Origin of the sequence: uncultured Maribacter sp. (assembly GCF_947495965.1) — a bacterium.
Taxonomy (GTDB): domain Bacteria; phylum Bacteroidota; class Bacteroidia; order Flavobacteriales; family Flavobacteriaceae; genus Maribacter_B.
The window spans coordinates 346030-576715 of the sequence record NZ_CANMBB010000001.1 but is presented as its reverse complement, the minus strand read 5'-3'; the positions used below and the strand labels follow the sequence as shown (position 1 = coordinate 576715).

Genomic DNA, 230686 nt, shown 5'->3' with positions numbered 1-230686 from the left:
AGTTAGTATACAATAAGTTAACTATACCATACGGTAAAAAATTCGAAATTTCTTTGTCAGATGGGACTACCGTGCATCTTAATTCAGGCTCTTCTATACGTTATCCTGTTAAATTTTTAAAGGGAAAAAAACGACAAGTTTATCTAGAAGGAGAAGCTTTTTTTGATGTGAGTAAAGATAAAGAACATCCTTTTATTGTTACAACTTCTGATATGGATGTAACGGTTTTAGGAACTGAGTTCAATGTTTCTGCTTATCCTGAGGACAAATTTATTAATACGGTTTTGGTAGAAGGTTCTGTAAGTCTTTCCGATGTTAATGATATTGAAAAAGAAAATAATATAATACTTCAACCTGGTTACAAGGCAGAATGGAATGTAGCAAATAAAAATACGATTTTCAATAAGGTAGATACAGATATATATACGGGTTGGATACAAGGTAAGTTAGTTATTAAAAATCTTCCTTTTAGTAGTATAATTAGTAGGTTAGAAAGACATTATAATATAAAAATAATTAATAACTACTCAGAATTAAATAAAGAGATGTTTACAGCTTCATTCGACGTCGAAACTATAGAAGAGGTTCTTGATTCATTTGCTGAAAATATAGAATTTACTTTTGAAGCTAAGAATAATGTAATAACAATTAATAAGAACTAAAAAAGAAACGCCTATGTAAGTTACTTGAAAACAAAAATCGGAAAATGCTGCCACATTTCCCGATTATAAAAAATGATTAAAATTAAATAACCATTTAACGAACAACTAAAATATGAAAAATAAAGCTAGAATGGCGCAAACCATGCGTTATTCGTTAAAATTCAATTTAGCAATGAAACTAACTGCGATTCTTTTATTAGTCTCCGTTTTTTCAATCAACGCTAATACATACTCGCAGAAAGCAAAAGTAACCTGTAACCTGAAAAATGTAAAAATTACTCGCGTTTTTGAGAAAATTGAAAAAGACACAAATTTTAAATTTCTCTATAAGAATAATGAGATTGACGAAAATAGGCTAGTCTCATTGAATGTTACAAATGAGCCTTTGGTAAATATTCTAAATGATTTGTTTTTACATACGAACATAGTATATGTTGTAAAGAGAAGGCAAATAATTCTTAAAGAGGATATTACAGAAAAGTTTGTTAAACATCAGAATCATAAAAATGAAAAACAACTAGTTAAGAGTTTACAGCAACAAATTTCAGGAACAATCACTTCCTCAGAGGATGGTTTTGTAATACCAGGGGTAAACATTATAGTAAAAGGAACTGCCAACGGAACAGCATCTGATTTTGATGGCAATTATCAAATAAATGCATCTTCTGGAGATATTTTAGTTTTTAGCTATATAGGATATAAAACTATAGAGAAAACAGTAACTTCTATTACCAATTTAAATGTTGTAATGGAACCAGATGCAGAACAACTAGATGATGTAGTTGTTATTGGTTATGGTTCTGTAAAAAAGAGTGATGTTACAGGGGCTTTAACATCTGTTTCATCAAAAGATTTTGACAAGCAACCATTAAATGATGTAAGTCAGGCATTACAAGGTAGAGCATCTGGAGTGCAAGTAACACAAACTAGTGGAGCTCCTGGAGGAAGCTTTAAAATTAGAATACGTGGAGCTAATTCTATAACAGGTAGCAATGAACCACTTTACGTAGTAGATGGGCAATTTGTAGATATTTCTACAGTAAATGTAAATGACATACAGTCTATGGAAGTATTAAAAGATGCTTCTTCTACTGCAATATATGGTACACGTGGAGCCAATGGTGTAGTTTTAATTACAACTAAAAAAGGACGTATAGGAAAAGCAAAAATAAATGTAGATTTATTTACAGGAACATCTACTGTAACACAAAAATTAGATTTGTTAAGTCCAGTAGAATTTGCTGAGGGTGTAAATTTTTCTGAGGGAAGAGATCCTAATGATCCAAACAACCCTTTTTACACGACAGCAGAAATTGACGCTTTAAGATTATCTGGAGGAGAAGATTGGCAAAAAAGGTTGTTTAAAACAGCATTCTTTAATAACGCTCAAATTTCTGCCAGCGGAGGAACTAAAGATGTAGATTATTATATTTCTGGGAACCTATATGAAACAGAAGGAACAGTTGTAGATCAAAAATATAAGCGTTTAAATTTAAGAACCAATTTTAACGCCAATTTAAATGAAAAATTAAAAGTAGGAGTTAATTTTAATATTGGCCGTGTAGAATCAAAAGGTAATAGAGCAGATTTGGGTGTTGGCTTAGCTTTTGATCCAACAACAACAGCATTTAATGAAGATGGTGAATATAACTTTAATTCTACAAAACAGGTATCTACATCACAAACTAATCCTTTAGTTGCTGTTGAGAATAATATAAGAGAAAATACAAGAGACAGATATAGTATTAATGGATATGTGAATTATGATTTAGCTAAGAATTTAGTTTTTAATAGTTCTGCAGGTATTGTTAAAACAGAGGTTCATAATAATACATATGCTCCATTGATTTCTAGTAGTATTGGAAGAGCAAATGTGGATAATACATCTTTCACTAATTTATTCAATACTAATCGTCTTACTTATAGTGTAGATATTGGAGAAAAAAGCTCCTTGAAAATTGATGCTATTCATGAATTTGTTAAAGAAAATCGTAGCGAAGTAGAGGTTGATGCTTCAGACTTTTTTACAGATTTAGTTTCTTTTAAGAATTTATCTGCAGCTGCAGTTCAAATAGTTTCTAATGAAGAACAGAATAGAGAATTAGAGTCTTTTTTAGGAAGAGTAAACTATTCACTATTAGATAAATATTTATTTACAGCATCTTTAAGAGCAGACGGAACAAGTGTATTTCAAAAAAATAAATGGGGGTACTTTCCATCGGCATCTTTTGCGTGGAAAATATCAGAAGAACAATTCATCCAAAATGTAGAAAGCATAAATAACTTAAAACTAAGACTTAGTTATGGTCAAGTAGGAAATCAAGGTATTTCTGTTTTTGGGACTCGATCAAGAGCTATTTTAGATGAAGATATTAATTACCCATTTAGCGGAAACTATACTGTCGGGGTAGCTCCTTCTAATCGATTAGCTAATCCAGATTTAACATGGGAAACAACAGAACAAATTAATGCTGGTTTAGATATCGGGTTATGGAATTCTGGTTTAACTATGTCTATAGATTACTATAAAAAGAATACAACGGATCTTTTACTAGATACGCAATTACCATCTTTTGTAGGGCCTACAAATAAATTTGTAAATGCGGGTGAGGTAGAAAATAAAGGTTTTGAAGTTACTCTTGGTGCTAGAATTTTACAAAATGATAATTGGAGTATAAACTCAACCTTAAGTTTCTCTAGTAATAGAAATAAAGTGTTATCATTAAATGATGATGTGCAGTTTATTGAAGTTGGAGATGATATTAGAGCAAATACCTTTCCAGTAAAACCTACAAGGGTAGAAGTTGGGTTACCAATAAGCTCATTTAGAGGATATATATTTGATGGAGTATACCAATTGGGTGAAGAAGCTGAGGGAACACCTGGGAATGCTAAATATAGAGACATTAGCGGACCAGATGGTGTGCCAGACGGAATTATTTCTACAGATGATATAACAACAATTGGAGATGGTAATGCAGATTATACTTGGGGTTGGAACTGGGATGTAAATTATAAAAACTGGAACTTAAATTTTGTATTAACTGGTTCTCAGGGGAATGACATATATAATTTACAAAGAGCACGTTTAATGGCACTCGGAGCGCAACAGTTCCATGCCGTATATGGAGATTATAGAGATAGATGGACGCCGACAAATCCTAGTAATATACCTTCTGGTAGAGACGGTACAGAGATTTTATCTTCTCAATTTATTGAAGATGGGTCTTATATAACTATGAAAAACATTGCATTAAGTTATAATGTAAATAGTAATTTTTTAGATAAACTAGGGCTAAGTAAACTAAGATTATATACTAGCGTAGAGAACTTATTTATTATTACTGATTATACAGGGTTTGATCCAGAAGCAACTGCTTCGGGAGCAGATGCAGACGCTGATGTTGGTATCGATTATAATTCATATCCAATTAATCGTTCCGTAACCCTTGGTCTAAATGTATCCTTTTAATAATAAAAAATAAGAACTATGAAACATATAAATAAAATTATACTGCTCGCATTAATGGTTTTTATAAGCCACTCATGCTCTGATTTAGAAGAAGACACCAGTAGTTTACTTACTTTAGATAGACTAGGTAGTGAAGGAGATATTACAGCTAGTTTAGCTCCTATATATAGAGAAATGTTAAACTTACATAAAACTCCGCATACGAGAATGGCTGCTACCTATGGAGCCGATGATCTTACAACATGGATTGCAGGGAATAAAGCACCTTTTCGTGTTTTTGATAGGTTCGATTATGGAAGTGGAGAAAATTCAGATATAAATTGGCTTCCAATAGCATGGGACTCTTATTGGAAAAACATTTACTATAGTAATACTTTAATAAAAGGACTAAAGACTTCAACGGCCTCTGAAGAGGCAATTAAGGTTGGAGACGGGGAAGCACGTCTTTTTAGAGCTTTATGTTATTTAAACTTGGTTAGAACACATGGTAATGTGCCAGTTATTTTAGAAGAAGATATTCCAACAGGAAAGGAAAAAAGAGCTACAGTGTTACTTAACTATGAACATATAGAGGAAGATTTACTTATAGCAGAAGCTTCTTTACCCTTACCAGGCGAAGTAGCGCCAGGAAGAGCCTCTTCAACTTTCGCTAAAGCAGTATTGGCAGACCTGTACTTAACTTGGGCAGGATGGCCAGTAAAAGATGCTACTAAATATCAATTAGCAGCTAATAAAGCTAAAGAAATAATAGATTTAGGGTATCATACATTATTACCAATAGATGAATTGTGGTTGTTATCCGGCCAGAATAGTACAGAGTCTATTTTTTCACTAAAATTCCCAGATGATAAAAGTATAGTAAATGGAGGGCCAACAGCTTTCAGTTTTCATGAAGCTAGAGGTTTTTCTGATGCTTTCCCGGAACTGCAGTTTTTTGAAAATTTTCCTGAAGGTCCAAGAAAAGAAGCTACATTTCTTTTAGATATACCTCAAAGAAGAGCCCCAGGAGGAGTCCTTACACCAAGAGATCCGGCAACTAAACCTTGGCAAGAATCTCAGCGGCAACACCCAATGTATGGTAAATTTACAGCGGGAGAAGATTTAACTTTTGGAGGTAGACCAGTATCTTTTAGGTCTATTGAATTGTATAGGTATGCAGAAATATTACTAATATATGCAGAAGCGCAAGCAAGAATAGGGTCAAATGCAAGTTCAATAGAAGCGTTTAATCAAGTTAAAAGAAGAGCTGCAGGTTTACCATATAATGTAGCAGATCTTTCTGTTGATGTAGTCTCTCCAACTGTAGATGAAATTATTGCAGAAAAAGGTTGGGAACTAGCAGGAGAGTATAAAAGATGGTTTGATCTAATTAGAACTGAAAAATTAGAAGAAATTACAGCTTTAAGGTCTCCAGATGAAGATGTAGTATTGGTAAGGCAACCCTCTAAGGCACAGTATATTGCACCAATACCATTTAATGCAATTAATTTAAGTGAGTTAGAACAAAATCCAGAAGGATTTAAAATTCAATAAGGTAAATTAATGTTAGTTAGGTTTAAGGTTGTAAAAGAAATTTTGCAACCTTTCTTATACATTTAAATATATTATATGAAATTTTTTTGCGGTGTATTTTTTTTATTTTCAATTGCTTCTTTTCTCTTTTTTAGTTGTGAAAAGGCTAAGAAAAAAGAGATTGTATCTAAGAAACCTAATATTCTTTTTGTTATGGTGGATGATTTAGGGTACGGACAATGGGGAGTAAATAATACAACACTAAATACCGATAGTTTTGACCCTTATTTTGTGCAATTAGTAAAAGAAAGACAGGATTATACTCCAGAAGAAGCATTGCAATTATCTAAAATGGCTATACCAACAATGACAAGTTTAGCAAAAGATGGTGTTGTTTTTTCTAACGCTTATACTAGTAGTAATTTATGCGCCCCGTCTAGAATGGGCATTGCAACAGGAGTTTTTCAAGGGAAGTATGGTATTTATACCAATTTAGATTGTGAAGCTAAGGGACTAGAAAAAGGAACACATTTAGCAGAAAAATTAAAAGACTTGGGTTATGCTACTGCACATATAGGTAAATGGCATATAGGAAGGCGAGATGATAATGTTCTAAAAAATGTTTTAAGAGAAGCTGGAATTGATGAAAACATGCCATATAGAAAAGTAAAAGAAATAAATCTTGAAGCTTATAAGGCAATGGAGGCTTCTGGTTATAGAGGTTCCGTTATTAAGAAGGATAATCCCCTTAATCATGGTTTCGATTATTATTATGGATATAATTATTGGTCAAGTCAGTTTTATAATTCAACTTTAGTTTGGGAAAATTATGAACACGCAGGAAAACAAAAAGGGTATAATACAGATGTCTTTACAGATAAGGCCTTAGATTTTATGAAAGAACAGGCAAAAAGTGATAAACCATTTTATGTACAATTAGATTATCATGCGGTTCATGACTCATTGCAGCCTAAAGCTCCTAGTAAGTATTATGACAGATTTAAAACAAAATCTTATGACTTAAATAACTTTTATGCACATGTATATGGTGTAGATTATAATTTAAAACGAATAACGGAGTATTTAAAATCAATAAATCAATTAGAAAATACAATTATAGCATTTACTTCGGATAATGGAGGGATGACAGGAGGGCCATCTACATTACCAGGAAATGCACCTTTTGCAGGCCATAAAGGAACCTATTATCAAGGAGGTATGCATGTGCCTATGTTTTTCTATTGGAAAGGTAAAATACATGAAGGATTTAAGTCAGATGAATTAGTATCTGCTATGGATATTATACCAACTTTAATAGATGCTGCAGAAGGTAAAGTTCCAGAGAATATTGACGGGAAAAGTTTATTGCCATTGGTAACAAAACAAACAAAAGAGCCTGTACATGATTATTTATATTGGGCAGGAATACATTCTAGAAAATGGGGTTTTTTACTAAATAAATCTGTTTTGTCTAGGGGAGAGGAACCAGGACATGCACCACCCGCATGGACTGTTATAAAAGAGAATTATTTATTAAGGTATGTAGGGGAAATAGAAAAAGGTATTTATACTGATTTTCTTGAAGGGGATAAGCCAAAGTTTGAATTATATAATATACTAAAAGACCCTTCAGAAAAATATAATTTAGCACAGGAACTTCCTGATAAAGTAAAAGAATTAGTTGCTTTGTATAACAATAATAAGAAGGAGCTAAAGCCCCCTGTAGATTGGAAAAAAGCTAAATGGGAAGAGCTTGTAAGTATACAGTCTGCTTCAAAATAATTTAAAAATATCAATTCTGTGTAAAATATTTTATTACATTTGATAAAAATACAATCGATTGTATTTTTTAATTTACGCAAAGATAACTAACAAAAAACAAAATGAAATTGATAAAAAAAATAGTACTACCCCTTTTAATTTGTCTGTTTTATTCTTGTCAAGAAAAAAAAGCAGAAACTAAAAAAGAAGAAAGTGTAATGGAAAAGGCAGAAAAGCAATTTTCATTATTAGTGGTAGAAGCAGAGAAGGCAAATAGAATACCAAGAACCATAAATAAAGATGGTGAAATGCATTGGGCAAAAGAAAGGTTTGATTGGACGGAAGGCTTTTTCCCCGGTTCTTGTTGGTATCTTTTTGAAGCAACAGGGAATAAAAAGTGGCAAATGGCTGCAGAAAAGTTTCAAGCACAATTTGAGAGTCATAAACATTTAACTACAAATCATGATTTAGGTTTTGTATTTAATTGTTCTTATGGTAATGGTTTTAGATTAACAAAGAATGAAGCTTTTAAAGAGGTTATGATTACAGCATCAAATTCCTTACTTACTCGTTTTAATCCAAATGTTGGTTGTATTAAAAGTTGGGATGTAACTGGAGGGTGGCAAAAAGAAAGAGGATGGATGTTTCCTGTTATTGTAGATAATATGATGAATTTAGAATTGTTATTTGAAGCAAGTAAACTAACAGGAGATTCAAAATATAAAGAAGCAGCAATAACACATGCAAACACAACAATAAAAAATCATTTCAGAGAAAATAATAGTTCTTTTCATGTTGTAGATTATAACCCAGAAACGGGAGAGGTAAGACACAAACAAACAGCACAAGGTTTTTCTCATGATAGCTCATGGGCTAGAGGTCAGGCATGGGGACTGTATGGTTATACTGTATGTTATAGGTATACTAAAGACAAAAAGTATTTAGAACAAGCGCAAAAAATTGCTAACTATATTTTAAACTTTAAAGGAACACCAGAAGATGGTATTCCGTATTGGGATTATAATGCAGAGCATATTCCAAATGAGCCTAGAGATGTTTCCGCAGCAACTATTACTGCATCTGCATTAATAGAATTAGACAAATATTCTAAGGAGAATTATAAAGGAGCAATTGATAAAATTTTGAACACACTAGCAACTAAAGAATATACGGCTGCTTTAGGTGAAAATCATAATTTCTTATTAAAGCATAGTGTAGGCAGTATACCTCATAATAATGAAATTGATGTGCCTTTAAATTATGCAGATTATTATTATTTTGAAGCTTTGTTGCGTTATAAAAATGAATATAAAACAGAGTCTAATGAAGAGTAATAATCTTGTTTTTTTAATGACTTTGTTTTTTGCAATAGGTTGCAAAGCACAAAAAGAGTCTGTTTGGGATAATTATGTAACCGCATCAAAAAATGGAACAGAAGCTATTCTTCCTAATTTTTCTTATGCAGGTTATAAATATTCCGAAGAGGCAATTCCAAATGTAGACTATCCCGTATTTAATGTTGCTAATTTTGGGGCAGTTTCAAATGATAATAAATCGGATAAGGATGCTTTAAATAAGGCAATAAAAGCGGCATCAAAAAAAGGAAAAGGTATTATATACTTTCCAGATGGCAAATACATGATAAATACTGGGAATGATACAGAAAGTATTATAAAAATAAAATCTTCTCATATTGTTTTTAGAGGGGAAAGTGAGGAAAACACTATTTTGTTTTTTGATAAAGATTTGTCTCCTGCTAATCCAGAACAATTATGGACGGTTCCTGCTGCTGTTAAGGTATCTGTGGATAAAAAGCCAGAAGTATTGGCAAATGTTGTTAAAAACTCTAGAAGAGAAACACATTCTGTTGTGGTAGATAATGTAGATAAAATTAAGGAGGGAGATTGGGTTATATTAGAAGTTGTAAATAATGATAAAAGCCTAATAAAATATGATGTACAACCTTTAAAAGTGGAGCCAAAGTGGACAACAATTATTAATGATGGTGTACAGGTAAATGAGCGTCATAAAGTTTCTAAAATTACAGGTAATATAATAACATTTGTTTCTCCAATACATTATGATGTAAATGCAGAACATGGTTGGAAAATAAAGAGTTATCCACACTTAAATCATGTAGGTTTCGAGAATATTACATTTGAGGGAAACTGGACTAAAGAATTTGTGCATCATAGATCAGCCCAAGATGATGGGGGTTGGAAAATTCTAAGTATGAGTAATGTGGTAGATTCTTGGATAAAAGATTGCACCTTTAAAAATGTAAATGTACCAATGAGTTTTTCTGGCGCAGCTGCCAGTACAGCTTTAAATATTACAATTACAGGGAAAATAGGGCATAGTTCTTTGCATGCAGGAGGTGGTTGTACAGGGGTGTTGTTGGCTAAGATTAATGATTTAGCAGGAATGCATCATGCAGTTGGTGTTGCAGGAGGTAGTACTACCGCAACTGTTATTTGGCGTTCAAAATATCCTGCACACACAAGTTTTGAAAGCCATGCCTCGCAACCAAGAAGTACACTTTTTGATAATGTAGAAGGAGGTTTTTTTGCTGGCAGAGGAGGAGGAGCAATAAAGAACTTACCTAACCATGGTCGTTACTTAGTATTGTGGAATTTTAAAGAGATAGATGCGGCCGAAACTAATTTTAGGTTTATTGCTAAGGATAGTTGGTATTGGCGAATAGTACCACCAATAATAGTTGGTTTTCATGGTTCGGGAACAACTTTTAAAGAGGATGAGGTACAAATATTAGAAAGTTTAGGAACGCCAATAAAGCCAGAGTCTTTATTTGAAGAACAGCTAAAATTAAGACTAGGGTATTTACCAAAATGGATATTAAAAGAAAAAAAGTAAGCATGAAGTATTTTATAACACTCTCATTATTTATTGCCTTTGTTAGTTGTGGGGATAAAGCTAAAAAGGAGATATCAAAAAAAGAAGAAGTTAAAAAACCCAATGTTTTAATTATTTTTCCCGATCAATTAAGACGTTATAGTGCTGGTTTTTGGAATGAATCTCCATATAAAGAATTAGCACAAGGAAAAGCAGATCCAGTGGTAACCCCAACTATAGATAAGCTTGCAAAAAATGGGGTGGTTTTTACAAACGCTATTAGCAATTTTCCATTATGTAGCCCTTATAGAGGTATGATGCTTTCTGGACTTTATCCAGAACAAAATGGTATTTGGAATAATTGTAAAAAAGGAAGAGAGCATAGTTTAAGGGATGATATTGAGACCATTCCAGATTTGTTTTATAAAGCAGGTTACAATACCTCGTATTTTGGAAAATGCCATTGGTTAAAAACAGAGCCTTTGTTTGATGAAAATGGTAATTATGTAGGAACAACGGATGCTCCTGGTGGACATTATGTTAATACCTATGACACTTATATTCCCCCAGGTAAAAAACGACATAGTATAGAATATTTTTACCAATCTTTGAAAGACTCTCATTATAATCCTCATATATATTCTAATGATTCTACTACAATAGAAGGTAAAAAGGATGGAGAATTACATTTGCCTAAGACTTTTTCGGCTAAAAATGAAGCAGAGAAAATTATTTCTTATTTAAAAAATGAAAGGCAGCAACGTGATGCAGATAAACCATTTTGTATGATATGGTCTATGAATCCGCCACATAACCCATGGGATGATGAAAATACAGATATGGAACAATTGCATAAGCATTATGATGTTGATGAGTTTTCAGATATTGATGAAAATTTAGTAGTAAGAGAAAATGTGGATTATAAAGTAGCAGATTATGCACGTCATTATTACGCAAATGTTACTAGTGCAGATAAATATATAGGTTTTGTTATTGATGAGCTGGAGCGTATGGGTGCCTTAGATAATACCATAGTTTTATTTAGTTCTGATCATGGAGAAATGTTGGGAAGTCATTCCAAAACTGGAAAAAATGCTTTTGAACTAGAGTCGTTAGCAATACCGTTTATAGTACATTGGCCAAAAGGGTTAAAACCTGGTATTTCTGATATATTATTTAGTGTGCCAGATGTATTACCAACAACTATGGGATTAACGGGTTTGGGTAATAAAATTCCAAAATCAGTAGAAGGAATTAATTTTTCATCAGTGTTAGTAGCACCAGAAAATTCAGAAATTGAAAAACCTGAAGCAGTTTTAATAATGTTAGGAAATTCAAGAGGAGTGCACACAGATAGGTATACACTATGTGTTAAAGAAAATAAGAAACAATGGGATGAGTTTGATGCTAAAGCAGTAGATCAAGCTTATTTTTATGATAATATGAATGATCCTTATCAAAAGAAAAAAATTGCACTTAATGAGAATCCTAAGGTTGCTAATTTACTATTAGGACATTTAGCAGAGTTACTAGAAAAAACGAACGACCCTTGGTATCAAGAAAAACGCCATTCAAACATAATTAAATATTAAAAGAGTTTTTGCAGGTATAAAAAAGAAGCGAGGAAATATTTCCTCGCTTCTTTAATTAACACACACTAGAAGGTAGGTTTTTATGCCTGCCTTTAGTTTTTTTATTCTTTTGTAACAAGAATAACCCAATCTAATTGTTTTTTGTCAGGAGATTTTCCTAATTCTACTACGGCTCCTCCTTTAACTTTTTTTACTTTAGATTTTTTTAAAGTACCACCTTGTTTTGGGTTATACCAAAGAACTTTATATTCGCCAGTAGCGTTTGTTAAATCTAAAGAAGAGGTTGGCTTAGAGTTTAAGTATACAACATAAGTTTCATTTTCTTTAGCAAGGCAGTATACCGTATTTTTATTCTCCGGATTACCTACTAAGCTATTGTTATTTTGCATTTCCCAGAAAGGAACGGTATTATTCTTAAAGAAATTAATAGCGTGTACAGCCTGATCCCAAAATAAATCTCGAGAACGGTAGTCTTGGCATGTAATATCAGAGTTTGGATGTTTGTAACCAAAGTACCATTCGTTACCCCAGCCACCGGCCATAAAAGTACCCCATAACGCATTTCTTCTAGCATTGTCATGATCTGGGTTTTCATCATCTGGTAATAAAGAATGTTGCGCATCACCAGGTTCGTCTACTGCAGCTGCCCATTGAAAACCTGCTTCTTTCGATATTTTTAATAAGTGTAATACCTCTTTATGAATGGTGCTAAAATCTGCTTTGTGGGTTTGTATAGAAGGGCCAGTTAATCCACTATCAGGACCTAATAAATCATCATACTTTATGCCATTATGAATTACTAAATGGTGATGGTAAGGATCGTGGTTTTTAAAATAATGTGTCATAGCTAATCTTTCTTCTGTACTTTGCGGTGGTGTTGGGTGGTCTTTTATCCATTCTCCATTTTCTTCACATAAATTCCAGTTCAAAGCTAAGTGGTGGCCAAACCTAGCCATTAATTCTCTATAATATAGTTTACTGTTAGCGCCTACGCCACCATTATCTAGTAAGCCTTGGTTTTCTACTTCTAAAGTTTTAAAATGAAGAAATAAGCCTAATTTTTGAGCATATGCAAAAAGAGACTCCCATTGGTCCATTTTAGAAACATCAATACGGTCATAGGTATCGTAATCTATATATGGGAATACATTTTGATCATCACCAGCAATATTATTAGTTAAAAAGGAAACAGAATTTAAATCTTTAGAGGCTAAATAATTTAGAGCTCCTACAATTGCTTTTCCTTTTCCATTTTTCCATGTTAAATCTCCTTCTTTCCAATCTTTTTCATGTGCTTCCCAAGTCTTTACTAAATTGTCTTTATGGCCATCATTATGAAAAGTACCATCAAAATCTATATAAGATAAAAAGTTTTCTGGAGCATCTGGCCCTTGTTTTAAAAAGTATTCTCCTGTTTCTGCAAATTTTAAATAGCGTTCGCCAACATATTGGAGTCTACCTTTTGCTCTAAAATCTTTTCCTTTTTTATCGGTGTTTTCAATAGTGAATTTACCCGTAGCTCCATCCATATAACCAGCACTTAAACCAGAGTTTATTTTATCGCTAACGGCAACCCAATTACCTTTTCTAAAATCAACAGAATATGTCCATTCTCCTATTTCATCGGGAGCAAAATGCACACGCCATTTGTTCCCATCTGTAGCAGAAGATTCTCCTGCATAGCCATCTGCAGCAAAATAACCTGGAATTAAATATTTTTTACCAGTTTTTGTATGTGTAAACGTAGTATTAAAACGAAAATTCATAAAAGGGTTATTCTTTTTTGTTTCGGAGGTAAGTGGCCCATCAAAAGTAAGTGTAACCTTATGCCACTTTTTTAATTCTCCATCTATTTTAACAGTGGTATTTTCATTTCCATCATTTAAACTTTTGAGCAATTTATCTCCTTTTCCAATAGGGGTGATGTTTATTCCGCTCCAACGGCCTCTACTAAATTCTTTTTGATCTCTGCTTCCAATTTTTCCATCAATGGTAATAATGTCGTTTGTGTTTAATTGTACATCTAAAAATGTTTTGCCATAGTCTGGCCCTTCTTCAAAAGCATCTGTGCTTAATTCTGGTCTAAATGTTCCTTGCGGAAATTTATTTACAGTTAGTGTAAATGAAGATCTTCCGTCGTTTTCTCCAACGCCATGCACGACTATATCAAACAAACCAGAAGCACCTGTATATTTATAAGTTGCTTTAGCGGTTTCATTTTTATCTGGATTAATTGCTAGCCAATTTTTATCTACATAAAAAGTATTGTTTTGAATTTCAAAATCGGTAGCTTTTATAGTAACATAATCAGGGTATTTTTGCTTAACAGCATCCATTAAAGAGATGGTTTTTTTGTCTTTTGTAAGTTTGTCAAAAGAAAAATGTTTGTCTGTAGTCATTAACCACTGGTCCATTGTAAAACCATCTTCTCGCATACTAAATTGAATGTCATATTCTCCTGCTTTGTCAATATCTAAATAAATTAAACCAGGAACACCACAGTGTACTTCTAAAGTTCTTTGTTTACTTGACCAAAACCATGAGTTTTTGCCATCGCACCATTGCATTCTTTGTCCGCTTTCTGGCCATTCTCCATTTAAGCCAACATGTATACCGTTATCTTCAGAATTAGAGCTATAAGCACTTGCCCATACGTAATAACGCCCTGGAGTATTAATTTTTACTTTGTAATGTAGAATTGCCATTTTTCCAGGCTCATTACTAAAATTAACATTAGGAATAAGTTTGTCTTGGTGGTTGGTTCTAGTATCTGGTAATAATTTAATATAACTGTTATTGCTTGCTGTTTTGGTTTCTAGATTATTTTGGTCTGTAATAATATGCCATTTACGAACCTCTGTTTTAGTTTGATTTTTAAAGTTTTCGGCTTCAATTAGTAAAATACCATTTTTTTCTTCCGAAATTTTTTGATTTTGTGCGTTTGCATTAATTCCAAATAAAAATATAGCTAGAGTAAATGCTATTTTTAGTTTATAATTTAAATGTTTCATTAGTGAAGTTTAATTGTAAGTGTTAATTATATTTTTGGTTTAAGGGTTAGAGGTTACGATTTTCTATTTTTATTTGTAGAATTACGTACTACTAAAAATGATTTTAGGATTCTTTTTTCGTATATATTATTAAAGTTAGTAAGCTGTTTTAAAAGAAGTTGAGCAGATTCTTCTCCCATTCTATAACCAGGTTGATCTATACTGGTTAAAGAGGGTTCTAAAAGCTCATCTATTGGCTCGTTGTTAAAACCAATTAGAGATAATTTTTCAGGTATAGCAATTCCTCTTTCTTTTGCAGCTAACATTACACTAATTGCTATTTGATCGCTAAAGGTTAAAATTCCGTCTGGGTAATCAGGAGAGTACAATAAAGACCTTGCAGCAGTTAATGTACTTTCTCTATCAAACCTGCTATAAATTATATGATTGTCATCTAATAATATATTATTATCTGCTAAAGCATCTTTAAAACCCTGAGCCCGTTCTTTATTTATTTGTAGCACCTCTGGCCCTCCTATATATGCTATTTTTTTGCATCCAACAGAAATTAAATGCATAACAGCTTCATAAGCAGCTCTTTTATTGTCTATGGTTACCTTATGCGTAATTACATCATTACACTCTCTATTAAAAAAAACTAATGGAATGCCTATTTTTTTTAACTCTAGAAAATGTGAAAAATCTTTAGTTTCACTAGCCAAAGAAGCTATTATGCCATTTACCCCAGCTTGTATAAGCTCTTTTACTAAGCTTTTTTCTCTTTCATAAGATTCATTAGATTGGCATACTATAATGTGCATGCCGTTTTTTTCTGCAATATGCTCTATACCACTTATTGCCATGGCGTATAAGTGATAACTAATTTTAGGAACTATTACTCCAATAAGGTTAGTTGCTTTCTTTTTTTCTTCACTAAGCATATCTATAGACAAATACCCCATTCTTTTCGCGGTATTTTTTACCATTTCTTGTGTTTTTCTACTAATCCTAGGGTTGTTTTTTAAAGCTCTAGAAGCAGTAGATATAGAAATATTTAGCGTTTCTGCAATATCCTTTAAAGTAGGAGTTTCTTTATCTCTTATATTTTTTGTCATAATTACATTTTGTGCAATTTTTTGCACAAATAATAGTATATATTCAATCAAATGTAGTTAAAATTATATAATTTTGAATTTAATTAGCATTTAAATTATTAAATAAACATTTTGTAGTTGCGCAAAATTGCGCAAAAATAATTCACTTAAAATGGGAAAAGCGTATAAAATAGCCGTTGTAAACGGAGACGGAATTGGAGCAGAAATTGTACCAGCAGGTGTTTCTGTATTAAAAGCTGTTGCAAAAAAGCATGGTTTTAGTTTAGATTTAAATGAATTGTCTTGGGGAGCAGGACATTATTTAAAATATGGAGAATTTATGCCAGAAGATGGTATAGAACAAATGAAAAAATTTGATGCAATTTATTTTGGAGCTGTTGGTTTACCCGAAGTAGATGATACTTTGCCTGCTAGAGATTATACTTTTAAAGTAAGGGGAAAGCTTAAGCAGTATGTAAACTATAGACCTGTAAAATTATTTCCAGGAATAGATAGTCCGTTAAGAGATAAAACACAAGAGGATATAGATTTTGTTGTGGTTCGTGAAAACAATGAAGGAGAATTTGTTCAAAATGGACAAATAATGCATGCAGAAGAAGCTGGTGGAGTTGCTACAGATACTAGTGTGTTTACTAGATTTGGAATAGAACGTATTGCGCACTACTCTTTTAAATTAGCAAGAAAAAGAAGAAGTAAAGTAACTAATGTAACAAAATCTAATACCTTAATACATAGTCTTGCGTATTGGGATAGGGTTATTGCAGAGGTTGCAGAACAGTACACAGATGTAGAATACAATACAATGTATATAGATAATGCATCTGCAAGTTTTGTGCTTAGACCAGAAGTTTTTGATGTAATCTTAACTACAAATCTTTTTGGAGACATATTATCCGATTTAGGAGGAGCTATTATGGGTAGTCTTGGTCTTGGAGGAAGTGGAAATATTAATCCTGAAAAGGATTTTCCATCTATGTTTGAGCCTATACATGGTTCTGCTCCAGATATTGCTGGGCAAAATATAGCAAATCCAATAGGTCAAATTTGGTCTGCAGCTATAATGTTGGAGCATTTAGGAGAAATAGAAGCTGCTAAAGATATTATGAAAGGGATTGCGTACACTACTTCTAAAGGAAATTTAACCAAAGACCTTAAAGGAAGTGCATCTACCTCTGATGTAGCAAATAGTGTTGTAAATTATATAGAGACTACAGAATTAGTAGTTGCGTAAGAGAATGAACGACAAGAAAATTATAGATATAACCCTACCCATAAAAAATTCTATGAGTGGGGTTTCTATAGAACCTGCTCGTACAATTTCTAAAGATGGTTGGAACGCAACAACTCTAAATTTATACTCTCATAGTGGTACACATATGGATGCCCCCATTCATTTTGGTGTAAATACCCAGACTATAGATACTATACCTGTTAACAGGCTTATTTCTAGTGCTTGGAAGGTAAACGTAACAGCAATAAAACCCAAAGAATTAATTACTATAAAACATCTGGAGACTATTGCAGATAAAATTAGCCCTGGAGATAGTATTTTATTACAAACAGGGTGGAGTAAAAAAATAGAATCACAAGAGTATCGTAATGCATTGCCTAGAATAAGTAAAGAATTGGCTTTATGGCTTGGAGAAAAAAAAGTAAATATTATAGGTGTAGAGCCACCATCTGTTGCAGATGTTAATAACATTGAGGAAGTAACCGAAATACATAATATTTTAATGAAGAATGATATTATAATTATTGAAGGGCTTACTAATTTAGAAGCTCTTTCTTCGTCAAAATTTACATTGGTTGCACTTCCTATAAAGGTAGAAGGTGGAGATGGTGCTCCTGCAAGAGTAATAGCAATAGAGGAATAAATAATGCTAAAAGAAGAAATTTTAAAATCTATTGAAGAGGGAGAACTGTTACAAGGCTCTGTAGAGGCGATACGTAAAGAACTAAAAAAAAGCCCTAAAACTATTGTTGTTTTAGATGATGATCCTACTGGAACCCAAACAGTATATAATGTACCAGTAATTACAGAATGGACAGATAAGGTTCTTGAAAAAGAAATACTTAATAGCCCTGTTTTTTTTATTTTAACTAATTCTAGAAGTTTGCAAATACAAGATGCAAATCTATTAGCTGCATTAATTGGTTCTAGACTTAATAAGTTATCTAAAAAACATAAAAAAGAATTAGTTTTAATTAGTAGGGGAGATTCTACTTTAAGGGGGCATTATCCTAATGAAGTTAATGCTCTTGCAGAAGGGTTACAAATACCAAAAGCTAAGCATGTATTAGCGCCTGCTTTTTTTGAGGGAGGTAGGTATACCTATAAAAATATTCATTACGTAAAAGAAGGTAAGGAGTTTATTCCAGCTGCAAAAACACCATTTGCAAAGGATAATACTTTTGGCTATTTATCTTCTAATCTTATAGATTGGATAATAGAAAAAACAAATGCTAAAGTAGATCCTAAAAATATTGGGAGTTTATCTATTAAAGAATTAAGAGAAAATTCAGAGGAAAATTTACAAAGTGTTCTTATAAGTCCAGCAATATCACATATAGTTGCCAATGCAACATCTTATGCAGATTTAGAGAAACTAGCCTTGGCATGTTTACAAAGTAAAGAAACTATACTATATAGAACAGCTGCATCTTTTGTGAATGCTATTACTGGGATACTTCCAAAAGATTGTTTAACTAAAAAAGAAATATTTGGAGAAAATTCTACCTCAGGTTCTTTGTTAGTAATAGGGTCTTATGTTCCAAAAACGACATTGCAATTAAATTATTTAAAAGAAAATACAAATGCAATTTTTTTAGAGTTAGATGTTACCAATGTATTAAATACTGCTGTTTTTAGTAAGGAAATAGAAGAATTAATTTCTAGAGTAAATCGTAATTTAGAAAAAGGAGAAGACGTTGTTCTTTTTACTAGCAGAACTATTATTAAAGGGGAGTCAGAGTCTAAAAGTCTAGAGATTGTAAACTTAGTATCTAATGGGCTTATTCGTATAGTTAAAAATTTGTCATGTACTCCTAAATATATAATTGCAAAAGGAGGAATTACCTCTAGTGATGTTGCTACAAAAGCATTGAAAGTTAAAAGAGCTCTTGTAATGGGGCAAGCAATAAAAGGCGTTCCTATTTGGCAATTAGGGGAGGAGAGTAAATTTCCTAAAATGCCATATATTATTTTTCCAGGAAATGTAGGAGATGAAACAGCATTATATGAATTATTAAAACTTTTAAAATGAAAAAAAACAGCTTTTTCCCCAAGCGGTATTTTATGGTAGTAGGCACTTTTCTTTTAGCCTTATTATTATATGTAGACCGTATTTGTATTTCTGTAGCTAAAGAACCTATTGCAGAGGCTCTTAGTTTAAGCGATAAACAAATGGGATGGGTTTTAGCTTCTTTTTCACTTGGGTATGCTTTTTTTCAAACGCCTTCTGGGATAATGGTAGATCGTTTTGGTCCAAGAAAAATATTGACTATTATAGTTGTTTTATGGTCTTCTTTTACGGCAATTACAGGAGCTGCTTGGAGTTTTATTTCATTATTAATAATTAGATTTTTATTTGGTGCAGGAGAAGCTGGTGCTTTCCCTGGTATGTCTAGAGCAATTTATAGTTGGATTCCTTTAAAAGAAAGAGGAATAGTTACAGGAATTAATTTTTCTGGCTCTCGTTTGGGGGCAGCTTTTGCTGTACCCGTTGTTGCTTGGGCAATAACAGATTTTGGTTGGCGTAACACTTTTATAATATTAGGAGTGTTAGGTGGCGTTTGGGCAGCTTGTTGGTATATTTTTTTTAGAGATACACCAGAAGAGTTAAAAAATATTAGTGAGGAAGAAAAAGACTTTATAATATCGCAAAGACAAGAAAAAAACACGAATGCTACTACCAAAAAAATACATTTTGGAACATTAATGAAATCTAAAAATATGTGGCTTGCAATGGGGCAATATTTTTGTAGTAATTTCACTTTTTTCTTTGCACTTACTTGGTTGTTTCCTCATATTAAAAGCGAATATAACCTAGATACTGTGGAGGCAGGTATGTACACTGCAATTCCTTTAATTTTTGGCGCTTTTGGCAATTGGTTTTCTGGTTGGCTAATAGATAAAATATTTAAAAAAGGAAAATGGGATACCTCTAGAATATTTCCAGCTTCTTTAGGTTTTACATTAGCTGCAATAGGTTTACTTGGTAGTGTTTACATGAGCTCTGCTGTTGGAGCTATAGTGTTTTTAAGCATTGCTATTTTTGGAGCAGATATGACTTTACCACCATCTTGGGCATTTTGTGTAGATATTGGCAAAAAACATGCGGGAACAGTTTCTGGTACAATGAATATGGCTGGTAATATTGGAGCCTTTATAACTGCTTTATTGTTCCCATATTTATTATCTTGGACAGGTAGTACAACGTTGTTTTTTATTGTAGGAGCAATTTTAAATATTATAGCAGTTTTGTTATGGTTTAATATGAAACCACATAAACACTTTTCACAATATTAAGAATGAAAATTTATAAAGGAGTTTGTATTGGTGCAGGGTATTTTAGCCAATTTCATTATGAGGCATGGGCGCGCTTAGAAAACGTAGAAATAATTGCGGTTTGCGATATTTCTAAAGAAAAAGCTCAAACAATATGTAATACCTATGGTTTTGCAAAAGCGTATGATAATTTTGAAGAAATGCTTAAGCAAGAAAGCCCAGATTTTGTAGATGTTATTACACCGCCAAATACACACTTAGATATATGTAAAATTGCAGTAGCCAATAATATTCATATCATCTGCCAAAAACCACTTGCTCCAACCTATAAGGAGTCTTTACAACTCGCTAAAATAATAGAAGAATCTAATGTAAGAATGATGGTGCATGAGAATTTTCGTTTTCAACCATGGCACAGAGAGATTAAAAAATTATTAGTACAAAATACTATTGGGAAGAAGTTGCACACTATTAATTTATGTATGCGTATGGGAGATGGTTGGCAACATGATGCCTATAGGAATAGACAACCCTATTTTAGAGAAATGAAAAAGCTATTAATCTATGAAACAGGTATCCATTTTATAGATGTTTTTCGTTATTTAGGAGGAGAAATTACAAAAGTTTATGCAAAATTAAAAACCTTAAATATTAATATAAAAGGAGAAGATTTTGCTTGGGTAAATTTTGATTTTGATAATGGGGCGGTTGGCTTTTTAGATGCGAATAGGTATAATGAAAGTACATCAGACAATCCTAGATTTACTTTTGGTAAAGTAGTAATAGAAGGTACTAAAGGTAGTATTAGATTATATGAAGATGGTAAAATAACTATTCAATTACTAGGAAAAAAGGAGAAAGAACACCTATATAAATTTGAGCATAAAAATTTTGCTGGAGATTGTGTTTTTAATACCCAAAAACATTTTATAGACCAGCTTAGTTCTACGAAACCTTTTGAGACGGATGTTTCTTTGTATTTACAAAACATAATAGTACAAGATAAAATATATGAGTCTAGTAAATTAGGAAAAGAAGTTTCTATTTAAGTCCATAAATTACAATTTATAAGAAGTTTATTAATTGTAATTTTTACGCTTTATAAAGGTATAAATTCTTATATTTCGCTAACTTAATTCAATAACTCAATAAATAATATTATGACAAACAAAATTAAAAAGAGTAGCTTTTTACTTTTTCTAACAGTTTGTTTTGCATTTTTTTCTAGTTGTAAAGAAAAGAAAGCAGAAACTGCAATAGAAGAAGAGACTCAGAAAAAGCCTAATATCGTTTTTATTTATATGGATGATTTAGGATATGGAGATGTAGGATTCAATGGTTCTACAGTTTTGAAAACTCCAAATATGGATAAATTAGCGAATAACGGCTTACGTTTTACAAACGGTTATGCGTCATCAGCTACTTGTACTCCTAGTAGATATGCTTTATTAACAGGTTCTTACCCATGGAGAAATAAAAATGCTAAGATATTGCCAGGAACGGCTCCGCTGCTTATTAGTGAAGAGCAAATGACAGTCCCAAAAATGCTTAATCAAGAGGGATATTACACCGGTGTTGTAGGTAAATGGCATTTAGGATTAGGAAGCGGACATGTAAACTGGAATGAGAAAGTTAAACCAAGTCCTAATGAAGTTGGTTTTGACTATTCTTATATTATGGCAGCAACGCAAGATAGAGTGCCAACTGTATATATAGAAAACGGTGATGTTGTTAATTTAGATCCTAATGATCCTATTGAAATTAATTATAAAGAAAATTTTGAAGGACAGCCAACAGGTGTAGATAACCCAGAGTTATTAAAATTAAAATGGCATCATGGTCATAATAATAGTATTGTAAACGGAATTCCAAGAATTGGGTATATGAAAGGTGGAGAGTCTGCTAAATGGGTAGATGAAGATATGGCAGATCACTTTTTAAAAGGTGCGCAAGACTATGTTAAAAAACATAAAAACGAACCTTTCTTTTTATACTATGCCATGCAACAACCACATGTGCCACGTACACCGCATCCAAGATTTGTAGGTAAGTCTGGTTTAGGAGCTCGTGGAGATGTTATTATGGAGGCAGATTGGTGTGTAGGAGAGTTTGTAAAGACTTTAGAAGAAGAAGGTGTATTAGAGAATACAATAATAGTTTTTTCTAGTGATAATGGCCCTGTATTAAACGATGGGTATTATGATGAAGCGGTAGAGAAATTAGGAGACCATACTCCAGCAGGCGGTCTTAGAGGAGGAAAGTATAGCTTGTTTGAAGCGGGTACACGTGTTCCTTTCTTTACCTATTGGAAAGGGACTATATCTCCAGGTGTTTCAGATGCTTTAGTTTGTCAACTAGATTTACTTTCATCTTTGGCTACTTTAGTTGGTAGCGATGTTAAAGTAAAAGACAGTGAAAACCTTTTAGATGCATTTCTTGGAAAAAGTAAAAAGGGAAGGGATAACCTAGTTCTTGAAGCTGGTTCTAGAACAGCATTAAGACAAGGAGATTGGGCTATGATACCTGCATATAGTGGTGTGGCTGTTATGGATCAAGTAAATATTGAGCCAGGAAACTCTGATGTACCAATGCTTTATAATTTAAAGGACGATTTAGGCCAACAAAAAAATGTTGCTGAAGAAAATCCTGAGAAGTTAAAAGAAATGATGGATGTTTTTATAGGTATTAGAGGAAATGATTATAAAAAAACGCAAAAGATAATCCTTAAGTAATAAAGGAAGGTTAATAAAAAAAGAGCCTGTGATATATACAATCACAGGCTCTTTTTTGTTTGATAGTTTTTTAAAAAATCGTACTATTTTTCATTAAGAATAGATAAGTATTTTTTTGATAAAGTTACAATATCATTAAAATCAGATTCGGAATTAACAACTTTTGTTAATCCGCCACCAATGCCAAGTCCTTCAGCACCGGCAGCAATCCAATCTGCCGCACTATTTTCATCAATACCACCTACAGCAAATAATGGAATATCACTTAAAGGGGCTTTTACTGCTTTAAAATAGTTAATTCCCATGGCCCCAGCAGGGAAAATTTTAACAATATCCGCACCAGCTTCAGCAGCCATGCTAATTTCTGATGGGGTAATAGCTCCCATTAAAACTGGGATGTTGTTTTCATGAGCAACCTTAATAGTTTCAATGTTTGTATTTGGTGTAACTAAAAATTGCGCACCGGCATTTACAGAGTCTTTAGCTTTACTTGCATTAGTAACTGTACCAGCGCCAATAAGAGTATTAGGGTATTTGGCTCTAGCTTTAGAAATTTCTTCTAAGTAACCAGGGGTATTAGAAGTTACCTCTAGTGCTTTAATTCCTCCCGCAACCAAAGCATCAATAACTTTTGCAACTTGCTGTTGTTCTTTCATTCTTATAACAACAACTATCTTGCTATCTTTAATTATTTCTAAAATCTCTTCTCTTTTCATCGTAATACGTGTCCAGTTATATTTCCATTTCTTATGGAGTTAATTTCTTCTTCGTTACTTGTATGTTGGTCTCCTTTTATAGTATGTTTTAAAGCAAAAGCGGCGGTTGCAAAACCAATTACCTTTTCTTTGTTCCAATCTTTATTTAATCCGTGTAAACATCCTGCAGCAAAAGCATCTCCTGTGCCAAAACGATCTAGGATCTGTACTTTATAGGTGTCAGAGACAATTGGGTCATTAGCACCTAGATAAATACCAGATAATGCATTTTCATTAGCAGAATAATGATCACGGACCGTAAAAGCTAGTTCTTTTAGACTGAATTCTTTCTTCGCTTTAGCAATAATATCAACTGTTTTGTCTATGCTATTAGCGCCATCACCTGTCATACCATAAACATCATTTAATACGCCCATATTTCCAAACAGAATGTCTGTGTTTTCTAAAATAGCATCAAATATTTTTCGAGCATTTGATACATCACTCCAAAGAGTTCTTCTGTAATTCATATCAAAGCTAACCTTAACATTTAATTTTCTTGCAATTTTAGCTAAAGAAATTACTTCATCAGCACAATATTTAGATAATGCAGGTGTAATTCCAGAAATAAAAAGATATTTTTGCCCTTCTAAAACTTTTTCCCAGTCAAACTCATTGTTTTTTATACTAGCAATAGCAGAATTTTCTCTGTCATATATTACACTAGATGGTCTTATAGAGGAACCAATTTCTATAAAATAAGTTCCAATTCTATTGCCACCTCTTAATATGTTATTTGTACTTATACCATAGAATCTTAAAGAGTTAACAGCTGCATCTCCTAGCTGATTGTTTGGAAGTTTAGTAACAAACTGTGTTTTATTGCCTAAATACGCTAAGGAGCTAGCTACATTAGATTCTGAGCCAGCAAAATGTACTCCAAAAGTTTTTGCGCTATTTATTTTAGCAGCGTAATCGTTAGGGGTTAGCCTAAGCATTATTTCTCCAAAAGTTGTAAAACTCATAGTGTTTACCAATTAGTGAGAGATCCATCTTTTCTATAAAGACGTGGAATTTCTACAGGTTTAAATTTTAATGTTTTTGCATACTCTTCGTTAAATTCTACTCCTAAGCCTGGAGTGTCCGTAACTGGATATCTTGGACCTGCTAATTTATGTTGCATAGGGTAAAATTTTGGGTCATTTGTTATAACATGAGCACCAGTATTTACTTCTTCTAACCAACTAAAATTAGGACATGATGCTGCTAAGTGTATCGTAGCGGCGGTACATATTGGTCCTAAAGGGTTGTGTGGCATTAAATCTATATAGTGCGTTTCTGCCATAGCAGCAACCTTTTTAGCTTCGGTAATACCCCCAACATTACAAACATCTATTCTTGCATATTGCGTAATGTTTTTTTCTATGAAAGGCATAAATTGCCATTTGCTTGAAAACTCTTCTCCTATTGCAAAAGGAATATCTATCATTTTACGAAGATTTTCATATGCTTCAGGATTTTCATCACGTATAGGTTCTTCTATAAAATCTATAGTCCCTTTAGGCATTCTTTGTATAAAAGAGTATGTTTCTGCTTGAGTTAGTCTTGTATGGTAATCTATACCAATAGTTATTCTTGTTCCTACTTCTTTTCTTAATGCAATTAACCATTCAGAAATTATTGCTATAGATTCTCTAGGTTCAAATTCACTTTGGTTTTCTTGTGCTTCAAATTCGGCAGGAGCTAGGCGTAGCATATTCCATCCATCCGCAACAAGCCCTTTAGAAAGTCTAATAAGTTCTTCTAGGGTAGAAAAACGTACCGATGCAAAACATTCTACAAAATTACGTTGTTTACCACCTAAGAGTTCATAAACAGGAACACCTAAAGCTTTTCCTTTTATATCATATAATGCTATATCTATTGCAGATATGGCTGCGGTTAAAACTCTTCCGCCTTCAAAATACTGCCCTCTATATAAATCTTGCCATATAGCTCCAATTTGCATTGGATTTTTTCCAATAAGTAAAGGTTTGTAGTGTTCTATTGCTCCAATTACTGGAAATTCTCTTCCGGATAGGCCAGATGCTCCCCAACCATAGATGCCACTATTTGTTTCTACCTTAATTACTAATTGGCTACCACTCCCAACATTTATTGGATATGTTTTTATATCAGTGATTTTCATGTGTTATATTCTAAATTATTATTAGTAGACTAATATTTTATTTGTTTTTTGGTACAATACGTTCTACTTTACCAACAATGAAAGTGTAGGAAACAAACCCTAATAATGCTATTCCGCCAATAAAGAATAAAGCAGGACTAAAGTCTCCGTCTTTTACAAGGTAACCTATTGTAATAGGTATAACAATACCAGCTAAACCGCCAATAAAATTAAATGCGCCACCAGTTAAACCAATAAGCCTTGTTGGTGCTATTAAGGATATAAATACCCAGGCTATACTAGCTAATCCGTTTCCAAAAAAGGAAATAGATAAGAATAGTATAATGAAGAAAGTATCATCGGTATAATTTGCTCCAATTACACCTATGGAAAGTAGCATTCCAATAATTATTGGAAGTTTTCTAGAGATTTCTACAGAGTATCCTTTTTTGGTAAGGTAATCCGATACAAATCCGGAGAGTAAAACTCCAACAAAAGCTGCCAGGTAAGGTATTGAGGCTAAAAAACCAGATTTTAAAAAATCTAATCCTCTATACTTTACTAAATAGGTAGGGAACCATGTAAGAAAAAATATTAAAGTTGCTCCTAAGCAAAATTGACCTATGTATAATCCCCATAGTTTACGGTAACTAAATACTTCTTTAATATCTTCCCAGTTAAATTTTTCTTTAACTTCTGTCTGTTTTTTTGTTTCTATAAGGCCACCACCTTCTTGAATATAATCTAATTCTGATTGGCTAATAGATTTATGGTCTTTTGGGTCTCTATAAAAGAAATACCAAATTGCAGCCCATACAAGACCTATAATTCCTGAGATTATAAAAAGCCCTCTCCAGCCAAATGCATCTTGTATTAAAGTTAAAACTGGTAATAAAAAAGCCATTCCTAAAAATTGCCCAGAAGTGTAAATTCCTATTGCTGTAGCTCTCTCGTTTTCTGGGAACCAACGTGTAACTACTAAATTATTTATAGGGTATGAAGGAGCTTCAAAAAAACCAATACTAGCTCTTAATCCAATTAATGCGGTAAAAGAATTTACCATACCTTGAATTAAAGTAGCAATAGACCAGAAAACCATTATAAAGGTGTATAGTACTCTAGATTTTACTCTATCAGCAATTGCACCTCCAGGTATTTGTAATAATGCATAGGTCCATGCAAATGCAGAAAAGACATAGCCCATTTTAATGGAGTCTATACCTAAATCATCTTGAAGAGCTGATGCTGCTATAGAGATATTACTGCGATCTAAATAGTTTATTACTACAGTTATAAAAATCATAGCAAGGATATTAAATCTTTTTCTTGTGGTTGGTTTTTTGGTCATTTTCTTTCTTTTTAAAGTCCTTACGAAATTATGTGGATATTAATAGTATTAACAGCACGGATGATTAATATGAAGTAACTAATGTGTTTATTATAAAATATTAGTACGTTTTTTAGGTAAAAAAAGAACGGCAGTTTACTTAAAAAAGTTACTTGCCGTTCTTAGCTCAAAACTCAACTCAAACAAAATTTTTAATATGCAGGGTCTTGTGTTAATACACCAGATTGTAAATCTAACTGCGTTTGTGGTACAGGAAAATGATCATCTTGACCAGCGGTGTAATTTGCTCCTTGAATCCAAGGTAATTTGTTAGCAGATAATTCTGATGCTAAATATGAATTCATAGTTTCAGCATCTATACCCCAACGAACTAAATCTTGAAAGCGCATACCTTCTAATGCAAACTCTAATCTTGTTTCATGACGAACTGCTTTTCTTGCATAATCTTGATCAGGAAAAGAAGGATACAATCCTAATAAGTAATTTGCAGCGGGTTGTGATTCATCAATAACTATTGGGTCATCAGATCCAAAAGTAGTATTGCTGATTCGTCCCATAACAATATCATCCTGAGCTCTAAGACGTATCTCATTAACTAGGTCTTTTGCAGTTTCTAGATCATTTTCTTCTACAGCAACTTCTGCTCTCCAAAGAATAATATGTCCTAATCTAAATAGTCTCCAGTTATTACCATTTAAACCAGCTGACCATGTAGGTGTGTTAATAGATATAGTCTGAAAATTTCTTTTGTAGAACATTATTTTCTTGTTTAAGAAAGGCCCCATTCCTGCTTGGTCTAACATCCAGTCGCCACCAGACATTGGTCCCCAATCAAAAAATGGAATTCCACGTCTTGCAATTGTCCAGTCTACTCTAGGGTCAAGAAGTTCAGCCGTTGGTGTAAAAGGATCTGTATCTAATAAACCATAATCTTCTAATAATAAATCATCTTGGAATGTATCTAATAAAGGTAATCCTTGAGCATCAACTTTAAAGGCGTTAAAAAGATCAAAAGAAGGAGCACTATATGCGCAACATAATCCTATATCCGCACCTCTAGGAAATAAAGTTCTATGGTCTGAACCTGCATTATGCCCTCCAGCATCACCATCATTTACAGTGTATTGTATTTCAAAAATACTTTCCGCATTGTTTTGCTTTTCTTCGTCATGATTATCATAAAAGTGATCCATTAATACAAATGGGCCATTATCTATAATGTCGTCTAATAAAGGTTTTGCTAAATCAAACTCATTTTGAAACATATGAACTCTAGCTTTTAATGCTTTAGCTGCCCAACGAGAAGCACGACCAATTTCTGGAGTTTCATCCATATTGTTATCTATACCCCATTGAATATCTGCTTCAATATTATCCCAAACTTCTGCTTCGTTTGAAACTTCTGCAGGGTTAACGTCTTCTGTTATATATGGTATTTTTTCAATTTTTGTTCTTAATTGAAAATGAAACCATGCTCTTAACCATCTAGCTTCTGCTTCAATTTGTGTTGCGCCTGCTGCAGGAATGTTTTCTCCTGCATTTCTAAGAACTCTAATAACATCATTAGCTCTTGCAATACCATCATAATTTGCTTTCCATAAACCTTCTACCCATGGGTTAGTTGGGTCTACTTCGTATCTTTCAATTAAGTTTATTGCACTCCAGCCACCAGTTTGGTCTCCACGGTGCATATCATCAGAAGGTACATCTCCCCATACCCAGTTCGTAGCAGAGGCTTCACCAGCTCCACCTGGGCCTCCTTGTGAGTAACCATCAATAACAGAATATGCTCCTACTAATAATAGATTAGCACCAGGTTCGTCAGAAAGTGTATCTATTGTTACAACACCTCTAGGGAATTCTTCTAAAAATTCATCTTTACAAGCACTAACAGCAATTCCTAGAATTACCAAAAGGCTTATTTTTTTATATATTTTCTTCATTTTCATTTTTTTTATAAACTAATATTTAAACCAAGGACAAATTGTTTCGGTTGTGGCCATGTTCCAAAGTCGAAACCTTTATTTATTTCACTATTTTGATTGTTTGCATCAAAAGCAGGAAATACTTCAACATCTAAACCAGAATAATCATCAAAAAGAGTAATTAAGTTTGTTCCCATTAAATAAATACGCATATTAGAAACACCTATTTTATCTAATACATTACTTGGTAAGTTGTATCCTATTTGTAATGATTTTAGACGCAAGAATGTACCATCTTCCACCATATCTGAATGTGTGTTTTGCTCAAAACTTGTTGTACTAGATGCTTTAGGTAATACAGCATCTTCATTATTTTCTAGATATGGACTTCCCCAAGATTTATATAAACGATCGGATGCTTTTGGACCTTGAAATAAACCATATCTTGTAAATCTGTTGTAATAATTAATTAAGTCATTACCAACACTTGCATACCAGATAGCGGTAAGGTCAAAGTTTTTATATTGCATTCCTAAATTTAAACCTGCAGTAAAATCTGGATGTGGGTTTCCAATAGATGTTCTATCATCTGGAGTAATTTCTCCATCTGGTACGCCATTTGGACCACTAATATCTTTTATTTTAAGATTACCAGGTTGGTTATAAGTGCCATTCGTAGCATGCGCATCTGCTTCTGGTTGTGTTTGGAAAATGCCTTCTACAACATAACCATAAAATTCTGGAAAAGAACGGCCATTTTCTGCTCTAGTATAGGTTTGTCCTCTTTCACTTCTACCTGTTACAAAATCATTTTCTCCACCAGATAATTGTGTAACTTCATTTTTATAAGTAGAAATATTTGCCCCTATATTATAAGTAAAGTCAGCTCCTACACTACCGTTATAACTAAGTTCTATATCAACACCGTTATTATCCATAGTCCCAATGTTTACAGCTGGGAATTGTGCTTGCCCTACAACAGCAGGTAATTCTATAGGAAATAACATATCGCTTGTTTTCTTTCTCCAAACATCTACACTTAAATTTAATCCACCAACAATAGTCGCATCAATACCAAAGTTTGTAGATTCTGTAGTTTCCCAAACAGCATTAGGGTTCCCATAAGCAATAGATTGGTATCCTAAAGCAATAGTGTTATCATTACCACCTAAACCATAGTATGAGTTTCCTAAACCAGAACCATATGTACTAAAGATATTACTACTACTGCCTATTTGGTCATTACCAGATTGACCCCAACCAACTCTAAACTTTAATTGGTTTAACCAACCACTAGTGCCTTCCATGAAGTTTTCTCTAGATACTACCCAACCTGCAGATACTGCTGGAAAGTAACCAACTCTTTTGTCTGATGTAAATATGGAAGAAGCATCTCGTCTAACAGTACCTTCTATCATATATTTATTATCATAGGAGTAGTATAATCTAGAAAACAAAGAAAATAAAGATCCTGCACTAGCATTGGAATCATTTGTTATACCATCTGCTCCAGCAGTTAAGTAGTAAAAATCTGGATTAGTAGATATGTAACCTGCTCTACCAGCTTGTATTTCGTCAAAACTACTTTTGTAGGATTCCATACCTAAAAGAACATCTACATTGTGAACTTCTGAAAATGTTTTTGCATAGGTAAGTGTGTTAGAAAAGTTCCATGTTAATCTATTGTTTCTTGTTTCACTTAAGGTGTTTGCAAAAGAACCGTTAGTGTTTTCTGGATCAGCAAATCTTGGGTCATGGTTACTAAACCAGTTCATGTTATATCCAAATAAAGATTTAAACTTTAAATCTTTTAAAGGCTCTATTTGCATATAAAAGTTACCCGTTAAATTCATTGTTTTTCTTAGGTCTCTTCTATTTCTAAAATTACTTCCTACTGGGTTAGGACCATCGTTTAGGTTACCACCTACAATACCTCCTGCATAATTTCCGCCTTCATCTAAAAGAGGAATTAAAGGACTTGTTTCGGCTATAGCATTAAAACCTATTGTGTTCCCTTTACTTTCTGTGAAAGTGGCACCTAGTCTTTGACCAATAGTTAACCAATCCGTTATTTCAGAATCTATATTAGATCTAAAAGCATATCTGTTAAAAGAATTGTATTTAAATATACCTTCCTCATCAAAGAAACTAGCATTTAATGCATAAGTTGTCTTTTCTGAACCACCAGTAACAGAAAGTCCGTATTCTTGCAACAAAGCTGTACTGTCATACATTTCTTCTAACCAATCGGTACCATTTTGGTTAGTACGTGTAATTGGATAGTTTCTTTCCTCATATAAAGAAGGATCTGTAGAAGGGTCTCCGTTAGATGCTCCATTTGGAAATAGATAATCATTAACCCTAGTAGCTGTTATGTCATTAGGGTCAAACTGAAAATGTGGGTGATTTGGTGCAATACCATCATTTGTTTGTTCTAACCATATCATTTGGCCAATTAAATTAGGGTCGGTAACTAAATCCATTTTAGCGTTACTTTTTCCAACACCAGTTTTAACATTTAATTGCAGTTTTGCCTTCTGATTTTTTCTTCCAGATTTTGTAGTAACTAATATTACACCATTTGCACCTCTAGAACCATAAATGGCAGTAGATGAAGCATCTTTTAATACTTGAATGGTTTTTATTTGGTCTGGTGGTGGTATAGAACCTCCAATAGAACCATCAATAATATACAATGGGTTATTACCATTGATACTACCTAAACCACGAATCCTTACTTGTGCTTGTTGTCCTGGTCTTGCGGATGCTACTACAGTTACACCAGAGGCACTACCTTGTAATGCTCTTGTAGCATCTGCAGATGGTTGTTGGTCAAGAAAATCATTGTCCACAGTACTCACAGCTGTTACAACATCGGTCTTTTTTCTAGAACCGTACCCAATAAGAACCACTTCTTCGAGTGCTTCTGCACTTTCGGATAGTTGTATGTTAATGGTTGTATTATCGCCTATTGTTACTTCTTTAGTAGTAAAGCCAGTATAGCTTACAACTAATACATCTCCTTTGTTAGCTTTGAGTGTATAATTACCATCAAAGTCTGAAACCACACCGTTTGTAGTTCCTTTTACAACTATGTTTGCTCCAATAAGAACTTCGTTTAGCTGGTCTGTTACATTACCTGTTATTTGGGTAGACTGCGCTTCTGCAGAAGTAACGCAGAATAGCATAATTGCTAAACCAAACAAAAGGTTGCGTGGTTTAAATCGAGTAGTTAATCGTTTTTTCATAAAATTGATTTAATGAGTTAATTTGTTTAGTAGTTAGGTAATGAAGAAGTAAATTTTTTAAGAGCTGTGAGTAATAGTAAATTCTTAATAAATATCAAATCCTCATTTTTCCTATGCAAAAATTGCTTTTTTGCTAATTTATGCTCGGTAAAATGTGGTCATTGTTAAGGATTTTTTAACATATGATCAAAACCCGTAAAGTGTGTGAGTTTCTAGTATTTTGGTCTTTTAATACCTATATATGACCGTTATTTACCTTTTTTTACTATATGTTCAGGTATTATCTAGTATACTCTAGAAAGCACAAAGGTTATTTTGGGTAATATGTTGTAAAATTTTTAAGGAAGATTTAGAAAACCTGTATTTTTTTGAATAAAACTCTTAAATATTAATTCTTTTAATTTTTCCAACTAAGAAGATAAAGGATAAAAGACCAACAAAAGTAAGGCAGGTTATAAAGAAAATAGCTGGTCTAAAATCTCCATTTTTGGCAAGATAACCTATAGCAATTGGAGTAATTACAGCAGAGGAAGAACCAATAAAGTTAAATGTGCCTCCTACAAGACCAATGAGTTTTTTTGGAGCCATTAAGGAAACAAAAACCCATGTTGTACTAGCAAATCCGTTTCCAAAAAAAGCAATAGTTAAAAAAAGAATTATAAAATTTGTATTGTCAGTATAATTAACTCCAATAATACAAGTAGAAAGTAGCATACCACATATAATTGGTAATTTTCTTGCTACTTCTTTCTTGTAACCTTTACGGATTAAAAAGTCGGATGTAAATCCAGATAGTATTACACCTACAAATGCAGCTAAAAAAGGTATAGAAGCCAAAAAACCAGATTCCAGAAAATCAATACCTCTATATTGTACTAAATATGTAGGGAACCAGGTTAAGAAGAATATTATAAGAGAACCAATACAAAATTGACCAATATAAAGTCCCCAAAGTTTTTTGTGTACAAAGGCATGTTTAATGTCTTTCCAAGAGAACTTTATAGCATCTTCACTCTCGTTGGTACTAATTGTATTTGGCTCGTCTTGACAAATATATTCTAATTCAGTTTTACTAATACTTTCGTGGTCTTTTGGATCTCTATAAAATTTGTACCATATATAGCTAAGTATAAGCCCTATAATTCCTGAGAAAATAAATAACCCTCTCCATCCTAAATAATATTGAACAGAAACTAAAAGAGGAGTTAAAAAAGCTAGTCCAACATATTGTCCAGAAGTATATATAGCTATTGCAGATGCTCTTTCTTTTTCTGGAAACCATTTGCTTGCTATGGCATTATTTGTTGGAAAGGATGGAGCCTGAAAAATACCACTACTAGCTCTTAAACCTGCTAATGCGGTAAAAGAATTTATAAACCCTTGTAATAAGCTAGAAATAGACCATAATATTAACATTATTGGATATAGAATTCTTGCTTTTATATTATCTACTAGGATGCCTCCTGGAATTTGAAAAATGGCATATGTCCATGCAAATGCAGAAAAAATATATCCCATTTGTATAGAGCTTAAACTCAAATCTTGGCTTAAAGCAAATGCTGCTACAGAAATGTTACTCCTGTCTATATAATTAATGACAACAGAAATAAATACTAAGGTTAATACATTAAAACGTTTTCTAATACTACCTGTTGAGTTTTTAGTATTCATTGCGTTAGATAACTTTTGGGTAAAGTTAAGATATGATAGTAAATTTTGAGTTATATTTTAGTTGAATTTGTTTTGAAATCCGTGTTGTCATCCCCATTTTTTTTGTATTTAGAAATATAAGATGAAGGGGATTGTCCAAACATTTTTCTAAAACATTTGCCAAAATAATTAGGATCGTTGAACCCAACTAAATAACTAATTTCAGAAATTGTATATTGGTTTTTTGCTAGCAACTGCGAAGCACGTTTAAGTTTAATCATTCTAATAAATTCATTTGGAGCATGGCCAGTTAAATTTTTTAGTTTTCTAAATAATGTAGACCTACTTAGGCTCATGTCTTCTGCTAATTGATCTACACCATAGGATTCATTCTGCATGTGCTCTTCTAAGAAAGACATAATTTTATTTAAAAATGTTTGTTCATTAGAATTTATACTAACATCTTCTAAAGTTAAAAGCTCTTGTGTTTTTAAATACCTGCCAATAGATGCTCTAGATTCTACTAATTTGTCTACTCTTAAACTTAAAAGTTCCATTTTAATAGGTTTAGAAATATAAGCATCTGCACCAGATTCAAACCCTTCCATCCTATTTTCTACAGTATTTAATGGTGATAAAAGTATAATGGGAATATGACTAGTTTTTGCATTATTCTTAAGTTGATAACATAAAGCTATACCGCTAGATTGTTCTGTAGATACGTCTCCAATTATAAGTTTAGGAATTTTTTCTAAGGCAAGGTTTAAGGCTTCTTTGCTATTTTTGGCCTCTAGAATGGAATATTTATTATGAAGACCTTTTTTTATTAGGCTTCTTGTTTTTTTAGAGTTATCATAAATTAATATCGTTGGCTTTGATTTTTCTATAACTAAACTAGAATTAATCTCGCCATTATATTTTATGTTATTGCTATTAGTTTCCGAGGTATTAGGGGTTTCTCCAGACACTAAATGCACATTTCCTAGTGGTATTTTTAATACGTAACTATTTTTAGTTTTAGAAGAAATAGTTCCATAATGTAGCTGTATTATTTTTTCTATAACTTTATACTTTGTATTTAAAAAATCTTCTGAACGGTTTAAAGTGTCTAAACCTGGTGTATCGTTTTCTGCCTCAAGTTTTATTAGAATATACTTACACTCTATTTCTCTATTTTTTCGGTTTATTTTAAGTAAGTCCGAAGGTATTTCTGTAGAAATTGTAATAGTACTTTCTTCTTGTGCATTTTGTATTAATTCATAAGTAATATCAGTAATTACTTTTTCAAACCTATCTCCATCAAACCAAACATCAGAGACTAATAATTTACTTTTGAATAATAAGAGTACATTTTTATTTTGAGCTATTATTTTGTGAGACTCAATACTATTTCTTATAAAATCTATAATATTTTCTTTTTCTAAAACAAGTTCAGATTCCCCAATTTCTATTTTTCTGTAGTCTGTTAATTCGTTAACAACACCAATGAGTTGTTTTACATTAGATTCAATAGATTTTAGTTTAGTTTCAATAAAAGCATCATTGGTTTTTAGTGCTAAAAGTTCCTCTAAAGGATTTAGAATATTTGTGAGTGGCGACTTAAAATCATGATTAATAGTTGTGAAAAAATGTAATTTTAATCGGTTAATTTCATTGGCAGCCTCTTGAACTTTAAATATGTTTTTTTCATTAATTCGTAACTGTTTATAATACCATGATATTAATAAGATACTTATAAAAAATGTACCAATAAATAGAAGAGGCCATGCTTTTTTACCATAAGGGGAATAAGTGCTAAAAGAAATAGGTTTTGGCACTGCATACCAAATATTCTTGGAGCTTTCTAAAGGATCTTTATTTATTTTTTTAGTGGTTAAAGAAGTAAAGTTTACATTGCTTTTTTTGTAAGTAAAAAAAGAGGATTTGTTCGTATTAAAAGAGTAATCTAATTTACTTTTAAGAGGACTATTAGTAACTAGTAAGTTTGTGTTGTTAAATTCTTTATTATTTAAAATTTGTTTTTGTTGAGCATGTAAAATAGAAGTGCAGCACAACATAACAAAAGCTAAAAAAGCTATTGTTTGTCTATAAAAACAACTGTATTTCTTATTTAAATTCCTCATTTATCTACATAATTTTTTTACAAAAACAAAAATAAGCGCTACCCACACTAATATAGTAATAATTAAGGGGATGTAGAGATTAAATCTATTGTTTTTTTAGTTTTTTTCAGTATTGTTTGATTAGTATGTATTTGGTTTTGGTCAATTTTTACCATTTACAATGAATTATATGTGCGTTCTTTATTTAAAGTCTAAAAAAATTAAGATTTGTTTAAAATAGAACTACTAAAATTAAGCCTTATACTAGGGCTAATAATACCATTACATTCCTGTAAAGAAAATGAACTTCCAAGTATAAAAGCTGATGACAAACTATTTGTTTTGTTAGATAAAGAGTACACGAATATTTCTTTTGAAAATACTCTTGTAGAAACTAGTGATGAAAATCACCTCACAAACGAGGATTTTGTTACAGGTGCAGGTGTTGCAATTGGTGATATTAATAATGACGGGTTGCCAGATATTTACTTTAGCGGTAATCAAGTAAATGATGAGCTGTATCTGAATAAAGGAAATTTTGTGTTTGAAAATATTTCCAAAAAAGCAGGACTTATAGAGGATAAAACATGGTCTACTGGAGTAACCTTTGGAGATGTTAATTCTGATGGTTATTTAGATATTTATGTTTGTAAAAATACACAAGGAAATAAAAAGCTTAGCGCAAACTATCTTTATATTAATAATGGTGATGCAACTTTTACAGAAAGTGCAAAGGTCTACAAAGTAGCTAATACAGGGTATTCTAAACAAGCTAATTTTTTTGACTACAACAAAGATGGTTACATAGATATTTATTTGGTAAATCAGCCTCCAGGTATAGGAAATAGAATAGGAGGAAAAGATAAATATAAAGACTCTAGATATAGCGATAAACTTTATAAAAATTTAGGTAAAACAAAAGGGTATATTGAGGTTTCTGCAGAAGCAGGAACAGAAAACATGGCTCATGGTTTATCTGCTGCAATTGGTGATATTAATAATGATGGTTGGCCAGATATTTATGTGGCAAATGACTATGATGCACCAGATTATATGTATTTAAATAATCAAAATGGAACTTTTCAAGAGATATTAAAAACATCTTTTAAACACATTTCTAATTTTAGTATGGGGAGTGATATTGCAGATTATGATAATGATGGTAATCTAGATATTATGGTTCTAGATATGGTAGCAGAAGACCACAAAAGAATTAAAACTAATATGGGCGGTATGCGTCCAGAAAATTTTTGGAAAATTGTAAAGGAGGGTGGTCATTACCAATACATGTTTAACACACTACAAAGAAATAATGGTAATGGAACTTTTAGTGATTTAGCACAAATGGCAGGAGTTTCTAATACAGATTGGAGTTGGGGGCCATTAATTGCAGATTATGATAATGATGGGTATAAAGACATATTTGTAACTAACGGAATTAAAAGAAATATGCGTAATAGCGATGTAAATTTAAAGTACAAAGTTATATTAGATAGCATAGAGGTAGAAGCTAAAAAACAGGGCAAAAAATTCCAAGAACTTGTTAATGTTTTAGAATTAGCACAAATGGCTCCTGAAGATAAAATAGATAATTTTATTTATAAAAATAATGGCGATTTTACATTTTCAAAAAAGACAAAAGATTGGGGTATTAATATACCAAGTTTATCTAATGGAGCTGCTTATGCAGATTTAGATAATGATGGCGATTTAGATTTAGTAGTAAGTAATATAAATCAAAAAGCATTTGTTTATAGAAATACTACAACGGAAAAGAATTTAAATAATTTTTTGCAACTAAAATTAATACCAAAAAAGAATACTAATTTATACTGTACACGAGTAAAACTATATAAAGATTCTAAAGTTTGGCAAATAATTGAAATGAGTAATACAAGAGGGTATATGTCTAAAAGCCAAGATATAGCTCATTTTGGTGTTGGAAAAAATAAAGAAATAGAAAAAATAATAGTTGAATGGCCAAACTGGGAAAAAACTATTTTAGAAAATGTAGATGTTAATCAACAATTAGAAATTGTACAAAGCAAAAGTGCTAAAATCATTGCAGAGACAAAAGAAGAACCAATAAAAGGACTCACTTTTAATACCATAGCAAAAGAACATGGAATTGAACATAAACATCAAGAAAATGAATACAATGATTATGATAAGCAAGTTTTACTGCCACATAAAATGTCTCAATTTGGACCTTCTATAGCGGTTGCAGATGTAAATAATGATTACCTAGAAGATTTTTATATTGGTGGCGCAGCAGAGAATGAAGGTACTTTATATATTCAGAATACAAATGGAACGTTTAAAAAAAGCACTTCTAAACCTTGGAGTATAGATAAAGCATCGGAAGATATGGGTTGTGTTTTTTTTGATGTTGATAATGATTCAGATATGGATTTATTTGTAGTCAGTGGTGGGAATGAATTTGCAGTAAACAGCAAAAAATTACAAGACCGTATTTATATTAATGATGGTAAAGGAAATTTTAAAAAAGATGTTAAAAGAGTTCCTCAAAATTTAATAAGTGGCTCTGTTGTATCTAAAGCAGATTATGATAATGATGGGGATATAGATTTGTTTATAGGAGGTAGGTTAGTGCCTGCAAAATATCCTTATCCAGCAAGCAGTATTCTTTTAGAAAATGTAAATGGTTATTTAAAAGATGTTACTATTACCAAAGCAAAAGATTTAAATAAAATAGGCATGGTAACTTCTAGTACTTGGGTAGATATAAATAAGGATAAAAAATTAGATTTAGTTGTAGTAGGAGAGTGGATGCCAATAGTAACTTTAATACAAAATGATACGGGAGAATTTGTTCAAAAAAAATATGAAGCTTTTAAAGATTTAGAAGGTTGGTATTATAAAGTTACTGCTGCAGATATGGATAATGATGGAGATAAGGATTTAGTTTTTGGAAACTTAGGTCTTAATTATAAATATAAAGCTTCTAAAAAAACTCCTTTTCAAGTGCATAGTTATGATTTTGATAAAAATAGCACAACAGATATTGTTTTAAGTTATTATGAAGAGGGGAATATTTACCCTATAAGGGGTAGGTCTTGCTCTATTGAACAAATTCCTTCTTTAGGAGAAAAATTCCCAACTTTTGAGTCTTTTGGAGAATCTACTTTAGAAGGTATTTATGGAGAAAACTTGAATAAAGCACTTCATTTAAAAGCAAAGAACTTTGCATCTATATATGCAGAAAACCTAAATGGAGAAAACTTTAGCATAACCCAATTGCCTATGCTAGCACAAATAGCAAGTGTTAATGCAATAGTGTTAGAAGATTTTAATAAAGATGGTAATAAAGATATTCTGTTGGCAGGAAATTTATTTACTTCTGAAATAGAAACTCCACGTAATGATTCTGGTATAGGACTTTATCTTCAAGGAAATGGTAAGGGAGAATTTATACCAATAAACGTTATTGAAAGCGGATTTTATACACCAAACGATGTCAAGGATATGAAAAAAATAAAAATAGGGTCAAAGAATGTAGTGTTGGTAGCAAATAATAATTACTATTTACAAGCATATACATATCCGTCTTTAGAATAATATTTTTGGATGGCTATGTATTTCCTGACCTATAACAACCCTTAATTGAACAATAGCTCTTTAGGTTTAAAGAATTACTTAAGTAGTTTTATAAACTACAGAATTTATAAAATTAGATTGGTAATTATGAATATAAAAAAGTTTAAACTTTGCAGAGTACCCGCAGTAGTGCTTTTTTTTCTTATATCTTTTTTTGCATACACACAGCAGTTTACAGAAGTAGAGTCTAGGGCATTATCCGAAATGAAAATAAATTATGGTAATGCTGTTGCCGATTATGATTTAGATGGAGATTTAGATGTTTTTATAGTTGCTTATAATTCTTTTGATGCAAATGATGAAACTACTTGGAGCCGTCTTTTAGAAAATATAAACGGAAGGTTAGAAGATGTTACTAAAGATGCGGGTTTTGGAATACAACATTCTAATGCAGAAAAGCAGGATTTGAAGTTAGGTGCTTCATGGGCAGATTATGATAATGATGGGTATCCAGATATTTTATTATCCCATCAAAATGGAACACAATTATACAAGAATATGGGAGATAAAACTTTTAAAGATGTAACCCAAGCAGCAAAAATAGAGCCTTGTTTAAGTTGTAATAATTCGGGTAGTTTATGGTGGGATTATGATAATGATGGGGATTTAGATTTATACCTCTTTTATTTAGAAGACGAAAATAGATTATTTAATAACCAGGCAGATGGTACTTTTGAAGAAATTATAGGTGCTTTAAATATAAATGATGGTAATAGAACATGGTCTTCTTTACCTATTGATGCGAACCATGATGGATGGTTAGATTTATATGTGGTGAATGACTTTGGATTGAGTAATTTTTATTTAAACCAAGAAGGCCAATCTTTTGTGAATGTTACAGATGCTTATAATTTAAGAAATACAGGTTGCGGAATGGGCTCTACAATTGGAGATTTTAATAACGATGGTTATTATGATATTTATGTTACCAACATAGCAGAATCTAAAAGTAATCCTTTGTTTATGGGAACAGCAGAAGGGCCTTTTGTAAATGTAACCAACCAAGAAGGTGTGGGTAATGGCCATTATGGTTGGGGAACTAGATTTTTAGATGCAGATAATGATGGAGACCAAGATTTATATGTTGTAAATGGAGAAGCAGATTTGCATTATGAGAATGTTTTTTTTAAAAACTTAAGAAAAGAAGGAGAACAAAAATTTACAGATTGGACAAATGAATCTGCCGCAAATGGAATACATAATGGAATGGGAGCAGAGGTTTTTGATTATGATGAGGATGGCGATTTAGATATTCTTGTTAGTAATACAAATAAAGCACCATACTTATATAAAAATACAACTGCAATTTCAGATGCATGGTTACAGGTTAACTTAGAAGGAATAACCTCTAATAAAAATGCTTTTGGAAGTAAACTCATTGCATATGTAGAAGGAGATTCTATACATAGATTATTACATGGGGCTACTATTATGGGGCAAAGTGTTAAACCAGCACATTTTGGATTAGGAAATGTAAATAAAATAGATAGTTTGTTTATTCAATGGCCCAATTCTATTCAAGAAAAAATATATGATATAGCAATAAATCAAAAGATAAAAATTGTTGAAAAACAAGGGATGCAAGAAGGAGACTTTTATAATTTAGAAGAGGAGGAGGCAACGCCAGAAATAGATTCTGTACTATTTGATGAAATACCTAATGATAAAGTTTTAGAGAAAGATTTAATAGTGCACCCAAATCCTTTTAAAGAACATATAACATTTAATTTTTTGAATAAAGAAACTGGAGTTCTGCGTCTTAGTATATATACAATAGTGGGAGCAAAAGTATTTAGCTTAGAACAAGAAATAGGGACTTCTAATGACTGGGTTTTACAATGGAATGGAGAAAGTAATAACGGTGTTAAATTAACTTCTGGGTTATATGTTTATAAAGTAAGTTTGGCAAATAAAAAATGGTCAGGAAAGCTTCTTTTAAATTAAAAAAACTTACTAACCATTTATCATTTGTGTGTAGCAAAGAAATACGTTCTCTACTAAGCTTTATTTTTTATAAAGTTCTTCTAGAGTCCAATAATCTTCTCGGTCTTTAATTTTATTTCTAACATTTGTTACTTGCCAAGCGCCAATAGGGGTAGCATTGTTAAGATGTTTTCTAATGTAAGTTAACACACCTGCAATCCATTCATCATCTTGGTGTTTCATGCCAACCATAACACCAGCATATTCTTTACCATCTAGAGGGCCTGTTAAACCATTTAGTAGAATCTTTGTAGTAATATCTCTAGAGCCAGTTACCCTTGGCGAACCTATTAAAGAAGGTGCTAAACCTTCTTTTCCTTCTCCATTTGTACCGTGGCATGCTACGCAAGTATTCTTAAAAGCAATATATCCTTTAATGATGTTATTTCTAACATTAGAATTTTCTAAAACATGTTTTTTCTTTATTAACTCAATTTCTTGAGGTACTTCTTTAATTCCCTCTGTGCCTACAATAGTTATTACCTCATTGTTTTTATGCATGTTCATAATTTCCTTAATACTAGCTTTTGCATCTTTGGATTTACTAGACCTTAAGGATAGTAGCAATTGAATAATAACATTTTTATCCTTATCACTTTTCATAGCATATACAGCATTCTTAATTTCAGTATTTCCATTTTTTAAAAACGATTCACTAATACGTAAAGCCGCGCGCCTTACTCTTGGGTCTTTATCTTTTAGTTTTTTTAGGACTAGATCCTGGGTAACAGCATCTAATCCATCTAGAGTCCATAAGCCATGTAACCTTTCTAATGCAGAAGAATTAGAATCTTTAGAGTTAAAAAAGGATTCATTATCTGTTGTTATTTCTTTAAGCTTAGAAATTATAGATTTATCATTTTTAAGAATAATTAATTTTTGCGCATTAATTCTATACCAACCATTAGGGTGTCCTAAATATGAAATTAATTCTTCAGGAGATTTTTGTAATAATTTTTCAGTTTTTACAGGTTCTATTTCATCATGCACTATTCTGTATATTCTCCCTTTTCCAATGTTTTTATCTAATTTTTTTCTTTCAACAACAGGTCTTAAAAAGCTTCCTTTTCTAACCCAATTACCCTCTTGAATTATACCACGGTACATATCTACTACATATAAACAACCATCTGGACCAGTATTTGTATGTACTGGTCTAAAATTAGCATCGGTAGAAGCCATGAACTCCGTTTCTTTATAGGTGTTTTTTAATACGTTTTTTCCGTTTATATTTTGGACAGTTGCTCTACGTATTAGCCTTCCAACTGGTTCTGGAATAAATAAATCTCCATATGCAGGTAGTTTATCTCCTAGAAATATGGATTGTCCACAACTGGCGGTAAAATGATTAAGTGTCCCATCTTCACGTAGTCTTTTTAAACCACCTTGAACATCTGGAGTTCCTATAACGGGCCAAACTTTTTCAAAACCTTCTTCCCAATTATTCTCAACTTCTAAATTTCCATAAAAAGGGTGTTGTTGGTATCCTAAAGCAGGTGTTTCTCCACCTGCACTAGAGTAGAATAGTTGTCCGTTTTCATCTTGGGTTAAACCCCATTGTCCGTTAGGAGCATCAGCAAGAGTATCTATTTCTATTTTACCACGAGTAAACCTGTACCGCAAAGAATTTTTTGAGAGATATAACCAGTTGTCTATACTCCAAATCATGCTTGCAGACTGGTGTTCTAAATTAGAATTGTCTCTTTTTTTATTTTCTAGTAGTAATATTTTTTCATCGGCTATTAAGTCTCCATCAGTATCTCTATAACTCCATATATTACGATTGTAGGTTTCGCCTACAATTACTCTATCATCAAGAGGTAATATAATTCTTGGTAGTATTAAGCTATCTATAAACACAGTGCTTTTATCCATTTTTCCATCACCATCTATATCTTCTAATACAGAAATTCTACTCCAAGGTTCTTGTTGGTTTGTACCGTCTATATCTTGCATGTATGTTAGCATTTCTGCAACATATAACCTGCCGTTCGCATCCCAAGCTGTGGCAACGGGCTCATTAATCATAGGTTCGCTAGCTACTAATTCTACATGGTATCCTTCGGGTAAAAACATGGTTTTCATACTTTCTTCAGGAGATAGGAATTGTACAGCAGGATCTTTTACTATTTCAGGCTTTTTGTAAATAACATCGGTATATGTTTTCTTTTCCTCTTTGCAGCTATTAAAAAAAATAAGAAAACTTAGTAAAATTGTAAAAAATGTTGCTTTGTATAACATATTGTAAAAAAAATAGCACTTTAGAATTATTTCTAAAGTGCTGGCAATTTATAGTAATCTATTTATTTTGTTTGTTATTAATGTTCTTTTGAATAGAACAAATGTTTTTCTAATGAAAATTTTATCCTATACCATTACTGTAAGCAATAATTATAATACCTACAACCATACAAGTTAACCCAATGTATAGGAAATTTTTAGCTTTAGACGAAGCTTTAACCCACTCTTTTGTAACTAAACCACTAACAATAGCGGTTACTACACATGCAGTGTTAAAGATTGCATAACCAACCGTTCCTCCTAATTCTTTACCTAGCTTAAAACCTGCGTAAGCAAATACTACGGATGCTGCAAAGTTAAACACTCCCATTACAGTAGTAAGCATTATATTTTTTCCTAAATGAGGTGTTTTAAATTTTCCCCATAATTTTTTAGCTGTTAATTGTTGTGCAAAATAAATAGCTATAGCTACGCCACCTGCCATATAAATAACATACATAACTGCTATGGCACTTTTCCATGGCGCATTACCTTGTGCTTGAGATGCTGTATCAATTATTTCTCCACCAGCTGCATATGCATAACTAAAACCTGTAGCTAGTAATCCACCAACAATTGCAATTAAAATTCCAGTGATTACTGATCCACTTTTCGTTGTTTCGGATTCATTATTAGCTTCTTCATCTTTTTGTCTTATAATACCAGCTTTACCATTAGCCATTACACCTACAAGAACAACTGCTAAACCTGCCAAAATTGTTAAAAATACATTTGTTTTGGGTAATCCTACCTGAATAAATGGTAATAGAGAACCTACCAAGATAATAGTACCTATAAAAATGGAAAATCCAAGGGAAAGACCAATATGGTTAATAGCTTTTCCCCACATCATAGCACCAATTCCCCAAAGTATACTACAAATAATCATGGTTATTAAAGCGCTACTAGGAATTGCAGCTAAGACATCCGAAAAACCGTCGATTAATAAAAATGCAGCAACATTAGGAACTACAAACGTATTAATCGCAAAGAACATGCTCCACGTATTTTCAAATTCAAAATCTTTAGTAAATTTTTCTGGTAAGGCATAAAGCCCTAATAGTAAGCCTGCAAGTATTGCTAATAAAACACCTATTATCATAATTATTTAGTTTTAGTTATTAATTGGTTTATTACCATCCAAATTTGAAAATGGTAGTACTTTTAAATTCTTCTCCAGCTTTGGTAATAGTTCCAGGTGAGTTTTCTATATTCGGACCATTTTGGTAACGATGCGTTTCGCAACAAAAACCTCTGTATTTACCATATTGTTCTCCGTTTTCTCTCTTTATTTCATCGGATGTATATTTTCCAGTATAAAGTAACATACATGGTTCGGAACTTAATACAGTTAATGACCTTCCTGAAGTTTTAGATTTAATAGTAGCAACTTCTTGTAAATCAAAATTTGGATTATCAAAAACATAAAAATGCTCAAAACCATCATTCATGGCTTCGTGAACATCTCCAATTTTTTTGCCTTTTGTTAAGTCATCGGCTTTATTAGTAACATCTTCAATTTCACCAGTACCTGCGCCAGTATTATCCATTACTTGTTTTTTGTGGGTGTTTACTTGCGCTATATGATTTTCAATAGTATTAGAAAAAGCATCTAAATTAAAATAGGTATGGTTTGTTAGGGATAAAGGAGTGTCTTGGTCTGGTGTTGCAGAATAATCTATTCTTAAAGCGTTTTCTTCTGTTAATGTAAATGTTACAGAAACCGCTACATTTCCAGGGAAACCTTCCTCTAGATCTTTACTGTAAAGTGTCATTTTTAGGACACTATCATTAGTTTGTTCTGCTTTCCATATTTTTTTGTCAAAACCAGTTACGCCGCCGTGAAGATTGTTTTCTCCACAGTTTTTATTTAAAGTATATTCTTTATCGTTAATACTAAACTTGGAGTCTTTTATTTGAGAACAATATCTGCCAATAGTTCCTCCAAAATAAGGAGAGTTTTCTACATAAGTTTTTTCAAAATAACCATCTAGAGTATCAAAACCACAAGCAATATTTTCTATAATACCTTTAGAATTTGGTACTTTTATAGTGGTTATTGTAGCGCCATAATTTGTAATTTGCACTTCAACTCCGTTACTATTTGTTATAGTAAATAAATCTATTTTGTTAGAATTGAGAACACCAAATTCTGTTTTTTTAATACTCATAGGATTGTTGTTTAATTATAGATTTTATTTTTCTTCAAAAGGACTTAATTTATCCCAATTAAAAATTACACCTGTACCAGGATAATCTGGAGCAACTGCTCTATGATTTTCTACTACTAATGGTCTGGTTGTATATTGATCAATAGGGAAACTATGCACTTCTAACCAACCAGAGTTTGGTTGTGAAGACACTAAACTTACGTGTAGTTCTTGCATACCATGAGAACAAGCTGGTATGTTATGTTTATCAGCTAATCTTGCAGCAGCTAACCATCCTGTAACTCCACCACAATTTGAGGCGTCTGGTTGTATAAAAGATAACTTGGATTGCTCCATTGCATATTCAAATTCATGAATAGTGTGTAGATTTTCTCCCATAGCTAGTGGAAAACCTGTTTTCTCTACTATTTCTCCAAAACCTTTGTAGTTATCAGGAATTATAGGCTCTTCAAACCATGTAATGTTATATTCTTTAAAACCTTCTATGGCTTTAATGGCTTTTTCTACAGTCATTGAATAATTAGCATCTACCATAAAAGTAACATCTGGGCCAATGTACTCTCTAACTGCCTTTATACGCTCTAAATCTTCCTCTAGGTTTTCTCTTCCTATTTTTATTTTTACGGCATTAAATCCACTTTCTAGATAACCTTTCATGTTATTTAAAAGCTTTTCTATTGGAAACATTAAATCTATCCCCCCACAGTAAGCTTTACAAGTGTTATCTGTGCCTCCTGCAACTTTCCATAATGGTTGCCCTAATTTTTTACAGCGAATATCCCAAAGGGCAATGTCTACTGCAGAGATTGCAAAAGAAGCAATACCACCACGGCCTACATAGTGTACGTGCCATTCTAGGAAGTCATAAATACCCTCAATATCTGTTCCATCTTTACTTATTAAAGCATCCCTAAAATCATGCTCTACCATTGCTTTTATAGAGAAGCCTCCTTTACCACCAGTATAGGTGTATCCAGTACCTTCACTACCGTCTTCTAAAGTAATTGTAACGGTAACTAACTCAAAATGGTAGTGGTCACCGTGTTTAGCATCAGACATTACCTCAGGTAATGGAACTGTAAATAAGCGTGTTTTTATGTTCGAAATTTTTGTGCTCATCTTCTCTAAATATATTAATTAAAGGCAGTTTGTATTACAATTACAAACTGCCTTTAAATTGTATTATGCTTTATGTCTTACGTAAAAAGTTTTCTTCTCCATGTATTGTTCAAAACCATATTTACCATCTTCCCCACCAGAACCAGAAAGTTTATAGCCATTATGGAAACCTTGGTGTTGCTCTCCATGACCTCTATTTACATAGATTTCTCCGTATTCTAGTTCGTCATTACATTTCATGATAGTATTCATGTCATTTGTAAATACCATTGCAGCTAAACCATACTCACAATCATTAGCATACCCAATAACCTCTTCAAAAGTTTTGAATTTTAGCACTGGTAATATTGGGCCAAAAGATTCTTCATGAACAATAGTCATTTCTTGTGTTACATTGGTAAGCACTGTAGGCTCAAACCAGAATCCTTTTTCGAAACCAGCTCCTTCAGGGCGTTTACCACCTGCAGCAATTGTAGCTCCTTCTTTTACAGAAACTTCTACTAAGTGCTCCATGTGTTTTAGTTCTGAACCGTTTACTTTAGGTCCCATATCTGTTTCTTCTAACATTGGGTCTCCAACTTTTATTTCGGCTACTTTAGCAAGGAATTTTTTCATGAAAGTATCATAAATACCTTCGTGAATATACATACGTTCGTTGCATGTACAAACTTGTCCACAGTTATCAAAACGAGAGTGCAGGGCTGCATCTACTGCAGCATCAATATCAGCGTCTTCAAAAACAATAAATGGAGCTTTACCGCCTAATTCTAATTGTACGTGTGTTAGATTTTGAGCAGCATTACGAGCAATTTGTTGTCCTACAGGAGTAGAACCTGTCATAGTAACCATTTTACAAATAGGGCTTTCAACTAACGCGTTCCCCATAGCTCTACCAGGGCCTGTTAAAATGTTTATTACCCCAGCAGGAATACCAACTTTGTTAGCCAAATTACCTAACTCTAAAGTTGCTAAAGGAGTTTCAGATGTTGGTTTAATTACAATAGAGTTACCAGCAACTAAAGCAGGTCCTAATTTACGACCAGCTAGAGCAAATGGGAAGTTCCAAGCTGTAATTGCAACAACAACCCCTCTTGGTACTTTCTGAATCCATATTTGTTCATTAGGATTATCTGAAGGAATAATATCTCCCTCAATTCTTCTTGCTCCTTCACATGCATATCTTATAAAAGATGCACCTACAGCTACTTCAAAACGAGCTACTTTTAAAAGTTTTCCTTGTTCTTTTACTAATAATTGAGCAAGCTCCTCGTTGTTAGCATCTATTTCATCTGCTAACTTATACAACAACTCTGCACGGGTTCTTGCAGGTAACTTTTTCCATTCTTTCTGAGCTTTATCAGCAGCTTCTAATGTTTGTAATGCTTCTTCTGCAGTACCGTTTTGAACTCTCGCCACTACTTCTTCTGTAGAAGGGCTAATAATATCAATAGTTTCTCCAGAGGTAGATTTTACCCACTCTCCATTGATGAATAATTTGTACTCTTTAATTTCTGACATTTTGATAGTTTTTATTTTATTTTTTCTTTTCTGAAATTGTCCATTCTCGTAGCAGCCTTACCTTCAAATTTTCTTTCGAGTTGCCAAAGAGGTCTTTCTAATGTTAGTTCCCATTGAAATAACATCTTATACATCTCTTTTACTTTTTCTGGATTTTGAGAAGCTAAATCGTTTACTTCTGAGATGTCTTGCTCAATATTGTATAATTCTGCAGGTCTGTCAGGAAATCTAATTAACTTATAATCTCCATGACGTATAGCGCCTCTATTTTCTTTTTTCCAATATAAAGTTTCATGGGGCTTTTCTTCATTACCTTTTTCTAAGTACGGTAATAAATTAACGCCATCTAAATCTTTAATAGCACTAACATCACCGCCTGCTACAGAAACAAAAGTTGGCAATAAGTCTAGAGTAGAGATTGGGTTATTATAGGTTGTTCCTTTTTTTAATTTTCCTTTCCACGACATTAAAAAGGGAATTCTAATTCCACCTTCTAGGTGGTTAGCTTTTGTTCCACTTAATGGATGGTTATTAGATTCATTTGAATCTGACGGGCCGCCATTGTCATTTCCAAAAACAATTAGCGTGTTTTTTTCTATGCCTAAATCTTTTATTTTTTGAAGTACTTGTCCGCATGCTCGATCTAAACCTATTGTCATAGCTGCAAGTGTTCTTCGTTTTCCTGTTAAGTGAGGGGGTATTTTTTTTAAATCGTCTTCTCTGGCCTCCATAGGAGTGTGCACAGCATTAAAAGATAAATACACGAAAAACGGATTATCTTTATTACGTTCCATGAAGTTCATTGTTTCTTTTGCCAAAGCATCTGTTAAATACAATTCACTTTCTTTGAACTCTTCAAAACCTCTTTCTAATCGGTCTTCTTTTCTTTGTTTTTTGCTGTCTTTTGTAATTTCGTAATAACTACGAGCACCACCTCTAAAGCCATAAAACTCATCGAAACCTCTTTTTGTTGGGTGAAAACGGTCTGTATTTCCCATGTGCCATTTTCCAAAAACAGCTGTTTTGTATCCTAATTTATGAAGATAATCTGCTATCGTTTTTTGATTTAATGGTAATCCCATTTCATCGCCTTGTAGACCTGAAGGACTCATTATACCTGGCACGTTATTTTCTTCGTAACCAAATTTTTGTTGGTACTTTCCAGTTAAAAGCCCAGCTCTTGATGGTCCGCATACTGCAGCAGAAACATATGCTTGTGTAAATTTAACACCACTTTTAGCTAAGGTATCTAAATTAGGAGTTTTAAAGTCTTTACTCCCTTGAAATCCAAAATCTGCATAACCAGCATCATCAGACAAGATGAAAACAATATTAGGCTGTTCTTGACCATAAATAGTGGAAGAAAAGCTAATAAAAAATAAGCCTATGAAAACAATTATTTGTTTCCAAATAGACTTTATTTCTTGTTTTTTTGTTTTCATCTTAGTTTGATAATGTGAATAATAGTTGAGAGTTTACTTATCTACCCATCCAACCGCCATCTACTAGCGTAATAGAACCGTGCATGTAGTCTGAAGCTTTAGAGCTTAGGAATACAACTGGACCAGCAAAATCTGCTGGTTCTCCCCAACGACCTGCAGGGATACGAGCTAGAATAGAATCTGCTCTTTCTGGGTTATTACGTAATGCTTCTGTATTGTCTGTTGCTATATAGCCTGGAGCTATACCATTTACATTTACTCCTTTACCAGCCCATTCGTTAGCAAAAGCCATAATCATTTGCCCAATGGCTCCTTTACTAGCTGCATAACCTGGCACAGTGATACCACCTTGATAGGTTAGTAGAGACGCTGTAAATACTATTTTTCCTGAACCGCGAGCAATCATGTCTTTACCTATTTCTCTAGTTAAAATAAATTGTGCATTTTGGTTTACTTCAATAACCTTGTCCCACATATCATCTGGGTGTTCTGCAGCCGGAGTTCTAAGAATAGTTCCTGCGTTATTTATTAAAATATCTATTTGAGAATGATTTGCCTTTACTTCTTTTATAAAAGCGTAAAGTGATTTTCTATCTGAAAAATCGCATTGGTATGCTGTAAATTTTTTGCCCCTAGCAACAACTTCTTTTTCAATAGAACTACCTTGTAATTCTAAGGTTGCGGAAACACCAATAATATCTGCTCCAGCTTCTGCTAGAGCTATTGCCATTCCTTTTCCTATTCCTCTTTTGCAACCAGTTACAATGGCTACTTTACCTTCTAGACTAAAACTATTTAAAATACTCATTTCTTATGATGCTATTTGCCTTTTACTTTAAGCAATTGGCTTGTTTGTTATTTTATAATTGACAATCCATTAAGACTTTTAATCCATCAGGATTTTTATCTATATTTTCAAAAACTTGTTGAATGTTAGATAATGGTTGTACATCTGTAATCATTTCTTCAAACGGCAACTCATTTGCTGTAATTAATGCAATAGATTTTTCATAATCTTCTTTCTCATATACACGAGCACCTATTAATTTTAATTCTTTCCAAAAGAATTTAAAAAGATCTATTGGCTTCTTTTCTCCGTGAATAGCTACCATTAAAATGCGCCCTCTTATACCTGCAACTTCTGTCATTACGTCAAGTGCTGGTTGTACACCTGCAACTTCAAAAACAACATCAGCTTTTCTACCTTCTGTTTTTCCGTGAACATATTCCACTAAATCAACCTCTATAGGGCTAACTGCATCAAAGCCTAATTCTTTAGCTTTTGCAATACGTATTGGGTTTACTTCAGATATAATTACTTGTGCGCCAACTTCTTTAGCAACCATTGCTACTAATAAGCCAATTGGGCCACCACCTAAAACAACAGCAGTTTCACCTGACACTAAACCGCTTAAGCGAACATCATGTGTTGCTACAGATAAAGGTTCTATTAATGCTGCCAATTTTAAATCTGTATTTTCCTTTAATTTGTGTAAAGTAAAAGCAGGAACATTCCAATATTGTTGCATAGAACCAGGGCTGTCTATTCCTATAAAATTTAATTCTTCACAGATGTGATTAAATCCTTTGTCTGATGGTTTTACTTTAGTGTCATCTAACGGGCGCACTACCACTTTGTCTCCTTCAGAAAATCCAGATACACCAGCGCCTACTGCATCTATGGTTCCAGACATTTCATGACCAATAGTTTGCGGCATTGCTACTCTTTTATCCATCATACCATGATAAATATGTACATCGGTACCACATACTCCTGAATAGGCTACTTTTATACGTACTTCTCCTTCTTTTGGAGCTTCTTTTTCCGTTTCTACTACACTAAAGGTTTTGTTTCCTTCGTATCTTGTCGCTTTCATTTATTTAGGTTTCAAATAATAAACTAGTTTCTCATTTGAAACAAATATACAATTTTTATCGTATACTATTTGTTAAAATATAGCCGTAAATAATTAAAGTTGTAGTAGTTGTAACTAAAAGACAATCAGTCTAAAGTAGCTTTTATGACGAAAAAGTTTTCTAGGATTGTAGAAAGCCTAGTTTCGCAGAAATTTCTAAGGCGTATTTTGCAATTATTTCTCCTTTTTCATGAAATTGTTCATGGGGTAATCTACCATGTGGCGCAGTAATCCATAAAGCTGCAACCGGACGGCCGTATTCATTAAAAATGGGCGCGCCTACACAGTGAATTCCTCGTATATCTTCTCCATTATCTATGGCGTAGCCTAACTTTTTTATTTCTTTAAGTTGTTCTCTAAATTCTTTTTTAGAGGTAATAGTGTTTTTTGTATACTCTGTTAGCGTAATTTTTTTTAATATTTCGTTTGTTTCTTCATTTGGTAAAAACGCTAAAATACTTTTTCCGCCAACAGAACTATGAATATTAAATTGTGTGCCTTGTTCTACAAAAAGTTTTACTGGGTAAGAAGATGCAACTTGTTCTAAAATAGAGCCTTTGGTGCCCAATAAAACACCCAGCATAACAGATTCTTTTAATTCATCTCTCAATGCTCGCATTACATCTATAGACATTTCTACAATGCTTTGTTCATTCATAGAAGATATTCCAAGACTAAGCATTTTTCTAGAGAGTGTAATTTTTTTTGTTGTCTCGTTTTTTTGAAGGTAATTTTTAAAGATTAGCGTACTTATAACTCTAAAAGCTGTTGTTTTTGTTAAGGATAGTGTTTCGGTTATTTCTGATAGGGTTAGGCCGCTTTTTTTTGTTGCCAGTAGTTCTATTACTAATAAGCCTCTTTCTAAATTAGGAACGTTATAGGCTGTTTTTAAATCGGCTTTTGGCTTATTCATGTGCTATTGAGTGATAATCTATTATATGGCAATTTATAAAAAAAGGCGACAATCCTATAATTGTCGCCTTTTTTAAGATTCGTTTTTTAATTTTATTTACTCTTTTTAACCCCTTTGGCTACGTGTTTTGTTTTCCTTGCAGATGTGTAACTCATAATGCTTTGGTAGTCACTATTGTTGTATATATGAGATAAGCCCCAACGTAATATCTCTGTTGGTTCTTTTTCATTGTCTGCATCTCTATTAAGTCCAATCGCATGAGCGTTAACTCCTGGTATAACAGACATAATTTCAAAATTTATACCATCCTTAGCCCATTGTATTGTATTTTTTTCTGGACCATCTGTTGTAATTAATGCTGCAATCCCATCATTGTATGGCCAAACACAAATTTCATGACCACTATTACTTATTGGATTGTAAGGGGATTTAATGTAAGGCCCTTCTGGTTTATCTGCAATAGCTACACCATGACGAATTTGTCTACCACCAAATGTAATTTGTTCTCCCATTTGTTCCCCTTTGTAGTAAAGATAGAATTTTCCTTTGTATGGAATAATACATGGATCATGAACTTTATGACTATCAAAATCTCCTTTCTTTTCAACAGCAAATCTATCCTGCTCTTCTCCTTTCCAAATTCCGTTGTCAGCAGGACTTAAAATAGGTTCTTTGCTTTTTGTCCAAGGACCGTTTGGAGAATCTGACCAAGCTAAGCCTATTTGGTTTTTTACCCTTACATTATACGGAGATTTTACCGTTTGGTAGCATAGGTAATACTTATTTTCGTGTTTCATGATTTCTACTGTAAATACAGATCGGTCATCATATTCTCCTTTTTTACCTCTAGCGACAGCTAAACCTTCTTCTTTCCATGTTTCGCCATCTTCTGAGGTTGCATACCAAATATCGCAACGATCCCATGGGAAAACTTTTTCCTTTTCAATATCGCCACCGAAACCTTGGGAAGGGCCTGTGCTTTTAGAATACCATACGTAGTATTTGCCATTTTCTTTAATCATAGCACTTGGGTCTCTACGCACCACACCTTCTTCATATGCTAAATCTCCTTTTAAAGGCTTTAAAGGGCCAAATTGAATAAACCATTCATTGCCTAGATCCATAGGCCATTTTAAAGCTCTTTTAGAAGCTGCACTAAGATGGTTTACATCTGTAATGCCTAAATGGTCTATCTGGGCTTCAGATATTTCTACTGAATCTTCCTTTTGATTTTTTTCGTTGGTGTTCATATTAGTGTTAGAATTACATGAAGCTAATAATGCAATCGAAGATAGGTAAATAAATATTTTGGTTTTTAAAATCATTTTTAATTATTATTTAATTGATATGGATATTGATTCGCTTTTTAGGTTAGTAGAATTTGCTGTTATTGTTACTTCTCCTGGGATATTTTTTATAGATTGAACAATTAATAAGCATCTACCATTATCTGTTTTAATTGTATTGGAATTAAAGTCTTGAACATTTGTAATGGCCCCATTGTCCACGCCTAATATCTTTATTTCCCCTTTACTTTCAAAATTAATTGTACGATTTTCAGTTTTTACAGGGTTTCCATTGTCGTCTATTAATTGAGCAACAATATGAGAAACATCGTATCCATCTGCAGATAGAATTTTTTTGTCTACTGTAAGTTTTATAGAATTAGGTTTGTTTGTAGTAACTACCTTTGTTTCTATAATTTTTCCATCTTTTTTTCCTTTAGCAGTTAGTTTTCCTTCTTTAAAAGGAACTACCCATTTGTAAATATGGTCTTCAAAATCTTTTAGTTTTTTTGTTCCTAAAGATTTTTCATTTAAAAACAACTCTACTTCATCGCAATTAGAATATACTTCTATAGCAATTTTTTCTTCATCGTTATAGTTCCAGTGTTCGTTTACATTTTGCCATACCCATAGGGCGTGTTTCCAGTTGCCTTTTTTCTTTTCTACGACCTCTCCTGTAGCTTTGTCTATTTTGTAAATAGATTTTTCAATATTTTGTGTGGTAATATGTACGTGCGGATCATTATTCCATAGTGTTTTATACATATGGTATGAACCTCTTTCAAAACCTGCTAAATCTAGTAAACCTGAGTTAGTCCCCTTTTTTGGCCAATGGCCATTAGATTCTCCTAAATAGTCTATACCAGTCCATAGAAAAGTGCCAGAAATATGCGGTCTCTCCATTATAGCTTTCCACTCATGCCATTGTGGTAAGTTTTCAGTGCCCATTATTGGTTTATCTGGGTAATTTTCATGACCATAATCATACAATACTCTTCTGTAACTATACCCAACAATATCTAAAGCATCTGCATAACCAGATAAATGGCTGGCAGAAGGTAAAATGCAGTTTGCTACAATGTATCTTGTTGTGTCTAACTCTCTAGTCCAATTGGCTAATTTTTGTGCAGTTTTGCCAATGTCATATTTTCCTCTAGGAAGTGTTTCTAGCTGATTTTTAATTTTCTCAGGAGAAAAAGGCGGTGGTGACCAAAAGTAATTTCCTTGCCAGTCCATATTGTCAAAGAAACCTGTTGCATCTGCATTTCTAGAGTAGGTCCATTCAATTTCATTTCCAATACTCCACTGAATAATACTTGGGTGGTTTCTATGCGCCAACATTGAATTTTTTAAATCTCTTTCTGCCCAGTTTTGGAAATATCTAACATAGCCTTGTGTTATAGAATCTACTTTAGTTTCCCATTTGTTTAGTCTTTTATCCTTAGGATTATCCCACTCATCAAAAAACTCATCCTGTACTAAGAAGCCCATTTCATCACACAAATCTAAAAATTCTTGAGAAGCAGGATTGTGAGATATTCTTATAGCATTACAGCCAGCTTCTCTAAGCTTAGTTAGTCTTCTTTTCCAAACTCCTTTTGGAACAGCTGCGCCAACTAATCCGCCATCATGATGTAAACAAACTCCTTTAATTTTCATGTTTGTGTCATTTAAGAAAAACCCAGTGTCTTTATCAAATTTTATTTTGCGAACGCCAAATGTAGTTTCATCAGAATCTATTTTAGTTGTGCCAACTACAATTGAAGTTATTGCTTTATACAAATTTGGATTTTTAATATCCCATAGGTCTGGGTTTTTTATTAAAATCTCATTTTTTATTACTTTTTCTTCTCCTTTTGCTACAGTAATATCAGTGATGGATGAAGCTATTAATGCGTTACTGTTATTAAATATCTCTGTTCTTAATTTTATTGTTTTATCTTTTTTGTATTCATTTTTTAATTTCGTTTCTACTAAAACGGTAGCATTTTCTTTGGAAACATTTGGGGTAGTTATAAAAGTTCCCCATATAGGAATATGTAATTTGTCTTTAATAACAAGTTTTACATTTCTGTATATTCCAGAACCTGTATACCAGCGGCTATCTGCATACCTTGTTCTATCTACTTTTACATTTATAGTATTTTTCTCTTTGTTAAGATGTGGAGTTATGTCATAAAAGAAAGGAGAATAGCCGTATGGATGAAATCCTAGTTCTTTATTATTTATACTAAAGGTTGCGTTGTTGTATACACCGTCAAATAAGATATATGCTTTTTTGTTTTCAAGGAGATTAAGACTAAAATCTTTTTTGTAGTAGCCTATGCCTCCTGGTAAATATCCTGTAGCACCTTCTCCATTAATAGAGTCAAAAGAAAATTCTCTGCTCCAATCATGAGGTAAAGTAATTTTTTTCCAATCATTATTTTTAGGACTAGTATTATCTAATTTAAATTCCCAGTCAAAATTAAAATCAGTTGTATTACTAAGAGTATCAATTTTTTTTGATGAGCAACTAGCAATTGTAATGGCAATTATTATTATTGTAAAAATTCGTGTAACTATTTTAATCATTTTATATACCTAATGGTTTATGTTAAGAAATTTTATATGGCGCTAATGTTTTTATACTAATTGGTATTTAACTATATAGTAATCATTTGTAAAATTTAAATACTAATCAGTATAAAAATAAAGAAATAGGAGTGATTAATGCTTGAGTATGATATTTGTAATGTGTGCGCTTTAGTTTTCGCAAATATGAATATATATGGTGAAAAATATATGAATTTGCTACTAGATAAAAACTCAACATTTTATAAAAATCCTCAATTTTAATGAGATATAACTGAACAAATATTATATTGGATTATAATATGTTGCATTTTGGATGTTTAGTAGCAACTATTTGTGAGTTTAGTTTTTTTTGGAATAAATAATATAACAAATTGTTGAGCTATGTGTGTAGGGTTAAAATATGTGAAAGTAATTAGTCATAATTTTTTTACTGTAAATTCTTTATGTTGCATTTTTTTTGCGGTATTTTTTAGTTCATATACTAAGGCTCAAAAGCCTTTTAGTATTAACAAGTATGTTGATAAAGCGAGGTTGTTTAGTGCAGAAAAATCGGAAGACGCTTTTTTTCACTTAAATGAAGGAATTACATATTATTCCGCAGAAAAAGATACTGTAAACCTTGTGTATACAATTTGTGAATTGTCTTATTATTATGGCCATAATTTAGATTACGGTAATGCTTATGAAGGGTATTGGAAGGCATTAATTTTAGCAGATAAGTCTAACAACGAAAAGTTGAAACCAAAAATTTATCAAGGATTAGGTTGGCTATATTTATTCTTTAGAAGAGATGAAGAGGCTTTAAAATATTTTGAACTTGCATTGTCCTTAAATAAACAATTACTTAAAGAAAAAAAGATACATGAGAGTTTATTGCTTAGTGAGTATTTTGCTTTAATAAATTATTATAGAACTAGGAATGATTTAAAGAAAGCTTCTGAATATTTAGATAGAGCTAAGGCTTTGCAAAATAGGCTGGGAACTGGTAGTTTTTATTTAGTTTCAGAATTGGGTTACGTTAAAGGTTTTTCTGGGGAATATGAAAAAGGAATAGCGCTTTTAGATGAGGCTTCCGATTATTTTAAAGAAAATAATCCATCTTACATGATTATAATAAATTATTTATATGGTCAGGTACATGAGAAAAATGGCAATTTAGATAAAAGCATTGAAGCGTATAAAAATACCTTGGCTTTGACAAATGATTATAAACGACATTCAAATTATATTTTAAAAGGGAATGAATCTTTAGCAAATATATATTCTAAACAACAAGAATATGAAAAAGCGTATTATCATAGAAACATTGCTGCCAAAGTAAATGAAAAAATATTTGGAAGAACAAGTGAACATAATAACCACCTTTTTGAGATAAATGATAAATATAGGCTTCAAAAGGAAAATGAAAAAGCTCTACAAAAAGAGAGGCAAATTGAAAAGTTAGAAGACGAAAAAAGAATTGGATTTTTGCAGAACATTTTAATGGGAGTTGTAGTACTTTTTATATTACTATACAGTATTCTATTCTTTAGAAATTTGCGAAGAAAACATAAGCTAGAAAAAGAAACTTTATTGGAGAAAAGACGTTTAGAAAAACAAAAGACCAAGGAGGTAATGGAGCTCAAGAATAGAGAACTTACAGCTTCTGCGTTGCAATTAATAGAGAAAGAGGAGTTTATTATAAAGTTAAAGCAAAGTATTTCTAAAAGTGATACTATTGATGTTAGAACAATAAATAGGATGCTTAAAGGTATTCAGAGCTCTCCAGGAAGCAATTGGAAAGAGTTTGAAGCAAGATTTACTTCTATAAATCAAAGTTTTTATAAAAAAATTAGAGATAAATTCCCAGATTTGGGCCAAACAGACCTTAAACTTTGCGCTTTAGTTAAATTAGATTTCTCTAGTAAAGAAATGTCTTCTTTATTAGGTATTACTATTGAAAGTGTCCATACTTCTAGACATAGATTAAGAAAAAAACTACAATTGAAAAGAGGGGAGAACCTAGTAGATTTTATTGCAACCTTCTAGAATTCTTGTCAATAATCATTTATTACTAAAACCTGAACAGGTTTATATCAATTATTCTACATTTTTAAGTAAAATTTAGGTGTAAGTTTTACTGCTTCCACAACAAAATATACACTTTAATGGTGTATGACTATTTTTTTGTCGAATGTTCTAAATTTTGTCAAGTTCAGTTATTTTGTTTTGATTTTACTTGACAAATGGTCGAAAATATCTAAAATGTTAAGTTTTGGTTAAGTGTTAAATGCTTCATAAAAATAATGTAATTCCTAATTTAGCATCATTATAATGCGAATATCATAATGTATTAGTGTTTATATTGTGTGTTTCGTAAAATTTAAATTAACTAACTCTCAATTTTATGAAAAGAATTAATGATTTGTGGAGGAACGCATTTTTTATAATGTTGTTTTTTCTATTCTTGTGTATTCCTAAAGTGTATGCGCAAGAAAATGTTAGCGGTCAAGTTGTAGATGACCTAGGATTACCTTTGCCAGGAGTAAGTGTCGTTGTAGAAGGTACAACAACAGGTGCGGTAGCAGATATTGATGGTAATTACACTGTATCTGCAAAAAATGGAGCTGTTTTGGTTTTTTCCTATATAGGATTTAAAACACTAAAGAAGACGGTAAATAGTTCTACTATTAATGTAAAGTTATTTACAGACACCGAAGCTTTGGAAGAGGTGGTAGTAGTAGGTTACGGTACACAAAAGAAAAAAGAGGTTACTGGAGCTGTTGCTAACCTTAAGGCAGATGAAATTATTAAAACTGCGGTTTCTGATTTAGGTGCAGCAATACAAGGTAAGGTTGCTGGTATAAATGTGCAAGCCGCAAGTGGTAGACCAGGAGAGTCTGCGAATATTCAAATTCGTGGATTAGGTTCTCTTAGTGCAGGTTTGGAGCCTCTTTATGTTGTTGATGGAATTCCTTATGAAGGGAATCCAAATATTGCACCAGAACAAATTGAAAGTATTGATGTTTTAAAGGATGGGGCGTCAACTTCAATTTATGGTAATAGAGCATCTAATGGTGTTATTTTAATTTCTACTAAAAAAGGAAAAGCAGGTAAAGTACAGGTTGATGTTAACTCATATACTGGAGTTCAGAATATTACTTCAGGTACTCCATTAATGAATACGGTAGAGCAGTTGTATGCCTTAGAGGTAGTAACAGAGCAATTAGGAAATCAACCGCAAACATTTTTCTTTAATCCAAATGCTTTAGATTTTGATACGGAATTTGTTCCTGATGTTCAAAATAATAATGCAATAATTCAAAACCATGGGATTAATATTTCTGGAGGGGTTGAGAATTTAACTTTAAACTTTAATACTAATTACTTTAAACAAGAAGGGGTATTAATAAATTCCGGTTTTAATAGATTGTCTAATAGACTTACAGGGCAGTTTACAAAAGGTAAGTTTAAGGCATTTGCTTCGGTAGGTTATACTGTTGAGAATAGAGACCAAGAGCCATTTGCATTATATGAATATAGTATTGGGCAAGCTCCTTGGGCAAGACCATTTAATGAAATTCCTAGTGCGGGAGAAAATAGTTTTTTGCTAGACGAGAGCGTAGATAATGATATTTTTTACAGCTTTATATCTCGTACTTTAAATAATATAGATGAAAGAGAAACTAAAAGAACAAATTTAGCTCTTAAGTTAGATTATGAAATTGCAGATGGTTTAACATACAGTATAAATCTTGGTAGAAATGATTCAAAATATTTCAGAAAATTCTTTAGACCTCAATATTTGGCTATCCGAGGTGATGGAACTTTAAATGAAACTGCATCAGTACCTCAAGCATTATTAGATGAAACTCATAATACTACAGAAAGAAGTACAATAGAAAATGTTCTTAATTATTCTATTGCGTTAAATAAGCATAAGCTAAATTTTACAGGAGTACTATCATACGAAGAGTTTAATCGTGAAGATGTAAGAGTAGGGGTTGTTTTTAGTGATAACTCAAGTAATAGTTTGCAAACTTTAGGTTCTGGAGCAGAAGGAATTAAACCTGCTACATATAATGAAACAAGTACTCTTTCTGGTAAATTGGCAAGAATCCAATATAACTATGATGATAAATATTTATTATCGGCCAGTTATAGAAGAGATGGTTCATCAAAATTCTCTAAAGCAAATAGGTATGGAGACTTTTTTGGTTTTTCTGCAGGATGGAACATTCATCAAGAAAATTGGTTTAATATTCCAGCGGTTAGTAATTTAAAGTTAAGAGCAAGTTGGGCTGAAGTTGGAAACAATAGAATTCCTTCTTATTTATTTACACCTCTTATTGAGGCAGGTGCTAATTATCCATTTGGAACAGATGAAGATTTATTATTTGGACAAACGCAAAGACGTTATGTAGACCCAAATATTAAATGGGAAACTACAATTTCTAAGAATATAGGTTTAGATCTATCCTTATTTAAAGATAAATTAAGCTTGACAGCAGAAGTATATCAAAATGATAAAAAAGATATGTTATTGGGGCAAAGTATTCCTGCTTCAACAGGAACTTCGCAACCAAGAGCTTCAGGTACATATGATCAAATATTTGTGAATGCAGGTAATATGGTTAATGAGGGTATAGAAATATCTATAAATTATAAAGGCCAAATAGGTAATGATTTTAAGTATAGTTTAAACGGAACTTTTACAAAAAACAGAAACGAAGTTTTAGATTTAAATGGAGTAGAAAGAGGGTATGCTAATGGTAGACCACTTATTTCTCGTGGTCCTAATACAGAATTCACCACTTTCTTAGCAGAAGGTTATGAGGCGGGAGCATTTTTCTTATATCAAGAAGATGGTGTTATTAAAACCCAAGAAGAACTAGATGAATACACGCAATTAGATTTAAGGAGTGTTAGTACTCCTCAGTTGGGAGATATAAGGTATAAAGATGTAAACAATGATGATATTATTGATGAGAATGATAGAGCATACTCGGGTTCTGGTCAGCCAGAATTTGAAGCTGGACTAGGATTAGATATGAATTATAAAGGTTTTGATTTTGGTATTCAAAGTTACCTATCATATGGAGCAGAAGTATTTAATGGAGCAAAATTATATGCTTATAGCGGAGGAAGACACAAAGATTTAGTAAACATGTGGAGTCCACAAAACCCAACTTCTGATATTCCTACTTTCAGACAAAATTCATTTCATTCTAATGTAAGAGCCGGTTCTAACTTGTTTTTAGAAGATGGTACTTACTTAAGAATACGATCACTTACTGTTGGGTATACTATTCCTGATTTAGAAAAAAGTGGTATTAAAAAGGCGAGAATTTATGTAACATCTGTGAACCCTTTTACATTTACTAATTACGATGGTTATGATCCAGAAGTTGGTGGAGATGGGCTATTTTTCCGTGGCGTGGATCGCGGTAATTATCCTGTTAGCCGTCAATTTATGTTAGGTGCTCAATTAAGTTTTTAAAAAATAAAAAAATTATCAACTATGAAATTATTACAAAATAAAATTTCAATAGCAATCTGCGTATGTTCTCTATTTTTTATAGGATGTAACGAAGATAGTTTTTTGGAAGAAATTAACCCCAATGCCATAACAACAGAGACCTTTTGGGAGTCTGAGAAGCAATTTAATAGTGCTTTAACTACGGTGTATTCTGCATTACAATTTCAAAGCGTTAGTGGCGGATTGCTACAACACGAGTTTGTAATGGGAGATATTGCAGGAACAGAATCTTGGTATAGACCTAATGCTTTTAGAAATTTAACTTATAATGCAAGTTTATATCATGTAACAGATAAGTGGAATGAACTTTACATAGGTATTTTTAGAGCCAATCAAGTAATTCAATTTATTCAAGAAGCAGAAAATGATATATTTCTTGGAAATTCTAAAGTAGAAATTGAAGCGCAAGCACGTTTTTTAAGAGCTTTCTTTTATTTTCAATTAGCACATACTTACGGCGGAGGTATGATACATGATAAAGTAGCAGAAACTGCTGAAGATCGTTCAAAGCCATTTTCTACAATAGCAGAGATTAATGAAGCAATTATAATTCCAGATTTAGTATTTGCTAAGAATAATTTGCCACAGACCTGGGATGGATCAGATGTAGGTAGGGCTACATGGGGAGCTGCTACTTCTCTTCTTGGAAAAGTTTACTTATATGATAAAGACTTCCCAGCAGCAAGAGATTTATTTAAAGAAGTTATAGATTCTAATGTATACAGTTTAACAGCTAATATTGAAGATAATTTTCAACATGAAAACGAATTTAATTCAGAATCTATTTTTGAAGTAAATTATTCTTTTGATATAGCTCCTGGAGTACCTGGTGCTGCGGTTGATGATAATGTAAATGAATCTGGTGCAGAGTCTAGTACTTTGGCAACTGCAGTTGGTCAATTAAACTATGGAGCCTTTAATACTGTTTTGGCATCCTATAATTTACATGAAATGTTAGTGTACGATGAAGTAGATACTACAAACCCTATTAATGATGGTAATGTTGAATCTAGAAGAATGAACTCTACAATTGCTGTTAGAGGTATGGAAGGACAGTATTATGGCTTTGAATCTGATGAAGTAAAAGGCTTTGGATTTGGACAAAGTGCCTATGTGAAAAAGCATTCAAATTGGTACCATTTATCTGCAGAACCAGCGCAAAGCAGATCTGGTATAAACTTTAGACATATTAGATATGCTGATGTTTTACTAATGTATGCAGAAACACTTATTGAAGCAAATGGAGATTTTGCTACCGCCATAGAATATATAGATATGATAAGAAGTAGAGCGGGAGTAATAACATTGCAACAATATATGGATGATAATGGAGGAACATTTCCTCAATTACATGTAAGTACGCAAGTACATGGGGCGCAACCCATGGTTACTGCTAGTGCAGAAACAGTATTAACACACTTACAACGTGTAGAAAGAGCTGTGGAGTTGTGTTTTGAAGGACATAGATGGAAAGATTTAGTACGTTGGGGTATTGTAAAAGAAGTGTTTGATGAATTAAATGCAGATGAAGTTTGGCGTTTGGCAAATACGGATGAGGTATATAATGCTCCTCCATTAAATATTCCAGGTAGAATTAGACCAGACTTTGTACTGTCTTCAGCTAATTATGATCCAGCTAAGCATAATTATTTCCCTGTTCCTTCTCAGGAATTGCAAACAAATGATAATTTATAATTAAATATTATGAAAAACATAAAAAAAATAATGTTAGTTTTCATAGCAACCATATCATTTATGGCCTGTGATGAAGAAAACGATATAGAAATAGTAGAGGCTAACCATAGAGTTATTGTTACTTCTGAAGCCAGTGTTGAAAATACTATTAATGTTGGTGGTCATATAGATTTTGGTGATATTTCTAGAGGAATAGAATCTAGAACATGGACTTTTCCTGAAGGGGCAACTATAGTTGGTGAAAAAGGAAATACTAGTAGTAAAGATGTGATAAAAGGATTTTTTAGCATTCCTGGGGAGCATAATGTAACACTTAATCAAGTGTTTAAAGGAAATGTTTATCCAAATGAAGATAGTACCACTCCTATTGAAGGAAAAGTGCTAGATACTACTATAGTTGTTACAGTTTTGGGACCTATTTCATCTGTTCTTAAAGCACATTATTTAAATGATGATGGAAGTGTTGGGGCTGAGTTAAATATGTCTGATAATGCTGAAAATGTACTTACGGCAAGTAAATACATCCAACTAACATATGAATCTCAAGGAGAGCCAAGTAATTTTGTTTGGAATTTAGATGGAGGGAAACCTAACCAGATAACTAATCCAGGTGGAGCAGCAGATGTAAGATATAATAAAGTTGGATCTTGGGATTTGCAATTTATTGCTTCAAGAGCAAGACCAGGAGGTGCAGATACTGTTAACATTAAAAAGTTTATTAAAGTAATTCCTTCTACAGAACCAGTAGTGGTAGATAAAGTAACAAACAAAGAGGTTAACATAGCTATAGAATACAGCAGAGAAATGGATGAAAGTTCTTTAAATAAAAATGATTTTGCAGTAACAATAGAAACTACTGCAGGGGCTGTTCTTAATCCTGCAATCTCTAAAGTTTCTGTAGATGCTGTAGATGGTAATATTGTTATTTTAGAATTGGATGGAGAAACAATTTATAATGATGATATTATAAAAGTCTCTTATACACCAGGGGCGTTAACTACTTTAGATGGTGTTGCTGCAGATGCTTTAACAGATGCGGAATTAGTATTTGCGCAAGGAGAAAATATTTTAAAGAATACTTCTGTAGATTATAGTTTTGAAACTTCAACAGCTGCCAATTGGCCGTATTTATGGTGGGGAGGCCAATGGGGAGAATATGATTTTGCAATTTCTGGAGATCAAGCTCAAGATGGTAGTAGTAGTGCTTATTTAGAGTTTAGACCAAATGGAGGAATGATTATTGGTCATAGAGATGCCGCAGGAAATGACCTTACTTTCCCTGTAGAATCTGGAGAGAGATATGAAATGGGTGTATGGGTATATGTTACAGATTTAGGAGAAATTAATGGAGGAGAAACTCCTGATCTTAGATTTTACTGGGCACCAGGAACGGACTGGGGAATAGCACCTAATCCAGCTCTTACTGATGATTTTGTAATAGGGGAATGGGTATATAGTTCTACCATAGTACAGTTTGCAGAATCTGGTGAAGTAAACTATATGATTCGTGGAATAAATAATGGTAATTCTTTACCTGTAAAATTATATATGGATAATATCTCGGTTGTAAAGCTTACAACTAGACCATAAAAAAAGTAGTTGAGTTAGTAGTTTTAAATTAAGTAAGTTGAGCCCTTAAATGAGTTGAGTCATTTAAGGGCTTTTTTTATTCTATACTTATTTAGGTAACTTTTTGTTTAAAGAAAGGTATTAAATAGATGCAATAAAGTTTTCTAAATTGGTACTTCTTGGTAATCCCATTTTTTTGCGTAACCTATATCTTGTAGTATGTACAGATTCCACAGAAATACCTAACAAGCGAGCCATATCCTTACTGGAGAAATTTAGTTTAATAAGAGCACATATTTTTTGGTCTCCTTGACTTAGTTTAGGAAATTGGGAAGTTAGTGTTTTGTAAAATTTTTCATTTACTGCCGTAAACCTTAGTTTAAATTCTTCCCAACTTTGGTCATTACTAATAGAAATAGACTTAATAACTTTATTTATTTCGGTAGTATTGGTATTATTTTTACTCTCTTTTAGATTGTTTTTTAATTGCCTTAAAAATTCATCTTTTTCAACAAGTTGAAGAGCAGAAGCTGCTAATTCTTTGTTTTTTAACTCTAGTAATTCTTTAGCTTTTTGTATTTCTAACCTTTTGTTTTTTCTAATTAATGATTTTTCTGCTTTGTGTTCAATTCTGAGTTGTTTTACATAAATTAAACCTATAAGAATACCAAAAATTAAGGATCCTAATAAGATAATTCTTTGTAATAAAGATATTTTGTCCTCTTGTTCTAGTTGTGCTAGGCGTTGTTTTTGAATTACTTTCTCTTGTCTTTCCTTTTCTATCCTGTATTCATCTCTTATGCCTAAAAAGGATTTGTTTTTTTCACTTCTACTATCAAAAAATAAGGCGTCTAAATTCTTTGCATTTTTTAAATGAACATAAGATTTTTTATAATTTCCATGTTCTAAATAAAAATCCGACAACCTTTCATGAATAAGGACAGTAAAGTCTTTATGACTATTATAGCTTTTAGATATATCTAAAGCTTTGTGATACATTTTTTCGCAATTTTTAACCAGATTCATTGCTTTAAAAGTATCTCCCCAATAGGTGTATACTAAAACCAAATAAGAAGGCCTATTTTTTATAAACCAAGGTTCAATTTCATTAAACAAAGCCAATGCTTCATTAAGCTTGTTTTCTTTTAACAAAATAAAAGCTTCTTCAAACTTTAAATACGTAATATCAATAGGAGAATTTAATGGGTTTGCGTAAAGTAGGCAACTGTCTAAGTATTTTCTTCCTAGAACATGTTGGTTAGTTTCTCTATGTGTAGCAACAATAGTGTAGTAGTTATAAGTTAATTCACTTTTGTCTATTGCCTTTTTTTGTACTAAATCTTTTTTTAGGTTTAATGACGTGTTTAAATACTGAAAAGCCTTTTCTTTTCTCTTAAAATAACTATGTACACGACCTAAATAACCGTAAATGGTAGCTGTTAATTTAGGATTGTTTAAATTTTCAGAAAGGAATAAAGCCTGCCATAGGTCATCATACGTTTTAGAATAATCTAATAATTGACCATCAATATTTGGCATTTCTAAAAGAGCGTTTACCGCTCTTAAAGTGTCTCCTTTAATTAAGGATTCTTTATATACTTTTTCTAATAAGTATAGTGTGCTATCTGGATTATGGTATCTAATTTCAATGGCTCTATTAAATGCTTTTAATGTACTGTCTTCCTCTTGGGAATAGCTTTGCGAAAATGTAGCTATACATAGAAGTACGAGTAGTAAATTGGCAGCAATTTTTTTTGAAAACATATCTTATTTTTTTATTCGATACATTTCATGATAATCGTTATTATTAATTATCATCAAGGTTTCATTGTTTAACATAATAACAGACCTTACATCTTTATTGGCATAAAAACCAGATTCTGTATTATTAATATATTTAAAACTCCCGTTTGTAGCTCCTTTTAAATAAGTGCCTACACCAGCATCTGATCTAGTTGTTTCTACTTCGGACATATAATTGTTTCCTGCTAGTAATAAATCTTTTAGACCATCTTTATCAAAATCATGATAAATAATACTGTTTATAGGAGATTGTTGTGCTACATTAGCAAAAGGCTCAAAAGAAAAACCATTACTGCCATTATTAATAAAAATACCAGATTTAAATTCTGTTGCTTGGTAGTGTAAGGCAGATTCTATGCGTTTGCCAACAATGTCCTTTACATCTTTGTTTGCAAAATCCGTATAGGATGGAATTTTCCTAGCGAGGTGAGGCAATTGTTGCGTCATACAGCCTTTACCACGTATAGGAACCTCTCTTCCATTATAGTTTTTTGCCAATACAATGTCTTCTGTACCATTAAAATCAAAATCTGTTGTATATATATGAAAAGGTTTTTCTGCAGATGCATGGAATTTATAATTAAGCCCTAAGTTTCCTGCAATAATATCTTTGTCTCCATCATTATCAATGTCTTCTACAAATATCTTGTTCCACCATCCTACGCTATTATGGAGTGTAGCATAGTCTTTGGTTTTTGTAAGTTTGTTGTTTTTGTTAATGAAGATTTCTATTCCCATCCATTCTCCTGTAACTACTAAATCTATTTTATTGTCGTTATTTATATCTACCCATTGTGCGCTGGTTACCATGCCAATTTTTTCTAATTCTGGGCTAATTTCTTTAATGTAGTTTTTAAATACCCCATTTTCATTAATAAGTAAATAGCTATTTGGGGCATATGGGTATTCTCCAGGGACAACTCTACCGCCAATAAATAAATCTATATCCCCATCTTTATCATAATCCGACGCAGTTACAATAGATCCCGAACTTTGTATTTTAGGTAGTGAACCTAAATCTCGTTTAAAATTACCACCTCCAGTATTTATATATAAACGATCTTGGAGTAGGGTAGGCGATCTAAAAAATTCATAACTGCCGCTTACCACATATAAATCTTCATCACCATCATTATCTGCATCAAAAAATATGGCGCTTTGGTCTTCGTAACCTTTATCTTTATCAAAATCAGGAATATTTTTTTTGGTAAATTTAGAATTAGGTCTTCCAAATAAAAGTTGTGCTGGTTGTCCTTTTCCACCGCCTATAAAAATATCGTCATATCCATCTTTATTTAAATCTGTTTTAGCAACAGAAGGACCAGTTTGCGAAAGTTTGTGTGGTAAAAGTACTTGTAAATCATAATCATTAAAATAAGGATCCTTATGCTCTATATTTGTTTCTACAGCATTAAAAATGGTTTTTTTAGGTATCTCTTTTTCTTCTTTTTCTATAGCAAAAGCATAATTTAGTAATAAGGATTGATTTGCTTTTACATCATTTAAAATTTGAGTTTTACCATCGGGCCAAATAACTTCAAGTTTCTGAACAGACATATTTTTATTTATTCCAAAATGAAGTGTTGTAGGGGTAGAAGAAAGAAACCCTCTAGAATTAGTAACCTGTCTTGTTTGTATAGAACCGTCTTTAAAATATAAATTAACTTTTGTGTCTACCCCAAAAAAGTTTTTTTCAGGACCAGCCAAGTCAATCTTTAAAAAATAGATTCTTTTTTGTTCTATAGTAGTATTTCTTAAAAAAGTAACTTCTTCATTAATGTTATTTACAACAATATCTAAATCGCCATCATTATCAAAGTCGGCATAGGTAGCTCCGTTAGAAAATGTAGGTTTGGTATTAGACCAATCTTCCGTAGCATCTGTAAAAGTTCTATCTCCGTTGTTTTTAAATATATAATTTGATAGCTTTTGTTGTGGCAACATTTTGGCAAATTTTAAAAAATCTTCTTTTGTTGGCTTTCTTTTATTTGCTCTTAAAATTTCTAGAATTTCATTGTTTTTATCACGATCTATAACGTCTCTATAAACACCATTTGTAATATAAATATCATTAAAACCATCTAAATCAAAATCTGCAGAAAGTAAAGACCAACTCCAATCTGTATTAGCAATACCTGCCATTTTACTAATTTCACTAAAAGTTCCATTACCATTATTTAATTGTAACATATTGTGCATGTACTGGTAATGGTACCCTTTTTTAACCATATCTTCAAAACTAGAAATAGAAGTCATTCCCATAGTTGTTTTGGATCTTATATAGTCTTCGGGGTTCATGTCTAAAGTCATTAAATCTAAAAAACCATCATTATTAATATCTACTAAATCACTACCCATACTATTAAAAGACATGTGTTTTAATAATTTATCTCTAGACTCTGTAAAAGTTCCATTTCCATTATTAATATATGCTAAGTCAGGGTAATTAAAATCATTACAAACGTATATGTCTTGAAAGCCATCATTATTTAAATCTCCAATAATTGGGTTTAGTCCAAAGCCAATATCATTTAATAAACCAGCTTTTTTGGAGATGTCTTTAAAATTACCACTGCCATCATTTTCATATAGCCTATCGCTTCCTTTTAGATTTAATGTTTTTGGGTCTGCATGAATTTTGTCTAAATTGGTTATTTGTGCTTTACCAGATATATCAGGACTATTAGAAACATAAGCATCTAAGTCATTATCATTATCAAAATCAAAAAAGGTGGTTTGTATGGTTCGGTTTGCATCGTCAAGTCCATGCTTTTTTGCGCTTTCTGTAAAAGTTAAATCGCCATTATTTATATAAAGTAGATTGGCAAATTTATTCTCATCATCTTTCCAACCTCCTCTAGATACATATATATCTAAAAAACCATCTTGGTTAACATCGGCCATAGTAACACCAGTGTTAAATCCGTTATTAAATGTAATGCCAGCTTCTTCTGTAATATCTTTGAAAAATAAACCTCCTTGATTAAGATATAATTTATCTTCTGAAGAATTGGAAGTAAAATATAAATCTACATAACCATCATCATTAATATCGCCTGCAGCTACACCTCCTCCAATGTAGGTGTATAAATATTGGTAATAGTTAGATTCTAAGGTTTCTTCTAAGGTATTTGTAAATGTGATGCCAGATTTATTACTTGGCACAGTTTCAAATACTTTAATTTTTTTAGCAGTTTCTTTTTTAACCACTTTTTTATCTTTTTTGCAGGAACTACTAGTAATAGTTAATAGAGCAATAAAGAAGTAAGTTATTCTAAGTTTAGAAAGAAGATTGTAAAAATTCATTGAGGTGGAGTTTATAAACTAAAAATACAAAGAAAAATATTGTAGTTGAATGTAGTGGTAAAATTGTTTTTTAAAGTATATAAAAATAACACAGCGATAAGGTTATAGTGTTTCCTTACCGCTGTGAATTTTAAAAAATATAAAACTAACTTAATACAACATTTAGTTTGCTAGATTTGGTAACCTATCTATTTCAGATTGTGGGATAGGTGCAAAATAATTACTCTGATCTAATGTCCCTAAAATAGGGTTAGAAGGTTCTGTTAATGGAGTAGGGGTTGGGTTTCCATCATTATCAAACATAGTTCCTATAGTAGTTTGTGGGTCTCTTGATGTGCCACCTAATGCAGCTTCCACTTGTTCTTTACGTACTAAATCGTTATATCTTAAATATTCTCCAGCAAGTTCCCATTTACGTTCCTGGTATGCTAGGTCTTGTATGGTTCCGTCCGCTGCGCTAACGTCTGTAAGACCAGCTCTTCTTCTTACCATATTTAGGGCTTCCCACGCATCTGCTCCGGCTGTGCCAGCTTCCCCTGAAGCCTCCGCATAAATTAATAATAATTCTGCATAACGCATATAATAATCATTACGGTCACTCTGGAACCCATTCCATGTACCTTCTTCAAAAGGTCCTACAATTTTTCTAAAAACTGGGTTTTGTTGATCTTTAAATTCTGTCCATGGTAAAAAAGAATCTGCGTTTGCTACATCTGATGTCATATTTCCATCTGCATCTAAAGGCATTTCATCATGATAGGTTGCATCTTTTCTAGGGCCTTCTGGGAAATCTTCATAAAAACGAATTTCAGCAAATGTTTCTTGCCATCCGTTTGTAGGTGCTCCACCAGGTAATCCTAATTTTCCATGTTTACGGTTAGGTAGTCCGCATGAAGCACAATATGCAATTGTAAATAAAGATTCTATGTTTTCTCTTCCAGCAACAGTATATAAACTAGCCATATCATCTACCAAACCAAAACCATGAGATCCTGCATTGTCCATAACTTGTTTCGCACTAGAAGCTGCTTGCGCGTATTTACTGTTGTCTTTTACAGGGTATCCTGCCCAATCTAAATATAATCTAGCGAGAATAGCTCTAGCAGAACCTTTGTTTGGTCTTGTTGCGCCAACATTAGAAGAGGTTGGTAGTAATGATTCTGCCATTAACATATCGCTTTCAATTTGTGCATAAACTTCTTCCTGTGTAGCTAAGCCAATTTCGGTGTCTACTTCTATAGAAAGTGGTAAAGGAATTCTACCATGTACTCTTGCTAAATGATAAAACATTAACCCTCTTAAAAAATGAGTTTCACCAGTAAGTTGGTCTTGCATAGTATTTTCTGCTAATGCTACTCCTTCCAAGTTTGTTAAAACGGTATTTGCAGCTAACACCATAGAATATACACCTCTCCAATTAGTAATAGTTCTACCATTTGATGGCACTACATTTCTTTGGTCATATTCTCTAAAATCTGCTTTGTTACTAGCTCTATGTGTAGTCATGTCATCTCCAGACCAACCATTTACATAAAAAGTTGTCATCCAAGCGGCTTTATTTAACTGCCCGTAAATACCTGTAACCGCTAAGTCTAATTCATCAATATTAGTATAAGGAACCACTGCTAGTAATGATTCTGTTGGATTTTCTTCTAGGTCAAATTGTTCGCAACTATTGAACGTTAATCCGAATACCATAATGGCAATCAGAAAAAGTCTAGCTTTTAATGATTTATAAAATTTTATTGTTTTCATATTTTATATATAATTTTTTGTTTCTGAAATTAGATTAGAATCCCACTTTTACACCTAAAGAAAGTGTTCTTGGGTTAGGATAAGCACCAATGTTAATACCAGATGCAGCATCCTGGTTTCCTTGATTGTTAGTTCTTCTAGAAGTTGCTTCTGGGTCAAAACCACTATAATCTGTAATTAGGAATAAATTTTGTCCGCTAGCATAGATTTTAAGGCTTGTATTTTCTAGACCTGCTACATCTGTAAGCGTGTACCCTATAGATAAATTACTTAATCTTATAAAATCTCCTTTTTCTACATAACGAGAAGAACCATATAATTGAGCAGTTGCAGGAATGTCTGTTTCATTAGTTGGAGTCCAAGCATTTACATGATCAGATGCTAAGAAACTTCTAGAATCACCTGCGCCACCAGTAATACCACCTTGCATAACATTATAAACATCAAAGCCATGAACACCTTGTAAAAAAACATTTAAATCCCAAGCTTTATAGTTTAAAGAGTTATTAAAACCCCATGTTAAATCTGGAGTACCATTCCCTATTGCTCCAAATACTATCTCGTTATTTTCATCTAATAAGTATTTTGCATCTCCAGGTTGCGCAACAGCATTTCCTGCAGAGTTTGTTGGGATATTATCGGTAGATTTCCAAGTACCTAAGAATGTAGCACCAAAAAACTGCCCTAATGGTTGGCCAACTTGAATGCCATTTAAAATATTTCCTTGACCACCTGGAGCAGTAAACCTTCCTGGTATTTCAGTTAAGCCATCATATAAAGATGTAACTTCATTTTTTACATAAGATAAAGAAAAGTTAGAATTCCAATTTAAATTATCAGTTGCTATAATATCATATCCTAATGTTAGGTCAAAACCAACATTTTCTACCTCACCTACATTTCTACTTACTGTAATTTGGGAATTATTACCACCAAATGTATCTGGTAAAGCCACAGGTAGTAAAATGTCTTCTGTTACTTTTTTATATCCTTCTAATGTTATATTTCCGCGGCCTCCTTGAAAACCTAAGTCTATACCAACATTTACTTGCGATGTTGTCTCCCAAGTTAACTCAGGGTTACCAACTCTATTTAGACGAGTTCCAGACTGTGCAGAGCTACCATCAAAAGCGTAACTGTTAAATGCAGGAGTTGTGTACGTATCAAAAGGGCTTACATTTTGGTTACCTACTTGTCCCCATCCTGCTCTAAGTTTTAAACTACTAATACTTTCAGAATCTTCTATTAAATCATTAAGGCTATATGCTAAAGCTACAGAAGGGAAGAACCCCCATCTATTAGTTTCTCTAAAAACCGAAGATGCATCATAACGTCCAGTAGCTGTTAAAAATAAATCATCAGCTAAAATATATTCTGCACGTAACATAAAGGATGACAATTCTCTCGGAGCAAAACTGTTATTAACAGTTTGCCCAGAATTTGGAGCTAGTTCTGCAAAATAAAAAGTTTTATTATCTAGACTTAAATCATTAGCATTATATCCATTTCCAATGAATTTAGAATTGGAGTATTCCTGAACCCCAGTTAACTTAATATCATGAATATCATTAAATTCCTTATTCCAAGTAAATATATTTGTTATCTGATATGATGTTGTTTTATTGTTAAAAAAACTAGTGTGTGGTAATTGATCATCTCCTACTTCCACAGCATATCTTTGACGATTTAAATTTCTTAACTGAGTACCAGCGACTAGGGTATAAGAAAAATTATCTGTAATTTGATAGTTTACATTAAGAGCTGTAGTAAGCCTTTCATTTACATCTCTAATGTCCGTTTCGTTTAATGTTCTTACGGGATTGTCATTTAAAGAAGCAATACCTTTTATAGAACGAAGATTATAATTTCCATCTGCATCAAATACAGGTGTCGCAGGATCCCATGTTAAGGCTTTGTACATGAAGCTTCCCTGTCCATTTCCTAATGCTTGGGCATCATTTTTGAGTTCTCCTCTACTTGCAAAAATATTAAGTCCCACTTTTAATTTATCAGATACTTGAGCGCTAATATTAGATCTTGCAGAAAGTTGTTGAAAACCAGTATTTATTACAATACCTTCTTCATCTCTATAATTCCCTGATAAGAAATAGCTAATATTTCCTTCGGAACCACTTGCAGATATTTGAAGATTCTTACTTACACCTGTTTTTAAAATTTCTCGTTGGTAATTAGTACCTCCATTTGCCGCTAAATTATCAATTTCAGTATCTGAAAAAACTGGACTACCTCCGGTAGCTACTCTTCTTTCATTTTCGATAATTGCAAATTGATCAGGATTGTCTGCTAATGTGGATATAAACTTTGGAGTTTTAGAAAATGTAGTAAAGAAATCTACATTTACCTTTCCTTTTCCAGACCCTCTTTTAGTAGTAATAATAATAACACCATTAGAACCACGTACACCATAAATTGCAGTAGCCGATGCATCTTTTAGAATATCCATTGATGCAATATCATTAGGGTTTAGTGTAGTTAAGTCTCCTCCTTGAATACCATCAATTACAACTAAAGGGCTGTTGTCACCATCAATAGAGTTTACACCACGTATACGTACTTTAATATTTGCGCCAGGTTGGCCATTTGCTTTTGCAACCGTAACCCCAGAAGCTCTACCTTGTAATGCTTCTTCTACCCTAGTAATAGGTTGTGCTTCAAAAGACTCTGTGGTTACCCTTGATACAGCTCCTGTTAAATCACTTTTCTTTGCTGTACCATAACCAATTACTATGACCTCTTCTAATTGACTAGCATCCTCTTCTAATTTAATATTCAAAGTAGTTTTGTTGCCTACAGTAACATTTTGAGTAGCATATCCTAAATAAGAGATAACTAATACATCGGAAGATGAAGCAGAAATTGTAAAGTTACCATCAAAATCTGTTTGGGTTCCATTAGTTGTTCCTTTAATTACAATATTGGCACCTGCAACTGGACCAAGTTCATCAGTCACTGTACCAGTAACGGTTTGTTGTGCATACGATAACTGTATGCCCATGAACATAAGAAATAGCCCAGAAAGGAAACTGTTTCTTAATAGATCATTAAATCTTTTTTTCATAATCATTTGTTTTGAGTTAATAAATTGTTTGAGTATTTAGAATATTACTGTTGGGTAACAGCAATATTCTTTAGTTAATTTGAATTTCTATTTCTACACTTTGTGGATAGTATATAGAGTTAAAAATTCTATTTGTAAATGTAGGATAGAGGCAAATGTTATAGAAATTTATTCCTAGACAATAAATAGACAACTCTTAAAAAAACAAGAAAAATCGCATTATTAAGCTGTTTTTTGTGCAGTATTGATTTTAAATTATTGGTTTTTTTGCCTAAAATTAATTTTGTGGTAGGGAAGAGTTAGTCTTGTAATTTTGAATGTAGTTTATTTGTCTAATTGTATTTTATAAAATAAAAAAGGTTGAGACAATATTGTCTCAACCTTTTTCAATAAAAAACTAACTCTAATTTTAGTTTGCTAGATTAGGATTTCTATCAACTGCATCTGCAGGAATAGGAGCTAAATAATTACTGGTTTCCAAACTCCCAATAATTGGGTTGTGTTCTGGAATTGGACCAGCTACGTCATCTCTAACACCAAGTACTTCCGCAACTTTTTCCCTTCGCACAAGATCAAACCACCGCACATATTCTCCAGCAAATTCCCATTTACGTTCCGTAAATGCTAAATCCGCAATGTCTCCAGTAATAACATCTACACTTGAGTCTGGAGTGTCAAAAGGTAACCCGGCAGCTCTTCTTCTAATTTTATTTAATGCTTCCCAGGAATCTGCTGTAACGTTTCCAGAAAGCCCAGAAGCTTCCGCATAGATTAATAAAATTTCTGCGTAACGCATTAAAAAGTCATTTCTCTCAGTTAAGAAATCACGTGGATTTAAATCACCTATTGGACCAGTAATTTTCTTAAAAACAGGACTTTTTTGAGCATTGAATTGTGTATAGTCTAAATCGGTTCTATAAGTTGCTTCTTTTCTTGCGCCTTCTGGGAAATCTTCAAAAAATTTGATTTCAGCGAAAGTTTCATTCCATCCCCCTAAATCGGCAGGTAAACCTAATCGAGAAAATTTTCTATTGGCCAGACTATTGTCAGGACAACCTTTACAATACGCTATTGTAAAAAGTGATTCTTGGTTAAAACGACCTGCAACTGTCCATAAATCCTCTAAATCATCAACCAAACCAAAACCATAGGTTCCTGCGTTGTCAATTACGTCTTTGGCTGTACTTGCTGCTAGTGCATATTTACTATTGTCTTTAATAGGAAATCCGCCCCAGTCCATATATAAACGTGCTAAAAATGCTTTAGCGGAACCTTTGTTAGGTCTTGGAGCTCCAGGTAAAGTACCTGGATACACTTCAGGTAATCTTTGTTCGGCAGCCAAAAAATCGGATTCAATTTGAGTGTAAACCTCTTCTAAAGAAGACCTTGAAATATCTGGTGGTGGAACTTGTGTTAGTGGCAATGCTATTCTACCGTGAACGCGAGCCAATTGATTAAAAAGGAGGCCTCTTAGAAAATAAGCTTCACCTAATTGAATTTGCAATACATCTTGATTTATACCTTCAGCATCAATTAAGCCTTCAGAGCGTGCTAAAACTCCATTAATTGCATTAACGGCATCGTAAATGGCGTTCCAGTTTCTTAAAAGTCTATTATTTGAAGATTGTACCGCTCTTTGATCAAATTCTCTAAAATCTGCCTTATTAAGTGCTCTATGGGTGGTCATATCATCACCAGCCCAAGCTGGGGCATAAAATGTAGTCATACGAGCAGCTAATGTTACTTGACCATATACTCCTATGATACCTGAATTCATATCATCCAAGCTCAAGTATGATCCTGGTGGTGAGGCGAACTCGGTTAAATCTGGATCTAAATCCGCACAACTTTGAACCATAAAGGTTGTTGCAAATAAAAAGAACAGCGCCAATAGCGGAGTACTTTTTACTATTTTTGTTTTATTTATTGTTTTCATACTTTCTTTTTAAGATAATTATTTTTTTACTTTTAGAATGTTACTTTAAGTCCTAAGGTTCCAGTTGTTGGATTTGGGTACGCTCCTGTATCAATACCAGCACCTGCATCTGGGTTTGCTCTATTACCACTAGATCTTACTGTAGAAGAAACTTCTGGATCATAGCCACTATAATTTGTGATTAATACTAAGTTTGCTGCACTTGCATATAATTGTAGGCTACTAACACCTTTGATAAGACCTTCATTGAAGGTGTAACCTAACCTTAGGTTACTTAACCTTACAAAATCTCCTTTTTCTACCCATCTTGAACTGTTTAAAACATTTGCTGTAAATCTTCTAGGAATATCAGTTTCGTTATCTGGAGTCCAACTATCATATACCGTTGGGGAAAGGTTACTTCTATTTCCTCCATTTCCAGTTATGGTACCTGTAACTTGATTGTAAACTTCGAAGCCTAAAGATCCGTTCCAAAACATATTTAAATCCCAATTCTTATATGTAAAGGTATTATTAAATCCAAAGGTAATTTCTGGTAGACCACTCCCAAGCGTTCTAAATTCCAAATTGTTATTTTCATCTAACCCGAATTTAGCATCACCTGGTTGGTATAACGGACTACCATCACTATCTACAGGTATGTTATCAGTAGTTTTCCAAGTGCCTAGATATTCATATCCACGAAAGCTACCAATAGGCTCACCTATTTTAATGGAATTCAGAAAGATTCCAGCACCTCCAATACCCTGTACGGTACCCTGTATCTCATCTATTTCAGGATCATTAAGTTTTGTTACCTTATTTTTTATTTTTGAAAGATTAAAGGTAGCGTTCCAGCTGAAATTGTCATTTTGTACGATACCTGCTGATAATGAAAAATCGATACCTCTATTATTTACGGAACCAGCATTTATGTATTTATCAAATCTAGTGTTTGGAACGAGTATTCTCAATAGTAGGTCATCAGTGTCTTTATTAAAATAATCTATTGAACCGGAGATACGATTATTTAAGAATCCAAAATCAAGTCCTACATTAGCTTGTGTAGTTGTTTCCCATACTAAGTCAGGATTACCTACCTGAGTGTCTCTATCACCGTTTAATCGCTCTCCTCCGAAATATGCTCCCAAATTACGTACTCTTTGGGGGTCACCAGCACCCACAGCAATATTTTCATTACCCACTTGTCCCCAACCTGTTCGAATCTTTAAAGCGGAAAAGACTTCGCTATCTTGAATGAATGGTTTGTTTGCAAAATTAAAAGCTAGAGCGCCAGATGGAAAATAACCGGTTCTATTACCTTTTGTAAATTTGGAGGATTCATCAATTCTTAATGAACCTGTGAGGTATACAAAATTATCATAATTGTATTGAACACGACCTAAGTACGACTGAATGGATTTAACGTTACCATTATTAAAGAAATTTTCTGCAGTAGTTTCATCGGCTAAATAAAGACTGGTTTGCAGTATATCTGATGCATTATACCCATTTGTAACGCCACGATCTCCTTGTACTTCATATACACCAGTAACATCAAAATTGTTTTTTCCAAATTCTTTGTTCCAATTTAGTATATTACTTACTTGGTAAAAGGTATTATTGAAATTACGGTAGCCGAAGTTGTTAAATCCAGTGGCATCGAAATCACCCTCAACCCGATATGACTCGTCCGACTGATTTTGTGTAGCAATTGATCCGATTAAAGTATAACTAAAATTATCCGAAAAGTTATACTTTGCATTTAAGGTTAAATTTAAACGATCTGTAGTTTCCTCATCATTACTAAGTTCTAATCTTCTTATAGGATTATAGTTATTATTGGCAACCTCTCTAGGTGATCTTAAAATATAATTACCTTCTGAATCACGAACTGGCGCCGTAGGATCCCAAGTTATCGCACGAAGAATACCTGATCCATCTCCTCCACCAAAAGCATCTTGGTTGTTTGTAACTATTTCCCTGCTTAACGTTACATTGGCCGCAAGACTAAATTTGTCGTTAAATTTTTTACTTAAATTTGATCTAAATGAGTATCTGTTATACTTAGAAGTAATCTGCGTTCCTGTTTGGTCTATATAATTTCCAGAAACAAAATAGCGAACTCCATCGTCACTTCCACCACTAACAGAAACCTGCGTGTTGTTTGTTATTCCTGTTTGAAATATCAAATCTTGATACCTTATCGGATTTGCTTCAAAATCAGCTATTTCTGCTGTAGTATAAGGTGCATCTGCGGGATCATTTACCGGGTCGGCAATAAAATCATCATTTTCAAGCTGGGCAAATTGTGCAGAACTTAATGTTTCTAACCTTTTGTTAACTGTAGAGAATGATACAAACTGATCAATACTTATTTTAGCTTTACCAGAACCTTTTTTTGTAGTTACTAAAATTACCCCATTTGATCCTCTTGAACCATAAATTGCGAGAGCAGAGGCATCTTTTAAGACTTCCATTGATTGAATATTATTAGGGTTGATTGTTCTTAAATCTCCACCAAAGACACCATCAACTACAACTAAAGGCTCATTACTACCTGTAATAGAGTTTACCCCTCTAATTCTTACTTTCATACCAGCTCCTGGTTGCCCAGAACCAGCAACAGTAACACCAGCAGCTCTACCTTGTAGTGCATCTTCAACACGAGTTAGAGGTTGGTTTTCAAATGATTTTGCTGTTACTTGCGCAACAGCTCCGGTTACATCACTCTTTTTGGAAGTACCGTAACCAATAACAACAACTTCTTCTAGCTGACTAGCATCTTCTACCAATTGAACATTAATTGTGGTTTGATTGCCAATAGTTATACTTTTTGTGGCATACCCTAAATAGGAAATAACAAGTACATCTGAAGCAGCAGCAGTAATATTGAAATTACCATCAAAATCTGTTTGAGTACCATTGGTTGTTCCTTTAATAACAATGTTTGCTCCAGGAACTGGCTGGTTATTTTCATCAGTGACAACCCCTGATATGGTTTGTTGAGCATACGAATATTGTATTCCCATAAACAAAAGAAAAAGCCCAGAAAGGAAGCATTTTCTTATGAGTTCTTTAATTCGTTTTTTCATAATTCTTTAATTTTAAGTTAAAAATAGGTTGAGTTAATAACATCAAGTCATTTAAAACTAATTGAGAGGTGGAGTAGTACTATTTATCTAGCATATTTTTTAGATAAAAAAAGACATAGGAATCCAGCCTATAGATATAGCTTGTTAATTTTTTAGCTATCTATACCAATTAAGTAATGTACTTGATACTTAAATAAAATGAATTTTTAAAGCTAATTTTTAGGATTCAAAAAATTGTATAGTATAATAGACTCTTATTGGAATCTACTATCTAAATTTATAAAATTAGGAGTAAAATGGTATGGGCTAATTTTAACCTAAGTTGACACTATTCTACCTAAAGTCAATTTTTTTCAACAAATTATAGCTTTTGTGAGAGTTTTTCTCAAGTTTTTGTTGGGTAGTTTTTCATAAGAATTTTTGTTTTGAGTTAATAATAGTTTTGAGTTTTAAATACCATACAATCGATTGTATGTTTGAGTGTCGCAAATTGCGTTTTCGAGTTAAAAGACGCAATTATTTTATAAAAATAATTTAAATATAGGTTATTTTTTTTAAATACGTAAAATTTACGCTTATTATTTATTGATATGATATTTGTGAAGTGTTTGTATTTTATACTTTAAAAACTAGGGTGTATAGGGGAATATAGTAGTTTAAGATCATTTATGATAGTAAATAAATCAAATAACGCTAGGATTTTTTTTTATTTTTTAAACCTTTGAGTATTAGGTAAAATTCATTTTTAAGATGAATTAGATTACTTTTTTAAAGAAAAAATTATGCTAAAAAAAATTACGCTTGCAATTATTATTTCAATACAAATATATTCTTGTAAAGAGTCTAAAGGAGTTAAAATAGAAAAAAATGATGCACTAGAGAAGGAATATGTTGCTAATTGGGAATCTTTATCAAAACATGAAGAAGCCCCGCAATGGTTTCAGGATGCAAAATTGGGTATTTATTTTCATTGGGGAGTATATTCTGTTCCAGCTTTTGGAAGTGAATGGTACCCAAGTAAAATGTATATAAAAGGAACTAAAGAGTATGAATTTCATAAAAAAAAATATGGTTCTCAAGAAGAATTTGGGTATCATGATTTTGTTCCAAAATTTACTGCAGAAAACTTTGATGCAGAAGAATGGGTTGCACTTTTTAAACGTGCAGGCGCAAAATTTGCTGGGCCTGTAGCACAACATCATGATGGTTTTGCTATGTGGGATAGTAAAGTTAACCCATGGAACTCTGTTAAAAAAGGTCCTAAAAGAGATATAACGGGAGAGTTAGCTAGTGCTGTAAGAAATAATGACATGAAATTAATTACAACTTTTCATCATGCTCGCAACTTACAGAGAAATGCAGATACTCCTAAAAATTGGGGAAAGTTTGATAGTCATTTTACATATAATCCAAAATACCATACTTCTTCAACAGACCCTGAGTTGCGTAAATTATATGGTAATATTCCAGCGGATGAGTTTCATAAATATTGGTCGGATCAAATAACAGAGGTAGTAGAGCAATATAAGCCAGATGCTATTTGGTTTGATTCTTGGTTTAATTTTATTCCAGAGGAAAGAGTGCAACAAATGTGTGCAGACTATTTTAATGCTGCTCAGAGAAATAAGCAAGAAGTTTTAATTGGCTATAAGCAATGGGACTTACCTAATGAGGTTGGTGTACAAGATATAGAACAAGGGGGAAGAAGAGATATTACAGAAAGACCTTGGATGACGGATATTACATTGAGTACTAAATCTTGGAGCTATATTCAGGGACAAACATACAAGTCTGCTGGTTTGGTTATGAGGAACCTTATAGATGTTGTTAGTAAAAATGGAGTAGTTTTATTAAATGTATCCCCTAAAGCAGATGGCAGTATTCCTAAGGAGCAAAGAGTTGTTTTACATGAAATGGGAGATTGGTTTTCTAAATACGGAGAAGCAATATATAATACAAAACCATGGGATTTATTTGGTTTTGGGGATGCAGATGCTGGAGAAGGACATTTTGGAGGGCAATCTGCTACTGTAAAGTATACCGCTAGTGATATTAGGTTTACGCAATCTAAAGACGAAAAGAGTTTGTATTTAATTTGTCTAGGAAAACCAGAAGTTGGTAAGAAAATAAATTTAAGATTACTTGCAAAGCATAGATACAGCCCTCATTCTAAAATAAAGAGGATAGTTCTTTTAGGTTCAGAACAAGAAGTTGCATATGATTTAAATGATGAATATTTTGAGTTAACGGTACCTAATGCTAAAATGGATACTATAGCTACAGTGTTTAAGTTTGAACTAGAATAATAGATGAAAAAAAGGAGGCAATTAAGGCCTCCTTTTTTTCTTGGTTTTGGTTATTTGGTTTCATGCATATTTAAAATAATCTTGGCCATTTCTTTTTTAGAGGGTCTTGGCCTTTTTCTAAAAGAGTTAGGTTTTCCTGTAATTCTATCAAACTCATCTGGTGTTCTAAATGCAGGAAGGCTATCATTAGTATTAGTTCTAATTTTTTTCATTTTAACTCTTAAGTTTTCTAGAACCGTTTTGTACTCTGGATTTAAAGCCAAATTGTTTAATTCATAAGGGTCTATGACAGTATTGTAAAGCTCTTCTGTTGCTCTTGGTGTTTTAAAGCAAGCTAATTGGGCTTCATTTAATTCTCCTTTTTCTTTTAAGTTCATCATGCTCTTAAATGTGCCGCTGGTAAAAGCGTCTGCAGAAGGTGTATTGGGTAAATCTGGATAAAAATTCTTTATGTATTTATATTCTTTGGTTCTAATAGCTCTAGTGTAATCTTCATAATCATGCCAATGGTCTTCTGCATAAATATTATCTCTAATATTTTCCTCAGGATTAGTAAGGAGTATGGAAAAGTCTTTGCCTTTAAAATTTTGCCTTGCTTCTAAGTCAGCTAGTTTTAAAAAGGTTGGAGCAATATCAATGGAACTAACCAGATTTTTACAAACAGAGTTTGGTTTTATTTTTTTAGGCCATTTTACAATCCATGGGGTTTTTATACCGCCATCATATAACGTAGTTTTATCTCTAGGGAATGGTCTTCCATTATCACTAATAAATAAAATTAAAGTATTCTCAGTAAGGTTTTGCTTTTCTAATTGTGTAACTACTTTGCCAACATAATTGTCTAGTCTTGTAATTTCATTATAGTAATACACAAAATCTTTACGAGCTTCTTTAGTATCCGGAAAATATGGAGGTAAAATAACATCATGTAATTCATGAGGATTACTAATTATACTATCTGTGTATGGTCTATGTGGATCTACGGCTGCTAACCATAAGAAGAAAGGTTGGTTTTTTGGTGTTTCTTTTATTAGGGGGACCCAATTTTCGCAACCGCTACCATCTCCTTTTTGAACTGCTTTTTTACCATCAGGAGCAAGCTGAAATCCAGAAGTACCAACATCATACACTTTATTAAACCTATCTTTTATGGCATCTCCTAAGTGCCATTTTCCTGCTTGAGCTGTCCAATATCCAGATGCTTTTAAATGTTCTACAAAAGTTTCCTTATCGGGTGTTAATGGCCAATGTAGTTGTTCTGCATTTGTGTTATGGGGGTATAAACCAGTAATAATACTTGTTCTACTTGGGCTACAAGAGCTAGCTGTTAAAAAAGCTTGGTCAAACCGCATGCCTTCTTCTGCAAGTTTGTCTATGTTTGGCGTTTTTATTTTAGGATGCCCATAAGCGCCACTATCATCCCAAGCCATATCATCTGCAAGGATTAAAATGATATTAGGAGGGGTGTTTTTCTCAATTGCCTTTTTGCTTTTAGAATTACAACTTGTAACTAAAATACTTAATAGAAAAGTATATAGTATTATGTTTTTATTTTGCATAAGGTCTTAGGTTAACTCTTAAAAGGTAATCATCGCAGGTAATGAACAAAAACCTACCATCATCTGTAAATTCACAATTTCCGGTATTTTTATCAGTACGTATAGTTCCTAAATGTTTTCCAGAAGGAGAGATAATAAGTACACCTCCAGGGCCAGCTAAAAATAGATTTCCGTTTTTGTCTATTTTTATACCATCAGGCGATTGTTTGTCAATACTTTTTTCTCTAAGTTTAGTTGCATCAAAAAATATTCTTTTGTTTTTTACTTTCCCATCTTTTATTATATCATAAGCCCATATAGAAGGTTTAGTTTTGTGAGAATCCGCAACGTAAAGTGTTTTATTGTCATGTGATACTGCAATACCGTTTGGAGCCTGTATTGTTTTATCTAATAGCGTTAATTTTCCGCCTTTACTTAAGAAATATACGCCATTAAACCCAATAGCACTTTTCTTTTTTCCTAAACCAAAAGATGGATCTGTAAAATATAGGTTTCCATTATAGTCATAAACTAAATCGTTTGGAGAATTAAAAGCATTTCCTTTATAATTTGTTGTAATGGATTCAAAAACAGGATTTAAAGAATCTTTTAAGCTTACCAATTTACTAATTCTTCTATCCCCAACTTGGCATATTATTAAATTACCATCTGAATCTAATGTTAAGCCGTTAGAGCCTTTAGTTATTTTTTTATTATCTCCAGTATATCCTGAAGGTGACATGTATAGACTTAATCCATCTATATCATTCCATTGATACATTTTATTTTCTGGCACATCAGAGAATAGTAGTTTTTGCCCTTTAGGCTGCCATACAGGACCTTCAGACCAATTAAAGCCTTCTGCAACTAAATCTATTCTTGCATGTTTAGATATTATAGTATCTAAAGAAGGGTCTAGTCTTTCTATAAACCCAAAAGATGGATATTTTTTTAAGGAATCTATTATCTTTTTAAAACGTTTTTTTATTTTAAAAACTTCTTTATCATTTTTAGATAGTATAAGTGTGTCTTTTTCTGAGGAATCATTTTCTATATCATAAAATCTTCCATCTCCATATAGTTTGTATTTTTTATTTAGTACAAATTCTGCTGGATGAAAATGGTCTTTGCCTACACCTGGTTTTGGGTTGTAGCTTATGTATACCCAATCTCTACGTTTTATTGGCTGTCCTTTCATTATAGGTAGTAAACTTTCTCCATCAGTTTTAAAATTATTTGGTATAGGGGTACCGCTAACTTCTAGTAATGTTGGTAAAAAATCTATAGCATCTACAAATTCGTTGGAGACCATTCCTTCTTTAATTACACTTGGCCAGTTGGCAATGCAAGGTACTTTTATGCCATTTTCTGTGGTTAAACCTTTGCCGCCTTGTATAATTTTATCCCCAATTTTAGAGGTTATTTTTTGGTGTGTTCCGTTATCAGAATAAATTAGAATTAATGTTTCATCACGAATTCCTTTTTCTTCAAGATTTTTTATAATTTTCCCTATAATTTTATCAGAATAAGCAACCATATCTTTAAAATAAATAGGGTCATCATCTAATCTTCTTTCTTCGTTTTTCCATATGTCACTATCTGGGGTAGGGGAAAAAGGGTCATGTGTAAGTGCCATAGGGTAATACACAAAAAATGGTTTGTCTTTCTGTTTGTTTACAAATTCATTTAAATAGTCAGAAAAAATATCTGGACCATATTTTCCTTTTGTATTTTCTAAATAAGCTCCATTTTGATATATAGTAGGGTTTGCAAAACGAGAACCTTTATCTTCTGTATGAAATGCATGGAACATGCTATACTCATCAAATCCTGCATCTTCTACCTTCATTCCCGTGCCTCTTCGGTACTCTGCTCCAGGGTAATCTTCAGGATCATAACTTTGTAATTGCCATTTACCAACCATGCAGGTAGCATAACCAGCTTCTTGCATTAGGTGGCCAAAAGTTTTTTGCTTCTTATTTAAAATTCCAAAAGCTTCCCAGTTTCTAAAGTTGTATTTGCCAGTCATTATTTTTATACGCGATGGTGTACAAAGGGGTTGCGCATATGCCTGGTTAAATTGTATACCTGTAGCAGCAAGTTTATCAAAATTTGGTGTGTTGTACGATGTGCCTCCGTATGTTCCTATGGCTTCGGAGCCTAAATCATCTAACATAATTAAGATAATGTTAGGCTTTGTATTTTCTTTTTGTGCAGTTAATTTTGTGGTGCAACTTATTAAAAATAAACCAAAAAGTATTGCAAAAGTTGAGGTGTAGAATATAATATTTCTTTTCATTTTAATTTTTTATTTTACTGGTAAGATTACCATTCTGAGAAATTACCATCTTTGTTACGCCAAATAGGATTAGACCAATTATGGCCTATTTTATTACCTTCTCTGAGCTTTTCTTCATTAATACTTACTCCTAATCCAGGTTTTTCTAATAGTTTAATATATCCATCTTCTAAATTAAAAATCTCAGGATTTTCCATATAATCTAGAAGGTCACAACCTTGGTTGTAATGAATGCCTAAACTACTTTCTTGAATAATAGCGTTGGCAGATACAAAGTCTACTTGTAATGCAGATGCTAAAGAAATAGGTCCTAATGGGCAGTGTGGAGCAAGAGTAATATCATAAGCTTCTGCCATTGCAGCAATACGTCTTACCTCAGAAATACCACCAGCATGGCTTAAGTCTGGCTGAATTATATCTACAACACCTTGGTGTAAAATATCTTTAAAATCCCATCGAGAAAACATGCGCTCTCCAGTTGCAATAGGGATGTTGGTATAAGAATATATATGTTTTAAGGCGTCATTGTTTTCGCTTAAAACAGGCTCTTCTATAAACATAGGTTCGTATGGTTCTAACTCAGAAATTAGTTTTTTTACCATAGGCTTATGCACTCTACCATGAAAATCTAAACCTATATCTAAATCATACCCAAATTCTTCTCTTAATAATTTAATGTTATTGGCAACTGTTTTTATGTCTTTTAATGAGGATACCCATTCCATGCCGCCAGTGGCATTCATTTTAACAGCTTTATACCCAGCATTTACTTTTTCTTGTGCTTGTTCTAAGATAACATCAGGATTGTCCCCCCCAATCCAACAATACATTTTCATTTTATTACGAACAGCACCTCCTAATAACTGATGAACAGGAACATTTAAGTGTTTTCCTTTAATGTCCCATAAAGCTTGATCTATACCAGATATGGCACTCATTAAAATAGGACCACCTCTATAAAAACCACCTCTATAAAGTATTTGCCATATATCTTCTATTGCACTTGCATCTTTGCCAATTATATATTGTTCTAGTTCTTTAATGCAAGCAGCTACAGTGTCTGCTTTGCCTTCTACAACCGGTTCTCCCCAGCCTATAATACCACATTTGGTGGTTATTTTTAGGAATAACCATCTAGGAGGAACTTTAAAGAGTTCTATTTTTTCAATATTTAGGTCTTTCATTTTTTCAGTTCTTGTGATTTAATATAATTAGCATGGGTAGTTGCTAAATGGTTTTTCATAGATTTTGATGCTAAATCTCCATCTTGATCTATAATGGCATTTAAGATGTTAGTATGATGAATTATCATTTTTTCTTTTTCTTTAAGTAAATCTCCATCTGTAGGTTTTGCAAAAACACTTTCTTTAAATTTTGGCATAAGATTAAAGATGGGACTAAGTAAAAGCTCTAAAATATTATTCTGTGGTATGGATACAAGTATTTTGTGGAATGCATTATCTAACTCTGCCTCTGTTTTAGAATCTAATAAATCACATTTTTTTATGTCTTCAAGATTCTTTTGAAGTAATGTAATATGTTTTTTAGTTCTATATTTTGCAGCTTCAGAAGCTATAATAGGCTCTATTAATTGTCTAGTTTTAATAGTTTGTAAGATTAAATCTTTGTTAGAAGAAAGTTCAAAAAACATATTTAAACTTTCAGAAACATTTTGAATACTAACTTCAGAAACATATGCGCCACTTCCTTTTTTTACAACAATAATACCGCGAGCAGCCATGGTTTTTATAGCTTCTCTTACTGCAGTTCTACTAACTTTAAATATTTCGCAAAGTTCTTTTTCTGTTGGTATTTTTTGGCCCGGTAGGTATTGTCCCTTACGTATAGCAACAGTAATCTCCTCTTCAATTTGTTGTGATAATGACTTTGAATTTCCTATTGGTGAAAACATTTTTTTTGTTATTAAAATATAAATTTATAAGACATCATACAAATTTATGTAATAATGTATCTTTTTTTTAATATTTGGTTAAAAAATTAATTATGTTTTAATAAGAGTAACTTTTCATTGTTTTTGGCAACTAAAAAAGCTTTCTCCTGATTATGTAATTTAATTTTAGATAAGTCTCTAATATCACCATCTAAAAACAAATTACTTTCTGTAGGATTTACAATGGTATAGCCATTTGCATTTCCTATAAGAATTAATCCTATACTAGCATCATTACGGGGGGTTTCCACTTCGGATTGATATAAATTACCAGCCAATAGAACATCGGGGTATTTATCTCCGTTATAGTCAAAAATATGAAATTTATTTATAGAAGAAGTTTGTGCTCTATTTGGAAGTTTATGAGTTTTATAAGTGCCGTCTCCTAAATTTTCTATCCATTGGTGCGCAAAGGTCTGGGCTTGATAGTGTAAAGAGGAGTTTAGCATTTTTTCTCCATAAATATCATTTAAATCTGCATTCGCAAAAGATTCAAAAGTTTCGAATCTTTTTTTAATAGCAGGAACCTGTTGTGAAGAGCATTCTCTACCGCGTAAAGGAAGTTGTGTGCCGTATTTTTTATAACTTAAAACAATATCCATACTACCATTTTCATCAAAATCATTGGCAAATACTTCAAAAGGAGCTTTTTTGCTAGCCTTATACTTGTAATTTAATCCTAAGTTGCCAGCTAAATAATCCATATCGCCATCGGCATCAATATCTACCTTTTGTAAGCTATACCACCAACCTTTTTGGTTAGAAAATCCTAATTGATTGCTTACTTCGCTAAAAGTTTCTCCATTGTTTTTAAAGAACCTAATTGGCATCCACTCTCCAGTTACTATTAAATCAATTTTAGTATCGTTATTAAAATCGTCCCAAATGGCAGAAGTAATCATTCCTGCTTCAGAAAGCTCGGGAGCTACTTTGTTAGTTACATTAGTGTACTTTATGTCTAAATCTTTTCCTCCATCATTTCTTAAAATATAACTTTCTGCAGGGAATGGATATTTTCCAGGCGTAATTCTTCCTCCAATAAATAAATCTAAATCTCCATCATTATCATAATCTGCACTAATAACTTCTTGTCCGCTAGCTGTAATTTCGGGTAGTGTTTTAGTACTTTTTATAAAACCAGAAGGAGTGTTTATATAAAGCCTATCTTGATAGTAACTTTGTTTGGTATTGTTATGGTTACCGCCATTTACAACATATAAATCTAAATCTTTATCATTATCGGCATCAAAAAGTAAAACACCAGTATCTTCATATTGTGAGTCTTGTTCCCAAGGACCAGTTTCTAATGTAAATTCTCCATTTTTATTTTGAATATACATAGCACCAGAACTCCCCTTGGCATTCCCAATAAAAAAATCTTCTAATCCGTCTAAATTTACATCTCCTACTGCAATTTTTGCACCAAGTTGTGAATATCTATGTGGTAATAAAGGTTCCGTTTTAAAATCATTATACACGTCTTCCGTATGGTTAAATAACGGGGTTATTTTGGAAGATATATTTACAAAATCATGATTCTCTTTTATGGATGTTTCTTCCCGAACATGTAGAGAGTCATATTTTATTTTAAGAAGCTGATTGGGGTTTACATTTTTAACAACTTGTATTTTTCCATTGGGCCAAATAACTTTGATTTTGTTTTTTTCTTTGGACTCCCCTAATCCAAAATGTAGTATAGGTTCTACACTAGATTGATATCCTCTTGTTAGAGTTAATTCTTGACTTTGTTTTGTTCTACTTTCATTAATAATGACTTTTGCACCTAAAGCAAATGGATTATTTTTTGTTCCCTGTAGTTGTATTCTTAAATAATTACTAGTACTACTATTTTTATTTTCATAGATAGATGCTGGGGTATCTAAATTATTTATAATTAAATCTAAATCACCATCTAAATCTAAATCTGCATATGCAAAACCATTAGAAAATCCTGGTGTATCTAATCCCCATTCTTTACTTACGTTAGAGAAAGAAAGATTTTTATTATTAGCAAAAGCAAAGTTGCCAATAGGAGTACTAGGCATTAATCTAAAGTCTTTGTTCTTGTTTTCTCCAAAGAAGTTTTCAGACTTGTATTTTACGTTTACATCGTTATTATTTACATCTCTTTTTACACCGTTAGATATAAAAACATCTTTCCATCCATCATTATCAAAATCTGCGAATAAGGCTCCCCAGCTCCAGTCTGTGTTAGACATGTTAGAAAATCTAGAAAGCTCACTGAAAATAGGAGTGTTATTGCTAGAAATGCCGTTGTTTAATTGCAAAGAATTTTGCATGTATTGGTGATTAAAACCCAAAGCAACTGACTCATAAAATGTTTCAGGACTCATACTAGCCATATTGGTTTTAGAGCGCTTATAATCTGAAGGCGTCATATCTACTTGAAGTATGTCTGCTAGAGCGTCATTGTTAAAATCATTTACATCTAAGCCCATCCCAAACATGGAGGTATGCTTTGCTGCTTTTTTTGAAATTTCGGTAAAAGTACCATCGCCATTGTTTTGGTATAAATAGTCTGGCACATTAAAATCATTACTTAAATATAAATCCTTATGACCATCATTATTAAAGTCTGATGCAACTATACCTAGTGTTAATCCGAAATTTTGTAATCCAGATTTTTCAGTAACATCGGAGAAGGTTCCGTCTCCGTTATTTTTATATAAATGCCCAGAATCCTTATGAGCATTAAGATCCATTTTGTTTTTGTAATATTGATTACCCATGCTAACTAAAACGTTAGGGTAATTAGCAACAAACAGATCTAAAAGACCGTCATTATCATAATCAAAGAAAGTAGATTGTATAGAAATACTTTCATCGGCAATACCGTATTCGGCTGCTTTTTCTGTAAAAGTATTGTCCCCGTTATTAATAAACAGTTGGTTTGCTGTGGTGTTAAACTTACCAGAAACGCTTAAATAAATATCTAAAAAACCATCATTATTTACATCGGCCATTGTGGTTCCAGAATACCATCTATTATCTCCCGTAATACCAGCTTTTTCTGTAATGTCTTCAAACTGTAAATTTCCTTTATTAAGATATAATTTATTTGGGGTAAGGTTACCTGTAAAGTAAATATCGGATAATCCGTCATTATTAATATCTCCAACAGATACTCCAGCTCCGAGGTATAAATATGGAAAAGAGAAGTAGTTTAAAGTATCATTCTCTATTATATTATTAGAAAAATTTACACCAGATTTAGTATTGTCTAGCGCTATAAATTTCTTATCTATAGTGCTTTCTTTAGTGCAAGAAAAAACTATAAATAAAATAATAAAAGGTGTAATTATCTTTTTCATAGTTAAATATAAATATAATTAAAAAGGAACCGCTATAAAACGGTTCCCTTTAAAATTACTAACTCTCGATTATTAGTAACCTGGATTTTGCTTAAACCCTTCGTCATTATTGTTACCATCTAATTCTGAAAGAGGAATAGCTAAATATTCTCTTCCTGGTTTGTAAGAACTAGTTCCGCCGCTTTCAGATTTTAAATCTGGGTTATCAACAATTCTAGATTTTACTCTATCCCATCTTAAAAGATCAAAGTAACGTGTTCTTTCAAAAGTTAATTCTTTTACACGTTCATCTTCAATGTCTTGCATTGTAACTGTTGTAAATTCTGGCATGTCTACTCTTCTTCTTACTTCGTTTACAGCGTCTACTGCTTCTTGCGTAGAGTTGCCACCATTAGCCATTACGTCAGCTTCAGCAAACATTAAAAGAATATCTGCATATCTTAATATTCTTAAGTTGTTTCCAGAGCTATGCCATCCGCCATCTCTAGACTCTTCTTTACCATTAAATTCCCAATCGGCATATTTATTACCAAATATGTTTGTACCAGCAGCATCAAAGGCATCTGCATACGATGTGTTAAGGTAAGTTCTAGAAGCTAATGTTTTTCCTTCGTACTCTGTAGTTTCATTTGTATTCCAGAAAAAGGTTGTGTAGGTTCTAGGATCAATTTCTCCGTTAATAGTTTGCTCATCTAAAAATAAATCTAATGCCCACTGATTAACTCTCATAGTGTTTTGGTTTGTATAACCTACAGGAGCTAAATCTGCTTGGAAAGCAGAACCAGAACCACTATTTGCATTATCTGCTCCCCAACCTTGTTGACCATCAGAAATAAGTTGAATTTCAAAAAGAGATTCTTTGTTATTTTCAAATTCTTCAGAAAAGTTAGCAGCATAATCATCCATTAACTCAAAGCTACCGTCCATAATTTTTGCGAACTCCGTTTTAGCAGGGCCGTATTTACCTTGGTATAAGTAAACTTTACCTAATAAACCAGTAGCAGCCTTAGCTCTTGCTCTACCTGTTTGGCTTGCTGACCACGAGTCTGGAAGCATTGTTTGTGCTTTCTTTAAATCTTCTTCAATTAATGTCCAAACATCTGCCGGAGGTGCTTGTGGTATTAAATCTGGAGCCTCCATTTGATCAAAAGGAACTGTAATTAGAGGTACATTTAAAAAATTATTTAAAAGATTAAAATAGTTAAATGCTCTAATAAAATATGCTTCTCCAAGAATATTTTCTTTTTCAGTTGCATCCATTTCTATATTTGGAACGTTAAAAAGAACATCATTAGCTCTAGAAACACCTCTAAATTGTGCTTCCCACATCCATTTTGGTGCATTACGATCTGCGGTAGCATTAAATGCTCCTGCAGCAGTTCTGTCAGAAGAATTAAAACCATTCACAACATCATCTCTATAATCCGATAAGAAAATTTCAAATCTAGAATAATAAGTTATGGCTATAAAAGGGCTGTATGCTCCTAGAATACCTTTATTTGCATCTTCTGCTGTACCCCAAAATGATGTAGGTACAAGAATGTTTGGATTGTCCTGATTTAATGCATCATCGGAACAATTTAGGTTAAGGGCTAATAATGCAAACATTGCAAGTATTCCCTTTATTGTGATTTTATTTTTTTTCATTTTTCTCATTTTTTTATTAAAAAGAAACTTGTAAACCTAATTGATACGTTCTTGGAGTAGGATAGTTTCCTTCATCAACTCCATTGTTAAATTGGCTAGTACCACCTCTACTGTTTCTACCAACTTCTGGATAGTAACCAGAATAATCGCTAATAGTAAATAAGTTTGTTGCAGAAACGTATAATCTTACTTTAGGGATTCTTATTTTTTCTAATACATTATCAGGAAGTGTATATCCTATTTGTGCATTTCTTAAACGAAAATATGCTCCACTTTCTAAATAAAAGTCAGACATTCTACGGTTAAACCCAGGGTCAACTTGTGTATTTCTAGGAACACTAGTGTTCGTATTAGTTGGTGTCCATGCATTTGCAGCATCTGCTAAATAGTTACCATTAAAATCAAAATATCCTCTATATATAGTAGAATTAAGAATTTTATTACCCGCGACACCATTAAAAAATAAACTTAAATCTAAACCTTTATAGTCTGCCGTTAGGTTAAATCCGTACTCAAAATTAGGAATCGATGAGCCAAGGTATCTTCTATCATCAGGATCTACGCCGTCTCCGTTAAAATCTTTAAACTTCAGGTCACCAGCTCTAGGGTTACCTTCTTGGTCATTAGCAGCGGTAGCTTCTGCATCTGTTTGGTAAATACCGTCTGTTACATAACCATAAAAAGAACCAATGGGCTGTCCAATATCAGTTCTTGTACCTCGTAAACCATTAGAAGTAAAACCACCACCAACTATAGGGGCTTGCCCTCCTAAAGAAGTTACTACATTGTCTAAGGTAGAAAAGTTAGCTGTTACGTTAAAGTTTAAATCTCCTATTTGATCCGCATAGGTTGCTAAGAATTCAAAACCTTTATTTTCTATATTTCCTCTATTAAAAGGGATTGTATTTGCAAATCCAGAATAAAGTGGTAATTGAATGTCTACTAAAATGTCTTCGGATTTTTTTATAAAATAATCCATAGTTACATTTAACTTATTATTTAGAGTAGTAAATTCTAAACCAATATTAGTAGTTTTAGTAGTCTCCCAAAAAATATTCCTATTTACACCTCTTGTTACCGCATAACCAGATTGTCTGGTTTGTGTGTCCCCTAAAATATATGTGCTAAAAAGGTTTATAGAAGGATCTATAGCATAAGGATTTACATTATTAGATCCTATTTCTCCATAACCTGCTCTTAGTTTAATGTTAGATACAGCATCAAAATCTTCTAAAAATGGTTCGTTACTAATATTCCAACCTATTGCCATAGAAGGGAAAGTACCCCATCTTAAATCTTCTTTAAACAAAGAAGAACCATCACGACGTAAACTTGCCGTTAATAAATACCTATCATCAAATGTATAATTTAATCTACCAAAATAAGATTGAATAGTAGAAGTAATATCTTGTGAAGGAGCACTTTGTAAATTTTCAGAACTAAATGCACCGGCTACACTAATATTATTAATTGCATTAAGAGCAACAATACCTAAAGATCTAGAATTATTTTTTTGATCTGTAAAACCAGCTAATACATCTACATTATGTTTATTAAAAGATTTCTTGTAGTTAAGAGTGTGTTCTACTAAAGTATTTAAACGGTTTGTATTTGTTTCTCTTAATTCTGATGTTGCTTTATTAGAGCCATTGTAAATTACTTGTTCATCTGGACTAAAAGTATAGTTATTTCTTGAAGAGGATTCCATACCTAAGTTTAACTTATATGTTAATCCATCAAATAATTCATAAGAACCAGATACATTACCAATAACAGTATTTAACGTATTAGTTCTATCCTCTAAAGCTGCTATAGCTAATTCATTTGCTATTGTACCAGGGCCATAAAAAGCACCATAGGCAGTTGTAATACCTCTGTCTGCTCTATCATCTGCACTCCATTCTCCAGCATCATTTCTTAGTCTAATAGTTGGTAATAAGTTTCTTTCTTTATTAAAGTATGGGTTTGGGTTATCTACTGTTCTTGTTAACCCAATTGTACTTTGTAAATTAAACTTTCCTTTATCTAATCCAAAATTAGCTCTTACGGTAGTTCTTTTAAAATCTGAATACTTAATAACACCATCTTGGTCAAATTGATTTAAAGAAAGACTATAAACACTATTTTCACCACCTCCAGAAACTCTAAGGTTTGTATTACTTATAGATGCAGTTCTAAATGAATCATCGTATAAATTACTGCTATAGTTTGGGTCAAATTCTGTATCATTTGCTGGGTATCTTGGAACACCATCTGCATCATTTGCTCTATTAACTATTGCAGCGTATTGTGTAGCATCTGCCCAGTCTATTTGGTTAATAGCTTTTTGGTATCCGTAACTAGTATCTAAATCAATACTAACTTTTCCTTTTTTTCCTTTTTTGGTAGTTATTATTACTACACCATTAGCTGCTCTAGAACCATATATTGCAGTTGCCGAAGCATCTTTTAATACAGAAACACTAGCAATGTCACCAGGGTTAACAGTATTCATGCTACCAGTAATCATCCCATCAATTACATATAACGGGCCATTGTTACTAAATGTTCCAGTACCCCTAATAGTAATTACAGAACCAGCTCCTGGAGCACCACCTTGTGCTTGTACATTTACACCGGCCATTCTACCTTGTAATGCTTGCGAAGCATCATTATAAGTATATTTTTCAATATCCTTAGAACCTACTGTAGCCACTGCACCGGTTAAATCTGATTTCTTTTGAGAACCATAACCAATAACAACAACCTCATCTAATTGGCTAGCATCTTCTGCAAGAGTTACTGTAATACTAGATTGGTTGTTAATTGCAATTTCTTGGGTTACAAAACCTATGTAACTTACTGATATTGTTCCATTACTAGGAGCGTTAAGGGTAAAATTACCATCAAAATCTGTTTGTGTTCCGTTGGTAGTACCTTTTACAAGAACATTAGCACCTGGTAATGGTTGCCCTGTGTTGTCTTTTACTACACCACTTAAAGTGGCATCTTGTGCAAGACCCAGTGAAGAGCCTGCAATCCAAAACAACGCAAGTAGAAAAGTGCGCGGTTGGCATTTCTTTTTAATAAACTTTACTAATTTCATAAGCATTTCGAGTTTAAGTTAGTTAAACAATTTGTATGTTGTATGACAAATATATTTTTGATATTATTGGTTTTGGGAAACAGATATTTAAAAATGGATAACATATGGTTTCTGAGGGAATTTTTTTGAAAAACAAATATTTATGAAGAATTCTTAATTTTACATCGTATTTATTGTGATAATAAGGGTTTTTAGGGTGTATATTATGTATTTATAATTTAAAAAATGATGAAAACAAATGGTTTTTGGTTAAAAAAGTGAAGGTTTTATTTCTAAGGAATAGGTTTTTAATAAAAAATTAATTTCAATTTGAAAGGTGTTTTTTATTCCTTTTTAGCCCATTCTAACGTACATATACTCAGACCATAGGCCATACTATACTTGAAATATATCATGGTCCTTCTTCGTTCTGAAAAAATTCAATGGCATGAGCATTTAAAATGGTTGTTTCTTTACTAGATTGTATAAAAAAAAAATCAGAGCATTGAGTATTTTAATACTCAATGCTCTGATTTTTTAAATCAAGGATTAAGAATGTTACTTATTCTATTAATTTTTTATTTTCTTCATCAATACGTTTTTTTTGCTCTTTACTTAAGCCGTGTTTATAATGAAATTCTGGGTTGTAATTAATATACGATTTTTTCATTTGCTCATCATGAACATCTAGACTTAAATCGCAATCAAAACGAGCTAAAATCCCGTGGTTTTTTTTATAATTTCCAGCCGCATTTGTAAAATGAGATATTCCCCAAGTAATTCCTCTACCATTAGTAGTATTTGTAAATGCATCTGGAATAAAAGGTCCTCCGGCATTTGGCATTAATGTAACTACAGATGCAATCTCAAAATTTACCCAATCTTTAGCATATTGTATAGTGTTATGTTCTACCCCATCTCTTATTGCTAAAGCAGCAACCCCTTCTTTAAATGGAAACAAAGTAGTTTCATGACCAGAGTTCATGATAGGGTTTAAAGGGTGTTTTTTAAAGGGGCCTAATGGGTTATCTGCAATAGCAAGCCCATGCATACGACTTAAATTTGGGTTACGGTCAAAGTCAGATTTATAGTAGAGGTATATTTTACCGTTATGAACAAGAGGGTAAGGGTCATGAATAGAGTATTGGTCCCATTCTCCTTCGTTACCATTTGGAATAACAATTTTATTTGCTGCAGTCCATGGGCCATCTGGAGAATCTGCGTAGGAAACTGCTACAGGGCAATTATCTCCACCACTTTTTCCACTTGCTTCACTAAAACCTTGATAGTATAAATAATATTTTCCTTTCCATTTAAGAATATCTGTTGTAGTTACGGAACGCCAACCTACCTCAGGTTTAGGCGGTCTTGGTACAGCAACGCCTTCTTCTTTCCAAGTAAAACCATCTTTTGATGTAGCATAAAAAATATCGGCTAAATCCCAATCTGCAGAAGGAATTTCATCTGTAGATAAATGAGCATTCTTTCCGCCAACGGGAGCTGTTTTTGTATCTCTATGTGTATACCAAACGTAATATTTTCCGTTTTCAAAAATTACTTTTGAAGGATCTCTTCGAGAAATAGTTCCGTCATTACCATTATAATCAAACCCTTTTAGTTCTGTATATTTAAATTGCGTATACAGCTCATTACTATCTGGTCTGGCTGTTTTATAATTATTATATGTTCTTTCTATAGCAGCACTTAATTTAAAATTTGGCTTTTCCTTTGGAATTATATAAGGAAATTTACCTGTATTTTCTTGATTTGCTATAGGTTTTTGTTTTGATTCCTGTTTTGGTTGTTCTGAACAGGATACTATTGTACATCCAATTAGTGTAAAATATAATGTTCTTAAAAGAGTGTTTTTTAGTTGCATTTTTTATATTATTTAATAGTGGGGTAGTTTTTAGAGTTTTAATTTATAATCATGAGCACCAGGTGCAAAATTACTTTTAATTATTTTTATTCCAGTTACTTTTGTTCCTTTACCCCAAAGAACCTCGGCTCTATTATCTCCTAGAACAATGTTTATCAATTTTGCCTTCATTTTTTCTACAACTTTTTTGTAGTTTTTATCAAAAGCTAAGTTCTCTTTTTCATTAGGGTCCTTATTCATATCATACAATGCTGGATCTAACTCTTTGTATGAAGCGTTTTGAGCCCATAACATATTTACACCTCTTTTTTTATTTGGACGTGTTTGCATTGAGAAGGCATAGTCTTTAGTTCTAATAAATGCACGGGGGCCAGTTACTGCATGGCTTTCTCCTATTACGTAGTCTCTTTTAGGTGCTTTCCCAGATACTACATTTGCTAAATCTAACCCATCTAAGTAACTAAATTTCTTGGTATTAATATTTGCTCCTGCAGCATTTAAAATAGTAGGCGCAATGTCTACAAATTCTGTATAATCTGTAATAACTTTTCCTTCTGGAAATGCTTTTTTGTCTGATGATACTACAACAATTGGATTGTGTGCATCAATATCCCAAGGAGTAAATTTTGAATATGCACCGTGTTCATTTAATTTCCAACCGTGATCTCCGTTAACATAAACAACTAACCAAGGTTGTTTTTTACTTTTACTATAGTTAATAAAAGCATTAATAGATTCTCCTACCAGAGCATCTCCGTAAGCACAAAAGGCATAATAATCCTGAATCATTTTTAATTTTTGCGCATCAGTAAAATCATTAGAATAAGAATTATTTACCTGTTTTTTAAGTTGAGCTGGCATTTTAGCCCATTCCTCTTTTGTCATTTCAGGTATTTTATATTTATGTTTTTTAAAACGTTCCCTATATTCTTTTGGAGGTAAAACTGGTGTATGTGGAAAATCATAGCCAATATGACAAAATAAAGGTTTAGAAGTGTCAATTCCATCAAATGTTTTTGTTCCTAATGTAAAGGTGTTGTTTTCATTTTCTAAGAATTTTATAAAAGAAGAAGTATAGTATCCGTCACGTGTTTTTCCAGCAGGTCTTGGGCTTATGCCTCCTAAAATACCATCACTAAATTCCGTTTCTGGTTTTTTTGGGGTATGCTTACGCAGTAAATCTAACTTTTCATATATATTTTTTGCCATGCCTGCGAATTGCGGATTTTGCTCTTCCAATTCTTTTGTGAAGTAATGAAATTTTCCATCTTCAGTTTTTAAGTATTTAATGTTTCTAAAAGGTTTCGCTAATTTTTGCCCATCAATTTCTTTGAGTAAAGAAATTTTACCCCATTCTGCAAGGCCTTCATTTGCAAGAATTTTTGCACTAATATCTGTTTGATACATTTTGGGGTCAACAGCTTTACCATTTTTAATAGTTCTTAACCTAACTCCTAATTTTCCAATATGAACTGTTTGGTAACCTAGTTTTTCCATTTGTTGAGGTAAATGGGGATATGAGTTTTCTGTGTTATTATTATGATACTCAAATTCATAAACACCAGATCGGAAAGGGTAACGCCCGTAATGTATAGAAGCGCGAGATGGAGCACAACCTTGAGCCTGAGAGTAGGTGTTTAAAAAAGTTGTTCCCATTTTGGTTAAACGGTCAATATTTGGAGATTCAACATAACCTAAACCACTCATTTCATTATTAGTAAGCATTTTGTTAAAGGAACGAATAGCATCATAACGATGGTCATCTGTTAACACCCATAGAACATTTGGTTGTTGTTGTGCTATTAATGTAGCTTTTCCATAAAGGAATGATAGAAGTATTAAAATATATATTTTATGTGAACGCATAGTCTTTATTTTAGTTTAGATTTTCTATTATTTTGAAAGTTCTTTTAATTTACTTGTAACTTTTCTACTTTACCATAACCTCCTTTAGGAGCATCATGCTCTGTTGCATGTAAATCAAAATTTGGAATAACTTTTTTTAGTACATCACGCTCTTTTCTATGAGCAGCAGATACCATGTTCCAATCTTTGATTTTTGGAAAACTAATTAAATCTTTTGGGTACTCACTTACATCATACCAAACATCATTACCATCTTTCATAACCAAATCTCCCCGAATAATAGTAGTTTCTTTATGATATCCATATACCCATTCTCTGTGATTAGGTTTATTTGTAGTTAAAAAAGGCACTAAGCTTTCTCCATTAATTTCATATGAATCTGGAATTGTAACACCACCAAATTCAGCAATTGTAGGTACTAAATCGGCAATATTAACTAGTGCATTTTGCATCCCTTTTTTGGTTAAGTTCATTCCTGGAGCATAAATAATTAGTGGTACATGTGTTCCTTTTTGAGAAACGGGACTAGACTTACCGTAACCACTAGTGCCATTATCTGCACAAAAAATGAAGATAGTATTGTTTTCAATACCCAATTCTTTGAATTTGTTAAGGTATTGCCATACTTGATAATCTAAATAATTAACATGGGTGTGAATTCCATTTATAGTTATAGTACCATAATCATTGTAAACACCATTATCTCCAGTTACTTTAGGTGTTGTACGTGTATATTTTTTGCCATCCCAATTAATCTTTGGTGTCCCTGGCCATTTACCCTTAGTACTCGGGTTTAAAAAATCCCAAGCATCATGACCTAAATGACTTGTGTGGTATATGAAAAAAGGCTTGCCTTCTTTGGCTTTTCTTTCCATAAAATCAAAGGTAAATTCCAATTCTATGTCTGGACCAAAAGTTTTTAATCCAAACCTTTTTTTAGATTTTTCATCATTTGGCCACCACACAAACTTTTCTTCCGTTTTAGGGTAATTCATTAACTGTACATGAGGTTTCCAATACCAACCAGATTGTACATAACTTTTTTTATGAATTGGTTTATTGGTGTCCGCATTAAAAATCTTTTTCTTGCCATTTATTTTTCTTGTTTCTAATCTAAAATCTGTGGTAGGTATTGGTGTGTTATAAGAGCCTTCGCCAGGAGTAAAGCAACCTTCATCAAAAGGGAACCCATCAATATTCATTTGCGTTTTTCCTGCCCAAAAAGTGGCATACCCTCCAGCTTTTGCAACATGAGCAATAGAATGTGGAGAACTATCATACAAATTCCAACTTCCTTTTCCGTTAGGTGCTTTTCCTTTGTCTTTGTTATGCCACCATTTATGCAAATGGGCATAACGGCCAGTCATCATCATAGCTCTACTTGGACCGCAAACGGTAGATGCCCATGCAGTTTTAATATAACAACCGTCATTAGCTATTTTATCTAAAACTGGTGTTTCCGCTTTATATTTTAAGTTAGATGTTGTTCCTCCTTCTGGCGGACTCCAAACTGTTGAACCATAAATTGGTAATTCTCTGGCACTAATATCATCTGCAAAAAGCAGTACTATATTTGGCTTTTTTTGCGCATGCCCTGTTAAAAAAGACAGTACAAAAACCATTAAAACTAGATTTATTCTCATTAATTTAAATTTTAGTGTTTTTTAATTATTTATTTAAAGTTGCTTTAAACCAACCGCTTCCCCATCCGGCGCACCAAATAATATTTTTATTATAAGGGTCAAATTTTATATCCACCATTTTATCTGGTTGTCCTATTCCTTTATTAATCTTGGCCCAACTTTTTCCTCCGTCTTTTGTTAAATAAATTCCAGGGTTTTTAAATTGATTAAACATAGTACTAACTTGAGCAGGAACATTTACCATAATTAATTTTGGATTTATTGGAGAGACTTCTGTTTGCCATACGTAAGGCGCGTTAAAGAATTTTTTCCAAGATTTACCATTGTTTGTGCTTTTCCAAACTCCACCTGTTTCAATAGAGCCTACTCTATAACCCGCAGATAAATACATGTCTTTAGTGTTTCTATCAATGAAAATATTATTAACACCTTCAATTTCTGAAGGAATTCTCATCTTTTTCCATGATTTTGTTTTATCTGTTGAAATGTATAACCCCGAAGGGTCTTTTTTTTCTCTTTTATTTAAACAAGCGTATAATGTATTTGGGTTATCTGGGTGCATTGCAATTCTTCGTACACTTGCATTCTTTGGCAGGCCATTATTTTTTAAGTTCCAAGTATAACCTCCATCAGATGAATGATACACCCCATAATCACCTTTGGTTAGTTTCCCTTTACTTCCTCCTCCAACTTCTTGAATTGGTCTTCTAATAGCACAGAAATAAATATTTTCAGGGTTTACAGGATCAATAGTTAAAGAATATTGGTATCCTAAATCTTCCCAAGGTCCATTATCTGCTTCAAAAATTGTGGCTATATTTTCCCAAGTTTTTCCGCCATCAGTACTTCTTCTAAACTTGCCTCTATGTTCTTGACGCCACATTAAAATGTAAATAGTATTTGGATCTTTTGGATGAACGGCAACGGTAGAAATTGAATGTGCTCCATGATTTCCGCTGTGGTCGTGTACCTGACCTTCTATTTGTTTTACTGCTACCGCATTTTTATCTGGATACTTTCCTAATGGGGCAGTCTCCCATAAACCATGTTCTCCACTACAAAGTAAGTAACGATCTTTAATACCTGTTTCTAACAACATAAAACGTCCAGGTAAATTACTATCTCCACGACCTACCCAAGTATTACTACCTGGTTCCGTTTCATAATCATCTACTTGTTTCCAAGTTTTACCACCATCGTTTGATCGTTGTGTTTGTTGTTGTACACCAATAAAAACTTCTCCTTTAGAATTTATTGCTAAACTTCTACTTCCAAATCTTGTTTCATTTTGTTCTGCATTAGCTATGCCTACATGAGAAAATTCTACGTTAGCACCAGTTTCAAAACCTTTACTTACCCAATAGGCTTTATCTTTATTTTGGTTCCAATAGTTTCCTGCGCGAGCACATATTTTCCAACTTTTTCCACCATCTTCTGTTTTCCAGGCATCTCCTGGCCCAAAACTTTTATCATGACGCTGATTAGCAACTAAATAAATCTCATCTTTATTTAATGGGTTTACTACAATTCTATTAAATATGGAATAAGTGTTTTCTGGAAATTTTGGGTAAGTACTTTTTGAGTTTTTTCCAAACCAATAACTGAGCATTTTGTGGTAATTACTTCTATGAGATTTGTCAGTAATTTTATTGTAATTTACACCAAGATTTCCTGTTATATTTTCCCAACTTTCTCCACCATTTATGCTTTTATAAACCCCACCTTTTGTTGTTATACTTTTTCCGTTTGGTTCATATACAGTTTGTTCTACCAAGTATAAAATAAACTCTTTAGTTTTAGGGTTGTAGTAAGATGTTAAATCTCTAGGTAAATTATTAGGCAATCCTTTTTTGCTAGGATTCCACGTGTCTCCAGTATCCTTACTCACAAAAAAACCATGACTTGTAGCAATGTATATGTTATTTGGTTTTGCAGGGTTAACAATAATTCTGGCAACATCTAAATCTTTGGAAATATTATGAGCTACTTTTTTCCATGTTTTACCATGATTAACAGTTTTTAAAACATAACCGTAACTTGCTCTATCGTTTTTTTTACCATGAATAAATTCTTTAGAACGATGGTTGTTTTTTACATTCCAAAAATCTCCAGCTCCTACAAACCATATATCATCATTAGTTGGATGAATAGCCATTTTGGTGTGTGCATTATAACTAGATTTATTTGCTCCAGGAATAGTATAAATTAAGTTCCAACTTCGACCTCTGTCCGTAGTTTTAAAAATTTTTCCTCTACGTTCTAATGCTAAACCAAAATCTGGGTTTTGAGTAGAAAAAACAATGTCTAGAACACGCTCCAAATCTTTGCCGTCGCCATCATAGTCTTTAATAGAATGCCATGATTTTCCGTTATCCCATGTTCCGTAAGAAACGTGCATATCTGGCCCCATGAACATCACATTTTCATCTGTTGGGTGGCACCAGAACTCTTCATTATAGCCCGACATTCCTGGACCAAAATTTTTCCATTCCACCGAAGGGTCGGAAAGTGTTTTTTCTGTTTTTATTTTTTTAAAAAAAGAACTTGTTGAGGTTTCTTTATTTTGACACTGTAACTGAAAAATAACTAACAAAATTAAGAGACTAGTATATGTTAATTTTAACATGATTATATTTTACTATTAGTATAATCGTAAAGTTATTTCATGAAAATAAGTACTACGTAAACAAATGGTTTTGTTTTTATAGTATATGTCTAGTCCTAACAAATAGTTATGCCATTATTTATTTTGTGGTATGGCATAGTTTTATTCTACTTTGTATTCTCTACGAAGTTTAGTGAGTTCTTTTTTTAGTTTAGATACCGTTTTGGAGGTATTACTATATATATTATTCATTTCAGAAGGGTCTTTTTCTAAATCATAAAATTCCCATTCCTCATTGTTTAGTACATCAGGCCCGTAAAATCTTATAAGTTTGTATTTTTTTGTTGCAACTCCTTCATGTCTTCTTACTGCATGCGCACCAGGATATTCATAATAGTGATAGTACAATGATTTACGCCAATCTTTTGGTTTTTTTCCTTCTAATAATGGAACAATACTTTTTCCTTGCATGTCCTTAGGAATAGGAGCTCCAGCTATATCTAAAAATGTTTCTGCAAAGTCAATATTTTGTACTAAATCTGTATTAACGCTACCGGGTTTAATTTTTCCAGGCCATTTTACTATTAGTGGAGTTCTAAAAGATTCTTCATACATCATACGTTTGTCAAACCAACCATGTTCTCCCATGTAAAAGCCTTGGTCCGAGGAGTATATTACAATTGTATTTTTATCTAAGCCTTGCTCTTTAAGAGATTTTACTACTTGCCCTACACTCTCGTCTACAGATTTAATGCAGCGTAGGTAATCTTTCATATAGGTTTGATACTTCCAACGTACTAAATCTTTACCCTTTAATTCTCCACTTGCAATTTTTTGGTAACGTGCAGTAAATCGATTATCATTTTTGTAACGATCTCCCGAGGCCTTTAAATCCGAAGTTAAATTCATGCTTGTAGCAATATCTAATTCTTGATTATGCACTGGCGTAGCTTTTGTGCTATAATCATCAAACAAATTATTGGGTTCAGGTATTTTTATATCTTCATACAAATCCATATGTTGTTTAGCAGGATCCCAATTACGATGTGGTGCTTTGTGATGTATCATTACCATAAATGGTTTGCTTTTATCACGTTCTTTTTCTAACCAATTTAAGGCACGTTCTGTTATAACTTCGGTAACATAACGGTCTTTATAATTGGTTTCTCCTTCTTCTGTAATAAATTGGGGATTGTAGTACTTTCCTTGCCCAGGTAAAACTTCCCAATAATCAAAACCTTGCATTTTTCCATCCAAATGAATTTTACCAATCATAGCTGTCTGGTATCCATTTTGTTGTAATATTTTTTGGAATTGTTGTTGGTCATGATTAAAAACTGCTTCTTTCCTATTTATAGTTTTACCATGCAAATGGCTCATTTTACCAGTTAGCAATGCTGCTCTACTTGGAGCGCAAATAGAATTTTCTACATAACTCCTTTCAAACCGCATTCCTTGTTCTGCTAGTTTGTCTATATTGGGAGTAGGGTTTAGGAATTGCAGGTTGCCACCATATGCTCCTATAGTTTGGTAGGAATGGTCATCAGAAAATATCCATACAATATTTTGCTTAGTTTCCTGCGCTAAGATGGTTAATGGAAGTATTAGAAATAATATCCATATAACTTGTGAGTTTTTCATAGTATTTTTTTGAAGGTTTTTGAGTAATTAAAAACTATTATTTCCACAAGTTTTCTCCATATGCCCAACCATCTCTAACCTCTTCTTTAATATAGGCTTGTAATCCTGGTTGGTTAGTAACCTTCATGGTAGCTGCGTCGTATTCTATTTTGGTGTTAAATCTTTGTGCAAAAACACCAAGTAAAGACATTTCAGTTAAGTCTGCTCCATATGCAAAATTAGAACCTGGTTTTGGGCCTTTGCCTCTTATAGCAGCAATAAACTCATCATGCGGACTTTCTCTTGGGATTCTTGGAATAGTTTTATCCCATCCTTTCTTATTAAAAGCTTGCCAATCTTCTTTTGGCATAAGAATTCTGGCATCGTTAGGTCTTCCGCCAGTCATTACAGTAGCTTTTTCCCCAATCATTAACATTCCATTACCTCCAAGTTTTTCCATTCCCCATTCTGGGCGTATTTCTGGTTTTTTACCTCCTTCGTACCAGGTTAGAGTAACTGGTGGTTTATTCTCTCTTTCAGGGAATTGATAGCGTAAAATAGATTCATCGGACAAAAAAGAATTTGGAGCCTGACTAAGTTTAGCGTGTAAAGGTTCTACAGTTGTAGGCATACCTAAATCTAGCGACCAAAATGGGGCATCTAAGGTATGGCATCCCCAGTCTCCTAACATTCCATTTCCTAATTCGTAGTAAGAGCGCCAAAATCTTCTTGTATATTGTGTGTTATGAGGTCTATCTTTAGCAGGGCCTAACCATAAATCCCAATCCATATTCTCAGGAATAGGTTGCGCTGCAGGTGGGAAAGAATCTGGTTTACAGAACCATCCTTTAGTACCACATTCAAATCTAGGGCCATTAAACCAAGCTAATACTTCTTTTACTTCACCTAAATATCCTTGGTCATACCATTCTTTTACATTTCGTATACCATCTGATGCATGCCCTTGGTTTCCCATTTGCGCAATAACGCCATAGTGTTTTTCTGCTTTTTTTAAGGTTCTTAATTGCCAAATATTATGCGCTAGCGGTTTTTCCACATAGACATGTTTTCCCATTTCCATAGCTGCCATGGTAGCCGCAAAATGTGTGTGGTCTGGAGTAGAAACTATTACCGCATCTATTTGCGTATGCATCTTATCTAGCATAACTCTAAAATCTTTAAACTTTTTTGCTTTTGGGATTAGAGAGGAAGCTTTGTCTAACGCAAAATCATCTACATCACATAAAGCAACAATATTTACATGCTTATGAGGTTTTCTAAGTTTTGTTTTATCTTCCTTAGAAATTGGGTATAAACCTTGAATTTGTGTCCAATTATTTGTTCCTCTTCCACCAACACCAATAACAGCTACATTAACAGTGCTATTTGGCGAAGCACTTAATAGATTAGGAAGAATTGCTATTCCAGCAGTAGCTTTCCCTGTAGTTTTTATAAAATTTCTACGACTTAAGTTTTTCATTTTTAGTTAGTTTTTATGAGTAGTTAAATAAAATTTTTAAAGGTTAATAAAATTCCCAAAAGCCATATTTTTCACCTTCTATATTAGCTTTTTTGTCCCCTAGCTCTTGTGCTTTTTCTTTCATTTCTTTGCGCATAACTTTAACGGTTTCTGCATATTCAGGAAAGAAAGAAAGGTCATATACTTCCCAAGGATCTTTTGTAATATTAAAGAGTTGTGTTACCCTAGAGCCTCTTATAGATTCCCCGTTTTTCTTATGAAAATCTTTAGCTCTTACATACTCAATAAGTTTATAGTCTCCTTTTCTATATGCTCTTTGGAATTGTTTATAAGCATGGAAGGTATAGTCCCTAACAGAATTGGTTTCTTTGTTAATTACTGGTAATAAACTTTTTCCGGTAACCGATGCTGGTTTTAGAGTATTGGTAAACTCACATAAGGTAGGTAAAATATCAAAATTATAAACTAGAGCATCTCTTTTAGAACCTTTATCTTTTATTAAATTTCCGGAGAAAACAAATGGGATATGAACACCATCCTCATCATAAATGTTTTGTTTCCCTAGTAAACCATGGTTCCCAACTGCTAAACCACTATCTCCGGCAAATACAATTAAGGTATTGTCATAAGCACCACTTTCTTTTAGAGCGGTAATTACTTTTCCTATTTGCACATCTAGATGTGTGATAATTGCATAATAATCTGCTAATTGCTGTTTTGCAATTTTTGGTGTTCTTGGCCATGCTGCAAGTTCCTCATCACGTAAAACCATATGTCCGTTATCAAAAGGATGTTGTGCTAAATAGGAGGGGGGTAGCTCTATTTTTTCTGGTGGATACATATCTCTATACTCCTGTGGGGCTTGTCTTGGGTCATGCGGTGCATGGAAAGCCAAGTACATAAAAAATGGTTTTTTCTTTTTATATTTTTTGATGAATTTAGATGCGTCTTCTGCAAAAATTTCAGAAGTGTGCGGACCATCTTCTTCTGTTCCCGTTGGTCCTCTTTTATCATTTTTATTTAAAGGTCTTCTAACCGTTTTTCCTTCTTCATTATAGGTTAAGAGATAGGCATCTTCCTTTGAAAACTTACCTTTTTTGTCCCAGTCCCATAATGGCATTCTAAAGTGATCTGTTAAATAGACTCCTCTGCCCATTATTTTTTCTCCATCGTTAAAAGAACGATGTAAAGAGGCATTATCTTGATGCCATTTTCCAACAATTTGGGAGTGATATCCATTTTCTTTAAAAATTTCGCCCATGGTTTTGTGTTCCGAAGGAATGGTATTTCCTTGTCCTTGTAATTCAAAAACATTTCTTCCGGTCATTAGCATAGCTCTGCTAGGCACACATGTAGCTCCAGAAAAGGAACCCATTAAATAGCCATTAGAAAAAGATACACCATTTGCAATTAAAGAGTCTATATTAGGTGTTTGTACCGTCATACCTCCAAGTGCATGTACTCCAGAAAAACGATGATCATCTGTATAAATAACTACAATATTTGGTTTGTTTTTTTGCGCAGTGGTGCTAATACTGTAAGCTATAAATATCAGGAGGATTATTCTTTTTGTAAATACCTTCATTATTGTTTTCTATTAATTTGAGTTTGTAATATTGGTTTTTTGTTAAGAAAAATGTTTTTTAAATAATCATTCTTAACATCATGTAGTTCTATAGGGTTTCTATGGTCTTTGTTTGTAATAATTAAATTAAAATTGTCAACAAACAAACCGTCTACATGTCTTGCAAAAAGGCCAGATGCCGGTAAAGTACCCACTAAACTAAATTCTGGCCACCAGCCTTTTAGTACTTCTAAAGTGTATTCCTTAAATTCTGTTTTTTGGGCATCTTCTTTAGAACCACCTCCAGATACTAAAAACTGAATATCTTTTAGATTAATATTTTCTATATAGTGTTTAGGCATTCCTGTAATAAAGAAGGCCGAGTTTTTATCTAATGCGGTGTTGTCGGCTATAATATTCTGGAAAATAAAATTCTTCATAGATTGCATTGGGTACATTTCTTCTGGAGCATCTACACAGGCCTTTTGTTGTGTAAAAGTCATAAAGACTGGTCTTGGTACATTTTTCATAACAAGATTAGAAAACACCATGTTTTGCATAATTCCTCCCTCATTTAACTGAATTTTTAGTCCAGAATCTTGAATATCATTAAAAGTACAATTGGTAACGGTTACAGATTCAATATTTCCTCTAGAAAGTAAACCAATACGCATTCCTGCCCACTTACTTGTAAATGTGCAATTAGTAACCACAACATTTTTACATGGTTTATTAGGCATAGACGCTTGTAAGCAAATAGAATCATCACTAGTGTCAAAAGAGCTGTTAGAGACCCTAACATCGGTACAACCATCAAAATCTAAACCGTCACCATTGTTATTAACACGGCTAAGAATTTTAATTCCCTCCACAGTAATTTCATTACAATATAACCAAGCTGAGGTCCATGCCGCAGGATTTTTAAGTGTAATGTTCTTTAGTTGAATTTTATCACAGTTTAAAAATCTAAGGAGCATGGGTCTGCCACCTTTCTTTTTGGTGAAGTTTTTTATATAACCATTACCGTTTATACTTCCAAACCCTTCAATGGCAAATTTTTTAGCATCTTTAGCAAAAATGAGACAGCGGTTCATATGTGGCTCATTCTTGTACATGTTTTTATGCGTGTCTGTGTTATAATCACTATAGTTAGGACTGCCTAATAATGTGCCACCATTTTCTATATGCAAGGTAACAAAATCTTTAAGGTAAATAGTGCCAATAACTACAGTTTTACCAGATGGAATAATTACTTTTCCGCCTCCATTTTTGGTGCAAGCATCAATAGCATCTTGCACTGCTTTGGTGTCTATAGTTACACCATCTGCCTTAGCTCCATAATCTATAACATTAAAATCTGTTGCAAAGACCGTAAAATGGATAAATAATATAAGAATAATAGTATATGAGTTTTGTTTTTTAAAATGTGTTTTCATTTTTAATATATAGTGTTAAAAAAGAGAGCCTTGTAAAAATACAAGGGTTAGTTCTTTAATTTGTTTACAAATAGGTAAATCCCTAACACATATGTTTTATAGGGGTAGTAGGTTACTTCTTTATGGCTGCGTTAGGTTTGTTATAGAATATAGTTCTTTTTAATAATTTGCTCTTCATCTTATTTACCATTTACATTATCTGTAATAATTTCTTCTCTTGCGTCCTTAGATGTTACTTTAAAAGAAATATTTTTAGTTGCTAAGTTAGAAATATGACGTGCATACATACCATATGCAGGAGTTATACCTAATTTGGTGAATTCTGGGTATTCCGTTATGTTTTCTGGGACAACAACTTTAGTATGTTCTTCTGTTCCTCCACCAGGAAGTGTTATATCTATATTTTCTAAATTTATAGTGCCTAATTTGTGGTTAGGTGTTCCTGAAAAGTAAAAACCTACTGTTGGGAACATGCGTAAGTCTTCTTTTTTTCTAGAAACAGCTTTAATGTTAGAGATGGTTACGTTAGTAATACTTCCTGTTGGTAATTGCTCTGCACCTCTATAGGTTAGTCTTCTTTCGCATAGACGAATAAATATTGGCATTTCAACATCTACCATATCAATATTATCAATAAGGATGTTTTTAGCATTCGCTCCATCTGCACTTAGAATTTTAATTCCACCACCGCGAGTATCAAAAATATGGCAGTCCTTTACCGTAATATCTTCAAAATTACCCATAGATTCTGTGCCAAACTTAATGGCACCCCAACCACTACTTAACTTACAATTTTGTACAATAACATTTTTTGTAGCTAGGGGACTTGTTGATTTAAAACAAATAGCATCATCATCAGAATTTACTAAAGAGTTTTTAATAATACCGTTAGTACTAGAATCTATATCAATTCCGTCATTGTTCCTATTTGCTTTGCTGTAAATTTTTATGCCATCTACTTCAAAAGTATTACACTGAAAAAAGTGAAGTGTCCAAGCGGCTGGTTGTCTTAAAGTAATATCTTTTAGTTTGCTATTCGTTACTCTTACTAAGCGTACTAAAAAAGGTCTGTTAGAATAGCGAATATTTTTATTTACATATTTATTGTCTTTGGCAATTAAACTAGAGAAATCTTCTTTTTTTTCTGTAAGGCCCAATTCTTTTAATGTCTTTTTTGCGTTTGCAGGAGTAAACATTTTCCCTTGCCCATCTATGATTCCTTTACCAGTGATAGAAATATTCTCTACATCTGCCGCGCCAACCAGGCATTGCCCACGATATTGCCCTGTCGCATCTATGAATGGGTCTATACTATAAAAATCGTTTGGATTAATACTTGCCATTAACGTCGAGTTTTCTGCAACATGAAGGTTTACATTATCTTTTAGTAGAATAGTTCCAGAAATATAAGTACCACCTTCTATAGTTACTGTTCCTCCACCAGCTTCACTACAAGCATCGATGGCTTGTTGTATTGCTAGCGTATTTACAGTTTTCCCATCTGCTTTGGCGCCAAATTCATTTATGTTCCAGGTGGTTTTTTTGCTGCAACTAATAAATGCTAGTACGATGAATAAGAGAATTGTTATTTTTTTCATTAGTTCAAAATTTAGTTTCTTTTTTGTTTAATATGTTATCTACTTGAGTACCTACAGGAACTTCTTTTACTCCAAGAATAGTTCTTGCATCTAAAATTATATCGCCAGATGTTTTTTGCCATTGAAATAGTTCTGTTTGTAATTGAGCTACCACATTTTGGTAGTTTGCATTGTTAGCCAAATTCTCTATTTCTTGAGGGTCTTTTTCTAAATCGTATAATTCCACGGAAGGTTTAGTTGGCTTATAATACATTTCTTGTAAGGCATTTAGTTTTCCTTTTTTATATAAGGGCAACATACTTTTAAAAGTCAAAGCGTTTTTAGCATAGTTGTTTTCTCTATATCCCAGTTCAGGAAAAAAATGATGAATGTAATGGTATTTCTTAGTGATTATAGTTCTTGAGGCATCAAAAAAATTATTCATTCCATCTCTAGTTGCAAAAATATGTTTCCTTTCAGAAGGCATATTTCCTAATAGATTTATACCCTCCATAGTTTTTGGAATAGGAAGTTTGGCTGCAGCAAGAATTGTAGGAGCAATATCTATAATACTAGCAAGTTCTACATTTTTTACACCTGCGATTACTTTTCCAGGCCAGCGAATTAGCATTGGAATATGCAAACCTGTTTTCCAAAGGCATTGTTTATGTCTAGGTAGCGTTGCCCCATGGTCTGATAATAGAATTACCATAGTATTGTCCGCATAGCCAGAAGTTTTTAAGGCAGATAAGAATTTACCAACTTCAACATCGGTATGTGAGACTGCATCTAAACTGGCTGCCAAAGTACTACGTACTTCATCTGTATCTTTATAATATGGCGGAATATTTAATTTAGAAGAGTCTACGGCTATGCCTTGCTCTTTTGCCCATTTTCTTCCAGGTATAAAACCATGTTTTTTTCCTGTTTCAATATTAGCATATGCAAAAAATGGTTGTCCTTCTTTTTTCTTATCCCATTCTCCTTTTTTAAAATATGTTGTTGTATTAAAGGGGTCTATTATTTGTAAGTGTTCAAAGACTTCTTTACCACTTTCCAAATTGTTTTCTGGTTTTCCCCGATTAAAGTTTAAATCTGTTTTTGCTGTTGCGCCGTAAATTTTATTAAACATACGGTCACCATTACTTTTAAAATTAACCGTGAAATAACCAGCATTAGATAATAACTCTGTTAAAATAGTATATCCTTTAGGTAAATCTTTGGCATAACTACTTCGGTGATGCTGTGCTCCAATAGTACTTGGGTAACAACCTGTAAGGATAGAACTATGGCTAGGGCTGCATACTGGTGCAGATGCGTAAGCTCTTGTAAATAATGTTCCCTCTGTAGCTAATTTATCTATATTTGGTGTTACTGTATATGGATTTCCGTAACAACCAAAATCAGGGTCTAAATCATCCAAAAACAGTAATAAGATATTTGGTTTTTGTTGCGTTTTAGTAGGAACTTTTGAGTTGCAACTACTTAGTGATGGAAATGAACAAAAAAGTATAATTATAGATATAAAAACTAAAGAATATGCTTTTTGGGGCATTCTTATTTGTGTTTTGTATATATATATTAACCTGTTCATTTTTAATAAATTATCTATTTTTTAAATTTACGTTATCGTTAACGTTTTTTGATAAAAATGCTCTCATTTTTTATTTTTTTAATACAAAAAAAATTAATCTTTGGTTTGTAGACTCCCCCACCAATTATTTTGAGGGTCAAAATCTGCAGATAAAAAAAGGCTTCTTTGCTTCTCTAAACTTTCTAATTTTGTTGTTGCCATCTTTTGTATATGTTTGGCTTCTAAATCTGCATTATATAAAGGATCCTTTACAGGGAACCTTGCATCTACTTTATTTAAATAATTAAAAAGTTCTGCTTTTAAAGTTTTAGCTATTTCTTCATTTTCTTTAGCTATTTCATTCTTTTCTGCAATATCGTTTTTTAAATTAAACAATTCTACCCTGTTGTCCTCGTAGTAATGAATTAATTTCCAATCTCCTTTTCGGATAATAGAAGAAGGTTCTCCTCCTTGGTTTCCATAATGTGGATAATGCCATATAAGGGCGCGTTCTTCAATGTCTTGCCCTTTTAGCAAAGGAACTAAGCTTACGCCATCTTTATGCTCGTTAGGTTTTAAATCCGCTCCAACTAAATCTAGTAGAGTAGGGTAAAAGTCGGCTCCAGTTACAGGGGAATTGCTCTCTTTTATTTCATTTTTTAACCAAGGAACTTTAATAAAATAGGGTTCTCTAATTCCACCTTCGTATTGGTACCCTTTTCCACCTCTTAATGGTAAGTTAGAGGTAGAGAAAGCATCGCCTGCAGATACTCCGCCATTATCTGATGTAAAAACAACAATAGTATTTTTATCTAATCCTAAATCTTTTAATCCTTTTAAAACAGTTCCAACGGCATCATCCATAGTTTCTACTAAACCTGCATAAATAGGATTGTCTTGGGTTTCTCGCATGGGTAAAAATTTCTTCATTTTAAAAGAACTTTCTGTAATCCCATTTTGCTCCGCTTTTTTACGATACTTTGCCCATTTTTCTTTGGTAGATTGAATAGGGCCGTGTACTGCATAGAAAGATAAATAGGCAAAGAATTTTTCATCTTTGTTCTCTTTCATAAATTCTACAGTTTCTTTGGCTAGACGTATACTAAGATTTTCGCCATTTTCACCATCCTTTAAATTAGGATTATCATATGGGGCATAATAACCTCCTCGAGGACTTCCTGCGTCCCAACCACCAATATTGATATCAAATCCATGGTCTTGAGGCCAAGAGCCTTTTTCTCCAAGATGCCATTTGCCAGCAAAATATGTTTTGTAGCCTTCTTCTTTTAGAGCCTCTGGTAATGTAATGTCTTCATGTGCTAAATTGTGCCTATATGTTGGTGGTAAAAGTTTGTTGTACCTCTTTTTTTCTCGCCATTTTTCTCCTTCGCGAGCACCAATCCAATCTGTAATTCCATGTCTTGCAGGAAACTTACCGTTCATGATACTTGCTCTAGATGGGCTGCATACTTGGCAAGTAGCATAACCATTATTAAAAACAATTCCTTCTTTTGCTATTACATCAATATTTGGGGTTTCATAAAAGGAATCGTTTCTATAACTCATGTCATTATAACCATAATCATCGGCTAGAATAAATAGAATGTTTTTCTTTTCTGGTTCTGTTGTAACAGTTTTAGTTGTTTCTACCTTTTTGTTTTTGCAAGAAGTGAATACAAGAAATATTAGGGCGAAAAAGGAGATTATTCTTATCATATAATTTTATTTAGCATCCGATTTAAATTCAATTGGAATGGCGATATTACCATTTACATTTTTATCATAAACCGCCACATACAGCATAATTGGTTGTCCTTTTTCGTTAGTTAATACAAAAGGACGTTCTACTCGTTTAGGTTTCCATAAAGTGCCATCCGAAAGTACGAATTCTTTTTTCATAAAAAGCTTTCTTTCATCGGGTTGCCAGTCGAAACCATTAACGGAATTAAAAAGAGCTAACTCACTCTTTCCCATTACATGACAAACCATATAATATTTGCCCATGACTTGATCAAACCAAATGCACGCATCTTCCGTTTGGGCTTCTGCATACACTGGTTTTTCTTTAAAATTATAAGGGCCTTCAGGTTTGTTAGAATTCCCTATTAATTGTATTCTAAATGGTTTTTCATGTTGTAAATCATCACCTTTCATAACCATGTAATATTCATTATTACGATATATGACTGCTGGGTTTACCGCAATTTTTCTGAACTTGATGTTATCTGGTTCTACAACCACTTTTTTAGAACGTATAAAAGGACCATTAGGATTATTAGCGATAGCAACACCTATACGTTGGCTTTCTCTAATGGGTTGTCTATTATCATTAAACCATTTTTCTGATGGTAACTCAATGTTTTCTTTTTCTAGTAATTGTTTAATGTCGTTTGCTATATAATACAGGCAAATTTTTCCCTCGGCAATAGTAGCATATGGATTGTGAGAATTGTTTATATCCCAGCCACCAACTTTCTTGTCTTTTAAAACAACATTCACAAATTTAAAAGGACCTTCAGGTTTGTCAGATACTGCATGTGCAATTTCACAATTAGTCATCCAACCTTTATGTTGGTATTTTTTCTTCCATCTAGAATAATAGGCGTGGTATTTTCCTTTCCAAGGCACAACGCTTAATCCCCAAACATAATAACCTGGTTCTACTAAAACTTGCGCTACTTTAGAAGTGTTTTGAAAATTTTTGACAATTGCAGGAGATAAGGATGTAAAACTTAAACTTTTATAGTCTTTGTACTCTATTTGATTTATGCTAGTTTTACAAGAAACTATTGTTATTAAGCAGAGATTTATAATTATTTGTTTTAACATACATGTACTATTTTGTAAATGCTTTAATCTGCACTTAATTTTGAAAAGGCAATTAGCAATTTACCCTCTTTTGTTCTTCCTAAAAGTTTACCAGCAAAATTTCTTTCAGTAATTCCGTTTCCTTCGCCATTAAAAATTAGGATTAGATTTTTTCCTTTCTTGTTAGTCTTTAAAAGTTTTGCGCCACGACCATAATCTACTTCTTCGCAGGCTCCATAACGCAAGGAACTTAGATCTATATCTTCTTGAGCATTAAAACCAACTTCGGATTGGATTAGGATTTTTATTTTTTTGGTTGTTTTAGAAATTTTATTCTTATTTAAAAGTTTAATTCTTTTAGGCACTATTAATGGAAGAATAAGGTTTTTAGAGCTGTGTTTGTCCTTTGCTAAATCATCTGCTTTAGGTACATCTATAACAGCTAAAGAAAGATGTGTGGCGCGCCCATATTCGTCTGTTAAAACATGTGGTCTTTCTAATTTGTACCAGTGTGTTTGGGTGCCATCTTCATAAAATGTATTATTAGGGGTATAAGCGGTTCCGGGATTAAACTTCCAATGTATGCCATCTGGAGAACGCAAATAGATGGCGCGATAATCAATAAAAGCATTAATCATCATATGGTATTGTACTTCATCTTTCCAGAGAACTGGGTCTTCAAAATTAGAATTTCTATATTTTTCTGGGATTATTGTATTTCCTTGTAATGGGCCTGTTTTAATAGTATAAGGTCCTAATGGGTTGGTTCCTTCACTAAGCATCATAGCACCACCTTTAGTAACAAATAAAAAACGACCGTCTTCTAAATGCACTCCAGATAGGTTTCTTTCAAAACGATATTGGAGTTGCGGTTTTTCTAAAGGAGTATTTTTATTAACTTTCATAATTCCCAATCGCTTCCAAGGACCATTCATGGACGTGGCAGAAAACAAAGTAGCTTCCCAATTTATTAAAGAATACATTAAGTAAGTCCCGTCATTTAATAGGATGATATCTGGGTTATGCCCTAAGCCATTATTGTAGTTGTAAGCTATATCTTTTTTTACCCTATAAGGACCTTCTGGTTTATCTGAAACAGTATAGGCAACTGTAGAACGTGGCCACTCCCAATGGCCTTTTGTTGCATTAGCAGGCCAACGGCTAACATTCATATGATATTTGCCGTCTTTATCTTTTACAGGACGTCCTCCCCAATAACTCCATTCGGAATCTTCTATACCATTACTAATATCTCGTGGTAAAACTCCATTGGCTCCCCAAGCTTTTGAAGTTAGTTTGTGGTGTATAGGCATAGGCAAAATTACATCGCTAAACGACGCTCCAGAAACCATTTTTACTTTAGCTTTTAATGGTTTTGATGCTATGCTTTTGTTACCACTGAAATCTTCTGCTAAAACTATATACGTATTTTTAATGTCTTTAGCTGGAGTAAAATCTAAAAAGAAATTTTTAGTGATATTATGTGCAATTTTTTGAAGATTATTTCCATTTTCATCTCCTCTATAAACAGTGTAGTTTTTTACATCTTTAGAAACACTTTTTTTCCAAGAAATTTGTATTTCAGAATCGTAAATTTCGGCTGTTAAATCGGTAGGTGGTTTAGGGGCAATAGTATCTTTTTTGCTAATTACTATTTTGTTTGATGCTCCAGATTCTTTTTGATTAAAACGTGTAACTACGTAAGTGTAGGCTACACCATTGATCAAGGTAGTGTCAAGAAAAGAACTGCTATAGGATTCTCCAATCTTTTTGTAAGCTCCTTTTTTAGCATACTGTCGGTAAACATTAAAGAGACTTTTTTTATCCGCGAGTTTATCTTTCCAACTTAGTTTAATCCCATTTTCTTTTACTAAGGCATTTAATTTTGGGCCACTATTTTTTTCATCAATAATACTAATATTTACATAATGCAGAAATACTTTAATTTCATCTTCAGAATAAAAAGTAACTCTAACAAATGGCAAACCTGCATTAGCATCTTCTTCATTAATTACATACTGTCCATTAAAATGTTCAACTACTTTATCAGAGCCAATTAGTTTTACTTTATCTGCAACTTTACGTTCATGTTTCCCAAAAACAAGACTTAATGAAATACTTCCTTGGCTAATGTATTCTAAATCTGCACCAAAACTCCATTGTAAAATATCCCCTTTTTTGGGATTCTGATATTTAGGATTTGTATTTAATAACTTAGACTCAGCAATGCCTAAATCATTATTACTAAACAAGGTACCATAATGTATTCCCATTCCATATTCTCCTAATCCTTTTACATTTTTGGTTGTCCAAAATGGGGATTGTTTAGATTGACGCCAATATCCGTGTACGGCTTCAAAATTACCATCGTTAACATTTGCATATGGAGTATTATCTCCAAGTAGAACAATTTGAGCTTGGAGGGGTAATACAAATCCCATCATGATTGATAATATCCAAATTTGATATTTTACCTCTCTATTCATGATGGGATTGGTTTATAACTACCCTAGTTTAATTTATATTATTATTTTGAAACCGTAAAGGTTTGTGCACTTTTTAATCCCTTCGATTTTGCAGTTAGTGTTATTTTTCCTGGTTTTTTGGAAGACTTAATTATAGCTAAGCACATACCACTAAACGTTTTTCTATGGTTTGCTTGAAAAGATTCTAAACTTATTTGGTTTCCGTTATCTACAGCTAATAATTGTCCAGCTCCTTTTACAGTAAAGTTTACTAAATTATCTGCGTTAGGGCATAGGTTACCGTTTTTATCTTCAATACGAACGGTTACGTAGGCTAAATCTTCCCCATTAGCATTAATTTCTTTTCTATCTACTTTTAAACTAATTTTAGCTGGTTTTCCGGCAGTATTAATCTGTTTTTCTAGTACTTGCTTTCCATTTTTGTAACCAATTACTTTTATGTTTCCAGCTTTATATGGGACATTCCAAGATAACCTGTATTTAGAAGCAAAAGTTTTAGGTTCATACCTTGAGAAATCTATGATAAGGTCTGTTAAATCTTTTCCTTTTACTTTTCTTCCCATGGATTTTCCATTTACAAAAAGCTCAGCTTCATCACAATTTGTATAGCAGTAAACCGGAATTTTTTTACCTTCCATCCCTTTCCAATTCCAATGTGGTAATAAGTGAATCATTGGTTTTGTGGTCCAATGACTTTGGTATAAAAAGAACCTATCTTTAGGGAAACCTGCCAAATCAACTGCGCCAAAATAGGAGCTATGAGATGGCCAGTCTGCATTCCAATATCCATTGGTAGAATTGTCTTTTCCTCCGTAAGGTGTGGGCTCTCCTAAATAATCAAAACCTGTCCAAATAAACTCACCCATAATGTTAGGGTTCTGTTCTTGAAAATGAAATTCAATATCTGGAGGATATGCCCATGGTGGGCCAATTAAATCATAACTAGTAACATGAAGAGACTCATGTGTTTTATATTTTTTAATAGGCAAGTGGTATACTCCACGACTACTTGTACAGCTAGAAGTTTCAGAGCCATAAAGTGGTAAATTTGGGTAAGTATCTATTAAAGTTTTATAACTAGAAGGTTTATAATTTACTCCCGCAATATCTACCTGTTGTGCCATATTGTTTTTGTAGGGTCCAGGGTAATGATTAAATCCTGCTGAGGTTGGTCTAGTAGGGTCTATTTCTTTGCAATAGCTGTTTAGTTGTTTTGCAACTTTCCAACCGTTTTTGGCATCTTTTTGTTCTATAATTTCATTGCCAATACTCCACATAACAATAGAAGGGTGGTTTCTATCTCTACGAATCATGTCTTTTAAATCTGTTTCTGCCCATTCCTCAAAAAACACATTATATCCATTTGGAACTTTTTCCATTTTCCAAACATCAAAAGCTTCATCTTGTACAAGAAGCCCTAGTTCATCACAAGCTTCTAAAAACTCTCTAGATGGTGGGTTATGACTTGTACGTATGGCATTTACCCCCATGCTTTTCATGATTTGTAATTTTCTCTCATCTGCTCTTTTGTATACTGCAGAGCCTAAAGAACCATTATCGTGGTGTAAGCAAACTCCATTAAAACGTACTTTTTTACCATTTAAAAAGAAACCTTCAGTGGTATAGGAAATTGTTCGTAAACCTATTTTACTATAAAAGACATCTACAACTTCACCATTTTCTGTAATAGTAGTTATTGTTTTGTATAAATGAGGATTTTCGGTATCCCAACGTTTTGGGTTTTCAATTTTTGCATATAATTGAGAAACCGCTGTTGCATTTGGTTTTATAGTTATATTTTCATCTACAGTAGCAACAATTTTACCTTCTGGAGATTCATATTCTTGCTTTACATTTACAACTACCTCTTTGTTGTTTTTGTTTACAACAGTAGTTTCGTTTTGTACCACGGCTATTTCTTTAGTAACTGTAGGCGTAGTTATATAAGTTCCCCATTGACCAACATGAATAGGGTTGTCAATTTTTAACCAAACAGATCGGTATAAGCCTGCACCAGGATACCATCTAGAAGATAAATCCTGCGGTCTTAAACGAACGGCTATTGTATTGTCTGAACCATCATATTTTAAATGTTCGCTAATATCAAATTCAAAACCAATATAGCCATAAGGTCTATTCCCTACCAATGTACCATTTACCCATACATAGGCATCATACATTGCTCCTTCAAATTCTAGGGTAACTACTTTTCCTTTGTTTTTAGAATCCATAGTAAAGTGTTTACGATACCATCCTGTTCCATGAAAAGGTAATCCGCCAGCTCTTGCATTATATTTTACATCAAAAGGACCTTCTATTGCCCAGTCATGAGGCAAGCTTAGTTTTCTCCATGAAGAGTCATTATAGTTTGGTTTCTCTGCATCTTCTACTTCTTGGTGATAAAATTTCCAATTGGCATTAAAGTTTATATCTTGAGCATTGATTAGGCCACAAGTGCTAAGTAGTAAATAGCAAAATAATAGTGTTTTTTTCATTTTTTTCTTATTCTGTATGTGCATTTTCGTCTCCTCCAATATTATTCTCTGTGTAGCCTTCAAGTACTATTTTATAGGCGTGTGCATAACTAGATGGAACATTTTTAGGCGCTTTAATTACTAGCCCTTTACTATTTCTTTCCCATTCTATTTTTTCAGAGCTACCAAGAAGTGTAATTTCTGTAATCTTAGAATTAAGCACACCAATATCTGTGCTTAAGGTTTTTATCACGGTTTCGTTACTTGGTTTATCCATTACAATCGCATAAAATTCCTTATCCGATTTTTTGGTAAAACGTATATCTTTATTGGTATATTCAATTTTTATTTTCTCTACTTTATGGCCGCCTTCTGGTAAACGAGTAGGGCCTTCTCCAAATACAGTCCACGAACGAGTACCATATATAGCATCCCCATTTATTTTAAGCCATTCTCCCATTTCGGTTAATAAGTTAACCATTACAGGCGGTATAGATCCATCTGGGTTTGGTGGTACATTTAGTAGCATATTCCCGTTTTTAGAAACAATATCTACAAGAATGTCTACTAATTCATTTGGAGTTTTAAATTTAGCATTTGGTCTGTAAAACCATGCTCCTGGTGAAGTATCAGTTAACCAAGCTTGTTCTTTTGGTTGGTTAGGGCGTCCACGCTCATAATCTTTTATGGCAGTATCTTCAGGAAAAGTACTTTCTTTATAGCATACGGCAACTTCTTTATTCCATTCTATTCCTTTATTGTAGTAGTATGCTAAGAATTTTTGTCTAGACTCATCGGTCATATTTTCTAACCACCAATCAAACCAAATTAAATCTGGTTGGTAAACGTCTATAAACTCCTTTAATTTAGCCCACCAATCGTTATAGAATTGTTCATCAGGTGTATCAGAATCTAAGCTATGTGGGTTAGTATATAAATCGTAATCTTCTGCTTTAACTCCTCCATAGGCATGTGCTGTAGAAAAATATTTCCATGTAAATGCATGATGAAAAGAACCCATATATTTTAAGCCAGTAGCTTCAATTTCTTTTTTAAGTTCTGCAGATGGGTCTATACCTCCATAGTTCATAGAATTCCATCGGGTTGCTTTAGAATCCCACATAGCAAAATTGTCATGGTGCATGGCAACAGGGCCAGCAAATTTAGCTCCAGATAATGCAAATAATCTAGCCCATTCTTTTGCATTAAATCCAGAAGGATCAAATTGTTCTATGATATGCTTGTATCCGTATTTAGACGGATTGCCATATTTTTTTCTGTGGTGTATGTAATTATTTGTTGGTTTTCCTTTTTTTGTTTTATCTAACTTACCATTATCATACATTTTCATGCCATGCCATCCTGCGTAATGTTTGTCTGGGTCCGCACCAACAAAAGCAGAAGATACTGGTCCCCAATGTGCATAAATTCCAAATTTGGCATCTAAAAACCAATCAGGAGTTTCATTTACTTTACTTAAAGATTCCCAATTTTGTTCAAATTTTTTAGAAGGCTTTTTTTGCGAATTACCTATATTAGATAGGAATAAAAGAGTGCAAAAAAATAATAATTTTAAAGGGATTACTTTCATTTTACTATTTGTGTTATTGAATTATAAATGCTTTTTTAGATATTATTGAAGAGTAATAAATATCTAAAGCCAAATCTATAGTTTAACAACTATTAATAGCTAAACAAATGGTCTTGTCTGTAGAATAAATGGTTATATACTACGATAAAAGAGTGTGATTTTTACAGTTTTATATCTAATTCTTTAGAATTACATGTGTTTATTAAATTTTTTAAGTAATGAGTTGGTTAACTCTGGATTACTTTCTGCAATATTTATAGTTTCTTTAGGATCCGTTAAATGATCATAAAGTTCAATTGCAAGAGGTTTTGAGTGTTTATCTCTTATATCTTTCCAAAGAATAAGTCTATATTGTTGTGTTCGCATTGCGTATCCCATTAGGTAATTTTCAAACAAATCTCTATCCCATTTATCTCCTTGTTGTTCTTTAATTTTATCTTCAACTTCTTTGAGTAACGGTCCAAAATAGGTTTCGCGCATGGCTGGGCGTATTGGAAAAGCTCCCCATTCTCTTAGTGCTGGAGATGGGAATTGACTAAATGCAGCTGTTTTCCATTCTTGATTTGGGTTTTCTAATAAAGGAGCAAAACTTTTTCCATCCATATTTTTAGGCATATCTATTCCTGCTAGATCACACAAGCTCGGGTAAATATCTACTAATTCAACTAAAGCATTGGTTTTTAATCCTCTGCTATTTTTAGGCATGTCTGGAGTCCATATTAACATAGGCACCCTAGTTGCAATTTCATAATTGGTGGCTTTTCCCCAAATACCCATTTCTCCTAAGTGCCATCCATGATCACTCCATATTATAATGATTGTATTTTCTCTTACACCTGCATCATCTAGTGCATTAATTATTTTTCCAATTTGTGCATCTACATAACTTATACATGCTAAATAGGCATGTTTTAATGTTTTAGATAGTTTTGGGGGTAAATCTCCATTTTTAGGAATGCCAGATCGTACTCTAAGCTCAAAAGAAGGATGGAGCCCCATTGTGGCTCCGTCTTTTGGTCCCAAGGTAACTGTAGACATTGGAATTTCTTCTTCATTATATAAATCCCAATATTTTTTTGGGGATACCCAGTTTAAATGCGGTTTATGAAAACCTAACCCTAAGAAAAAAGGTTTGTTTCCTTCTGTGGCCATAGTTTTCATAGTTTCAATTGCCAAATCAGTATTATAACCATCGGAATAGGTGTTGTCGGGAACATCAGCAAATTCATAAGCAGGGCCCATTGCTAAGCCATATTTAGCAACATCTCCATATTTAGCAAACATTTCTTTTCGGGTTTCGCTTTTTATTTTTTGATTTTCTGGTACTGCAAAAGAAACTGGTTTAGGTGTGTTTTTTATTTCTTTTAGTTGGGGTCTAGACCATGATATTTCATCTTCATCTCCATGATGAAATATTTTACCATAATAAACAGACTCGTAGCCATTAGAAACAAAATGTTGTGCTATAGTTTTTACTTCTGGGTTTTTTTCTCTAAAACGTATATAATTATGAGTTACTCCACTATTTTCAGGACGAATACCAGTCATAACACTAGCTCTAGAAGGACCACAAATAGCTTGTTGGCAATATGCATTATTAAAGAGCAACCCTTGGCTTGCTAATTTATCTATATTAGGGCTTATTGCAATTTCAGAACCATAACAACCTAGTTCCGGCCTAAGGTCATCTATAGCAATGAATAAGACATTTGGCTTTTGTTTTTCTGGTGTTATCTTTTTTTTATTGCAACTAAAAATCAGAAGTATTAGTAAAGAAGTATATAATATTTTCATTATTTAAGTTGTTTGCATTACAAAAGAAAAGTATTAAGTTTTATAAGTGCTTTTTTACTTTAATATTTAAGAGGTAACCAAACACTCATATCCGTTTTTTTACGATTACTCCATGTAAAATAAGGGATGAGTTTAAGGTCTACCTTTTTTGGAATTTGTACAGTAAGAGGTTTGTACAAATTATTAGACCAATCTTCATGATGTAACATTTCCCCAGTACCTTCTAAGATAGTCATACCAGAGAGTACATTAGCGCCAGAGATAGGGGTTAATTTAATATTTTGAGGAATTACAATATCTGATATAGAAACATCTTTTGGTAAATCAATAGACTCTAAACAGTATACTAAAGGCCCTCTTTTTACCGCAACTTGGTTTCTAGTTTCTTCTACTTTTGGATCTGCAGTTATTAATTGAGCAGGCATTGGTAAATCTAGCGTAACTACATCTCCTTTTTTCCATTTGCGTTTTACTTCTACATACTTTCCTGATTCTATGGAAGAACTATAAGGCTCTCCATTAATAGAGATGTTTGCAGTTGTAGCCCAAGATGGAATTCTAAGCATTATTCCAAATTCTTTTTTGCGTTTATTGTTGGTCGTGATTTCTATATGACCATCCCAAGGGTAATTGGTTTTTTGAGTAAGGTTTATAGGAGTGCCATCTTCTAATTTGGTGTTTAAGACATTACTACCATATAGATTTACCCAAACACTATTTTCTGATTTAGAATATGCATAGGTATGCATTTTAGCAATAGTACGAATGATGTTTGGAGGACAGCAAAAAACGGACATAAAATCATTGCGTTCCCCTTGATCTTTTGTGTTTAAATCATGACCATCTATGAAGCGTAATGGGTTGGTGTAGAAAAATTGATCACCATCTAATGAAATTCCTGATAGCGCACTATTGTAGAAAATAAGTTCCATAATATCTGCAAAACGCCCCTCACCATTTAGTAAGAACATACGCCAGTTCCACATAGCGTTACCAATGTTTGCACAAGTTTCATTGTAAGCTTTAATATTAGGAAGTTCATAGTTTTTACCATAGGCTTCTGTTTCCATTCCTTTTCTTGTTGCCATAAAATGATGCGGACCTGTTGCGCCTGTTAGATACATTTTTTGAGTAGTAACATTTTTCCATATTCGCTCTAAAGCAGCTAGTAATTCTTTATCACCAGTTTCTGCATATAAATCTGCAACACCTGCATATAGGTAATTTCCATGACCAGCGTGACCTACGGCTTCATTTTCTTCTCTAATTGGGGTTGCTCTTTGGCTGTGAGCCATAGCTCTATGATCTCCTTTTTCAGCTTTACCTGTACCAAGCATGTTTATGAATGACTCAGCTACTTCTAAATATTTTTTATTGCCTGTAGTTCTATACATTTCTACAAGACCCATATAGTGAGGAGGATTCCAATCTATGCGTGCTAATTCTGGAGAGGGCTCTTTAAATTTGTCATAGATTAAATCACTTGCTTTAATTGCAATGTTTAAGAAGTTCGTTTTACCTGTAATTCTGTAATGTACGCAAGCAGCAGTCATTAAATGACCAAAGTTGTAGAATTCATGTTCTGGTCCATGAGTAAAAGCTTCTGTTTTACCACCTTTAAAAGGACGTTCAGATTCATGTTTAAAACCAGAAATACCGTGTCCTATTTGTTTTTTTGTATGTAAGTAACCATCTGGCCTTTGTGCTTTTGCAATTACAGTAATAATTTCATCCATTTGAGTGTTAATTTTTTCATCTTTTGTCATGGCATACTCATATGCTAAAGCTTCTACATATTTGTAAAAATCACCATCATGAAAAGACCAACCTCTAAATTCTCCTTCTTTTAAACCTGCAGCAACTTTAAAGTTGTCGTACGCATGAATTATCTCTGGGTCGTCCATTAATCTACCCAAATTTGGTATCATTATTTTGTGGTTTTGTTTTAGTTTTTCCGCCCAAAAACCATCTGTCCATCTACATTCATCAATATCTATAGTTTTTAATTGCATATAGGGTGTTTTAGAATTGTTTAACACCGCTTTTTCTTGTGCATAAGAGACCTGTAGCATTGCAATTGCGAATGCTACTAAAAGTAGTTTTTTCATCTTTATAATGTTTTATATATGAGTTGTAACTGGCTTTTGTAAGGAAATACACTTCTTGAAAAAGGGTGTATAATGCCAATTTTTAAGCCTTGGTACAAGGCTTAAAGTTACCTAGTTAGGAGCTTGAATTATGGGCGAATATTAACAGAGGCTTACTCTATTTTACCCATCTAGAAATAGGTGCTTATTCTTAAGAAATGTATTTAGAAAAGAACACCATAACCAAATTTAAATTGGTTATGGTGTATGTAGTATTAGTCATTAAACTTTTTAATAGTAATAGGAATTTGAATGTTAAACGAATGGCGGACATTATTAGCATCAATACTGTCAGCAGCACAGAGTAATGCAACAGGTTCATTATTTTCTATAAAAACCTGTGGACGTTCTAAGTGGTCAAATCTATAGGAGGATCCATCTTCCCATGTAACTGTTCTATCCGATATTTCAAAATGTTTAGCTTTATTCCAGTTTATACCATTTTCAGAGTCATAATGTACTAAAGAAAATACGCGTTTTTTTCCTTCATGTTTAATACGTTTTACAATTGCTCTATACTTTCCATCTTGGTACCAAATGTATGGGTCTTCTGCAGGAAAAGTTTCTCCTTTAAAAGTGAATACAGGGGCTGGGTATTTTTTAAAAGGCCCTGTAGGAGAGTCTGCAATGGCAACCATATGTACTACGGGACCTCCATTGGGTAATTTATGTTTTTTGCCTACAGCTTTATAAACCATTAAAATTTTCCCATCTGCCATTTGACAGACTGAAGGGTTAGATGTCATTAATGCATCATGCGCTAAAGAATCGTTTTCTGTTATATCTAAAACAGGTTTGTCAAAACGTTTCCATGGGCCATTAGGATTATCTGCAACAGCAACACCAATACGTTGGTTGTTACGGTGTACCCAATTAATTTTAGCTTTGCCAGGAACACTCACAATTTTTTTATCACCCATGTTCCCCATATAGTAGAGGTAATATTTACCATTGAATTTATGTACTGTAGGGTTGTGAGTTGTAGAGCCATCCCAATGTTCTATACCACGGTCTGGTAATGCATCACCTTTAGGCGTAAAAGGCCCAAAAGGAGACGTAGCTGTGGCATGAGAAATTACAGAATAGTTAACCCATTCCCAACCAATTTTTTTTGGCCATTGTGAATAAAACATATGGTAAAGATTATCTTCTCCCTTTACTAGAGACCCGCCCCAAATACTTAGGCTATCGTTTTTAAAAATGGAATTTTTAGATACTTTACCAAATTCAATTTTATAATCGGGCACTTGTTGCGTGATTTCTTTTTTTGTTTTTTCTTCTTTGCATGAAAAAATAAATAATGTGGTTACTAAAAGAGTAGTTAGTTTTGGTATTAACATGGTTGTATTATTTAGTAAGATTATTTTCTTTAATTCTTTTAAGTTGGTTTTTACTTAGTCCTTGTTTGTAGTATACCTCTATGTCGTGACGTATTCCTGTAGTTTTCATTTCAGGGTCATCTACATCAAGGCTTAGGTCGCAATCAAAGCGTACTAAAATGGAGTGTGGATTAACACCATATTTGCCTGCATTAACAAAATGAGACATTCCCCATGTAATACCACGCCCATACTTTGTATCGGTAAATGCATCTGGAACATAAGGTCCAGTAGCAACAGGGACTAACTCGCAAATAGAAGCTACTTCAAAGTTTACCCAATCTTTGGCATATTGTATGGTAAAGTGTTCTGTTCCATCTTTTGCAACAATAGCTCCTAAACCTTCTTTAAAGGGGAACATTGTAACTTCATGACCAGAATTTGTAAGGGGGTTTAAAGGGTGTTTTTTAAAAGGTCCAAGAGGGTTGTCTCCAGTGACTAAACCACCACCTACCCATACAGGATTTGGCCTGTTAAAGGCAGATTTATAATAAATATAAATTTGACCATTATGCACAAGAGGGTAGGGGTCATGAATGGCATATTGATCCCAAGAACCTTCTGGACCGTTTTCAATAACAACTTTTCCTGCGGGTGTCCATGGTCCATCTGGAGAATCTGCATAAGATGCAGTTACAGGGCAATAATCTCCTCGTTTACCACTAGCTTCCATAAAGCCTTGATAATACAAATAGTATTTACCTTTCCACTTTAAAATATCGGTAGTTGTTACCGCACGCCAACCAACTTCTGGTTTTGGGGGTCTTGGAACAGCAACACCTTGCTCTTCCCAAGTAAAGCCATCTTTACTAGTAGCGTACCAAATTTCTGATAAATCCCAATCTGTAGACGGAATGGTATCATTACTTTTTTCTGCATTTTTGGCTCCTACGGGTATAACAGGAGTATTTCTTTTAGTATACCATACGTAGTATTTGCCATTTTCAAAAATAACTTTAGATGGGTCTCTTCTAGATATAGTACCATCATGGTTATTATAATCGAATCCCTTTAATTCAGTGTATTTAAAGTTAGTATACAATTCATTATTCTTAGGATGAATGCTTGTATAATGATTAAAACTTCTATCCATTGCAGCACTTAATTTTCTGTTTTTAGTGCTATCAGTAATTGTATATGGGAATGGTCCTGAATTCTCTAATATTACTGTGTTTTCTTTTTGCTCTTTACAAGCAAATGCCCCTACTAATAAAAATATTAAATACAATTTGTTCATGATTTATACTTTTGAAATTAAATTAAAAAGGGGTTATTTTTGTTTGGCACCACGACCTTCAGGGTTTTTATTTATAGTTTCTGTTCCTTGTGCAAAATAGACTTCGGGCTTATGCCAAACACCTGTGCTTTTATAAGCAGGCTCATCATAATCTAAGCTTAAGTCGCAGTCAAAACGAGCAATAATAGAGTAGCTTTTTTTAGCAGTTCCTGCATTTATAAAATGCGATAACCCCCAAGTAAAACCTCTTCCATTTTTAGTGTCTGTAAAAGCATCTTTAGTAAATGGTGCTCCTGCAGATGGTACTAATGAAACGCATGATGCTATTTCAAAATTAACACCATCTTTAGCATATTGTATGGTTTCGCGCTCGTTACCATCTTTAATGGCTAAAGTTGCCACACCTTCTTTGTATGGCCAATAGGTAGTTTCATGACCAGATTGCATTACAGGGTTTAATGGGTGTTTTGTATATGGCCCTAATGGATTATCGGCAATAGCTAAACCATGACCTACAGCATAATTGGATCTGTTATTAGGCCATTTATTATAGGCTGCTTTATAGTATACATGAATTTTCCCATTACGAACAATAGGTTGTGGGTCATGAGTTGCTTTATGGTCCCATTCATTTTCTTTTCCAAAGGGAATTACTTTATCTCCCCCATGAGTCCATGGACCATTTGGAGAATCTGCATACGAAATAGAAACAGGACATAAATCACCACGTAATCCACTAGGTTCATCAAAAGCTTGATAATACAAATAGTATTTTCCTTTCCAAACTAAAATATCGGGAGTTGCAACAGAACGCCATCCAGATTTTGGTTTTTCTGGTCTTGAAATTGCAACACCTTGTTCTTCCCATGTAATGCCATCTTTACTTGTAGCATACCATATTTCTGCTAAATCCCAATCTGTTGAAGGAATTTCATCTGTAGCTTTTGCAGCGTTACTCCACCCAATAGGAGGTACTTTAGTGTGCCGTTTCGTATACCAAACATAATAAGTATCATTTACTAAAATTGGTCTAGAAGGGTCTCTACGAGATATTGTGCCATCACCGCCATTGTAATTAAACCCTTGTAAACGGGTATATTTAAATTGAGAAAAAAGTTCGTTGTCCTGGACTCTTGGTGTAGGATAATTAAACATGCGCTCAGACGAAGAACTTAAAGGTATGTTTGGCTTGTTAGTAGGCATTTTATAAGGAAAAACACCTTCAGCTTCTTTTTCGTTATTTTCTACTATTTTTCTTTCTGTATTAGAACAAGAAACAGTTATTATAACTAACAATAATGTAATACTAATTCTTAGACTTGTTTTAATTTGTTTCATTTTAAAATTATTTATGTTCATAATACTTTACATAATCTATTTTCATACTTGTACCATTAATAGCATCGGTTACCTCTCCAGCATGTTCCAATATGGCCAAGCTTAAAAATATATTAAGTTCTTTATCACATAAAGTATTGGGAATTGTTTTTATAAGTTTATTATCAAAATAAAACTTAATACTATCGGCATTCCAATTCATTCCATATAAGTGATACTGTTCGGCATAGTTGTAGTCTACTTTTGCATCATAACTTGCTATTTCAATCCATTCTCCATTTACCCTTGCTTCAATTTTATAATCTGAGATTAAGGCATTCCAATTATTACCACTTTTCCAACCATTGATAAATTGAATATGCCCTATATCTTTTTCAGAAGGCCATTCAAATTCCAACCATTTTTCTCCTGTTTTTTGTGAAACCCAACTAGTGGTAATACTACCATCTGCAATATCATAAACATCATAAGTGTCATTTAAAGTACCGCTAGATGTAATTGTAATTCCACTATTTTTGGATAGGTTATTTAAGCCATCAACGGAAATATCAGCATTGTTATCTTGTATATCACTAGGAAATTTACAACTAGAATTCTCTTCGAAGATTCGAAACTCTCTAATATGAAAATGGTTTGCATTATTAGATGAAAAACGAATGCGTTTAGTAGTTATAGCATTTTCAAAGCTATGCGCATACCCTGGAGATAACCCTTCTGTATAAGGTTGTTGACTATTCTCTGAGCTTCCGTTTTGCCAATGGTGACGATTTGTATTCACTTCATTAGGAAAATGACCTTCATTAATATCTAATTCGCAAATTAATTCACTGTCATTAATGCTTTTATCTCTTGGAAATAACCAAAACGAATTATTTGTTCCACTTGCACCTGCATATTTGTATTTAGCTTCATAATATCCAAATCCGAAAGTTTCTTTAGTCCAAATATTACCACAAGTCCAATCTTGACCAGCTCTCGTTTCTTTTCTTGCTTGTAATTCTAAAACACCATCTTTTACAACTGCATTTTCTCTCCAACGACTACAAAGAGTTCCACTTGCACCATTTTGAGATGTCCAATTAGTCTCTAATTCAGAATCATCATAATCAAATTCATCTTTCCAAGTTAATTCCCATTTGGTTATATCAAATTGTTCTGTTGGACTAGGCAATACAGTGTTATAAGTTTCTTCAGTACAAGTGATTAGTTCTTCTTTTGGTTCTTCTTTTGGTTCTTCTTTTTTAGGTTCTTGTATATCTTCTGACGATGATCCACAACTTTCTAAGCTAAAGCCAAAAGTTATCATAGTTATTATTACAGTTATTAAATTTAACTTTTTCATTTTTTTAAATTATATATTCTTATTAGAAAAATAAACTAGCTGCTATTTATATTTATTAGTGTTTTGAATGAGGTAAAGGTTTCGTGAGCCAATAATCATATACTTCTTTTAGCTGCTTATAGGCTTCTTTTTTATTACGTTTCTCATCTACAATACCCCACTCTCTAAAACCAGACTCTGGGGTTCCACGATAATTACTTCTGTAATCATTATAACTCCAAAGAGATACACCAGTAATCCATGGATATTGTTTTAATTCTTTAAGATATGCAACTAATTCATCTGTTAGTTTTCCTTCAGGAGCTGGACCAATTTGTCCTTTTCCTATTTCGGAAATAAAAATTGGCTTTCCAGGAAATTTTTCATGCGTTTTTTTAGCAAGTTCTACTGCTTTACCATAGGTGTTCATAGAAATAAAGTCTACTTTTTCATATGGCTCACTTCCTACTTCTCCTTTTCGGTATGATGTTATTGTAACATATGTTTTTAATCTTGAAGGGTCTAATTCCTTAACATAATCTAACATGGAATTTGCATATTCATACTGGTTTTTGGTCATCTTTTTTTCTGGCCATGTTGCTGCAATGGAATCATTTTCTCGTAACTCATTACCAACGCTCCATGCTACTACAGATGGATGGTTGTAATCTCTTTCTATCATGTCTTTCATCCATTTTTTGGTTAGTGGATTGTTTGGGTAGGATTGTGGGTCATCATCTCCCCAAACAGGAATTTCTTCTACTAATAAAAAGCCTATACTATCACACACTTTAAGTAAATTTTTGGAAAGAGGCGCATGCATTAATCTAGAGAAATTGCATCCTAAAGACTTTATGTCTAGCATGTCTTGTAGAACTAAATGGTCTGGTTCTGTATTTCCATAATTTGGATGGTCATGTACTCGGTTTATTCCGTTCATACGAACAGCTTCATTATTTAAATAGAATTGTTCGCCTTTAACTTCAAATTTTCTTATGCCAAATTTATCTGTTGCAGTGGCAACAATATCCTTATTAATTAAAACAGAGCTTTTTAAGTTATAAAGATTGGGGTTATTAAAATCCCAAAGTTTTACTTCTTTAAGTGGTTTTTTAAACTTTATATATGAAACTGCAGTTGTTTCTTTTGCAACATTTATTTTTATAGAATCTTTATGAATATCTCCTATTTCTGAAAGAATACTTGCAGTTGCTACTGTATTTCCATTGTTTTCAATCTTATATTTAATAGTAAAATTTACTATTTGGTTATTAAAATCAGGTTCGGAAGTAATGTGTTGGTAAACAATTCTTACATCATTATTTGCTATTAATGATACATCTCTACTAATACCTCCCCATGCCCACCAGGCACCACGTTTATAGGTGTTATTAGCCATCACAACTATTGAGTTTGGGGCATCTAAATTTATTTTCTTAGAAATATTAAATTCAAATGGGGTGTAACCGCCAATATGTTCTCCTAATAATTCGCCATTTAGCCAAACTTTAGAGGTTTCATAAACTGCATTAAACTTTAACCTTATTTGTTTTTCTTTCCAATTTTTAGGAATAGTAAATGTTTTCTGGTAATATCCTTTCCCCACATATTCGGAATATTTTTTTTGAGTATCCCAATTCCCTGGAACTTGTAAGGTATCCCAATTAGAATAGTTTTCTTTTAAAATTTCTTCTTCAGATATTTCATTTGAGGCAAGAAAAGCCCAATCTCCTGATAAGGATTGCGTTTCCTGAATAGAGTTAAAATTATTTTTTTTGTTAGATGAGGTGCAATTGGCAAATGCGCATGCGATTAAAACAAAAGCTAGTTTTCTTAATAGTATCATTTTTGCAAGTGTAATGTTAGACTAATTGTTATTTTTTTAAATAGTATAGGTTATAACTTTTCGGCTTTTAGTACTAAGGACCAGTTACTTTTTTCATTATTATTTTCTCTTTGTATTTTGAAATACATAGTGTTTTCATGTTCAATATCAATCGTCATCATTCCTCTTACGTTAGTTTTAAAGACTTTATCTAAGTTTTCTTTTGACGTTCCGTATTTTATGTTGTAAAAAGTATCTCCAAACTCACTTGTGTAACCAATTATAACTTTGTTGTCTTTTATAAAGGTGTCCCAAATTTTTGGAGGTAGTAATTTGCCATTTGGTGTAATTTTTATGCTATTAGCTGGGGTACTTTCTCCCTTTTTGTTCATAGCAACTACACTAAAAGTGTATTCTTTGTTGTTGGTTAAACTCTCAACTTCAATAGCATTTGTAATAGTTTTAAATGACTCAATAATTTCTCCTTTGTCATTTTTGTAACGAACCAAATATTCTGTTGCACCTGGTACTTTTTCAAAGAAGACTCTTGCAGATTTATCTCCTAAATTAGCACCCGAAATTTTAGGAGATTTTGGAGTGGTAAATGGAACTACTTTTTCATACCTAACATAACCAGTTGCACTAATTAATCTAATTCTTAAATCCAGTAGTTTTTTTGGTAAAGTATTCCAAGTAATTTCACCTTTCCAAGTTTTATCTTCTGGTTTTATAGAAGGTAATTCTAGAGACTTTTCTTCAACTACTTTTCCTTCTATATCTCTAAAGTCCCATTCTAATTTGTAGTTGTTTAAACCATAACTTGGATAATCATCTAGTCCTCTTATAGGAATAATTACTTTGGCTTTGTTTTTAGAAAGATTTAGGTCTTTAACTTCAATATCTTTAATAGGACTAAATTCTTTAGCTACTCTACTAAACATTCTTCTTTTCTGTCGCCATACATTTATTAATCCCCAAACCCTATTTTCTTCTTGGGAAGTTGCTGCATAGCCACTTCTATAATCATTAAAAGTCCATAATGAGCCACCTATAACAAATTCATTTTTTCCACGCCAGTGTTCATTCCAATCTGTAAAAATTTGTTGGTCACCATCTAAAGATGTTGTTGGGTAAGGGTCAAATCCATATTCAGAAATAAAGATTGGTTTCTCAGGCCATTCACTTCTTAATTTGTCAATGATTTCTTGGGGTTCTCCTTGCCATCTGTACATATTATGCATTATAATGTCTACTTCAGTATTAGGGTCTGTTTCTCGGTTTGAGAAACTTTTTTGGCCACTATTACTTACACAAGTTACTAATCTATTAGGGTCTAATTCGCGAACAAAATTCATAGTTGTTTTTGCATATTCATAATGATTAGAAAGCTCGTTCCCAACACTCCAACCAATTATACTTGGATGATTCCAATCGCGTTCTACCATACCTTTTAGCCAATGTTTTGCTAATGGATATTCTGGAGCTGTAAATTCAGGGTTGGTTAAGTCTCTAATATTTGCTTCCTCAAAGAGCAGTATTCCTTTTTTATCGCATAATTCAATGAGTTTTTCATTTTGAGTACCGTGCATAATTCTCATAAAATTAGCACCTGCTTCTTTCATTAAATCAACATCTTTTTCTAATACCTCTAAAGGTTCTGAAGACCCGTAATAACGATGTTCACTTACTCTATTAAAACCTCCTAAGCGAACAGGTTCTCCATTTAATAACAGTTTTGAAGCTGTTACTTCAACTTTTCTAATTCCAAAATCATTATTCTTAGTATCTATTACTGTTTTGTTTTCAGAAATGGTAGTTTCTAAATGGTATAATTCAGGTGTATCAAAATGCCATAATGTAACATCTTTAGCCTCTAATTTTTCTTGTAAAACGACCTCTGAAATTTTATTAGCTGGTACTTCAACAGTTTTAACTAATTCAGTAATTTTTTTATCTTTTGAAATGATAGATTTTATGGAAATACTTTTGGCCTTATCTGAGTTATTTTCAACTTTCACTTTCAACTTTAAAGTTGCAGTTCCTTTTTCTAAATTTGGTGTTGCATGTATGTATTGGTTGTTAATTCTTGCCAGAGAGTTCTTAACTAAATACACATCTCTAATAATTCCTCCCCAGTTCCATGTTGCACCAACGGCATTACTATTATCTACTTCTAAAGCTAGTACGTTCAATTCTTTAGAATTTAAATATTGTTCAACTTCAAATTCAAAAGGCGTAAAACCACCTCTATGTTTACCAATAAAAATGCCATTTAAATAAACTTTGGCCACGTGATAAACACCATCAAATTTTAATCTAATTTTTTCATTAGCATTTACAGTCCAATTTTCTGGTAACTTAAATTCTTTTCTATACCATCCTAATCCATTGTAGTTAGAATAAGAGTTTAGCATTCCCCAGTGCCCTGGTACTTTTAAATTATTCCAGTCTGAATCGTCATATTCTGGTAAGAACACCTGTTCTGGTTGTTTTTTAGCTTCTAAAAACTCATCTTCAGGAATTGGTCTAAATAGTACAGCATCTGCAGCTACTTCTCCATCTGTAATTGCTGTAACTTCAACATAATTATCATCTTCTGCATTAAACTTATATATGCCTAAACTTATCCATTGCCCGCAGTTTGTTCTTTGGCTTACGTATTTTGGCATTCTTCCTTCAGCATTATTTATGTTTATTTGAGTGGTTAAATGCGATGCAAAAGGATACATGATTAAAGCCTCATAATATCCTGTTTTACTAATGTTTGGTTTAAAACGAACATAATTAGTAGTAGATTCATTTTCCTTAAAATTATGTGTTAAATAATCAGTTCCATGAAAAACAGAACCTCTTCCTCCAATTTTTTTTATTTTCCATTTTCCTTTTATTTCAAGACTTTCTTTATTGCTATTATCAATAATAATGTCAGATTGCTGTATTTGGATATTTAAAGGGTTAGAACCCATACCATAAATGGTATTATATTTCCAAGTTCCACTTAAAGAAATAATACTTTTATTTTGGTTTTCTTTAGATTTCTGAGAAGTACAACTAACTACAATTAGAAGTACAAAAATTAAGTTTAAAAAACATGTTTTTTTGATGTAAAACTGCTTCATGTAATTTTCTATATTCATAATTAGTGTACTAAAAATTTAGCTTCTTTTTTAAAATATCCCAAACCGTAACTAGCCGTTAAAAAGTCTCCTTTTTTGATTTTTATAATTTGATTTTGGTATATAATTTTATTTTTCTTTACTACAATTGTTGCAGATACATATTTAGAGAAAGGCCCTTCTGGTGTACAGTTTACTATAACCTCTTGTCCGGTAGAGGTTTTTAATTTTAAAGGAATATTTATTCTTGTATCTTCTTTAAAATTGATTGGTGCTTGTAATCGTAATTTAACTGTATTATTTTCTTCTTTAATAAATTGTATTTCCGTATTGTCATTAGCTAAATAGGCAAGACTAGTATTAAAAGCGGTGTTAAATTGTACCCATCCTTCTGTCCAGCCTATATTTCCCAATTCTGGATGATTGGGGTAGTGCTCGGCTTTTGGAGAACCATCGAAAACAAATGGTACAGGAGCTAGTAAACCTATGCCTCCTTCATGAGCATTATACCAACCTAAATCTACACCTTCTATTTCTTTAGGACCATCAAAAGAAAAATGCCTTCCAGTAGGATTTCTTCCAAAAGCGTTATCTATATGTGACCAAGCAAGTATATTTAATTTCTCTTTTAGTATGGAATCTTTAATAACACTTTTTGCAGCTAAAGCAGCAGCAGGGAATCCTAAAATATTACCTGTCTCGTTCCAACCAATAGGAGCCCATTCTTTATCGTTTGTATATTTTCTAAAGTCCCACATGTTGTTAGAGCGACTAAGCATTACTTCTGCCCATTGTGTTATTTTATTTTCAAGTCCTTTTGGAGCTTTGTCTGGGTATTGGTGGTAGAAATATGCAAAAGCACGCATAGTAATATGTTCCGACATGCGTTGCCCTTTTGTGGTTATAGGGTCTTTCCAATCTAAGTTGGCAATCATCCATTTCATCTGAGAAAAGGCTGCATCGAAGTACTTTTGCGCTTTTTTAGGTTCTTTAGTTTTAACAACTTCATACATCATTAGGTTAGGAATAATAGAGTGGGCAGGAGGTAGCTCACCTTTGTTGGTTCCCATTTTGGTTTTTAAAGCCAAAAGATTATGATTTTCACTTTTGTCATACTTGGTTGTTGAGGTTTCTCTTACCTTTTCTTTTTCCCAACCATTAATAAGATAATTGTAAACTACATCAAAATTCTGTTGAGGTAGCCATTCTTTTAAATACGGATAAGCATACAAGAAATGTGCTAATTCTGCTTTTTGATGTTCGTGCTCTAATGCTTGAGATATCTTAACATCTACATCCCAGTGGATTAGTTTTACAATGTCTGGAGCATCTTTTTTATATGGTTTTAAAGCTCCCCAAAATCCTTTGTATTCCTTTGGGTAAGAAGAATTGTCTACATATTTAATTCTCTTTTCTAAACTTTTATATGCCTCTGGGTTTGATAAATATTGTGCAATTAAACCTTGCAATGCCCAATTAAAAAAATCGCCATCTCTCCAAGCCCAAGATAGTTTGCTGATTTTTTTAGTAGTACCAACATAATGTCTTGCACCAGTCATAAAATCAATGGCATTTTGGTAAGATACACGCTCTAACCAATATGGACCAATTCTAAAAGGGTACGATTCAAAGTCATTAATGGTAATTATAAATTCATCTTTAGTTTCAGGATTAAAGTTTGTAAAATCACCAATGTTATTATTAACTGTCCCCTTAAAAACTACTTTTTGCGTAGTAAGGTTTTTAATAAAGAAAGCCACATTATTAGCAACTTTTGGAACTGTAAATCTTTTTGGCTGCCCTAAATTATATCCGCTTTGGTTTATTAAAATTTCCTTTAATTGCGTTAAATCGGCTTTATAGGCGATACCATATATTTCAAATTCTGTAACAACTACTTGGTCTGTAGAATGTATGGAAAAACGTATTTGGTCTGTAAGCATTGGCTTTTTTAGCGTAACACTTATTGACTCATTATTTTTGAAATCTTTTTTTTCAAATTCACGCCAACGCCCATTCATATAGGTTTGTAAGGCATAAGATTTTGGAGGAACGTTTGGGTTGTAATCTATCTGAATATCAATTTTAGTGACTTCGGTATTTCCGGGAAGTTCAACACTTACCCATTTTTCAATACTTTGAGAATCACTTACCCAGCCAGTTTCTAAATCACCATCGTTTACAAATTTTTCATTTGTTTTATCTATAGTGTTGTTAGATGTTGCAGTACCTGTAGTAGCAAGATTGTTCTGCCCATTTGTTGTAAAAATAGACCCGAATAAAAGAAGGCCTAAAATTACATTTAGGAAATTAAAACGTATTGTTTTTCTACAAGGCATAAACATGATTTTAATAGTGTTTTTTTACAAAAGGATGCTCTATTTTTTCATTGGGTTTTCTATTAACCCAAGGTTTCCATTTTTCATAACGGACTTTCCACTCTTCTAAAGTTCGCGTGGGGTATTTGGAAGAAGTTCCTCCCATTCTAAATTCTTTAGAAACACCTTTGTCTTTTATTTCTTTTCTCCAACTATATAGTTCTGCTAGCATAGTATCTTTTATACCTGCATAATTAATATCCATAGCAAGGTTGTTAACTTCATATGGGTCATTAATAATATCATACAATTCAAATTCTGGTTTTGTTGGAGCAAAGAATTTGGCTTGTATATCATTTAGTTTTCCTTCCATGTTAAGTATATTCATTTCAGCAAGCATAGGATACATATCTTCTTTATAACCACTATATTGTAGCCATGCCCTTTCTGGCATTAGGTTATGAATTAGCTTATACTTTTTAGATCTAATTGTTCGCATGGCATCATGTGTAGAACCCATACGACTACGAGCAGCAAAAATGTATGCTCTGTTATTAGCTTCTTCTTTAAATAAGTTTTTGCCTTGTAATTCTTGTGGTGGTGTAACCCCAGCAACTTCTAATATAGTTGCCGTAATATCTATAGTCTGTACTAAGTTTTCGTTTACCTGATTTGGTTTTACTTTGCCAGGCCATTTTATAATTAATGGGACTTGTAATCCTGGGTCATACAAAAATTGTTTTCCTCTTATATGACACCTTCCGTTATCACCTATTAAAAACACAAGGGTATTATCAGTTAGTTTTTCTTTATCTAAGCGGTCTAAAAGAACACCAATTTCTCTATCGCAAATTTGCATTTGCTCTAAACCATTGGCCCAATCTCTTCTCGCAAAAGGAGTATCTACGTAATATGGAGGAAGTTCTACATTCTTTGGGTCTATGGGGTTAATAGGGTCTCTTTCCCATTGCCTATGTGTTCCCTGAAGTGTAATTTGCGCAAAGAAAGGTTGGTCTTTTTCTTTATTTTTCCAATCCTTCCCCATAAACCCCATGTCTGCATCAAAGTTGCAATCAGTTTTGTTGGAAGCCATTAATGCGGTATAATAACCAGCTTCTTTAAGTAAAAGTGGCATAGGTTTAATACCGTATGGAAGTGGTTTTTTTTCTTCTTTTTTTAATCGGTGTTCTTCTCCTCCTATATAATCTTGATGAAAGCCTGTCATCATTGCAGATCTAGAAGCAGAACAAACTGGAGCAGTACAAAAGGCATTGGTATATTTTACACCTTGAGAAGTAAGTTTATCTGTAACTGGTGTTTCTATTCCCTTTGTGCCGTAACAACTTAAATCTGGACTCCAATCTTCTAACATTATCCAAATAATATTTGGGCGTTCAGAAGTTTCCTTTACTGCACTTTTCTGTGCTGTAGTACAATTTAATGTAAGGAGGATGGCAAGGCCTAGCAAGGCTTTTTTAAATATTTTCATTTTTAATTATTAAGGTTTGTTTCTTCTGAAATTCCATTAGCATTAATTACTGCTATACTTTTTGTGTTTCTTGGTAATAGCAATATGCCTGGATTTACATAAGACAGCTTTATTTTATTTCCGTTTTCAAGTGTTATTTGGTATCCGGTTGTTTTTTCATTACTTTCTAATCTAACTGCTAAATTGGTAGGACTTTTTATAATTCCTAATACTTTAGGTGGTTTAGGTACTAAACCACCATCTGGTATAACAGTAAATTCGCTAGACCAAGGACTTTTACCAGAAGCAAGAAGTCTTCTTACTTTTCCGTAATAAAGCTTGCCGTTTTTTACATTTCTAATGCGAATAGCTCCCATAACTGGAGCAGAAATTATTTTGTTATAGTTTCCGCTTTTTAATCCGTATTGTACCTCAATACCAGTATCTCCTTCTAAACTTGTAACACCAACCATAAAACTAGAATCTAAAGGCAGTACTTTACGTACTTCTGGGTTTTTAGCTTCAGGGTAGGTTGGGAGAGGAGTGCGTTTTCCGTCTGCAATTAAAAATTTGGTTTGGGCTACAGTATATCCATTATTAGAAATTAAGGAGATAGCTAAGGTTTTAGCATCTACACTCCATGTAATATTTTTACTAATAGCGGCATCTCCTGGGATTGTTTTTTTAAGAGAATAAATATTTCCTTCTAAAGTACTATTGTTTGCATCTCTAAGTTCATACACCCAAGTATAGTTGTTTAGTGTAAAAGAAGGAATTTCCGTAGCTTTTCTTGGTTGTATAGTTATAATAGCACTTTTAGCTTTTATATTGGCTGTTATATTATGTACAGGCCAATGCATTCTAGACATTTGGAAATAGAATTTCTTTGGGTTCCTCCAAACATCCACAATACCCCAATCTCTATTTTGACTAGCAGGATTACTTTTATGCCAATAACTTCGATAATCATTAAATGTCCAATGCGAACCACCAATTACATAGGACTCTTTTCCTAAGCGTTCCCAGAGTTTGGTGTAATCTTGTGTGTGATTTAATGATTCACTTCTTGTTTCTCCATATTCGCTATAAAAAATGGGTAAATTAGGAATGGATTTATGTTGTGCTAGTACTGCTTTTATTTTGGTGCTATCATCTCTATATTTATTCATAAAAATAATATCTACACTATTGGATTCTAATCCTTTAAAACCTCCTTGCGATGTTTTTTGGAAGCCTTGGTCGTGAATGTTTGCATAGAACCTAGAAGGGTCTAACTTTTTTACGAAAGGACGCATAGCCGTTACATACTTGCTAGCTTCTCCTCTTAGTTCATTTCCTGGAGACCAACCAACTATAGATGGATGGTTCCAGTCTCTTTCTATCATTTCTCTTATAGTAATTCCAGGAAAATTCTTTGGAGCATTTTTAGCATCATTTTCAGAATCCATAGGTGTTCTGTAGACCGTTTGCCACATAGGAATTTCAGCCCATAATAATAAACCACGTTCATCTGCATAGTCTAGTAACTCAGGAGCACTTGGAGCATGCATTAATCTAGAGAAATTAGCTCCAGAACGTTTCATCATATCAATATCTGAACGAATTAAATGTGTTGGTTCTGTATTACCATAGGCTCTATGGTCGTGCACGCGATTATAACCCATTAGCCTTACTTTTTCTCCATTTAAGAAAAAACCTTCTGGTTTTATATCTATTTTTCTAATTCCAAATCTATCTTTTACAACATCAAAAGTTTTTTTACCAATACTTAAAGTTGTTTTTAGATTGTATAATTGCGGGTCGTCAAAATGCCAGGGTTTTGTTTGTGTGGAGTTTAAAGTTATGGTTTGACTAAATTTAGTCGTTTCATTTGCTTTTATTATTCCATCAAAAATGAAACCTACTTCATTTAATTCTCGAATAACTCCATTTAGATTAATATGCTTATTGGTGTCCGATTTATTCTCAACAGTTACTATCAGTTTTATTTGAGATGTTCCTGTAACCAAATCTAAAACAGGTTCTATTTTTTGTCTTAGTATGCGAACCTCTTCTTTAGCAAAAAGTGATACATCTCTATTAATTCCGCCCCATTGAAACCATGCACCAACTACATGTTCATTATTTACTTTAACTTTTAATTCTCCTTTCTCTCCTGGTTTAGCGAAGGTTGTTATATCAAATTCAAATGGAGTATACCCACCAGTATGTTGCCCTAAATAAATCCCATTATACCAAACATCGGCAATATCATAAACGGCATCAAATTTTAGATAAATCTTTTTGTTGTTCCAATCTTTAGGAATAGATACTGTTTTTTTATACCAAGCATCTCCAACATAATCTGCATAGGCTGTAAAGGTGTTCCAGCTAGCAGGAACAGGAAGAACATCCCAAGTATTAGTTTTGTATGCGGTAGAATCTGCAAAAGACCAATTACCATTTAGTAATACGCGGTTTTTATCTGGTGCTTTTTGCCCAAAAACAGAAAGAGAGATAAAAACGAATATGTAAAAATATTTTCTTTTCATTTTTTCTATTTCTTTTTTCCTCCATAAGGGTAATACTTATTCTGTGTGCGATCCTCCCTGAAAATTGAATCAATTCTTGGAATTAGTTCTGGATAGTCTGAAACTAAATCTATGGTTTCAGAAATATCAGTATTCATGTCATATAGCTCTATTGGAGAATTAACACCATAACGCACACCTTTTAAATTACCTATACGAACGGCTTGTCTAAATCCTTTTTCACTAGTCTCCCAGTTTAGGTATTCTCTATTAATTTTTGTGCTGTTATTTAATAATACAGGAAGAATGGAGATTCCGTTAGATTGTGTTGGAGTCTTAATACCTGCAACTTCTGCAAGTGTGGGCATAAAATCTTGAAAGCCAGCAACTAAATTGCTAGAAACACCACTTTTAATCTTTCCTTTCCAATATGCAAGCATAGGTACTCTAATACCACCTTCGTAAAAATCTCTTTTGAACCCTTTTAGAGCGCCATTACTATTAAAATATTCATGGTCATGACCTTCGCCTTCATGATGAGGGCCATTGTCGCTTGTAAAGACTACTAGAGTATTTTCTAGCTCGCCCATAGCATCTAATTTTTTAAGTAAACGCCCCACTTGTTTGTCTAATAAATTAATCTTGGCGGCATGCAGGCGCTCAGCAGCAGGCCAATCTTTATTCATGTATAAGGTTTTGTTGCCTATAACTTTCTCGTGTCCATGCGGAGCGCGGTAGGACATGAATAAAAACAGTGGTTTTTCTTTGGTGTACTGATTGTCTAGATAGTCTAATGCTAAATGAGTTCTATAATCGTCATGACTATCCCATTTTGTATAATCAAAATTTATGGAGTCTTGTATTCCATTAATGTATTCCATAGGACCATCATAATTACTTTTATCATATTTAGAACTCCATTGCTCTTGTACTGCATATTGAAACCCTCTTCCATGTGCCCAAGAACTAATATCGTCTGGAAGCCCTAAATGCCATTTTCCTATAAATGCGGTTTGGTAGCCGTTATCTGCTAACATTTCTGCAAGCGTAGTATCTTGTTTTTTTAGAGGTACTCGCCTAGAAGTACCATCTGGGTAATATCCTTTATTGGCTCTAATAGTGTTTGTGGAAGATTTTTTACCAGTCATTAATACTGCTCTTGATGCAGCACATACGGCACTACCTGCATAGAAATTTGTAAACCGCATTCCTTCTCCTGCAAGACTGTCTAAAACAGGTGTTTCTAATATTTTTTGACCATAGGAACCTAGTTCTCCATAACCTAAATCGTCTGCAAGTAAGAAAAGTATGTTTGGTTTTTTTATGGTTTCATTGATTTTTGTTTCTTTTGAATTAAGTGTTTTTTTAGACTTTTCTTCACAGGATTGCAGGGAAATTAAGATTAAAGATAATATGTAGATGTATGATTTTTTCATAATCTAGTTTCTTTTAAATTGAATTGCAGCTCCACCTTTAGAAGCTAATGTAATAGTGATTTTGGAGTTCTTGTTTACAGACTTTACTTCCTTTTTAAAAGGAATAGCAGTATTCCATTGTCTTAAATTTGCTTCTTTATTAAAGCCTTCTAGATTTATTCTTTCGGTTTCCATATCATCCGTAAAAATGGATGCTGTGTATTCCCCATCCCCTAAAAAAGTACAGTCAATTATTAATTTCTCTTGGTTTCGGGCGTGTAATACACCAACATACCAATCTTCCTTGTTTCTTCTTGCAATAGCAGCTAGTTCTCCAATTTCACTTTCTGGTAAAACAAAAGTTTCATCCCAAACGGAAGGCACTTCTTTAATAAAATCTAGCGCTGGTTGAACTGATTTGTTTGTTAATAAAAACTGCGTGTTTTCGGCAATACAATTAAACGGGGAATAAAAAGTAACTAAAGTTCCTAATTGGTGAGCCCATGTAGTTTCTCCAGGCTCTGTAAAACCTATTGGGGTATAATCCGCATGGCCAGTTACGTATCTAGTAAATGGTAAAGCTGCGTTGTGTGTTGCAGGTAATGGGCCTTCTTTCATATGATTTACTTCTAAACCACGAATCCCTTCACGAGTTACTTCGTTAGGGTACGTTCTATATTCCCCCGAACTTTGTTGACAGCCATGAAAATTAACCATTAGTTGACGTTTTGCAGCGTTCTTTAAAAGAGCTTCGTCAAAAGCAATTAAAGATTTATTCTGGCCATTCATAAAATCTACTTTTACACCAACGGCTCCAGTTTGTTTTACACTATCTAAAAAATGACGCATAACAGCATATTCATCTTCTGGAAAGTTTATCTCTTTGGAGTGTTTCCATAGAAAAATACTAACGTCTTTGGTTGCTGCATAATCGCATAATTCTTTTACTTGTTTCCATTTGTTATCCCATCTTTCCCATCCTTCGTCTACCATAGAATAATCAAAATTAAGAGCTTCGGCATCATCCACCATTTCTATTTCTTCTTTGTAATTCACATATTTTCCAGACCACCAGTGCCAAACCGATTTTCCTGGTTTTATCCAACCCGTGTTCGTAAATATGTTTGGGTCTGGAGCAGGGTTTAAAGCTGCAACCATAGTATTGTTTGCCAATGTGTTTAAATCATCAGCTATTAGAATACACCGCCAAGCAGATGTTATATTATTTTCTACCGCAAAACCAGTTTCTTCTTCGGTAAAGTTTGCCTTAAAACTGTTATTTCCAGTGGCTTTTAATCGCAGACCACTATAATTAAAAAGGGCAGATTCCGCTATAAGTGCATATCCACTATTAGGTAATTCGCAAGTTAAAGTAAGTCCTTGTATGGGTCCCATTTTAGAAACCGTTGGCATAGCAGAGATATCCGCAGATAACCATTCGCCGGCGTGTGATTTTAGTTTCCAATCGCTATCTCTTTCAAAGTACCATATTTTGGTTTTGCTAGGTAGTTTAAAGGAAGTTAATTCTGCGTTTACAGTTTGTTTGCCTTCTCCAGGAACTAGGTATCTGTATGCAACGCCTTCGGAAGACACGTTAAACTCTAAATGCCATGTGAAACCATCTTTTTCTTGAAGTGTAAATTTTGTTTGATCAGCATTATATGTTCCTTTACTTTTTATTCCTAATAAAGGGAAAGAAGTAGAAACTGTTGTTTTTTCTTCCCTTACGATTTTGGAGTTAGCTCCTAGAGGTTTATTGTTTACTACAATACCCAGTAATGAGGTGTCTAGAACAATATTATTCTCTTTTGAAATGGTATACGCAAGTTGATTGTTATCTAATGTAAAAACTTTTACTTTAATAGCATTGTTAGTTATTGTTTTAGCTGTTTCTTGTTTAGCGCAAGAACTAATTACAATACAAAGCAAGAAAAGATTTATTATACGGGTTACCATACGTTTTGTATTTGATTTATTGAGTCTTTATCCATAATAATTAGCTAATTAATATTTCAAAAATAGATGCAGGTACTTCTTTAGAAGGATGCGCCGCTTCAATAGTAAAACCTTTAGAAGAACACCCTGCTGGTAAAGTAATAGTATTTATAGTTTGGTGATTATCCTTTACCTCTGCAATAACAACACCATCTAAATCTTTAATTATATAGTTCTGAATACAAAATGGGATAATAGATTCTGGGTGGCCGTACAGTGTAGATTCCATAGGATGGTCATAATCTGTATCCAAGAATAATTTTATTTCTGAGAATGTTTTTTCTTCATCCCATTCTACTCTTAAAGTTGGATTAACATCTTTTAAATCTGCAGTCCACGAATTGGCTCCTCCCCAAGGTCTTACAAAACCGTTACCAATATTTTCTGTTTTAAAAGAAGAGATAGCTGGTGAAATGTCCATAGCTATATTTTTTCCTTCTGGTCTACGATGAGGTATCCAAAATTCAAAAGTATCTACCCCAATTCCATCAGGAGGAGTTTGCTTACCATTGTTAGATACCGCCTTGTTAACCCCATTAAAAACCGATAAAATTCCAGAATACCTTTCATCACTAATTGGCAAACTTACTTTTTCATTAACCAAAAAGGTTACAAAACCATATTGGTCATTTGGCATTGTAGCATCAAAAGAAATGGTTATTAATTGTTCTCCTTTGGAAAGGTTAATTTCTTGGGTTTCTAAAATTATTTCAGGAGTATAATTGTTTATCTTATCTGAAGTTCTTAATTGGGCAATTAAAGAGGTTTTTTCTTCCGCTTTAATGTTTATTTTAAAAGTATATTTTTCTTTTTTTATTAAAGGTAATAACTGCGCAGAAGCTGTAGTTAAGGGCATCCATTTTCCATTAAACGGTATTTCTGATATTTCTAATTCTGAAGATGCAGTTACTGTTGCTTCGGTAACTAAATTACTTGTTTTATGAATAGGAATATTAGGTATACTTTGCCCTATTTTGTTTAATTCATTTTGTAAGTATGTAATTTTGTCTCCTTCTAAAATTTGAGCAGGCACTAAATTTTTTTCATTACAAATTGCGGCTGCCATACCAACTGCTTGTCCGCAAAGTCCTGTAGTTGCCATTACTCTAGTAGAACCAAAAGCTACATGGGTAGCACTTATTATTCTGCCAGCTAAAAGTAAGTTGTCTATGTCTTTGCTTACAAAAGAACGATATGGTATTTGGTAAATTCCTTTAGAATGCCATTGTGTACAGCCAGAAAGTTCACTATAAATACCGTCCGCAGGATGTAAATCTACTGCCCAACCACCATGCGCAATAGCATCATAAAATTCTTGTTGGTGCATTACGTCTTGTTGTTTCATCATATATAGACCTTCAAAACGTCTACTCTCTCTTTTGCCAGGGATTGTACCAACCCATTCTAAAGTGTGGTTATCTACATCTTCAAACTCGCCAGAGTTTTTAATATAATCCCAAACGCCATAGATTACTTTCCATAATTCGTGTTTTATTTCTTCGGTATCATGTATAGTATCTCCTCTTCCTCCATACTCAAACCACCAAAATCTACAGCCTTTATCATCTTTTCCAATAGCTTTATATCTAGGAATTTCTTTTATATCTTTTAATGCAAATGCAGGAGGTGTATATTTTACAGGAGTATTTTCTCTTTTACTATAGAAATACATAGAATGTCCTAAAAGCTCACCGTAAGCTTTGTCAGGAGCAAAAAGTTCTCCAAATTCTTCTTTAGTTTCTGCACCCATTCTAAAAGATGCGCCTGCTTTAAAAGCAACAATACCATCTCCAGAAGCATCACAAAATAAGGGAGCGCTAACTTTATAAGTTGTTGAGTTTTGAGAACAGAAAGCTACAACAGACTCAATTTTTTTGTCATTACTTTTAGTAATGTCATAAACACTAGTGTTTAAAAGAAGCGTAATGTTTTTTTCTAACATTACCTTTTCAAGAAGAATGGTATCAAAAATAACTGCATTTCCTTCTTTATTTCGGTACATGTTTTCTACTAGTATCTCATCCATCACACCGCCTTCACGAGCCCATCTATTGTTATTTCCCATATGAGATGTAGCACCTAAAATCCATAGGCGCACTTCCGAAGAAGCATTACCACCTAATACTGGACGGTCTTGAATGAGTACTGTTTTGGTTCCTTTTCTTGCAGCGGTTATTGCTGCACATACGCCTGCAGTACCGCCTCCAATGATAACAAAATCACTATTTAGGGTTAATTCCTTATTATCACGTACTTTTTCTTGAAAATTCTGTATTAACATTTAATAATGTGTTATGTGTATTTTATTTGTTTATAATGATTTATATTCTTGATTTCCGTATGATAAATGCTCCAAGTAAAAGAACAGTAAACCCCATACCCCCAACTAAGAATACTCCATTTTCTGCAATAAAAGAGAGTAGTAATATTAGCAAGCCAGTTGCTGCAACTCCAATACCAATTACTTTAGTTCCTCTTTTATTGTCTTTATCATCATCATTTACTTCCTCTTCTTTACTATTGGTGATTTTTAATTGTCTTAATTTTTCATAATTGTAGTAGGCAGATGTATCACTTTTTGAAGTAATAAGTATAACCTCAATTAAGCCCATTAATAAAATAGGTAAACCCATACCAACTGCCATTTCCGTAGAACGACTCAGTGTTACATTAATAATTTCTGGAGCAAAAAATTTAAAGAAAAAGTTTACTATTAGGGATAGTATAGTTACAAATAATATAGTTTTCCCTGTTTGATGTTTTGAAAATAATGACCAAAGGGGAGGTAAAAACATAGCACCACCTGTTAGAGCACCTAAGCTTAATACTACCTCTACAATCCCGCCCATATAAGGAACTAATAAAGCCACAATTATAGTTAGTATTCCAAGAACTACAGTTGCAATTTTAGCAACTCTCATTAACTTACTATTACTTGTTTTAGGAAACAAACTTTTATAAATATCATTCGTTAGTACTCCTGCCGATATGTTTAAAGTAGTATTTACAGAACTAGATGTTGCAAATATCATTCCTCCTAACATTAACCCAAGCATACCAATTGGTAATACTTCTTTGCACATTAATAAGTATGCTCCTTCATCTGCTAGCTCTGCCAATTCAGGATTCAATACACGATAAATCATAGGAGGTAACATCCATATTAATGGGCTAATTAGGTATAGTCCACCAAATAACCAACCAACTTTTTTTGCGTCTTTAGGTGTTGCAACACTCGTATAGCGTTGTACATATGCCCAATTACCCGCGATAAAAAATAGATTGTAGAAACAAAAAGCTACTAAAAATAAACCCGAATATTCTGAATTGGTAAATTCAAAAAACTGCTCAGGGGCATTTGTAATAAAGTTGTCTATACCACCAACTTTATCAAGGGAAAGAGGTAGTACTATTAAAACAGCAGCTGTTAATACAATAAATTGTAACACATCGGTTACTATTACAGCCCATAAGCCACCTACGGCGGTGTAAATTAAAATTAGAATTCCCAATATTATAATACTGGTTGAAATTGGAACACCTGTAGAAACTTCTACAATTTTAGCAACAGGGTATAAAAAAGCTCCTGTGGTAAATAATGAGATAATTAAAAATAGATAGGTATATGTTTTTTGGGTAGATTTTCCAAAACGGTCTGTGATATATTCAGCAGCAGTTAATGCTTTTGTTTTTTGCCATTTAGGCGCTAAAAAAAAGCCTATAATGACTCCGGCTATACACATTGTCCATTGCACCGATACTGCAACCCATCCGCTAGAATAAGCAATGGATCCCCAAACAACAAAAGTTCCTGCGGAAAAGAAACTCATGAATAAAGATAGACCACTCATCCACCAAGGAAGAGCACCACCAGCAGCAAAAAATGATTTCATGTTTTTGCCAGATTTAGAGAAACTCATTCCGCAAACAAAAACTAGTAAAGTAAAAATTACTATTACTCCAATGTCTATATTATTCATAATTTTATAAGTGTAATTAATACAATTAAAAGCTATTTTTCTTTTTTTTATACTAAAACGAAAAATATATTACCGAAAACCTTTCCGAATAGCCTTGTTATTTTCGGAAGCGTTTCCGAATTTTCGATAAAAGAACCAAAAATCACCGTTTAAAGGTTTGTTATAAATTATGCATTCAATCATTTATTTTAATTAATTGTAGGGAATCATTATTCTTTACAATCAATATTCCCTTTTTGTTATTAGCTAAAGAAATAATTTGCGCATTAACAACTTCTCCAGAAATATATAAGCCGCTTTCATATGCCTCTTTTGCTTTAAATAGATTATTTTCTTCTTGTTTTAAATAAATACCATAACCAGCATCTTGTCTTGGGGTTTCTACTTCAAAACCATAAGTGTTTCCAAAGAAAAGAAGGTCTGTAGTGCTGTGCGCATCATTGCCTAAAAGACATATTTTTTTTGTAGACGTACGCTGCGTTGCAAAAGGCGTTTTCTCAACTTTAAAGGTGCCATCCCCATTATTTTTTATATAACTAGTAGCAAAAGTATTTGCCTTATATGTTAGTGCTTCTTTCATTTTTTTAGTTGAATATACTTCTTCTAGTTTAGCGGAGGCAAAAGTGTGGTAATTAGGGAATTTCTTTTTTATAAAAGGCATTTGTTGAGAACTACACTCTCTTCCTCTCAATGGAAATTTCTCTCCATTTTGATGATAACTTAGGACTATGTCTAAGGAACCAGAATCATCAAAATCATTGGTATATATTTCAAATGGTGCTGCTTCGGATGCTTTGTATTTAGAATTTAACCCCAAGTTACCAGCAACAAAATCTATGTGTCCATCCTTGTCAATATCAAGAGGTTTTATGGTATTCCACCAACCAGAACTTTTATCTAAGCCTGCTTTTTTAGTGTAATTAATAAATTCTCCGTTTACTTGTTTAAATATGGTTATTGGCATCCATTCTCCTACAATTACCAATTCTTTTGCTTCATCAGTATCTATATTAACCCAATTAGCATCGGTTACCATTCCAATTTTATGAAGTTCTTTATTGGTAATTACTTTAAATTTTATAGTATCTTTTTTGGATACATTTTTTAAAAGGAAACTACTGCCGGGAAAAGGGTATTTGTTTGGAGTTTGTCTTCCGCCAATGAAAAGGTCTATTTTTCCATCTTTATCAAAATCATAGGGCTTTACTACAGAACCGCTAGAAGGGGAGATGTTATCAAATGGTTTTTGTGTTTTATAAAACATACCATTGCGGTTAACATAAATGCGATCATTGTAATATTTGGATCCTGATTTATGTTCATTACCTCCACTAACCACGTACAAATCTAAATCACCATCATTATCGGCATCGAAAAAAGAAGCATCAACATCTTCGAATTCTTTGTCATTATGAAAAATATTGGTCTTAACTTTTTTAAATTGACCTTCTTTATTCTGTATATATAATACTCCTGAAAAGCCTAGAGCTCCTCCAACAAAAAAATCATCTAAACCGTCATTATTAATATCGCCTATAGAAAGCGCAATACTTTCTTCGGACATTTTATGGGGTAACAGGCTTTCGCGTTTAAAATCGTTGAAAATGTTTTGGGGTGTATAATGTTTAGGACTTATTTGGTTAGTTATGTCTTTAAATATGGAAGCTATATTAGGAGTGGTTTCTGCAATATCTGTCGCATTCGTATAATTTAATTCTATTGTTTGGTTATTTTTAATATTTAGTAATAGCTGCGATTTGCCGTTAGGCCAATCCACTTTAAGAGTATCAATAGTAGTTTCTTTTCCTACCCCAAAGTGTAATGAATAATCTTTAGAAGACTGGAAACCTCTAGAAGCATATTGCTCTAAAACTTGAGTTCCTTTTTTTGTAACAACGCTTACTCTTGCGCCAATACCATTTTTGTTTTTAAAATGTCCTTTTAATTTAATTTTTAGATAATTTCCAAGTCCAAGTTCTCTGCTGTTATTTTTGTAAATAAAAGCCTTGTCATTCATGTTATTAGTAACCAAATCTAAATCTCCGTCATTGTCTAAATCGGCATAAGATGCCCCATTGGTTGCAGTTAATTTTTCTACAGTCCAGTCGTTATTCTTTTTTATAAATTGGGCGTCTCCTAGATTTTCGTAAAAATAATTGTCTTTTTTACGTGGAGGCATGTTTTTAATTATGTCTGCATTATGTTGTTCTGTAAAAAAAGGAAGTAAATTTTTAGCTATATTTTTTGTCTTTTCTTGAAATTCTACTTCTTTACGCTCTCTGTAATGAATGTAATCTACATTTCTAAAGTCCCTTTTTATACCATTAGATACAAATAAGTCTTTGTCTCCATCATTATCCATATCAAAAAAGAGAGGGCCCCAACTCCAATCTGTACTTGCAACACCAGCCATTGCAGCAACATCTGAAAAAACTGGAATTTTGTGGTTTGCAGAAATACCATTGTTTATTTGAAGTGTATTGTACATGTATTGATGGTGATACCCTTGTTCTACAAAAGAGTTAAATCTTTCTGGGTTCATACCACTCATGCTTGCTTTTATTCCGTAATTATCTTCGGAAACCATATCCAGAGATATAAAATCTAACCAACCATCATTATTAAAATCGGCGATATCATTACCCATGGAGAAGTTAGAAATGTGTCCTGTTGCAGTATTGATAATTTCTTTAAATGTGCCATTTTTTTGATTGAGGTACATTCGGTCTTTAGAAGCAAAATCCTGACTCACGATTACATCTGGCCAAGTGTCATTATTTAAATCTCCAATACCAATACCTAAGCCATACCCTATACCATCATTTAATAAGCCAGCTTCTTTGGAGACATCTGTAAAAATGTTATTATTGTTCTGATATAATCTATCGCTAGTAAGGTTGGATTTTATTTTTTTATAATATTCAAAATCATAATGTACATTAGAATCTACATTATGATTAATTAAAAGCATATCTAAGTCTCCATCTTTATCATAATCAAAAAAAGATGCTTGTGTAGAATAGTGTTCTAAATCTAATTTGTATTTATGAGCTTCTTCTATAAAAGTGGGAATACCATTTTGGTTATTACCTTGATTTATATAAAGTTCATTTTTTCTTTTTTCAGGGTCTTGATATAATCCAGATTTACAGATGTATATATCTAGAAGACCATCGTTATTAATATCAATAACAGTACTTCCAGTTTTAAAACCTTCTTTACTAGTTGTTTTAGAAATATGACTAACATCTTCAAATTGTAAATCTCCTTTGTTTAGATATAATTTATTATCCTCTTGGTTAGATACAAAATAGATGTCAGGTAAAGAATCTCCATTAAAATCTCCAACAGAAACGCCTGCGCCGTTATACATATAATCATAGTTTAAGGCGCTCATAAAAGCGTTCTCTTTTGGGTTATTAGAGAAGTTTATTTTAGAAATGGAGTCTGGAATTATTTCAAATAATAATTGATTTTCATTTTTGTTTGTAGCTGTGCGCGTTTCTTTATCAGATATAGAACAGGAGAATAATTGAAGCCCAAGAAGAAGGCTTAAGTAATACTTTATGTTATTTTGTATTCTCATTCTATTAACTTTAAAAGCAGGGAACAAACTTTTGTCCCCTGCTGTACTAAAAAACTAACTCAACTATGTATAATTAAAACTTATTATCTAGTATCCAGGGTTTTGTTCTAAGGTAACACCGCTACTTGCAGCAGCTTGTATCTCAGCATCTGGTATAGGCCATAAATAATCTTTCGCTGGGTCAAAAATTCGAGCCTCTAATTCTCTGTAATCTAGGTTACCTTTTTCAATTCTAGGTTGCGAAGGAGCTCCTGGGTATGTTACAAAACCATCCTCATCAATATTTGGTATAAATCCTAAATCGCCACCAATTTTACTAAATCCGTTAGCAGGGCTTCCAAATAAAACAGTATTCATTAGTTTTTCTGCTATTCCCCATCGTCTAATATCAAATAAACGTAATCCTTCATCTGCCAATTCAACTTTACGCTCTCTACGAATAATTCTTCTTAGTTCTGTTTGATCCGTCGTTGTTATAGCTGGATAAGGAATTCCGGAGCCATTATAAGCTCTTTCTCTTACTGCGTTTATAGCATCAAGAACAGAGCTGTCTATGTCACCAGCTTCAATTTTTGCTTCTGCGTAAGTTAGTAAAACTTCTGCATAACGCATTAATATAACCGGGTGTTCTGCCGCTCCGGCCCAAAGACCAGTTTCTTGTTTTAATGTAGGCTCATCAGAGAATTTTTTCCAGAAATAACCCGTAAAAGAAACAAAACGGTTGGCTCCACCAGAAGAGAAGGTATTTCCGCTAATTGGATCTACAATACTCACTCCTGCAGGGTTTGTAGAATTAGGGTTATAAACTCTTTCGGATTTAGCACCATTTTCTATTTTCCAAGTAGCTAAACTATCACTATGTGTTTCAATAATATGACCGGACCACTCTTCTCCAGGAACAGCAATGGAAGCTTTTAATCTTGGATCTCTATTTTCAAAAGGGTTAGCAGGATCAAAATCTGGGTCTTCATCTATTGGAAGACCGTTAATAGTTTCATAGCTGTCTACTGTTTGTTGCGATGGTACCAATTGACACCAACCTCCAAATCTACTACCTTGTCTTACAGATAAACCGTGTGTTTTAACTCCCGTTACATATTGTAAGCTTAAAAGAGTTTCTGGAGAGTTTATTCCGTTTGCGGAAAATAAAGATTCATAATCGCTATCTAGTTGTATGCCACTATCCATTACAAGCTGTGCTTTTTCAGCAGCTAAGGTGTAATCTCCATTATACAAAGCTATTCTAGCTATTAAAGCGTTTGCAGTATTTGCCGAGGTTCTTCCTGTTTCTGATGGATTTAATGGCAATATACTAGCAGCCTCTTCTAGATCAGCAATAATATTTGAGACAATTTCAGACTTTGATGTTCTTGGTAGAGCATCTTGAGAGTCTACTGTACTTTCATCGTGAAAAGGAATATCTCCATAAAGTTCTATTAAATAGCTGTAAAATAATGATCTTAGAAAAAGCGTTTCTGCTTTTATTTCTTCAAATCTAGCAGGGGTTGCAATATCTTTTGCTCTTTCCATATTTGCTAGTAACGAATTTGCTCGTTGTATACCACGATAAAATTCATTCCAAAACCCGTTAACTAATCCATCAGTAGAGGTTAAACCTCCTGTAGTAACTGTTGCTGTTCCAGCAACATTACCTCTACTAAAACCAAAATCTGTGGTATGGTCTAATATCTGAGGAAAGGGTGTTGCGTTAACATAGTTTAATTGTTCATATATACCCACTAAAGCAACTTCTAATTCTGCTTCTGTGGAGAAAAAAGAAGCACTATTAGGGGTTCCGGGATCTGTTAAATTTAATACCTCATCTTCACAGCTACTTAAGGCTGTAATTAGAAGACAAAATGTTACTAAATATTTTATATTTTTCATCTTTTTCATTTTTTAAATTATTAAAACCCTACACTTAATCCTAGTGTATAAACTTTTAATACAGGGTAGAAATTACCTGTTGTAAAATTAGGAACTGTAGCATCTATACCATCTGGCATATTATCAAAGGTTAACAAGTTTTGACCAGATACATAAAGTCTTAAATTGTTTAAGTTTAATTTATCTAATAGTTCCGAAGGAAACTTATATCCTAAGGATAAGTTTCTTAACCTAGCATAAGAAGCGTCAAACATCCAAGTTTCATTAACTCTCCAGTTTGGAGAACTACTTGCTACAAAAGCACGTGGATAGGCTGCATTTGTATTTTGTGGAGTCCAATAATCTGTTTGCCACTTTTGTATTTTTCCTGCATTGTAGAAGGACCATCCAGCATCTTCTTGTAAAACTACATCTCTACCACTTTCACCTATAAAAGAAATAGATAAATCAAAATTCTTATAAGAAGTAAAAAGATCAATACCCCAATTGGTGTTTGCTATGGTACTACCAATTATAGTTCTGTCATCATTATTTATGACACCATCTTCTTTAAAATCTACATACTTAATATCACCAGGTGCAACTGCGCCAAAGGTTGGGGTTGGTAAATTAGAGTTTAAGACACCATTTGTAAAATCACTTTCTTGATATAAACCGTCTGTTTTTAAGCCATATATAGAGCCTATTTGTTCTCCTAGTCTATTTATGGTTTGCCCAGGAGGTAACTCTTGAAGTCCGTCTGCTAAATCTGTAATTTCATTATTAAATTTAGAAATATTTGCAGTTATACCATAATTAAAATCTCCAATGTTATCTCTCCAATCTAAGGAAATATCAATCCCTTTGTTTTCAACAGATCCTGCATTTCTAAAAGGAACATCAAAACCTTGACTAGGTTGTAGTGTACCTATTTGTAGTATTATATCTTTTGTACTTCTAACATAATATTCCCCGGTTAACTTTAACTTGTCGTTAAAAAAGTTAATGTCTGCTGCTACGTTAAAGTTTTCTCCTGTTTCCCATATTAAACGTGGGTTGGCTAATTGGGTTTGAGCCCCACCTACTTGAGAAGAACCTCCTAAGACTGTATTCGCATTACCAAGTCCAAATTGCGATGCATATATAAAATTCTGTGCTACAGGATTTCCATTATTATCTGTGGTATAAATTTCTTGATTCCCTAGTTGTCCCCATGAAGATCTAAGTTTTAAAAATGTTATGAAATTACTTTCTGGGAAAAAATCTTCGTTGGAAACCACCCAACCAGCAGAAAATGAAGGAAACGTTTGTGATCTAGTGTCCGGCCCAAATCTTGAAGAGGCATCTCTTCTTACATTGGCTTCCAGTAAATATTTACTGTCATAGGAATAGTTTAATCTTCCAAAAACGGATTCTAATCCAAAGAGAGTAGCACTACCACCATTAGTAGATGTTTCTGCATCTCCGTTATTTAAAGTTCTAAATTCTGGAACAACAAAGGTTCTTCTAAATGCATTCCAATTTTCAGATTTAGTTTTTATGAATTCATAACCAGCTAATGCAGAAAGGCTATGTTTTCCATAGTCTTTATTATAATTAACTAAAAAGTTAAAGTTATCTACAAAAACTTCGGATGTAGATTTATTTAAACTATTATTAGAAACACGTTCGTTATTAGGTTCTGCATTTGAATTTTCTTTGTAGACCCAACCAGCAATAAAAGCATCTCTATCCGTGTCTGTATATTGCGGTGCATAGGAAGCAGTAAACGCTAATTCATCTATAGGCCTATATGTAGCCTTTATAACACTTCTAAAGTAGTTTTTTATTCTTTCATCTAACGAAGAGGTGTTTACCAAAGCTATAGCATTACTCCCATTAAAACCAGATCCCCAACTACCATCGTCATTAATGGCATTAAATAAAGGTTGAAGCCTATATGCTTGTCTAGTTGTTTGTAATAATTCTCTTGGTTGGTTCCTAACTTCTCTTCTAAAGTTTAAATCAAAAGATAAATCTAATTTATTACTAATTTTAAGATCCGTATTAAATCTTCCTGAATACCTCTCAAACTTATAATTAGGTATGTTACCTTCTTGACTTAGGTATGAGATAGAACCTCCAATTTTTGCTTTTTCAGAGCCTCCTCTTACTCCTATATTATGATAATGTTGTAATCCATTCTGCGAAAAAAGTAAATCTACCCAATCGGTATCTGGTAAAGCTTCTGTTCCAACACCAACACCACTCCTATACTGTTCTAAAGTTTCTTCAGAAAAAGAATTTGGTATAGCGTCATTAAATGCTTCCATGTACCCAAGGGCATCCACAAAGTCAAGATTTTGAGCAGGAGTTTGTACGCCAACATAAGTATTGTAAGTTGTTTTTACACCTCCTTCATTTCCTCTTTTTGTTGTTATTAATATTACACCATTGGCACCTCTTGATCCGTAAATAGCTGCTGCTGCTGCATCTTTTAGTACAGATACGGATTGAATATCATTAGGATCTACACCATTAATATCATCTGGAATACCATCTACTAAAACTAAAGGGTTGTTTTTTCTCCCATTTCCTAAAGTTCCTACACCTCTTATTCTTAGCGTAGCATCATCCGAACCAGGTTGTCCACTAGATTGTGTGGCAGTTAATCCAGGTACTAAACCGGCAAGAGCTTGTGAAGCTTGTGCAACCGGTTGTCTGGTTATCTCTTCTGCTTTTACAACCTCTACGGATCCAGTTAGATTTATTTTCTTTTGAGCACCATAACCAACTACTACCACTTCATCTAATTGTGCGGCATCTTCTTGTAAAATTATGTTGATTTTGTTTTGGTCAGAAATAGTGATTGTTTGTGTTACCATTCCTACGTAAGAAAAAGATACTGCAGCACCTTCGTTTACTGTGATTTGGTAATTTCCATCAAAATCGGATTGTGTGCCATTTGTTGTTCCTACTTCTACAACACTGGCTCCAGGTAAAGGAACTCCATCTGAATCTGTAATAGACCCATTTACTATTTTCTCTTGAGACCATAGCATAGCGCTACAGCAAAAGAAGAAAATTAAATAGACATGTTTTCTTTTCATAATTTGTCTGTTAATTAATAAGTTAATTTTAAGTTAATTCGAGGGTTAATTTAGTGTTAGAAAAGTGTAGGGGTGGTGTTTATTTTTACGGAACCGTTTTCGGAAACGGTTTAATTATTCGGAAACGTTTTCGGAAACAAAGTATTTTCAATAATTGGTGTATTCTTATTAATGAATGTTATATTGTGTATTATTATAATTTTATATGCTATTTTATTAATTATCATATAATCTTAAGCGCTTTTTTATTATTAAAGAAGATTGTTTGCAAAAGGGCGTATATTTATTTCCGAAAATTTATTTTAAAACTTAATACTTTAATTATGAAGCACGTTACTATAAAAGATGTAGCAAAAAGATTAAATGTTTCTATCTCATCTGTATCAAGAGCTTTTAATGATAAGTATGATATTAAAAAGGAAACAAAAGAACTTATACTAAAAACGGCAGAGGAAATGGGCTATTTTCCTAATCCTATTGCAAAGAAGCTAAGCCAGAATAAAACTTTTAATATTGGAGTTGTTGTTCCCGAGTTTATAAATGAATATTACTCCGAAATTATTATAGGCATTCAAGAAGTTTTTATGGGGCATGGGTATCAAGTATTAATTACTCAATCTGATGAAAACCCAGAAATAGAATTAAAAAATGTAAAAACCTTAATACATAGTATGGTAGATGGGTTAATTATAGCCCCTACCATGGAAAGTACTAATATGGAGTATTATTTAAAAGAATTAAATAATGGTTGTCCTATAATATTTATGAGTAGAGTAAAAGAGAATTTACAAGCATCTAAAGTTCTTTTTAATAATAAAAAATGGGCTTTTTTTGCAACAGAACATTTAATAAGGCAAGGGTATTCTAAAATATATTATTTGGCGGGATCTAAAAATTTAAACGTTTCTGTAGATAGAATAGATGGCTTTAAAAGGGCAATGAGCAAACACAAAATTCCGAAAGAGAGGTATAAGATACTAGAAACTGGTTTGCTTGCAGAGGATGGTATGCAAATAATGGAAGATTTAATATATAATCACGATTTGCCAGATGCTATTTTTTGTTTTAACGATAGGGTTGCTATGGGAGTTATTTCTATATTAAAAAGTAATGCTATTAAAGTGCCACAAGATATTGCTTTAATGGGATTCACAGAAACTAGAATGGTAAATTTAATGACACCAAGACTAAGTAGTGTAAAACAACCAACTTTTGAAATGGGTAAAAGTGCTGCAGAGTTGTTACATAAACAAATACATAATTCTCTAATGGAGCCCCAAACCATTGTTTTAAATGGAGAGCTTACCATTAGAGAATCTTCTGTTAGAAACTAATTAAGGCACTAAATATTCAATTCGTCTAGATACTTGCGAATCATTTAATACATTTTCATCAAGCTTTGTATTGTCTATATGTATAGGGTATCCTATGTCTAAAGAACTTAAAAGGGTTATAGAATTAAGTATTAATAGTGCTTCCACGGGATCTGTAGTAGTGTATAAGGCTTCTAAACATACTTGTTCTGGGTTTTCTGCTTTAGTAAAAGCCAAAAATTCTGCTGCTCTAACTTTATTTAACCCTTCGGAGTCTTCTTTTGCTATAGTTTTTATTATTGTTTTAAGAGAGTTAGCTTTAGTGCCATAAGTACTGCAAACAATTAGTGCCCAATAACGTTCCCAAGGGTCATTAGAGCGTAATTTAGCTTTTAATTGTTCCTCCGAAGATTTAAAGTCTTGTAACATTAAATTCGCAGTAGTAATATATTTACGAATGTCTTCTTTGTGTTCTAGACCCCATTTAACAGGATTGTTTAGACCGTTTTCAAGATAGTAATGCTCAGGGTAAAAAGAAAGGTCTGGCATTCCTGTTATCCAGTTGTTTAATAATGACCTTACATCATTTAAAGTTTCTTTATATTCAGGATTGTTAGCTAAATTATTAGTTTCATAAGGGTCATTTTCAACATCAAAAAGCATTTCTGGAGCTTTTGTTTTAAAGAAAGTGGATTGAATGTCATTAAGTTTCCCCTCTTTATATAAATCTTGCCATTCTTGATACGCTAATTGTTTATACCTGTAATTATTCATTAGGCCATCAAAATTAAAAGGCTGAAAATTACGGATGTATTTATACTTTCCTTTACGTACAGATCGTACTAAATCATATTTTTCATCAAACCTGTCTGCATAACCGTAGGTTACGTTGTTATTAGTTTCTTCTTTGGTAAGAAAAGGCTTCCCATCTATTTGTTTTGGAATAGTAACATTTGCAAGTTTTAACACTGTTGGTGCTAGATCTATAAAGCTTACAAATTGTTCTGTACTGGTGCCAGCTTTTAAATGTGTTAAATGCTTAAAATTTTCTGGAATACGAACTACCATAGGAACATGAAGGCCTGTTTCATATAAATAGCCTTTACTTCCTGGTAAAACTCCTCCGTGGTCTCCATAATAGAAAATGAAGGTATCTTCTAGTAATCCGTCTTCTTCTAGTTCTTTAATTACTGCTCCAACTTCCTTATCCATTTCCTGAATTTTATTTCGGTAATGGACATTAGTGTATTGAAACAATTCTGTTTGTGGATGATTTGGTTGAATGAAACTTTCTTTTTTTTCTTTTGCCAAAGCGGCATCCATTTCTTCTTTGGTAAAATGAATTCTAGATTCGTGACTAGTACCTATGTTAAATACATGAAAAAATGGTTGATTTTCATTCCTATTTCTATAACTAGCCTTTTTAGAGGAATCATCCCAAACGGTATCACTTTTTACAAAATTATAATCTTCTTTACTGTTATTAGTTGTGTAATATCCAGCTTGTTTTAAATACGCAGGGAACATATGTAAACCATCTGGTAATGGTGCTAACTCGCTTTTTCGATGAAACTGTACACCAGTTCTTGGAGCATAAGTACCAGAAATTATTGTGGACCTAGCAACACTACATACTGGAGCATTAGAAAATGCTCTAGTGAACATAACTCCTTGATCGGTTAAAAATGCAATGTTAGGAGTTTCTATGCCATTGTCATCAAATAACTTTAAATAGTGTTTAGAATTATCTTCAGAAACAATCCAAACAATATTTGGTTGTTTCTCTGGAGTTTTCTCTGCCGTTTTACAGGAAAAAAAAGTAGCTATACTCAGAAAAAAAAGAAGTATTCTTTTTGTAAATATGGTTTTCATAATTATTTAAGATGATTTTTAATATTTAATTATTTTATTTTTCTAGTAGATTTTTTTCTAGCATCTTGAAGCTTTTTCTCTTCTTTTATTACATTTTCAGGGTGAGGGTCTAACCAACCAGGTGCTATGTTTTTGCTATCCCAAGTTTTATATTCTTGTTCTAATTCGGCCATAATAGCTGGATAATTTTTGGCAATATCATTGCGTTCATATGCATCACTCTTTAAATTAAAAAGCATTGTTTTGTTTTTATAAGAGCTCTTGTAAAGTTTATAATCTCCTTTTCTTACAGCATACTCAAATCCGCCAACAGAACGCCAAAAGAGAGTGTTATGAGGTACGGTAGATAAGTTTCCATTTAAGTAAGGTAATAAACTTTTACCATCTAATTGTTTTTTAGTTTCTACATTAACTCCTGCGGCTTCTAAAAAGGTAGGGTATAAATCTAAAGAAATAACATTTTGATTATAGGTTTGCTTTGCTTTTATTTTCTTAGGCCAAGATATAACAAAAGGTACTTTAATACCACCTTCAAATAACATTCCTTTATGTCCTCTATTAGGTCTATTGTCTGCATGTTCTTTTCTTCCGCCATTGTCACTAAGAAAAACAACTATAGTGTTGTCTTTTATGCCATTAGCAGTAAGTGCCGCATCGATTCTCCCAATACCATTGTCCACAGCATTTACCATTGCACCATACACACTCCTGTCACTATATTCTATATGTTTTGTTTGTTCTAAATATTTTTCTGTAGCATGATCTGGGGAATGGGGAGCATTATATGCAAGGTATATAAAAAAGGGTTTGTCATCTTTTTTATTAATGTACTTTATGGCTTCTTCTGTAAAATCATCTGTTATGTAGCTTAATTCTTTTTGCGGTACAGGTTTCCCATTTCTAACGATGGTTTTTAATGGGCCATCTGGAATTCCCCAATAATTCATGCCGCCACCAGAAAATCCAAACCAATAGTCAAAGCCTTGATTGGTGGGGTGTAAATCTGGGTGGTCTCCAACATGCCATTTTCCTATTGCACAAGTTCTATATCCTACTTCTTTTAATGCTTCAGATATCATTACCTCAGATAGTGGTGTGCCTACAGTGTTATCATTATCTGTGTCGTACGTCATGTTACAATCATGCCCAAATCTTGCTTGGTATCTTCCGGTGAGTAAACCTGCTCTGGAAGGACTACAGTAGGGGTGAGATACATAACCGTTAGAGAAAATTACCCCACTTTCTGCTAATTTGTCTAAGTTTGGTGTGGGTATGTCAGTACATCCATTAAAACCAACATCGGCCCAGCCTTGGTCATCTGTTAGTATTACTATAATATTTGGTTTGTTGCTTTTTTCTTGCGCATTGCCATAGCTAATATTTAAAAGGCAAAGTAAAAGAATAGTTAGTTTTAAAAAATTCATTTTATTAGTAGTTATTTATTCTAATTGTACTTTATCAGATGTCTCTAATTGACTGTCAATAGTATACCTATATACTTTAGGATTTTCGGTACCTCGTGCAATTGTTATTTGGTTTTTCCATTCTTTTCTAAGCTGTTCTAAGATGGCGTTGTGTTCTTTTTTGCTTATTACATTATGCAATTCTGAAGGGTCATTTTTTAAATTATAAAGTTCTTCGTAAACAGGTTCTTCTCCTTGGAGTGGAGATTCAATATAATCTCTATAAATAGCTATGTCCGAATCGTGAACAGCATATAACATGTTCTTTTCTATAATGCCTAAATCTTTTGCAGTTTTTATTTTTTTTGATGCAGGGAAAGTATTGTTCTTATAGTACCTAATGTATTTCCATTCTTTATTCTGAACAGCTTCACATCTTGGATTTCCAAATTGTGTAGACCATAAATTCTCGGTGTATACATAATCTCTAACTGCTATTTTTTCTCCAGATATTATTTTTGATAAATCTTTTCCTTGCATAGCCTCCGGTATAGGTTCCCCTGCAAGACTTAAGATGGTTGGTGCAACGTCAATGCTTTGTACTAAGGCATCGTTTTTAACCCCTCTTTTTTTCTTTTTAAGTTTTGGGTTATAAACAACAAAAGGTACATGAGTTGTAATTTCATAACACAATGCTTTACCACCTAAACCTTGTTGCCCCATATAAAGTCCATGGTCTGAAGTAAAAACAATAATAGTATTCTTGTCAATATTAAGAGCTTTTAAGTTTTTTCTCAAGTTGCCAACTAGCCTATCTATGCCAGTCATAGCTTGCATTTGTCTTATATATCTTTCTTTTGTTTCTTCAGGTGTATCAACAAAACTATAACCAACTTGTCTATCTTCTACTCTGTGTATACTAGCAGGTAATTTGGGAGTTTTAATATCAGCTTTAGCAATATAATTGTCTGGGAGTGGTATGTCTAAGTCTCTATATAAAGACTTGTATATATCATCATCAGACTCTTTTTGTTGCATAGTGCGTGTACTTGCGCTATGTGGTAAATTAAAGTTTATAGATAGCATAAAAGGCTTGTCTCTTGGTCTTTTTTCAAGAAATTGTACTGCTCCTTCAAACTTTTGTTCATTTATATCTAAGAATTTAGTAACTCCTTCATCTATTATTTCTACTTGCGTATCAAACTCTGCATTTTTAAAAATTGGATGGTGTTTTTTTGGATAAAATGTTAGATGGCCGTGACCAGCATACCAAAAATCAAAACTTTTCTCCATTAATCCGCTTTGGTAACCACCTTTACCAACTGGAGCATGGTTTTTACCTATCCAACCTGTATAATATCCTGCTTTTTTAAATTGCATAGGATAAGCTTGCTCCCATGCTTCGTTAGATACACTTGTTCCAGAGTTAAAATTAACACCGTGTTTTCTTTCATATTGCCCTAGTAAAATAGATACTCTACTAGGTGTGCAAATAGCACTTGTAATATGTGCATTTGTAAAAAGAACACCTTCATTAGTTAATTTATCTAGGTTAGGTGTTTTTACAATAGTGTTTCCGGTTACTCCCATATACCCATATGGTTGATCATCTGTAAGTATAAAGATAATATTTGGACGATCTTGTGCTTGTATAGTAAAAGTAGAGAAGCTATATAGGATAATTGGAAGGATGAATCTGAGTATTTTTTTCATGATATATATGTTCTTATTTTTTAGGGTTGTAATTATAAATTGTTATGACTGTATTCTTTAGTAGTAATTATCCCGAAAGGACTTTTTTTCTAAGTATATAAAACTTCTATTTTGTTGTTCTCTGGGTTTGGCTTTTCTGAAGTAGTATATGTTGTATTTATTTCTCCTTTTGAAAAAGGATTAATACTGTGTTGAGCAAATGTATTAGGTGCTGTTGTGCTCAAGAACGCTTTGAGAAAAACTATTTTATTTACTATAGGAATACTGTTTTTTAGTAGCATATCTTGAGTATTTATAATTGTTCCTATAAATATATAAGATAGTTAGGGAAGTAGATGGCTATAAAACCAAAGGAGCTATAATTAAAAACATTTGTTGTGTTTAAAGCTTAAAAAGAAGAAAAAAGGGATGAAGTTTACCTTTTGTAAGAGGTAGTATTTATTTTTTTAAGTTTTCTTTAGAATTAAAGAATAGCAACGTATCTATTACATGTTCTTGCCAATAAGGCCATTCATGTTTTCCTTCAAATTCTTCATAAATATGAGGAATTTTTTCTTCGGTTAATTGTTGGTGTAGCTTTCTATTATGATCTATAAGCAAATCTTCTTTTCCGCAATCGAACCTAAATTTTGGAAGTTTGTTTTTAGATTCTATAATAGTTTTAAAGACAGATGGAATTTCTTTTTCTAAAGTATCATATTCTTGTAAAGGTTCTTCTACAAAAAGTGCCATTTGTTCAAAAGAGGTAATAGAAGAGTGTCCAGAAACCCCTTTAAATTTTGAAGCGTATTTTATGCCAAGGTTTAAAGCTCCATACCCACCCATAGATAAACCACCAATAAAAAGGTTAGATTTTGTAGTTGCACTTTCTATGTTTTCAATTATAGCATTAGGTACATCATCTACGATCCATTTTTCAAAATTTCTTTGGTTGTGTGGTAAGTAAGCAGAGCCGTCGCCCCATAATCCGTCTGATGGCATTGCTATAATCATAGGTTGTAACTCTCCTTTCTGCATCATTTCCCATGCTGTAATATGTATTCCTGTTTTTTGAGACCATATCCAGGCACTACCATATACACCATGTAATAAAATTACAATGGGAACATTTTTTAAATCTTTTATAGGAGGAACAAAAACGCAAATATCTCCTCTTCCTTTTAAATTTTTGGTTTTTACAGTAATGAATCTAAGGTTATTACTCTCAAATTCCGGATTAGATATTTCAGTAGTTCTAAACATTTTATAACAAATATTAAAAGACAATTACACCTTTAGCATTTTTGCCAGAAAGCATATCATCAAAAGCTTGCTGTAAATCGTTAATAGGGTAGGTTCTTGTAATCATTTCATCTAACTTAATCTCATTATTTTTATAATGATTTAAAATTTTCGGAAAATCGGTTTGTGGATTACATTTTCCATATAATGGATTAATATATTTTTTATCCCATTCAAACAAAGACATATCTATTAATACTTCTTGTTCAATACCACTTACTTGCACTGCTGTTCCTGCGTTTCTTACCATGGCAAGAGGAGCGGCTCCAAGTTCTGGTATTGCGGTGCATTCAAATGCATAATCGGCACCTCTACCATCAGTCATTTCTTTTACTTTTTCAGCAGCTTTAAGAAGACCTTTGTCATTTTTATCGGCCAAAATAGTATGCGTTGCACCAAATTCTACAGCCATGTCTAATCGGTTTTGGTTTATATCTACGGCTATAATTTTATCGGCATTACAAACTTTTATACCTTGAATTACATTTAATCCTACGCCTCCTGTACCCAGAACAACGGCTGATGAATTTGGCTTTACTTTAGCAGTGTTTACTGCGGATCCAAAACCAGTCATTACACCACAACTTACAATGCTGGCAGCACTATAAGACATGTTGGGGGTTGTGTTTTTTACTACAGCAGATTCTTTTACTAAGGTATATTCTGCAATGGTTCCAATATTAAAGGAGCGTTCTATAGGGGTGTTTTTCCAAGTAGTACCTTCTATATGGGCATGCCCTTTTGTATACCCATTTCCTCCTGCAACGACAGGAGAATTATTCTCGCAAATATGTTCGTTTTTATTTTTACATTGAAAACAAGTTCCGCATGGAGTTGCCCAATTTAATATTACAGAATCTCCAATAGTAACACTTTTAACAGCATTGCCAATTGCAGTTACAATTCCTGCGCCTTCATGTCCCATTACGATGGGTTTACCCCATTGTAGAGAATCATGGTCTGTATGGCAGAGTCCGGCAGCTTTAATTTGTACAAGAACTTCATCACTTTTTGGGTTTTGTACTTTAATTTCTTCAATAGAAAAAGAACCATCACCTTTAGCAATAGCCGCTTTACATTTAATAGCCATGTTAGTTATTTTTTAAAATATAAATCTACTAGATTTAAAGATTCATGAATTTATCTAAATAAACCGATTTAATACCCTATTCTAACATAAAATTCGTGTTTTTTATTTTTTTGTTGTAATATGAGCAATATTAAACTAAAATTAAATTTGATTTGAAGGCACAATTAGAAAAAATATCTAGCTCCCCCAGAAGTTCTTTTAAAGTGTTTACATATTCAGACTCTATGTTTAATGCTCCTTGGCATTTTCACCCAGAATATGAGCTTACTTATATTGAGCAGAGTAGTGGTATGCGGTATGTTGGAGACAGTGTATTAGAATTTGAAAAAGGAGATTTAGTTCTTTTAGGTTCTAATTTACCGCATTGTTGGAAAAATACCACGGTGAGTGAAATGACCTCTAAATCTATAGTAGTGCAATGGAAAGAAGATGTAATTGGAGAAGGATGGCTTACTAAAACCGAATTTTCAGATATTAATAAGCTTTTAATATTAGCTTCTCGTGGGGTAAAATTTAATAATAGGGTTACAAAAAAGATAGTTCCGTTACTTCGTAAAATGGAAAAACAAACTCCTTTTGAAAATATTATTTCATTGCTTCAAATATTAAATACGCTAGCGCATTCTAAAAATAAAATTACTTTATCTGGGAATAATTTTGCTCCTAAGCTTAATGTTAAGGTAAATGAAAGAATTAATGTAATTCATAATTTTATTATGGAGAATTACCAAAGACAAATTACATTAAAAGAAATTTCAGGTGTAGTTTCTATGAGTGAAGAATCTTTTTGTAGGTTTTTTAAAAAAACATTTAATAAATCATTTTTTACGTTTCTTAATGAGTATAAAATAAAGTTGGCTTGTCAACTTTTAATAGATTCTAATAAACAAGTTGCAGAAATTGCTTTCTTATCAGGCTATGAAAGTTTACCTTTTTTTTACAGGCAGTTTAATAAATTCATTAAATGTACTCCTTTGGTTTACCAACAAAAATATGCAAGAGCTTTTGCGAATTGAGTTTTTATCTAGTTGTTAGCCCTCCTTTTTATTAGGTTTGAACCATTTGTTATACTTATTGGAACATGTGTCGTTTCAGTTGTTGTTTTAAAATATGAATTTAGCAAAGCACTAATCATGGATTAAAACAACACAATGAAAAAATATTTTTTAGGATTAATTGCTTTTACATTATTAATAGTTTCTTGCAAAACCGAGAATAAAGAAGCAAAGAAAGATTTAGCTACTACAGATAGTATTCCAAGATATGAACCAAATTGGGAATCTATTAAGAAGAATTATAAAGACCCAGAGTGGTTTAATAATCAAAAATTTGGAATTTTTATTCATTGGGGAGCATATTCTGTACCTGCTTTTGGTTCGGAATGGTATCCAAGACAAATGTATATGGATACTGCTACATTTACAGCGCAATTAAATTTACAGAAAAAAGGGCCAAATGCAACTTTTTTACACCATAAGAAAAAATACGGAGATCAAAAGAATTTTGGGTATAAAGACTTTATTCCTATGTTCAAAGCAGAAAAGTTTGATGCTAAAAATTGGATAGACCTTTTTAAAAAATCTGGTGCAAAATACGTTGTTCCAGTTGCGGACCACCATGATGGTTTTGCAATGTACAAATCTAATACTACAAGATGGAACTCTGTAGAGATGGGGCCTAAAAGAGATGTTTTAGGAGAGCTTTTTAAAGAAGGTAGAGCACAAGGTTTAATAATGGGAGCTTCTTCTCATTATGCATTTAACTGGTCTTTTTATAATAAGAAAGATAAGTTTGATACTACAGATCCGGAATATGCAGATTTATATTCGCCAAAAGGAAAAGATATAAATGAGCCTGTTTCAGAAGAATTTAAAAAAATGTGGTGGGATCGTACGGTAGATTTAATAGATAATTACCAACCAGATATTCTATGGTTTGATTTTTATTTGGATATTCCTGATTACGCAGATGTAAGACCAAAAATTGCTGCTTATTACTATAATAAAGGTATTGAGTGGAATAAGGAAGTTGTTTTACAAGACAAGAATTTTAGTCATGAAGCTTTTCCTGAAGGAACTGTGGTTTATGATTTAGAAAGAGGAAAGCTGCCAGGAATAAGAAAATTACCATGGCAAACAGATACTTCTATAGGGAAAAACTCATGGAGTCATGTTACAGATTGGAAGTCTAAAACAGCGAACCAATTAGTGGATGATTTGGTAGATATAGTTTCAAAAAACGGAAATTTACTTTTAAATGTAGGTCCTAAGGCAGATGGTACAATACCAGATGATCAGGCTAAAATTTTATTACAAATAGGAGAGTGGTTACAAGTAAATGGAGAAGCAATTTATGACACAAAGTATTGGAATACTTTTGGCGAAGGACCAACGGAAGTTAAAAAAGGACACCATTCTGAAGGAGATAATAAAGATTTTACAGGGCAAGACATTAGGTTTACTAAAAAAGGAAATAAATTATATGCTATCATGATGGCATGGCCTAAAAACGGAGAAGTTACTATAGAATCTTTAGGGAAAAATAGTGAATATGCTAAGGGTATAAAAATAGAAAATGTAACTCTTTTAGGGTCTAAAAAAGATATAGTGTATAAGCAAGCCGAAAAAGGATTGTCTATAACCAATCTGGGAGATAAGTCTGGTGAGTTTGCTCATACCTTAGAAATTACTTTGAGTGAGTAATAATAGTTGATTAGAGTTAGTTTTATTTAGTTTTCGAACGCACCTTTTCGGTGCGTTCTTTTTCGGTTTTAAGAAGACTGTAATTTTTAAAGGAATATCAAAATATTTATATAATTTAGGAGAGATGGATTTAAAGTTGAAAGACAAAGTAGTCGTAATATCTGGAGCTGCAGGCTCTAAAGGAAGTATAGGGGAAACTATTTTGCAAAACCTAGCAAATGAAGGAGCAATACCTGCTGTAATTGATAGAAACGCAAGAGGTTTTGAATATGTAAACGAACTTCAGGAAAAAGGGATAGATGCTATTTTTTGCCAGACTGATGTTACCAATCCGGAAGAAATAAAAGAGGCTTTTGATGCGATAATTAAAAAATACAACAGAATAGATGTTGTTATTAATAATGTGGGAGTAAATGATGGGGCAGGTTTAGATGCTTCTTATGAAGATTTTATGAACTCACTTAAGTTAAATATGGTGAGCTATTTTTTAGTAGTAAAACATGCGCTTCCATTACTTAAAAAATCAAAGGGAAATATATTAAATATTGGTTCTAAAGTTGGTTTAACTGGCCAAGGAGGAACATCTGGTTATGCAGCATCTAAAGGAGGTGTTCTTGGCTTAACAAGAGAATGGGCTGTAGATTTAATTACATATGGTATACGGGTAAATGCAATTATTATTGCAGAAAGTTGGACACCTGCTTATGATAGTTGGATAAAGACTTTAGAAAATGGCGAAGAAAAACTAAAATCTATAGTAAAGAAAATCCCTTTAGGAAATAGAATGACAACCCCACAAGAAATTGCAGATACTTGTTTGTTTACAATTTCGGAAAAAGCATCACACACCACAGGGCAGTTTATTGCTGTAGATGGTGGTTATGTTAATTTAGATAGGTCTTTATTAACAGAATAACGTTTAAAAAATCAACCAACCTTAATTCTAATATATTATGAGTACTAAGAAAATTCCAGTTGTAAGTAAGGATTTGTTATTTCCTTTTGTAATTATAACATCTTTGTTTGCCTTATGGGGAATTGCAAATGACTTAACTAACCCCATGGTATCTGCATTTAAAAAGGTAATGCCAGAGTTGTCTAATATGGAAGCATCTTTAGTACAATTTGCATTTTACTTTGGATATTTTTTTATGGCTTTACCCGCAGCGTTGTTTATTAGAAAATATAGTTATAAATCTGGTATTATTTTAGGACTTTCTTTGTATGCATTAGGAGCATTTTTGTTTTATCCTGCAGCAGCTAATGAAACTTTTACATATTTTTTAATTTCTTTATGGGTTATTACCTGTGGATTAGCCTTTTTAGAAACCACCTCAAACCCATTAATTTTAGCTTTAGGAGATAAAGAAACAGCAACGCAACGTTTAAATTTAGCACAAGCATTTAACCCTATAGGTTCTTTGTCTGGGATGATAATAGCGCAAGTATTTGTAATTAGTGCTTTACGTTCTGACGATTATACAGAAGAAGCTTATAAAGCTTTAACATCTGAAGAATTGGCTACAGTTAGAGAAAATGATTTAGGTATTATAAGCGTTCCTTATATAGGATTAGGTATTTTGGTTTTAGTGATTATGGCAATTATTATATTCACAAAAATGCCAAAAACTGCCGAAGAGGATAAAATGTCACTTTCAGAATCATTCTCAAAGTTGTTTGCTAATGGTAATTATAAATTTGGTGTTTTGGCTCAGGCATTTTACGTAGGCGCTCAAATCATGTGTTGGACCTATATTTTTCAATATGTAGATAACATAAATGAAACTTTTGGTATGGAGCTAACAGCAACTTACTTTAATGTTGCAGCCATGATCTCTTTTCTTTTAGGTCGTTGGATTGGAACCGCTTTAATGCAAAAAATTAACCCTTCTAAGATGTTGATGCTTTTTGGAATTGGTGGTGTTATTTGTTGCGCGGGAGCAGTGTTGTTGTCTGGAATGGTTGGCTTAGTTTCTTTAGTTGCTGTATCTCTTTTTATGTCAATTATGTTTCCAACCATTTATGGTATTGCTTTAAAAGATATGGGAGATGAAGCTAAAATTGGTTCCGCAGGTTTAGTTATGGCTATTGTAGGTGGTGCGTTAATGCCTGTTTTACAAGGTGGAATTTTAGATTGGGGAGGTTCTGGATTTTCGGATGTTAAAGTTTTAGGCTTTATTCCAGAAGTTAATTTTTCGTTTATTTTACCATTAATTTGTCTTGCAGTTGTTGCATTTTACGGATATAGCACTTATAAAAAACAACCTAATTAAATAAAATGAATACAAAAAGATTTTGCCTTTCGTGTGATTTAAAGAATGATCCTAAATTAATTGCAGAGTATAAAGAATACCATGCAGCAGGAAACGCTTGGCCAGAAATTACTAAAAGTATAAAGGATGCTGGTATAGTAGATATGCAAATTTACTTAACAGGTAATCGTATGTTTATGATTATGGAAGTTGATGAAACTTTTGATCCTAATAAAAAAGCAGAGATGGATGCTAATAATCCAAAGGTGCAAGAATGGGAGCAACTAATGTGGAATTTCCAACAAGAGTTGCCATGGGCAAAAAAAGGCGAAAAATGGATTGAAATGGAAAAGGTATTTCAGTTGTAATTAAAGGCTGTTATTTGTGATAAAAAGCACTTATGTTAAGATTAATCTTAGCATAAGTGCTTTTTACATATAAGGAGTATAATAAATGTATAGTCTATTATATTAGTTTGTTAAGTTATTATTGAGTGCTATTATCTATAGTTTTCGGCTCTCTTAGCTATATTTAGAAAATACAATTTTAACAAAAATTCTATTTTATGAATAAGCTAATTATTGGAGTGTTTCTATGTTTTACATATTTCCCTTTTTATGCACAAGTAAGTGTAGATGTAAATTTAAATGTTAAACATACTGTTGGGAATATTTCAGAATTTGACCGTTCTAAGTTTATTACCATCCATGCAAATCAGATAGAGGGAGAGTGGGATGGAGATAATTTTACATCCGATTTAAGAGATGACTTTTTAAATGGTTATGATGTTTATTTAGGGAGAGATACAGGAGGCATTACCTGGAATTTAAATAATATGGAAGAAGATCCTGCCAGACCTGGCTTTGCAGACCCCGCCAAAATAGCTTCTAAAGGTTTAATTGCACGAAATAATTATGCTTCAAAACCCAATTTACATCCTTATGAAAATAGGAAAAATCATGTAATAGCAGGCCAATTGCATCCTTTTTGGACAGGAGAAAGCCAAAGAGCTACTAGTAATACTGGATGGAAATTAGCAAGTGCAATCGCTACAGGAGAATATATGGGGCGTTATTTTAATGAGTTTCATGGAGATAACGGGCAGGAAGAACCTACATGGGTAGAAGTTATAAATGAACCAGCTTATGAAGCCTTGGGTGGTAAAAAGAATTTTACCAATTCATTACAAGAAATCGCAGACTTTCATGTAGAAGTTGCAGATGCTATTAGAGTTCAAAATCCTAACTTAAAAATAGGAGGATATACTGTAGCGTTTCCAGATTTTGAAACTGGAGATTTTCAGCGTTGGATTAATAGAGATAAATTGTTTGTAGATGTAGCAGGAGAAAAAATGGATTTTTGGTCTTGGCATTTATATGATTTTCCTACAATTGGCGGAAAAGTTGATTTGCGATCAGGGAGCAATGTAGAAGCTACTTTTGATATGATGGATCATTATAGTATGATTAGGTTAGGCCATACCAAGCAATATGTAATATCAGAATACGGTGCACAAACACATGACTATAATAATGAGCAATGGAGCCCTTATAGAGATTGGTTGTTTTTAAAAGCACAGAATTCTCAAATGATGTCTTTTATGGAACGTCCAGATGCTATTGCTATTGCAATACCTTTTACTATTGTTAAAGCAGAATGGGGATATAATTCTGCTTTAAATGTTCCGTATGTTGCTCGTTTAATGAGAAAAACTAATGAGCCAAATAGTTACACTGGAGAATGGGTTTATACGGACCGAGTTAAATTTTATGATTTATGGAAAAACGTAAAAGGAACAAGGATTGATACTAAATCTTCGGATCTAGATATCCAGGTAGATGCTTATATAGATGGAGATAAAGGATATGTAATATTAAATAATCTAGAATTTAATCCTGTAACTATAAATTTAAATGTGTTTGATGCTTATGATATAGCAGTAGCAAGTGTTTTAAAAAGGCATTTAACTCTTAATGGTAGTAATCCTGTTTTAGAAGAAGAAACTTTTACTAGTTCTATTTCTAGTGTGGTACTTGGAGCCGAAAGTACTATTATTTTGGAATATACATTTGCAGAAGCTTTAACTGTAGACGAAACCTCGGATGAAGTTAAGTATTATGCGACTGATTATTTAAAGCCAATTATAGCATCGCAGGAAAATACCTTTACGATTAATGGAGTTGTAAAAAGTGCAATGTATGGAGAAGCTGTATTGCGAGTTGGTATTGGTAGAGATCATGGAAAAGAGTTAATTCCAATAGTAAAAGTAAATGGTACTAGTGTAGTTGTTCCAGAAGACTGGCGCGGTTATAATCAAGCAGATAAAGGTCGTTTTTTTGGTACTTTAGAAATTCCAGTTGCATATGATGTTTTAGAAGAAAACAATACTGTATCAGTAGAATTTCCCGATGCAGGAGGCCATATAAGTAGTATGGCTTTACAGGTGTTTAATTTTAGTTCTAATGTTAGAGAGTTTCATCCATCAAAATTACCAAGAAACAATTTTAAAGTTAAAGTAGTAGATGCTACATGTATAAATAAGAACAATGGTGTTATAAATATTAAAACTATTACTGCACAGAATTATAGTGCAAACATTACTGGAAGTGGATATAATGAGAATTTTAGTTTTACGAACGAATTGAATGTAGAAAATTTAAAACCAGGATCCTATATTATTAGTATTACATTGCCATCTTTTCCTGATTATAAAGCAGAATTTGAAGTGCTAATAAAAGAACCTGAAGCATTAAATGTATCCTCTAAAGTAGGTGTTGCCAAAAAAGCAATTACTTTAAAATTAGATGGAGGGAGTAACTATTTCATAGAAATTAATGGGAGAGAGATACATACAAGCTCTAATGAAATTAAATTACCATTAAAAGAAGGAGACAATAAACTAAAAGTAGTAACAGATAAAAATTGTCAAGGTATTTATGAAGAAAACTTTTTTGTAGACACTTCTTTTTATGTGTACCCCAGCCCTGTAAAAGAAGAGCTATCTGTTGTTGTTTCTAAAGAATTGTTAAATGCTATGGTATACATTTATAATGTAAATGGCGAGTTGGTAAAAGAACAGTCTATGCGTACTATAGAAAACAAGATAATGGTTAATAGCCTTGCCAAAGGAGTTTACGTTATTGTTTTTAAAAATGATGAAGCAGAAAAAGCAACTTCTAAGTTTGTTGTAGAATAAAATAATTGAGATGAGAAAAATGAATAGAAATAGAATAAGAGAGGTGTTTGTTTTGTTAGTATTAGTCTTAGTAACTTCTTGCGGAGGTAATAAAGATTCTGGTGAAGACGAAGAAAAGGTTCTAGATCCTACTAAAGCTGTTTTAGTTTACCCTGATAATAATGAAGAGTGTACAGGAGGTACTGTAGTATCAGACTCGCAAACCAATTTAAATTTGGATTGGAATAAGGCTGATAATACTACTTCTTATACCGTGTATGTGAAAAATTTAGATACAGGTACTATAACAGAAGCTAATGCTACCACTGATGAGGTTGAGGTCTCTTTAGAAAACGGTAAACCGTATTCTTGGTATGTTGAATCTAAGTCTAATAAAACAAAAACTACAGCTGTTAGTGAAACTTGGAAGTTTTATTTGGCAGGCCCAGGTATAGAGAACTATGCTCCTTTTCCTGCAGAATTAATTAGTCCTGAAAATGAAGAAAGCTCCGTTTCTTTAACTGTAGATTTGTCTTGGAGCGGAACAGATGTAGATAATGATATTAAAGAGTACGATGTTTATTTAGACACGAATGTAGAACCTACTACTAAAGTTGCTACTACAACTTCATTGGCCCTAACAGGGCAAGTTTTAGTTGCAGGAAATACCTATTATTGGAAAGTAATTACTCGTGATCAAAACGGAAATACTTCAACTTCTTTAGTGTATAGTTTTTCAACTAATTAAAAGGTTTAAAACTCCTAAAATTAAAAATCCAGAGAGTATAAACTTTCTGGATTTTTAATTTACTCGATAATCGAGATTTAAATGCTCTGACGCTTGCGTCGGAATGAATACTAATTTTCCTTCTAATGTCTCGTGGGCTTGCCCCGAGATAGTTTACTCTTGGTAATTAATATTTAAAAGTCTCGAGGCTTACCTAGAAGCTCTTTAATTTATAGGCTTAATTGTAAAAGAATATTCGTAATTGCCTGGTTTTATACGGTATTCTTCATGTGGTTCTGCTCTTAGAGACCAAGTGTCATCACCACCAACTCCCATTTGCTTTAAATCTATACTTACGGTTAAATCCTCTCTATTTGGAAGTTCGTTGGTGTGGTTAGCTTTTTGAAGCTCAGAAGTACTATTAGGAAGTACACTAAAACTTAACGGTTTAGCTCCTTTAATGGTAACTCCTTTTTTGTTGTTATTTTGTAGTGTAAACCAGCGTGTTTCTGTGTGGTTACCGTATTCTTCTGGAAAAGCATAAGCATAGCTCATGGTCTTAGCATTACCAGAAAATAAACCAATTTTAGCACCATAGTTTCTATCTTCATAATTTGGTTGTGGCCCTTTTCCAAAATAACTTAATTTGTTGTATTGGTTTGTAATAGCAAATTGCATCCCTAATCTAGGTACATTTGGTGCGCTTTGGTCAATTGCAACCATATATTCTACGTTTAATGTGCCATCGCCAAGAATTGTATAGTTTAAAGTAGCTTCTGTTTTTGGATTCGTAATATTCCCTTTCACAGTAATATTTACTTTGCTCTTCTCATTGGAATTAATAGTAACATTAGAAACTTTAAAATTATCTCCTGCTTGCATCCATTCTAATTCTTTAGAAAGTTTTTTAGCTCGTCTGTAAGCTTTATCATTTTCTGTTTCTGCTCTCCAGAAATTTAATTTTAAAGGAGAGTTAAGAATAGTAACACCCTTAGAAATATAGGAAGTAATATACCCAGACTTTTTATCTAAAGTTATGTTTACGGATTTGTTAGAAACAACAATTTCATCTGTATTATCATTAACCAGCAGAATAGCTTTATTAGCTTTTTCTTTAACTTTAGCAACTGGATAGTCTAATTTAAATTGTTCTTCAAAAACAATATAGCCTTTGTTTTCCCATAAGGCGTTTTCTTTTAGTTTACCAGTAATATTTATAAAATATTCTTTTCCTGCTTTAAGTTTAGGTTTCTTAAAATCAATAGTAAAGTCATCTGTTTTTGTGGGTTTAGTGTTTAAAGCTTCGATTTTTCCACTTTTAATAACAGTACCATCTTCTGTAATATTCCAAAACATATTATACTTGGAAAGGTCAGTAACATGATGTCTATTACGTATAGTAAATTTCCCATTTATGGCATTAGAAGTTTGGATTACCACTGGTTGATTTACTTTTTTGCACTCAAAAATACCAGGTTTAGGTGTTCTATCTGATGCTATAATTCCGTTTAAACAAAAAGAGCCATCGTTTGGTGTATCTCCAAAATCTCCGCCATAGGCAATGTATTCTTTGCCATTTTCATCTTTCTTTAAAATTCCTTGATCTATCCAATCCCAAATATAGCCACCTAATGCTCGGTCATTTTTATAAATAACATTCCAGTATTCTTTCATGTTTCCAACGGAATTACCCATTGCATGAGCATACTCACACATAATTACTGGTCTGTTATCAAAACTAGTATCATCAATTAAAGTTTGTAATTCTTTTGGTTGCGGATACATACGACTTAACATGTCTACCCATTTTGGATCGGTAGGGTTTCCTCTAGAATGAGAAAAATATTTTTTCTTATATCTACTATCCGTTGGATCTCCTTGTGCTCCTTCATAATGTATGTAACGCGTTGGGTCAAAATCTTTAATCCATCCTGCCATTGCGGCATGGTTAGGCCCTGTTCCAGATTCATTTCCTAAGGACCACATTATGATACTAGGGTGGTTTTTATCACGTTCTACCATTCTAATAGCTCTTTCTAAGTAAGCGCTTCCCCATTCTGGAACATTAGAAAGTTGCCCACGAACGCCATGGGTTTCAAGGTTAGCTTCATCCATAACATATAGACCATATGTATCACATAAATCGTAGAAATATGGGTCATTAGGGTAGTGTGATGTTCTTACGGCATTGAAATTAAATTGCTTCATTAATTTAACATCAGTTTCCATATCTTCTCTAGAAACTACTTTCCCGTTTTTTTGATTATGATCATGACGATTAACACCAATCATTTTAACAGGATTTCCGTTTACTAAAAACCTTCCGCGTTCGTCAAATTTAGTTTCTCTAAATCCTACTTTGGTACTAGTGTATTGTACATTGTTCCCCTCTTCATCTTTTAATGAAAATAAAAGTATATATAAATATGGATCATCTGATGACCATTTTCTTGGAGACTTAATTTCGGTTTCTATTAATCCAAAGTATACATTATCTCTTTGCGGATAAACTTCTCCAAAATAGTCACCAAGTTTTATGGTATTACTTTCCCCAATAGCATTTTCATTAGCATCTAATAATTGGGTTGTTAATGTCCAATTATCCACTTTTGTTTTTAAAGGAGCGGTTCCAAAATGGCCTACTTTTTTTAAATACTTATCTTCTATGTTTGCTATAAATTCTGGTCTTATTTGTAATAAGGCATTATTGTATTCCTCATCTAGGTCTGTACGTACTGTAAAGTCTGATAGCCTTACTTTTGGGAGAGCTTCTAAATATACTTCTCTTTCAATTCCGCTCATTCTCCAATGGTCTTGCGCTTCTAAATAACTCCCGTCTGACCATCTAAATACTTTTACTGCAATTTTGTTTTCTCCCGATATTAGATGCTTACTAATATTAAATTCTGAAGGTAAACGAGTATCTTCACTATAACCAATGAAAGTACCATTAACCCAAACATAAAAAGCAGAAGAAACACCTCCAAAATGGAGAATCACATCTTTTTCTTTCCAAGCATCATGTATGGTAAATGATTTTATATAATGCCCTACAGGATTGTCATTATGGTTAATATTGGGAAAATCACTAAAAAAGGGATAAGTTGAGTTTGTGTAAATTGGTGTACCGTATCCTTTCATTTCCCAATTAGAAGGAACAGTAATAGTTTTCCATGTACTAGAATTAAAATCCTTTTTTTGGAAAGAGGTTGATGCTTCAGCAGGTTTTGCCACCCAATGAAATTTCCAATCCCCATTTAATGACTTATAGTTGCTAGATTTTTCACGAACATTTGCGATAGCGTTAGCGGCATTGTTGTACGTATAAAAAGTAGCTCTTGCAGGTAATTTATTTATTTGATTAACCGTTGGGTTTTCCCAATCATTTTTTTGTTGCGCATAATTACATAATGTGCTAAAAATTAGAGTTAGGGCAAATAGGTTGTTTTTCATTTTTAAAATATCAAATTATTACTTAATCATTCCAATGCGCATCTATGACTTTTTGTATGTGAGGGTAGTTAACATCTGTTTCATTTAAATCCTTACGTAGCTTTAGTAGTTCTTTTTTTAATTCCGCAATGATTTCTTTATTGGCAGGATTGTTATATGCATTATTCATTTCTTTAGGGTCTTTCTTTAAATCATAAAATTCCCAAGCGGCAGGAGTATGGTTTGCATAATCATTACCCCAACTTTTTTTGTTGTATTCTGCATCTGGATTGTCTGTATCTACCCAATATTTTCCATAAAAGAAAATAAGTTTATAATCTTTAGTTCTTACACCAAAATGCGCAGGGTTTTGATGTCTGTGAGCTAAGTGCATCCAATACCTGTAGTATGTAGATTTTTGCCAATTTGCAGGTTCTTTTCCTGTTTCTAAAATAGATTTAAAGCTTTTTCCTTGCATGTAATCTGGAGTCTTACCGCCAGCTAGTTCTATCATTGTAGGGGCAAAGTCCGTATTGTTTATAATAGCGTCAGTTCTTGTTCCACTAGCAATAGTTTTTGGGTAACGAACAAAGAATGGCATACGCATGGCTTCATCATACATCCATCTTTTATCAATATAATCATGTTCACCAAGCATAAACCCTTGGTCGCCAGTGTAAACAATAATTGTTTCCTCTAAAAGGTTTTCTTTTTCTAGGTAATCTATTAATCTTTTTACATTATCATCTACACCTTTTACACAACGAAGATATTTTTTAAGATAATCTTGGTATACTTTACTAGTATATGTTTTTTCATCAGGAGTGAGCTCAAATTTCACATGCTGTTCTGGCTTTATATCCCTTGCGTTTCCGTACTTTCTATGTAAAGTAGTGTCATTCCAATAAATATTATGTGCTTGGTTACGTATTAAATTTCTATGAGAAACAGAAGATCCAATAATACGTGTTAAAGAATCGTTTTTTCCTCTTGTAGCAATAGAGCCATTGTTTTTATTATCATATAAACTTTCTGGTTCTGGAATAAAAGTATCTGCTAAGTAATCTTCATATCTTGGAGCATATTCAAAATCATCATGCGGTGCTTTAAAATGATGCATTAAGAAGAAAGGTTTGTTAGGGTCTCTTTTGTTTTTTAGCCAATCTAAACTTATGTCTGTAACCATGTCAGAAGAGTGTCCTTCTGTTTTAACAACGTTATTTGGCCATGGTTTGTCTCCTTGAATTCTAAATTCTGGATTAAAGTATTTTCCTTGTACAGGTAATACTTGATAGTAGTCAAAAGAAGCTGGCTCTTCATGCAAATGCCATTTACCAACAATAGCAGTTTGGTAACCAAGCTTTTTCATTTCTTGTGGTAAATATTGTTTTGCTATTGGGAGAATACCTTCTAAATCTAAAACGCCATTGGTTTGCGCGCGTTGGCCAGATAAAATTGCTGCTCTACTAGGCACACATATAGCGTTGTTAACAAAACAATTTTCAAAAATAATACCTTCATTAGCAATTTTGTCTAAGGTAGGAGTAGGGTTTAAATTAGCTAAACGACTTCCATAAATTCCAAAACCTTGTGTGGTATGGTCATCTGCCATTATGTAAATAATATTTGGTTTTTTGGCAGGTTCTTCTTTTTTTTCATTGCAAGAGAATAAAAAGAAAACAAAGACATAGATTGCTAATACAAGCAATTTTTTACAAAGCGCTAACATAGAAAAGTGATTTTAGTTTTTGAAATTTATTGTTAGAGTAAAAATACCTATTTCATTAATTTTTAATGATTAAATACGTTCTTTTGGGTACCACATATGGTTAAAAAAATACTTAAGCTTGTATTTTACACTAAACAAAAACTAAATTTACTTTCCTAGACCAATATTTGGAGCATTCTCTTTTTCTTTTAAAGATTCTAAATCTTCTTCTTTTAAAGAAGTCTTCCAAGCATATACATGCTCTAAGTTTTTCATATTTAAAAATGTAGATAGGGAGTTCTTGGAAACTTGAGTGTTGTAAATATTAAGGCTACTAAGACTATTTAAATTTCCTAAAAATGCAATTCCTTTATCAGATATAGTATTATTATTTAGGCTTAATTTTTGTAAGTTTTTAAACTCCGCTATTTTACTTAAATGCTCGTCTGTAATTCCATTGTTATCGGCATAAAACCAAAGAATATTATCTTTTATACTAGATAAAGATTCTATTTTCTTTGCTAACTCTTCAGGAGTGCTGTTTTTAGTGCTTTTAGGAGGTAAAACAACTTCATATAAGCTAGATTCAAACACAAGTTCTCTTAATGTAAATCCTTGCGCAGTAATTGCGTTTATAGTTTCTTGGTTTATTACAGAAACCGTAGGTAGTTTAGTTGCTCCTTTTTGACCCTCAATAGGAATGTCTAGCATATTAGAAGCAATTTGAGTAATGTTTTCAGGAGTTTCTATTGCTGCAACTTTAGAAGAATAATTAGCATTTGCATTGTCTATCCAATAGGTTAATATTGCTATTTCCTCTTCTGTTAATGGTGTTTTGCCTTCTGGCGGCATAAAATCCTCATTGTGGGGGTCTAGGAGAACTCTTTTTATCATTTCTGATTTTGATGAGTTTCCCGCAATTAGGGCATCTCCATTTTTTCCTCCTTTAGAGATAGAGGTACTGTCTGTTAAAGATAAACCGCCTTTTTTCTTGCTAGAGTTATGACAGCTTGTGCATTTGTTATCTAAGATTGGCTCTACTAAATAATCATAGACAACAGCATCTTCTATTTTTGTAATTGCTACTAATTCTTTCTTCTCTTCTTTACCGAAAGGCAAATATTTAAGCAAATAATCGCTACCGTGAGTTAAATTACCTCCATAGTGCCCAGTAATACTCAAAAGAATAACAAGTAGCGTAAGGGTTGCAATATTACCCTTAAAAGTATTTCCTTTTGGGAGTTTAATTTTATCTATCCTAATAAGCCAAGCTATAAATGCAACTACAGTAGTTGCTATTCCAAACCAAAAATGGCTATCTACAGCACTTTCTTCGTAATCGCCACTTAAAGAGAGCATATATCCAAGAATACAAGATACTGTAGCGGTAATTCCTCCCATTAAAAGAGCTAAAGGAATGCCAGAGAGAAGGGTTTCGTTTTTTTTCCATTTGCTAACTATTTCTAATAAAAAAGCAAAAAACAAAAAGCCTATTGGCATGTGTACTATAAGGGGATGAAATCTTCCTAAGAATAAAACTATATCTGGTGCTTGATTCATAAAATAAACTGTAAATAATTTTTAAACGCGCTCTAATTTGTATGGGGCAGAATGATTTGCATTCCACTGACATATGTATACATTTTTATCTTCATCAATACAAACATCATGGCCGTGTAATATAGGTTTTTCATCTATTTGGAAGGTTTCTTGTAGTTCTCCATCTTTGTAAACAGGTTCTGTGCCACCTGGATTGGATACTACTTTGTCACCTTCTAAAATGGTTACAAATCCCGTGTGGTCTCTCCAATTTGTTTTTCCATCTTTTGGTTGCGACCAACAAACACCAGCATATAAGTTATTATCATCAAAAACGGGTCTACATACTTGCATATTTGGTAAGTGTAATGTTTTAATATACTTACCATCTAATGTGAACCACTTAAAACTAGCTTGACTTCTAGAAGTAACTACAACCATTGGGTTGTTTTTGTCTCTATAATCTATAGCAACGCCATGGGCACTTTTTATTTGGTAATTTTTGTCTGGGTTATCACTCCCTCCCCAATGCCTAATATATCTTCCGTAAGCATCATATTGAATAACTCTACTCATGCCATAACCATCTGCAACATAAATATCTCCGTTTGGACCAATAGCGGTCTCTGTTGGGCAAAAATATTCCCCTGGTTTATAAACTCCAATAGTTACTGGGTGGCCAATATCAAAAATAACTTTTCCATCCACAGTAGTTTTGGCAATACGTCCGTTGTGTTTTACCATTTTGTTATTTTTTCCTAATGCCCAACCAGAATCTGCAATATATAGCATGTCTTCTCCACCTTCGTCATGAATTGTTAAACCATGCCCACCTTGATATGCAGTTCCCCAATAGTCTAATAACTTTCCAGATTTATCAAAAATTAAGATATTGTTTTGCGGGTGGTCTCCAATCATAATTAACCTACCCTTACTATCCATTACCATTTCATGGCAATTAAGTAAAGGGATTCTTGTAGAGCTTATTTGAGCCCAATTTTTAGTTAATTTATATTTATAATCTCCATGTCCAAGAATAGTATCTGTTTCATTAAGTAAATGTTTAGCACTTTCTTTTTTTGTAATAATAGAGGCTCCAAAAGCAGAGGAAGAGGAAGCTATAGCGGCACCTGCTAGCCCTGTTTTTTTAATAAAATTTCTTCTTGTAGACATTATTTGGTTGGTTTAGGTTAATAAATCTTTTACTACATTACCATGAACATCAGTTAGTCTGTAACGTCTTCCTTGGTGTTTAAAAGTTAGTCGTTCATGGTCTACACCTAATAAGTGTAGTAATGTTGCATGAAAATCGTGTACATGTACGGGGTCTTTAACTACGTTATAACTAAAGTCATCTGTTTCTCCATACGTAAATCCTGGTTTTACACCTGCACCTGCCATCCACATGGTAAATGCTTTTGGGTGGTGGTCACGACCATAGTTATCTTTAGTTAATTGTCCTTGAGAATAAACTGTTCTTCCAAATTCTCCTCCCCAAATTACCAAAGTGTCATCTAGCATGCCACGTTGCTTTAAATCTTTAATTAAAGCTGCAGTACCTTGGTCAGTTTTTCTGGATTGACTTTTTACCCCTCCAGGGCAGTAATTATGCTGGTCCCAACCTTGGTGATATAGTTGTACAAATTTCACTCCTTTTTCTAGGAGTTTTCTAGCCATTAAACAATTTGCAGCATAGGTTCCTGGGTCTCTACTATCTTTACCGTACATCTCAAAAATATGTTCTGGTTCATCCGATAAGTCGGTTACTTCGGGAACAGAAGTTTGCATTTTAAACGCCATTTCATACTGTGCCATTCTAGCCTGTATTTCTGGGTCACCGTACGCATCTTTTTGTATGTTATTTAAATGACCCAAGTAATCTAACATATGTCTTCTGTCCTGACCATCATAATTTTCAGGGTCACTTAAGTATAAAACTGGATCTTTCCCAGATCTAAATTGAACGCCTTGATGTTCTGTTGGTAAAAAGCCATTACCCCATAAGCTAGCTTTTAAAGGTTGTCCTTTTCCATTTTTAGAAACTAAAGTTATAAAGGTTGGTAAATTCTCATTATCGGAACCTAAACCATAACTTAACCAAGAACCAATAGATGGCCTGCCTGGTAATTGGTTCCCAGTTTGCATAAATGTAATAGCTGGAGTATGGTTTATTTGGTCTGTTTGCATTCCTTTTATAAAGCATAAATCATCTACTACTTCTGATAAATAAGGCATGGCATCACTAACCCAAGCTCTAGATTCCCCGTATTGTTTAAAATTAAAAGAAGACGGTGCAACTGGTAATGTACTTTGGCTACCGCTCATTCCTGTAAGTCTTTGCCCACCAATAATAGATTCTGGTAGTTCTTTACCAAACATGTCGGTTAACTTAGGCTTATAATCAAATAAATCTAATTGTGATGGCCCGCCACTTTGGAATAGGTAAATAATTCTTTTTGCTTTAGGTAAATGATGTGGTAAACCTAATCTATTCTTATTATAGTTTTTTAATATAGCTTCTTGAGCACTTTCATTACTAATATTAGCTAGTAATTTTTCGGAACCTAATAGGCTTCCTAATGCTATAGCGCCTAGCCCTAAAGATGTCTTTTTTAAAAAGTGTCTTCGGTCTAGTTGTTTTTCAATTTTTTGTAAATCTCTATTGTTAGATGTTAACTTTTTATGATGGTGATCGTTACACATGATTTTCTGAATTTATAGGATTACAATCTATCTTTTTGTGATGCTAGCATCTGCATTCATGATAGTGCTTGCTACTACAGCATTTGCTGCAATTAAAGCTTTATTGTCATTTTTAGATATTTTAAAAGCTCCTGTTTGTAACCAGCCTTTTGCTTTTTCTTTATTACTATTAAATTTTTCGTATTCTGTTTTTTGTAATTCGGTTAAGAGATTTAGTTCTTGTTCAGAAATACTTCTGCCAGTTAGTTTTCTAAAGGCTTTTGTTATACCACTCTTTAAATTTTCTGCCTCTGTAATTTGCTTTCCAATTACTCTAGAAGCTTCTATATACGTAGGGTCATTTAAAATAACTAAGGCTTGTAAAGGGGTGTTGGTTTTTTGTCTACGACTAGAGCATAAATCTCGTGTGGGAGTATCAAAAATAGAAATAGTAGGATTAGGTACCGTACGTTTCCAAATAGTGTACATGCTTCTCCTATACAAACCTTCTTCTCCGTCTTGTACATACGTATCTCCATTTACTTTCCATAGACCTTCTGGTTGGTATGGTTTTACACTTTCCCCTCCAATTTCTTTGTTTAATAAACCAGATGCATACAAAGCATTATCTCTTAGCATTTCTCCAGTTAATCTGTTAGAAGGCCCTCTTGCTAACCATTTGTTTTCAGCATCTACGGCTAATAGTTCTTCACTAATTATAGAACTTTGCTGGTAGGTGTTAGATAGCATGATTAGTTTATGTAGAGCCTTTACATCCCATCCAGATTCTATAAAGGTTACAGCTAACCAATCTAGTAGTTTGGGATGGCTAGGTAACTCTCCTTGGTTTCCAAAATCTTCTGATGTTTTTACTAATCCTCGGCCAAATAAATTTTGCCAATACCTATTTACAGTAACTCTTGCTGTTAGAGGGTTGTCTTTATGTGTTATCCATTTAGCAAGGCCGAGTCTGTTTTTTGGAGCTCCTTCAGGCATTGGAAATATTTTTTCAGGTACATTAGAGAATACAGAATCAGTTGGAGAATCGTAATTTCCTCTATCTAAAATATAAGCTTGTCTAGGGGTTTTAGCCTCCTTCATAACCATAATTTGCTTTATGGGCTCAATACTGTCTACTAACACTTTTCTTTTAGCCTCTAATTCTTTCAGTACTGTTATATAGGAGGAAGAGTTGTTACTTAAATAGTATTCAGTTAAAAGCTGTTTTTCTTTTTTTGTTAAAGTGTTAAATGGTGTGGAAATAATTTTCTTAAGTGTTTCTGAATCACTTATTTGCATTACTTCAATAGCGCTTATTTCTTTGTCGAATACTAACAAGTCATCTACGATAGCATTACTAATACCTTTTCCACGCCATATGGCACCAATTCTTAACCCTGGCTCAACTGTTCCTTTATAAATGCGGTCTGACATATTGTTAAAAACAATATCTTTATATAGATTGTCAAAAGTTGTTTTGGTTTCTACAACTTCACCGTTCATATATAGACCTATTCCTTTTGCTTTACTGGAACCGTCATAAGTGAGGGTAACTTGTACCCATTCTTCTTTAGGAATATCTTTTAAAGATTCTATAACCATTGCATTGTCTGGATAAACATGTGCAAAAAGGGCTTCTAGCTTATTGTCTTTTATTTTTAAATGGTAGCCTCTATAACTGTGTAGTTCTGGGCCTTGCATTTTGTGAAAAATAACGCCCTCCTCTAAATCTTTAGGTATAAAGACTTTAATGGAAATGCTAAAAGGCTCATTACGTTTGTATACTCCTATTTTATCTAACTCTAACCAAGTGTCTCCATTCATAAAAAGACCTTTACCATTAACTCCTTTTTTATAGATAGCTTTTTCATTATCTACAAAATGTTGGCGCATTCTTATATTGTTTGTTCCATTCCCTCCAACGGCGTTAACAAGTTTTTCGTTGTCAAAATTAAATGCAGCTATTAGGCCTTTTGGCTTTGCTTTTAGAGCGATTTTTTGGTGAGCGTTATTTGCTAACCATTGATGTGCCTTCTTACTTTCATTCTTGCTTGTTGTGTTTAACCTTTCTTCCGTATCTTCTACAATTTTCTCTAAATAAGCAACAACTTTTTCCTGTTCCTCAGTAGGTAATAACATTGCGGGTACGGGAGTAGCTAGATCCCAAGGAATTAAACCAGTCTCATCCACGTTATTAAAAAAGCTATACATTTCGTAATAATTTTTTTGAGATATGGGGTCGTATTTATGATCATGGCATTTAGCACAGGCATAAGATAAACCTAACATTCCTTGGCTAACAGTAGCAGTCCTGTCTGCCACGTATTCAGACCTAAATTCTTCATCGATAATTCCACCTTCTAAATTTTGCGGATGTAGTCTATTGAATGTAGTTGCTAATTTTTGTTCTTTAGTAGCATTTTCAAACATATCTCCGGCAAGCTGCCAAGTAACAAACTCGTCATAAGGCATATTCTTGTTGAAGGCAGCAATTACCCAATCTCTCCAAGGAGAAGTGTCTCTGTACCTATCATTGCTATACCCATGTGTATCTGCATAGCGGGAAACATCCATCCAATCTAATGTCATTTGTTCTCCATAATGGGGAGAGGTTAAAAGACGGTCAATTTGTTTTTCAAAAGCATTAGGAGAGTTGTCTTTTAAAAAGGCATCTATCTCCTCAATTGTTGGAGGTAAACCTGTTAAGTCGAAAGAAGCACGACGTAGTAAAATTTCTTTACTTGCTTTTTTAGAAGGAGATAAATTCTTTTGTTCTAATTGCGCTACTACAAAATTGTCTATTGGATTGTTTGTGTGTTGGTCTTCCTTAACAATGGGAGTTGAATGTTTTTTTGGTTTTAAAAAAGCCCAGTGATCTTTATATTCCGCACCATCTTCTATCCATTTAATTAATACCGCTTTTTCATAATCGGTTAATGTTAAGTGGGAGCCAGGTTCTGGCATAACTAGTTTAGGGTCATCGGTCATTATACGATGAAAAAATTCACTCTTTTTTAAATTACCAGGAGTAATTGCTACTTTACCAGGATTTTCTGGTAACTCTGCATAAGCAAACTCAGCTTCATGTAATTGTAATCCTGCTTTTATATCTCCTTTGTCTGGACCATGACATAAATAACATTTATCGGATAAAATAGGCTTTACATGTTGGTTAAAATCTACCTCTTTTGGTAGGTTTTCATATGCAAGCGCTACATTTTCAGGTAATTCTGGGCCGCCACAAGATGTTAAAACTATGGCGAGTAAAAATAATATTTCTTTAAAATTTATCATAAAATGATATTTATCATGCAACTAAACAAAATTATATTTTGTAAAATGATAATTCTTGCTTAAATCCGTCTAAAATTTGTACATTTCCGACTTTTAAGATATTTTTATATCGTTTAACGGTACTCTTTATTCCTCAAAAAAAGTCTTTTGAATAATATATTATAATGGTTTTAAGATGGAATTTTTACAAAATTTAAAGCTTAATTTATTGCATGCAGGTTATGCAGAATTAGATAATAAATGGGATTATAATAATGTAATTAGCACCTTTGTTAGGTTGTTTTTAATAACAAAAGGTTCTGCAGAAATGGAGCATTCTGGTTCTTTTTTTAATTTAAAACCAGGGAATATGTATTTAATACCGAGTTTTACGTATAATAATTACAGATGTAAAAATTATCATGAACAGTATTATACTGGTTTTTTTGAAGAGGTTTCAGCAGGGGTTTCTATATTTAACTTACATGAGTTTGTTTATGAGGTGGAAGCAAATAAATTAGAGGAAGATTATTTTAAAAGATTATTAGAAATGCATCCTAATAAGATGGTAGAAAACTCGGATCCAAAGCTATTTATTAATGGAGGGTTAATTAAAATGGGTGATGATTTAGAAAATAATTTAAAGTTGCAATTAGAAACAAAATCTATTTTAGAGATATTACTTTCTAAATTTATAACAAACGGTTTTAAGAATGAGGTTAAGACTAATACTAATACCGGAGACCTAAATAAAGTGTTAGTTTATATTTCTAAAAACCTATCGGAAGAAATAAGTGTAGAGCAGCTAGCCATTTTTTGTAATTTAAATGTAGATTATTTTTCAAGGAGTTTTAAAGCTATTTATGGTGTTAGACCAAACCGTTTTATACAGTTAAAACGAATAGAAAGAGCTCAATTTTTATTACTTTCCTCTCAAAAACCTTTAAAACAAATAGCAGAAGAAGTGGGTTTATATGATGGGGCTTATTTATCAAAAACATTTAAAAAGCTAACAGGGGTTACACCTGCTACTTTTAGAAAACAAAAATTAGGTAATTAGTTATGTTCTCTATATTAGAACCCTTAAAAATTAATTTATTAAATGTTGGTTTTGCCAAATTAGATAGTAAATGGAATTTTACGAATGTTATTAGTCCTTTTTCTAGACTTTATTTAATAACAAGCGGAGATGCCTCTGTATACCATAATAATACTGAATTTAAGTTAAAACCTGGGAACTTATATTTAATTCCTAGTTATACTTTTAGTAGTTATAAATGTAATTTAAAGCATGAACAATACTATATAAGTTTTTTTGAAGAAACCAGTAAAGGGGTTTCTGTATATAGTTTAGTACATTTTAAATATGAAGTAAAAGCAAATGATTTAGATATTGAAAGTTTTAAAAGACTACTTAAAATAAATCCCAACAGGAATATAGTAAATAGTGACCCTAAAACGTATACTAAGAATTCTATATTAGAGAATTATACTACTGCGAATACCTTTTTGTCTGTGTCCAAATTATTAGAGACTAAAGCTCTAATTAAGTATTTATTGTCAAAGTTTATAGACGATGAAGTAGCATCTAAAAAGAATTTTGAACGTAATTTAATAGAGGTTTTAAATTATATATCAGAAAACTTACATGAATCAATATCTATAGAAAGTTTAGCTAAGCAATGTAATTTAAGTAAAGATTATTTTTCAAGAACTTTTAAAAAACAATATTCTATGGGACCAAGCCAATACATACAACTAAGAAGAATAGAAAGAGCCCAATTATTGTTATTAACAACAAAGGACTCTTTTCATGATATTTCTATAAGAGTAGGGTTTTATAATTACTCTTATTTTCTAAAAGTTTTTAAAAAAATTGTAGGGATAACACCTAGCAATTTTAGAAAAAAACAAATAAATATTTAGCTATAATTTTCTATAAATGTCTTCTATATTTAGAGGGTCATTTAGTTCTTTTTGCATAACAATTAGTTCTTTAAATAAAGTGGTTACTTTTTCTTTATAAGAAGCATCTTCTGCCAGATTTGTTATTTCTTCTGGATCATTCTTTAAATCATACAATAGAACTTTCTCAATTTTAGGGTATATAATAAGTTTAAAACCATCTTTACGGATCATACGTTGTAAATCTACATAGCCATTATAAATTGCATCGTAGTGACTTTTAGATTGTTTTCCAGAAATTAAATCCATAATACTATTAAAGAAAACATAGTCAGGTTTTTTAACACCGCCTAAATCTAGAGCGGTAGCCATTGCATCCTGTAAATAAATATCTGCATCTATTTTTTTGTTCTTAGGAACATTTGGCCCTGTTATCATAAAAGGAGCTCTTATGCTATGATCAAACTGCGATTGTTTTCCAATTAAACCGTGCCTTCCTGCAGCTAAACCATGATCAGCAGTAAAAATAACGTAGGTGTTGTCCATTTTCCCCGTAGCCTCTATACGGTCTAGAATTTTTCCTATTTGTTCATCTAGGTGGGTTATTAATGCATAGTATTCTTGTATGTGTGTTTTGGTTGCATATTCTGTTCTTGGAAAAGGAGCTAAAGCTTCGTCTCTTAAACTATGACCGCAACCCATATCGTCTTTATAGGTGTATTCTGGCATCCAGCTTTCTGGTAAACTAATATTCTCTAAAGGATATTTATCTAAAAACTCTTGTGGTGCTTGTCTAGGATCATGAGGGGCATTAAATGCTAAATACATAAAGAAAGGATTGTCTTTCTTTTCTGCTCTATCCATAAATGAAAAAGCATCATCTTTTAAAACCTCACTCCAATGTTTACCGCCTTTCCAAAAACCGCCAAATTTTTTATCCGTAGGGGACCATGAGTTATCTGTTTTACTTAAGGGTCTATTATAACCTACTGGCATAACACTAGAGGGTTTAATGTTTGTACCTTTAATTTCTTTAAAAGTTTTTACCATATCCTCATGCTCCCATGCATCTCCTGGCATTCCAGGTCTAATATGTACTACATTTTGGAAAACACTATCTGCCTTAGCATCTACATGCCATTTTCCTGTCATGTATGTGTCATAGCCAGCACCTTCCATCAATTTCCCCCAAGTTTTATCTAATCCTTTATTTTTGGACCACTCTTGACGAAAATTGTTTACATTCCATACACTTCTTCCCGAAATTAACATTGCTCTAGAAGCTGCGCATATTGCACCATTCCAAGCACCCATATTATAGGCATGTGTAAAGGTTGTTCCCTGGTGTACTAAACGATCTAGGTTAGGGGTCTTAATTTCTTTATTCCCCAAAGCGTTTAATGCTGAGTAGGTCATGTCATCTGCAAAAATAAAGACAATATTTGGTTTCGTTTTTTCTTTTGGTTTTTGTTCACTTTTACAGCTAAACATAATTGTAGCTAGTAGTAATAAGACTATTTTTTTCATATATTTTTTTTAGGCTATTAAATCTTTTCTATATGGGTGTAGTATGCAGATATTTCTTCTCCTTTTTCATTAATAAAGTAGCTTTCTAGCATGCCGCTTCCAGAGGTTAATTCTCCTTCTAAAACAACATAAGGTTTGTTAGGGTCTACTGTTGCATTAATAACGGTGTCTCCAATACTAATTTTTGCTTTAGTTGCTGTAATTATTTTTCCTGGTGGGAGAGAGTTACTAAACTCTCCACCGTCTATTGCTGGGGTAGATGCGTTAATTGCTAAATTAGATTCTGGCGGATATCTATAAAGTTTAAACCTGTAATTTCCAGCTTCTTTAACATTAATACTGTAAAACCCTTTTGGGAAATTTTTTGCCTCTCTAATTTGCTCTTGATTCCATGGAATAGGGTCTTTAGTATGTATGTCATGCACCGTAATTAATACAGGGTTTGCTGCTTTGTCTCCAAGAGGAATTTCGGCATAACGTACATCTGGAAGTATTGATTCCCACCATTGGTTGTAGAATTTTTTCATTTTTTCTACTCTCTCTGGGTGCTTAGCAGCAATGTCATTTTTTTGTCCTGGATCTTCTAACGTATGATATAATTCTTTTCCGTTAATTAATCTCCAATCTCTAGACATTACACAACTGTTTCTATTTTTTTCTGGTAATTGATTTCTTTGAGTGTCTACAACTAACATACGATTAGTAGCTTTTGTTTTACCATTTAAGATGCCAGCGATACTTGTGCCATCTAGCGGTTTTTTTTCTGAAAAAGGAATGCCAGAAAGTTCTGCTAAAGTTGGTAGCATATCTACATGTGCTGCTAAATCTCCTATTTTTTGGCCATGTAATAAGTTTCCATTGGGCCAACTAATAAAAAATGGAACTCTATGGCCACCATCATAATGACTTGCTTTTGTTCCCTTTAAACCAGCGTTATATCCTATATTAGGACCTTCTGATTTTCCTCTTTTTATTCCCGCAGCAGTACCGTTATCTGTTGTAAATACAAGAATGGTATTGTCGTAAATGCCTTCTTTTTTTAAATGCGCAACAAGCTTTCCAAAATTTTCATCAATATTGGTGATCATACCATAAAAACGTTTTTGAATGTCTGATAATGGAGTATCAGAATACATTTTGGCATATTCTTCGGGAACATTAAATGGCCCGTGAGCAGCATTTAATGCTAGGTACATAAAGAAGGGTTTTTCCTTAGATTTATCTATATAATCTATTGCTTCATCAAAGAAAACATCTGTACAATAACCTTTTACTTTTTCAGGAGTACCATTTCTATAATAAGTATCTTCAAAGTAGGTGTTGTTCCAATAGTCTGGAGTTTGGTTTACGCCGCCACCCAATAAGCTTAATGTTTTATTAAAACCTCTATCTTCTGGTCTATATGGGTAGTTGTCTCCTAGATGCCATTTGCCAAGCATTATAGTTTCATAATTATTTTTCTTGTAAACTTGAGCTATAGTTTCTTCGTCATCTAATAAAATAGAACAGCCGGCAATAGTGTGCCAAGCATTGTTTCTGTTTGCATTTCTTCCAGTCATTAAACCAGCTCTTGTTGGAGCACATGTGGTGCCAACATGAAAATTGGTAAGCTCTAAAGACTCTTTTGAAAACGAATCTAGATTGGGTGTTTTTATCCAAGGGTTTCCGTGGGAACCTAAGTCTCCATAACCTTGGTCATCTGTAACAATAAATATAACATTGGGCTTTTTGTTTTCGTTGCTAACAATATTTTTTTTTGATTTATTAGAGCAACTAACAATTGTAAAAAGTAAGCAAATTGTTACTTTAAAAAGGTGCTTGTTTTTCATAATTTATAAACTAGAGGCTTTGTTGTTATTTTTCATTTTGTTGACATATTCACTTGGTATAACGCCAAATTGTTTTTTAAAGCATTTAGAAAAGTAAGAGGCAGTATTAAAACCAGTCATGTACATAATTTCTTTTACAGATAAATCACTTTTTTCAAATAATTGCACTGCTCTTTTTAATCTTATGTTTCTTATAAATTCACTAGAAGAAAGGCCAGTAAGTTCTTTAAATTTTAGGTACAAGTTGCTTCTACTTAATCCCATTTCTTTTACAAGCATTTCTACATTAAAATCGCTATTCATCATATGTTTTTCAACAATTTCTATAGCCTGATTTAAGAATTTTTCATCAACAGATGTAACAGTAATTTCTTTAGGTTGAATTTTAATATTTCTATTAAACCTTTTTCTAAGTGTGTCTCTTCTAGATATGGTATTGTCTAATTTAACTTTTAGCAATTCAAGATTAAATGGTTTTGTTAAGTAATCATCTGCACCAGACTCTAATCCTTTTAATTTGCTTTCATCTGAAGATTTAGCCGTAAGTAGTATTACGGGAATATGACTGGTTTCTTCTTTTTCTTTTATTGTTTTACATAAAGAAATACCATCTAAAACAGGCATTACAACATCACTTAATATTATGTTCGGCATAAGTTTTAAAGCATATTCTAAACCTTGTTCTCCGTTTTCTGCTTCATAAATAGTGAATTTGTCTGAAAGAGCTTGTGTAATAAATTGCCGTATATCTGCATTATCATCAACCACTAAAAGTATTGGCATTTTTGATCTAGAGTTAGACAGGTTTTTATCTAAAATTTCGTCATTAATACTAATTGCAAAAGATTCTGTTTCCGAAGACCTGGTAAGAAAATCACTATCAGAAACTTCTTTACAACTAATTTCTTCAATGTTTTCATACGCTTTACGTTCTAGCGGTAGGTGTACAGTAAATTCTGTACCAGATCCTGGTTCGCTTGTAACATCTACTTCTCCTCTATGTAGTTCTATAAGGTTTTTTGTAAAAGATAAGCCAATACCCATACCTTCGGCATTTAATTTTGTATCTTCTTTATTACTATAGAATCTTTTAAAAACATTGTTTAATTTTTCTTTAGAGATGCCTTTTCCATTGTCAATGACTTTAATTACAATATTTTCACTAGAAGGGGTTTTTAATAAAGCATTTTTTTCTTTATATATTTTAATCTCAATTTTCCCATTTTCAGGAGTAAACTTAAAAGCATTAGAGAGTAAATTATTGCAAATTTTTTCTAGTGCATCATGATCTACCCAAGATTGTATTTCCTCTGGAGTGGAAATAATATTAAAATCTATCATTTTTTTATGCGCAAGAAATTGGAATGGTTCTGCTAGTTCCATGATAAAAGAAACAATGTTAGTTTGCCTTACTACAAGGTGCATTTTACCTTGGTTAATTTTTCTAAAGTCTAATAATTGCGTTACTAATTTTAATAAATAATTAGTGTTTTTATGCATTAAAGTGTATTGTTCCTGCACTGCTTTTTGAGGAATATTTTCTCCGTTCTTTTGTAGGTATTCTAGAGGGCCTTTTATAAGGGTTAATGGAGTTCTAAATTCATGAGAAATATTAGTAAAAAACTCTAGTTTTACTTTTTGCATTTCTTCAGATTTTTCTTTTTCTAAGTGTTCTAACTCTAGTTGGTGTTTTTCGGTTGTTTTTATAAAAGTATATCTCCAAAATAGCCAAATAAGAGCAAAACCAAGTGCAATGTATACTATATATGCCCAGTCTGTTCTCCAGAAAGGAGGGATTACTTTAATTTCAATTTCCGAAGGTGTTGGATCCCATATACCATCATTGTTAGATGCTTTTACTAATAGTGTATAGTTTCCGGGTTCTAAATTTGTATAAGTAGCAAAACGTTTTTTTGATGTTGTTTTTACCCAATCTTTATCAAAACCTTTTAGCATATATGCAAATTGGTTTTTATTTGGTGCGGCAAAATGCAACGCTGCAAACTCAAAAGAAAAACTATTTTCTTTGTATTTTAACTCTATTGTTTTAGTTGTATTAAGTGTGTTATTTAAAATAGTTCTACCATTATAGGTTTTTCCAATTTTTACTTTTTTATTAGAAATTAAAAAGTTTGTTATTACAGTTTCTGCGGGGACTTCATTTTTTTCAATATTTTCTGGATAAAAAGAATTAAAACCGTTTACACCACCAAATAAAAATTCACCACTTTTTCTTTTTAAACATGCCAATTCTTGAAATTCATAGTTTTGTAAACCATCTATTTCATCATAATTTGTAAAAGTTTCTGTTTCTGGATTAAATTTAGATATGCCTTTATTAGTGGAGATCCATAGGTTGGCATCATCGTCTTCTAATATTCCTTTTATTACATTGTTAGGGAGCCCTTGTTTGGTGTCAAAATTTATAAAATGTTCTGGCTTTTCTTTAGTTCCTTTTACAAATTTATTTAAGCCGCCACCAAATGTTCCAATCCAAATATCTCCAGTACTACTTTCTAAAATTGGCAGAATATAGTTATGGCTTATAGAGGTGCTATCTTTTGGGTTGTTTTTGTAAACTTTAAATTTTGGATTTTCTTTCTGAGCTTGCTTAGGGCTTAATCTGCACAAACCATCACCAGTTCCAAACCATATAAAGCCGTTACTATCTTCGTAAATATTTCTAATAATATCGTTAGAAATACTTCTTTTATTAGTAAGGTTACTTGTAAATCTTTTAATTGTATATGTTTTAGAAATAGAATCGTATTTTCTTCTAAATACACCACCGCTATAGGTGCCTACCCAAACTGTTCCTTGCCTATCTTCTGTAATGGTAAAAACACTTTTGTTAATTTCAGGAATTGGAATTGCTTTTTTTATTTTTTGCGGATTAGTAATATCTAATTGGTATAAAGATGGAATGCCTTCTGCGCCAATTAAGAGTAGTTTTTTATTCCCTTCTTTAATTTCTTCAAGAGAAAAAATTTTATTGCTAATATTAAATTTTTTAAAGTTTGTGTATGCTTCTTTATCTTTATAAAGAGTCATGTTTAAACCGCCTCCTTCTGTTCCTAGCCATAAGTTGCCATTGCTGTCTTCTAAAATAGAGCGTATTTTGTCATAACTTAAGCTATTCTCCGAAAATGTTTTTCTAATTTGTCGAAACTTTTTTCGTTCTAAATCTACTTTATTTATACCTCCGCCATTAGTTCCTATCCAAATTATTCCTGTTTTATCAATAAAAAGTGATTTTATAATGTTTTTACTTAAGCTGTTTGTTATTTGAGGGTTATAGGTGAAATTGGTAATTAGTTTAGGGAAGTTAGATCCATTATTGCTAGAGTAATATTTTAATCCAGAATTACTGCCTATCCATATATTATTATAATTATCTATTTGGATTGATCCAAAAGAACCATCAGCAATTTTGCTACTTGTCAGTATATTATTTTTAATGCCGTAACAGTATAAACCAATGTTAGTACTAATGATTAAACGCCCAAATTTATCTTCTTTAATGGCGCGAACAGCGGCAGAAGGTATTCCTGTAGTTTCATTTTCTAATCTAAAATATAAATTGTTGTTTTTATCATTTGCTAACTTGTATATGCCATTAATACCACCAACCCATAATTGCCCTTTATTGTCTTCGAAAATTGATAAAATTGAGCTGCCGTCCCAGCCACTACTATTAGGTTCTTTTACAGGGCTAAACTTAGTAAAAATAGGATTGTTTAAAGGTTTGTTAAGGTCTAGCATATTAATACCTCCGTTTGTACCAATCCATAGCCTGTTTTTTTTATCTATATGAAGATTAGAAATATAGTTGCTGTCTATGCTGTTTGGGTCCTCTTTATTACTTGTAAAATGATGAAACTTTTCGGTTTTACTATTAAAAAAATTAAGTCCTCCTCCAGTTGTTCCAATCCATAAATTTCCATCTTTATCGCCGGTTATACTATAAATTAAATTAGAACTTATGGAGCCTTTTGTATTTGCCTCTGGAACATAATTTGTAAAATTGTACCCATCGTATTTATTTAACCCATCATGTGTAGCGAACCACATAAAACCTTTGGAATCTTGGTATATGTCATTAATATCATTCTGAGATAATCCGTCTTTAGTTGTTAGGTGGTCAAAATAAATATCATTTTGCGAATAAAGTATATTGCAAAAAGAGAAATATAATATAATGTATAGTAGCTGCTTCAAATTCTTTTTATTAGAACATAGGTTAATAATTTATATAATATAAAAAAACCTTTGTACATATTTGGTAATTAGTACTCCTAATTACCAAATGTATTTAGAATTGTTTTTAAGCTCTATATTAAATGGCTTAGAGTGTATAACAAATGATTATACTTTGTAGATGGTTTAACGCCATTCTAAGGTCATAGGAGAGTTTGTTTTTTTTGAAAAGCTACTTACATATTCCTCCCATTCTTGTTGGGAATTAAATTCGCCTCTTTCTTTCCAACCAAAACCTGAAAAATAAGTTACTTGTTGGTTCATTACCTTTAGGTTGGCATAAGCATTACTTAAATCTACGATAGGGGTGTCATATTTTTCAAATGAAGAAATATAATTTTCAGGGACTATAATTGCCGTTCCTAGCTCAGAATCTCCATGTGGTTGCCAATAGCTAGTCCACCCTTCCTCAGTATTAGAGGTAACTTTTCCGTCTTTTTCATGAAGTGTTAAACCTGCAGAAATACTATTAGCACCTTTTATAGTACAATTGAATTTAGAAAAATAATTACCAAAATCTAGACTTATAATTTTAGATTCTTTAATTGTATTTCCTGCTGCATCCCAATCCGCATATTCCACATAAAAACTAGTTCTAATAGGTCCGGTAGTTATGGTTTTCCATTTAGTATAATTTTTAGAGTAGAAAAAGGTTGTGTCTTTTTTTATGGCAGTACCACCAACACCTCGGCTAACTCCTACGTGAAAATTATCTAAACCTTCGCCATTATCTTCATGGTAACTACCATTAGTTTGTAATTCTTTATGATACCATTTATTAATAATTGGGTAATCTACTTTTTTTAGCCAAGCATCTACACCACTAGATAAAGTTCCTCCTGGTACGCCATCTTCTTTCATTTTTTGAGCTGTTGGGCCAAATATTCTAAAAGCAACTTTATTGTTTTCCCATGTGTAGTCATCTGTTCTTTCAGGAACAAAGCGGGAGTAGCATATTACTTCTTTTTTTGGAATTTCTTTAAGATATACTATTTGATATTCTTTTTTTGAGTTTGCAGCTATTTTGGGTTGAAAAATTATTTCATCTTTAATACCATCTCCATTATTGTCTACTAATTGAGAGGTTATAATTTTACCAGTAGTTACATCTTTAATACCAACATTGTCTGAGATTTCTTTTTTATAGAATTTTTTGTCTATAGATACGGTTTCAAAAGACCTTTCTACATTAAGTGAGTTTTTAACAATAAATATAGCATCTTCTTTTTTTGAGTTACAAGAAAACAATACTATTATACTAGCAAAAATTGTAAAGGTCTTTTGAATATTCATATCTGTTTTTTTATTCCTCGTTATTTGGCTTGCCTATTGTAGCAAGTATGCCGCCATCTACATACACTACATGGCCATTTACAAAATCACTTGCTTGGGAGCTTAAAAATATTGCCGCTCCAGCTAAATCATCTGGGTCTCCCCATTTTGCAGCGGGCGTTCTGTTAACAATAAAATCATTAAAAGGGTGCCCGTCTACTCGTATAGGTTCTGTTTGGGAAGTTGCAAAATAACCAGGACCAATACCATTTACTTGTATGTTGTGTTTTGCCCACTCCGTAGCCATATTTTGAGTAAGCATTTTTAAACCTCCTTTGGCAGCAGCATAAGCACCAACAGTATTTCTTCCTAATTCGCTCATCATAGAGCATATATTAATAATTTTTCCTTCTTTTCTGGTAATCATGCCTTTTACTACGTGTTTAGAGACAATAAAAGGGCTTACTAAATCTACATCTATAACTTGTTTAAAATCTGCCACTTCCATATCTTCTAAAGGAGTGCGCTTTATTATCCCTGCATTATTTACTAAAATATCTATTGCTCCAACTTCTTTTTCAATAGTTTGTATAGCTTTAATTACTGCGTTTTCATCAGTAACATTAAATTTATAGCCAATAGCGTTAATACTTTCCTTTTTATAATATGCTACTGCAGCATCAATTTTTTGTTGTGAAGAGTTTCCGTTAACAATAATAGTAGCTCCTGCTTTTCCAAGGCCTTTGGCCATTGCCATTCCTAAACCATGCGTGCTACCAGTGACTAAAGCTATTTTTCCTTCTAAATTAAATAGTGAAATACTCATAGTTATCTTAATTCTGTAATTTTAGCAACATCCATATCTGTATAATCTAAATTTTCACCAGCCATACCCCAAATAAATGTATAGTTTGAAGTTCCGGATCCGCAATGAATAGACCATGGCGGAGAAATTACTGCTTGGTGGTTTTGCATCCAAATATGTCTTGTTTCTTGTGGTTGCCCCATAAAATGACAAACTGCTTGTTCTTCTGGAATATCTAAATAAAAATAAACTTCCATTCTACGGTCGTGAACATGTGCTGGCATAGTGTTCCAAACACTTCCAGTTTTAAGTTCTGTCATTCCCATTTGTAGTTGGCAAGAAGTTACAACACCGCCAATAATCATTTGGTTAACTGTTCTGTGATTTGCAGTCTCTAAAGAACCTAATTCTAATTTATTGGCATCTTTTAAACTAACTTTTGTAGTTGGGTAATTGGTGTGTGCAGGAGCCGAGTTTAAATAAAACTTAGCAGGATTTTTTTGGTCGTCACTCTTAAAAATAACAGACTTTATTCCCATGCCAATGTATAAAGCATCTTTAAGGCCTAATTGGTATGTTTCTCCGTCTACCTCTACAGAGCCATTTCCTCCAACATTAATAATTCCTAATTCTCTTCTATCTAAAAAGAAACCTGCTTTTAAAGGGTCAATGGCTTCCAGTTTTAGAGGTTTTTGGGGTACTGCAGAACCCGCTATGTAGCGATCGTAATGAGAATATGTTAGGTTTATTTTACCTAATTGCATTAGGTTGTCTACCAAAAACTCTTCTCTTAATTCTTTGGTATTATATTTTTTTACTGCCTCAGGGCTAGAGGCGTATCTTGTTTCATAAATAGTTTCCATAAGTATACTATGTGGTGTTTTAAATATGTAATTAAAATACAAACCTAATAAAAAATAATGAACTAGTACAATCGATTGTATTTTTTGTATATTTATCCTATATTCGAAGTTCGTATTTTTGGGCTATGGAAAATAACTTAATAACTATACATGATATTGCCAAAGCTCTAGGTATAGATAGCTCTACGGTTTCTAGAGCATTGAACAATAGTAATAGGGTTTCTTTAAAGACAAAAAAGAAAATAATAGATAAGGCAAATGAGTTAGGGTATCAAAGAAATTTATTAGCATCTAATCTTAGAAGAAATAAGACAAATACAATAGGTGTAATTGTTCCAAGAATATCTAGATACTTTTTTTCTTCCGCTATTTCAGGAATAGAAAAAACAGCTTTTGAGAAAGGGTATAATGTAATTATTTGCCAATCTTTAGAACAGTTAGAAAGGGAAGAAAACTTGATTAACACTTTAGCAGCAAATAGGGTAGATGGTATTATAATGTCTGTTTCCATGGAAACTCTTAATTATAATCATTTAGATGGACTAAAAAAAAATGGAACACCAATTGTGATTTTTGATAGACATTGTGATATACCAGATCGTAATAATGTTTTGTTAGATGATTTTGCAGGAGCTTTTGAAGCAACTAATCATTTAATTGAAGAGGGATGTATAAATATAGTACATTTTTCAGGGCCTAAGAATCTAAATGTTTATAGAAATAGATTAAAGGGATATAAAGCAGCATTAGAAAAACATGAAATTCCTTTTAGAGAAAATTTAGTGCTTAATTCTCATTTAATGCAAGAAGACGGAATCACATTAGCGGAAAAAGTTTTAAGACTACCAGAAAGTATAGATGGAATTTTTTCTGCAAATGATGTAGCGGCAATAGGTGCTATGCAATATTTAAAACAGAAAGGTATAAATATTCCAAAAGATATAGCAATGGTTGGTTTTAGTAATGGTCCCACTTCAGCAGTTATGGATCCGCCATTAAGTACAATTGATCAGTCTGGAGGAAAAATGGGAGAGTTATCTGCAAATTTATTATTTGAACAACTTCAAATTAAACCGTTAGAAAGAGAATCTAAAACTATAATTGTAAAGCCATCCTTATTAATTAGAGAGTCATCTAAGAAAAAAAAGAAGTAAGTTTATAAAATACCAATACAACATTAATATATGAAAATTAAAACCATTAGAATGCTGCCTTTATTAGCTGTTATTTTTATACTAAATGGCTGTTCTGAAATATCTTCAAAAAGAACTTTAAAATTAGCACATGGTTTAGATGTTGGACACTCTGTACATATTGCTATGGTTAAAATGGGTGAAGATTTAAAAGAATTATCTGGTGGAAAAATGGCCTTAGAAATTTACCCTAGTCAACAATTAGGAACAGAAAGGCAATGTTTAGAGTTGCTACAAATTGGAAGCTTAGATATGACCAAGGTTTCTGTTGGGGTTTTAGAAAATTTTGCTCCAAAAATGAAGGTGTTAGGACTTCCTTTTTTATTCCGAGATAGAGAGCATTCTTTTAAGGTTTTAGATGGCCCAATAGGGCAAAAATTATTGAATGATGGAGAGCAATATTGGCTAAAAGGATTGGGCTATTATGATGCTGGTAGTCGTAGTTTTTATACTAAAAGCAACCCAGTTAATACACCAGAGGATCTTAAAGGATTAAAAATTAGAGTAATGGAAAGTGTTACTGCTATGGATATGGTGAATAAGTTAGGTGGTTCGCCAACCCCTATTTCTTGGGGAGAACTATATACCTCATTACAGCAAGGTGTTGTTGATGGTGCAGAAAATAACCCTCCTAGTTTTTATTTGTCTAGACATTATGAGGTTTGTAAGTTTTATAGTTTAGATGAGCATACCGTTTTACCAGATGTTCTTATTGCAGGAACTCATTTATGGGAGAAATTGAATGAACAAGAAAGAATTTGGTTAAAAGAAGCGGTAAATAATTCTATTATTTACCAAAGAAAACTATGGATGGAAGCAGAAAAAGAAGCTCTAGATGCGGTGCAAGAAGCTGGAGTAAAAATTATAAGACCAGATAAAACATTGTTTTTAGAAAAGACAAAAGACATATTTGATCAATATAAGGAAGATGAAACTATGTATTCATTAATTAAAGATATACAAGCAGTAAAATAATATGGAACTAAGAGATAGGGTAGATAAAATATTAGGGAAAATCTTAATACTAATAATGAGTATTATGGTTATAAATGTTTTATGGCAAGTGTTTAGTAGATATTTTCTTGGTTCGCCTAGTTCTTTTACAGATGAATTGGCAAGATACCTTATGATATGGGTTGGTGTTTTAGGGGCGGCATATGTATCTGGTAAAAATAAACATGTAGCTATAGATGTTTTGCCATCTAAACTATCTGAAAAAACACAAAAAAAATTAAAGCTTATTGTAAAAATTTTAATTATCCTTTTTTCCCTTTTTGCATTAGTAATTGGCGGCTCAAGGTTAGTTTATATTACGTATGTTTTACAACAATATTCTCCTGCATTACAAATGCCATTAGCAGCTGTTTATATGGTTTTGCCAATAAGTGGCATATTAATTATCTATTATAAAATTTCTGATATCTTAAAAAATAAGTAATATGGAGTATTTTCCAATTCTCGTTCTAGTAATTAGCTTTGTTGGTTTGTTGGCTATTGGTACACCAGTAGCATGGAGTATAACTATTTCCTCTTTATTAACAATGCTAGTAAGTATCCCTGCAATGCCTGCTTTTACTACAGTAGCACAACGTATAGGTACTGGTTTAGATAGTTTTGCACTGCTTGCAATACCATTTTTTGTTCTCTCTGGAGAGTTAATGAATAAAGGAGGCATAGCACATAGATTAATTGCTTTTGCAAAAACAATAGTAGGGGCTTTACCAGGAGGGTTGGCTTTAATTAATGTTATTTCGGCAATGCTAATGGGAGCTATTGCGGGCTCTGCAATGGCATCTGCTTCTGCAATGGGTAGTATTTTAGGACCAGAGATGGAAAAAGAAGGATATTCCAAAGAATTTGGAGCAGCAGTAAATATAACTTCAGCTACTACTGGGTTAATTATTCCTCCTAGTAATGTGTTAATTGTATATTCATTAGCAAGTGGAGGTGCCTCCATTGCAGCTTTATTTTTAGCAGGTTATATTCCAGGGATACTTACAGGTATGTTTTTAATGATAGTTGCATCATTTTGGGCAAAGAAGAAAAAATATAAAGTAGGAAAAAGAAGTACTCTTAAAGAAGTTTTTAAAACTTTTATAACAGCTTTACCAAGTTTGTTCATGCTAGTAGTTGTTATTGGGGGTATTGTTACTGGTATTTTTACAGCAACAGAGGCTTCTGCAATAGCAGTTTTGTATAGTTTAATTCTTGGATTTGTATATAAAGAAATATCCTTTAAAAGTTTGCCTCAAATTTTATTAGATTCTTCTGCCACAACCGCAATAGTTATGTTGTTAATTGGAGCTTCTATGAGTATGTCTTGGGCGCTTTCTTATGAGAATATTCCACAAGATATTAGTACAGGATTATTAGGGCTAAGTGATAATAAAATTATGATACTTCTTATCATAAACTTACTATTGTTAGTTGTAGGTATTTTTATGGATATGACGCCAGCGGTATTAATTTTTACACCAATATTTTTACCTGTGGTTACTAAATTAGGGTTAGATCCAGTACATTTTGGAATAATAATGATTCTAAATCTATGTATAGGCTTGTGTACGCCACCAGTAGGCTCGGTCTTATTTGTCGGCGTTGGTGTAGCACAGACAACCATAGAAAAGGTCGTAAAACCACTATTGCCTCTTTTTGTTGCTATGATAATAGCATTATTTTTAGTAACGTATTTTCCAGAACTAAGTTTGTGGTTGCCAGGTTTGTTTAATTTATAGGAAAAGCTAATTAGTATCTGTAAAATGTTTTAGATATTCTGAAGGTGTTTTGCTTGTGATGTTTTTAAATTGTCGGTTAAAATTGGAAATGTTATTAAAGCCAGATTCATAACAAATACTTGCTATATTTCCTCTTTGTTCTATAAGTTGGTTACATGCATAGCCTATGCGAACTTCATTTAAATATCTGGAAAAGGTTTTTCTATTAATACGTTTAAAATACCTGCTAAATGCAGAAGGATTCATATTTGCAACATTGGCAACATCTTCTAAAGAAATGGGATTATTAAAATTTTCAAATATGTATACGTAAGTATTGTCTAAAGTTACATTTTTTGTTTTGTTAAAAGTTTTAATGTAACCTTCACTAGATAGTACTTCATAACTATTATGTAAAGCCAGATTATTTAAAATACTTAATAATTCTATAGTTCTTTCAAAACTATTTAATGAAGAAATGTTTTCAATTTTTTTTGGTATAGAAGAGTTTACATTTATGAATTTAATTCCAAATTTTGCTTTTTCTAAAAGTTTTCCAATAGGTCTCATTTCTTTGGTTTCAAAAAAATCTTTCCCTAAAAAATCTTCTCTAAAATGGATAACAATATCTTCGGCCATTAAGCCAGAATTTGCTTCAAAATAATAATCATCATTCACCCACATATGTGGAAGGTTCTTTCCAATTAAAACAAGATCTCCTTCTTCAAATTTTTTAATACTATCCCCAACAAACCTAGTACCAGTACTCTTTAAGGTTAAAACCAATTCTAACTCCGGATGGTAATGCCAAACTTTTAAAAAAGAAGGCTCGTTATGTCTAGTAACCATGAAAGAGGTATTTTCAAGGTTATCTCTGCTTATAAGGTGTAATTTCATAGTATTTACTTAAGTAGCACCTGCTAATCTTAACAATATAAAACAAAATTAGAAGTTAATTGCTATTTAAGGCAAAAATAGTATCACTATTGGTCGTATTTGTGGTAGCTATTCTTTATTTCACAATTTACATTTGCATATATTATCAAATTTTAAGTAAAAGCACCTAATAAATATGAAATACATAGTTTGTGAAACCCCAGGAACTTTTTTATTAAAAGAAAAAGAAGCTCCAACTAAGAAAAAAGGAGAGGCATTGTTAAAAGTAACTAAGGTTGGTATTTGCGGTACAGATTTGCATGCATATGCAGGTAATCAAGCTTTTTTTAGCTATCCTAGAATATTAGGTCATGAACTAGCTACACAAGTTATAGAGATTGAGGATAATGAACAGGGTATAAAAGCAGGAGACAATGTTGTTGTAATGCCATATATAAGCGATAAAAATAGTTTTGCCTCAAAAAATGGAAAAACAAATTGTTGTCCAAATATTAAAGTGCTAGGCGTTCATACAGATGGCGGTATGCAAGAAGTTATATCTGTACCTATAGATTTATTAATACCTGCTAATAATTTAAGTGACGACCAAATGGCTATTGTAGAACCTTTAGCAATTGGAGCACATGCTATTAGAAGGTCTATGTTGCAAGATGGTGAAACAGTAGTAGTTGTAGGTTGCGGGCCAATAGGCATCGGGATTATGAAGCTGGCTCAAATAAAAGGAGCAAAAGTAATAGCAATAGATATGAACCAACAACGTTTGGATTATGCTAAAGAAAAAATTGGTGTAGACCATATTGTATTAGGAGGAAAAGAAACTGTGTCTAAAATAGAAGAAATTACAGGAGGAGATATGGCAACTGTAGTTTATGATGCTACAGGGCATAAAGGAGCATTAGAATCTGGTCCAGATTATATGTCACATGGCGGTAGATATGTATTAGTAGGTTTATCTAAAGGAGACCTTACCTTTTCGCATCCTGCTATACATGCAAAAGAAACTACTATTATGTGTAGTAGAAATGCAACATTAGAAGATTTTGAACATGTTATAAGTGTATTAAATGAATTTCCAACAGAATCATTTATAACACACAATGTAGATGCATCTGAAATGATACAAAATTTTGATAGTTGGTTAGATCCAGCTACTGGTGTAATTAAAGCTACAGTAAATTTTAATTAAGAACTCGATTATTAAAACTAAATATTTTTTAAAACTTTAATCAATTTAAATCAAATGAAAAAAGTAGTAACCTTCGGAGAGATCATGCTAAGATTAGCACCTCAAGGATTTTTAAGATTTTCTCAAGCAAATAACTTTGATGTTATTTATGGTGGTGGAGAGTCTAATGTTGCAGTATCATTAGCAAACTATGGTGTGCCTGTAGATTTCGTAACTCGTTTACCAAAAAATGATATTGGTGAGTGTGCAATGATGGAAATGCGCAAACGTGGAGTAGGCGTAGATAAAATAGTTTATGGGGGAGACCGTTTAGGAATCTATTTCTTAGAAACAGGAGCAGTAAGTAGAGGTAGTAAAGTAGTTTACGATAGAGCACATTCTGCTATAGCTGAAATTGAATCTGGAATGATAGATTGGGATGCTGTTTTTGAAGGTGTAGAATGGTTTCATTGGACAGGAATTACTCCTGCAATTTCGCAAGGAGCTGCAGATGTTTGTTTGGAAGCTGTAAAAGCTGCTAGTGCAAAAGGAATTACTATTTCTACCGATTTAAATTACAGAGCTAAACTTTGGAATTATGGTGGTGATAGAGAAGCTATTATGACGGAACTTACATCTTATTGTGATATTATCTTAGGAAACGAAGAAGATGCTGAAAAGCACTTTGGAATTCACCCAGAAGGTTTAGATGTACATAAAGATGGTCATGATGTTAAAGCAGAAGCATTCTTATCTGTGTGTAAACAAATGATGAAAAAATTCCCAAAAGCTAAAAAGGTAATTACAACGTTACGTGGGTCTATCTCAGCTTCTCATAATACTTGGGCAGGTGTTTTATGGGATGGTTCTAAAATGTATGAAACACGTCAATACCAAATCACAGATATCGTAGATAGAGTAGGTGGTGGAGATTCTTTCATGGGAGGATTAATCTACGGATTATTAAAGTACCCAGAAGATGACCAAAATGCTCTTGATTTTGCTGTTGCAGCATCTTGTTTAAAACACACTATTAAAGGGGATGCTAACTTGGTTACTGTAGCTGAGGTTGAAAAGCTTATGGGCGGAGATGCATCTGGTCGTGTTGCTAGATAAATTTTAAATTATAGTATAATAAAATAACAAATCCTTCTCTTAATTGGGAAGGATTTATATATAAAAAGATATGGCACAATACACAAGAATAGAAGTGGCTAATGTAATGAAGGAAACAGGGATGGTTCCTTTATTTTACAATCCTGATATAGAATTAGGAAAAAAAGTATTAAAAGCTTGTTATGATGGAGGCGCAAGATTAATGGAATTTACTGCTCGTGGAGATTTCGCTTATGAAGTTTTTAATGAATTAAATAAATATGCAATAAAAGAGCTTCCAGGAATGATTATGGGAGTTGGTTCTATAACAGATGCAGGAGCTGCATCTTTATTTATGCAAATGGGAGCAAATTTTATAGTAACACCTTCTTTAAGAGAAGATATTGCTATTGCTTGTAATCGTAAAAAAGTTTTATGGTCTCCTGGTTGTGGCTCATTAACAGAAATTAATAGAGCAGAAGAATTAGGTTGCGAGATTGTAAAATTATTTCCAGGCTCTACTTACGGACCAGGATTTGTATCCGCAATAAAAGGCCCACAACCGTGGACAAGTGTTATGCCAACTGGTGGAGTTAGTACAGAAGAATCTAACTTAAAAGGATGGTTTGATGCAGGTGTAACATGTGTTGGAATGGGGTCTAAACTTATTAGTAAAGATATAATAGCAAATAAAGACTATGCTAAATTAGAGCAAGATGTTAAAAAAGCTTTAGCTACTATTAAGTCTATTAGAAAATAATTTTCTTAAGAGGAGATAGTTAAAAAGTATCTCCTCTTTTTACTTTCATAATTACACAAATAAAAGCTATGTCTAAGAATTACGTTCAAATAGATCCAAGAGACAACATTATTGTTGCTATTAACCCTTTAGAAAAAGGAACTGTAACAACAATAAATTGTACCGAAATTATTTTAAAAGAAAACATCAAACAAAAGCACAAATTTGCTTTAAACAATTTTGCAGTAGGAGATGAAATATTCATGTACGGTGTATTAATTGGTAAAGCAGTTAAGTCAATTCCGGCAGGTTATGCAATTACAATAGATAATGTAAAACATGCATCAGCAGAATTTAATGACTCAAAAGAAAAATTTACGTGGACAGCCCCAGATGCTTCTAAATTTAAAGGAAGAACATTTAATGGCTACCATAGAAAAGATGGTAAGGTAGGTACAAGTAACTATTGGTTGGTAATTCCATTAACATTCTGTGAAAACAGAAATATAGATGTTTTAGAAGGCGCGCTTTCAGAAAAATTAGGATACGAAACTAAAAAAGATTTTGCTGTAGATACAGATGCTTTAATAAAGAAGTATAAAGCAGGAGCTACTAGTGAGGAAATTTTTAATACCCCAATTATAACTACAAAGGAAGAATTAACTAAAAATAGATTATTTCCTAATGTAGATGGCATTAAGTTTTTAAAACACGATGGTGGTTGTGGTGGTATACGCCAAGATTCAGAAGTCTTATGTCAGCTTTTAGCTGGGTATATAGCAAACCCCAATGTAGCAGGAGCAACTATTTTTAGTTTAGGTTGCCAAAATGCCCAAATTAGTATGCTACAAGATGCTTTAGATGCTATTGACCCTAATATGGGGAAACCAGTACATTATTTAGAGCAACAACAAAGCGAAAGCGAACGTGCATTAATAGAAGAAGCTGTTAAACATACTTTTATTGGTTTAACAGAGGCTAATAAAATAGAAAGACAACCAGCACCATTAAGTAAACTAGTTTTAGGGTTAGAATGCGGTGGTTCTGATGGTTTTTCAGGAATATCTGCAAACCCAGCACTAGGGTATGCATCAGATTTACTAGTAGCATTAGGAGGAAGTCCTGTATTGGCAGAATTTCCAGAATTAAACGGTGTAGAGCAAGAGTTAATAAACAGATGTAATACTGAAGAAGATTCTAAAAAATTCTACGACTTAATGCGAGCTTATTCTGCAGCAGCAGTAGCTGTTGGTTCTGGGTTTGAAAATAATCCATCCCCAGGAAATATAAAAGATGGTTTAATTACCGATGCAATGAAATCTGCAGGAGCAGCAAAAAAAGGAGGAACATCTCCTGTTGTTCAAGTTTTAGATTATGCAGAACAAGTAACCATGCCAGGTTTAAATTTATTATGTACGCCAGGTAATGATGTGGAATCTACAACAGGTTTGGTAGGTTCTGGTTGTAATGTTGTAGTATTTACTACAGGGTTAGGTACCCCAACAGGTAATCCAGTAGCGCCTGTTTTAAAAATGTCTAGTAATACACATTTGTATGAAAAGATGTATGACATCATAGACATTAATGCAGGGACAGTAATTACTGGAGAAGATACCATAGCCTCAATGGGAGAAAAAATACTAGACCATATTATTAGAGTGGCAAGTGGAGAAACTGCTTCTAAGGCGGTTGTTCATGGTAATAATGATTTTATTCCTTGGAAAAGAGGAGTATCACTATAAAACAATAACAAATTATTAAAGCTAGAGGTTAAAACTAATAGAGAAAAGCTTAAAATACATGGATGCATTAAATAGAAGTACGGCAAATGTAAATACGTATACAGAAAGAATTTTGCAGTTTGGAGAAGGTAATTTTTTAAGAGCCTTTGCCAATTGGATGATTCATGAAATGAACAAAAAAGCAAATTTTGATGCTGGTGTTGTAGTTGTACAGCCAATTGATCAAGGTTTAGTAAAAATGCTAAACGATCAAGATGGATTATATACTTTGTATTTAAATGGTATTAAAAACGGGAAAGCAATTAGTGAGCACGAGATTATAGATTGTATTCAAAGAGCTATTAATCCGTATGATAATTTTGCGGGTTATTTAGCAAATGCAAAAAACCCATATTTACGTTTTGTAATTTCTAATACCACAGAAGCAGGGATAGCGTATAATGCAGAAGATACTTTAGAAGATGCTCCACAGAAGAGCTTTCCAGGAAAGTTAACTGCGTTATTATATAAAAGATTTCAAGAATTTAGCGGAGCTTCAGACAAAGGTTTAATTGTTATTCCATGTGAGTTAATAGATCGTAATGGCGATAATTTAAAAAGAATTATTTTGCAATACGCTAAAGAATGGAAACTAGGAGAGGAGTTTGTAAACTGGATTAATGAAGATAATATTTTCTGTAATACTTTAGTAGATAGGATTGTTCCAGGATATCCAAGAGATAAAATGGATGCTATTACAAAAGAGTTAGGGTATAAAGATAATTTAGTAGTAGAAGGGGAGCAGTTTCACTTATGGGTAATAGAAGGTCCTAAAGAGGTTAAAGAAGAGTTTCCGTCAGAAGCCTGTGGCCTTAATGTTGTTTTTACGGATGACATGGAACCCTACAGAACACGTAAAGTTCGTATTTTAAATGGAGCACATACTAGCTTAGTACCAGTAGGTTATTTATATGGAATAGAAAAAGTTCGAGAATCTTTAGAAGATGCCGTTGTTGGTGGCTTTTTAAAAGATGCTATTTTTAATGAAATTTGCCCAACCTTAGATTTGTCTGAAGAGGAGCTAAATCAATTCTCTAATGATGTTTTAGACCGTTTTAGAAACCCTTATTTAGAACATGCGTTAATGAGTATTTCATTAAACTCTGTATCTAAATATAAGACAAGAGTATTGCCATCTGTTTTAGAGTACGTAAAACGTAAGAATGAATTGCCTAATAGATTGTTATTTTCTTTAGCAGCATTGATTGCTTTTTATAAAGGGGAACGTAACGGAGAAGAAATTACTTTAAAAGATGATGAAAAAGTATTAGAGTTTTTTAAAACGCAGTGGGCAACAAATGATATAGCAAAAATTACGCAAGCCGTTTTAAGTAATACAAATTTTTGGGCTACAGATTTAACTCAAATTAATGGTTTACAAGAAAAAGTACAAGCACATTTAAATGCTATTATAACGGAAGGAATGCGAAAAACATTAGAAAATTTATAATTTTGTTTTCATTGTATTGGCCAAATAAAATTTAGCCAAAAAAAATAGAATCAAAAACCTTAACAGAGCTAATCTTGCTTATGTTAAGGTTTTTTCTACTATAAAACACTATAGTAAACCATATGTTATATACATATGACCAATACTTTTCTTAGTTGCATACTAATACAAGTACATTTAGGTATCATTAAAAACCAACTTATGAAACCAATACATACTCGTTTTTTAGCTCTAATAGTAGTTGTTTTAATAGCATCATGTTCAGACAAAAAAGAAAAGAAAGACACTGTAGCAACTGAAACAGATTTAGAAAAACCGTTTACTGAAAATTGGAATTCATTAGGAAAACATAAAGAATCTCCGGAATGGTTTAAAGACTCCAAACTTGGAATTTATTTTCATTGGGGTGTTTATTCAGTACCGGCATATGGTAATGAATGGTACCCTAGATGGATGCATTTTAAAGACAATAAGTTTTACAAACACCATGTAGAAAAATACGGGCACCCGTCTGAGTTTGGGTATCATGATTTTATCCCAATGTTTAAGGCAGAAAAATTTGATGCAGAAGAGTGGGCAACACTTTTTCAAGACTCTGGAGCAAAATTTTCCGGACCAGTTGCAGAACATCATGATGGTTTTGCCATGTGGGATAGTGAAATAACACCTTGGAATGTTATGGACATGGGGCCAAAAAGAGATGTTACAGGGGAAATAGAAAAAGCAATACGTGGTAAAGGAATGAAGTTAATCACAGCTTTTCATCATGCAAAAAATTTACAACGAGCAACAAAATTGGGAGAAGATATAAGAATAAGTCACTTCCCAAATTTTGAAGGAATGCCAACTACATCTAATGATCCTAAATTACAAATGTTATACGGTAATATGGAGCACGAAAAATGGTATAAAGAAATGTGGTTGGGAAAATTAAAAGAAGTGATAGATAAGTATAACCCTGATATTGTTTGGTTCGACTATGTTTTGGGGGATATTCCAGAAAAGTATAGAAAAGAATTTGCTGCATATTATTTAAATGCTGCCGCAGAAAAAGGGAAAGAAGTTGTTATTGTTCGTAAACAGCATGATTTGCCTTTAAATATGAGTGTTGAAGATTTAGAGCAATCTCGTAAAAATGTTATAGGTACAAAAACTTGGATGACAGATGCTACTATTAGTGATGGTAGTTGGTGTTATACAGATAATTTAGGAGTTAAAAAATCTAAAGACGTTTTACATACACTAATAGATATTGTAAGTAAAAATGGAGTTTTATTATTAAATGTTTCACCAAAAGCAGATGGTACTATTCCGGACAACCAGAAAGAAGGGCTTTTGAAAATGGGAGATTGGTTAGAGAAATATGGAGAGGCTATTTACGGAACAGAAGCATGGTATACTTTTGGAGAAGGACCTACAAAAGAACCAGATGGTCATTTTGAAAATCATAAAGCATTTTTAGAATTAGAATACTCTAATAAAGATATTAGGTATACTACCAAAGATTATGAAATTTATGCCATAGTTATGGGTGCTGTTTCTCCAGAAAAAGAGTTACTTTTAAAATCGTTTGCTAAGAAGAATATTTTAGACGCACCAAGTATAGAAAATGTTAGTTTTTTAGGTAGTGAAGAAAAGGTTGAATGGAGTTATGATGAGGAAGAAGGCTTACAGGTAAAAGCACCTTCTAAGCAAGTAGATACTATGGCAACTGTAATTAAAATAACAATATCACAATAAGTAAATGGTAATAGATTCGCATCAGCATTTTTGGAAATACGAAGAAGAAAAACATAGTTGGATAGATGATGAAATGGCAACTATTCGAAGAGATTTTTTTCCAACAGATTTAAAAAAAGTTTTTAAGGAAAATAATATTGATGGGTGTGTTGCAGTACAAGCAGACCAAACCTTAGAAGAAAATAAATTTCTATTAGAATTAGCAGAAGAGCATAGTTTTATTAAAGGAATTGTAGGGTGGGTAGATCTAAGAAGTAGTAAGGTAGAATCTGATTTAGAAAAATACCAAGACTTTTCTAAAATGAAAGGCTTTCGTCATGTAGTACAAGGAGAACCCGACCATAATTTTTTATTGCGCTCAAACTTTTTAAGAGGTATTTCTTATCTAGAGCGTTATAATTATGTTTATGATATTTTAGTTTTTCCGCATCAATTAGGTGCTGTTTTAGAATTTGTAAAAAGTTTTCCTAACCAAAAGTTTGTTATAGATCATATTGCAAAACCATATATAAAAGATGGTTTTTATGACGGTTGGGCAGTTTTAATGAAAGAAATTGCAAAACATCAAAATGTATATTGTAAAGTCTCTGGAATGATTACTGAGGCAGATTATAAAACATGGACTCCTGAGCAAGTAGAACCTTATATGCAATTAGTATTAGATTCTTTTGGAGTGGATCGTATTATGTATGGTTCCGATTGGCCAGTGTGTTTGGTAGCGGGTAGTTATGAAAAAGTTGTTTCGCTTACCAAAAATTTTATAAGTACACTTAGTGTTACAGAACAAAATGCCATTATGGGAGGCAATGCAACAGCTTTTTATAATTTGTAATACATTAGATTAGATGCAAAAGATGCTTTAAAGCTGGGTTGTCATTATTTTTATGCCAAGCAGCATAAAGCTCTGTTTTCTGCGGAATATTTTTAAGTTCTATATACTGTACTTTATAATTAAAGTTATCTCGTAAAGAATTTGGGATAATAGAAACACCCATGCCGTTTTCTACCAATCTAAAAATTGTAGGGGCATGTATAGATTTGTGCGAAACTTTTGGACTAAAACCATGTTCTGCACATAAGTTTAGTATTTGTTGGTAGTATAATGGGCTGTTTTCGTTTGGGAAAAGTATAAATGAAGCCTCAGAAAGTTGTTTTATAGTTTTAAAGTTAGATGTGTTTATAGCGTAATCCTGTGGTAAAACCAAAGTAAAATGTTCTTTAAAAATTGGTTTTAATAGTATGTTAGCGTTTACTTTATTGGAACGCATAAAACCAATATCTATAGTGTTATTTTCTAGATGATTTAATTGGTCAATATTAGTTAACTCTTCTAGTTGTAGTTTTATTTTAGGATGTTCATCATCAAAAGATTTTAAAATAGGAGGCAAATATTGTTGCATTGCCGATGCTACAAAACCTATTTTTAAAGCTCCTTTTTTTCCTTCATTTTGTAATATCCAATTTTGAACAGAAGAATCTACTTGTTTTATTATTTTCTTAGCTTCAATTAAAAATAATTTCCCAGAGGTATTTAAAGATACATTTCTGTTATTACGTTCAAAAAGTTTTGTTCCGACAATAGATTCTAAAAGAAGTATTTGCTGACTTAAAGCCGATTGTGAAATAGATAAAACCTCGGCAGCTTTTCTAAAATGCAAAATTTCTGCTAAAACAATAAAATAGCGAAGTTGTCTTAATTCTATTTGATTAGTAATACTTATCATTTAATAATTAATAAGAATTGTTATTAATCAAAAGTACTATTAATTTTAAAAAATATAGATGCAAAAAATATGCTATTATGAATTTTGATAAAAAAAATGGGTTAGGTAAGGTTTTAGAAGGTTTGTTTAAACCGTATTTAGAGCGCGTGCCAGATGTTAGTAAAATAACTGCTGCAATGGTTAGTAATGGCCTTATAACAAGTCAAGACGATATTGTAAATGATCATATAGCTTTTAGAACTTTAGGAGTTCCTAATTTAGGAATAAACTCTTTTGAAAAAATATTTTTGCATTACGGGTATACCAAAGAAGATTACTTTTTTTTTGAAGGTAAAAAGCTAGATGCTTACTGGTATGCACCACCTTCTTCAGAATATCCACGAATATTTATTAGTGAGTTACGTGTAAAAGATTTATCAAAGAATGTACAAGATATTATTCTAAAATATACTAAAAATATTACTAAGGACCCGGTAGATAAATTAGATTTAAATAATGCAGAGGAAGTAGGAGACTTCTTTTATAAATCACTTTGGCAATTACCTTCTTTAGAAGATTATAAAGCGTTGCTTGCAGAGAGCGAATATGCTTCTTGGGTAATTTATAACAGGTATTATTTAAACCATTATACAATTAGCGTACATGAGTTACCAGAAGCGTATAATACCGTAGCCAAGTTTAATGATTTTTTAGAGTCTATAGGGATACGTTTAAATACTGCTGGCGGAAAAATTAAAACTAGTGCAGACGGGCTTTTAAAGCAAAGTAGTACTGTTGCTAAAATGATAGATGCAGAGTTTTCTAACCATAAAAAAGCCAAAATATCTGGTAGTTATGTAGAGTTTGCGGAACGCTTGCCTTTACCAGAATTTGCAAATATGGATCCTTCTAAATTAACCAGAGAGCAAAGAAGAGAAGGTTTTGAATCTGCAAATGCAGATAAAATTTTTGAAAGTACGTTTAGTACGCAAACTCAAAAAGAATAGTGTAACATTTGTTACTTTTATAGTTAGTGTAAAGTACTATTTTTGTGGGTAAAAGCATACTATGTCTTTTAAGGGAACAAAACTTTACAGTATTTTATTTCTAAAATGCCCAAGGTGTCATGAAGGTAATTTTTTGGAGGCTAACCCTTATAAAATAAATAAGTTTAATAAGGTTAAAAAAAACTGCCCTTGTTGTAATTTAAAATATAGTATAGAACCTAGTTTTTACTATGGTTCTATGTATGTTTCCTATGGTGTTGGTATTGCTGTTGCAGTAGCAATTTATGTATTAATTCAAATTTTTAACTTAGAGTTTAGCCTTTTTTCTACCTTTATTAGTACTATTATAGGGTTAGTAGTAACAATGCCATATATAGGTGCTGTTTCAAAGTCAATTTGGGCCAATATTTTTTTTAATTATGATACAGATATTGCGTTTAAAGTAAAAAAGAAAAAGCAAAATGATTCAAGAATTAAAGGATAACTACAAAGACGTTTTTGAAGAGGGTTTAATTAATGAAATTAACCAAGTAGCTACCTTTAAAGAAATTCCAGAAAATTTTAAGATAATAGAGATAGGAGATTATATTAAATCTATGCCTTTACTATTATCTGGAGTAATAAAAATATTTAGAGAGGATACTAATGGAGACGAGCTGTTACTTTATTTTTTAGAGAATGGAGATACTTGTGCCATGACCTTAAGTTGTTGTATAGGACAATCTAAAAGTGAAATTAGGGCAGTTACAGAAACACAGGTTAAGTTACTTATGATTCCTGTTCAAAAAATGGAAGAATGGATGGCTAAATATAACAGCTGGCGCACTTTTGTTTTAAATAGCTATCATAACCGTTTAAATGAAGTTATGGAGACGGTAGATAGTATTGCTTTTCTAAAAATGGATGAACGTTTGCTAAAGTACCTTAAAGATAAAGCAAGAGTTACACATAATAATAGTATACATAATACCCACCAAGAAATAGCTTATGAACTACACACTTCTAGAGTAGTAGTTTCTAGACTTCTTAAAAAGTTGGAAAACATGGGTAAAATAGAGTTAAATAGAAATCATATTCGTTTAGTAGAATTATAATTTTTTTCCAATGTAACATATGTTACTGTAGTATAGAATTCCATAACCTAAATTTACATAGTGTTTAAATAGTACTATTTAAATGCATTTTGATTGGTTGTTTAAGGAAACGGTTATGGAAAAATAATCGTTTTCTTTTGTCGGCTTATTTATTTTAAAAATAGAATATGTCATTATTACGTAGTTTGTTTGGCGCAAAGAAAGATTATTCAGGAATTGTTGAGGTGTTACATAAAACATCTTTTAAATCTGCTATTTCTGATAAAAAAGTCAGGATTATAGATGTAAGAACTCCAAATGAATTTGGACAGGGACACATAAAAAACGCAATGAATGTAGATTTTTTTAATCAATATAGTTTTACTAATTATTTTAAGAAGATAGATAAAAAAGACCCATTATATATTTATTGCCGCTCTGGAGCACGCAGTAAAAAAGCATCTCACAAATTAGCCGATATGGGTTTTGAGAAAATTTACGATTTACAAGGAGGATATTCTAATTGGAAGTTATAAAAGTTTAAACTAAAATTTAATAGTATGAAAAAAAATATGAATACCACAGACCGTATTATTCGTTTTATAATTGCAGGAGTAGTTTTAGCATTATATTACACAAATGTAATAGGGGGAACTTTAGCATATGTACTTATGGCTTTATCTGTAATTTTTATTGTTACAGGTTTTGTGAGTTTTTGCCCATTGTATAGAATTTTTGGAATAAGTACCTGTAAAATAAAAAGCAATAAGTAAGTAATTTTTTAAAACAAAATTTTGTTAAAGGTGAAACAAATGTTTCGCCTTTTTTATGCTATAATAATTCCCTTTTTTAGTTCTATGGAGTACCTTGCAGTTGTTTAAATAAAATAAGCTTCAATAAATTTCTTTAGTATGGAAGACATGCTTTTTTATGATAGGTTGCAATTTGCTTTCACTATCACATTTCACTACATATTTCCGCAATTAACCATGGGATTGTCTTTGTTGATAGTCTTTTTTAAAGGGAAATACTTAAGGAATAATATTGAGAAGTATAATGATGCCGCTAAATTTTTTATGAAAATTTTTGCCATTAATTTTACGATGGGAGTGGTAACGGGAATTCCTATGGAATTTCAATTTGGTACCAATTGGGCAAAGTTTTCAGAATTAACAGGGAATGTTATAGGCCAAACTTTGGCAATGGAAGGCATGTTTTCTTTCTTTTTGGAATCCTCTTTTTTAGCCTTGTTTATTTTTGGGGAAAAACTAATGGGGCAAAAGCTACATTTTTTAACAGGTTTTTTAGTTTTTTTAGGTTCCTGGGCTAGTGGTTGGTTTATTTTGGCAACTAATGCTTGGATGCAACACCCAGTAGGATATGAAATTTTGGATAATGGTAAATTTGTTTTAGAGAATTTTTCGGCACTCTTTAGTAATCCTTGGCTTATACCTGCTTTTTTGCATAACCAATTGGCATCCGTTGTAACCTCTTCTTTTGTTGTAGCAAGTATAGGTGCTTTTTATGTGTTAAGAAATAAACAAATAGAATACGGAAAACTGTTTTTAAAAACAGGAGTAATTTTTGGATTAATATCTAGCCTTTTAGTAGCTTTCCCTACAGGAGATTGGAATGCAAAAAACGTTGCAAAATACCAGCCAGCTTCTTTTGCTGCTATGGAAGGAATTTTTGAAACGGAAGAGGCAGGAGCAGAGATTGTACTTATTGGACAGCCCAATATGGTAGAAAAAAAGTTGGATAATAAAATAGCCGTGCCTAATATATTAAGCTTCTTAACCTACCAAGAATGGGATAGGCAAATTCCAGGAATGGACCATTTTAAAAAGGAAGAATTGCCAGATAACATTCCGGCACTTTATTACTCTTATCATATTATGGTTGGTTTAGGAACTATTTTTATTGGGGTTATGTTTTTGTCGGCTTTCTTTTTGTGGCGAAAAAAGTTATATACATTAAAACCACTATTATGGACTATTATGTTTTTAGTTCCTTTTCCTTATATCGCTAATCTTACAGGGTGGTACACTGCAGAGCTTGGAAGGCAACCATATTTGGTTTACGGTTTGTTAAGAACAACCGAAGGTATTTCTCCCACAGTTTCTTCTGGGAATACATTATTTACTTTACTGGGTTTTGTAGCCTTGTATATGCTTCTAGGGTTATTATTTTTAGTCCTGGTAGGAAAAACTATTAACGAAGGTCCAAAACACCAAACACATTAAATTATGGAACTATTTTGGTACATAGCAATAGCAGTTGTTTTAGCAATGTTTTTTATTTTAGATGGATATGATTTTGGAACAGGAATAATTCATTTATTCTTTGCAAAAGAAGAGAAAGACAAAGAAGTAATTACAAAAGCTGCAGGTTTATTTTGGGATTCTAATGAGGTTTGGTTAGTAGCCGCAGGAGGAATGCTTTTTATGGCTTTTCCAACCTTTTATGCATCTGTATTTAGCGGCTTTTATTTGCCTTTAATTTTAGTTCTGTGGTTAATTATTTTTAGAGCAATAGGATTAGAACTTAGAGGTCAATTTAAATTTCAAATGTGGAAGGATATTTGGGATGCTTCTTTTGGGGTTTCTAGTTTATTATTAGCCTTATTTTTTGGTATTGCTTTAGGTAATGTTGTCAGAGGTGTAAATTTTGGTGGGGTAGAGAAAGGAGTTTCGGAATATGAAGCACATTATTTTTTCTTGCCATTATGGGATAGTAGTTTTAGCCCGTTAAGCAAAACTCCTGGAGTTATAGATTGGTTCACTATTATTATAGGAATAATATCTGTAGTTACTTTAGCAATTCATGGAGCCAATTGGATTATTTTAAAAACAAATGCAGCCATAAATAATAAACTTAAAGGAGTAATTTTAAAACTAAATATTGTACTTGCTGCACTTACCATTTTCTCTTTAATTGTTTGGAAAATTATTAACCCAAATTCCTTTGATAATTTTATAGAGAAGCCCTATTTATTAGTTTTTCCTATTATTTATTTTACTGGTTTAATAGGACTGTTTTTTATTAAGAAATTAAAGAAAGATGTATATGCTTTTGCACTATCTACTTTGCTAATATTAGGAGGAATTACATCTTCCTTAGCTTCTTTGTTTCCAGTGTTGTTACCTTCTGTAAATACCGTAAATGAACCCTTAACTATTTATAATACTGCTGGTACAGAATATGGTTTGTCTGTTGCTCTAAATTGGGGAATAATTGGTTTTATTCTTCTTTTTGTATACATGATTATACAAAAAAGATTAATGGGAGGGAAGATAGATAATATGGATTATGGCCATTAATATTCTGGTATGACAGGTACGCTAATAGCATTAATTAGTATTCTAGTAGGAATAATAGCTGCTAATGGTTTTGGGTATACAGTTAAAAAATATTCCTTTGGTATAATGGGTAATACCATAGTTGGCGTTTTTGGAAGTGTATTTTTAATTAAATCTTTTGGAAGATTAGGCTTTGACCCTTGGTCTATTATGAATAACGAAGATTTTGTAGGTTTACGACTAGTTATAAATATAGTAGTTTCTGCTTTAGGCGGAGTTGTAGGTCTAATTTTAGCAAAATTGCTTTACAATAAGATTAATTAGTTTCCCTTTAATCGGTCCCATAAATCGCTAAGTAATTTTTTTCCGTTCTTCGAGTTTTTTGGAACTTCAGTAAACATAACTTCGTTAGCATCATTTACAGTAACCTTATACTTAAAAACAAAGTTTTGTGAGTTTGGTTCTAAGCTTAAAAGTCCAAATCGTAAATCATTAAAATATAAATTTTTGTCGTTCTTTTGGATAATGTACCAGCCCTCAGAGATAGCAATCATTCGTTGTACACTCTTATCTTTAATTAAGTTTTCTAAAAGATGATGGTTTTTGGGGTAGGTTTCAAAACGTACTGGTTGGGAATCAAAAAAAGAATAGTTTCCTAATAAATAATTGTCCTTAGTTTCTACATTTGCACTCCACAAAATAGTATTTAAAGCAGATGGCCTTGTGTCTAATTGTATATACGCTATATTTTGTCTTTCTAAGGCATCTTTAAATTTATTAAAAGCAATCCATTTTAATAAAAGTGTAAGTAGCAAATAACCAGAACTTACCAATAATCCCATCTTATTATAGTAACTGCGTTTTTTTGTAGTACGTTTTTGCCGCATGGCTAGTAATAAAAACACTAAAAAAGGTAATGTATACAGAGGGTCAATAACAAATATGTTTTTAAAGGCTAATCGTACATCTAAAGGCCAAAATAGTTGCGTTCCCCAGGTAGTATGTGCATCTAATATTGGATGCGTTATAAAAGCCCAAAAGAATAACCAAGACCATGCTTTAATATCTTTATATTTTTCATATCTAGTTACTAGCCAACCAAATATTGGCGCAAAAACAATAGAAAATAAAATAGAGTGCGTAAATCCGCGATGAATTTCTAACGCTGAAACAGTATCTGTAAAGTAAGAAGCAAATACATCTAAATCTGGAATAGTACCAGCAATGGCACCATAAAGCATTGCCTTATTTCCATTTTTTTTTCCTAAAACAACTTCGCCAACTGCTGCTCCTAATACAATTTGTGTGAGTGAATCCATAGTATGTATTCAAAAGTAAGTTATAGCAACATACTTTACCAGTATAAATCTGTAATTTAGTAATAGAAATTTAAATGCCTTATGATCATACATCACCTTGCTTTAGAAAACTCAATTTTAAGCAAATTTATAACAGAAATAAGAGATAGTACAATTCAGAAAGATACCATGCGTTTTCGGAAAAATATAGAGCGTATTGGGGAGGTTTTAAGTTATGAGTTAAGTAAAACTTTACATTTTAAAGCTACAGAAGTGCAAACCCCTTTAGGTATAAAAAAAACATCAAAATGTATAGATAATATTGTTCTTTGTTCCATTATGCGTGCAGGATTACCTTTGCACCAAGGAATATTAAATTATTTTGATGATGCAGAAAATGCATTTATATCTGCATATAGGCATCACCCAGATGGGAAAGATGACTTTGATGTAATTGTAAAATATTTAGCAGCTCCTTCTATAGAAAAAAAGACTTTGATTTTAGCAGACCCAATGTTGGCAACAGGTAAAACATTAGAGAATGTTTTAAGGGCATTAGAATCTCATGGCACACCAGAACAAATACATATTGTTGCGGTAATAGGCTCAGAAGAAGGTGTAAAGTTTATTGAAAATGTATTTCCTGAAAACACACATCTTTGGATTGCTGATATAGATTCTGAGCTTAATTCCAAAGGTTATATTATTCCTGGTTTAGGAGACTCTGGAGATTTGTCTTATGGAGAAAAAATGTAAGGAGAAATAATTTAATAAACTATATAAACCCTTTTTCTTTGGCAGTTTCTATAAGCTCCCTGTCTGATGCTTCTTTGTTTCCAAAATACGCCTTTATTTTCTTTTTACGTCTTTCTATACTAGCAATAGAAAGGTGTACAAAATCTGGTAAGTTCTTCATTTTTTCACCCACCGATAAAAAGTATAAAATTTTAATATCATAAACATCTAGAGTAGGGTTCTCTGAGTTTTGAACATTCTTTAGTTTTGTTATTTTACTAGAAAAGTAGTTTCTATCATTTAGAACAGCATCAATAGCATCTAGTAATATTTCTGGAGTTGTTTCTGTTTTAATAATATACCCATCTGGCTCTAAATTATTAAGAATACTGTATATTCTTTGGGTATCTCCTATAGAGCTTAAAACAATGATTTTTGAGTTCGTTGTTTTTCTAATTTTAATTCCTAAATCTTCCCCATTTATTAAAGCATAATCATTATTAACAGGTAAGCGTATATCTAAGAAGACTATATGAAAAAAATCTTGCTCATTTTGTTCAATTAAATTTATAGCTTCTACGCTATTTTGCGCTTTGTAAAATTCAAATACATAATTATCACTAAATTCATTTAATGACAGTTCATAACCTTTTAGGATTATTGGATGGTCATCGACCATTAAAATTTTTATTATAAGTTTCAAAATTTCAAAAATCTAGTTTATGCCAGATATATTTTTTAATACATAAGTTTCTGTAACAATTGTAAAATTATTACAGGAGTACCACAGTACTTTTTTTTATGTAATTAATGGTTAGTGTTAATAATTGCGCAATATAAAAATTACTTTATAAGATGATTTTACTTTACGTAAGTAAGTTCTCACTTATTGCCTAAAAACACTGTTTTTTAGTAAAATAGAAGGAAAAACCATCACATTATAATGTGTTTATGCGCTATTCTTGTTACCAAAGGAGTATTAATATTTATGAATAAGGTATTGCCTCAAGAATATTTAAAAAATAAAAAAACTAACGCTTATTGTATGAAATTTGTTATTATAAGAAGAGTTTGTAGAAAATTAAATTAATGCTTTAGGATTAGGATAATTATCGGATTGATCTTCTACGGTTTCATCCATGCAAACAAAATCTTTTTCTACAAGTATAGATAAAGAATTTTTAGCATCAATTTTTAGAGTGTGTTTATGGCCAATTATACTATTGGTAGGCCATTCTAAACAATCTTTTTTTGGTATATAGATGGTAATTGTGTTCTCTACATAAGAAGCTTCCATTGTATTTATAGCTTCTTTAGCAGTAATTGTATAGATTAGTGTATTATCTGGAAACACAATTTTTTCTGAAAATACACCAGTTTTTGCTAAACCGTCTACTTCTGTTTTTGTAAGTCTAAGACGTACAGAATTTCCTCTTATTCTAATTTTCATGAGTATCTTTTTTACTTACTAAACCTTTAGTAAATTCATTTAATGTTTCTACTTTTTCTTCAAAATCTCCTTTAATAGTTTTTCTAAATTCATTAAGATTTTTTACCAAATCGTCAATATTATCTGGAATAACATCTTCAAAGAATTGTCGTAATCTTTTTGCTGTGGTAGGCGATTTTCCGTTTGTGGAAATTGCAACTTTTACATTCCCTTTAGTAACAATACCACCCATATAGAAGTCGCAAAAAGGGGGATTGTCGGCAACATTAACAAGAATACTCCTTTCTCTACAATCATGGTATACTTGCTCATTAACAGCAACATTGTCTGTTGTAGCTATAGCAATGTGCTTTCCTTTTAAATATTTCTCATGATAAGCATCTTTAATAATAGTTACATGGTGCTTTCTTGCTAAGGCAAGTGTTTTATCTAAAAAATCTAGAGAAACCATTTCTACTTTTGCATTAGGACTTGATTTTAATAAAAAAGTAAGTTTTTCTAACCCAACATTACCCCCGCCAACAACCAAAATATTAAGTTGCGATACTTTTAAAAATATTGGATATAACTCGTTACGCTCCATTGTTATCTTCTTTATTTGTTTTGTAGTTTATAGTTACCCTAGTGCCTTCCCCTGGAATAGAGTTTATAAACAATCTGCCATTAATATAACTTATTCTTTCTTTCATAAAAAATAACCCCATGCCGCCATCACTATTATTTTTAGGAGGTTCTTTTAAAATAACAGGGTTAAACCCTTTACCATCATCATCTATGACTACACTTAAAATATGATCGGTGTAATTTATGGTTAGTAAAATATAATTAGATTCTGCGTATTTTATGGCATTATTTATAGCTTCTTGCGTAACTCTATAAATATTGGTTTCCGCTAGAGAATCAAATCTAAAATTAACTTCAGTTTTATTATCAAAAAGAATGTTCTTTCCAGTTAATCTAGAAAGTTCTGTAGTCATTTTTTGTAATGCAGGTAATATACCATGATCACTTAATTCTGGAGGGGTTAAATTAAAAGTGGCAGTACGTACTCCTTTTATTAAGTCAGAAGTTAATTCTTTTAAATAGATGATTTTTTCTTCTGCTTTTTCTTGGTTTTCTAAGTCAATAGATTCTATATTAAACCGTAAAGCTGTTAACATTTGGCCAATGCCATCATGAATATCTTTGGCAATACGTTTTCGTTCCTCTTCCTGCCCTTCTACTATTTGGCTTGCTTTTCTCTTTTTCTGAAGTATTCTTTCTTCATAATTTTCTTTTGTAAGTTTTTCAACTTGCATTAAGTGTTTTTTTCTTTCTGTAATATCAGAACATAAAATTAAAACACTTTGTTGTCTGCTAGATTGGTACATAGGTATTATAGAAATGTCTAACCAAATGTTTTTACTTGCAGTGGTAATTTTTATTTCTTCGTTCCTTATGCTATTTTTTTTATTACTTTTTAAAATTTCTTTTAAATACTTTTGTTGCCCTTGATCTGTAGTTAAGAGTTCTTGCAGTGGTTTTTTTAAATCTTCATGAGAGCAACCAAGTAGGGTAATAAATTTTTTACTAATAAAAACAATACTACCGTCTTCTCTAGCACTTGCAAATAAGGCAGCATTATCAATTACAAAATTTAATTCTTGTAGCTCCTGTAAAGACTTCTCTTTCTCATCATATAGTTTTTGTATTTGAGAAGCATTTTTATCAGAGACTAATTTGTGTTTCATTAACTTAGAAATACTATTTCTAATTTGGATGGAAAGAGGTCTAAAAATAAAAACCATTTCTAGAAATAGAATCAATAAAGAAAAAGCTAAAAGTAGGTATTCTTTATTTTTTAATTTTTGAAGTTCCTTTCTACTTTGTTTGTCATACGTATTAACAATAGTGTCCATTATATTAAGAAAAATCCTTTCTTTTTTTAGTAAGATAGATGTGTTTTCTTGGTATTCTTTTGTGGTAAGGTAGTTTGGGGTGTTAGAAGCCTTAAGAATTTTAGTAATGGCACTTACCATTGCATTATGGTGCGGATTTAAATCTTTAAATAGTTTTTTAATTGGAGTGTAGTTTTCAACAACAATATCCATTTCTTTGTCGCCAAATTGTAATGCTTTATGAGAAGCAATCCATTTAGATAAGGTAGTTTTTATTTCTCTAGTAATTAGGTCTTTTTCATTTTCATTTTTCACCTCTTTTAAAAGTAATATTTCCTTTACTAGTTTTTGACTAAAAGCCCGCTGTCTACCTGCAATATTTATTATTCTAGAATCGTCTAGTTGGGTGTTAATATTTGTTTGTATTAATATTTGCGCTATAATAACTGTAAGTGCTATTGCAGATAAAGCAAGCAAATACCATTTGCGAATCCTATTAAAGGTTTCAGTATCTAATGGTTGTTGCAATTTATCTTCGCTCATATTAGAATAAAATTATTCCCAATAAGGGTGATTTTTTAGGCTAGTGCTTTTGTTACTAATGCTAAAGAAGCATCTGATAAAGGTAGTTTTAAAGCTGCTTGGTGTCCTTTATCAGACATTTTGCGCCATGTTTTTTGTAAAATATCTATTAGTTTGTCCTCTTCATATTTTTTAGCAAAAGGTTCAAAATAAAACTCTAAAAAGACTAAACAAATTACATCTTCGAGTATTTGCGTTTCTTCGTTTTTTTTAAGTTGTTTCTTTTCTAGAAGGAAAGCAACTTTATCTATGGTTTCTTGATCATAGCCTACTTCTTTTAATATTTCAGAAGATTTTTTAGCATGATATTTTTTTAAATCTTGTCTCCATTTAAGATAACCAGCTCTATTCATTTCGTAGCTATCTCTTGCTATTTCCCATCTGCAAATATGTTGGCAACGTGCAGTAAGTTGTAATGCTTCTGATGCATTTGGTGCAAACACATTTAATTTGTTTGTCATCCTTATAGCATATAATACTTCTTTTGCGTAAGTTTTTCCTTGGTATTCTTCTTTATTTGGGTCTTTTTCATTTGCAGCATCAAATAAAGAATATGCTTTTTGTGATTTTTCTGTAGTTGCCATATATAACTAGGATTAGTAAATCCAAAGCTATTCAGAAAAACCTACATACACAAAGTCATTTTCAATTTTTACAGGATATGTTGCAATTGCTTCTAAATCGCCATTTAGATTCTCGCCATTTTCTAATGAAAATATCTTTTTGTGTAAAGGGCAAGCAACCATAGGAATACCCTTGTGGTCCCCAATCATTCCTCTACTTAAAACCATTTCTTGTTTTTCTGGAGATAGGTTTTGGCAAGCATACCATGTATTTAGTCTTTTAAAATTAAATACGGCAATTTGCAAATCTTTATATTTTACACATGCGCCTCCATCTTTTGGAAACGCAGTAACTGGTGCTGCTTTAAACCAAATAGTTACATTTTCTGGTTTTACTGTGGTATATTTATCTGAAAGTATATTCATTGCTTAAAAATTTAGAAATTGGTTGTTTTAAAACTTAATTAGACCCATTTTTCTGGCATTTTTTGTTCTCTTAATGGCACAAAAACTAAGTTATCATCTTCTTCGTCGCTATTTACAAAGTGGTTAAAACGTTTCATCATTTCAGGGTCATTAATAGCTTGTGTCCATTCGCATTCAAACTTATTCACTAGCGTTTGCATTTCATTTTCTAAATCTTCTGCAATTCCTAATTTATCTTCAATAATTACTTCTTTTAAATAATCAAGACCACCTTCTAAACGTTCTTGCCATGCCGCAGTTCTTTGTAATGGTTTTGCAGTACGCATGTATAACATTAGGTAACGGTCTATATATTTAATTACCGTTTTGTTATCTATTTGCTCTGCAAATAACTCGGCATGTCTTGGTGTAGCGCCACCATTACCACCAAGATATAAGTTCCAGCCACCTTCTACAGCAATTAAACCAAAATCTTTGCCACGGGCTTCGGCACATTCACGAATACAACCAGAAACGCCACCTTTAATTTTGTGAGGTGCACGTATTCCTCGGTATCTATTTTCTAATTCAATACCAAAACTTACACTTTCATCCATACCGTAACGACACCATGTAGAACCTACACAAGTTTTTACAGTACGTAAAGATTTTCCGTAAGCATGGCCACTTTCAAAACCATGACCTATTAAATCTTTCCAGATTAAAGGTAACTGGTTTAGAGTAGCACCAAATAAATCGATGCGAACACCACCAGTTACTTTTGTATATAAGTCGTATTTCTTAGCAATTTCTCCTAGTGCAATTAACTTATCTGGTGTAATTTCTCCACCAGGAACACGAGGAACAACAGAATACGTTCCGTTACGCTGAATGTTAGCTAAGAACCTATCATTAGAATCTTGTATAGCGTATTCTTTATTAGCAGTATCAGCATTTATACTAGCCATTAAAGATGCTACAACGGGTTTACATAACTCACAACCATGGCCACCATTTCCGTGATTGTCTAGAACTTCATCAAAAGTTTTATATCCTTTTACTTGTATAATTTTATATAAATCTTGTCTGTTTAAATCAAAGTGTTCACAAACGGTATCTTTTACTTCTATGCCTAAAGATTTTAGAGTAGCTTCCGTAAGGTCTTTTACCATTGGTTTGCAACCGCCGCAACCAGTACCTGCTTTGGTGCAACTAACTACATCTGCTAAATCTTTAGATTCCCCACTTTCAATAGTTCCGCAAATTTGCCCTTTTGTAACATTTTCAC

At 32.7% G+C, this 230686-nt stretch carries 145 protein-coding genes (2 of these 145 running past the window's edge); 50 read left to right on the top strand and 95 right to left on the bottom strand.

What is annotated here, in order from left to right:
• The 7 genes from Q0820_RS02285 to Q0820_RS02255 all read left to right on the top strand — a co-directional run.
• Positions 1-662: the 3' portion of a FecR family protein gene (locus Q0820_RS02285; protein ID WP_298484717.1), read on the top strand. The gene continues 493 nt to the left of window position 1, outside the view; only the last 662 of its 1155 coding nucleotides appear in the window; its start codon lies beyond the left edge, outside the window; it ends in the stop codon at positions 660-662.
• Between the two features lie 112 nt (positions 663-774).
• Complete coding sequence (locus Q0820_RS02280; protein ID WP_298484715.1) at positions 775-4134, top strand: TonB-dependent receptor; 3360 nt, start codon at positions 775-777, stop codon at positions 4132-4134.
• An 18-nt stretch (positions 4135-4152) separates the two neighbouring features.
• Positions 4153-5667 (top strand): RagB/SusD family nutrient uptake outer membrane protein, encoded by a 1515-nt coding sequence (locus tag Q0820_RS02275; RefSeq protein WP_298484713.1) that lies wholly within the window; start codon positions 4153-4155, stop codon positions 5665-5667.
• Between the two features lie 75 nt (positions 5668-5742).
• On the top strand, positions 5743-7428 hold the full coding sequence (locus Q0820_RS02270; RefSeq protein WP_298484711.1) for a sulfatase-like hydrolase/transferase: 1686 nt from the start codon (positions 5743-5745) through the stop codon (positions 7426-7428).
• Positions 7429-7529: 101 nt separating this feature from the next.
• Positions 7530-8741 carry a glycoside hydrolase family 88 protein gene (locus Q0820_RS02265; RefSeq protein WP_298484709.1) on the top strand — a complete coding sequence of 404 codons (1212 nt, stop codon included), beginning with the start codon at positions 7530-7532 and terminating at the stop codon, positions 8739-8741.
• Positions 8731-10281 carry a DUF4955 domain-containing protein gene (locus Q0820_RS02260; RefSeq protein ID WP_298484708.1) on the top strand — a complete coding sequence of 517 codons (1551 nt, stop codon included), beginning with the start codon at positions 8731-8733 and terminating at the stop codon, positions 10279-10281. Before Q0820_RS02265 ends, Q0820_RS02260 begins: the two co-directional genes overlap by 11 nt.
• Positions 10282-10283: 2 nt before the next feature.
• Positions 10284-11852 (top strand): sulfatase, encoded by a 1569-nt coding sequence (locus Q0820_RS02255; protein WP_298484706.1) that lies wholly within the window; start codon positions 10284-10286, stop codon positions 11850-11852.
• Between the two features lie 101 nt (positions 11853-11953).
• Here the strand turns inward: Q0820_RS02255 and Q0820_RS02250 are convergent, their stop codons facing one another.
• Positions 11954-14863, bottom strand: a complete 2910-nt coding sequence (locus Q0820_RS02250; protein ID WP_298484704.1) for a DUF5060 domain-containing protein — start codon at positions 14861-14863, stop codon at positions 11954-11956.
• Positions 14864-14916: 53 nt separating this feature from the next.
• Positions 14917-15957: a LacI family DNA-binding transcriptional regulator gene (locus Q0820_RS02245; RefSeq protein WP_298484702.1), complete on the bottom strand. Its 1041-nt coding sequence runs from the start codon at positions 15955-15957 to the stop codon at positions 14917-14919.
• A 151-nt stretch (positions 15958-16108) separates the two neighbouring features.
• On the opposite strand from Q0820_RS02245, the gene Q0820_RS02240 reads away from it, so the two are divergent.
• The 6 genes from Q0820_RS02240 (at position 16109) to Q0820_RS02215 (ending at position 23196) form a co-directional block, all read left to right on the top strand.
• Positions 16109-17188, top strand: coding sequence for an isocitrate/isopropylmalate family dehydrogenase (locus tag Q0820_RS02240; RefSeq protein WP_298484700.1), 1080 nt, complete (start codon positions 16109-16111; stop codon positions 17186-17188).
• Positions 17189-17192: 4 nt separating this feature from the next.
• The gene (locus Q0820_RS02235) at positions 17193-17831 is read left to right on the top strand and encodes a cyclase family protein (protein WP_298484698.1); all 639 of its coding nucleotides are present in this window, start codon (positions 17193-17195) and stop codon (positions 17829-17831) included.
• Between the two features lie 3 nt (positions 17832-17834).
• Positions 17835-19220: a four-carbon acid sugar kinase family protein gene (locus tag Q0820_RS02230; protein ID WP_298484696.1), complete on the top strand. Its 1386-nt coding sequence runs from the start codon at positions 17835-17837 to the stop codon at positions 19218-19220.
• Positions 19217-20485, top strand: a complete 1269-nt coding sequence (locus Q0820_RS02225; protein ID WP_298484694.1) for an MFS transporter — start codon at positions 19217-19219, stop codon at positions 20483-20485. The genes Q0820_RS02230 and Q0820_RS02225 overlap by 4 nt, the downstream gene beginning before the upstream one ends.
• A 2-nt stretch (positions 20486-20487) precedes the next feature.
• Complete coding sequence (locus tag Q0820_RS02220) at positions 20488-21513, top strand: Gfo/Idh/MocA family oxidoreductase (protein ID WP_298484692.1); 1026 nt, start codon at positions 20488-20490, stop codon at positions 21511-21513.
• 111 nt (positions 21514-21624) lie between these two features.
• Positions 21625-23196 carry an arylsulfatase gene (locus Q0820_RS02215; RefSeq protein WP_298484690.1) on the top strand — a complete coding sequence of 524 codons (1572 nt, stop codon included), beginning with the start codon at positions 21625-21627 and terminating at the stop codon, positions 23194-23196.
• Between the two features lie 83 nt (positions 23197-23279).
• Here Q0820_RS02215 and Q0820_RS02210 read toward each other — a convergent pair whose 3' ends face one another.
• From Q0820_RS02210 to Q0820_RS02175, 8 genes are all read right to left on the bottom strand, one after another.
• Positions 23280-23912, bottom strand: coding sequence for a bifunctional 4-hydroxy-2-oxoglutarate aldolase/2-dehydro-3-deoxy-phosphogluconate aldolase (locus Q0820_RS02210; RefSeq protein WP_298484688.1), 633 nt, complete (start codon positions 23910-23912; stop codon positions 23280-23282).
• Positions 23909-24916: a sugar kinase gene (locus Q0820_RS02205; RefSeq protein WP_298484686.1), complete on the bottom strand. Its 1008-nt coding sequence runs from the start codon at positions 24914-24916 to the stop codon at positions 23909-23911. The genes Q0820_RS02210 and Q0820_RS02205 overlap by 4 nt, the downstream gene beginning before the upstream one ends.
• 5 nt (positions 24917-24921) lie before the next feature.
• Positions 24922-26079, bottom strand: a complete 1158-nt coding sequence (locus Q0820_RS02200) for a mandelate racemase/muconate lactonizing enzyme family protein (RefSeq protein WP_298484683.1) — start codon at positions 26077-26079, stop codon at positions 24922-24924.
• Between the two features lie 37 nt (positions 26080-26116).
• Positions 26117-27406: an MFS transporter gene (locus tag Q0820_RS02195; RefSeq protein WP_298484681.1), complete on the bottom strand. Its 1290-nt coding sequence runs from the start codon at positions 27404-27406 to the stop codon at positions 26117-26119.
• 191 nt (positions 27407-27597) lie between these two features.
• Positions 27598-29349, bottom strand: coding sequence for a RagB/SusD family nutrient uptake outer membrane protein (locus Q0820_RS02190; RefSeq protein ID WP_298484678.1), 1752 nt, complete (start codon positions 29347-29349; stop codon positions 27598-27600).
• 11 nt (positions 29350-29360) lie between these two features.
• Positions 29361-32579 carry a TonB-dependent receptor gene (locus Q0820_RS02185; protein ID WP_298484676.1) on the bottom strand — a complete coding sequence of 1073 codons (3219 nt, stop codon included), beginning with the start codon at positions 32577-32579 and terminating at the stop codon, positions 29361-29363.
• Positions 32580-32960: 381 nt separating this feature from the next.
• Entirely contained in the window at positions 32961-34250 is a 1290-nt protein-coding gene (locus tag Q0820_RS02180; RefSeq protein WP_298484675.1) for an MFS transporter, read from the bottom strand.
• Positions 34251-34300: 50 nt separating this feature from the next.
• Complete coding sequence (locus tag Q0820_RS02175; RefSeq protein ID WP_298484674.1) at positions 34301-36352, bottom strand: helix-turn-helix domain-containing protein; 2052 nt, start codon at positions 36350-36352, stop codon at positions 34301-34303.
• A 207-nt stretch (positions 36353-36559) separates the two neighbouring features.
• Here Q0820_RS02175 and Q0820_RS02170 point away from each other — a divergent pair, with 207 nt between their 5' ends.
• Positions 36560-39910 carry a VCBS repeat-containing protein gene (locus Q0820_RS02170; RefSeq protein ID WP_298484672.1) on the top strand — a complete coding sequence of 1117 codons (3351 nt, stop codon included), beginning with the start codon at positions 36560-36562 and terminating at the stop codon, positions 39908-39910.
• Positions 39911-40036: 126 nt separating this feature from the next.
• Positions 40037-41893, top strand: a complete 1857-nt coding sequence (locus tag Q0820_RS02165; protein WP_298484670.1) for an FG-GAP-like repeat-containing protein — start codon at positions 40037-40039, stop codon at positions 41891-41893.
• A 60-nt stretch (positions 41894-41953) separates the two neighbouring features.
• On the opposite strand, the gene Q0820_RS02160 is transcribed toward Q0820_RS02165, so the two are convergent.
• The 11 genes from Q0820_RS02160 to Q0820_RS02110 all read right to left on the bottom strand — a co-directional run bounded on the left by Q0820_RS02160 (position 41954) and on the right by Q0820_RS02110 (position 57151).
• Entirely contained in the window at positions 41954-44173 is a 2220-nt protein-coding gene (locus tag Q0820_RS02160) for a c-type cytochrome (protein ID WP_298484667.1), read from the bottom strand.
• A 121-nt stretch (positions 44174-44294) separates the two neighbouring features.
• A complete protein-coding gene (locus Q0820_RS02155) occupies positions 44295-45314 on the bottom strand; it encodes an L-rhamnose/proton symporter RhaT (protein ID WP_298484665.1) in 1020 nt (339 codons plus the stop codon).
• 31 nt (positions 45315-45345) lie between these two features.
• Positions 45346-46383: an aldose epimerase family protein gene (locus tag Q0820_RS02150; RefSeq protein WP_298484663.1), complete on the bottom strand. Its 1038-nt coding sequence runs from the start codon at positions 46381-46383 to the stop codon at positions 45346-45348.
• A 24-nt stretch (positions 46384-46407) separates the two neighbouring features.
• Positions 46408-47502 carry a mandelate racemase/muconate lactonizing enzyme family protein gene (locus Q0820_RS02145; protein WP_298484661.1) on the bottom strand — a complete coding sequence of 365 codons (1095 nt, stop codon included), beginning with the start codon at positions 47500-47502 and terminating at the stop codon, positions 46408-46410.
• 63 nt (positions 47503-47565) lie between these two features.
• Positions 47566-49020, bottom strand: coding sequence for an aldehyde dehydrogenase (gene aldA / locus Q0820_RS02140; protein ID WP_298484660.1), 1455 nt, complete (start codon positions 49018-49020; stop codon positions 47566-47568).
• An 11-nt stretch (positions 49021-49031) separates the two neighbouring features.
• The gene (locus tag Q0820_RS02135) at positions 49032-50462 is read right to left on the bottom strand and encodes a sulfatase (RefSeq protein WP_298484659.1); all 1431 of its coding nucleotides are present in this window, start codon (positions 50460-50462) and stop codon (positions 49032-49034) included.
• A gap of 37 nt (positions 50463-50499) precedes the next feature.
• The gene (locus tag Q0820_RS02130) at positions 50500-51264 is read right to left on the bottom strand and encodes an SDR family NAD(P)-dependent oxidoreductase (protein WP_298485439.1); all 765 of its coding nucleotides are present in this window, start codon (positions 51262-51264) and stop codon (positions 50500-50502) included.
• Positions 51265-51322: 58 nt separating this feature from the next.
• Complete coding sequence (locus Q0820_RS02125; RefSeq protein WP_298484658.1) at positions 51323-52339, bottom strand: alcohol dehydrogenase catalytic domain-containing protein; 1017 nt, start codon at positions 52337-52339, stop codon at positions 51323-51325.
• Between the two features lie 160 nt (positions 52340-52499).
• Positions 52500-53291 carry an IclR family transcriptional regulator gene (locus Q0820_RS02120; protein WP_298484656.1) on the bottom strand — a complete coding sequence of 264 codons (792 nt, stop codon included), beginning with the start codon at positions 53289-53291 and terminating at the stop codon, positions 52500-52502.
• A 92-nt stretch (positions 53292-53383) separates the two neighbouring features.
• Positions 53384-54541 carry a family 43 glycosylhydrolase gene (locus tag Q0820_RS02115; protein ID WP_298484654.1) on the bottom strand — a complete coding sequence of 386 codons (1158 nt, stop codon included), beginning with the start codon at positions 54539-54541 and terminating at the stop codon, positions 53384-53386.
• An 84-nt stretch (positions 54542-54625) separates the two neighbouring features.
• Complete coding sequence (locus Q0820_RS02110) at positions 54626-57151, bottom strand: glycoside hydrolase family 2 TIM barrel-domain containing protein (protein ID WP_298484652.1); 2526 nt, start codon at positions 57149-57151, stop codon at positions 54626-54628.
• 405 nt (positions 57152-57556) lie between these two features.
• Here Q0820_RS02110 and Q0820_RS02105 point away from each other — a divergent pair, with 405 nt between their 5' ends.
• The 4 genes from Q0820_RS02105 to Q0820_RS02090 all read left to right on the top strand — a co-directional run bounded on the left by Q0820_RS02105 (position 57557) and on the right by Q0820_RS02090 (position 65957).
• Positions 57557-59182, top strand: a complete 1626-nt coding sequence (locus Q0820_RS02105; RefSeq protein WP_298484651.1) for a hypothetical protein — start codon at positions 57557-57559, stop codon at positions 59180-59182.
• A gap of 358 nt (positions 59183-59540) precedes the next feature.
• Positions 59541-62633 (top strand): TonB-dependent receptor, encoded by a 3093-nt coding sequence (locus Q0820_RS02100; protein WP_298484649.1) that lies wholly within the window; start codon positions 59541-59543, stop codon positions 62631-62633.
• A 21-nt stretch (positions 62634-62654) separates the two neighbouring features.
• The gene (locus Q0820_RS02095) at positions 62655-64367 is read left to right on the top strand and encodes a RagB/SusD family nutrient uptake outer membrane protein (protein WP_298484647.1); all 1713 of its coding nucleotides are present in this window, start codon (positions 62655-62657) and stop codon (positions 64365-64367) included.
• Between the two features lie 9 nt (positions 64368-64376).
• Positions 64377-65957 carry a hypothetical protein gene (locus tag Q0820_RS02090; protein ID WP_298484645.1) on the top strand — a complete coding sequence of 527 codons (1581 nt, stop codon included), beginning with the start codon at positions 64377-64379 and terminating at the stop codon, positions 65955-65957.
• Positions 65958-66077: 120 nt separating this feature from the next.
• Here the strand turns inward: Q0820_RS02090 and Q0820_RS02085 are convergent, their stop codons facing one another.
• The 6 genes from Q0820_RS02085 to Q0820_RS02060 all read right to left on the bottom strand — a co-directional run bounded on the left by Q0820_RS02085 (position 66078) and on the right by Q0820_RS02060 (position 80889).
• A complete protein-coding gene (locus Q0820_RS02085; RefSeq protein WP_298484643.1) occupies positions 66078-67700 on the bottom strand; it encodes a hypothetical protein in 1623 nt (540 codons plus the stop codon).
• Between the two features lie 3 nt (positions 67701-67703).
• Complete coding sequence (locus Q0820_RS02080) at positions 67704-71045, bottom strand: VCBS repeat-containing protein (protein WP_298484639.1); 3342 nt, start codon at positions 71043-71045, stop codon at positions 67704-67706.
• 162 nt (positions 71046-71207) lie between these two features.
• Positions 71208-72800, bottom strand: a complete 1593-nt coding sequence (locus tag Q0820_RS02075; protein WP_298484637.1) for a RagB/SusD family nutrient uptake outer membrane protein — start codon at positions 72798-72800, stop codon at positions 71208-71210.
• A gap of 34 nt (positions 72801-72834) precedes the next feature.
• Positions 72835-75879, bottom strand: a complete 3045-nt coding sequence (locus Q0820_RS02070; protein WP_298484635.1) for a TonB-dependent receptor — start codon at positions 75877-75879, stop codon at positions 72835-72837.
• A 409-nt stretch (positions 75880-76288) separates the two neighbouring features.
• A complete protein-coding gene (locus tag Q0820_RS02065) occupies positions 76289-77815 on the bottom strand; it encodes a RagB/SusD family nutrient uptake outer membrane protein (protein WP_298484634.1) in 1527 nt (508 codons plus the stop codon).
• Between the two features lie 32 nt (positions 77816-77847).
• Positions 77848-80889 carry a TonB-dependent receptor gene (locus tag Q0820_RS02060; RefSeq protein ID WP_298484632.1) on the bottom strand — a complete coding sequence of 1014 codons (3042 nt, stop codon included), beginning with the start codon at positions 80887-80889 and terminating at the stop codon, positions 77848-77850.
• Positions 80890-81671: 782 nt separating this feature from the next.
• Here Q0820_RS02060 and Q0820_RS02055 point away from each other — a divergent pair.
• Positions 81672-83195, top strand: coding sequence for an alpha-L-fucosidase (locus Q0820_RS02055; protein ID WP_298484631.1), 1524 nt, complete (start codon positions 81672-81674; stop codon positions 83193-83195).
• Positions 83196-83245: 50 nt separating this feature from the next.
• On the opposite strand, the gene Q0820_RS02050 is transcribed toward Q0820_RS02055, so the two are convergent.
• From Q0820_RS02050 to Q0820_RS01855, 40 genes are all read right to left on the bottom strand, one after another.
• Positions 83246-84754: a sulfatase gene (locus Q0820_RS02050; protein WP_298484629.1), complete on the bottom strand. Its 1509-nt coding sequence runs from the start codon at positions 84752-84754 to the stop codon at positions 83246-83248.
• On the bottom strand, positions 84744-87032 hold the full coding sequence (locus Q0820_RS02045) for a sulfatase-like hydrolase/transferase (RefSeq protein ID WP_298484627.1): 2289 nt from the start codon (positions 87030-87032) through the stop codon (positions 84744-84746). The genes Q0820_RS02050 and Q0820_RS02045 overlap by 11 nt, the downstream gene beginning before the upstream one ends.
• 26 nt (positions 87033-87058) lie before the next feature.
• Positions 87059-88216, bottom strand: a complete 1158-nt coding sequence (dgoD, locus tag Q0820_RS02040; RefSeq protein ID WP_298484625.1) for a galactonate dehydratase — start codon at positions 88214-88216, stop codon at positions 87059-87061.
• Complete coding sequence (locus Q0820_RS02035; RefSeq protein ID WP_298484623.1) at positions 88213-88944, bottom strand: FadR/GntR family transcriptional regulator; 732 nt, start codon at positions 88942-88944, stop codon at positions 88213-88215. The genes dgoD and Q0820_RS02035 overlap by 4 nt, the downstream gene beginning before the upstream one ends.
• An 86-nt stretch (positions 88945-89030) precedes the next feature.
• The gene (locus Q0820_RS02030) at positions 89031-92315 is read right to left on the bottom strand and encodes a VCBS repeat-containing protein (protein WP_298484621.1); all 3285 of its coding nucleotides are present in this window, start codon (positions 92313-92315) and stop codon (positions 89031-89033) included.
• Positions 92316-92387: 72 nt separating this feature from the next.
• On the bottom strand, positions 92388-93962 hold the full coding sequence (locus tag Q0820_RS02025; protein ID WP_298484620.1) for a RagB/SusD family nutrient uptake outer membrane protein: 1575 nt from the start codon (positions 93960-93962) through the stop codon (positions 92388-92390).
• A gap of 16 nt (positions 93963-93978) precedes the next feature.
• Complete coding sequence (locus tag Q0820_RS02020) at positions 93979-97047, bottom strand: TonB-dependent receptor (protein WP_298484619.1); 3069 nt, start codon at positions 97045-97047, stop codon at positions 93979-93981.
• Positions 97048-97588: 541 nt separating this feature from the next.
• On the bottom strand, positions 97589-98905 hold the full coding sequence (locus tag Q0820_RS02015; protein ID WP_298484617.1) for a family 43 glycosylhydrolase: 1317 nt from the start codon (positions 98903-98905) through the stop codon (positions 97589-97591).
• 30 nt (positions 98906-98935) lie between these two features.
• Positions 98936-100771 carry a sulfatase-like hydrolase/transferase gene (locus tag Q0820_RS02010; RefSeq protein WP_298484615.1) on the bottom strand — a complete coding sequence of 612 codons (1836 nt, stop codon included), beginning with the start codon at positions 100769-100771 and terminating at the stop codon, positions 98936-98938.
• A gap of 44 nt (positions 100772-100815) precedes the next feature.
• Positions 100816-102414, bottom strand: a complete 1599-nt coding sequence (locus tag Q0820_RS02005) for a sulfatase-like hydrolase/transferase (protein WP_298484613.1) — start codon at positions 102412-102414, stop codon at positions 100816-100818.
• 25 nt (positions 102415-102439) lie between these two features.
• Positions 102440-105040 carry a hypothetical protein gene (locus Q0820_RS02000; protein WP_298484611.1) on the bottom strand — a complete coding sequence of 867 codons (2601 nt, stop codon included), beginning with the start codon at positions 105038-105040 and terminating at the stop codon, positions 102440-102442.
• Positions 105041-105181: 141 nt separating this feature from the next.
• On the bottom strand, positions 105182-106660 hold the full coding sequence (locus Q0820_RS01995; RefSeq protein ID WP_298484610.1) for a sulfatase: 1479 nt from the start codon (positions 106658-106660) through the stop codon (positions 105182-105184).
• Positions 106661-106697: 37 nt separating this feature from the next.
• Entirely contained in the window at positions 106698-108119 is a 1422-nt protein-coding gene (locus tag Q0820_RS01990; protein WP_298484608.1) for a Gfo/Idh/MocA family oxidoreductase, read from the bottom strand.
• Between the two features lie 43 nt (positions 108120-108162).
• A complete protein-coding gene (locus tag Q0820_RS01985; RefSeq protein WP_298484607.1) occupies positions 108163-109704 on the bottom strand; it encodes a sulfatase-like hydrolase/transferase in 1542 nt (513 codons plus the stop codon).
• Entirely contained in the window at positions 109704-111119 is a 1416-nt protein-coding gene (locus Q0820_RS01980; RefSeq protein WP_298484605.1) for a glycosyl hydrolase family 28 protein, read from the bottom strand. Before Q0820_RS01980 ends, Q0820_RS01985 begins: the two co-directional genes overlap by 1 nt.
• A gap of 179 nt (positions 111120-111298) precedes the next feature.
• Positions 111299-112717: a glycosyl hydrolase family 28 protein gene (locus tag Q0820_RS01975; protein WP_298484603.1), complete on the bottom strand. Its 1419-nt coding sequence runs from the start codon at positions 112715-112717 to the stop codon at positions 111299-111301.
• 4 nt (positions 112718-112721) lie between these two features.
• Positions 112722-114290, bottom strand: a complete 1569-nt coding sequence (locus tag Q0820_RS01970; protein ID WP_298484602.1) for a sulfatase — start codon at positions 114288-114290, stop codon at positions 112722-112724.
• 93 nt (positions 114291-114383) lie between these two features.
• Positions 114384-115985, bottom strand: a complete 1602-nt coding sequence (locus Q0820_RS01965; RefSeq protein ID WP_298484600.1) for a sulfatase — start codon at positions 115983-115985, stop codon at positions 114384-114386.
• Between the two features lie 6 nt (positions 115986-115991).
• A complete protein-coding gene (locus Q0820_RS01960; RefSeq protein WP_298484598.1) occupies positions 115992-117098 on the bottom strand; it encodes a glycoside hydrolase family protein in 1107 nt (368 codons plus the stop codon).
• 23 nt (positions 117099-117121) lie between these two features.
• Positions 117122-119563, bottom strand: a complete 2442-nt coding sequence (locus Q0820_RS01955) for a hypothetical protein (RefSeq protein WP_298484596.1) — start codon at positions 119561-119563, stop codon at positions 117122-117124.
• A 41-nt stretch (positions 119564-119604) separates the two neighbouring features.
• Positions 119605-122058 (bottom strand): glycoside hydrolase family 2 TIM barrel-domain containing protein, encoded by a 2454-nt coding sequence (locus Q0820_RS01950; RefSeq protein WP_298484593.1) that lies wholly within the window; start codon positions 122056-122058, stop codon positions 119605-119607.
• 7 nt (positions 122059-122065) lie between these two features.
• Positions 122066-123628 (bottom strand): alpha-L-fucosidase, encoded by a 1563-nt coding sequence (locus tag Q0820_RS01945; RefSeq protein ID WP_298484591.1) that lies wholly within the window; start codon positions 123626-123628, stop codon positions 122066-122068.
• Between the two features lie 189 nt (positions 123629-123817).
• Entirely contained in the window at positions 123818-125422 is a 1605-nt protein-coding gene (locus tag Q0820_RS01940) for a sulfatase (RefSeq protein WP_298484589.1), read from the bottom strand.
• A 59-nt stretch (positions 125423-125481) separates the two neighbouring features.
• Complete coding sequence (locus Q0820_RS01935) at positions 125482-127530, bottom strand: glycoside hydrolase family 127 protein (protein ID WP_298484588.1); 2049 nt, start codon at positions 127528-127530, stop codon at positions 125482-125484.
• 254 nt (positions 127531-127784) lie between these two features.
• On the bottom strand, positions 127785-128909 hold the full coding sequence (locus tag Q0820_RS01930; protein WP_298484587.1) for a glycoside hydrolase family protein: 1125 nt from the start codon (positions 128907-128909) through the stop codon (positions 127785-127787).
• A gap of 7 nt (positions 128910-128916) precedes the next feature.
• Complete coding sequence (locus tag Q0820_RS01925) at positions 128917-130185, bottom strand: family 43 glycosylhydrolase (protein WP_298484586.1); 1269 nt, start codon at positions 130183-130185, stop codon at positions 128917-128919.
• A gap of 33 nt (positions 130186-130218) precedes the next feature.
• Positions 130219-131523, bottom strand: a complete 1305-nt coding sequence (locus tag Q0820_RS01920) for a glycoside hydrolase (protein ID WP_298484584.1) — start codon at positions 131521-131523, stop codon at positions 130219-130221.
• Positions 131524-131530: 7 nt separating this feature from the next.
• Complete coding sequence (locus tag Q0820_RS01915) at positions 131531-132865, bottom strand: family 16 glycosylhydrolase (protein WP_298484582.1); 1335 nt, start codon at positions 132863-132865, stop codon at positions 131531-131533.
• Between the two features lie 55 nt (positions 132866-132920).
• Positions 132921-134690 (bottom strand): glycoside hydrolase family 2 TIM barrel-domain containing protein, encoded by a 1770-nt coding sequence (locus tag Q0820_RS01910; protein ID WP_298484580.1) that lies wholly within the window; start codon positions 134688-134690, stop codon positions 132921-132923.
• 50 nt (positions 134691-134740) lie between these two features.
• A complete protein-coding gene (locus Q0820_RS01905; protein WP_298484578.1) occupies positions 134741-137806 on the bottom strand; it encodes a glycoside hydrolase family 2 TIM barrel-domain containing protein in 3066 nt (1021 codons plus the stop codon).
• A gap of 2 nt (positions 137807-137808) precedes the next feature.
• On the bottom strand, positions 137809-140124 hold the full coding sequence (locus Q0820_RS01900) for a discoidin domain-containing protein (RefSeq protein WP_298484576.1): 2316 nt from the start codon (positions 140122-140124) through the stop codon (positions 137809-137811).
• A 10-nt stretch (positions 140125-140134) separates the two neighbouring features.
• Positions 140135-141592, bottom strand: a complete 1458-nt coding sequence (locus tag Q0820_RS01895; RefSeq protein WP_298484574.1) for a sulfatase — start codon at positions 141590-141592, stop codon at positions 140135-140137.
• Between the two features lie 2 nt (positions 141593-141594).
• Complete coding sequence (locus tag Q0820_RS01890) at positions 141595-144102, bottom strand: glycoside hydrolase family 2 TIM barrel-domain containing protein (protein ID WP_298484572.1); 2508 nt, start codon at positions 144100-144102, stop codon at positions 141595-141597.
• A 5-nt stretch (positions 144103-144107) separates the two neighbouring features.
• Complete coding sequence (locus Q0820_RS01885) at positions 144108-145517, bottom strand: sulfatase-like hydrolase/transferase (protein WP_298484570.1); 1410 nt, start codon at positions 145515-145517, stop codon at positions 144108-144110.
• Between the two features lie 3 nt (positions 145518-145520).
• The gene (locus tag Q0820_RS01880) at positions 145521-147452 is read right to left on the bottom strand and encodes a glycoside hydrolase family 97 protein (protein WP_298484568.1); all 1932 of its coding nucleotides are present in this window, start codon (positions 147450-147452) and stop codon (positions 145521-145523) included.
• A 40-nt stretch (positions 147453-147492) separates the two neighbouring features.
• Positions 147493-149772 carry an FAD-dependent oxidoreductase gene (locus Q0820_RS01875; protein ID WP_298484566.1) on the bottom strand — a complete coding sequence of 760 codons (2280 nt, stop codon included), beginning with the start codon at positions 149770-149772 and terminating at the stop codon, positions 147493-147495.
• A gap of 40 nt (positions 149773-149812) precedes the next feature.
• Positions 149813-151471 carry a sodium:solute symporter family protein gene (locus Q0820_RS01870; protein WP_298484564.1) on the bottom strand — a complete coding sequence of 553 codons (1659 nt, stop codon included), beginning with the start codon at positions 151469-151471 and terminating at the stop codon, positions 149813-149815.
• Between the two features lie 175 nt (positions 151472-151646).
• The gene (locus tag Q0820_RS01865) at positions 151647-155057 is read right to left on the bottom strand and encodes a VCBS repeat-containing protein (protein WP_298484562.1); all 3411 of its coding nucleotides are present in this window, start codon (positions 155055-155057) and stop codon (positions 151647-151649) included.
• A gap of 87 nt (positions 155058-155144) precedes the next feature.
• Positions 155145-156944 carry a RagB/SusD family nutrient uptake outer membrane protein gene (locus Q0820_RS01860; protein WP_298484560.1) on the bottom strand — a complete coding sequence of 600 codons (1800 nt, stop codon included), beginning with the start codon at positions 156942-156944 and terminating at the stop codon, positions 155145-155147.
• A 20-nt stretch (positions 156945-156964) separates the two neighbouring features.
• Positions 156965-160012, bottom strand: a complete 3048-nt coding sequence (locus tag Q0820_RS01855) for a TonB-dependent receptor (protein ID WP_298484558.1) — start codon at positions 160010-160012, stop codon at positions 156965-156967.
• A 323-nt stretch (positions 160013-160335) separates the two neighbouring features.
• Between Q0820_RS01855 and Q0820_RS01850 the strand changes: the two genes are divergently transcribed.
• Positions 160336-161346, top strand: a complete 1011-nt coding sequence (locus tag Q0820_RS01850) for a LacI family DNA-binding transcriptional regulator (RefSeq protein ID WP_298484556.1) — start codon at positions 160336-160338, stop codon at positions 161344-161346.
• Here Q0820_RS01850 and Q0820_RS01845 read toward each other — a convergent pair whose 3' ends face one another.
• The 6 genes from Q0820_RS01845 to Q0820_RS01820 form a co-directional block, all read right to left on the bottom strand.
• Entirely contained in the window at positions 161347-163197 is a 1851-nt protein-coding gene (locus Q0820_RS01845; protein WP_298484554.1) for a sulfatase, read from the bottom strand. It lies immediately after the preceding gene.
• 29 nt (positions 163198-163226) lie between these two features.
• Positions 163227-164621: a sulfatase gene (locus Q0820_RS01840; protein WP_298484552.1), complete on the bottom strand. Its 1395-nt coding sequence runs from the start codon at positions 164619-164621 to the stop codon at positions 163227-163229.
• Between the two features lie 15 nt (positions 164622-164636).
• Positions 164637-166313, bottom strand: coding sequence for a sulfatase-like hydrolase/transferase (locus tag Q0820_RS01835; protein WP_298484551.1), 1677 nt, complete (start codon positions 166311-166313; stop codon positions 164637-164639).
• A gap of 89 nt (positions 166314-166402) precedes the next feature.
• Positions 166403-166594, bottom strand: a complete 192-nt coding sequence (locus Q0820_RS01830; RefSeq protein ID WP_298484549.1) for a hypothetical protein — start codon at positions 166592-166594, stop codon at positions 166403-166405.
• Positions 166595-166751: 157 nt separating this feature from the next.
• Positions 166752-167555, bottom strand: a complete 804-nt coding sequence (locus Q0820_RS01825) for an alpha/beta hydrolase-fold protein (protein ID WP_298484548.1) — start codon at positions 167553-167555, stop codon at positions 166752-166754.
• 13 nt (positions 167556-167568) lie between these two features.
• A complete protein-coding gene (locus Q0820_RS01820; protein ID WP_298484547.1) occupies positions 167569-168684 on the bottom strand; it encodes a Zn-dependent alcohol dehydrogenase in 1116 nt (371 codons plus the stop codon).
• 152 nt (positions 168685-168836) lie between these two features.
• Between Q0820_RS01820 and Q0820_RS01815 the strand changes: the two genes are divergently transcribed.
• The 7 genes from Q0820_RS01815 to Q0820_RS01785 all read left to right on the top strand — a co-directional run bounded on the left by Q0820_RS01815 (position 168837) and on the right by Q0820_RS01785 (position 177561).
• Positions 168837-169700 (top strand): AraC family transcriptional regulator, encoded by an 864-nt coding sequence (locus Q0820_RS01815; RefSeq protein WP_298484546.1) that lies wholly within the window; start codon positions 168837-168839, stop codon positions 169698-169700.
• Between the two features lie 135 nt (positions 169701-169835).
• Entirely contained in the window at positions 169836-171386 is a 1551-nt protein-coding gene (locus tag Q0820_RS01810) for an alpha-L-fucosidase (RefSeq protein ID WP_298484544.1), read from the top strand.
• 124 nt (positions 171387-171510) lie between these two features.
• Complete coding sequence (locus Q0820_RS01805) at positions 171511-172302, top strand: SDR family oxidoreductase (protein WP_298484542.1); 792 nt, start codon at positions 171511-171513, stop codon at positions 172300-172302.
• A 37-nt stretch (positions 172303-172339) separates the two neighbouring features.
• The gene (gene fucP, locus Q0820_RS01800; RefSeq protein WP_298484540.1) at positions 172340-173659 is read left to right on the top strand and encodes an L-fucose:H+ symporter permease; all 1320 of its coding nucleotides are present in this window, start codon (positions 172340-172342) and stop codon (positions 173657-173659) included.
• Between the two features lie 5 nt (positions 173660-173664).
• Positions 173665-174006: an L-rhamnose mutarotase gene (locus Q0820_RS01795; RefSeq protein ID WP_298484538.1), complete on the top strand. Its 342-nt coding sequence runs from the start codon at positions 173665-173667 to the stop codon at positions 174004-174006.
• A gap of 197 nt (positions 174007-174203) precedes the next feature.
• A complete protein-coding gene (locus tag Q0820_RS01790) occupies positions 174204-176834 on the top strand; it encodes a T9SS type A sorting domain-containing protein (RefSeq protein ID WP_298484536.1) in 2631 nt (876 codons plus the stop codon).
• 10 nt (positions 176835-176844) lie between these two features.
• Positions 176845-177561: a hypothetical protein gene (locus Q0820_RS01785; protein ID WP_298484533.1), complete on the top strand. Its 717-nt coding sequence runs from the start codon at positions 176845-176847 to the stop codon at positions 177559-177561.
• A 204-nt stretch (positions 177562-177765) separates the two neighbouring features.
• On the opposite strand, the gene Q0820_RS01780 is transcribed toward Q0820_RS01785, so the two are convergent.
• The 6 genes from Q0820_RS01780 to Q0820_RS01755 all read right to left on the bottom strand — a co-directional run bounded on the left by Q0820_RS01780 (position 177766) and on the right by Q0820_RS01755 (position 190195).
• The gene (locus tag Q0820_RS01780) at positions 177766-180993 is read right to left on the bottom strand and encodes a glycoside hydrolase family 2 TIM barrel-domain containing protein (protein WP_298484531.1); all 3228 of its coding nucleotides are present in this window, start codon (positions 180991-180993) and stop codon (positions 177766-177768) included.
• A 22-nt stretch (positions 180994-181015) separates the two neighbouring features.
• On the bottom strand, positions 181016-182701 hold the full coding sequence (locus Q0820_RS01775) for a sulfatase (protein ID WP_298484529.1): 1686 nt from the start codon (positions 182699-182701) through the stop codon (positions 181016-181018).
• Positions 182702-182848: 147 nt separating this feature from the next.
• Entirely contained in the window at positions 182849-184240 is a 1392-nt protein-coding gene (locus tag Q0820_RS01770; protein WP_298484528.1) for a c-type cytochrome domain-containing protein, read from the bottom strand.
• A gap of 21 nt (positions 184241-184261) precedes the next feature.
• Positions 184262-185392, bottom strand: a complete 1131-nt coding sequence (locus Q0820_RS01765) for a twin-arginine translocation signal domain-containing protein (protein ID WP_298484526.1) — start codon at positions 185390-185392, stop codon at positions 184262-184264.
• Between the two features lie 12 nt (positions 185393-185404).
• On the bottom strand, positions 185405-186922 hold the full coding sequence (locus Q0820_RS01760; RefSeq protein WP_298484524.1) for a DUF1501 domain-containing protein: 1518 nt from the start codon (positions 186920-186922) through the stop codon (positions 185405-185407).
• Between the two features lie 27 nt (positions 186923-186949).
• Positions 186950-190195, bottom strand: coding sequence for a DUF1553 domain-containing protein (locus Q0820_RS01755; protein ID WP_298484523.1), 3246 nt, complete (start codon positions 190193-190195; stop codon positions 186950-186952).
• Positions 190196-190370: 175 nt separating this feature from the next.
• Between Q0820_RS01755 and Q0820_RS01750 the strand changes: the two genes are divergently transcribed.
• Together Q0820_RS01750 and Q0820_RS01745 are read left to right on the top strand one after the other, a co-directional pair.
• Positions 190371-191234: an AraC family transcriptional regulator gene (locus Q0820_RS01750; RefSeq protein WP_298484520.1), complete on the top strand. Its 864-nt coding sequence runs from the start codon at positions 190371-190373 to the stop codon at positions 191232-191234.
• Between the two features lie 2 nt (positions 191235-191236).
• Entirely contained in the window at positions 191237-192100 is an 864-nt protein-coding gene (locus tag Q0820_RS01745; protein ID WP_298484518.1) for an AraC family transcriptional regulator, read from the top strand.
• Here Q0820_RS01745 and Q0820_RS01740 read toward each other — a convergent pair whose 3' ends face one another.
• From Q0820_RS01740 to kduI, 6 genes are all read right to left on the bottom strand, one after another.
• On the bottom strand, positions 192101-193606 hold the full coding sequence (locus Q0820_RS01740) for a sulfatase-like hydrolase/transferase (RefSeq protein WP_298484517.1): 1506 nt from the start codon (positions 193604-193606) through the stop codon (positions 192101-192103).
• A 17-nt stretch (positions 193607-193623) separates the two neighbouring features.
• Entirely contained in the window at positions 193624-195435 is a 1812-nt protein-coding gene (locus Q0820_RS01735) for an arylsulfatase (protein WP_298484515.1), read from the bottom strand.
• 3 nt (positions 195436-195438) lie between these two features.
• On the bottom strand, positions 195439-199653 hold the full coding sequence (locus Q0820_RS01730; RefSeq protein WP_298484513.1) for a two-component regulator propeller domain-containing protein: 4215 nt from the start codon (positions 199651-199653) through the stop codon (positions 195439-195441).
• Positions 199654-199818: 165 nt separating this feature from the next.
• Positions 199819-200985 (bottom strand): DUF4861 family protein, encoded by a 1167-nt coding sequence (locus tag Q0820_RS01725; RefSeq protein WP_298484511.1) that lies wholly within the window; start codon positions 200983-200985, stop codon positions 199819-199821.
• Positions 200986-200995: 10 nt separating this feature from the next.
• Complete coding sequence (locus tag Q0820_RS01720; RefSeq protein WP_298484509.1) at positions 200996-201790, bottom strand: gluconate 5-dehydrogenase; 795 nt, start codon at positions 201788-201790, stop codon at positions 200996-200998.
• Between the two features lie 2 nt (positions 201791-201792).
• Positions 201793-202632 carry a 5-dehydro-4-deoxy-D-glucuronate isomerase gene (gene kduI / locus Q0820_RS01715; protein ID WP_298484507.1) on the bottom strand — a complete coding sequence of 280 codons (840 nt, stop codon included), beginning with the start codon at positions 202630-202632 and terminating at the stop codon, positions 201793-201795.
• A 125-nt stretch (positions 202633-202757) separates the two neighbouring features.
• Here kduI and Q0820_RS01710 point away from each other — a divergent pair, with 125 nt between their 5' ends.
• Genes Q0820_RS01710 through Q0820_RS01695 form a run of 4 tightly spaced genes read left to right on the top strand, consistent with a single transcriptional unit; the run spans position 202758 to position 206560 of the window.
• Positions 202758-203786: a LacI family DNA-binding transcriptional regulator gene (locus tag Q0820_RS01710; RefSeq protein WP_298484505.1), complete on the top strand. Its 1029-nt coding sequence runs from the start codon at positions 202758-202760 to the stop codon at positions 203784-203786.
• A 30-nt stretch (positions 203787-203816) separates the two neighbouring features.
• Positions 203817-204800 (top strand): TRAP transporter substrate-binding protein, encoded by a 984-nt coding sequence (locus Q0820_RS01705; RefSeq protein ID WP_298484504.1) that lies wholly within the window; start codon positions 203817-203819, stop codon positions 204798-204800.
• A gap of 1 nt (position 204801) precedes the next feature.
• The gene (locus tag Q0820_RS01700; RefSeq protein ID WP_298484502.1) at positions 204802-205263 is read left to right on the top strand and encodes a TRAP transporter small permease; all 462 of its coding nucleotides are present in this window, start codon (positions 204802-204804) and stop codon (positions 205261-205263) included.
• Position 205264: 1 nt separating this feature from the next.
• Entirely contained in the window at positions 205265-206560 is a 1296-nt protein-coding gene (locus Q0820_RS01695; protein WP_298484499.1) for a TRAP transporter large permease, read from the top strand.
• A 6-nt stretch (positions 206561-206566) separates the two neighbouring features.
• Here Q0820_RS01695 and Q0820_RS01690 read toward each other — a convergent pair whose 3' ends face one another.
• The gene (locus Q0820_RS01690) at positions 206567-207436 is read right to left on the bottom strand and encodes an AraC family transcriptional regulator (protein WP_298484498.1); all 870 of its coding nucleotides are present in this window, start codon (positions 207434-207436) and stop codon (positions 206567-206569) included.
• A gap of 175 nt (positions 207437-207611) precedes the next feature.
• On the opposite strand from Q0820_RS01690, the gene Q0820_RS01685 reads away from it, so the two are divergent.
• The 7 genes from Q0820_RS01685 to Q0820_RS01655 all read left to right on the top strand — a co-directional run bounded on the left by Q0820_RS01685 (position 207612) and on the right by Q0820_RS01655 (position 216238).
• Positions 207612-208622, top strand: a complete 1011-nt coding sequence (locus tag Q0820_RS01685; protein ID WP_298484496.1) for a zinc-binding alcohol dehydrogenase family protein — start codon at positions 207612-207614, stop codon at positions 208620-208622.
• 54 nt (positions 208623-208676) lie between these two features.
• Entirely contained in the window at positions 208677-209717 is a 1041-nt protein-coding gene (locus tag Q0820_RS01680; protein WP_298484494.1) for a sugar kinase, read from the top strand.
• A gap of 70 nt (positions 209718-209787) precedes the next feature.
• Complete coding sequence (locus Q0820_RS01675) at positions 209788-210456, top strand: bifunctional 4-hydroxy-2-oxoglutarate aldolase/2-dehydro-3-deoxy-phosphogluconate aldolase (RefSeq protein WP_298484493.1); 669 nt, start codon at positions 209788-209790, stop codon at positions 210454-210456.
• Between the two features lie 68 nt (positions 210457-210524).
• A complete protein-coding gene (locus tag Q0820_RS01670) occupies positions 210525-212177 on the top strand; it encodes a UxaA family hydrolase (protein WP_298484490.1) in 1653 nt (550 codons plus the stop codon).
• Between the two features lie 58 nt (positions 212178-212235).
• Positions 212236-213666, top strand: coding sequence for a tagaturonate reductase (locus tag Q0820_RS01665; RefSeq protein ID WP_298484488.1), 1431 nt, complete (start codon positions 212236-212238; stop codon positions 213664-213666).
• 201 nt (positions 213667-213867) lie between these two features.
• Positions 213868-215406: an alpha-L-fucosidase gene (locus tag Q0820_RS01660; protein ID WP_298484486.1), complete on the top strand. Its 1539-nt coding sequence runs from the start codon at positions 213868-213870 to the stop codon at positions 215404-215406.
• A gap of 4 nt (positions 215407-215410) precedes the next feature.
• A complete protein-coding gene (locus tag Q0820_RS01655) occupies positions 215411-216238 on the top strand; it encodes an amidohydrolase family protein (RefSeq protein ID WP_298484485.1) in 828 nt (275 codons plus the stop codon).
• A gap of 4 nt (positions 216239-216242) precedes the next feature.
• On the opposite strand, the gene Q0820_RS01650 is transcribed toward Q0820_RS01655, so the two are convergent.
• Entirely contained in the window at positions 216243-217130 is an 888-nt protein-coding gene (locus tag Q0820_RS01650) for a LysR substrate-binding domain-containing protein (RefSeq protein WP_298484484.1), read from the bottom strand.
• Positions 217131-217207: 77 nt separating this feature from the next.
• Here Q0820_RS01650 and Q0820_RS01645 point away from each other — a divergent pair, with 77 nt between their 5' ends.
• From Q0820_RS01645 to Q0820_RS01610, 8 genes are all read left to right on the top strand, one after another.
• Positions 217208-218116: a DUF1338 domain-containing protein gene (locus Q0820_RS01645; protein ID WP_298484483.1), complete on the top strand. Its 909-nt coding sequence runs from the start codon at positions 217208-217210 to the stop codon at positions 218114-218116.
• A 61-nt stretch (positions 218117-218177) separates the two neighbouring features.
• A complete protein-coding gene (locus tag Q0820_RS01640; RefSeq protein WP_298484482.1) occupies positions 218178-218600 on the top strand; it encodes a DUF983 domain-containing protein in 423 nt (140 codons plus the stop codon).
• The gene (locus Q0820_RS01635) at positions 218578-219210 is read left to right on the top strand and encodes a Crp/Fnr family transcriptional regulator (RefSeq protein WP_298484481.1); all 633 of its coding nucleotides are present in this window, start codon (positions 218578-218580) and stop codon (positions 219208-219210) included. Before Q0820_RS01640 ends, Q0820_RS01635 begins: the two co-directional genes overlap by 23 nt.
• A gap of 167 nt (positions 219211-219377) precedes the next feature.
• The gene (locus Q0820_RS01630; RefSeq protein WP_298484479.1) at positions 219378-219725 is read left to right on the top strand and encodes a rhodanese-like domain-containing protein; all 348 of its coding nucleotides are present in this window, start codon (positions 219378-219380) and stop codon (positions 219723-219725) included.
• A gap of 24 nt (positions 219726-219749) precedes the next feature.
• Positions 219750-219962, top strand: a complete 213-nt coding sequence (locus Q0820_RS01625) for a DUF2892 domain-containing protein (protein ID WP_298484477.1) — start codon at positions 219750-219752, stop codon at positions 219960-219962.
• A gap of 138 nt (positions 219963-220100) precedes the next feature.
• On the top strand, positions 220101-221432 hold the full coding sequence (locus Q0820_RS01620; RefSeq protein ID WP_298484475.1) for a cytochrome ubiquinol oxidase subunit I: 1332 nt from the start codon (positions 220101-220103) through the stop codon (positions 221430-221432).
• Between the two features lie 3 nt (positions 221433-221435).
• Entirely contained in the window at positions 221436-222509 is a 1074-nt protein-coding gene (gene cydB, locus Q0820_RS01615; RefSeq protein WP_298484473.1) for a cytochrome d ubiquinol oxidase subunit II, read from the top strand.
• A 9-nt stretch (positions 222510-222518) separates the two neighbouring features.
• Positions 222519-222812 carry a hypothetical protein gene (locus Q0820_RS01610; protein ID WP_298484472.1) on the top strand — a complete coding sequence of 98 codons (294 nt, stop codon included), beginning with the start codon at positions 222519-222521 and terminating at the stop codon, positions 222810-222812.
• Here Q0820_RS01610 and Q0820_RS01605 read toward each other — a convergent pair.
• Positions 222809-223807, bottom strand: a complete 999-nt coding sequence (locus Q0820_RS01605; RefSeq protein WP_298484470.1) for a metal-dependent hydrolase — start codon at positions 223805-223807, stop codon at positions 222809-222811. The genes Q0820_RS01610 and Q0820_RS01605 overlap by 4 nt on opposite strands.
• A gap of 81 nt (positions 223808-223888) precedes the next feature.
• Between Q0820_RS01605 and upp the strand changes: the two genes are divergently transcribed.
• Entirely contained in the window at positions 223889-224542 is a 654-nt protein-coding gene (gene upp, locus Q0820_RS01600) for a uracil phosphoribosyltransferase (protein WP_298484468.1), read from the top strand.
• 19 nt (positions 224543-224561) lie between these two features.
• Here upp and Q0820_RS01595 read toward each other — a convergent pair whose 3' ends face one another.
• The 7 genes from Q0820_RS01595 to nirB all read right to left on the bottom strand — a co-directional run.
• The gene (locus Q0820_RS01595) at positions 224562-225224 is read right to left on the bottom strand and encodes a response regulator (RefSeq protein WP_298484466.1); all 663 of its coding nucleotides are present in this window, start codon (positions 225222-225224) and stop codon (positions 224562-224564) included.
• Between the two features lie 378 nt (positions 225225-225602).
• Positions 225603-225971 carry a hypothetical protein gene (locus tag Q0820_RS01590; protein ID WP_298484464.1) on the bottom strand — a complete coding sequence of 123 codons (369 nt, stop codon included), beginning with the start codon at positions 225969-225971 and terminating at the stop codon, positions 225603-225605.
• Complete coding sequence (locus Q0820_RS01585; RefSeq protein ID WP_298484462.1) at positions 225961-226554, bottom strand: bifunctional precorrin-2 dehydrogenase/sirohydrochlorin ferrochelatase; 594 nt, start codon at positions 226552-226554, stop codon at positions 225961-225963. Before Q0820_RS01585 ends, Q0820_RS01590 begins: the two co-directional genes overlap by 11 nt.
• Complete coding sequence (locus Q0820_RS01580; protein WP_298484460.1) at positions 226544-228391, bottom strand: ATP-binding protein; 1848 nt, start codon at positions 228389-228391, stop codon at positions 226544-226546. Before Q0820_RS01580 ends, Q0820_RS01585 begins: the two co-directional genes overlap by 11 nt.
• A 35-nt stretch (positions 228392-228426) precedes the next feature.
• A complete protein-coding gene (locus Q0820_RS01575; protein WP_298484458.1) occupies positions 228427-229014 on the bottom strand; it encodes a DUF4202 domain-containing protein in 588 nt (195 codons plus the stop codon).
• A gap of 27 nt (positions 229015-229041) precedes the next feature.
• Positions 229042-229419, bottom strand: coding sequence for a nitrite reductase small subunit NirD (gene nirD, locus Q0820_RS01570; RefSeq protein ID WP_298484457.1), 378 nt, complete (start codon positions 229417-229419; stop codon positions 229042-229044).
• Positions 229420-229457: 38 nt separating this feature from the next.
• Positions 229458-230686, bottom strand: partial view of a nitrite reductase large subunit NirB gene (gene nirB / locus Q0820_RS01565; protein WP_298484456.1) — the 3' end only. The gene runs 1288 nt beyond the window's last position; only the last 1229 of its 2517 coding nucleotides appear in the window; the start codon falls outside the window, past its right edge; it ends in the stop codon at positions 229458-229460.

Coding starts and splice junctions, on each gene's coding strand:
- Q0820_RS02255 (WP_298484706.1), top strand. CDS start 10,284: ATGAAGTATTTTATAACACTCTCATTATTTATTGCCTTTGTTAGTTGT.
- Q0820_RS01995 (WP_298484610.1), bottom strand. CDS start 106,660: ATGAAAAACTCACAAGTTATATGGATATTATTTCTAATACTTCCATTA.
- Q0820_RS02280 (WP_298484715.1), top strand. CDS start 775: ATGAAAAATAAAGCTAGAATGGCGCAAACCATGCGTTATTCGTTAAAA.
- Q0820_RS02060 (WP_298484632.1), bottom strand. CDS start 80,889: ATGAAAAAACGAATTAAAGAACTCATAAGAAAATGCTTCCTTTCTGGG.
- Q0820_RS02270 (WP_298484711.1), top strand. CDS start 5,743: ATGAAATTTTTTTGCGGTGTATTTTTTTTATTTTCAATTGCTTCTTTT.
- Q0820_RS01860 (WP_298484560.1), bottom strand. CDS start 156,944: ATGAAAAATATAAAATATTTAGTAACATTTTGTCTTCTAATTACAGCC.
- Q0820_RS01905 (WP_298484578.1), bottom strand. CDS start 137,806: ATGAATATAGAAAATTACATGAAGCAGTTTTACATCAAAAAAACATGT.
- Q0820_RS01705 (WP_298484504.1), top strand. CDS start 203,817: ATGAAAATTAAAACCATTAGAATGCTGCCTTTATTAGCTGTTATTTTT.
- Q0820_RS02100 (WP_298484649.1), top strand. CDS start 59,541: ATGAAAAGAATTAATGATTTGTGGAGGAACGCATTTTTTATAATGTTG.
- Q0820_RS01725 (WP_298484511.1), bottom strand. CDS start 200,985: ATGAATATTCAAAAGACCTTTACAATTTTTGCTAGTATAATAGTATTG.
- Q0820_RS01980 (WP_298484605.1), bottom strand. CDS start 111,119: ATGAAAACACATTTTAAAAAACAAAACTCATATACTATTATTCTTATA.
- cydB (WP_298484473.1), top strand. CDS start 221,436: ATGGAACTATTTTGGTACATAGCAATAGCAGTTGTTTTAGCAATGTTT.
- Q0820_RS02110 (WP_298484652.1), bottom strand. CDS start 57,151: ATGATTAAAATAGTTACACGAATTTTTACAATAATAATAATTGCCATT.
- Q0820_RS02210 (WP_298484688.1), bottom strand. CDS start 23,912: ATGAAAAGAGAAGAGATTTTAGAAATAATTAAAGATAGCAAGATAGTT.
- Q0820_RS02070 (WP_298484635.1), bottom strand. CDS start 75,879: ATGAAAAAAAGATTTAATGATCTATTAAGAAACAGTTTCCTTTCTGGG.
- Q0820_RS02000 (WP_298484611.1), bottom strand. CDS start 105,040: ATGTTAAAATTAACATATACTAGTCTCTTAATTTTGTTAGTTATTTTT.
- Q0820_RS02235 (WP_298484698.1), top strand. CDS start 17,193: ATGAACGACAAGAAAATTATAGATATAACCCTACCCATAAAAAATTCT.
- Q0820_RS02020 (WP_298484619.1), bottom strand. CDS start 97,047: ATGAAATTAGTAAAGTTTATTAAAAAGAAATGCCAACCGCGCACTTTT.
- Q0820_RS02010 (WP_298484615.1), bottom strand. CDS start 100,771: ATGCGTTCACATAAAATATATATTTTAATACTTCTATCATTCCTTTAT.
- Q0820_RS01935 (WP_298484588.1), bottom strand. CDS start 127,530: ATGAAAAAACTACTTTTAGTAGCATTCGCAATTGCAATGCTACAGGTC.
- Q0820_RS02180 (WP_298484675.1), bottom strand. CDS start 34,250: ATGAATACTAAAAACTCAACAGGTAGTATTAGAAAACGTTTTAATGTA.
- Q0820_RS01785 (WP_298484533.1), top strand. CDS start 176,845: ATGAGAAAAATGAATAGAAATAGAATAAGAGAGGTGTTTGTTTTGTTA.
- Q0820_RS01630 (WP_298484479.1), top strand. CDS start 219,378: ATGTCATTATTACGTAGTTTGTTTGGCGCAAAGAAAGATTATTCAGGA.
- Q0820_RS02125 (WP_298484658.1), bottom strand. CDS start 52,339: ATGAAAGCGACAAGATACGAAGGAAACAAAACCTTTAGTGTAGTAGAA.
- Q0820_RS01770 (WP_298484528.1), bottom strand. CDS start 184,240: ATGAATCAAGCACCAGATATAGTTTTATTCTTAGGAAGATTTCATCCC.
- Q0820_RS01710 (WP_298484505.1), top strand. CDS start 202,758: ATGGAAAATAACTTAATAACTATACATGATATTGCCAAAGCTCTAGGT.
- Q0820_RS01700 (WP_298484502.1), top strand. CDS start 204,802: ATGGAACTAAGAGATAGGGTAGATAAAATATTAGGGAAAATCTTAATA.
- Q0820_RS01880 (WP_298484568.1), bottom strand. CDS start 147,452: ATGGTAACCCGTATAATAAATCTTTTCTTGCTTTGTATTGTAATTAGT.
- Q0820_RS01985 (WP_298484607.1), bottom strand. CDS start 109,704: ATGAAGGTATTTACAAAAAGAATAATCCTCCTGATATTTATAGCTTAC.
- Q0820_RS01575 (WP_298484458.1), bottom strand. CDS start 229,014: ATGGCAACTACAGAAAAATCACAAAAAGCATATTCTTTATTTGATGCT.
- Q0820_RS01675 (WP_298484493.1), top strand. CDS start 209,788: ATGGCACAATACACAAGAATAGAAGTGGCTAATGTAATGAAGGAAACA.
- Q0820_RS02135 (WP_298484659.1), bottom strand. CDS start 50,462: ATGAAAACAAAAAAACAAGAAATAAAGTCTATTTGGAAACAAATAATT.
- Q0820_RS01680 (WP_298484494.1), top strand. CDS start 208,677: ATGAAAAAAGTAGTAACCTTCGGAGAGATCATGCTAAGATTAGCACCT.
- Q0820_RS02120 (WP_298484656.1), bottom strand. CDS start 53,291: ATGAATAAGCCAAAAGCCGATTTAAAAACAGCCTATAACGTTCCTAAT.
- Q0820_RS01810 (WP_298484544.1), top strand. CDS start 169,836: ATGAAAAAATATTTTTTAGGATTAATTGCTTTTACATTATTAATAGTT.
- Q0820_RS01665 (WP_298484488.1), top strand. CDS start 212,236: ATGGATGCATTAAATAGAAGTACGGCAAATGTAAATACGTATACAGAA.
- Q0820_RS01660 (WP_298484486.1), top strand. CDS start 213,868: ATGAAACCAATACATACTCGTTTTTTAGCTCTAATAGTAGTTGTTTTA.
- Q0820_RS01910 (WP_298484580.1), bottom strand. CDS start 134,690: ATGATACTATTAAGAAAACTAGCTTTTGTTTTAATCGCATGCGCATTT.
- Q0820_RS01755 (WP_298484523.1), bottom strand. CDS start 190,195: ATGATAAATTTTAAAGAAATATTATTTTTACTCGCCATAGTTTTAACA.
- Q0820_RS01970 (WP_298484602.1), bottom strand. CDS start 114,290: ATGAACAGGTTAATATATATATACAAAACACAAATAAGAATGCCCCAA.
- Q0820_RS01840 (WP_298484552.1), bottom strand. CDS start 164,621: ATGAATTTTTTAAAACTAACTATTCTTTTACTTTGCCTTTTAAATATT.
- Q0820_RS01620 (WP_298484475.1), top strand. CDS start 220,101: ATGGAAGACATGCTTTTTTATGATAGGTTGCAATTTGCTTTCACTATC.
- Q0820_RS02080 (WP_298484639.1), bottom strand. CDS start 71,045: ATGAATTTTTACAATCTTCTTTCTAAACTTAGAATAACTTACTTCTTT.
- Q0820_RS01900 (WP_298484576.1), bottom strand. CDS start 140,124: ATGCCTTGTAGAAAAACAATACGTTTTAATTTCCTAAATGTAATTTTA.
- Q0820_RS01825 (WP_298484548.1), bottom strand. CDS start 167,555: ATGTTTAGAACTACTGAAATATCTAATCCGGAATTTGAGAGTAATAAC.
- Q0820_RS01720 (WP_298484509.1), bottom strand. CDS start 201,790: ATGAGTATTTCACTATTTAATTTAGAAGGAAAAATAGCTTTAGTCACT.
- Q0820_RS01920 (WP_298484584.1), bottom strand. CDS start 131,523: ATGAAACAAATTAAAACAAGTCTAAGAATTAGTATTACATTATTGTTA.
- Q0820_RS01690 (WP_298484498.1), bottom strand. CDS start 207,436: ATGAAATTACACCTTATAAGCAGAGATAACCTTGAAAATACCTCTTTC.
- Q0820_RS01855 (WP_298484558.1), bottom strand. CDS start 160,012: ATGAAAAGAAAACATGTCTATTTAATTTTCTTCTTTTGCTGTAGCGCT.
- Q0820_RS01820 (WP_298484547.1), bottom strand. CDS start 168,684: ATGGCTATTAAATGTAAAGCGGCTATTGCTAAAGGTGATGGTTCTTTT.
- Q0820_RS01960 (WP_298484598.1), bottom strand. CDS start 117,098: ATGTTAAAACAAATAATTATAAATCTCTGCTTAATAACAATAGTTTCT.
- Q0820_RS02065 (WP_298484634.1), bottom strand. CDS start 77,815: ATGAAAACAATAAATAAAACAAAAATAGTAAAAAGTACTCCGCTATTG.
- Q0820_RS01645 (WP_298484483.1), top strand. CDS start 217,208: ATGAATTTTGATAAAAAAAATGGGTTAGGTAAGGTTTTAGAAGGTTTG.
- Q0820_RS01830 (WP_298484549.1), bottom strand. CDS start 166,594: ATGCTACTAAAAAACAGTATTCCTATAGTAAATAAAATAGTTTTTCTC.
- aldA (WP_298484660.1), bottom strand. CDS start 49,020: ATGTCAGAAATTAAAGAGTACAAATTATTCATCAATGGAGAGTGGGTA.
- Q0820_RS01580 (WP_298484460.1), bottom strand. CDS start 228,391: ATGAGCGAAGATAAATTGCAACAACCATTAGATACTGAAACCTTTAAT.
- Q0820_RS02005 (WP_298484613.1), bottom strand. CDS start 102,414: ATGAGAATAAATCTAGTTTTAATGGTTTTTGTACTGTCTTTTTTAACA.
- Q0820_RS01750 (WP_298484520.1), top strand. CDS start 190,371: ATGGAATTTTTACAAAATTTAAAGCTTAATTTATTGCATGCAGGTTAT.
- Q0820_RS01650 (WP_298484484.1), bottom strand. CDS start 217,130: ATGATAAGTATTACTAATCAAATAGAATTAAGACAACTTCGCTATTTT.
- Q0820_RS02245 (WP_298484702.1), bottom strand. CDS start 15,957: ATGACAAAAAATATAAGAGATAAAGAAACTCCTACTTTAAAGGATATT.
- Q0820_RS02145 (WP_298484661.1), bottom strand. CDS start 47,502: ATGAGCACAAAAATTTCGAACATAAAAACACGCTTATTTACAGTTCCA.
- Q0820_RS01670 (WP_298484490.1), top strand. CDS start 210,525: ATGTCTAAGAATTACGTTCAAATAGATCCAAGAGACAACATTATTGTT.
- Q0820_RS01845 (WP_298484554.1), bottom strand. CDS start 163,197: ATGAAAACCATATTTACAAAAAGAATACTTCTTTTTTTTCTGAGTATA.
- Q0820_RS02185 (WP_298484676.1), bottom strand. CDS start 32,579: ATGAAAAAACGATTAACTACTCGATTTAAACCACGCAACCTTTTGTTT.
- Q0820_RS02095 (WP_298484647.1), top strand. CDS start 62,655: ATGAAATTATTACAAAATAAAATTTCAATAGCAATCTGCGTATGTTCT.
- Q0820_RS01835 (WP_298484551.1), bottom strand. CDS start 166,313: ATGAAAAAAATACTCAGATTCATCCTTCCAATTATCCTATATAGCTTC.
- Q0820_RS01990 (WP_298484608.1), bottom strand. CDS start 108,119: ATGAAAAACTTAAGTCGTAGAAATTTTATAAAAACTACAGGGAAAGCT.
- Q0820_RS02225 (WP_298484694.1), top strand. CDS start 19,217: ATGAAAAAAAACAGCTTTTTCCCCAAGCGGTATTTTATGGTAGTAGGC.
- Q0820_RS01945 (WP_298484591.1), bottom strand. CDS start 123,628: ATGAAAGTAATCCCTTTAAAATTATTATTTTTTTGCACTCTTTTATTC.
- Q0820_RS01865 (WP_298484562.1), bottom strand. CDS start 155,057: ATGAGAATACAAAATAACATAAAGTATTACTTAAGCCTTCTTCTTGGG.
- Q0820_RS01940 (WP_298484589.1), bottom strand. CDS start 125,422: ATGAAAATATTATATACTTCTTTACTAATACTTCTGATTTTTAGTTGC.
- Q0820_RS01930 (WP_298484587.1), bottom strand. CDS start 128,909: ATGTTAATACCAAAACTAACTACTCTTTTAGTAACCACATTATTTATT.
- nirD (WP_298484457.1), bottom strand. CDS start 229,419: ATGAATATACTTTCAGATAAATATACCACAGTAAAACCAGAAAATGTA.
- Q0820_RS01890 (WP_298484572.1), bottom strand. CDS start 144,102: ATGAAAAGAAAATATTTTTACATATTCGTTTTTATCTCTCTTTCTGTT.
- Q0820_RS02035 (WP_298484623.1), bottom strand. CDS start 88,944: ATGTTTTCACCAATAGGAAATTCAAAGTCATTATCACAACAAATTGAA.
- Q0820_RS01875 (WP_298484566.1), bottom strand. CDS start 149,772: ATGTTAATACAGAATTTTCAAGAAAAAGTACGTGATAATAAGGAATTA.
- Q0820_RS02160 (WP_298484667.1), bottom strand. CDS start 44,173: ATGTTATACAAAGCAACATTTTTTACAATTTTACTAAGTTTTCTTATT.
- Q0820_RS01895 (WP_298484574.1), bottom strand. CDS start 141,592: ATGAAAATATTTAAAAAAGCCTTGCTAGGCCTTGCCATCCTCCTTACA.
- Q0820_RS01780 (WP_298484531.1), bottom strand. CDS start 180,993: ATGAAAAACAACCTATTTGCCCTAACTCTAATTTTTAGCACATTATGT.
- Q0820_RS02250 (WP_298484704.1), bottom strand. CDS start 14,863: ATGAAACATTTAAATTATAAACTAAAAATAGCATTTACTCTAGCTATA.
- Q0820_RS01655 (WP_298484485.1), top strand. CDS start 215,411: ATGGTAATAGATTCGCATCAGCATTTTTGGAAATACGAAGAAGAAAAA.
- Q0820_RS01635 (WP_298484481.1), top strand. CDS start 218,578: ATGATTCAAGAATTAAAGGATAACTACAAAGACGTTTTTGAAGAGGGT.
- Q0820_RS01915 (WP_298484582.1), bottom strand. CDS start 132,865: ATGAAAAAGTTAAATTTAATAACTGTAATAATAACTATGATAACTTTT.
- Q0820_RS02260 (WP_298484708.1), top strand. CDS start 8,731: ATGAAGAGTAATAATCTTGTTTTTTTAATGACTTTGTTTTTTGCAATA.
- Q0820_RS01735 (WP_298484515.1), bottom strand. CDS start 195,435: ATGAAAAACAAGCACCTTTTTAAAGTAACAATTTGCTTACTTTTTACA.
- Q0820_RS01745 (WP_298484518.1), top strand. CDS start 191,237: ATGTTCTCTATATTAGAACCCTTAAAAATTAATTTATTAAATGTTGGT.
- Q0820_RS01695 (WP_298484499.1), top strand. CDS start 205,265: ATGGAGTATTTTCCAATTCTCGTTCTAGTAATTAGCTTTGTTGGTTTG.
- Q0820_RS02165 (WP_298484670.1), top strand. CDS start 40,037: ATGAATATAAAAAAGTTTAAACTTTGCAGAGTACCCGCAGTAGTGCTT.
- Q0820_RS01740 (WP_298484517.1), bottom strand. CDS start 193,606: ATGAAAAAAATAGTCTTATTACTACTAGCTACAATTATGTTTAGCTGT.
- Q0820_RS02045 (WP_298484627.1), bottom strand. CDS start 87,032: ATGAAAAGAAATATTATATTCTACACCTCAACTTTTGCAATACTTTTT.
- Q0820_RS01795 (WP_298484538.1), top strand. CDS start 173,665: ATGAATACAAAAAGATTTTGCCTTTCGTGTGATTTAAAGAATGATCCT.
- Q0820_RS01965 (WP_298484600.1), bottom strand. CDS start 115,985: ATGATAAGAATAATCTCCTTTTTCGCCCTAATATTTCTTGTATTCACT.
- Q0820_RS02265 (WP_298484709.1), top strand. CDS start 7,530: ATGAAATTGATAAAAAAAATAGTACTACCCCTTTTAATTTGTCTGTTT.
- Q0820_RS01850 (WP_298484556.1), top strand. CDS start 160,336: ATGAAGCACGTTACTATAAAAGATGTAGCAAAAAGATTAAATGTTTCT.
- Q0820_RS01870 (WP_298484564.1), bottom strand. CDS start 151,471: ATGAATAATATAGACATTGGAGTAATAGTAATTTTTACTTTACTAGTT.
- Q0820_RS02090 (WP_298484645.1), top strand. CDS start 64,377: ATGAAAAACATAAAAAAAATAATGTTAGTTTTCATAGCAACCATATCA.
- kduI (WP_298484507.1), bottom strand. CDS start 202,632: ATGGAAACTATTTATGAAACAAGATACGCCTCTAGCCCTGAGGCAGTA.
- Q0820_RS02030 (WP_298484621.1), bottom strand. CDS start 92,315: ATGAAAAAGATAATTACACCTTTTATTATTTTATTTATAGTTTTTTCT.
- Q0820_RS01640 (WP_298484482.1), top strand. CDS start 218,178: ATGTCTTTTAAGGGAACAAAACTTTACAGTATTTTATTTCTAAAATGC.
- Q0820_RS02200 (WP_298484683.1), bottom strand. CDS start 26,079: ATGAAAATCACTGATATAAAAACATATCCAATAAATGTTGGGAGTGGT.
- Q0820_RS02205 (WP_298484686.1), bottom strand. CDS start 24,916: ATGAGTTTTACAACTTTTGGAGAAATAATGCTTAGGCTAACCCCTAAC.
- upp (WP_298484468.1), top strand. CDS start 223,889: ATGATCATACATCACCTTGCTTTAGAAAACTCAATTTTAAGCAAATTT.
- Q0820_RS01685 (WP_298484496.1), top strand. CDS start 207,612: ATGAAATACATAGTTTGTGAAACCCCAGGAACTTTTTTATTAAAAGAA.
- Q0820_RS02190 (WP_298484678.1), bottom strand. CDS start 29,349: ATGAAGAAAATATATAAAAAAATAAGCCTTTTGGTAATTCTAGGAATT.
- Q0820_RS01610 (WP_298484472.1), top strand. CDS start 222,519: ATGACAGGTACGCTAATAGCATTAATTAGTATTCTAGTAGGAATAATA.
- dgoD (WP_298484625.1), bottom strand. CDS start 88,216: ATGAAAGACCTAAATATTGAAAAAATAGAACTCTTTAAAGTTCCTCCT.
- Q0820_RS01585 (WP_298484462.1), bottom strand. CDS start 226,554: ATGGAGCGTAACGAGTTATATCCAATATTTTTAAAAGTATCGCAACTT.
- Q0820_RS01975 (WP_298484603.1), bottom strand. CDS start 112,717: ATGAAAAAAATAACAATTCTCTTATTCATCGTACTAGCATTTATTAGT.
- Q0820_RS02085 (WP_298484643.1), bottom strand. CDS start 67,700: ATGTTTTCAAAAAAAATTGCTGCCAATTTACTACTCGTACTTCTATGT.
- Q0820_RS01590 (WP_298484464.1), bottom strand. CDS start 225,971: ATGAAAATTAGAATAAGAGGAAATTCTGTACGTCTTAGACTTACAAAA.
- Q0820_RS02195 (WP_298484681.1), bottom strand. CDS start 27,406: ATGACCAAAAAACCAACCACAAGAAAAAGATTTAATATCCTTGCTATG.
- Q0820_RS01950 (WP_298484593.1), bottom strand. CDS start 122,058: ATGAAAAAAACACTATTATTTTGCTATTTACTACTTAGCACTTGTGGC.
- Q0820_RS02240 (WP_298484700.1), top strand. CDS start 16,109: ATGGGAAAAGCGTATAAAATAGCCGTTGTAAACGGAGACGGAATTGGA.
- Q0820_RS01625 (WP_298484477.1), top strand. CDS start 219,750: ATGAAAAAAAATATGAATACCACAGACCGTATTATTCGTTTTATAATT.
- Q0820_RS02055 (WP_298484631.1), top strand. CDS start 81,672: ATGCTAAAAAAAATTACGCTTGCAATTATTATTTCAATACAAATATAT.
- Q0820_RS02150 (WP_298484663.1), bottom strand. CDS start 46,383: ATGAGTATTAAAAAAACAGAATTTGGTGTTCTCAATTCTAACAAAATA.
- Q0820_RS01925 (WP_298484586.1), bottom strand. CDS start 130,185: ATGAACAAATTGTATTTAATATTTTTATTAGTAGGGGCATTTGCTTGT.
- Q0820_RS01955 (WP_298484596.1), bottom strand. CDS start 119,563: ATGAATAGAGAGGTAAAATATCAAATTTGGATATTATCAATCATGATG.
- Q0820_RS02215 (WP_298484690.1), top strand. CDS start 21,625: ATGACAAACAAAATTAAAAAGAGTAGCTTTTTACTTTTTCTAACAGTT.
- Q0820_RS02025 (WP_298484620.1), bottom strand. CDS start 93,962: ATGAAAAAAAATAAAATCACAATAAAGGGAATACTTGCAATGTTTGCA.
- fucP (WP_298484540.1), top strand. CDS start 172,340: ATGAGTACTAAGAAAATTCCAGTTGTAAGTAAGGATTTGTTATTTCCT.
- Q0820_RS01775 (WP_298484529.1), bottom strand. CDS start 182,701: ATGTTAGCGCTTTGTAAAAAATTGCTTGTATTAGCAATCTATGTCTTT.
- Q0820_RS02050 (WP_298484629.1), bottom strand. CDS start 84,754: ATGCAAAATAAAAACATAATACTATATACTTTTCTATTAAGTATTTTA.
- Q0820_RS01790 (WP_298484536.1), top strand. CDS start 174,204: ATGAATAAGCTAATTATTGGAGTGTTTCTATGTTTTACATATTTCCCT.
- Q0820_RS01805 (WP_298484542.1), top strand. CDS start 171,511: ATGGATTTAAAGTTGAAAGACAAAGTAGTCGTAATATCTGGAGCTGCA.
- Q0820_RS02075 (WP_298484637.1), bottom strand. CDS start 72,800: ATGAAAACAATAAAATTTTATAAATCATTAAAAGCTAGACTTTTTCTG.
- Q0820_RS02275 (WP_298484713.1), top strand. CDS start 4,153: ATGAAACATATAAATAAAATTATACTGCTCGCATTAATGGTTTTTATA.
- Q0820_RS02115 (WP_298484654.1), bottom strand. CDS start 54,541: ATGAACACCAACGAAAAAAATCAAAAGGAAGATTCAGTAGAAATATCT.
- Q0820_RS01765 (WP_298484526.1), bottom strand. CDS start 185,392: ATGTCTACAAGAAGAAATTTTATTAAAAAAACAGGGCTAGCAGGTGCC.
- Q0820_RS01885 (WP_298484570.1), bottom strand. CDS start 145,517: ATGAAAAAATCATACATCTACATATTATCTTTAATCTTAATTTCCCTG.
- Q0820_RS02015 (WP_298484617.1), bottom strand. CDS start 98,905: ATGCAACTAAAAAACACTCTTTTAAGAACATTATATTTTACACTAATT.
- Q0820_RS02175 (WP_298484674.1), bottom strand. CDS start 36,352: ATGAGGAATTTAAATAAGAAATACAGTTGTTTTTATAGACAAACAATA.
- Q0820_RS01760 (WP_298484524.1), bottom strand. CDS start 186,922: ATGTGTAACGATCACCATCATAAAAAGTTAACATCTAACAATAGAGAT.
- Q0820_RS01605 (WP_298484470.1), bottom strand. CDS start 223,807: ATGGATTCACTCACACAAATTGTATTAGGAGCAGCAGTTGGCGAAGTT.
- Q0820_RS02220 (WP_298484692.1), top strand. CDS start 20,488: ATGAAAATTTATAAAGGAGTTTGTATTGGTGCAGGGTATTTTAGCCAA.
- Q0820_RS02230 (WP_298484696.1), top strand. CDS start 17,835: ATGCTAAAAGAAGAAATTTTAAAATCTATTGAAGAGGGAGAACTGTTA.
- Q0820_RS02155 (WP_298484665.1), bottom strand. CDS start 45,314: ATGATAATAGGTGTTTTATTAGCAATACTTGCAGGCTTACTATTAGGG.